202 protein-coding genes, 1 pseudogene and 1 riboswitch (1 of these 204 cut by a window edge) are annotated in these 230686 nt (G+C 45.0%); of the genes and pseudogenes, 91 read left to right on the top strand and 112 right to left on the bottom strand.

All coding sequences use genetic code 11. From position 1 onward, the window contains the following. Positions 1-128: the start of a 5'-methylthioadenosine/S-adenosylhomocysteine nucleosidase family protein gene (locus LHL20_RS01005; protein WP_226431892.1), read on the bottom strand. The gene continues 880 nt to the left of window position 1, outside the view; 128 of the gene's 1008 nt are visible here — the first part of the coding sequence; the start codon lies at positions 126-128; its stop codon lies beyond the left edge, outside the window. Between the two features lie 415 nt (positions 129-543). Between LHL20_RS01005 and LHL20_RS01000 the strand changes: the two genes are divergently transcribed. Then, a complete protein-coding gene (locus LHL20_RS01000; protein ID WP_226431891.1) occupies positions 544-1428 on the top strand; it encodes a LysR family transcriptional regulator in 885 nt (294 codons plus the stop codon). Between the two features lie 45 nt (positions 1429-1473). Here LHL20_RS01000 and LHL20_RS00995 read toward each other — a convergent pair whose 3' ends face one another. The 9 genes from LHL20_RS00995 to LHL20_RS00960 form a co-directional block, all read right to left on the bottom strand. Continuing rightward, positions 1474-2829: an OmpP1/FadL family transporter gene (locus tag LHL20_RS00995; protein WP_226431890.1), complete on the bottom strand. Its 1356-nt coding sequence runs from the start codon at positions 2827-2829 to the stop codon at positions 1474-1476. A gap of 227 nt (positions 2830-3056) precedes the next feature. Next, positions 3057-3374 carry a GGDEF domain-containing protein gene (locus LHL20_RS21010; RefSeq protein WP_264180718.1) on the bottom strand — a complete coding sequence of 106 codons (318 nt, stop codon included), beginning with the start codon at positions 3372-3374 and terminating at the stop codon, positions 3057-3059. Then, complete coding sequence (locus tag LHL20_RS21150) at positions 3358-4128, bottom strand: GGDEF domain-containing protein (RefSeq protein WP_319003203.1); 771 nt, start codon at positions 4126-4128, stop codon at positions 3358-3360. The genes LHL20_RS21010 and LHL20_RS21150 overlap by 17 nt, the downstream gene beginning before the upstream one ends. Positions 4129-4199: 71 nt before the next feature. Continuing rightward, on the bottom strand, positions 4200-5450 hold the full coding sequence (locus LHL20_RS21145) for a sensor histidine kinase (RefSeq protein ID WP_226431889.1): 1251 nt from the start codon (positions 5448-5450) through the stop codon (positions 4200-4202). A 13-nt stretch (positions 5451-5463) separates the two neighbouring features. Then, positions 5464-6846, bottom strand: a complete 1383-nt coding sequence (locus tag LHL20_RS00980; protein ID WP_226431888.1) for a sigma-54-dependent transcriptional regulator — start codon at positions 6844-6846, stop codon at positions 5464-5466. A gap of 70 nt (positions 6847-6916) precedes the next feature. Next, positions 6917-9385: an FtsX-like permease family protein gene (locus tag LHL20_RS00975; RefSeq protein WP_226431887.1), complete on the bottom strand. Its 2469-nt coding sequence runs from the start codon at positions 9383-9385 to the stop codon at positions 6917-6919. Then, complete coding sequence (locus LHL20_RS00970; protein ID WP_226432020.1) at positions 9382-10098, bottom strand: ABC transporter ATP-binding protein; 717 nt, start codon at positions 10096-10098, stop codon at positions 9382-9384. The genes LHL20_RS00975 and LHL20_RS00970 overlap by 4 nt, the downstream gene beginning before the upstream one ends. Before the next feature lie 3 nt (positions 10099-10101). After that, positions 10102-11349, bottom strand: a complete 1248-nt coding sequence (locus LHL20_RS00965; protein ID WP_226431886.1) for an efflux RND transporter periplasmic adaptor subunit — start codon at positions 11347-11349, stop codon at positions 10102-10104. 586 nt (positions 11350-11935) lie between these two features. Further along, a complete protein-coding gene (locus tag LHL20_RS00960; protein WP_226431885.1) occupies positions 11936-14842 on the bottom strand; it encodes an EAL domain-containing protein in 2907 nt (968 codons plus the stop codon). A 443-nt stretch (positions 14843-15285) separates the two neighbouring features. Here LHL20_RS00960 and LHL20_RS00955 point away from each other — a divergent pair, with 443 nt between their 5' ends. After that, entirely contained in the window at positions 15286-15990 is a 705-nt protein-coding gene (locus LHL20_RS00955) for a substrate-binding periplasmic protein (RefSeq protein WP_226431884.1), read from the top strand. Between the two features lie 202 nt (positions 15991-16192). Continuing rightward, on the top strand, positions 16193-17125 hold the full coding sequence (gene speB / locus LHL20_RS00950; protein WP_226431883.1) for an agmatinase: 933 nt from the start codon (positions 16193-16195) through the stop codon (positions 17123-17125). A gap of 379 nt (positions 17126-17504) precedes the next feature. On the opposite strand, the gene LHL20_RS00945 is transcribed toward speB, so the two are convergent. From LHL20_RS00945 to LHL20_RS00915, 7 genes are all read right to left on the bottom strand, one after another. Beyond that, positions 17505-18023, bottom strand: a complete 519-nt coding sequence (locus LHL20_RS00945) for a CBS domain-containing protein (RefSeq protein ID WP_012520011.1) — start codon at positions 18021-18023, stop codon at positions 17505-17507. 18 nt (positions 18024-18041) lie between these two features. Then, entirely contained in the window at positions 18042-18326 is a 285-nt protein-coding gene (locus LHL20_RS00940; RefSeq protein ID WP_226431882.1) for a hypothetical protein, read from the bottom strand. Positions 18327-18412: 86 nt separating this feature from the next. Then, positions 18413-19207, bottom strand: coding sequence for a peptidylprolyl isomerase (locus tag LHL20_RS00935; RefSeq protein ID WP_012520013.1), 795 nt, complete (start codon positions 19205-19207; stop codon positions 18413-18415). Between the two features lie 55 nt (positions 19208-19262). Further along, positions 19263-19946, bottom strand: coding sequence for a respiratory nitrate reductase subunit gamma (narI, locus tag LHL20_RS00930; RefSeq protein WP_012520014.1), 684 nt, complete (start codon positions 19944-19946; stop codon positions 19263-19265). 2 nt (positions 19947-19948) lie between these two features. Continuing rightward, complete coding sequence (narJ, locus tag LHL20_RS00925; RefSeq protein ID WP_020746778.1) at positions 19949-20689, bottom strand: nitrate reductase molybdenum cofactor assembly chaperone; 741 nt, start codon at positions 20687-20689, stop codon at positions 19949-19951. After that, entirely contained in the window at positions 20689-22221 is a 1533-nt protein-coding gene (gene narH / locus LHL20_RS00920; RefSeq protein WP_012520016.1) for a nitrate reductase subunit beta, read from the bottom strand. Before narH ends, narJ begins: the two co-directional genes overlap by 1 nt. A gap of 2 nt (positions 22222-22223) precedes the next feature. Next, the gene (locus LHL20_RS00915) at positions 22224-26000 is read right to left on the bottom strand and encodes a nitrate reductase subunit alpha (RefSeq protein WP_226431881.1); all 3777 of its coding nucleotides are present in this window, start codon (positions 25998-26000) and stop codon (positions 22224-22226) included. A 356-nt stretch (positions 26001-26356) separates the two neighbouring features. Here LHL20_RS00915 and LHL20_RS00910 point away from each other — a divergent pair, with 356 nt between their 5' ends. Continuing rightward, positions 26357-28123 carry an ATP-binding protein gene (locus LHL20_RS00910; RefSeq protein ID WP_226431880.1) on the top strand — a complete coding sequence of 589 codons (1767 nt, stop codon included), beginning with the start codon at positions 26357-26359 and terminating at the stop codon, positions 28121-28123. Positions 28124-28147: 24 nt separating this feature from the next. On the opposite strand, the gene modC is transcribed toward LHL20_RS00910, so the two are convergent. The 4 genes from modC to LHL20_RS00890 form a co-directional block, all read right to left on the bottom strand. Beyond that, complete coding sequence (gene modC, locus LHL20_RS00905) at positions 28148-29206, bottom strand: molybdenum ABC transporter ATP-binding protein (protein WP_226431879.1); 1059 nt, start codon at positions 29204-29206, stop codon at positions 28148-28150. 2 nt (positions 29207-29208) lie between these two features. Further along, positions 29209-29898, bottom strand: coding sequence for a molybdate ABC transporter permease subunit (modB, locus tag LHL20_RS00900; protein ID WP_226431878.1), 690 nt, complete (start codon positions 29896-29898; stop codon positions 29209-29211). After that, positions 29885-30664, bottom strand: a complete 780-nt coding sequence (gene modA, locus LHL20_RS00895; RefSeq protein WP_226431877.1) for a molybdate ABC transporter substrate-binding protein — start codon at positions 30662-30664, stop codon at positions 29885-29887. The genes modB and modA overlap by 14 nt, the downstream gene beginning before the upstream one ends. Positions 30665-30734: 70 nt before the next feature. Then, positions 30735-32348, bottom strand: coding sequence for an MFS transporter (locus LHL20_RS00890; protein ID WP_226431876.1), 1614 nt, complete (start codon positions 32346-32348; stop codon positions 30735-30737). Positions 32349-32656: 308 nt separating this feature from the next. Between LHL20_RS00890 and narL the strand changes: the two genes are divergently transcribed. From narL to LHL20_RS00870, 4 genes are read left to right on the top strand one after another with little or no spacing between them, the layout of a single operon-like run. Further along, the gene (gene narL / locus LHL20_RS00885) at positions 32657-33310 is read left to right on the top strand and encodes a two-component system response regulator NarL (protein ID WP_012520023.1); all 654 of its coding nucleotides are present in this window, start codon (positions 32657-32659) and stop codon (positions 33308-33310) included. 2 nt (positions 33311-33312) lie between these two features. Further along, positions 33313-34548 carry a molybdopterin molybdotransferase MoeA gene (moeA, locus tag LHL20_RS00880; RefSeq protein ID WP_226431875.1) on the top strand — a complete coding sequence of 412 codons (1236 nt, stop codon included), beginning with the start codon at positions 33313-33315 and terminating at the stop codon, positions 34546-34548. 7 nt (positions 34549-34555) lie between these two features. Continuing rightward, complete coding sequence (locus LHL20_RS00875; RefSeq protein WP_020746787.1) at positions 34556-34930, top strand: YbaN family protein; 375 nt, start codon at positions 34556-34558, stop codon at positions 34928-34930. 39 nt (positions 34931-34969) lie between these two features. Next, the gene (locus LHL20_RS00870) at positions 34970-35383 is read left to right on the top strand and encodes a copper resistance protein CopD (RefSeq protein WP_226431874.1); all 414 of its coding nucleotides are present in this window, start codon (positions 34970-34972) and stop codon (positions 35381-35383) included. On the opposite strand, the gene moaE is transcribed toward LHL20_RS00870, so the two are convergent. From moaE to LHL20_RS00835, 7 genes are all read right to left on the bottom strand, one after another. Continuing rightward, positions 35361-35825, bottom strand: coding sequence for a molybdopterin synthase catalytic subunit MoaE (moaE, locus tag LHL20_RS00865; RefSeq protein WP_020746788.1), 465 nt, complete (start codon positions 35823-35825; stop codon positions 35361-35363). The genes LHL20_RS00870 and moaE overlap by 23 nt on opposite strands. 2 nt (positions 35826-35827) lie before the next feature. Continuing rightward, positions 35828-36073 (bottom strand): molybdopterin converting factor subunit 1, encoded by a 246-nt coding sequence (gene moaD, locus LHL20_RS00860; protein WP_226431873.1) that lies wholly within the window; start codon positions 36071-36073, stop codon positions 35828-35830. After that, positions 36070-36543: a cyclic pyranopterin monophosphate synthase MoaC gene (gene moaC / locus LHL20_RS00855; RefSeq protein WP_226432019.1), complete on the bottom strand. Its 474-nt coding sequence runs from the start codon at positions 36541-36543 to the stop codon at positions 36070-36072. Before moaC ends, moaD begins: the two co-directional genes overlap by 4 nt. Positions 36544-36560: 17 nt before the next feature. After that, positions 36561-37106 (bottom strand): molybdenum cofactor biosynthesis protein B, encoded by a 546-nt coding sequence (gene moaB, locus LHL20_RS00850; RefSeq protein ID WP_012520030.1) that lies wholly within the window; start codon positions 37104-37106, stop codon positions 36561-36563. Continuing rightward, positions 37093-37686, bottom strand: a complete 594-nt coding sequence (locus tag LHL20_RS00845; RefSeq protein WP_020746792.1) for an NTP transferase domain-containing protein — start codon at positions 37684-37686, stop codon at positions 37093-37095. The genes moaB and LHL20_RS00845 overlap by 14 nt, the downstream gene beginning before the upstream one ends. 1 nt (position 37687) lies before the next feature. Beyond that, a complete protein-coding gene (gene moaA, locus LHL20_RS00840; protein ID WP_023559974.1) occupies positions 37688-38662 on the bottom strand; it encodes a GTP 3',8-cyclase MoaA in 975 nt (324 codons plus the stop codon). Next, a riboswitch (molybdenum cofactor riboswitch) is annotated at positions 38651-38803 on the bottom strand. Its footprint overlaps the gene before it by 12 nt. Positions 38804-38911: 108 nt before the next feature. After that, positions 38912-40108: an alginate export family protein gene (locus LHL20_RS00835; RefSeq protein WP_226431872.1), complete on the bottom strand. Its 1197-nt coding sequence runs from the start codon at positions 40106-40108 to the stop codon at positions 38912-38914. A gap of 190 nt (positions 40109-40298) precedes the next feature. Here LHL20_RS00835 and moeB point away from each other — a divergent pair, with 190 nt between their 5' ends. Continuing rightward, complete coding sequence (gene moeB, locus LHL20_RS00830; protein WP_226431871.1) at positions 40299-41060, top strand: molybdopterin-synthase adenylyltransferase MoeB; 762 nt, start codon at positions 40299-40301, stop codon at positions 41058-41060. Between the two features lie 38 nt (positions 41061-41098). Here moeB and ubiT read toward each other — a convergent pair whose 3' ends face one another. Together ubiT and LHL20_RS00820 are read right to left on the bottom strand one after the other, a co-directional pair. After that, entirely contained in the window at positions 41099-41683 is a 585-nt protein-coding gene (ubiT, locus tag LHL20_RS00825) for a ubiquinone anaerobic biosynthesis accessory factor UbiT (protein WP_226431870.1), read from the bottom strand. A gap of 50 nt (positions 41684-41733) precedes the next feature. Further along, positions 41734-43536: a thiamine pyrophosphate-dependent enzyme gene (locus LHL20_RS00820; protein ID WP_226431869.1), complete on the bottom strand. Its 1803-nt coding sequence runs from the start codon at positions 43534-43536 to the stop codon at positions 41734-41736. Positions 43537-43720: 184 nt separating this feature from the next. Here LHL20_RS00820 and ubiU point away from each other — a divergent pair, with 184 nt between their 5' ends. From ubiU to LHL20_RS00805, 3 genes are all read left to right on the top strand, one after another. After that, on the top strand, positions 43721-44719 hold the full coding sequence (gene ubiU, locus LHL20_RS00815; RefSeq protein WP_226431868.1) for a ubiquinone anaerobic biosynthesis protein UbiU: 999 nt from the start codon (positions 43721-43723) through the stop codon (positions 44717-44719). Positions 44720-44765: 46 nt separating this feature from the next. Beyond that, positions 44766-45662 (top strand): U32 family peptidase, encoded by an 897-nt coding sequence (locus LHL20_RS00810; RefSeq protein ID WP_226431867.1) that lies wholly within the window; start codon positions 44766-44768, stop codon positions 45660-45662. A gap of 204 nt (positions 45663-45866) precedes the next feature. Further along, on the top strand, positions 45867-47042 hold the full coding sequence (locus LHL20_RS00805; RefSeq protein WP_226431866.1) for an acyl-CoA dehydrogenase: 1176 nt from the start codon (positions 45867-45869) through the stop codon (positions 47040-47042). Between the two features lie 698 nt (positions 47043-47740). Here LHL20_RS00805 and ytfE read toward each other — a convergent pair. Next, a complete protein-coding gene (gene ytfE, locus LHL20_RS00800) occupies positions 47741-48430 on the bottom strand; it encodes an iron-sulfur cluster repair protein YtfE (RefSeq protein WP_020746800.1) in 690 nt (229 codons plus the stop codon). A gap of 150 nt (positions 48431-48580) precedes the next feature. Here ytfE and norR point away from each other — a divergent pair, with 150 nt between their 5' ends. Genes norR through LHL20_RS21215 form a run of 3 tightly spaced genes read left to right on the top strand, consistent with a single transcriptional unit; the run spans position 48581 to position 50489 of the window. Then, a complete protein-coding gene (gene norR, locus LHL20_RS00795) occupies positions 48581-50101 on the top strand; it encodes a nitric oxide reductase transcriptional regulator NorR (protein WP_226431865.1) in 1521 nt (506 codons plus the stop codon). 17 nt (positions 50102-50118) lie between these two features. Next, on the top strand, positions 50119-50292 hold the full coding sequence (locus tag LHL20_RS21220) for a SirB2 family protein (protein ID WP_413228870.1): 174 nt from the start codon (positions 50119-50121) through the stop codon (positions 50290-50292). Then, positions 50292-50489, top strand: coding sequence for a SirB2 family protein (locus LHL20_RS21215; RefSeq protein WP_413228869.1), 198 nt, complete (start codon positions 50292-50294; stop codon positions 50487-50489). Before LHL20_RS21220 ends, LHL20_RS21215 begins: the two co-directional genes overlap by 1 nt. 6 nt (positions 50490-50495) lie before the next feature. On the opposite strand, the gene LHL20_RS00785 is transcribed toward LHL20_RS21215, so the two are convergent. After that, on the bottom strand, positions 50496-51698 hold the full coding sequence (locus tag LHL20_RS00785; protein ID WP_168476958.1) for an NnrS family protein: 1203 nt from the start codon (positions 51696-51698) through the stop codon (positions 50496-50498). A gap of 5 nt (positions 51699-51703) precedes the next feature. After that, complete coding sequence (locus tag LHL20_RS00780; protein ID WP_319003202.1) at positions 51704-52924, bottom strand: MFS transporter; 1221 nt, start codon at positions 52922-52924, stop codon at positions 51704-51706. Between the two features lie 529 nt (positions 52925-53453). Between LHL20_RS00780 and LHL20_RS00775 the strand changes: the two genes are divergently transcribed. The 4 genes from LHL20_RS00775 (at position 53454) to LHL20_RS00760 (ending at position 58056) form a co-directional block, all read left to right on the top strand. Continuing rightward, entirely contained in the window at positions 53454-54920 is a 1467-nt protein-coding gene (locus LHL20_RS00775) for a NarK family nitrate/nitrite MFS transporter (protein WP_226431864.1), read from the top strand. 67 nt (positions 54921-54987) lie between these two features. Further along, complete coding sequence (locus tag LHL20_RS00770; RefSeq protein ID WP_226431863.1) at positions 54988-56748, top strand: bifunctional protein-serine/threonine kinase/phosphatase; 1761 nt, start codon at positions 54988-54990, stop codon at positions 56746-56748. 20 nt (positions 56749-56768) lie between these two features. After that, positions 56769-57194: a hemerythrin domain-containing protein gene (locus LHL20_RS00765; protein WP_226431862.1), complete on the top strand. Its 426-nt coding sequence runs from the start codon at positions 56769-56771 to the stop codon at positions 57192-57194. 415 nt (positions 57195-57609) lie between these two features. Then, positions 57610-58056, top strand: coding sequence for an ATP-binding cassette domain-containing protein (locus LHL20_RS00760; protein ID WP_226431861.1), 447 nt, complete (start codon positions 57610-57612; stop codon positions 58054-58056). Positions 58057-58397: 341 nt separating this feature from the next. Here the strand turns inward: LHL20_RS00760 and LHL20_RS00755 are convergent, their stop codons facing one another. From LHL20_RS00755 to glmU, 12 genes are all read right to left on the bottom strand, one after another. Beyond that, positions 58398-58790 (bottom strand): ribonucleotide reductase subunit alpha, encoded by a 393-nt coding sequence (locus tag LHL20_RS00755; RefSeq protein WP_226431860.1) that lies wholly within the window; start codon positions 58788-58790, stop codon positions 58398-58400. 120 nt (positions 58791-58910) lie between these two features. Further along, the gene (nrdD, locus tag LHL20_RS00750) at positions 58911-60701 is read right to left on the bottom strand and encodes an anaerobic ribonucleoside-triphosphate reductase (RefSeq protein ID WP_226431859.1); all 1791 of its coding nucleotides are present in this window, start codon (positions 60699-60701) and stop codon (positions 58911-58913) included. Next, entirely contained in the window at positions 60688-61164 is a 477-nt protein-coding gene (gene nrdG, locus LHL20_RS00745; RefSeq protein WP_226431858.1) for an anaerobic ribonucleoside-triphosphate reductase activating protein, read from the bottom strand. The genes nrdD and nrdG overlap by 14 nt, the downstream gene beginning before the upstream one ends. Before the next feature lie 192 nt (positions 61165-61356). Continuing rightward, entirely contained in the window at positions 61357-63012 is a 1656-nt protein-coding gene (locus LHL20_RS00740; protein WP_226431857.1) for a Tn7-like element transposition protein TnsE, read from the bottom strand. Positions 63013-63026: 14 nt separating this feature from the next. Further along, positions 63027-64547: a TnsD family Tn7-like transposition protein gene (locus tag LHL20_RS00735; protein ID WP_226431856.1), complete on the bottom strand. Its 1521-nt coding sequence runs from the start codon at positions 64545-64547 to the stop codon at positions 63027-63029. Position 64548: 1 nt separating this feature from the next. Beyond that, the gene (locus tag LHL20_RS00730; RefSeq protein ID WP_226431855.1) at positions 64549-66198 is read right to left on the bottom strand and encodes an ATP-binding protein; all 1650 of its coding nucleotides are present in this window, start codon (positions 66196-66198) and stop codon (positions 64549-64551) included. Then, positions 66191-68296 carry a Mu transposase C-terminal domain-containing protein gene (locus LHL20_RS00725; RefSeq protein WP_226431854.1) on the bottom strand — a complete coding sequence of 702 codons (2106 nt, stop codon included), beginning with the start codon at positions 68294-68296 and terminating at the stop codon, positions 66191-66193. Before LHL20_RS00725 ends, LHL20_RS00730 begins: the two co-directional genes overlap by 8 nt. Next, complete coding sequence (locus LHL20_RS00720; protein ID WP_226431853.1) at positions 68280-69149, bottom strand: TnsA endonuclease N-terminal domain-containing protein; 870 nt, start codon at positions 69147-69149, stop codon at positions 68280-68282. The genes LHL20_RS00725 and LHL20_RS00720 overlap by 17 nt, the downstream gene beginning before the upstream one ends. Positions 69150-69292: 143 nt before the next feature. Beyond that, positions 69293-71125 (bottom strand): glutamine--fructose-6-phosphate transaminase (isomerizing), encoded by a 1833-nt coding sequence (gene glmS / locus LHL20_RS00715; protein WP_226431852.1) that lies wholly within the window; start codon positions 71123-71125, stop codon positions 69293-69295. A gap of 2 nt (positions 71126-71127) precedes the next feature. Then, positions 71128-71919 carry a DeoR/GlpR family DNA-binding transcription regulator gene (locus tag LHL20_RS00710; protein ID WP_226431851.1) on the bottom strand — a complete coding sequence of 264 codons (792 nt, stop codon included), beginning with the start codon at positions 71917-71919 and terminating at the stop codon, positions 71128-71130. A 133-nt stretch (positions 71920-72052) separates the two neighbouring features. Next, entirely contained in the window at positions 72053-73078 is a 1026-nt protein-coding gene (locus tag LHL20_RS00705; protein WP_226431850.1) for a Gfo/Idh/MocA family oxidoreductase, read from the bottom strand. 129 nt (positions 73079-73207) lie between these two features. Next, positions 73208-74569 (bottom strand): bifunctional UDP-N-acetylglucosamine diphosphorylase/glucosamine-1-phosphate N-acetyltransferase GlmU, encoded by a 1362-nt coding sequence (glmU, locus tag LHL20_RS00700; RefSeq protein ID WP_226431849.1) that lies wholly within the window; start codon positions 74567-74569, stop codon positions 73208-73210. A 241-nt stretch (positions 74570-74810) separates the two neighbouring features. Between glmU and LHL20_RS00695 the strand changes: the two genes are divergently transcribed. Beyond that, positions 74811-76232, top strand: coding sequence for a sensor domain-containing diguanylate cyclase (locus LHL20_RS00695; RefSeq protein ID WP_226431848.1), 1422 nt, complete (start codon positions 74811-74813; stop codon positions 76230-76232). On the opposite strand, the gene LHL20_RS00690 is transcribed toward LHL20_RS00695, so the two are convergent. From LHL20_RS00690 to LHL20_RS00680, 3 genes are all read right to left on the bottom strand, one after another. Continuing rightward, positions 76222-77112 (bottom strand): DMT family transporter, encoded by an 891-nt coding sequence (locus tag LHL20_RS00690; RefSeq protein WP_226431847.1) that lies wholly within the window; start codon positions 77110-77112, stop codon positions 76222-76224. The two genes, LHL20_RS00695 and LHL20_RS00690, sit on opposite strands and share 11 nt — an antisense overlap. Next, a complete protein-coding gene (locus LHL20_RS00685; protein WP_226431846.1) occupies positions 77103-77573 on the bottom strand; it encodes a methylated-DNA--[protein]-cysteine S-methyltransferase in 471 nt (156 codons plus the stop codon). The genes LHL20_RS00690 and LHL20_RS00685 overlap by 10 nt, the downstream gene beginning before the upstream one ends. Positions 77574-77640: 67 nt before the next feature. Beyond that, a complete protein-coding gene (locus LHL20_RS00680) occupies positions 77641-79080 on the bottom strand; it encodes a DNA-3-methyladenine glycosylase 2 family protein (protein WP_226431845.1) in 1440 nt (479 codons plus the stop codon). Positions 79081-79296: 216 nt separating this feature from the next. Between LHL20_RS00680 and LHL20_RS00675 the strand changes: the two genes are divergently transcribed. Beyond that, on the top strand, positions 79297-80448 hold the full coding sequence (locus LHL20_RS00675) for a serine hydrolase domain-containing protein (protein ID WP_226431844.1): 1152 nt from the start codon (positions 79297-79299) through the stop codon (positions 80446-80448). Between the two features lie 17 nt (positions 80449-80465). On the opposite strand, the gene speA is transcribed toward LHL20_RS00675, so the two are convergent. From speA to LHL20_RS00650, 5 genes are all read right to left on the bottom strand, one after another. Continuing rightward, the gene (speA, locus tag LHL20_RS00670; RefSeq protein ID WP_226431843.1) at positions 80466-82376 is read right to left on the bottom strand and encodes a biosynthetic arginine decarboxylase; all 1911 of its coding nucleotides are present in this window, start codon (positions 82374-82376) and stop codon (positions 80466-80468) included. Between the two features lie 143 nt (positions 82377-82519). After that, a complete protein-coding gene (locus LHL20_RS00665) occupies positions 82520-82939 on the bottom strand; it encodes an arginine decarboxylase (protein WP_226431842.1) in 420 nt (139 codons plus the stop codon). 129 nt (positions 82940-83068) lie between these two features. Further along, positions 83069-84457: an NAD(P)(+) transhydrogenase (Re/Si-specific) subunit beta gene (locus tag LHL20_RS00660; RefSeq protein ID WP_202262858.1), complete on the bottom strand. Its 1389-nt coding sequence runs from the start codon at positions 84455-84457 to the stop codon at positions 83069-83071. 11 nt (positions 84458-84468) lie between these two features. Next, positions 84469-84750, bottom strand: a complete 282-nt coding sequence (locus LHL20_RS00655) for an NAD(P) transhydrogenase subunit alpha (RefSeq protein WP_226431841.1) — start codon at positions 84748-84750, stop codon at positions 84469-84471. Between the two features lie 2 nt (positions 84751-84752). Further along, complete coding sequence (locus LHL20_RS00650) at positions 84753-85910, bottom strand: NAD(P) transhydrogenase subunit alpha (protein ID WP_226431840.1); 1158 nt, start codon at positions 85908-85910, stop codon at positions 84753-84755. 520 nt (positions 85911-86430) lie between these two features. On the opposite strand from LHL20_RS00650, the gene LHL20_RS00645 reads away from it, so the two are divergent. The 4 genes from LHL20_RS00645 (at position 86431) to LHL20_RS00630 (ending at position 92450) form a co-directional block, all read left to right on the top strand. Next, positions 86431-89337, top strand: a complete 2907-nt coding sequence (locus tag LHL20_RS00645) for a TonB-dependent receptor (RefSeq protein ID WP_226431839.1) — start codon at positions 86431-86433, stop codon at positions 89335-89337. A gap of 84 nt (positions 89338-89421) precedes the next feature. Then, complete coding sequence (locus tag LHL20_RS00640) at positions 89422-90990, top strand: tryptophan halogenase family protein (protein ID WP_226431838.1); 1569 nt, start codon at positions 89422-89424, stop codon at positions 90988-90990. Between the two features lie 27 nt (positions 90991-91017). Further along, positions 91018-91764, top strand: a complete 747-nt coding sequence (locus LHL20_RS00635; protein WP_226431837.1) for a SapC family protein — start codon at positions 91018-91020, stop codon at positions 91762-91764. Beyond that, on the top strand, positions 91743-92450 hold the full coding sequence (locus LHL20_RS00630) for a DUF6445 family protein (RefSeq protein WP_226431836.1): 708 nt from the start codon (positions 91743-91745) through the stop codon (positions 92448-92450). Before LHL20_RS00635 ends, LHL20_RS00630 begins: the two co-directional genes overlap by 22 nt. On the opposite strand, the gene LHL20_RS00625 is transcribed toward LHL20_RS00630, so the two are convergent. Genes LHL20_RS00625 through LHL20_RS00615 form a run of 3 tightly spaced genes read right to left on the bottom strand, consistent with a single transcriptional unit; the run spans position 92418 to position 95659 of the window. After that, positions 92418-93920 (bottom strand): DUF2271 domain-containing protein, encoded by a 1503-nt coding sequence (locus tag LHL20_RS00625; RefSeq protein ID WP_226431835.1) that lies wholly within the window; start codon positions 93918-93920, stop codon positions 92418-92420. The two genes, LHL20_RS00630 and LHL20_RS00625, sit on opposite strands and share 33 nt — an antisense overlap. Continuing rightward, the gene (locus LHL20_RS00620; RefSeq protein ID WP_226431834.1) at positions 93920-94837 is read right to left on the bottom strand and encodes a calcium-binding protein; all 918 of its coding nucleotides are present in this window, start codon (positions 94835-94837) and stop codon (positions 93920-93922) included. Before LHL20_RS00620 ends, LHL20_RS00625 begins: the two co-directional genes overlap by 1 nt. A 27-nt stretch (positions 94838-94864) precedes the next feature. Then, positions 94865-95659: a DUF4198 domain-containing protein gene (locus tag LHL20_RS00615; RefSeq protein ID WP_226431833.1), complete on the bottom strand. Its 795-nt coding sequence runs from the start codon at positions 95657-95659 to the stop codon at positions 94865-94867. A 174-nt stretch (positions 95660-95833) separates the two neighbouring features. Here LHL20_RS00615 and LHL20_RS00610 point away from each other — a divergent pair, with 174 nt between their 5' ends. Then, the gene (locus LHL20_RS00610; protein WP_226431832.1) at positions 95834-98161 is read left to right on the top strand and encodes a TonB-dependent hemoglobin/transferrin/lactoferrin family receptor; all 2328 of its coding nucleotides are present in this window, start codon (positions 95834-95836) and stop codon (positions 98159-98161) included. 144 nt (positions 98162-98305) lie between these two features. Next, a complete protein-coding gene (locus LHL20_RS00605) occupies positions 98306-98479 on the top strand; it encodes a DUF6435 family protein (protein WP_226431831.1) in 174 nt (57 codons plus the stop codon). Positions 98480-98482: 3 nt separating this feature from the next. On the opposite strand, the gene LHL20_RS00600 is transcribed toward LHL20_RS00605, so the two are convergent. Further along, positions 98483-101707, bottom strand: a complete 3225-nt coding sequence (locus tag LHL20_RS00600; RefSeq protein WP_226431830.1) for a TonB-dependent receptor — start codon at positions 101705-101707, stop codon at positions 98483-98485. 254 nt (positions 101708-101961) lie between these two features. On the opposite strand from LHL20_RS00600, the gene LHL20_RS00595 reads away from it, so the two are divergent. The 4 genes from LHL20_RS00595 to LHL20_RS21140 all read left to right on the top strand — a co-directional run bounded on the left by LHL20_RS00595 (position 101962) and on the right by LHL20_RS21140 (position 105760). Further along, positions 101962-102561 (top strand): sigma-70 family RNA polymerase sigma factor, encoded by a 600-nt coding sequence (locus LHL20_RS00595; protein WP_226431829.1) that lies wholly within the window; start codon positions 101962-101964, stop codon positions 102559-102561. Then, positions 102554-103648 carry a FecR family protein gene (locus tag LHL20_RS00590; protein ID WP_226431828.1) on the top strand — a complete coding sequence of 365 codons (1095 nt, stop codon included), beginning with the start codon at positions 102554-102556 and terminating at the stop codon, positions 103646-103648. The genes LHL20_RS00595 and LHL20_RS00590 overlap by 8 nt, the downstream gene beginning before the upstream one ends. A gap of 93 nt (positions 103649-103741) precedes the next feature. Next, on the top strand, positions 103742-104467 hold the full coding sequence (locus LHL20_RS00585) for a hypothetical protein (protein WP_226431827.1): 726 nt from the start codon (positions 103742-103744) through the stop codon (positions 104465-104467). A gap of 174 nt (positions 104468-104641) precedes the next feature. Beyond that, positions 104642-105760, top strand: coding sequence for a diguanylate cyclase domain-containing protein (locus tag LHL20_RS21140; protein ID WP_226431826.1), 1119 nt, complete (start codon positions 104642-104644; stop codon positions 105758-105760). Between the two features lie 36 nt (positions 105761-105796). Here LHL20_RS21140 and ppiC read toward each other — a convergent pair whose 3' ends face one another. From ppiC to LHL20_RS00555, 5 genes are all read right to left on the bottom strand, one after another. Further along, on the bottom strand, positions 105797-106078 hold the full coding sequence (gene ppiC / locus LHL20_RS00575; RefSeq protein ID WP_159625658.1) for a peptidylprolyl isomerase PpiC: 282 nt from the start codon (positions 106076-106078) through the stop codon (positions 105797-105799). Between the two features lie 156 nt (positions 106079-106234). After that, positions 106235-107098, bottom strand: a complete 864-nt coding sequence (locus tag LHL20_RS00570) for a DUF2971 domain-containing protein (protein WP_226431825.1) — start codon at positions 107096-107098, stop codon at positions 106235-106237. A 393-nt stretch (positions 107099-107491) separates the two neighbouring features. Beyond that, a complete protein-coding gene (groL, locus tag LHL20_RS00565; RefSeq protein WP_226431824.1) occupies positions 107492-109129 on the bottom strand; it encodes a chaperonin GroEL in 1638 nt (545 codons plus the stop codon). 40 nt (positions 109130-109169) lie between these two features. Beyond that, positions 109170-109460: a co-chaperone GroES gene (locus tag LHL20_RS00560; protein WP_012520088.1), complete on the bottom strand. Its 291-nt coding sequence runs from the start codon at positions 109458-109460 to the stop codon at positions 109170-109172. 277 nt (positions 109461-109737) lie between these two features. Continuing rightward, positions 109738-110256: an FxsA family protein gene (locus LHL20_RS00555; protein WP_226431823.1), complete on the bottom strand. Its 519-nt coding sequence runs from the start codon at positions 110254-110256 to the stop codon at positions 109738-109740. A gap of 214 nt (positions 110257-110470) precedes the next feature. On the opposite strand from LHL20_RS00555, the gene cutA reads away from it, so the two are divergent. The 7 genes from cutA (at position 110471) to LHL20_RS00520 (ending at position 117330) form a co-directional block, all read left to right on the top strand. Next, a complete protein-coding gene (gene cutA, locus LHL20_RS00550; RefSeq protein ID WP_159625650.1) occupies positions 110471-110782 on the top strand; it encodes a divalent-cation tolerance protein CutA in 312 nt (103 codons plus the stop codon). Positions 110783-110901: 119 nt separating this feature from the next. Continuing rightward, a complete protein-coding gene (locus LHL20_RS00545; RefSeq protein ID WP_413228871.1) occupies positions 110902-112665 on the top strand; it encodes a protein-disulfide reductase DsbD in 1764 nt (587 codons plus the stop codon). Beyond that, positions 112646-113542 carry a M23 family metallopeptidase gene (locus LHL20_RS00540; protein WP_226431822.1) on the top strand — a complete coding sequence of 299 codons (897 nt, stop codon included), beginning with the start codon at positions 112646-112648 and terminating at the stop codon, positions 113540-113542. Before LHL20_RS00545 ends, LHL20_RS00540 begins: the two co-directional genes overlap by 20 nt. A 208-nt stretch (positions 113543-113750) precedes the next feature. Beyond that, entirely contained in the window at positions 113751-114191 is a 441-nt protein-coding gene (aroQ, locus tag LHL20_RS00535; protein ID WP_202262887.1) for a type II 3-dehydroquinate dehydratase, read from the top strand. A gap of 14 nt (positions 114192-114205) precedes the next feature. Continuing rightward, entirely contained in the window at positions 114206-114670 is a 465-nt protein-coding gene (gene accB, locus LHL20_RS00530; RefSeq protein WP_159625644.1) for an acetyl-CoA carboxylase biotin carboxyl carrier protein, read from the top strand. Between the two features lie 14 nt (positions 114671-114684). Continuing rightward, complete coding sequence (gene accC, locus LHL20_RS00525; RefSeq protein WP_159625642.1) at positions 114685-116028, top strand: acetyl-CoA carboxylase biotin carboxylase subunit; 1344 nt, start codon at positions 114685-114687, stop codon at positions 116026-116028. A 357-nt stretch (positions 116029-116385) separates the two neighbouring features. Continuing rightward, positions 116386-117330: a hypothetical protein gene (locus LHL20_RS00520; RefSeq protein ID WP_201283873.1), complete on the top strand. Its 945-nt coding sequence runs from the start codon at positions 116386-116388 to the stop codon at positions 117328-117330. A 71-nt stretch (positions 117331-117401) separates the two neighbouring features. Here the strand turns inward: LHL20_RS00520 and LHL20_RS00515 are convergent, their stop codons facing one another. Then, the gene (locus LHL20_RS00515; protein WP_226432016.1) at positions 117402-118220 is read right to left on the bottom strand and encodes a substrate-binding periplasmic protein; all 819 of its coding nucleotides are present in this window, start codon (positions 118218-118220) and stop codon (positions 117402-117404) included. Positions 118221-118648: 428 nt separating this feature from the next. Between LHL20_RS00515 and LHL20_RS00510 the strand changes: the two genes are divergently transcribed. Then, positions 118649-119095 (top strand): hypothetical protein, encoded by a 447-nt coding sequence (locus LHL20_RS00510; protein ID WP_159625626.1) that lies wholly within the window; start codon positions 118649-118651, stop codon positions 119093-119095. Positions 119096-119102: 7 nt separating this feature from the next. Here LHL20_RS00510 and LHL20_RS00505 read toward each other — a convergent pair whose 3' ends face one another. Then, entirely contained in the window at positions 119103-119366 is a 264-nt protein-coding gene (locus tag LHL20_RS00505; RefSeq protein ID WP_159625624.1) for a TIGR03643 family protein, read from the bottom strand. A gap of 72 nt (positions 119367-119438) precedes the next feature. Next, the gene (locus LHL20_RS00500; RefSeq protein WP_159625622.1) at positions 119439-121571 is read right to left on the bottom strand and encodes an exonuclease domain-containing protein; all 2133 of its coding nucleotides are present in this window, start codon (positions 121569-121571) and stop codon (positions 119439-119441) included. 184 nt (positions 121572-121755) lie between these two features. Here LHL20_RS00500 and LHL20_RS00495 point away from each other — a divergent pair, with 184 nt between their 5' ends. From LHL20_RS00495 to LHL20_RS00485, 3 genes are all read left to right on the top strand, one after another. After that, positions 121756-121947 carry a CPXCG motif-containing cysteine-rich protein gene (locus tag LHL20_RS00495; RefSeq protein ID WP_159625620.1) on the top strand — a complete coding sequence of 64 codons (192 nt, stop codon included), beginning with the start codon at positions 121756-121758 and terminating at the stop codon, positions 121945-121947. Then, positions 121940-122569 carry a flavin reductase family protein gene (locus tag LHL20_RS00490; protein WP_159625619.1) on the top strand — a complete coding sequence of 210 codons (630 nt, stop codon included), beginning with the start codon at positions 121940-121942 and terminating at the stop codon, positions 122567-122569. Before LHL20_RS00495 ends, LHL20_RS00490 begins: the two co-directional genes overlap by 8 nt. Positions 122570-122777: 208 nt before the next feature. Beyond that, the gene (locus LHL20_RS00485) at positions 122778-123071 is read left to right on the top strand and encodes a high-potential iron-sulfur protein (protein WP_159625618.1); all 294 of its coding nucleotides are present in this window, start codon (positions 122778-122780) and stop codon (positions 123069-123071) included. Positions 123072-123159: 88 nt separating this feature from the next. Here LHL20_RS00485 and LHL20_RS00480 read toward each other — a convergent pair whose 3' ends face one another. Next, positions 123160-124779 carry an amidase gene (locus LHL20_RS00480; RefSeq protein ID WP_226431821.1) on the bottom strand — a complete coding sequence of 540 codons (1620 nt, stop codon included), beginning with the start codon at positions 124777-124779 and terminating at the stop codon, positions 123160-123162. A gap of 151 nt (positions 124780-124930) precedes the next feature. Then, positions 124931-125692 carry a substrate-binding periplasmic protein gene (locus LHL20_RS00475; RefSeq protein ID WP_226431820.1) on the bottom strand — a complete coding sequence of 254 codons (762 nt, stop codon included), beginning with the start codon at positions 125690-125692 and terminating at the stop codon, positions 124931-124933. A gap of 225 nt (positions 125693-125917) precedes the next feature. On the opposite strand from LHL20_RS00475, the gene prmA reads away from it, so the two are divergent. From prmA to purD, 6 genes and pseudogenes are all read left to right on the top strand, one after another. Further along, entirely contained in the window at positions 125918-126796 is an 879-nt protein-coding gene (gene prmA, locus LHL20_RS00470; protein WP_226431819.1) for a 50S ribosomal protein L11 methyltransferase, read from the top strand. A 286-nt stretch (positions 126797-127082) separates the two neighbouring features. Then, positions 127083-128081, top strand: a complete 999-nt coding sequence (dusB, locus tag LHL20_RS00465; RefSeq protein WP_226432015.1) for a tRNA dihydrouridine synthase DusB — start codon at positions 127083-127085, stop codon at positions 128079-128081. A gap of 30 nt (positions 128082-128111) precedes the next feature. Beyond that, on the top strand, positions 128112-128405 hold the full coding sequence (gene fis, locus LHL20_RS00460; RefSeq protein WP_012520109.1) for a DNA-binding transcriptional regulator Fis: 294 nt from the start codon (positions 128112-128114) through the stop codon (positions 128403-128405). Positions 128406-128487: 82 nt separating this feature from the next. Beyond that, the gene (gene purH, locus LHL20_RS00455) at positions 128488-130086 is read left to right on the top strand and encodes a bifunctional phosphoribosylaminoimidazolecarboxamide formyltransferase/IMP cyclohydrolase (RefSeq protein WP_226431818.1); all 1599 of its coding nucleotides are present in this window, start codon (positions 128488-128490) and stop codon (positions 130084-130086) included. 259 nt (positions 130087-130345) lie between these two features. Continuing rightward, positions 130346-130705 (top strand): annotated as a pseudogene (locus LHL20_RS00450) (class I SAM-dependent methyltransferase); the annotation flags it as partial. Between the two features lie 19 nt (positions 130706-130724). Next, entirely contained in the window at positions 130725-132014 is a 1290-nt protein-coding gene (gene purD / locus LHL20_RS00445; protein WP_226431817.1) for a phosphoribosylamine--glycine ligase, read from the top strand. A 147-nt stretch (positions 132015-132161) separates the two neighbouring features. On the opposite strand, the gene LHL20_RS00440 is transcribed toward purD, so the two are convergent. Further along, positions 132162-132902, bottom strand: a complete 741-nt coding sequence (locus tag LHL20_RS00440) for a CBM9 family sugar-binding protein (RefSeq protein ID WP_226431816.1) — start codon at positions 132900-132902, stop codon at positions 132162-132164. 88 nt (positions 132903-132990) lie between these two features. Between LHL20_RS00440 and LHL20_RS00435 the strand changes: the two genes are divergently transcribed. Next, positions 132991-133965 (top strand): ion transporter, encoded by a 975-nt coding sequence (locus LHL20_RS00435; protein ID WP_226431815.1) that lies wholly within the window; start codon positions 132991-132993, stop codon positions 133963-133965. A 55-nt stretch (positions 133966-134020) separates the two neighbouring features. After that, positions 134021-134926, top strand: a complete 906-nt coding sequence (locus LHL20_RS00430; RefSeq protein ID WP_159625605.1) for a phosphoribulokinase — start codon at positions 134021-134023, stop codon at positions 134924-134926. 52 nt (positions 134927-134978) lie between these two features. Here LHL20_RS00430 and LHL20_RS21135 read toward each other — a convergent pair whose 3' ends face one another. Continuing rightward, on the bottom strand, positions 134979-136841 hold the full coding sequence (locus LHL20_RS21135) for a sensor histidine kinase (protein WP_226431814.1): 1863 nt from the start codon (positions 136839-136841) through the stop codon (positions 134979-134981). Further along, positions 136831-139068 carry an EAL domain-containing response regulator gene (locus LHL20_RS00420; protein ID WP_226431813.1) on the bottom strand — a complete coding sequence of 746 codons (2238 nt, stop codon included), beginning with the start codon at positions 139066-139068 and terminating at the stop codon, positions 136831-136833. The genes LHL20_RS21135 and LHL20_RS00420 overlap by 11 nt, the downstream gene beginning before the upstream one ends. Positions 139069-139389: 321 nt before the next feature. Here LHL20_RS00420 and LHL20_RS00415 point away from each other — a divergent pair, with 321 nt between their 5' ends. The 3 genes from LHL20_RS00415 to envZ all read left to right on the top strand — a co-directional run bounded on the left by LHL20_RS00415 (position 139390) and on the right by envZ (position 142795). Continuing rightward, complete coding sequence (locus tag LHL20_RS00415; RefSeq protein WP_226431812.1) at positions 139390-140487, top strand: DUF2855 family protein; 1098 nt, start codon at positions 139390-139392, stop codon at positions 140485-140487. A 161-nt stretch (positions 140488-140648) separates the two neighbouring features. Continuing rightward, positions 140649-141371 (top strand): osmolarity response regulator transcription factor OmpR, encoded by a 723-nt coding sequence (ompR, locus tag LHL20_RS00410; protein ID WP_226431811.1) that lies wholly within the window; start codon positions 140649-140651, stop codon positions 141369-141371. Positions 141372-141469: 98 nt separating this feature from the next. Further along, positions 141470-142795, top strand: coding sequence for a two-component system sensor histidine kinase EnvZ (envZ, locus tag LHL20_RS00405; protein ID WP_159625595.1), 1326 nt, complete (start codon positions 141470-141472; stop codon positions 142793-142795). 29 nt (positions 142796-142824) lie between these two features. Here the strand turns inward: envZ and LHL20_RS00400 are convergent, their stop codons facing one another. Both LHL20_RS00400 and LHL20_RS00395 read right to left on the bottom strand, forming a co-directional pair. Next, a complete protein-coding gene (locus LHL20_RS00400; RefSeq protein ID WP_159625594.1) occupies positions 142825-143997 on the bottom strand; it encodes an MFS transporter in 1173 nt (390 codons plus the stop codon). Between the two features lie 96 nt (positions 143998-144093). Further along, positions 144094-146526 carry a TIM-barrel domain-containing protein gene (locus tag LHL20_RS00395; protein ID WP_226431810.1) on the bottom strand — a complete coding sequence of 811 codons (2433 nt, stop codon included), beginning with the start codon at positions 146524-146526 and terminating at the stop codon, positions 144094-144096. 330 nt (positions 146527-146856) lie between these two features. Here LHL20_RS00395 and LHL20_RS00390 point away from each other — a divergent pair, with 330 nt between their 5' ends. Further along, positions 146857-147345, top strand: coding sequence for a hypothetical protein (locus tag LHL20_RS00390; RefSeq protein WP_226431809.1), 489 nt, complete (start codon positions 146857-146859; stop codon positions 147343-147345). Between the two features lie 146 nt (positions 147346-147491). On the opposite strand, the gene LHL20_RS00385 is transcribed toward LHL20_RS00390, so the two are convergent. From LHL20_RS00385 to hslR, 3 genes are all read right to left on the bottom strand, one after another. Next, positions 147492-149054 carry a phosphoenolpyruvate carboxykinase gene (locus LHL20_RS00385; RefSeq protein ID WP_226431808.1) on the bottom strand — a complete coding sequence of 521 codons (1563 nt, stop codon included), beginning with the start codon at positions 149052-149054 and terminating at the stop codon, positions 147492-147494. A gap of 491 nt (positions 149055-149545) precedes the next feature. Then, positions 149546-150445 (bottom strand): Hsp33 family molecular chaperone HslO, encoded by a 900-nt coding sequence (gene hslO, locus LHL20_RS00380; RefSeq protein ID WP_226431807.1) that lies wholly within the window; start codon positions 150443-150445, stop codon positions 149546-149548. A gap of 23 nt (positions 150446-150468) precedes the next feature. Beyond that, on the bottom strand, positions 150469-150873 hold the full coding sequence (gene hslR / locus LHL20_RS00375) for a ribosome-associated heat shock protein Hsp15 (RefSeq protein WP_159625586.1): 405 nt from the start codon (positions 150871-150873) through the stop codon (positions 150469-150471). 129 nt (positions 150874-151002) lie between these two features. Here hslR and gspC point away from each other — a divergent pair, with 129 nt between their 5' ends. The 13 genes from gspC (at position 151003) to LHL20_RS00310 (ending at position 163936) form a co-directional block, all read left to right on the top strand. After that, on the top strand, positions 151003-151935 hold the full coding sequence (gene gspC, locus LHL20_RS00370; protein WP_202262908.1) for a type II secretion system protein GspC: 933 nt from the start codon (positions 151003-151005) through the stop codon (positions 151933-151935). A 91-nt stretch (positions 151936-152026) separates the two neighbouring features. Next, positions 152027-154072, top strand: a complete 2046-nt coding sequence (gene gspD / locus LHL20_RS00365) for a type II secretion system secretin GspD (RefSeq protein WP_202262909.1) — start codon at positions 152027-152029, stop codon at positions 154070-154072. Between the two features lies 1 nt (position 154073). Beyond that, complete coding sequence (gene gspE, locus LHL20_RS00360; protein ID WP_319003197.1) at positions 154074-155639, top strand: type II secretion system ATPase GspE; 1566 nt, start codon at positions 154074-154076, stop codon at positions 155637-155639. Next, on the top strand, positions 155640-156866 hold the full coding sequence (gene gspF / locus LHL20_RS00355; protein WP_226431806.1) for a type II secretion system inner membrane protein GspF: 1227 nt from the start codon (positions 155640-155642) through the stop codon (positions 156864-156866). Next, complete coding sequence (gene gspG / locus LHL20_RS00350) at positions 156866-157300, top strand: type II secretion system major pseudopilin GspG (RefSeq protein WP_202262911.1); 435 nt, start codon at positions 156866-156868, stop codon at positions 157298-157300. The genes gspF and gspG overlap by 1 nt, the downstream gene beginning before the upstream one ends. Before the next feature lie 9 nt (positions 157301-157309). Then, positions 157310-157936: a type II secretion system minor pseudopilin GspH gene (gspH, locus tag LHL20_RS00345; RefSeq protein ID WP_226431805.1), complete on the top strand. Its 627-nt coding sequence runs from the start codon at positions 157310-157312 to the stop codon at positions 157934-157936. Then, positions 157936-158331, top strand: a complete 396-nt coding sequence (gspI, locus tag LHL20_RS00340; protein WP_202262913.1) for a type II secretion system minor pseudopilin GspI — start codon at positions 157936-157938, stop codon at positions 158329-158331. The genes gspH and gspI overlap by 1 nt, the downstream gene beginning before the upstream one ends. A gap of 3 nt (positions 158332-158334) precedes the next feature. Next, positions 158335-158967, top strand: a complete 633-nt coding sequence (gene gspJ / locus LHL20_RS00335; RefSeq protein WP_226431804.1) for a type II secretion system minor pseudopilin GspJ — start codon at positions 158335-158337, stop codon at positions 158965-158967. Beyond that, on the top strand, positions 158964-160001 hold the full coding sequence (gspK, locus tag LHL20_RS00330) for a type II secretion system minor pseudopilin GspK (RefSeq protein WP_202262915.1): 1038 nt from the start codon (positions 158964-158966) through the stop codon (positions 159999-160001). The genes gspJ and gspK overlap by 4 nt, the downstream gene beginning before the upstream one ends. Continuing rightward, entirely contained in the window at positions 160001-161200 is a 1200-nt protein-coding gene (gene gspL / locus LHL20_RS00325) for a type II secretion system protein GspL (RefSeq protein WP_226431803.1), read from the top strand. The genes gspK and gspL overlap by 1 nt, the downstream gene beginning before the upstream one ends. Next, positions 161197-161676, top strand: a complete 480-nt coding sequence (gene gspM, locus LHL20_RS00320; protein WP_226431802.1) for a type II secretion system protein GspM — start codon at positions 161197-161199, stop codon at positions 161674-161676. The genes gspL and gspM overlap by 4 nt, the downstream gene beginning before the upstream one ends. Then, positions 161673-162428, top strand: a complete 756-nt coding sequence (locus LHL20_RS00315) for a type II secretion system protein N (RefSeq protein ID WP_226431801.1) — start codon at positions 161673-161675, stop codon at positions 162426-162428. The genes gspM and LHL20_RS00315 overlap by 4 nt, the downstream gene beginning before the upstream one ends. A gap of 74 nt (positions 162429-162502) precedes the next feature. Then, positions 162503-163936, top strand: coding sequence for a YdgA family protein (locus tag LHL20_RS00310; protein WP_226431800.1), 1434 nt, complete (start codon positions 162503-162505; stop codon positions 163934-163936). A 36-nt stretch (positions 163937-163972) separates the two neighbouring features. On the opposite strand, the gene LHL20_RS00305 is transcribed toward LHL20_RS00310, so the two are convergent. From LHL20_RS00305 to yrfG, 4 genes are all read right to left on the bottom strand, one after another. Then, entirely contained in the window at positions 163973-165022 is a 1050-nt protein-coding gene (locus tag LHL20_RS00305; RefSeq protein ID WP_226431799.1) for an MBL fold metallo-hydrolase, read from the bottom strand. A 150-nt stretch (positions 165023-165172) separates the two neighbouring features. After that, on the bottom strand, positions 165173-166567 hold the full coding sequence (locus tag LHL20_RS00300) for an NAD-dependent succinate-semialdehyde dehydrogenase (protein WP_226431798.1): 1395 nt from the start codon (positions 166565-166567) through the stop codon (positions 165173-165175). A 230-nt stretch (positions 166568-166797) separates the two neighbouring features. Further along, positions 166798-167343, bottom strand: a complete 546-nt coding sequence (gene yjjX, locus LHL20_RS00295) for an inosine/xanthosine triphosphatase (RefSeq protein ID WP_159625557.1) — start codon at positions 167341-167343, stop codon at positions 166798-166800. Positions 167344-167355: 12 nt separating this feature from the next. After that, positions 167356-168060, bottom strand: coding sequence for a GMP/IMP nucleotidase (gene yrfG / locus LHL20_RS00290; protein WP_226431797.1), 705 nt, complete (start codon positions 168058-168060; stop codon positions 167356-167358). A 129-nt stretch (positions 168061-168189) separates the two neighbouring features. Here yrfG and nudE point away from each other — a divergent pair, with 129 nt between their 5' ends. The 3 genes from nudE (at position 168190) to LHL20_RS00275 (ending at position 170317) form a co-directional block, all read left to right on the top strand. Further along, positions 168190-168753 carry an ADP compounds hydrolase NudE gene (nudE, locus tag LHL20_RS00285; protein ID WP_159625553.1) on the top strand — a complete coding sequence of 188 codons (564 nt, stop codon included), beginning with the start codon at positions 168190-168192 and terminating at the stop codon, positions 168751-168753. Between the two features lie 3 nt (positions 168754-168756). Then, complete coding sequence (gene cysQ / locus LHL20_RS00280; RefSeq protein WP_226431796.1) at positions 168757-169602, top strand: 3'(2'),5'-bisphosphate nucleotidase CysQ; 846 nt, start codon at positions 168757-168759, stop codon at positions 169600-169602. A 130-nt stretch (positions 169603-169732) separates the two neighbouring features. Further along, on the top strand, positions 169733-170317 hold the full coding sequence (locus LHL20_RS00275) for a YceI family protein (protein ID WP_226431795.1): 585 nt from the start codon (positions 169733-169735) through the stop codon (positions 170315-170317). Between the two features lie 76 nt (positions 170318-170393). Here LHL20_RS00275 and mdoH read toward each other — a convergent pair whose 3' ends face one another. Together mdoH and LHL20_RS00265 are read right to left on the bottom strand one after the other, a co-directional pair. Further along, positions 170394-172409, bottom strand: a complete 2016-nt coding sequence (gene mdoH, locus LHL20_RS00270; RefSeq protein WP_226431794.1) for a glucans biosynthesis glucosyltransferase MdoH — start codon at positions 172407-172409, stop codon at positions 170394-170396. Continuing rightward, a complete protein-coding gene (locus LHL20_RS00265; protein WP_226431793.1) occupies positions 172387-174012 on the bottom strand; it encodes a glucan biosynthesis protein in 1626 nt (541 codons plus the stop codon). The genes mdoH and LHL20_RS00265 overlap by 23 nt, the downstream gene beginning before the upstream one ends. A gap of 650 nt (positions 174013-174662) precedes the next feature. On the opposite strand from LHL20_RS00265, the gene LHL20_RS00260 reads away from it, so the two are divergent. Continuing rightward, entirely contained in the window at positions 174663-175214 is a 552-nt protein-coding gene (locus tag LHL20_RS00260; RefSeq protein ID WP_202262927.1) for an outer membrane beta-barrel protein, read from the top strand. Positions 175215-175271: 57 nt separating this feature from the next. On the opposite strand, the gene LHL20_RS00255 is transcribed toward LHL20_RS00260, so the two are convergent. The 4 genes from LHL20_RS00255 to LHL20_RS00240 are packed head-to-tail and all read right to left on the bottom strand — an operon-like array spanning position 175272 to position 179043. Continuing rightward, on the bottom strand, positions 175272-175499 hold the full coding sequence (locus LHL20_RS00255) for a YheU family protein (protein WP_226431792.1): 228 nt from the start codon (positions 175497-175499) through the stop codon (positions 175272-175274). A gap of 53 nt (positions 175500-175552) precedes the next feature. Next, complete coding sequence (locus LHL20_RS00250) at positions 175553-176584, bottom strand: hydrolase (protein WP_226431791.1); 1032 nt, start codon at positions 176582-176584, stop codon at positions 175553-175555. Between the two features lie 19 nt (positions 176585-176603). Next, positions 176604-177110 carry a TIGR02444 family protein gene (locus tag LHL20_RS00245; RefSeq protein WP_226431790.1) on the bottom strand — a complete coding sequence of 169 codons (507 nt, stop codon included), beginning with the start codon at positions 177108-177110 and terminating at the stop codon, positions 176604-176606. Next, the gene (locus LHL20_RS00240) at positions 177091-179043 is read right to left on the bottom strand and encodes an ATP-binding cassette domain-containing protein (RefSeq protein ID WP_226431789.1); all 1953 of its coding nucleotides are present in this window, start codon (positions 179041-179043) and stop codon (positions 177091-177093) included. Before LHL20_RS00240 ends, LHL20_RS00245 begins: the two co-directional genes overlap by 20 nt. A 175-nt stretch (positions 179044-179218) precedes the next feature. On the opposite strand from LHL20_RS00240, the gene LHL20_RS00235 reads away from it, so the two are divergent. Next, the gene (locus tag LHL20_RS00235; protein WP_159625535.1) at positions 179219-179425 is read left to right on the top strand and encodes a YheV family putative zinc ribbon protein; all 207 of its coding nucleotides are present in this window, start codon (positions 179219-179221) and stop codon (positions 179423-179425) included. 102 nt (positions 179426-179527) lie between these two features. Here the strand turns inward: LHL20_RS00235 and LHL20_RS00230 are convergent, their stop codons facing one another. Next, a complete protein-coding gene (locus tag LHL20_RS00230) occupies positions 179528-179722 on the bottom strand; it encodes a hypothetical protein (protein ID WP_159625533.1) in 195 nt (64 codons plus the stop codon). Position 179723: 1 nt separating this feature from the next. Then, a complete protein-coding gene (locus LHL20_RS00225; RefSeq protein WP_159625531.1) occupies positions 179724-179927 on the bottom strand; it encodes a hypothetical protein in 204 nt (67 codons plus the stop codon). A gap of 243 nt (positions 179928-180170) precedes the next feature. Between LHL20_RS00225 and LHL20_RS00220 the strand changes: the two genes are divergently transcribed. Further along, positions 180171-181271 (top strand): DUF748 domain-containing protein, encoded by a 1101-nt coding sequence (locus LHL20_RS00220; RefSeq protein WP_226431788.1) that lies wholly within the window; start codon positions 180171-180173, stop codon positions 181269-181271. A 100-nt stretch (positions 181272-181371) separates the two neighbouring features. On the opposite strand, the gene LHL20_RS00215 is transcribed toward LHL20_RS00220, so the two are convergent. The 3 genes from LHL20_RS00215 to LHL20_RS00205 form a co-directional block, all read right to left on the bottom strand. Then, on the bottom strand, positions 181372-181530 hold the full coding sequence (locus LHL20_RS00215) for a hypothetical protein (protein ID WP_201283870.1): 159 nt from the start codon (positions 181528-181530) through the stop codon (positions 181372-181374). Positions 181531-181662: 132 nt separating this feature from the next. Next, on the bottom strand, positions 181663-181911 hold the full coding sequence (locus LHL20_RS00210) for a SlyX family protein (protein WP_159625528.1): 249 nt from the start codon (positions 181909-181911) through the stop codon (positions 181663-181665). Between the two features lie 8 nt (positions 181912-181919). Next, the gene (locus LHL20_RS00205; protein ID WP_202266145.1) at positions 181920-182852 is read right to left on the bottom strand and encodes a WD40 repeat domain-containing protein; all 933 of its coding nucleotides are present in this window, start codon (positions 182850-182852) and stop codon (positions 181920-181922) included. Positions 182853-183050: 198 nt separating this feature from the next. On the opposite strand from LHL20_RS00205, the gene fkpA reads away from it, so the two are divergent. Then, on the top strand, positions 183051-183833 hold the full coding sequence (gene fkpA, locus LHL20_RS00200) for an FKBP-type peptidyl-prolyl cis-trans isomerase (protein WP_159625526.1): 783 nt from the start codon (positions 183051-183053) through the stop codon (positions 183831-183833). A gap of 295 nt (positions 183834-184128) precedes the next feature. On the opposite strand, the gene LHL20_RS00195 is transcribed toward fkpA, so the two are convergent. Beyond that, positions 184129-184398 carry a hypothetical protein gene (locus LHL20_RS00195; RefSeq protein WP_226431787.1) on the bottom strand — a complete coding sequence of 90 codons (270 nt, stop codon included), beginning with the start codon at positions 184396-184398 and terminating at the stop codon, positions 184129-184131. 176 nt (positions 184399-184574) lie between these two features. Here LHL20_RS00195 and greB point away from each other — a divergent pair, with 176 nt between their 5' ends. Both greB and LHL20_RS00185 read left to right on the top strand, forming a co-directional pair. Next, complete coding sequence (gene greB, locus LHL20_RS00190; RefSeq protein WP_159625524.1) at positions 184575-185060, top strand: transcription elongation factor GreB; 486 nt, start codon at positions 184575-184577, stop codon at positions 185058-185060. Positions 185061-185258: 198 nt separating this feature from the next. Beyond that, positions 185259-187607, top strand: a complete 2349-nt coding sequence (locus tag LHL20_RS00185; protein WP_226431786.1) for a Tex family protein — start codon at positions 185259-185261, stop codon at positions 187605-187607. A gap of 81 nt (positions 187608-187688) precedes the next feature. On the opposite strand, the gene LHL20_RS00180 is transcribed toward LHL20_RS00185, so the two are convergent. The 3 genes from LHL20_RS00180 to bioH all read right to left on the bottom strand — a co-directional run bounded on the left by LHL20_RS00180 (position 187689) and on the right by bioH (position 189944). Next, positions 187689-188687 (bottom strand): putative metalloprotease CJM1_0395 family protein, encoded by a 999-nt coding sequence (locus LHL20_RS00180; RefSeq protein WP_226431785.1) that lies wholly within the window; start codon positions 188685-188687, stop codon positions 187689-187691. Positions 188688-188698: 11 nt separating this feature from the next. Beyond that, the gene (locus LHL20_RS00175) at positions 188699-188992 is read right to left on the bottom strand and encodes a hypothetical protein (RefSeq protein WP_159625519.1); all 294 of its coding nucleotides are present in this window, start codon (positions 188990-188992) and stop codon (positions 188699-188701) included. Positions 188993-189134: 142 nt separating this feature from the next. Next, positions 189135-189944, bottom strand: coding sequence for a pimeloyl-ACP methyl ester esterase BioH (bioH, locus tag LHL20_RS00170; RefSeq protein ID WP_226431784.1), 810 nt, complete (start codon positions 189942-189944; stop codon positions 189135-189137). A 99-nt stretch (positions 189945-190043) separates the two neighbouring features. On the opposite strand from bioH, the gene LHL20_RS00165 reads away from it, so the two are divergent. After that, a complete protein-coding gene (locus LHL20_RS00165) occupies positions 190044-190754 on the top strand; it encodes a ComF family protein (protein WP_159625516.1) in 711 nt (236 codons plus the stop codon). 74 nt (positions 190755-190828) lie between these two features. Here the strand turns inward: LHL20_RS00165 and LHL20_RS00160 are convergent, their stop codons facing one another. After that, positions 190829-193471, bottom strand: coding sequence for a M14 family zinc carboxypeptidase (locus tag LHL20_RS00160; RefSeq protein WP_226431783.1), 2643 nt, complete (start codon positions 193469-193471; stop codon positions 190829-190831). A gap of 160 nt (positions 193472-193631) precedes the next feature. Between LHL20_RS00160 and nfuA the strand changes: the two genes are divergently transcribed. Then, a complete protein-coding gene (nfuA, locus tag LHL20_RS00155; RefSeq protein WP_159625512.1) occupies positions 193632-194210 on the top strand; it encodes a Fe-S biogenesis protein NfuA in 579 nt (192 codons plus the stop codon). Between the two features lie 86 nt (positions 194211-194296). On the opposite strand, the gene LHL20_RS00150 is transcribed toward nfuA, so the two are convergent. Beyond that, positions 194297-194434, bottom strand: coding sequence for a hypothetical protein (locus LHL20_RS00150; protein WP_202262939.1), 138 nt, complete (start codon positions 194432-194434; stop codon positions 194297-194299). A gap of 161 nt (positions 194435-194595) precedes the next feature. Between LHL20_RS00150 and LHL20_RS00145 the strand changes: the two genes are divergently transcribed. Genes LHL20_RS00145 through LHL20_RS00135 form a run of 3 tightly spaced genes read left to right on the top strand, consistent with a single transcriptional unit; the run spans position 194596 to position 196367 of the window. Further along, on the top strand, positions 194596-195294 hold the full coding sequence (locus tag LHL20_RS00145) for an aspartate/glutamate racemase family protein (RefSeq protein ID WP_159625508.1): 699 nt from the start codon (positions 194596-194598) through the stop codon (positions 195292-195294). Positions 195295-195337: 43 nt separating this feature from the next. Next, positions 195338-195718 carry a VOC family protein gene (locus LHL20_RS00140; RefSeq protein ID WP_226431782.1) on the top strand — a complete coding sequence of 127 codons (381 nt, stop codon included), beginning with the start codon at positions 195338-195340 and terminating at the stop codon, positions 195716-195718. A 34-nt stretch (positions 195719-195752) separates the two neighbouring features. After that, positions 195753-196367, top strand: coding sequence for a class I SAM-dependent DNA methyltransferase (locus tag LHL20_RS00135; RefSeq protein ID WP_226431781.1), 615 nt, complete (start codon positions 195753-195755; stop codon positions 196365-196367). Positions 196368-196385: 18 nt separating this feature from the next. Here the strand turns inward: LHL20_RS00135 and LHL20_RS00130 are convergent, their stop codons facing one another. Next, positions 196386-197711, bottom strand: a complete 1326-nt coding sequence (locus tag LHL20_RS00130) for an MATE family efflux transporter (protein ID WP_226431780.1) — start codon at positions 197709-197711, stop codon at positions 196386-196388. Positions 197712-197769: 58 nt separating this feature from the next. On the opposite strand from LHL20_RS00130, the gene LHL20_RS00125 reads away from it, so the two are divergent. Next, positions 197770-198909 carry a polysaccharide deacetylase family protein gene (locus LHL20_RS00125; protein ID WP_226431779.1) on the top strand — a complete coding sequence of 380 codons (1140 nt, stop codon included), beginning with the start codon at positions 197770-197772 and terminating at the stop codon, positions 198907-198909. 104 nt (positions 198910-199013) lie between these two features. Here the strand turns inward: LHL20_RS00125 and LHL20_RS00120 are convergent, their stop codons facing one another. Genes LHL20_RS00120 through LHL20_RS00095 form a run of 6 tightly spaced genes read right to left on the bottom strand, consistent with a single transcriptional unit; the run spans position 199014 to position 203556 of the window. Beyond that, complete coding sequence (locus LHL20_RS00120) at positions 199014-199601, bottom strand: GNAT family N-acetyltransferase (protein WP_226431778.1); 588 nt, start codon at positions 199599-199601, stop codon at positions 199014-199016. 4 nt (positions 199602-199605) lie between these two features. Further along, positions 199606-200253 (bottom strand): SCO family protein, encoded by a 648-nt coding sequence (locus tag LHL20_RS00115; RefSeq protein WP_226431777.1) that lies wholly within the window; start codon positions 200251-200253, stop codon positions 199606-199608. Further along, complete coding sequence (gene cyoE, locus LHL20_RS00110; protein ID WP_202262946.1) at positions 200250-201167, bottom strand: heme o synthase; 918 nt, start codon at positions 201165-201167, stop codon at positions 200250-200252. Before cyoE ends, LHL20_RS00115 begins: the two co-directional genes overlap by 4 nt. Beyond that, entirely contained in the window at positions 201160-202296 is a 1137-nt protein-coding gene (locus LHL20_RS00105) for a COX15/CtaA family protein (RefSeq protein ID WP_226431776.1), read from the bottom strand. Before LHL20_RS00105 ends, cyoE begins: the two co-directional genes overlap by 8 nt. Before the next feature lie 5 nt (positions 202297-202301). Continuing rightward, positions 202302-202841 (bottom strand): hypothetical protein, encoded by a 540-nt coding sequence (locus tag LHL20_RS00100; RefSeq protein ID WP_226432013.1) that lies wholly within the window; start codon positions 202839-202841, stop codon positions 202302-202304. Between the two features lie 10 nt (positions 202842-202851). Beyond that, positions 202852-203556 (bottom strand): SURF1 family protein, encoded by a 705-nt coding sequence (locus tag LHL20_RS00095; RefSeq protein ID WP_226431775.1) that lies wholly within the window; start codon positions 203554-203556, stop codon positions 202852-202854. Between the two features lie 48 nt (positions 203557-203604). Here LHL20_RS00095 and LHL20_RS00090 point away from each other — a divergent pair, with 48 nt between their 5' ends. Further along, a complete protein-coding gene (locus LHL20_RS00090; protein WP_226431774.1) occupies positions 203605-203811 on the top strand; it encodes a DUF2909 domain-containing protein in 207 nt (68 codons plus the stop codon). 18 nt (positions 203812-203829) lie between these two features. Here the strand turns inward: LHL20_RS00090 and LHL20_RS00085 are convergent, their stop codons facing one another. From LHL20_RS00085 to LHL20_RS00060, 6 genes are all read right to left on the bottom strand, one after another. Continuing rightward, on the bottom strand, positions 203830-204708 hold the full coding sequence (locus tag LHL20_RS00085) for a cytochrome c oxidase subunit 3 (RefSeq protein ID WP_202262950.1): 879 nt from the start codon (positions 204706-204708) through the stop codon (positions 203830-203832). 22 nt (positions 204709-204730) lie between these two features. Beyond that, complete coding sequence (locus LHL20_RS00080; RefSeq protein ID WP_159625485.1) at positions 204731-205318, bottom strand: cytochrome c oxidase assembly protein; 588 nt, start codon at positions 205316-205318, stop codon at positions 204731-204733. Positions 205319-205414: 96 nt separating this feature from the next. Next, positions 205415-207028, bottom strand: coding sequence for a cytochrome c oxidase subunit I (ctaD, locus tag LHL20_RS00075; RefSeq protein WP_159625483.1), 1614 nt, complete (start codon positions 207026-207028; stop codon positions 205415-205417). A gap of 9 nt (positions 207029-207037) precedes the next feature. Further along, on the bottom strand, positions 207038-208201 hold the full coding sequence (coxB, locus tag LHL20_RS00070) for a cytochrome c oxidase subunit II (protein WP_226431773.1): 1164 nt from the start codon (positions 208199-208201) through the stop codon (positions 207038-207040). 584 nt (positions 208202-208785) lie between these two features. Continuing rightward, positions 208786-209412 carry a transcriptional repressor LexA gene (gene lexA / locus LHL20_RS00065; protein ID WP_159625479.1) on the bottom strand — a complete coding sequence of 209 codons (627 nt, stop codon included), beginning with the start codon at positions 209410-209412 and terminating at the stop codon, positions 208786-208788. A gap of 112 nt (positions 209413-209524) precedes the next feature. Next, positions 209525-213085: a hypothetical protein gene (locus LHL20_RS00060; protein WP_226431772.1), complete on the bottom strand. Its 3561-nt coding sequence runs from the start codon at positions 213083-213085 to the stop codon at positions 209525-209527. Between the two features lie 282 nt (positions 213086-213367). On the opposite strand from LHL20_RS00060, the gene plsB reads away from it, so the two are divergent. Then, positions 213368-215821, top strand: coding sequence for a glycerol-3-phosphate 1-O-acyltransferase PlsB (plsB, locus tag LHL20_RS00055; RefSeq protein ID WP_226431771.1), 2454 nt, complete (start codon positions 213368-213370; stop codon positions 215819-215821). Positions 215822-216005: 184 nt separating this feature from the next. On the opposite strand, the gene ilvA is transcribed toward plsB, so the two are convergent. Both ilvA and ilvD read right to left on the bottom strand, forming a co-directional pair. Beyond that, positions 216006-217553: a threonine ammonia-lyase, biosynthetic gene (ilvA, locus tag LHL20_RS00050; RefSeq protein ID WP_202266147.1), complete on the bottom strand. Its 1548-nt coding sequence runs from the start codon at positions 217551-217553 to the stop codon at positions 216006-216008. Beyond that, positions 217553-219403, bottom strand: a complete 1851-nt coding sequence (ilvD, locus tag LHL20_RS00045) for a dihydroxy-acid dehydratase (protein ID WP_226431770.1) — start codon at positions 219401-219403, stop codon at positions 217553-217555. Before ilvD ends, ilvA begins: the two co-directional genes overlap by 1 nt. Positions 219404-219980: 577 nt before the next feature. Here ilvD and LHL20_RS00040 point away from each other — a divergent pair. Together LHL20_RS00040 and LHL20_RS00035 are read left to right on the top strand one after the other, a co-directional pair. Then, positions 219981-220598, top strand: coding sequence for a trimeric intracellular cation channel family protein (locus LHL20_RS00040; RefSeq protein ID WP_159625474.1), 618 nt, complete (start codon positions 219981-219983; stop codon positions 220596-220598). A gap of 111 nt (positions 220599-220709) precedes the next feature. Further along, positions 220710-222224, top strand: a complete 1515-nt coding sequence (locus LHL20_RS00035) for a YifB family Mg chelatase-like AAA ATPase (protein ID WP_159625472.1) — start codon at positions 220710-220712, stop codon at positions 222222-222224. Here LHL20_RS00035 and ilvY read toward each other — a convergent pair. Continuing rightward, complete coding sequence (gene ilvY / locus LHL20_RS00030) at positions 222221-223087, bottom strand: HTH-type transcriptional activator IlvY (protein WP_159625470.1); 867 nt, start codon at positions 223085-223087, stop codon at positions 222221-222223. The genes LHL20_RS00035 and ilvY overlap by 4 nt on opposite strands. 156 nt (positions 223088-223243) lie before the next feature. Here ilvY and ilvC point away from each other — a divergent pair, with 156 nt between their 5' ends. From ilvC to LHL20_RS00005, 5 genes are all read left to right on the top strand, one after another. After that, positions 223244-224722 carry a ketol-acid reductoisomerase gene (ilvC, locus tag LHL20_RS00025; RefSeq protein WP_226431769.1) on the top strand — a complete coding sequence of 493 codons (1479 nt, stop codon included), beginning with the start codon at positions 223244-223246 and terminating at the stop codon, positions 224720-224722. A 212-nt stretch (positions 224723-224934) separates the two neighbouring features. Beyond that, positions 224935-225432: an RHS repeat domain-containing protein gene (locus LHL20_RS00020; RefSeq protein WP_226431768.1), complete on the top strand. Its 498-nt coding sequence runs from the start codon at positions 224935-224937 to the stop codon at positions 225430-225432. Positions 225433-225462: 30 nt separating this feature from the next. Beyond that, on the top strand, positions 225463-229458 hold the full coding sequence (locus tag LHL20_RS00015) for an RHS repeat domain-containing protein (protein WP_226431767.1): 3996 nt from the start codon (positions 225463-225465) through the stop codon (positions 229456-229458). Between the two features lie 19 nt (positions 229459-229477). Then, complete coding sequence (locus tag LHL20_RS00010) at positions 229478-229978, top strand: hypothetical protein (protein WP_226431766.1); 501 nt, start codon at positions 229478-229480, stop codon at positions 229976-229978. An 89-nt stretch (positions 229979-230067) separates the two neighbouring features. Then, positions 230068-230686 (top strand): DUF4297 domain-containing protein (locus LHL20_RS00005; RefSeq protein WP_226431765.1); only part of this gene is annotated, 619 nt, incomplete at its 3' end.

Here is a 230686-nt window from a genome sequence, read left to right as displayed (position 1 = left end):
GCGGTAAAACCGGGCTGTGTAAAGGTCGCTGGACCAAAATCAATCGAAGCGCTTTTTTCAACCGAAGCACACCCTCCAAGCCACACAGAGGTAAAGAGGATGAGTAAAAGAACGCGGTACTTTTTCATTTTTATTCTCGCTAGGAACGGTTAGTTATTTAGAGCGTGTTGTTCTTTTCCGTACGTTTTTGCAGCAAAGCTCAATACGCTTTAATAAGCTACCACTTTATTGGCACATTAAAAGAGTGAATAAACAGGTTTTACTTTATGAAAACAAAACACCTACAAAATGGATACAAATTCACCAGTATCGTGCATATTAATATTTAATATGCAGCCAAATAGAATAAATTTTCACCAGTAAAGATTTCGTAAAGAAAGCCTGAAAAGCGCTAATTGGCGATAAAATACGGCAGACTTCGCTATTTCATTGCAAAAATTTAATACTATTACCATGCTAGCGAAATAAGCGCACAAGCAATTAAAAATAATAATAACAAGCGAAAATTGAACATTACGGCCATAAAAGGATGACTAAGGCGCCATGAATTCAAAACTTTTACGATCACTACAGGTGTTTGTTGCAGTCACCGATAGTGGCAGCATGAGTGTAGCCGCAAGAGAGTTGCACATGACGGTTTCTGCAATAAGCCAACAGCTAAGAAAGCTAGAGCAAGATATCGGTCTAAGCTTGTTTAATCGCAATACCAGAAGCTTGAGTCTGACAGAAGCTGGGCGAATTTACTACGATACCAGCAAGCGAATGCTTGATACGGCACACGTCGCACAACAGCAGATTGAAAGTCTGCAAGACAATCCCTCTGGTAAAATCAATATTATTGCGCCAGAAGGTTTTGGCGGCGGGTTGCTAAGTGAGCCTTTACGCACTTTATGCGAAGCATTTCCCAAACTTTCTCTGTCGTTAACGCTTACCGACGAACCCAAGGATATCATCGCATCGTGCGCCGATTTGGTTCTGTGTTTTGCACCTGTTTCAGACACCAATTTTAGCAGTCTAAAGCTAGCAACATGGCAACGCATTTTATGTGTATCGTCATCACATCCGTTGGCTAGTAAAACACTCATAACGCCCGAACAACTTAACGAGTATACGTACATTTCGCACCGTCATATCGATACCTATACCATGGAGCACAAACAACACGAAAGTTACGAACTCGATGCACAGCGTATTGATGTCAACTCAATGCAAACTCTAATTCAACTAACGAAAGACGGGGTGGGTTATGCAGTGTTACCAGAACCTGAGATACGTCATCTTCTTAAATCGGGTGAAATGAAACAACTGTTTTGTGACTGGCAATTGCCGGATTACACCGTGTATGCCGTTACACCGAAAAGAGACCTTGTCCCTAAAAAGATAAGCGCAGCAATTACTTGCTTACAAGAGTTGTTTGAGCAGATATAAAAAAGGCAGCCAGTGGCTGCCTTTTTATTAGCTTGTGCATGAAAATTAGAAACGTGTATTTAGCTGTACGCTAAGAATATGAGCAGTTGCTGACTGAGTACCAGAAAAGTTAGTCGTAAAGTCAGTGCCTGGTAGAACGTTACTTAAAATCGTTCTGTCTTTGTCGATTTTCGCTTCGCGGCCATCAATAAACACGTACGCTACATCAATTGAAGTGTCGTCACTCATCGTATACGTCAAACCACCAGAGAACCACTGGCGGTCAGTATCAGGAATACTTAAAGAGCGATTCTCTACTGACACCACACCATCGTCATACGCATAGCCAGCACGAAGTGTAATCTCGTCATTCAAGACATAAGTCACACCGATAGCCGCACGCCAAGAGTCGTCGAAGTTCTCTTCTTTAATAAGGAAGTCAACGCCATCTTCTAGGTTAGCTTCAAGCTTTTCAAATGTGCTCCAATCTGTGAACACTACGCTTGCTTGAACAGACCACTGGCTATCGATTTTTTGATCAATAGCTAATTCAGTCGTTGCCGCAAGGTTTAAATCTAGGCTACCAGGCTGATTAAGGTTAATAGGGAAAATAGGTGTTTGTGACGACACCGCACCTTCCAGCTCAAGCTTAGTTTCTGCGCGGTATGAAAGCGCAATATTTGTCATATCAGTAGGCTGCCAGAAAACACCTGCATTCCAGCCGTAGCCCCAATCATCCCCTTCCATGCTAAATAGTGAAGCACCAGGGGTAAGTGTTGGTAGGGTAATGCCCAGTGCTTCTGCTGTCGGCGCTAAGCCAGCAACCGTACCTGCTAGTGTATTAGATACACCAGAGCCAATCTCAGCTTCTGCGTAGGTAATGTTTAAGCCAAAGCCAACCATAAGCTGCTTGTTTACTTTGTAAGAAACAGCAGGGTTTAACGTTACCGTTTTTACTTCTGCTGTGTCTGCGAAATGAAGCGCTCCAAAATCATCTGAGTAGTCTGAACGAAGACCGTAGGTTGTAAATACGCCTACGCCAGCAGTGAGCTGGTCATTAATAGGAGAAACATAGAAAAAGCTTGGCACAATTGCCGTATCAGCGATGTTGTCTTCTGCTGCTGGGCTTGCGCTTACTACTGTGTCACCTAGGTTGTATGTTACTGCACCATCAATGTCTACATTTGGGTCAATAAAGCTTGCAGATGCACTGAATTCAGCTTCTTTAAATACACCAATAGCAGCGGGGTTAGTTGCAAGAATAGAGGCATTCTCTGGCTTAGCCGCTTGGCCGGCCATAGCGCGACCAAGGCCATTTGCACTGTGTTCATTAACTTGAAAACCAGCAGCTAGCGCAGATGAAGAGGCTAAAGTAGCTAGCGCTAAGCATACTGAGGCACGTAAAGAAAACTGTTGCTTCATAAAATACTCATAGTAATAGGGGAAAAATTGCAGCTGGGCATTCTACGGATATGAGTACTTTTGTTCAATGCAAGTAAACGACATTTACGGACTTTTATCGCATTTTTTACAATTATAGCAACAACTTCGGCGCATTTATAAGCAAAGTTGATAACAAAGGGTTAACGCGAGATCACAAGATTGTTAACCAGACATTAAACGACAAAGATACAGGAATTTTGTTAAGACTATCTCTCATACGTCACTAATTCTGTACGTGCTTTACCCTTTTCTTTAGCAGCATAGAGAGCCTGATCGGCCTTATCGATGAGTTTGTCGATAGTAATATCACGTAAGTCAGATGCGATTACAGCGCCTATAGAGCAGCTCATCGTCGGATGTTTAGCATCATCTGCATGAACAACCTTTTTTTGCTTCCACTTGTCAAGCAGCGCATCGCAGTGCACTGCCACTTGCTGCTTAGTGATATCACTTAACACAACAATGAATTCCTCTCCGCCATAGCGACCTAAAATATCCGTGTCTCGCTTAAATACACTGCGCATAATATCGGCTTGCAGTTTTTATCGCGTCATCACCTTGCTGATGCCCAAAGCTATCGTTGTATTTCTTAAAATCATCAAGGTCGAGCATCAATACTGCCATAGACACCTTGTGACGCTTGCTCAGTGCGAGCAATTTCACGCTTAGCTCGCGTAGTGCTCGCCGATTGAGTAGGTCTGATAATGGGTCATACTTGCTTAATTTTAGTAACCTGTCGTTACTCTCTTTAAGCATACTTACACTGCGATCGAGACGATACTTAGCATAGGCACAGATAAATAGAGAGCCGCACACAAAGGCAATAGAAATGGCGACTCTGTCACCATACACTGGCGCAAACCACATTAGCGCCAAAAAACCCAATATATTGATGGTATTCGCAGCAACGGCAAGTTTGAAAGGAATGCCTAACGCGAATACACAAAAGAAAGCATACAAAATGGTGCCTTCATATGGGAAGGCGAATTGAAATTCATGCCAGCACGACCAAATAAGCCAATAATTGCTGTAGGTCAGTGCCACTAACAGTCCGGTAAAAAGAAACTGTTTACATTGTGCAAAACGGCGCCAAAAAGAGAAAACGACGACCACTGCAATGATGGGTAGTTGCAGTAGTAAACGGTCAAAAAAGTAAAGCGAGTACATACTACTAGGTAAGAGCAGAACATCTGCCACCATAAAACCTAAAACAAGGCAGGCACCTATGATAAGTGCAACGCGCAGGCGAATTAATTCGGTAGCTTTGTTTAGCTTCACGTTTTACCTATGAAAAACATCAACGCTCTAAATTGAGTATAACGCGAACCCACACTCTGTGCTTGCGAGTTTTAATGTGATGGCCACACCAACTCAACCTTTGCGCCTCCATTTGCACCGTTTAAGAGTGCTAGCTTTCCATCGTGCTTGCTGACAACTGATTCAACAAACGCTAAGCCAATACCTGCCCCGTGTTCTTTGGTGGTAAAAAGCGGCGTTTTCGCGTTCTCTATGTTTGAGAACCCCGAACCGTTATCTGTAACAATTAGGTGTTGCTGCGAATCACTTAAATAGAATTGCACGTCGATAATGGCATCTTTCTCTTCGACCGCTTCTAATGCATTTTTAACAAGGTTTATAAGTACGTGAGCTAACAACTGTGGGTCGCCATAACAGGTGTGTTGACCTGAAAAACGCAATTGGTCTTTTTCGCCTAATAGCGTCTTGGTTTGCTCAACAACCGTCGTTAAATCGAAACGCTCATATTGTGGCTCGGGTATTTTTGCCACTTCTGCGAATCGCTCTACAAAGCTAAGTAGCCCATCAGAGCGACTTTTTACTCTGCTCAGCACTTTGCGCACTTGCTCAAGATCCCAATTAGACATCGATAACAATGTATCCGCCATAGACGACATAGGTGTAAGCGTATTTCGCAGCTCATGGCTTAGCACTCTAACGATGTTATTCTGTACGGCCTGCTCACTTTGTTTAAGTTCTGAGTCAATATTGATGGCAGTGAAAAGGTAAGCTGACTGCTGCATATAATTAAGTGCACTCGACTGACAGCGCCAACTTCGCGTCAGTGCTGGATGATGGATTTGGTCTTTACTGACTGTAAAGCCCAGTTGTTGAGCATGCATGCCCTGCAATAAGCTCACCTCGCGCATGGCATACGCTTCTCGATTAGCATAAATTAATGTGAAGTTGTCGTCGAAAGCGATAATGACAATAGGGATATCTTCAAACAACTGCGACAGCAGAATAGGGAGTAGCTGGGTCGATGTGCTTCCTATTGCACTTTTTGATTGTAACAGTTCAATTTCTCTGACGAGATCATCAATGAGTACTGACGAGCCTCGCCTTGCTAAGCTCGTACTAGACTCCCCCATATTGACGCTTTGCACATAGGTACTTACGCGCATAATGGATGAACACCAAAAATCCCAAACTCGCCATGCTACCCAGCAAAGCGGGTATGATAAAAAGAATAGCATGGTGCAGATTGCCAACAACGACCATTCAAACGCAACGCCGATAATACCCGCCATGACGAGGAACATAAGCACAGTAAAGACAAGCGCAACTTTAATTTTGAACTCCACGGTGCGCCGCGTTTTAATCAACTTCGAAATCCTCTTTGCTTAACTGGTATTTTTCCAATCTGCGATACAGCGCGTTACGAGAAATACCTAATGCGGAAGCGGCTTTACTAACATGGCCTTGGTACTTTTTGAGGGCGTGGGTAATCATGTCATATTCCACATCATCTAAAGAGCGCAACACGTTTGAATTGCGCTCATCCTTAGACTGAGTGTCGTCAGGTAACATAATATGAGCAGGCAAAATCTCTGTCTCTCGACACAAAATGACGGCACGTTCAATTACGTGGCTAAGCTCGCGCACATTACCCGGCCAAGAGTAGTTATTAAGTAAAATGGCTACATCATCACTCAGCGTTAATTTTGCTTTTTGGTACTTAGCTGAAAACGATTCAATGAAATGCGTGGCGAGTAAGGTTATATCCTCCTTTCTTTCTCGTAAGGGCGGTAAGGAGAGTACAAAAGTATTTAAACGAAACATAAGATCTCGCCTAAAATTACCACCCTCCACCATGTCGTTAAGATCGGCATTTGTCGCGCTAATTATTCTGACATCAGCACTGTGCGTTGTACTTGAACCCACCGGCTCAAACTCATTGCTTTCTAATACGCGTAGCAATTTGGGCTGCACGGCATTTGGCAAGGCACCAATTTCATCCATAAATAGCGTGCCGTTTTGCGCCAACTCAAATCGTCCTTTGCGTGCGTCTTTGGCATCAGTAAACGCGCCTTTAACGTGTCCAAATAGTTCGCTTTCAAAGAGATTTTCAGGAATAGCGCCCATATTTACCGAGACAAACGGTGCACTATTTCGGTTTGAAAGTAGGTGTAAGCGCTCAGCCAATAGTGATTTACCCGTTCCATTTTCACCTAAAATAAGTACGCTTGCTTGCGTGTTGGCCACCTGTTCAATCATCTCTTCTAACTGGCGCATTGCAGGCGATTGGGCAACCCATGCATTGGCCCGATTAGCGGGTTTTGTGGTTGCTCTGCGATGTGCGTAACTGCCTGATTCTGTAGACGAATAAATATGCTTTTCCACGACATCGAGAAGTTTTTGATTATCCCACGGCTTCTCAAAGAAATCCGCAGCACCAAGCTGCATCCCTTTTACGGCAAGCTCAATATTTCCCCATGCGGTCATCAATACCGTACGAATATTTTGCTGTGTGAGCTGAGAAAGCACTTCAAGGCCTTCTCCACCACTGGTCGTATCGCGGCTGAAGTTCATATCTAGCAACACTAGTTGAGGTAGCTGCTGCGCCACAATACGCGCCAACTGTTTAGGACTACTCGCCTCTAGCACTTGATAACCATGGTTTGACAGCAGCATCGACAGCGCTAAACGAATATCTTCGTCATCATCAACGACAACTATCATTCCTTTTGAAACTTGCATGTGACTCCTTAAGTGAAAGCCCCAGTCTTTGGGGACAGGGGCTTTTTGTAGTTTATGCGCTCACTACTATCTATAGCTCTCGCAAGGTCCGCATTGGATCTTTGCGTATAATTCGCCATCCGGGAATAGCAACTGATACCAGCATGGCGAATGTAAGAAGCACATTGATACCTATTGTCGCACTCCAATCCAGAGACGGTGCATTTTCAAATAAGCCTAACATATATTGATAAGCTAACACCCCAGCAATTGCGCCAAGACTTAAACCAATGATTAACATCCATAGTGACTCTTTCATCAGCAACTGTAATAAGCGCGCTTGTTTTGCACCTGTAGCCATTCTGACTGCCAGTTCATAACTGCGTTGACCTGCAGTCATTTGGCTCAGGCCAGACACACCGATGACCGCCAGTACCAGTGTTAACAAGGCCAAACCTGCCACAACTAACATGTTAAGGCGCGTTGCTTGCGTTACTGACTCCCAACGTTCGCTCATTGAATCGACACGTAACTCGCCTAATCGTGGGTCAAGACCGTTGACAAGGTTTGCTACGCTTTCAAGATTTAACGATTCTCCATCGGGCATGATAATCACTGCCGATAACGTATTGAAGTTCATTCTTGTCGGACTACTAAAGTACACCTCTGGCGCATCGACATTGAGTGTGCCTGACGGCATTGGGTCGATATCATGTACGATGCCAACTACCTTAAAAATGTCATCGGCAGTGTCACCCATTTTTATTTCTTTACCTACCATAGACATCCAGTTGGCTTCACCTGCACGTTCAATAGCAAATGATTGAGAAATAAGAATATTAGGCAGGCCAACATCATCAAGGTTTAAATCTCGCCCTGCAATTACTGGGATTTCAAATGCATCAAATACACCTGGGGCCCACATCATAGGACGGATCATGACCGAGTCGCCAGAATCTGGATCAGGATAGGCACTCATTGACACATTACCCGTCAGCGGAAGTGCATTAATGTCAAACACCTCACCGTCTAAAGCAGATAGACGCTCAGTAAACGCTTGGCGCAGTTGCTGCCATTCACTGCCCTGGTAGTTATCAAACTCTTCAAGTGATGTACGCCATGTATCATCCGCTACAGACATACTAACTTCATACGCATTGGGCATGCTGTAACCTAAGTTTCTGTATGCATTGTTGTAGCTATCTTTAACTGACACACTTGCAGCAGTGAGTAATACACACGCCAATGACAGCTGCACGACCATCAGTGCCTTGCTTATGGTTTGATTCTGCTGAGCTGGCGTTCCTTTACCACTTGAATTGAGACTATCCGTTAAGGTCATCTTATCGACATACAACAATGCGATAGTGGCAAACGCTACGTTAATAAAAACGATAAAAATAAGGGCGAGAATTACGCTACTGACATCCACTGAAATTTGGTCCAGCAATGGTAAATTGTCGCCCGCAAGAACGGGGAGCACTTCAATTAACCAGCCTGCCGCGAGTAAGCCAAGTAATGTGGCCATCAAAAACATGGGTAGATTCTCAACAAAGATAAGTCGACGAAGCTTGCCTACTGAAGACCCCATGCACATTTGAATTGCAAATTCTTTACTGCGACTTTGATAGTGGGCAATAAACATATTGAGTAAGTTAAGGCATGCCATAATAAGCAGACTCACCATGGCGATAATTAAGACAAACACGAGTTGCTCACTGTCACCGATAAAAGCATCTCGGTAACTTGACACTTCACCCACGGTTCTCTTACTTAGCAAAAACTCTCGGGCGCGGTCGATGGTAATTTCGTTGTTGGCATAATCGACAAACCAGTTTTCTAAGTCACTGGGCTGCGGCAGGTCACCTTTAAGCCCGCGAACAACGGTGATGGGACCAATATTCAACGTAATGGTATCTGGCTGAGCCAAACTCTGCTCTAGCTTTTGAAAGCGCCAAACCTGCTCGGCTGTATCGCCAGTTAAGCTTGCGGTATTTAAACTCGTGTAATTATCAAATACGCCGAATATGGGATAGTCGTTGCCTTCAAGACGCAGCGTCATATGGGTCATATCCGTCGCGCTACTGTACGCTGATTCCCACAAGCTTTTTGAAATCCACACGCCTTCCTCGGCATTTTCAATATTACTACCCTGACCATTGAGTAGGGCTAAACCAAGTACCTCTGGCGATCCTGTTGATGCATTAAAAGTAGTTACATTGATATCGCTGTTAGCCACATCAATAGTGGTGTTCCCTGGCGAAATATAGGCCCATTCAAGATCATTACCCCAGTAATTTTTAGCCGACGCCACGCGACGCAAATCGCTAAAAAACGGAACAATTAGCCCTTCGTTGAATTCTAATTGCAACTCCACCTGATGTAAGTCAGTTTCGTTGACATCCGGCAGGGGCTTAAACAGCAATGTATTCGCTACCGCCACTACGGTAAGTACCGCTGCAAGCGTTAATCCCAGTGTCGATATTAATGGTAAGCTCAAGCGAGGTAGCGTAAATATCCTTGCTATACCTTGCTTAAATGCATTGATATACAACCTCATGCGACCCCCTGCTCACGAACGAAGTTGACTTGTTTTTCACCTACGATCTTGCCATCGAGCAGTTGTACTTGTCTGTGCACCAAACCACTGTACCGACTATCGTGAGTCACCATTACTATGGTAGAACCTTGCTGATTCAGCTCCATGAGTAGCTTCATTACGGCATCACCATTTTTGGTATCTAGGTTACCTGTAGGCTCATCAACAAGGATCAAATCTGGTTTGCCAACTAACGCTCTGGCAATCGCTACACGTTGCTGTTGACCACCTGACAATTGGTTGGGCTTGTAGTTAATTCGGTGTTGCATACCCACCTTGTCAAGCGCTTCAACCACTGCATCCTTAATGGCTTCGGGCTTTTCTCCTCTATGCTCCAAAGGAAGCGCCACATTCTCAAACACCGTCATGCTGTCGATAAGATTAAACGATTGAAATACATAGCCAATATGCTGATTTCTAACCTGCGTTCTCTGATCTACGCTTAGCCCTTTGGTGTCAATATCACTAATTTGGTAGGTGCCTTCTGTTGCGCTATCTAATAACCCCATAATAGTAAGTAATGTAGATTTCCCGCAGCCCGATGGTCCGGTAATAGCAACAAATTCTCCACTATAGATATCAAGAGAAATTCCTTGTAATGCATGTGTCTCAATTTCTGAACCAATGTACTTTTTATGAATACTATCCATACTGACGACGATATTATTTCCCATCATTTATCCCTCTTGTCTAATTGTCATTTTGTTATGTGCAGTCCAAGCGTCCTGCATTTGTGATACGAAGCGATCATTCACGTCTACACCAGACTGAATAATGAGCTTACCTTTGGTTAAATCACCTAATTGAATGCGTTTTTTAGTCGCCTGACTCTCACCCTCTTTCATCACAAATCGCTCTAGCTGCGATAGAGGGCGCAGTCCGGCCAGTTGCGGCACATACAGTGCGTTATGTTGAGTTTTCATAAATACTTGCCCAGTTACGGGGGCTAGCGGTCTAGCATCGGCGGGTAAGTCACTGGTAAGGCGGACCTCGGCGATAACAACCCCGTTATTAACGACAGACTCAATCAAATTAATTTCGCCAGTGATGACGCCTTTTCTGGTCGTCAGTTCAACGGGCGCACCTACGGTGATTTGGTCAGCTTGATGTTGAGGTATACGAAGGCGTGCCAGCAGTTTATCTACTGAGCCTACACGCCCTAATACCGACCCTTGCGGTAAGGTTTCACCAATCTCGACATCAAGGCTTTGTAATGTGCCGTGTATACCTGCTTTTACTTGCATATCGTCGAGCTGATGCTGAAGTAAAGCCACTTGCTGGTGAAGTTGTTCCAACTCTATTTGACGTTGCTTTAATTGAAAGGCCTGTACTTTGAGAAAGTGCTGATATTTTTCACGTTCGAACGCGAGTTTCTTAGCTTCTTGTTTTACAACAAGCTCTGCGCGCTGTATTTCAAGCTTTGCTGACACGCCACGTTCTGAAAGCTGCTTATTAACGTCTAGTTCAAGTCTGGCGCGCTCTAGCGCAGCTTCAATATCGGCAATACGGCTTTGATAGTCTAAGCGCTCATTTTGCTGTTCTAAATCAAAAGATTCCAACTGCACTTTTTGTGCATTGTAGTCTCCAAGTGCCGACTGATGTGCACGGTCTAACTCTGGGTTTGCCAGCGACAATATTACGGTATCGGGCTCGACTTGCGTCCCTGGCCGCAAGTAGATTTCGGCTACTTTTCCAGATGCCTGAGAAGTGAGTAAACGCTCTTGTTCGGAAAACAGCTCTCCAAAGGCCTGACTATACAAATCAACGTTGCCTTGCTTTACCTGTAGTACATCAATCTCATTTGCTGACACCACAAGTGTTTCTTCCTGAGTAAAAACAAAGGCCAGACTAAGAAAAGTAACCACTACAAGACCAAGTGCATACCACCGGCGATTAGACTTTTTTTGCGAGATTTCAATTTTCATGGTGCTCTACCATTTTCTATTTTTAATAAACGTAAGAAAAAGGCGTGCCAATCATAAAAAGCTCTAAATTACACGCGCTTACGAAATTTCAGTTTAGGTCTTTTTAATTCACCAGTTCGAAATCGAACAAAGTTGTTCGTTTTTAACGTGTAAAGTCAGCGATGGCCAGAGAGGGGACAAACGCGGTGAGGACGATGAGTATGAATCTTTGTACGCTGGGTACATTTTCTGTTCTCAATGCCAGTAACATTTGTATTGCTTAGAGAGTAGCGTTGTATTTGTGCGTTCAACAGTGTCCTCTGTTACCCGCAAGTTCGCTTCTTTCAATGCGATTGAGTACTAAGAAAGATCCACTGAATTCCGTCTTTCTTGGTGTTTTTTGTGAGCTACTAGCGCTAAAAACAGAGTGTTTGATAACGAGTTCCTACTATCAGGCATTGTGTTTGTTAGTTGTTTTGCAATCTCAATTTAGCTCTTACTGGCGCAATTCTCGTGTATTGCGTTTTTCCCGATAGTAGTGCTACAGCTGCTATCGGGCTTTTTTATAGCTTCCAATTTTAGCCGTGCAAGTGATGCATATCAGGCGCTAAACGAGGTGAAATACGTTCGCGTCTAATCGGCTGGGTTTGTGCACGTGGTAGCCTTGAAAATAGTCAATACCAATTTCAGAAAGCTTATTGAGCGTTGCTTCATCTTCTACAAACTCGGCTATGGTTTCTATGCCAATGGCCTTTGCAACTTCACTTATCGACTTCACCATCGCAAGGCTTATTTCGTCGTCGCAAATATTGTTTACAAACACACCATCAATTTTCAGATAGTCCACCTGCAAATCTTTAAGATAGGCGTAAGATGAAAAGCCTGTACCGAAGTCGTCGAGCGCAAACCGGCACCCTAACGCTCTAAATCGCTCAATGAATGCCTGAGTATTGTCGAGATGAATAATTGCCATGCCTTCTGTTATTTCAAAACATATTTTTTCAGCTGGAATGGCGTATCGTTCAAACGCGTCTATGAGATAATTGGCAAAAAACTTATCGCCAATACTGTGTGTACTTAAATTGATACTTGCACAATCTAGCTGTGCCAAATGCTCAGGGTTTTCACTTAGCCAAGAGAAATAGGCTTTAATTACCCAGCGATCGATATTGGGCATTAAATTGTAGCGCTCGGCAGCGGGAAGAAATTGTCCCGGTGAGCACAGATTCCCATTCGTGTTCATTAACCTAAGCAATATTTCGTAGTGATGTTGATGTGGACCTGGGGCTTTGCTTTGAATGTTCTGCGCTACCAAGAAAAACTGGTCTTTTTCCAGCGCTTCTTTAATGGTATTGACCCATTGCATTTCTAACTGACGAAATTGCATGTCCTGATCGCTTTCTACAAATACGTGAACGCGATTTCGTCCACGATCTTTTGCCATGTAACATGCAGTGTCAGCCATCACGAGGACTTGCTCTACCGAAAGGTGATAGGGCAATAGTTCTACCAAACCGATACTAACGCCTACGGTATAGCGCTTGCCTTCCCACAAAAATGAGAATTGCTCCACCGACTGGCGAATTTTCTCTGCGGCGCGCTGCCCTGTTCGCAGACTCGAATTACTCAGCAAAATACCAAATTCATCTCCCCCAAGCCTTGCAATAAATTGGTCATCACCAAGTTTTCGTACCTCTTCCTGTAGGCGCTTGCTTAACTTTTGCAGCAGAAGATCACCGGCAGTATGCCCACAAAGGTCGTTAACTATTTTAAACTGGTCTAAGTCAAGATAGAGCACGCACGCTTTGTCTTCGTTGTGCTTAACCCGATTTAGCAAATCTGAAGTTTTAATTTCAAATGCACGACGATTATAGAAACCGGTAAGGGGATCATGTTCAGCAAGGTGCTGTAGTTGCTGTTCAAAGGCCTTTCTCTCGCTAATATCAATGAGCGTACCTTCAATTTTATTGTCACCTTTTTCGCTCACCAAGCGCGCTGAAATTGTCACCCAAATATAGGCACCTTGTTTATTCGTCATTTTTGTCTCGTGATCGAGCACTTGACCTTTCGTTTTAATGGCTTCAATCAAGGCAATATAATCCTTAAACTCCATTACATAGCCATCTAACGTCAGCCAGTTGCCGTCATAACCTTCAACGCTGTCCAACCCAACGATATCTAAGAACGCTGGATTTGCCCCTAGCAAATCACCTCGCTCTGACAACGTAAAGATCCCCTCAAGAGCATTTTCATAAAGGGTTTCAAAACGCCTTAAATTATCAATAGACTCTTGCTGCGCTTTTTCTCGTTTTCGCTTCTCAGTATTGATGCGATCGGCCAGTGCCAAGGCGATAATGACAATGCCAACAAGCGCGCCAATATTCCCTCCGTATTCCGTAATAAATGTTGAAGGTAAGACGCCCATTTTGGTCAATGATTTAGCAATAATTCCCGCAAAATAAGCAGACCACGCCCAGCAGAAAAACTGCGCAATACGTGGGCTATACTTCAGCATTGCAATGCAAGTAATAAACACGCTAGACATTACAACAACGGTCATACCCGCGTTGAGTTGTGCTGCTAAATGGTAAGGTAAGAACAGCGTGACTATGGCTGACACGCAGGCGATTAGACCAATAGTTTTGGTAAAACCGTTGAGTAGGCTTGTCTTGGGGGGCTTTAGCAATTCCCGGGTAAAGAAAATAGTGGCTATAATCCCGACAGCGATAAAGGCCAGCGATGACACTTGATGCCACTGTGTGGCAAACGGCCAAAGCCACTTATAGGTATAGCCATCTAGCGAACCATGAACACCTGCCATACACGTTATATAGATACTGTATAGTAGATACGTTTTGTCTTTGACTATTACCGACAAACACAAGTAATAGGCGCTCATAATGAGCAATGCACCTAAGAAGTACCCATAAAGAAACGCCACGTCTTTTGAATGCTGTAAAAACGCTTCGCGCTGCCAAATGGAAATAGGCGTTTGTAATGTACCTTGCGTCGCTATCCGCAGATAGATATCTTTTGACTCGTAAGGCGCTAAGCCAAACGGCATGACAAATGTAGGATGATCAACAGGGCGCTCGGCAAACGGTTTGAGGTCACCTAATGCGTAATAATCACTGGGCGAATTTGTCTCTTTCTGCTCGGTGGAATAAGCATAGAACTCGATATCATCCAGTAATGCATAGTCAATGTGTAAGTACAAAGGCAGTGGCTTGTCGCTGCTATTTACCGCTCGTAAACTCAGCCATATTGTATTATCAGTAAAGCCAAAATTTGGGTTGCCATCAGGAATTTCAGACCATTGACCTGAACTTAGGGCCTTTACATCGTTAACAGAAAGTTTTCCCGCCTCATCTGCATAAAATAGGATGTCTCGGGTGGGATCAATAGATTCAATTGAAGGGGTTAAGACGATATGGTGATTATGGGCATGGCTTTGCTGTGAAAGCCCTAACGAACTTAGCACTAATAAAATAAACAAAACCAATCGATATAGCATCAGCTTCCTAAATGTGTACTGCAAAACGATGCGAGCAGTTACTACTGCTCTTTTTTACAAAAGCCTAAACAGGTTAGCGCGACCTTGCTTTTCACCGAGATTCTGTAACGATTTTACGCGCTTGCCACTCTACTCAGTATATTGATTGCACACGTGCATTTTGTAAACGTTTTACTGGTAATGCCACTTGTCTCACATTACCACGGTACACAATAAGCTGTATGCCTCTTTAGTCTGAAAAGCGTGGTACAGAAGGCTTTTGGTAGTAAAGAATGATGAAAAAAGCGAGATTCGTGATTTGCACTATAATTAAGGGAAATCGTTAGTTTGAATGTTAGAGCACAACAGACATTCACCTAGCACTCGAAGGAAATCGTAAAAGGAGTATTTGAAAGTAGCGTTAACTTTGACGTTTTCGACAGTTAAAGAAGTATGAGAGTGCAATGCCGAAAGTTATTTGGTTAGTAAAATTCATAATACTGGGAGCGCTCGCTATACATAGCCTTGCCAAAGCTACCTCTCAAGAAAACACACTACCGCAAACCATTACGTATTTTTATACAAACCAACCGCCCTTTGAATTTGTATCAAAAGATGGCGTTGCCAGTGGCATTGCCGTTGAAAAAGCGCAGCACTTATTTGCCAATACACCATACTCGCTAGCGTTTGCTTTTGATTCATTAAATAGGGGCATCGATAACCTGCATGCCGGACGTTACGACATTAGTACCGCGGTAAGTCCCACAAAGGCTTTACATAAAACATTTTATATCAGCAACAAGCCTCTGTATTTCATAAACTTAAGTGCTATACGCAAGCGCGATACAACGCCCGTCACGCAAATCGAACAAATTAGCACCGTGGCCTACGCCGCTTTATCTGAAAATACTTTTGCTTTTATTGAGCGCTACTTACAGGCCCAACACCCGCTTTCAAAACGCTATGACGTAAAGACATTTGCTCAAGGAATACGCCTAGTTGAATTAGATAAGCTGCCCTATTTTTTAACCTACTTAACCGACCAGCAAACAGATTACGGCGATACGTTAACCACTGATTTACTGATGCAGTTACCCGTACATATCATTGTGTCGAAGCACCACCCACACGCCAGTGAAATTATCGAGACGGTTAACACACACCTGTAGCAAGGTGAGCACACGTAATGACTTAAACTCGCTTTGTAGAAAATAATTTTCATAGACTTAATACAGCAACTAAGCTTTACTCTGCGATTTTTAAAGCACGGTAACGGTAATGACAATGTACACCTTTCGTTAAATCAAAAATGAATGTGAAACAATCTCTAGTGTTAGTTTTAAATGGTTATGTTTATTTTGAGGACTTTTAATGTCTATTTTAACCAGTAGCGTGTTCAATCAAGTTGATAACTCTATTTACTCAAATGCAATGACATTTTTGCGCGCGCCATTAACGCAAGATCCAACTAAGGGAGATGCCGATGTGGTGATTTTAGGATTGCCATTCGATATGGCAACTTCGGGTCGTTCAGGCGCTCGCATGGGGCCAGATGCCATTCGTCAAGCTTCAATCAACTTAGCATGGGAGGGCCAACGGTTCCCATGGGATTTTAAGTTGGCAGAACAGTGTCACATTTGTGATGCAGGTGATTTAGTGTTCTCTGCCGGAGATAGCGAAGAATTTTGCGCCCGCGTTGAAATGGCGGCTGACGAGATTTTAGCATCCGGCAAAACCTTGCTTTGTTTTGGCGGCGATCACTTTGTTACTTTGCCATTGCTGCGTTCACACGCGAAAAAATTTGGCAAAATGGCGCTAGTTCATTTCGATGCCCATACCGATACGTATAGCAATGGCAGTCGATTCGACCATGGCACTATGTTTTATCACGCCCCAAACGAAGGGTTAATTGACAAAGAAAAATCAATACAAATTGGTATTCGCACAAACTATACACAGGAGAATCACGGCTTCACGGTAATCAATGCCATGCAAGCCAATGATATGGCACCACACGATATTGTGGAGCAGATTAAACATACTATTGGTGACTTACCGGTTTACTTAACATTTGACATCGACTGCCTCGACCCCGCGTTTGCACCAGGTACTGGCACACCAGTGTGTGGTGGTTTATCGACAGACAAGGTACTTCGAATTCTTCAGGGGTTACGAGGCATTAACTTGGTGGGTATGGACGTGGTGGAAGTGGCACCCTCATACGATCAAAGTGATATCACTGCGTTAGCAGCGGCTACTATCGGCGTTGACTTACTGCATTTATGGGTTGCTAGAGAAAAGTAAAAAAACGGGGCATTTCACTGCCCCGTTTTTTATTTACTTTTTAACATTATTGACGTATAGATTGACAAAAAACTATCATACTAAAGAGAATATAAGTTATTGATTTTTTTAAATCCCAACTTATCCGATAAATAAAAAAGTATCATCCTATTCGAATAGATTGGTGTGGAGATCACTCAAATCTGATACAAAAAAGTTTCATACTATCAATTAAATATTGAAGCGCATTTTAGGACAAGCTAACGCAAAAGTTTGAAACCTAAATTTTTAGACGGACTATTTGACTAAGAAACTATATGATTTCATTGGTTCAGCGTAATCCTCTTTCAAAAACTGCTTATTAATAATAAGACCTTTCACAGAACAACTCTATGCTTTATTAATCTGCCGCGGGGCATTGCATAACCCAGTTAAGGATATCCATGGCAGTAACCACACCAATCAGCACTGATTCACGCGTAACAAATAACCGATGGATATCATGCGACTCGATGATGTTATACGCCTCTGAAATAGGCCTTTTCTCGTCAATTGAAAACACTTCTGGGGTCATTATAGAGTTGACCGTGCAATAATCAGATGCGCGTGACTTTATCCGATCAATTTCTGATTGCAGCACGGTACCCTGTGGCCCAATGTAGTGTTGAATGATTTTCTCAATCTCTTTTTCGTCTGGGCTGCTGCCTTCAAATTTCACAACATCAGTTTGTGTAACAACACCGACAAGGGTTTCATCAGATGCAATAACTGGAGCACCAGTTATTTTATGCTTCGCAAAAAACTCTGAGAGTTTTTTGATAGACCAGCCTTCATAAACTGTCAGTAAATCTGCACTGGCAATTGCTGCTACAGGGTATTTTTCTAGCAAATCCAGCACTGTTGTACTATCACTTACCATGTTTCCATTCCTTCTCAGTTAAAGGCAGCCACCACAACTACCGCATCGCCAGTCATTTTGATTTACCGCCTCATAAAACCACTCAACATGCTGTTCATCGAATGGGATGTCGTAACGCTCAAACAGCGGCACAAGCCAGTTTGCTTGCTCCTCAATCCATTCATGGATCTCCAGTCCTTCTATGTATTCTTCATCATCAGGGAATAGCCAACTGAAAATACCGCGTGTGTCCATATGGTTCTCGGCTTTTGCCGACGGCAATTCCAAAAGTTGTTGGTTAAAGCAGATTTCCCAATGGCCCAAACAGAGCGTGTGTCCTTGCGCCGTCCATCGCGCCGTGAAGGGATTCGCCATCTTTTACCCCACCACTTTATCGAGTTTAAACAACACTACTGCATTAACATAGAATCATCGAATTCAAACTTGAAACCTTGTATATCTGCTTCGCTAACGAGTCGATGCAAATACTGCGACAGTGCTTTACGGTGAACCTTATCATTAAGATATTGTTTTATCTTCTCTCTCACCATATCGAAGGAAAGCGGTTTGCCGTCTACTTTCCTGGCAACAAGAACTACATGGTAACCATAGCGAGTCTCTACCGGCTGAGGCATCAGCCCCTCACTGGCGGCAAAAACCTGGCGTTCAAACTCCCTTACTGTCTGACCATAGGAAAGCTGACCTAAGCTGCCGTCAACATCTTTGGAAGGGCATGAAGAAAACTGTTTCGCCAACTCTCCAAGAGTAGATTCTCCGCCTTGTAACTTATGAATTAAGTTAACCGCCAATGCATGAGACTCTGCCCTGTGTTCAAGATCCTTCGGGTCTGATGCAATCAGTATGTGACTTGCTTCAATTAGCGGAGCTGTTTTGAACGTACCCTTGTTTGCGCTGTAATAGCGCTCGCATTCCTCGGTAGTTGCCTCCGGTACGCAGACTTCAGAGGCTAACAGGCTATCAATCAATTGACTGTTTTGTTCAATTGCATCTGATTTAGGGTTGAGTGGGATCCCTTTTTCCATCGCTTTTTGCGTAACCAGCTCACCGATGATCAGTGTTTCTGCCGCTTTTACCATCGCTTGTCGGCGTGATTCGGCAGGATGATACTGAACCTCAGCGTCGATCATCGCCGCGCTAATGGTTTTCCCGTTTACCGTAATATCTGGTGTGTTTGTAAGTGACATAGTCAATCCTACTTAAAAAAGGAGGCTTCCTTGCCCCAATGAATGATTGTGGAAATTATGCTCTTGAACGAACAACCTGATAGCTTCTGCGAACATACTGCACAGGAACGCTCCAGATATGCACCAACCTGCTAAATGGGAATAGTACGAACAACGTAATACCCAAAGTAACGTGGAACTTGTAAACCGGATGAACGGTTGAAATAAACTCTACTGCTTCAACAGGTCTGAATGTCAGTAAGTACCGAGACCAGCTCATCAGGTTATACATCACAGCACCATCCATATGACCTGAAGAGATCACAATGGTAAACATACCCACGATTAACTGAAGATAGATAAGCAATAAAATGCCGGTGTCCATCTTGCTGCTGTTGGCGCGGATCCTGGGGTCAAACAGTCGGCGTTTTACCAACATGGTTAAACCAATGAAGCATAAGACACCAAAGAAGCCACCAACGCCCATGGCGATCACTTGCTTAGTTGCGAGTGAAATTCCAAGTGCGTGCCAAATCTCCCAAGGCAAGACAAGGCCGGCAAAATGCCCCAATAAGATCGCAATGATCCCGACATGGAACAAAATGTTGGCTATCCGAAAGTTTTTGCTGCTTAGCATCTGGCTTGAACCCGTTTTCCAACTGTATTGCTCTCGGTCATAGCGCAGAAGACTGCCGAGAAAGAAAATCCCGGTTGCGATATAAGGATAGATGCCAAAAAAGAACATATCTAAAAACGCCATAACTAGCTCCTTATTGCTTGCTCAGCCGCTTGGGCTGACGAAGTATCTATAAAACTGATGGGGACATCCTGGTCGCGACGTTGTGTCTCAGTAGGTCGATTGACCTGAGAGGGGCAACCGCCGTTTACTGCATCGCCACCAAAAGTAACAGCTTCTTCTTCCCAGACTTTGTCCAACGCCTTTTTGGTATCATCACGTTTTTCATCTTTGACTTGCTCACGTAATGCCTGCACATCAATAGCCGCCTCAGAAAGTGCAACTAGTGCTGAAAAGACAGCACTGTAGTTGCAGTCTCGTTTTTCTAGACGCACTTGGAGAAGAGCAAGGATCGGTGCAATGTCCTGCAACCAACCTTTGCCATTCTCGCTGCCTTGTGTGCTAACGAACTCAAGAAACAATGGGATATAATCAGGTAACTCTCTGACACCTATGTCCAGGCCTGCTGCTCGGTACTGTTCAAGCAAGTTGACCATTGCTTGGCCCCTGTCGCGCGATTCACCATGAATATGTTCATAAATGAGCAGCGAGAGTGAACGACCCCGTTCAAACAAACCATCATAGTCAGCCTGCCAATCAAGCAAGCTGTCTGAGAAGCGCTGATCGACAAATGCGAGCAGACTCGCTTTGTTGGTTTCATCAAGCGCGGCATCGTTTGCAATGATTTCTGCAACATCGATTCCGTGCTCATAAAGCGCTTCTGTCGGGTAATCAAGAAGTCTTGAAAGGACTTTTAAAATTTCCATTAATCTTGTACCTCCACAGGGATGACTTGACGAACGGTTTGTTTTTTACCACCAAATAAGTCTGTACTGCTGTCTCCGCCACTACAGCCGTTACCGAAGCTGAAGCCACAACCTGATTTCATGTCATAGGCATCAGCTGCATACGCTTTGTGGCTTGTCGGAATGACAAATCTGTCTTCGTAGTTGGCAAGTGCCATATAACGATACATTTCTTCAACTTGCGCAACACTGAGACCAGCTTGTTCCAGTGCTTCCAGATTTTCTTCACCGTCTACTTGTTGTGAACGTTTGAATTTACGCATTGCCATCATGCGTTTTAAAGCATGTTCAACTGGTGCTTCGTCACCTGCAGTTAACATATTGGCCAAGTACTTCATCGGAATACGCAGTGCTTTTAAGTCTGGGAAGACACCATCCATTGGCACACTACCGGCCTCAACTGCGCTCTGAATTGGGCTTAAAGGCGGCACATACCAAACCATTGGCAGAGTGCGGTATTCAGGGTGTAAAGGCAGAGCAACTTTCCAGTCCATTGCCATTTTGTAAACCGGAGACTCCTGAGCCGATTTTAACCAGGCGTCTGGAATACCTTCTTTGCGTGCTGCTTCCTGTACCGCCTCATCGAATGGGTCGAGGAAGATATCGCACTGCGCTTGGTAAAGATCCTTATCATTGGCAACACTGGCGGCTTCTTCGACGCGGTCAGCATCATAGAGCATAACGCCTAAGTAGCGAATACGACCAACACAGGTCTCAGAACAGACGGTGGGTTGGCCAGCCTCAATACGTGGATAGCAGAAAATACATTTCTCAGATTTGCCGGTTTTCCAGTTGTAATAGATTTTCTTGTACGGGCAACCACTGACACACATTCTCCAGCCGCGACACTTGTCCTGATCAATCAATACAATGCCGTCTTCTTCACGCTTGTAAATTGCCCCTGATGGGCAAGACGCCACACACGCAGGATTGATGCAATGCTCACACAAGCGAGGTAGATACATCATGAAAGTCTTTTCAAATTCGCCGTACATATCGGCCTGGATCTGATTGAAGTTGCTGTCAGCTCGACGCTTGGAAAACTCGGTACCGAGGATTTCTTCCCAATTAGGGCCCCAGTCAATTTTTTCCATCCGCTGACCCGTAATCAATGAACGAGGACGTGCGACAGGCTGGTGTTTACTTTCACCAGCTTTATGCAAATGCTGATAGTCGAAATCGAACGGCTCGTAGTAATCATCAATACCCGGCAGATCAGGGTTGGCGAAAATGTTGGCCAGAATGCGCAGCTTGCCACCCTGCTTAGGTGTCAATTTGCCATTGCTATGCCGAGTCCAACCACCGTTCCATTTTTCCTGATTCTCCCACTCCTTGGGATAGCCAATGCCCGGTTTGGTTTCGACATTATTGAACCATGCGTACTCGACACCTTCACGCGATGTCCATACATTCTTACAAGTTACAGAGCAGGTGTGGCAACCGATACATTTGTCAAGGTTGAGCACCATGCCTATTTGAGCTCTAACTCTCATGATTAGCCCTCCGCTCCAAAGTTGTTAAATTCATCTGCATTCTGTTCGACGCTGTCATCGTCCAACCAATCGACTTTCGCCATTTTTCTCACAATAACGAATTCGTCGCGGTTACATCCCACGGTGCCGTAGTAGTTAAATCCGTAGGCTTGCTGCGCATAACCACCGATCATGTGCGTAGGTTTCATCACCGCTCGCGTAACTGAGTTGTGGATACCACCACGAGTTTTGGTCATTTCTGAACCCGGCACATTCACGATACGTTCCTGAGCGTGATACATCATGCTCATACCTTCCGGTACGCGCTGCGAAACTACCGCTCTGGCCGCAATCGCACCGTTGACGTTGAAGACTTCGATCCAATCGTTGTCGACAATACCTGCGCGCTGCGCATCAGGTTCGGAGATCCATACAATCGGGCCGCCGCGAGACAATGTAAGCATCAACAAGTTGTCTGAATAGGTACTGTGGATCCCCCACTTCTGGTGTGGCGTTATCCAGTTCAGCGCTATCTCCGTGTTACCATTAGGTTGTTTGTTCATAATTGGCTTCACGGTTTTGAGATTGATCGGCGGCTTATACAGGCACATGGTTTCACCGAAATCTCGCATCCACTCGTGATCCTGATAGAACTGCTGACGACCTGTTACCGTGCGCCATGGAATGTACTCATGCACGTTGGTATAACCTGCGTTGTATGAGACATGTTCATCCTCTAAACCTGACCAAGTCGGTGAGCTGATGATTTTGCGCGGCTGTGCCTGCACATCTCTAAAGCGAATTTTTTCCTCTTCTTTAGGTTTGGCCAGATGAGTATGATCCAGACCGGTAAACTCGCTTAGGGCAGACCATGCTTTCACTGCAACCTGGCCGTTGGTTTCCGGCGCAAGTGAAAGAATCACTTCCGCCGCATCAATAGCTGTTTCAATTTTGGGGCGACCTTTATTCGCGCCTTCTTCAACATGGCGACGATTTAGCTGACCAAGGAATTCAACCTCTGCATCGGTGTTCCAATTAATGCCTTTGCCACCATTGCCAAGTTTTTCAAGCAACGGCCCAACTGATGTAAAACGCGCGTAGGTGTTTGGATAGTCGCGCTCAACCACAATCATATTCGGCGCAGTCTTGCCTGGGATAAGGTCACATTCACCTTTCCACCAGTGCTTCACACCAAAAGGTTGTGCGATTTCTGCGGGCGTATCGTGCAGAATCGGTAAGGTGACTAAGTCTTTCTCCACACCCAAGTGACCAACCGCCGTTTTTGAGAACTGCTTGGCGATGCCTTTGAAAATATCCCAGTCAGAACGAGACTCCCACACTGGATCTACCGCCGCACTCAATGGGTGAATGAATGGGTGCATATCAGAGGTATTGAGATCGTCTTTCTCGTACCAGGTTGCGGTTGGTAAAACGATGTCTGAGTACAAACAGGTGGTTGACATGCGGAAGTCCAAAGTGACCAACAAGTCAACTTTACCTTCTGCTGCTTCATCGACCCATTTGATGTCCTCTGGTTTTTTACCACCGTCTTCACCTAAATCTTTGCCCATCAAGCCGTGTTTTGTACCGAGTAAATGACGGAGCATGTATTCGTGGCCTTTACCTGAAGAACCAAGCAAATTAGAGCGCCAGATAAACATGTTACGCGGATAGTTTTGCGGATTCTCAGGCTCTAAGCAGGCAAAGTTCAGTTCACCGCTTTTGAGTTGTTCCACCGCATAGTCTTGTGGAGACTTACCAGCAGCTTCTGCATCTCTGCACAGCTGCAGTGGATTCATGCCGAGTTGCGGTGCGGATGGTAACCAGCCCATGCGTTCGGCTCGACTATTGAAATCGATAATCGAACCAGACCATTTGTCTTTGTTTGCCATCGGCGAAATGACCTCGGTCATCTCCAATTTCTCATAACGCCATTGGCTTGAATGGTTATAAAAGAAAGACGTTCCGTTCATATGACGAGGTGGACGTTGCCAGTCAAGTCCAAACGCCAATGGTTGCCAGCCAGTCTGTGGGCGTAGCTTCTCTTGACCCACATAGTGTGCCCAACCGCCACCACTTTGACCGATACAACCACACATCATCAGCATATTGATGAGACCACGGTAGTTCATGTCCATGTGATACCAATGGTTCATACCTGCACCAACGATAACCATAGAGCGACCTTTGGTCTTATCCGCGTTGGATGCGAATTCTCGCGCGACTTTAATCACATCTGCGCGGGGTACGCCGGTGATTTGTTCCTGCCAGGCCGGGGTGTAGGGAATGTCTTGATCGTAGCTGCTGGCAACATTCGGATCGTCATAACCATTGTCAACACCGTAGTTGGCAAGGGTTAAGTCAAACACAGTGGCAACATAGGCTTCAGACCCATCAGCAAGTTTGATTTTCTTCGCTGGCACTTTGCGCTGTAACACGTCGTCATGCTCGGTATTCTGGAAGTAGCCAAATTCATGCTCAGCACCACCAAAGTATGGGAATGCAACACTTACCAGCTCATCGTGGCTACCTTTCAGGCTTACACGCAAGTCGAGTTCATCCCCAGATTTACCATCAGTTTGGGTGATATTCCACTTACCTTTTTCACCCCAGCGATAACCAACTGATCCAGTGGGCGAAACCAATTCGCCATCCTTATCGTTAATGGAGATAGTTTTCCATTCTGGATTGTTGTCTTGACCAAGTTGACCATCTAAATCTGACGCTCTGAGGAAACGCCCCTGATGCAAACTACCGTCTTCAGCTTTGTCCAACATGACCAAGACGGGGAAGTCGGTGTAACGCTTCACGTAGTCGGCGAAGTAGGCTGATGGTTTCTCAACATGGAATTCTTTGAGAATAACGTGGCCAAATGCCATCGCTAGTGCCGCATCGGTTCCTTGTTTAGGTGCCAGCCATTGGTCGGTTAACTTCGCCACTTCGGAATAATCAGGCGTGATACCGATGACTTTCGTACCTTTGTATCGCACTTCGGTGAGGAAGTGCGCATCAGGTGTCCGTGTTTGCGGAACGTTTGAGCCCCAGCAAATAATGTAGTTTGAGTTGTACCAATCAGCCGACTCTGGTACATCGGTCTGTTCACCCCAAATCTGCGGGGAAGCAGGTGGCAAATCACAGTACCAGTCATAGAAACTTAGGCAATTGCCACCTATCAATGACAGATAGCGCGCGCCTGCGGCGTAGGAAACCATAGACATAGCTGGGATTGGTGAAAAGCCACTAATACGATCAGGGCCGTAAGTTTTTGCCGTATATACATTCGCAGCCGCGATTATCTCATTGGCCTCGTTCCACTTAGCGCGAACAAATCCCCCCAGGCCTCGTTGTTGTTTATATTCCTTGGCTTTTGCAGGATCCTCGACAATCGAGCGCCATGCCTCTACCGGATCTTTGTATTGGGCTTTAGCTGCTCGCCACAGTTTTACCAAGCGTTTACGGATTTTTGGATGCTTGAGACGATTGGCACTGTAAATATACCAAGAGTAACTTGCGCCCCTTGGGCAACCTCTGGGCTCATGGTTAGGAAGATCTGGTCGTGTACGTGGGTAATCAGTTTGCTGCGTTTCCCAGGTTACCAATCCATCTTTCACGTAGATTTTCCAGGAGCATGACCCGGTACAATTGACACCATGGGTTGAACGCACAACTTTGTCATGCTGCCAGCGACGGCGATATCCGTCTTCCCACCCTCTATTTTCATTCGTGGTAACCCCGTGACCGTTCGAAAACGGCTCCTCGTTACGTTTGAAGAACTGCAATCTGTCTAAAAAATGACTCACGCCAGACTCCTTTATTAATGGAATAGCAACGATACGATGCGCTGCAAACTCAAGCTCTATATGGATTAAAGTGTATTGTTATTCGCTCGGCAAGAGCCTGAAAATAGTGGTAAACAAGGGAGTTACCACCAAAGAGGTAGAGGCGTTTTTTAGCTTTCCCTTTGTATTAAAGGGGTCTAGACTGATGTCATTAAGAACTAATTACAAATTAAGCGTAGACTAATCTTTGTAGGTATCACTTGTGAGTCGACGTAATCTCTATATAAACCATGCAACCAATTAAAAATTTCATACATTCGACCGTTTTTAAAATCGCCGCATTAATGTTTTCGGTGAGCTTTTTGGCGATCGTTAGTATGTTTACCACCGTGTTTATGAGTGACGGTGCACAGTTCGATGCTCAAGCGGTGAATGTGGCGGGTTCGTTGAGAATGCAAACGTATCGAATTCATAGCGTCATGCAGGATAGCCCAGGTGATATTGAGACCATCAATCAATTAGTTGACGAATTTGACCTCACCCTCAATACCGGTGTGCTGGTTAATCAGCAGGCGCTTTGGGATAATGGCGATATCGCAAAGCATCATGCGATTGTTGCTAACAACTGGAATGAACAAGTTAAGCCATTAATCCAAACCAATTTGGCATCTCCCAGTAATTCCAACACGTCCAGTCTGGAGGTTTTTAACAAACTGGTCGAGGACATCGAACTGCTTGTTGTTGCTTATCAGAAATATGCTGAAATAAATATTGCTAATATACGATTAGTACAGAGTTTGGCGTTGTTTAGTACCTTGATACTGATCGCTATAGCGATGATGATTGTTCATCGACATATAGAGCAACCTCTTTCGAAATTGACCTCAGTAGCCCGTCAAATAGGACAAGGAGATTTCACCGCTAGGGCCGAAGAAACAGGTAAAGGCGAGCTGGCTTTACTGGCTAGAACAATCAATAAAATGAGCGGTAGCTTGTATCGCTCAAAATCTCAACTTGAAGAACAAATTAAGCGTAAGACAAGAAAATTGACACGCTCAAATCAATCTCTTGAATTACTGTTTCAAGTATCGCGCAGACTCAATGAAGTTGAACCGGGCTCCGCTGATTTTCAGCCATTGCTTAACAAGCTGGCTGACGTAACTGGCGTAAAAGACTTAGACCTGTGCATTATGACAGCGCAAGGCACGGGCCCTTACGAACATTTGATGAGTTCAGAGAAAACCATTCCAGACAAGTGTCAGCAGCAACTCTGTCACGATTGTACTGAGCATGATTCGCTCTTCCCCCCTGTTAATGGCCAAATGAAGTATCAGTTGAATATCGGCGATCAACACTACGGAGTTTTGGTAGTGAGTTTGGATGAAGGGAGTATTCTGGAAGACTGGCAGCATCAGCTATTTGAAGCCATCGCTGAACAGGTTGCCAATGGACTGAGCATGAAACATCAAAACGAGCAGCGCAGGCGCATTGCTTTGATGAATGAACGCACGGTGATAGCCAGAGAACTGCACGATTCACTAGCGCAGGCATTGTCCTATTTGAAAATTCAGGTAACGCGATTACAACGACTGCAGCAGAAAGAGAGTGCTCAGGAGCAAATAGACCAAGTTATTGATGAATTAAAGAACGGCCTCGGTGCGGCTTACAGTGAACTGCGAGAATTGCTAACTACTTTCAGATTAAAACTTGATGGACAGGGCATCAAAGCTGCTTTAGAGCAAACGATTTCGCAATTGCAAAACCGCTCAGACGATTTCAGTTTCACGCTTAATTATCACGTCAGTAATGTACCCTTCACGCCTCAAGAAGAAATACATCTATTACAAATCGCCAGAGAAGCTACCCAAAACGCCTTCTATCATTCTCAAGGGTCTAACATTGAAATTGGCATAACCAGCAATTCTCTTTCCGAAGTAATATTGACGGTCAAAGATAACGGCATTGGCATACCCGAAGATCCTAATAAACTTAATCATTACGGCCTTGCCATTATGAAGGAACGCAGCCGAAATTTGGACGGTGAATTGTCAGTTAAACGCAATGATGAGCGAGGCACCACTGTCATGTTTAGCTTTATTCCAGAGTATGCGCGAACGCTTGAAGTAAAGAGTAAAAGCGCTTAATTTCACGCGCTTTTGCCCACTTAATCAACTGTGAATTGCTACTGACTTTACCTGCAACAACACTTGACTACCAACGCCTAAAGCCAAGTTTGCTAATGCGCGTTTGGTTACCATAACCATAAAAGCATGCTCACCAGCAGCAGCCTTAACAATTGCTTGACTTGGATGCTCACCCTCATTAATTGCCACAATCTCAGCTTTGAGCACATTCTGAAAACTGGCGTCACCTGCAGAATTGGCCAAGCCTATATCTTTACTTAGAATCTGAACTCTTACTTCATCACCAATAGAAAGCTTGGCATCGGGGAGCCATAGCTTTTGGTCATAAATGGATAAACAGACTAAGTGCCAATGTTTGTCTATTTCAGTAACTTGCCCGGTCAGAACGGTTGATATTTCCCCGTTTAATTTTAGTGGTAAGCTTTCATTTGAAAGCGACGCCGCCAGTGAATCACTGGATACCACCCTGCCTTCATGCATAACAACAACATGGTCTGCAAGCATTGCCACTTCTGGCGCAGCGTGAGTAACGTATAACATTGGTATGCTCAGTTGCCGCTTAACTCGCTTTAGGTAGGGTAATATCTCGCGTTTTCGGTCATCGTCAAGTGATGCCAGAGGCTCATCAAACAACAAGATTTTGGGGTTCAACGCCAATGCGCGAGCTATGCCAACACGCTGTGCTTCCCCACCTGATAACGCTTGAGGTTTCTGATCCAATAAGTGTTCAATACCCAAGACTGCGATTGCTTCATCCAGGCTCTTCTTGCTCGCCTCAATGGTGCGTTTTATACCATAGTCGAGATTGTCTTTCACACTGAGATGACTGAACAGACTTGGCTCTTGAAAGACATATCCTATGGCTCTCTTATGCGGCTTAAGCTTAGATTTCGGGCTATCCCAAACTTCATTACCGATAGAAAAGTGTCCAGCTGCCTCTTTTTCTAAGCCAGCGACACAGCGCAGTAACGTTGTCTTACCACAACCTGAATGCCCATAAAGCACGCTAATCCCTGTTTCGGGGAGTTCAAGCTCAACATTCAGATTAAAACGCCCTTTAGAAAGCTTATAGCCCAGCTCCACAATTACTGACTATTCACGGGGATGAATGCAAACCGTCGACGCCGGATCCATTGCAGAAGCGTCAACGTCATAAATGAAAAGACAAGCATGATCAGCGACAGTGTGTGTGCAGCGCCATAATCCATACTTTCTACATGGTCATAAATTTGAATTGAAACAACTTGTGTTTCTCCCGGAATGTTGCCTCCAATCATCAAAATAACGCCAAATTCACCAACTGTATGGGCAAAGGTCAACACTATAGCGGTAAGGATACCGCTCTTAGATAACGGCAATACGATAGAAAAGAAGGCATCGATAGGTGAGGCTCTTAATGTAGAAGCGACTTCTAGTGTTCGACCGGGAATGGCCTCAAAAGCAGACACAAGGGGCTGTACTGTAAAGGGTAAAGAATAAATAATTGAGGCTATGACTAAGCCTGAAAATGTGAAAGGGAATAAACCAATACCCAATTGCGTAGTTATCTTTCCAACCGGTCCCTCTGGGCCTAACAGCAATAGCAAGTAAAATCCGAGTACCGTAGGCGGCAAGATAAGTGGCATTGCCACCAGGGCAGTTAACAGACTTGTGAGCTTGGAGTGAGACCTGGCCAACCACCAAGAAAACGGAATTCCGAAAAACAACAGGATAATGGTTACCGTACTCGCCAGCTTCAAGGTCAGAAGCAACGCTTGCATATCACCCGCCGACATCACTTATAACCTCCTGATTAGGTGTTTCAAACCCATATTCTGTAAGTATTTTTGCGACTTCTCCACTTTGCATTAAGGAATGAAATAGCCATGCTGAAGGGTTATCTCCGCCGCGTTGGGTGACAATAAAGCCTTGAATCAGCGGAGAATGGAGAGTCTCTGGTATCAATAAGTAGGAAGCTTTTGAGGAGTTCGATGCAGACTTGACCAGCGACAAGGCTACAATACCGGCGTCAACATGCCGATTAACAATAAATTGAGCAGTATGGGAAACGCTATCACCATAGATGATTTTTGAAGTCAGCTGAGTCCACAAACCAGCTTGTTGCAGTACCTCTTTGGCTCTCATGCCATAGGGAGCGTGTCGTGGATTAGCTATAGCGATTCGCTCAAAGTTAGCATGAAGCAAAGAAGTGAGTTGGCTATTGGACATATCGTTTTTATGACTCAGTAATACCAACCTGCCCTTTGCATAAGGGATAACAGCCGACGAAGAATACCCCAACGCATTTAACTGCTGTGGAAAACTAATGTCTGCTGAAAAATACAGGTCATAAGGTGCGCCATTGCGGATTTGCGTACGAAACTTGCCTGATGAGCCAAACGAAGTTCTAACTGCTACGCCTGGATTAGCTGATTCAAATAAACTGACGATGTCTGTCATTGCAAATTTAAGATCTGACGCTGCAGCGATTAACAGCTCATCAGCATTCACATTCGAATGAACAAACAGACTTATCAATAACAAGATTAGCTTTAAACGCATGATAGTCTAACCATGGTAAAACGATAAAAGGTGCGAGTACTCGCACCTTGATATCGCTTGTTTGCTTTGCCTAAGGATTGTAGAACTCGCCATCCTTACGTAAATAGAACCAGTAATTAATCAAGACGCAGACGCCGTAGAACACTGCAAACCCAATTAATGCAACTTCCGGAGTGGTCGCCTGGATTTGCTCACCAATAACTTTGGGAATATAAAAGGCACCGTATGCCGCTACAGCTGACGTCCAACCAAGGACTGGGCCCGCTTGTTCTTTAGGGAATACTTGCGCGATGGTTCTGAAGGTTGACCCATTGCCGATGCCTGTGGCTGCAAAGAGAATCAGAAACAACACAAAGAATGGTATAAAGAACTCTTCTGGTGTTGCAGATTGATAGGCTTCCTGCATGAAGTAAGCAGCACCAAGCGCGCTACCAATCATCACAATTGAGCATATTTGTGTGACTAACGCACCGCCGATTTTGTCAGAAATCCAGCCACCTAACGGACGAATAAGTGCACCAATGAATGGGCCCATCCAGGCGTACATCAAGGCACTTGGGCCGTTCGGGTTGATGGTATCATGAGTCATTACGCCATCGACCATAACATGGCTATAGCCAAAGATAACTTTAATTGCTAGCGGGAATGACGCGGCGAAACCGATAAATGAACCAAACGTCATGGTGTAAATTACGCTCATCACCCAGGTATGCTTGTTGTTAAAGATCTGATACTGACGAGTCAGACTCTCACCAATTGAACCAGGTAGCATTTTCAAGATGACCACTGTCGCGGTAACAACCAGTACTAGTACAACTTCTTTAGGTACACCGAATCCGGAACCGTTTGCGGCCTCAGGTAGCATTAACCACAGGCCAAAAGCAGCAACAACCAGACCAATGCCGAGCATGACGCTGATCAACGCGAAAGATGTCAAAGGGTTACCAATATCGGGGGAAACTTCTGGGGTACGAATATTATTCATACCAAACCATGAGAGGAAGAATAAGGGTACAAGTAACAACAACCAAACAAAGCCGGCGTTTGAAATATAGCTTTCTGTACCTGCAGGGATTTTGCCTATCAGCGTACCTGATGCATTGATTAGCGTCATTGGGTCGCCACTAAACGCGCCAAAGGCCGCGAATGTCATGAACAGTGGCACAACGATTTGCATCGTTGTAACACCAAAGTTACCCAAACCCGCGTTCATACCCAGTGCTAAACCTTGCTGTTTCTTCGGAAAGAAAAAGCTGATGTTAGACATCGATGACGCAAAGTTTCCGCCACCGAAACCAGACAATAATGCTAGTAGCTGAAATTGCCACAAGGGTGTGTCAGGATTTTGTAGCGCAAACCCCGTTCCCATAGCTGGTATCATCAAGAGTGCCGTTGTGAAAAAAATAGTATTTCTTCCACCGCATAATCGAATGAAGAAACTGCTAGGAATTCTCAATGTTGCACCGGTTAACCCAGCTATCGACATTAAGGTAAAGAGTTCAGCCTTCGCGAAAGGGAACCCCAGATTTAGCATTTGGACGGTAATAATGCCCCAGTAGAGCCATACAGCGAAACCCGCCAGCAAGCTAGGAATCGATATCCAAAGGTTGCGATTTGCTATTTTCTTTCCCTCTTTTTCCCAAAAATCGGGGTCTTCTGGATCCCACTTGTGCAGATCAGACATAACGCTTACTCCAACATAGAATGACATTTATATGATCACACTATGGTCGACACAGGCTACGCTAACAATCTGCTTCAGTAGGTATTCTGGCGAAGCATTGTGGTAATAAAACAGGTTCCTTCTAAAGCATTATGTGCTGAAAGTGGTAGGGCTATCTTGCTGTATTCCCTACATTTAAAGGGTTTCAAGGAATATGCCTTGCTACCTCTTAAGTGGTAGATCGATTACCTCAAGTAATTTCAGAGAAGTTTATCGATTCGTGTATAGTTAAATGAAAAGAATGACTAAGCGTTTGTAAGGAGGCACACATGTTCGAAGACAAACCCGCCACCATCATGATGGTCGACGACCATCCTTTATTGCGTAAAGGATTAAACCAACTCATCGAATTTGAAGATGATTTAGAAGTCATTGGTGAGGCGAGCTCAGGAAAAGAAGCCATTGAAATGGCGGTGCAATTGGAGCCTGACCTGATCACACTGGATTTGAACATGCAAGGGATGGATGGACTCGAGACGCTTAAACATCTTCGAGATAAAGGTGTTGACTCGCGCATAATCATGTTGACGGTATCTGACAATGATGAAGATGTTGTTGAAGCGGTGCGTTCAGGCGCCGATGGTTATCTGCTTAAAGACATGGATCCCGAAGACATTGTCGACAAACTGCGTGAAGCCGCGCTTGGCAAAATGGTGATGAGTGCAAAACTGACTGAAGTGTTGGCAACGGCATTAAGAAAACCTGAAAGAGCCGGAAGCCGTGCATTGGCCAGCCTGACCAGTCGAGAACTGGAGATCCTCAAACTCATCGCCAAAGGCATGAGTAATAAACTCATTGCTCGGGAATTGGATATTTCAGATGGCACAGTAAAAGTCCATGTGAAGCACTTTCTCAAAAAACTGAATCTACGCTCTCGCGTGGAGGCAGCGGTATGGATGGTTAACCATCAAAAAGGAGCTTAACGATGGAATGTGGTTGCGACGCAAAAGGCCTTATGCCGGTAGAACAAGCCAAACAGATCATCTGGGACACTATCACGCCGATTAACGATATAGAGCAATGCGACCTCGATTCAGCATTAGATAGAGTGCTGGCCGAAGACGTGGTTTCCCCTATCAACGTCCCAGGTTTCGATAATTCCGCAATGGATGGCTATGCAATTCGCCATCAGGATCTGTCGTCCGGGACGACTTTCAATCTGGTCGGAAAGAGCTTTGCCGGCACCCCATTTAACGGCGAGTTAGGCAAACATCAGTGCGTGCGAATTATGACCGGCGCGCAAATCCCAGATGGTGCAGACGCAGTGGTAATGCAAGAAAATACGGTTGCCAATAATAATGAAATCACGGTCACGCATAGTGTAAAGCTAGGTGAAGCAATTCGCATTGCAGGCAGTGACATCGCCAAAAAATCCATCGTACTGTCAAAAGGAAAGCGACTAAATGCAATAGATATTGGGCTTCTCGCGTCCATAGGTATTAGCAATGTACCAGTTCTCCGCAAACTCAAAGTGGCACTGTTTTCAACCGGTGATGAGTTACTACAGCCGGGAGATACGCCGCAACAAGGCAAAATCTTTGATAGCAATCGCCCCATGCTTCGCGCGATGCTACGGCGTCTTGGCGCTGAGGTTCTGGACTTAGGTGTGATTGAAGATGACCCGGACAAAATCCGTGATGCCTTTATCCAAGCTGATGCAAATGCAGATTGCGTAATCACTTCTGGCGGTGTATCAGTAGGTGAAGCTGACTATACGCGCGAAATCCTCGAGGAGATAGGTCAAGTAGACTTTTGGAAGCTGGCGATTAAACCTGGCAAACCACTCGCTTTCGGCAGATTGGATAACAGTTTGTTTTTTGGCCTCCCGGGTAATCCAGTATCAGCAGCAGTAACCTTTGACCAAATTGCCGCCCCCTCCTTATCACTTTTAGCCGGCTGTACACCAGAAGGAAAAATCGCTGTTAAAGCCATTGCGAAAAATAAGTTTAAAAAGAAACCGGGCCGAACTGACTATCAACGCGCAGTCTGTTACCGGGATGACAATGGTCAACTGATAGTCGACTCTGGAGGTTCACAAAGTTCAGGCGTACTGTCCTGTTTTACCACAAGCAATTGTTATGCAGTGCTGGAGAACAGTCGAGGAATGGTAGAGCCGGGAGAACCCGTGAAGGTGCAATGGTTTGATGCGGTATTGAGATAATAACACTATGCAAACACAGCTGTATCGATCGATATACATGCTCACAGGTTTATTGGCCTGTCTTTGCGGAATTGTCGGCATAGTATTGCCGTTAGTTCCAACTACGCCCTTTCTACTTTTATCTGCTTTTTGCTTTTCTAAAAGCTCGAACGCACTGCATCAGTGGCTACTATCGCAGCCAGCGCTTGGAAGAGTGATAAACGATTGGGAGCAGTCCGGTATGATTGCACTTAAAACTAAGGTCGTTGCTAGTGCTTGCATGATGGCAATGGTAGCTGCTGCGTTACTCATTGGCGAATATGCCTATTGGATGATGACTTTGGTACTCACCATATCTATTCTCGTTTTAACCTTTATATGGAGCAGACCCAGTCAGGTTTGACTTTATCTTATGTATGGTTATTTGATACTGGCTCACATTTTGGGAGCGACCGTATGGACAGGTGGCCATATTGTATTGTCTCTTGCTGTTTTACCCAGAGTGTTGAAAGAGAATTCTCCTGAGCGTTTGCTGGAATTTGAATCGGCGTTTGAGCGTATTGGTAAACCAGCAATGCTAGTCCAAATCATCACAGGTTTACTGTTGGCGCATCGACTATTGCCCGACGTTTATTTATGGCTGGATTGGAGTAATCCTGTCTCCAGAGTAGTAGGTATGAAGTTAATGTTACTCGCGTTAACTATTTTGCTTGCTGCTGACGCGAAACTCAGAGTCTTACCAAAATTATCTAATAAAAATTTATGGGATATGGCAGCCCATATTATTGCTGTTACCTTGCTTTCTGTTCTCTTCGTAATCGTCGGCGTATCTTTCAAGACAGGCTGGCTGTATTAGCCCAGCGATCCATTGCCTCCTGATCGGACGACCTACTGGTGACCCATTTCATGCCTTCTGAGGTACCTTCTTGTTTCCATAAAGGTGCACTGGTCTTAAGGTAATCAATAATGAACTCACACGCCTCAAATGCGTTTTTTCGATGCTTGGATGTCACGCCAACGAACACAATCTGCTCTTGTGGCCCAATTGTACCCACTCGATGGATGACTCTTATTTGCCCCAACTGCCAACGTTTTCGCGCTTCACTACAGATATGCATCAGCGATTTTTCGGTCATCCCAGGGTAATGCTCTATATGAATGCCTGACACGGCACCCTGGATATTGAAATCTCTGACCAACCCCGTAAAAGTGACTACGGCACCGTCGCCATCCGCCTCCTCCTTGAGCGCCTGGTATTGTTCACAATGATCAAAATCGCCACGCTGAACACTAATCATTGTTAACCTCCTGTCACCGGCGGGAAAAACGCTATTTCGTCGCCATCATTTACTTTTGCGTCTTTTCCACAAAGGGTTTGATTGACCGCACACAACACATCTCTTTCTTCAAGCAGTCGCCAGTTTTCTCCGCGTTCGATAAGCTCATGTGCAACATCGGCTACAGTGTTTTCACCGGCATATTCTAGATTCAAACACGATGTACCTATTCTTTCTCGAAGACTTGCGAAAAATTTAATCTGTATCATGCTGAACGCCTCCACAGTCCAGTTTTACCACCGCTTTTCTCAAGTACTTTCAAGCCATGAATAACCATTTCTGGGTCGACAGCTTTGCACATATCAAAAAGCGTCAGCGCAGCTACCGAGGCACCAGTAAGCGCCTCCATTTCAACGCCAGTGTTACCATTTAACTTGCATTGACAGGTTATCCTTATTTGCTTGGATAACTCGTCAGTTTCAAAATCTACGTCGACTTTACTAAGCAAAAGCGGATGACATAGCGGCACCAAATTGGCGCATTGTTTTGCAGCTTGTATGCCTGCCACTCTGGCGACACTAAAGACATCACCTTTGGCCAACTGATTTTGTATTATTTGCTCAAGCGCACTATCTGAAACACTGACGTAGGCTTCCGCTTTTGCTATGCGCGTCGATGCCGCTTTTTCGCTCACATCGACCATGTTTGCCTTGCCCTGATTATCAATATGGCTTAGCACGGAATCGGTTGACTGAGTCATACCGCTCTGCTCGCACATCGAAGTGCTTCATTGGTTTGCAAATGCGGCACGAAATTGCAAGGGCCATGGGCACCATTTAATTGCGCTTCAATGATACCAGTCCAAGCAGTCTTGCATGCATTGGTAGACCCAGGCAGGCAAAAGATGACCGTATTGTTTGCTAACCCAGATATAGCCCTTGATTGAATCGTTGACGTGCCTATTTCCTGGAACGACAAATATCGAAACAACTCACCAAATCCCTCAACTTCTTTGTCAAACAAGGGTTGTACTGCCTCGGGGGTAGAATCTCTCGAAGTGAATCCGGTACCGCCAGTGACGATTACGGCTTGTATCGCTGGATCCGCGATATAAGCTGAGACGCATGCTCGAATAAGATAAATGTCATCAATAACAATGTCTCGCTTAATCACCTGATGACCCGATTCAGTTGCATTCACAGCCAGATACTCGCCAGAGGTATCTGTGCTTCTATCACGCGTATCAGATACTGTTAGAACAGCAATACCAAGTGATTCAAATTGTTTGTTAGCATGTCCCATGACGAACCTCAGTTGGTGCAGAATTGTCAGACGTTTTGAAATGTTGCATTGCAAAACGCCATTGTTCTGGTGTGTTTGAATTGAAAAGGGGTGACTGCTGACGCAGTTGCAGCTTCATTAAAGGAAAATGCGTGCAAAAGCGGTCAACGGAAAAACTGTTTGTACACCGCAACGTGTAATCCAGGGTTTGGCGGGTCGTTTCGGTGTTACGTAGGTAAAGCGGCAAACTATGCTCACCAAATCTGACATTGCTTGAGAACTTTTCGCCGCTGTCCAACAAGCGCTGAATTGTGCAAACATCCATTAGCGGCAGATCAATCGGCAGTATCAATAGATTTTTGTCAGGAAAGCGCATGGCAGCGCTGTGAATGCCAGATAATGGCCCCTTACCTGGATACAGATCTGAAAAATGTCCAGCTTCGCCGTCATTACGACTGATAACAACTTTACTCACCGATGCTTCAAGTAACAGTTGGTAAGTTCTGGTTAACATGGTTGATTGCGAAATCGTTAGCAATGCCTTGTCTTGTCCCATGCGGCTAGACGCACCGCCAGCTAAAATAACGCCAATTGTGTTCATGTTAACCTCCTAGCATAGCCAGTTGCTTTGTTGCACCAGTGAACCCTTGATGCAGAAAATGCTGACTGTGTTTTTGTTGAAGATGAGAAACAATAGCCTGCTGAGCACCTGATACATCGCCGACCGACAAGAAAGAGCGGATACTGATCCCTTGCTCTGCAAACAGGCATAGATGCAGTTTGCCTTGTGCGGAAACACGCAAGCGATTGCATGACTCACAGAAATCTTCGCTATAAGGCATGATAAGGCCGATATTCCCCGCAAATTCGGGGTGCATGAATTCCTGTGCAGGCCCGGCATCTGTTTCTCTTATGATGCGCTGCCACCCTTGCTCAATGAGTCGATCCTTAATCGTTTGTCCGGCGACATGGTTTTTATCAAAAAAACCTTTGTTGTCACCGGTCTGCATAAGCTCAATGAATCGCCAGGTAACCTTGTGGGAACGTAAGTAGTCAAAAAATGCATCTAACTCTTTGTAATTGAACTGCTTGAGCATGACCGTGTTTAACTTAATACTGCTTACACCTAACTGAGCTGCCCGTTCGATACCCAGCAGTATTTCCTCCAGCTTTTGTTTGCCTGTGATCGCCGCAAACATTCGAGGATCTAAGCTGTCCGCACTGACATTTATCGCGTCAATACCAGCCTGCTTGTACCTTTCGATATCCTGATTGAGTTTGAAACCGTTGGTTGTCAGTGCGACTTTTTTAATGCCATCGACTTTCTTGCAGGTTTCGATGATTTCACACAAATCTTTGCGCAGTGCTGGTTCGCCACCAGTAATACGCACTTTGGTTGTACCCAAGCCGGCAAACACTTGCACCAAGGTTTGAATTTCTTTCACTGACAAACCACCTTTGGGTGTGTTGCAGTCGTTGCCATCAGGAAGACAGTAATTACAGCGGAAATTGCACAGCTCAGTTACTGAGAGTCTCAGGTAATTGAATCTTCTTCCGAATGAGTCTTGTAAGTTCATCTAACACCTTTCCAAATATCGAGCGTTAAAGCTCGTGGGCGGCAGGTTGATTTCTCTGGCTACCGGGCAACTTCTCAGTTGCGGCTCCAGTACCATAGTTGTTCGAACTTTAGGTATTAGAGCTCGGAGTTTTTGTTACCTTAAGTTTGGCGCAAAAGCGTGGTTATTGTTATTCCGCTGAAGGAATACTCACAAGGGGGTATAAAAAAGCCGACCCAGATTGAGTCGGCAACTAACGCGTGGATGACGCTAGAAAGTGAAAGCCATCATTGCCCACAATTTGTTGGTGTCAACCGCGAAATCATCGGCACTGTAGTTGGCATAGCGCAGTAAAAAGTTTGTATTTTTATATACAGGATAAGTGGCGTTGAAATTAAACTCATTGCCATAATCTACTGAACCTACATCTGATTCAAATTGGTGCCATACACCCAACAGTTTCAGCTTACCAATACTGCCGGACGCCTTGACGTAGAGATCGTTAATCCCCTGTCCAGGCGTGGCGAGAAACTTATCAGCGAACCCCTGAAATTTATGTAGAGTCGCCAAAGGCGTTGTGAATCCTTTGCCGTTATCGCTACCAAGTGACTCGTAACCTATACCCACGTTGACCGCTGATAATTTAGTGCTTAACTCCAATGCCAGGTAATCAGTGGAAAAGTCTGTTGGATTGTCACCGGTTTCATTTTGACGTGCATAAGCCGCGTGAATGTTGACAGCAGACACCTTGCCATCATAACTCACCCCGAGTGTGCGGGTTGCGATTGCATTGGCTGTATCAAAGTCTAGTTCATAGGCAAAGCCCGCTACTTTGTGATCAGCATTGATTTTATAAGTGACATTCAACAGATGTATGTTGCCACCTAAATCAGAATTGGGGCTATCTGTACCAAAAATCCGATTGACGTTGTGTATGTAGCTGTAGTCAACATTCAGGCCAGACTGATTATCATATCTTAGACGATAGCCATCGTAGGTCTGTTCATTTTGACGCCAACCAACGCCACCCACGAATCTTTCATCATTGTGATTGATACGCTGACGACCCGCAGTAAAATGCAATGACTCAGTTTTGAAACCGACATAGGCTTGGTTGAAATCGGATCCAATCGGGTCTGCAACCACAGGATAGTTGGTATTGCCATTGACGGTACTATTAAAGTTTTCGTTGCCCAAAGCGGTAACGTTATCGAACTCTAGCTGGGTGTAAAAGCCACCAAAATCGGCACTTTTGTAACTTAGTCGGGTAAGCAAGGTTGAAGCATTGGTCTCTTTGTCAATGTTATCCTGATCAACCCGCTCGTATCGATAACGCAGTTTAACGTTTGCGTCACCATCAGTAATAGCTTGTTGAAAGTCTGCGAAACCGGTTGCAACCGAAACATTTGGCATTAACAAACCTGCTGCACATATTGTAGCGATAGCCGTTGCTAATCGTGTTTTCATAGTATTCTCCTCACTAAATGCTGCTAGGAATACTACGCCCCAATGAAAATAAAACCATTAAAAATCATATAGATACCCACACTTACTCGACACTTGAAAATTGAGGTAGTCGGACTACCTCTTTTGGGGAATTGTTGACCTATGGCGGGGGTGGTAAAAAAGTATTCACTAAGCCAATGAGGGAATACTATTGAAAGATCTCACAACTGAGCAGGCTATGCGATACAGCCGCCACATTCTGCTGTCGGATTTCGATCTGGAGAGACAGGAAGCGTTGGTTAATTGCAGCGTATTAGTGATTGGCGTGGGCGGACTGGGTTGTGCTGCAAGCCAATATCTCACCGCAAGTGGAGTTGGGCATATAACGCTGGTCGATGACGATAAGGTAGAGCTCACCAACTTGCAGCGACAGGTGTTGCATACTGAGAAATCTGTGGGCGCTAACAAAGTTGATTCAGCACAACTGGCGCTTCAGCAAATCAATAGTGAAGTCAACATAACAACACTCTGTTTACGCCCATCGGAAAAGCAACTGGATGAGCTCATTGCCAAACAAGATGTTGTACTGGATTGTACTGACAATCTGGAAAGCCGGAACAGGATAAACCAAATATGCTACCGACAGTCTATCCCCTTAGTCTCAGGTGCTGCTATCCGCATGGAAGGCCAGATACTGTGTATTGACCCACGCCAGCAAAGCGCTTGCTATGCGTGCGTAAGCCATTTTTTTGGTGAACAAAATCTGTCGTGTGTCGAATCGGGCGTCATGTCACCACTCGTTGGAATTATAGGTGCAATGCAGGCCCTTGAAGCCATAAAGATAGTCACACAATATGGTAAACCACTTTGCAATCGACTGCATCTATATGACGCTATGCAAGCAACCTGGAGTGAGTTTAAGGTACCGCGACAGCAGGATTGCCAGGTTTGCGGTAGCAAAGCCAAACTTTAATCAACGACTTTTTAGCTCTGACCGGAAACAAACGCTAGTTAAGGTGCCGTCTGCATAACATCATTGTACTTTTTGAGGGCACAAAGCAATGCGCTGGGAAATGCACTTGTATCCAATTCATCCAGAAAGTTCTTAACCTGCAAGCCTAACTCCGTATTGCCAGTTACCAGCAGTTTGCGTTGAAAGAAAAGGGTGTCGGGATCCTGCTCTCTTACAGCAATACTGACTAAACTATCGATATCGCCACTAAAAGTAACGTCAGGTTCTTGTTCAATCTGCGTCTTTACCACGATTGACTGCTTCCTTAGTCCTGAATGTTCGACGTCTCGGACAGAAATGAAAAACTGATATGGAACGTCGCTAATAATTATTGCTAGCCAATGTCCTTCCAGAAAACGAAGTGATTCATCAGTTATTTGCTCCGATAACAAGTTTGACAATGTTGTCTGTGCCACCCATGACTGAAACGAGGATGGCAATCTAGTAAATGCCTTTGTTATGTCTTTTGGTAATGCTAGCACTTGGTGTTGCATTCGTTTTTTCGCGATGCAAATTAAAGGATTACTGCGTGCCTGTGAGTTTAACTTGTGCCACAACATATCTATAGGGGTGGTCTTATTCATTGGCAATATCCCATAAAATTGAGTAGTGATATTTGAATTTTGTTCATTAACTATCCAGCAACAGCTAGATCCCAGGCTTCTTTTGCACCTTGCTTGCCGTTTTTCATTTGTATGAATAAGTTCAGCATACTTATCTCTCGACTGAGTTTGTCTGAATTGGGGTCTACCGGTATTTCCAATAGTGTTATCCCACAATTTGATTCAACCGCGCTTTGTAAGTGAGTCCTCAATTCTCCTATTGTTCTGCACTGCAACCCTTTGCCGCCATAAGCTTTAACCAGTGTGAGCACATCAAATCCAGGGGTTGAACAATGGTACATTGTGCTTTCGCCACTTTTGCCAAGGTGGAAGATGTTGTTTCGCATATAAAGGATAACAACCGCAAGATGCTCTCGTTGAAAATGAATCAACTCATTTGATTGAAAATGAAAGCCACCATCACCGGTAATAACAACCGCAATATCGGACGAGTTAGAAGATTTCAAGGTCTTAGCCACAGCACGTGCATAGGGCAGACTGCTACCCATAGCACCATACCATGGATTAGTTAGCCAAGGCCGACAATGACTTGACCGCTTAGTCTCTAAACTGTAAGAAGCAAAATACGAATTACCAATTTCTGGCAGATAAATTAACGAAGCAGATAGCTGACTTTGCACATCATTGAGGGCATCTGCAAGATTATGGAAGTCGACGCTGTCATTATCGTCTAAAACCGGACGACGCTTTTCTTCCAGCAAAGTTTGAAAAACAGGGATATCGCTCACCAGTAATTGTTCAAAGACATGTAGCAAACCTTGTTGATTTTGAACGGTCCCTTTTACCATGGTTTTATTTTCAAATGATTGAATAACATGCGTGCCTGAACAAAAAGCATTATTCGTATCTTGACTCTGGATACTGGTATCGACTTCCAAGATGTAATCAACTTTCTGTTCAATGTAGTATCGCACGTGGTCAGGACTAAAGACGCCGTTATAGCTTCCTACGGACAGCGGATCAGACTCATCTAAAACACCTTTTGCCAGCCAGCTAGTTGCATAAGGAATATTGAATTTGTTCACAAAATTGCGCAGTTGCTCACATAATCTTGTGTTCAACTTGACATTCTCGCCAACGAACAGAAGTGGATGGCTTGACTGATTCAATTTTTCAACAATGTGTTCAGCGATATGCTGCGCACCATCTAACACATAGGTCTCATGATTTACGTCGCCAGGTGTTTGTGGCAGCTTTAATGCCTGGGTGGGTTCAAAGACTAAATCACGGGGTATCTCAATGAAAACAGGCTGTTTATTGGCATAGGCGTGAGCAACCAATTGAAAAAAACGTTCAGCCGCCATATTAGGCTGACCTTTCGATCTTGCGCCTTGCAATCTTTCGGCTCTCATACCTAATGCACGAAATGACTTCAAGGCACAATCATATTTCATCATCCATTCAGAGCTGGAGGCCACACTATGATGCAGCAGCGTGTCAGAAATTTCTTGCTCACCGGGTGCTCCGGAAATAAATACCACTGGCAGCTTCTCGGCCACTGCAAGGGCTGCTGGACTGGAACAAGGTAAACTACCCACGGTGAATGTTGTCAGCGTTGCACCTAATCCCGAAATTTGAGCTTGCGCACAAGCAGCATAGCCGGCGTGCATTTCGTTACTAGAAGGCGCAGTTTCAAGTTTTCCTTCAAAAGCGCTTATAATATTATCTGCAAAATCACCTCCTACCCCGAACACTGTCTTACATCCAAACAGCGTCAGGATGTCAGCCATGGCTTCACCAAGTAGAGGAAGACTATTAGCATATTCTGTACCCAGATTTTGCGCGCAGTGCGCACGCATATTCGCACCCAGCATAACTTGCTCCTGACCACTAGGCCTATTCAAATCAACCGGTTGATTATGTGCCTATGAGTGGCGTTTAACAAAAGCTTTTTGTTGGTACTCACAATGAACGACATCTACCTATTTGTTTCAATTGGCAAATGACACTGGTTTTTTAAAAATAGCGTTGGTTTTGTTTTTGTAAGTTGAAGGCGCTATGGAATTACTATGCCCTGCGGGTAACCTCTCTTCTTTTAAAATGGCGATCGATAATGGCGCAGATGCGGTCTACGTGGGTTTAAAGAATGATACGAATGCCAGGCACTTTGCGGGTCTTAATTTTACTGAAGAAAGACTGGAAGAAGCCGTCTCTTACGCACACGACAGATCAAAAAAGATACATATCGCTATTAATACCTATGCGCATGCTGAACAATGGGATAAGTGGAAATTCGCTGTCGATGCCGCCGCAGCGCTCAATATTGATGCCCTGATAGTTGCCGACATGTCAGTACTTAGTTATGCAGCTGAGCGTTACCCAGATTTAGAGTTGCATTTATCCGTGCAGGCATCTGCAACCAATGCAGGTGCTATCGAATACTACCAAGAGTGCTTCAATGTGAAGCGAATCGTCCTCCCGCGCGTACTGTCAATTCATCAGGTAAAGCAGTTAGCGAGAAGTACCAATATTGAACTGGAGGTCTTTGCATTTGGTAGTCTATGCATCATGGCCGAAGGACGCTGCCACCTTTCTTCGTATCTAACCGGTGAGTCACCCAATATGAATGGTGTGTGTTCACCAGCAAGTCATGTTCAGTGGCAGGAGTCGGATGGTCGTTTAACATCCAGATTGAACAATGTCTTAATTGATTCCTATCAACCACATGAGCAAGCAGGTTATCCAACTCTCTGCAAGGGGCGTTTTCAGGTAGATAGCAATACTAAAGCGTTTCATGCACTGGAAGAACCTACTAGCCTAAATACGCTGAGTCTGCTACCTGAATTGTTTAAAATTGGCGTGACCGCCTTAAAAATTGAAGGTAGGCAACGAAGTAGTGCCTACGTAAAACAGGTAACTAGAGTTTGGCGCGATGCTATTGACCGCTGCAGTAGCAACATGCATGTAAACGAACTACATGATTGGGAAAAACGTCTAAAATCCTTATCCGAGGGAAGTTGCACTACTTTGGGTGCCTACCACAAGTCGTGGCAATAGCAACCATGCCAATCCTTTTGATTATTTGATTTTGTAGGAAAACCATATGCAATACTCTCTCGGCCCAATTCTGTACTTTTGGCCTAAAGCACAGGTTGAGCAGTTTTATGACAAAGCCGCCCAGAGTGAAGCCCAAATTATCTATTTGGGAGAGACTGTTTGTTCGAAGCGGCGTCAACTCAAGATGGCTGATTACATCGCTATTGCGAAGGCGCTTGCCGATAAAGGTAAGGAGGTCATACTCTCAACTATGACCTTGTTGGAAGCACCTTCGGAATTGGCTCAGGTGCGTAAATATTGTGAAAACGGTGAATTCCTCGTTGAAGCAAATGACATGGCCGCCGTGAATTATTTACGAAAATTAAAGGTGCCGTTTGTCGCAGGCCCAGCGCTCAACATTTATAACCACAAAACGCTGGATATATTGTTAAAGCAGGGAATGAAACGCTGGTGCATGCCTGTCGAACTCTCGAAGGATAAGCTGTCCGAAATCCTTTCAGAATGTGATGCCTTAGGTATTAAAGATAGATTTGAAGTTGAAGTATTCAGCTATGGTCATTTACCACTGGCATATTCTGCTCGTTGCTTTACTGCTCGCTCGGAAAACCGTGCAAAAGACGATTGTGAGCTGTGCTGCCTGAATTACCCGCGTGGTCGCGTTGCATCGAGTCAGGAAGGGCAAACACTTTTCGTACTGAACGGTATTCAGACGATGTCAGGGTATCGTTATAATCTAATCAATGACCTCAAGACAATGGAAGGGTTAGTGGATATTGTTCGAATCAGTCCTGAGGCTGCCAGTACATTTGAAGTTTTGACAAATTTTGTGCAGCATTCCAATTCGATATCTCTTTCCGCAGATGAAACTAACGGTTACTGGCATCAGATTGCAGGATTAACGCCTTTAAGTGCAAATCAAACGTACTCTCGCGTTATGTCCTGAGTGATATGATTACTGTGCACTACCCATGGCAAGATTTTTATATCAATTTAGGTTATTTAGCGCAGTGGAACAGTATTGGCACTCAATCAATTTAACTGCCCACAGGGACTGCAACGTCTGGGGCGCAATGGTAATGTAAATTTAGCTTCATCTCCACGATGAGTGGGAATAGTGCAACATTTATAGCATGACTGAGGTAGTAAAATGGCGCGTCCACAGTTTGACTGGCAAGATCCGTTTCAATTCTCCCAACTGTTAACCGAAGAAGAGCGGCTGATCCGTGATACCGCCCACCAGTATTGTCAGGAACGCTTACAACCCCGAGTGTTAATGGCCAACCGCGAAGAACATTTTCACCGTGAAATTATGAATGAGCTGGGTAAACTGGGCTTGCTTGGCGCGACCTTACCGGAAAAATATGGCTGCTCAGCCGCTAACTACATCAGCTATGGCCTGGTCGCGCGCGAAGTGGAGCGGGTGGACAGCGGTTATCGCAGCGCAATGAGTGTGCAATCCTCGCTGGTGATGCATCCGATCCATGAATACGGTACCGAAGCACAGCGCATGAAATACCTGCCCAGGCTGGCGACCGGTGAGTGGGTAGGCTGCTTTGGTTTAACCGAACCGGATGCCGGCTCAGATCCGGCCAGTATGCGCACTAGCGCCAAACTGATTGACGGCGGTTATTTGCTCAACGGCAGCAAGACGTGGATCACCAATAGCCCGATCGCCGATGTGTTTGTGGTATGGGCTAAACTGGACGGTGAAATTCGCGGTTTTGTGCTGGAAAAAGGCATGGCCGGTTTGTCGGCACCAAAAATTGAAGGCAAGTTCTCACTGCGCGCCTCCATTACCGGTGAAATTGTGATGGATAATGTCGCCGTGCCGGAAGACGCTTTGTTACCCAATGTCAGTGGCATGAAAGGCCCCTTTGGCTGCCTGAATAAAGCCCGTTACGGCATTGCCTGGGGGGCGCTGGGTGCGGCGGAATTCTGCTGGCATGCGGCGCGGCAATATACGCTGGATCGGATACAGTTTGGTCGGCCGCTAGCGCAAACCCAATTAGTACAAAAGAAACTGGCCGATATGCAAACCGAGATTAGCATTGGCTTACTGGCCTGCTTACAGGCTGGCCGCTTAATGGATGCTGGTTTGCTGCCACCCGAAACCATTTCGCTGATTAAACGTAATTCCTGTGGTAAGGCATTGGAGATTGCCCGCATCGCCCGCGATATGCACGGCGGTAATGGTATTACCGATGAATACCATGTTATTCGCCATGTGATGAACCTCGAAGCGGTGAATACCTACGAAGGTACCCATGATGTGCATGCGTTGATCCTGGGCCGTGCCCAGACCTGCTTGCAAGCCTTTAGCTAAGCCGTAGGCCAGCATGACCGAAGCCTTGCCCCCCCTGGTTGCAAGGGTTTTTGGCGCGCATCGAACAAGGCGCCTTACCGACACCACACTGGCCGGACAGCCTTAGCGATAGCAATTTATACCGGTTGTGGCACAGTCAGCTTTGTAGCTGGCTGCTGATGGTAGTGATTTAGCCGAAACACTGCGCGTCGCCAAGGCAGCTGCGCACTATGTCCGCAGCAAACGCGCACCGGCAGTCGTGACATCTTATCGCAGGCTGCGCTGTTACAAAGTGTTCAGCAGTTGGCGGCGCAAATTGTCCGCGTTCCTGTCTTACCCAGTATCAGACCCAAACTGACCAGCATAACCTAGGCAAAGGCCAGCATTTAGCCAAGCTGTTAAACTGGGCGCTGCACGATCTCTTTGCGCAATATCTACAAACCCTGATATTGGGCGAGGATGTCGGTAAAAAAACGGCGTTTATGGCGTATCGCAGCATTTGGTCTATGCTTTTGGCGCCAACAGAGTGATTAATATACCTTGCTCGATGAGCAAAGTATTCTCGGTCTGGCGCAGCAGGTAGCATCTCCCTTTGCGCTCAGTATGGGACTGTTACAGCAGCGAAGTTCAGTGGTATAAATTAAAATGAGCTGCCAAAGGATTTGGCAGCTCAATGCTAGGAGTTCAATTTCTGAGGTCTACATAAACAAGTTCGATTATTACTGACAGCTTCCGCAACAGTTCTGTTCGCCGTGTCCCGGTTTAGTTGGTTCAACAAATAAAATTTCGTTTTCCAGTAGAATATGTTGCATTAAATCTTCTTTTAACTCTTTTAAACCTAAATACAATGCTGTCCAGGTGTTACAAGCGCCAAGTGGAAGCTGTTGCTCGAAACTTAGCTCATCCAGCTTTTTAAGGGCATCACCATGTTCTTGATGTTCTTCCAGCATTACGCTGATAGGGCCATAGGGATATATGCCTTGTCTTAACATCGGGAATAGAATTTGCTCTTCTTTTAACATATGGCTTTCCAGCTCTTGCTGCATATCATGTAAATGAGCCGCTAAACCGTGTGGGCAATCTGGGCTATCGCCATGTACAGTTTCAACCCGCTTAGCTAAGCGGATAAGCTCGGGCAGTTGCTGACGATGCTTCTGGTGAAAATTCACTAAAATATAATCAATTAGCTTAGGTGCTGGTTCAGCGTGCCAATTAATAGCGGGATCTTTTTGGTGTTGTAAATTCTCTAAAGCCTGTAACACTTCTTGTTGGTTTAAGCCGCGTTTGGCGATAGCCTCACCAAGACTTTGTTGCCCGCCACAGCAAAAGTCCAGTTTAAACTGATGAAAGACGGCGGTTGCACCAGCGATACGCGTAGCGAGTTGACCCAGGGGTTGCGTGAGTAACATAGTAATTCTCCAATAAACAAAGACTCATTCTCGTGAGTGCATGGACAATGCCAGAACTACCACCTTTGATTTATATCGGATTTTTACAACGAATGGTAAATTGTACCTTAATGATTCAGGGTAAATATTACCCTAAAGGTATAAATCACCATGCTTGATGCCAGTTTGTTTGCCGATTTAGTGACGGAATTGCCCGCTGCAGTGCGCTTGCAACGTTTAGTAACTACCCTGCGTAGTCATTTTGCCTGTGGTGCCGTGGCATTATTGCAGTTGCAGCATGCGCAGCTAAAACCCATTGCCGTTCATGGATTGTTAAGAGAAACGTTAGGACGGCGTTTCGACATTAGCCAGCATCCACGTTTGGCCGCAATTTTGGCAAGTCGGCAACCGGTGCGTTTTCCACCGGGAAGCGACTTACCTGATCCTTATGATGGCTTATTGGCAGAACAACCCGGTGAGGCTTTACCCGTGCATGATTGCTTGGGTATGGCGTTATACGTTGACGGACAATGCTGGGGAGCTATAACACTTGATGCACTTTCCCCTTTCTGTTTCGATGCTTTGGCGATTTCACAGATCCAACAATTAAGTTTACTAATTGAGGCTACCATTCGGCTCACTGAATTGGAAAGAATAAACCGGGCATTGCGGCAACGTGAACCTGAATCTGTTACTAATCAACTCGCTGATGGTTCTGGGCAGTTTGAAATTATTGGTCAAAGTGCCACTTTACTTAGAGTGCTACAAGAGCTGGATGTGGTTGCAGCGTCCGATTTACCGGTTTTACTATTAGGAGAAACAGGGGTAGGTAAGGAGTTATTTGCCCGGCGTTTACATCGTATGTCTACACGCTGTGCCAAACCAATGGTTTATGTCAATTGCGCGGCTTTACCAGAATCTCTGGCTGAAAGTGAGTTATTCGGGCATTGCAAAGGCGCTTTTTCTGGTGCTTTGAGCGAACGTGCTGGCCGATTTGATGCCGCGGATGGTGGAACCTTGTTTTTGGATGAGGTGGGTGAATTACCGCTGTCGGTGCAAGCTAAACTCTTACGGGTGTTACAGAATGGTGAAATCCAACGCTTGGGATCAGATCATCTGAGGCGGGTGAACGTGCGGTTAGTGGCAGCAACGAATCGGGATTTACAACAGCAGGTCAAACTGGGTGAGTTTAGAGCAGATCTGTATCATCGTTTATCGGTCTATCCCATTATGGTTCCGCCATTACGAGAGCGAACTGAAGACCTGTCCTTGTTAGCTGGGCACTTTTTAGAGCTAAATCGCAGTCGACTGGGGCTGCGTAGTATTCGCTTATCTTCTGCAGCAGAAATCATGTTGTTGCACTATGGTTGGCCAGGAAATGTGCGGGAGTTAGAGCATGTATTAAGCCGTGCTGCTATAAAAGCGTTAAGTTTAGGTGCTCAAAGAACGGATATTGTCACCTTGCTACCTGAATTATTAGATTTACCCAGTGAAATGCGTCAATCACTCCCTGATGCCAGCAAGCAGAATAAACCCGTATACAATTTTAAGTTGGCGACACAACAATGGCAAAAGCAGTTTATTGAGCAAGCGTTAGCGCAACACGCTAATTGTTGGGCTAAAGCCGCCAGAGCCTTAGAACTGGACGCTAGTAATTTACATAAACTTGCGCAACGTTTAGGTATTAAGTAGCCTAATGTCTGAAACCAATGGATTACATACTTTTAAAACAAATACACATCATGTTGGCCGTGACCACACTTATAAACTTTGTTATTCGCGGCTATTGGATGATAATTGATTCAAGCCTGCTACATAGTAAATGGGTGAAAACCATTCCCCATGTTATTGATACGCTTTTACTTAGTCCGCTGTTGTCCTGATGATAATGACAGGCTTCTATCCATGGATTTTGGACTGGGTAGCCGCAAAAATACTGTTACTCCAGTTGTATATTGTGCTTGGGACGATTGCATTAAAGCGCGGTAAAACAAAAGCACAGCGCATTGCCGCATTTATCGCCGCACTAATATGCATTGGTCTGATTTTTAAATCTGCTCTCAGCAAATTTATTCTTTAAGCACAGTTACCCTGGCCTGCCGTCGACCCTGGGTGCCGACAGTACAGGCAAATATTTAAAGAAAAACAAACCGAATGCTAAACACCACAGGCAACCCGCCAATACCCAAAATTGAATTGTCCACTGCGGCCATATCGCTAATGCAATAGACCGCACTATTGCACTGATCACAATGGCAAAAAAAGCGACACTCATTAGCTTTCCAACTTGTAACATCCTGCCGGTATGCCCAAGTGATACGCGAGACATCATGGCTAAAATCATTCCGCCGATAGCACCAACGGTTAAGCTGTGGATTGCGGTACTTAAAGTAATATTAGCACCAAAGAAATGCAGGCTTAGCAAGCCTAACCCAATTGGAATGAACAGCATAGTAAAATGCAAAGACCACACGAGTGGCACAGTGAGCGTGACCCAGATGCGCCACCGCCACTGGCGTATGGCGTGAAGCAAGGCGGCTGTCAGGCATGCAATGCTCGTCAACAGGTTAAAATCACCCACATCTTTGAGCAGCAGTATAACCAACACAACTACCAGGCTAGCCAGGGCTGATATTTCCAACCACTTAATAGGTAACACTTTGGTCGTTTTAGTGCCGTTTGCGGTAAACATCGGAATAACTCTACCGCCTAAGAAAGCAACCAGAAAGGTGACTAACAGTGTCATACCGTGCACACCGCGTGCCTGCCAGGCTGAATCAAAGCCTAAGCTGGGTAGATAGGTAAAAAGGTTCATAACCGACATTAGTACTAACACAGGAATAAAAATCAGGTTTCTATACTGGCGAATCCTGATAACCCGTTGGCCAACAAAAAATGCCGTTAACGGTAAAAATACCAAATCGGTAATCATCGCCAATGGCAACATTGACGCTGTGCCAAACAAAATCAACAGCCGTGCCAGTCCCCACAGGCAGACCAAAAACAGAAGTTGCCCTCCTTTGATACTTGGAATGTTCGTCCAGGTTTGAACAGCGGTGAGTAAAAAACCAGCGATTATCGCTGCCGTGAAGCCAAACAACATTTCATGACTATGCCACCAAAGCATGCCATTAAGTGGCTCAACTGAAACAACGCCCTTTAAAGTCAGCAGCCATAACACCATGGATAAGGTTGCAAACAGACTACCGAACAAGAAAAACGGCCGAAACCCTAAACGTAGCAATGGTGTAATTTTTTGCTCTTGTTGATTATCCACGATGTTTAGCATGCCAATTAATCCTGTTCGAGAAAATTATGTTGTTGCGCCTCTAACACTCGGTTTTTATATCGTTCGCGTTTTATTGCTAAGTGCATTAGCAGCATGCAAACTGCTAACACACCATAGAGGAGCATAAAACACGCACTGTAGACGCCAGCGATGTCGACTGCGACACCAAAAAGAATTGGGAGTGTGCAACCGCCCAATGCGCCAAGCATGGCGACCATGCCACCGACACTGCCCATTTGTTCCGGATAGTAGTCGTTAATGATTTTATATACGCTTGCACGTCCAAAGCCTTGTGCCAATCCAATCAACAAGAGCAAAACAGTAAAAACCCAAACATTCAGTTCAATGTAAAGTTTAACATCTCTGTCTACGCCATGGATTGTCATTGTCGTTGGTGGATAGCTTAAAAAGAAAAGACACACTAAACAGATCCAGAACACTCCCCAGTTGACATTTCGCGCACCAAATCGGTCGGCAAACCATCCGCCGGCTGCACGCGCCATGCTTGAGCTGAGCACGAACAGTAAAGTAAGAGCCATGGCTTGGTTGAATGGCAAGGCGTAAGCATTCACATAGTACTGAGGTAGCCACAACAACAACGCTAAAAAACTGCCAAAAACAAAGTAATAGTACAGACCAAATCGCCAGACCCGTCCATGAGCCAAAGGCTTAACAAAAAACGCCAACGGCCTTTGTTTATTCTGCTGTTTGAATTTCGGTGGTGATGGGGCGGCTAACCAAAACGCAAAACAGGTGATTAAGATCATGGCACTATAGGTAGGCCCTATAGTATTCCAACTCCAAACATCTCGAATATAAGGCACAATAATTAGACTAAGTGCAGCCCCAGCATTACCTGCACCGAATACTCCCATTGCTGTGCCTTGCTCTTTGCTGTCAAACCAATCTGTGAGATAGCGAATACCAATACTAAATGACACGCCCGATATTCCGATCAGTAATCCAACAATTACGTAGCCAAAAAAACTATCGATACTGGGTAGCAAGACCAATGGTGGAACGGTGATGAGCATCTGCAGAATCAATATCATCTTTGGTGAGTAACGCTCACATAATAAACCTGCGGGCAACCGCAAAAATGCGCCCGTGATGATTGGAGCGGAAAGCAGGATACCAACCTGAGTACTGGATAAATTAAGCACTTGTTTCAGTTCAACGCTCATGACTGCATAAAGCGTCCAAACTGCGAAGTTGATAGCAAACACGATCGTTGCCAATACTAAGGCTCGCGTTGCCTGCCTGGAGTGTGAAGCCGTCAAAAACCTACCCGATAAAAACAAAAATCAGTGTTCAATATAGCGTTCACAAGTCGACAACTCTAGAAACTGATGCGTTTGCACAAGTATCGTCTAAACGACTAATTACCTATAAATAGGTAGATTTAAAAAGCAATTAAACCACTGTTTTCAATATGGAAGCTGCGTTTGGGTGCGAAATTTGTACAAGCAACTTTTGAAAGTTTACCTACCTACAAAAACTTCAAACTTACCGCCTAGATGCAATAGGAATAAAAGCGCCTTCGTTTACGCTTGTGATAAGGACAAACGGGTTGTAACTGGCCAAGTGACCGGGAAAGGTGCGAAAAATTGCTACCATAAGCATCACCGAATACCACCAAACGGGTATCCATAAGCAATTGTAATTACTGGCTATTTTTTATTGATTCAAGTCAAAGACCACGAGCCCAGAGAGCGAATAATTAGTCACAGATAACAAATCCATGTGGAGATTCCCATGACAACTGAAAAATTCAATATTTTTAAATTTACTGGCAAGATGAAAATACTCCATCTGTCTTGGATGGCGTTCTTTATTAGCTTTCTAGTTTGGTTCAACTTTGCACCGCTGCTTCAGGCGGTGAAAGAAACGTTGGGACTGACAACTGACCAGGTTAAGACGTTACTCATTTTGAACGTAGCGCTAACTATCCCGGCCCGAGTGATTATCGGTATGCTGACAGACAAATACGGGCCAAGGCTAGTCTACTCAGCTTTGTTGGCTGTTTGTTCTATACCCTGTTTCATGTTTGCTTTCGCAGATAGCTTCGTGCAGGCAGCAATTGCCCGTTTCCTACTCGGTTTCATCGGTGCTGGTTTCGTCATTGGTATCAGAATGGTGTCTGAATGGTTTCCTCACAATGAGCTGGGCACTGCAGAAGGGATCTATGGTGGTTGGGGTAACTTTGGTTCCGCCGCGGCCGCATTTACCTTGCCCACCATAGCGGTTTTATTCGGCGGTGAAGATGGATGGCGTTATGCAATTGGCTTAACGGGTGTAATCAGCTTGGTTTTTGCTTTCGTTTATTACGCCAACGTGACCAATACGCCAAAAGGTTCAACTTACTTTAAACCCAAAAATTTAGGCGCGATGGAAGTAACATCCAAAGGTGACTTCTTCTTACTTCTGCTAATGAAATTGCCAATGTATGCAGCGATTGCCCTGCTAGCCTGGAAGCTTTCTCCAAGCGGTGTGGATATTCTCAGCCAAACCATTGTGAATTCGATTTATGTTGGACTGTTTGTATTGTATTTACTTGAAGTATACAAAGTCTGGCAGGTCAACAAAGAGATCTTCAGCAAAGAAGTACCAGAGCTACATCGCTACAATTTCAAACAAGTCGCTGTACTGGATATTCTTTACTTCACTAACTTCGGTTCAGAACTTGCGGTTGTTTCAATGTTGCCACTTTTCTTTGCCGAAACATTTAACCTCGACCCAGTGTTAGCCGGTCTGGTTGCTGGTGCCTATGCCTTTATGAATCTGATGTCGCGCCCCGCTGGCGGTTGGATATCTGATAAATTTGGCCGTAAGCCTACACTCATGATACTAACTGCGGGTTTAGCAGCAGGTTATGCATTAATGGGTGTGGTCGATGGCACATGGCCGTTGTGGCTAGCAGTTGTTATTGCCATGGGGTGTTCATTCTTTGTGCAATCCGGTGAGGGTGCAGTATTTGCAGTAGTTCCGCTGATTAAGCGCAGAATGACTGGCCAAATTGCCGGTATGACAGGTGCGTATGGTAATGTCGGCGCAGTGACATTCTTAACCGTTCTTTCGTTTGTCGACTACAGTACATTTTTCTACGTCATTGCAGCGACTGCTCTAGTTGGTCTGTTCACCCTCATTTTTATGGATGAACCGCGCGGCCAAATCGCTGAAGTTGCTGAAGATGGCACTGTTCACATGATCGATGTAAGTTAGTAGCAACTCGTCAGTTAAAGGCATCTCTAAAACAGCGATGCCTTTTACACTAACCTAGACTATTTCAATGCAATCAGAGCACACTGAAAAAGACAACATCATGAACGACGCAACGCTTGTTGTGGCTACAGGTTGCACTTCGATTGCAGGCGTTAAGGCTGTCAACGAGGATGCTGTAGCCGTGCATACTCCGACAGACCGACACGCCATGACTTCGAAAGGCACAGTCGTTGTAATAGCTGATGGTGTCAGCAGTGCTGAAGCGGGCAGAGAGGCAAGTGACTACGCGGTAAAGCACTTTATCGAAGAGTATTTTCGTACACCTGACACTTGGTCAGCGAAACAAGCCGGGCAAAAAACACTGACTACGATTAATCTGAACCTATTCAAGCAAAGTCACGAGTTCACCCACCAGGAAAAAGGCTATCTATGCACGTTTAGCGGTCTTGTGCTCAAATCGAGAACCGCCCACTTTTTCCACGCCGGCGATTCTCGGATTTATCGTTTTCGAGATGGTGCAATTACACAATTGACGCGAGATCATTCAATCAACATAGGCGGTGGCAAAAACATTCTCGCTCGAGCCGTGGGTATGGATAACATCTTACAAGTGGATTACGGGAAGTCGGTACTAGAAGAGGGAGATGTATTTCTTCTTACAACAGACGGTGTCCACGATTTTATCGATGAGGAGAAACTGACCAAGCTCCTGAGTGACGAACGTAAACCTCAACAGCAGTGCGAGCGCATAATTGCTGAGGCTAAAATGGCCAACAGCGACGACAATATCAGCTGTGCGATTGCCAAAGTCGAAAAATTGCCCGCTGAAAGTCGTGATGATTTTAATACCAAATTAACTCGTCTGCCGTTCCCCCCCGATCTTGAACCCGGAATGAAACTGGATGGTTACCGAATTGATCAGGCTTTGTTTGCCAGCAGTCGCAGCCAGGTTTATCTAGTCACTGACTTGGAAACTGATGAGCAAATGGTAATGAAAACACCATCTCTCAACTTTCAGGATGACGTGCACTACATTGACCGCTTTATTCAGGAAGAGTGGATAGGTAAACGAATCAATAGTGAGTACGTGGTCAAGATCATAACCCAAAATCGACCACGAACCTGTTTGTACTACCTAATGGAGTATGTACCAGGTATTTCACTCGATAAATGGATGATCGACCATCCGTTACCCTCTCCAAAGATGGCAATCACATTGGTAAAACAAATCGCTGCTGCGCTTACAGCTTTTCACAATACAGAAACGATTCATCAGGATCTCAAACCCGCCAACATCATTGTTGATGATGCAATGAAAATTAAAGTGATTGATTTTGGTTCTGTATTTGTTGCAGGAATTGCTGAGATTTTTATACCTATCGAGCATCTTGGAGCGCTGGGTACAGCTACTTATTCCGACCCTTATTACTTACAAGGCAGGAACACAGGCATTCAAGGCGACATTTATGCGCTCGCCACCATCACCTACGAATTATTTACCGGCGAACTACCCTATGGCGAAAGGATAGAGCAATACGTCAACAGCCATGACTTTGACAAGCTTCGTTATATAAGCGCTACGGACCATAATCCGATCATTCCTTTATGGTTTGATCGTGCGTTGGAAAAAGGTGTATCACTCGACATACCGAAACGCTATAGAAGTCTACAAGACTATGTCGATGATATAACTCGGCCTAATCCCGAATTCTTGAAAGATGATCCCGCAATCGATAACAGCAAAGGTTTGCTTTTCTGGCAAATGATGTCGGCCTTTTGGGTTGCTATGCTGATACTGGTTGTCATTTTGTTTTCGACCACAGGATAACTGCTATGGAGTCGTCAGTAATGCAAAATCTGGTAACCCAATTTTTTAGTGTTGATCACGAACGACTTGATTTTCTTTTCCGCATGTACCGGGAAAACAAAAAAAATCAGCGCTACAAGGCTGTCTTGCTCTTCGACAAGTTTAGTGAGGGACTTAAACGACATATTCGTTGGGAAGAAGAATTGTTGTTTCCCATGTTTGAAAAAGCCAACGGTTTAGAAAGTGCTGGCCCCACAATGGTGATGCGCCAAGAGCACGGTCAAATTGAAGCCATACTGGAGGAAATTAGTGAAGGCTTAAAAAATGACGACCATTCAGAAGCACTGGAAAATACCCTGTTAGAACTGCTTCTGCTGCACAACGAAAAGGAAGAGCAAGTGCTTTATGTTCAGTGTGATCGTGCTTTGACAAAGGAGCAATTGCTGGCGCTCTTTTTGGATATGTAATACACGATATGCAGTTAGTGTTGTTGCCAAAATCGATTGAACTTGTATGTATGTTATGTAATTTGACTACGTCGCCAATGAGTCAAATTGGTTGAGTATGTTGGCGTTGAGAAGGAAATGAATAAAATTCGTCTTATTGGAACTTTGGCTGACAGGCTTGCAAATGTGGCAGAAACATCCTGACGTAGTGGCGATCCCGAGATATTATTTTGCGCCAGCGTAAACTGCTAAAACACGGTCGAATCGAATCGTTAAAACGTCGTGCGAGGCCAGTGTTACCAGCTCAGTATTCGCTAAACTTTTCGGCCCGCATCGCCCCGGGCTACCTATAAGTAGTCTTTTCTTCGAATACCTACGCCTATTCGTTACGTCCTAGACGACTCCATACATACCCCGTCGAGGTGACCTTTATCATTTGATTGATAGGAACCATTTTCAAGCTCCCTACTTAATACCCTTTCTTGATGTCACCGACAATGTTGCACTTCTACCCATGCTGGCCGGACTCTCAAACAATGAAACCCGCCAGCGTGCTCTGGAATTGTTGACCGCTTTAGATGTTCAGCACAAAGCCCGCGCCATGCCATCACAACTATCTGGAGGAGAACAACAACGCGTTGCCATTGCACGAGGTTTAGTAAACCGTCCACCGGTGATCCTGGCAGATGAGCCCACTGCGCCGCTCGATAGTGAACGAGCGATGGCGGTCATTCGTATTCTCAATAAGATGGCCAGAACCTTTGAAACCGCCATTATTGTGGTAACCCACGATGAAAAAATTATTCCAACCTTTAAACGTATTTATTACATTAGAGATGGTGTGAAACATGAAGAAGCGGGTGAAGGTCTAAGTTTCAAATAACAGACTTATCTTTTACGTCATATGTTATTGGAACTATATGCGTATTTCGGTGAATCCATTCGCACATTTCCCAACTGCGTTACGATCAAGCAGGGGAAATGGGCAATGAAAATAGCGCGGGCAATGGGAATCAGACAATGATTACAATTGTTAATACATGCATTTACATTCAAAAACAAACAAGAACCTGAAAACCCACATTACTCTGTCATGACCATACTGTATACATGATCAGTTTTAATGAGGTGTAGCTTGTGACGAAGAATCATTGCGCCAAAACACTTACACCCAGAAATCTGGCTGTTGAGGCATTTGGGTAATCAGAAACAATACTGCTTTTGTTAATTTGCAGTAATTTCTATCGGGTTTTCGTTTCTGTCAAACACCACATAGCGAAAAATGTTATTGCCAGTCATCACATCGTTGGTCATTTTGTTTAGATAGGGTTCTGCTGCCTCTGTGGTAGGAGGGGTATTTGAATCGCCCCCTAAACTGGCTATAAAAACAAAATCCCAGTCTTTGTTTATGCCATCTGCCTCCTTCACTAAAGCAGAAAATTCAGACAGTTCATCTGGCAGTTTATCGACAACCATTTTAGGCTCAATAGAGCCTTTTTTATCTTCTCGTTTTCTGCTCTTATTGGTCTCGTCAGTTTTTGCAAACAAAAACAGCAAGCGCTGTTTTTCGGTTTGCTCTTGGGCTTTTAATAAAAGATCGGAAAACATACCTGACATAACATAAGGCTCCTAGGAAGTTGCTAACCCAAGCGTACACATCGTTTTCCCTTAATACCATTGTGCACAAGGGGTAATGAACTACCCCTTATTAGGTAAATAGCACCGCATTGCTCCAGCTTAACTTTGAACCCTTGTGTGAGTGTGGTAATGACGCAGCGCATGCTCATCACGTCGGCCTTTGGAAAAAGCAGACACGCGTTTTAAGTATCCAATTACGCGAGTTCCGTGATCGATGTCTTCAGAGCCGCATGATGGACACGCATATAAAGTGCGCTTGTCGATAGCATCACATGTATTGCAGATCGTAATTTTCACGTTCACACAAAAATAGTTACACCCTGCTTTTGCTGCGATGTTTAGAAGGTTTAACGCGTTTTTATAGGTTAACGTTTCCTCAAGATTAAGATGAAGTGCTGAACCACCATCAAGGTATTGATTTAGCTCTCTTCCATGCAGGATAAACTTGTCAATATGAGTGGTATTCGTATTCTCTACAAGGTAAAGATAACTGTTGTAGCAGTCTCTGTTAACAACGTATCCATCTTGTTTATCCCATTTGGCGTTTTTGACGCCTAAGTTTTCAGCAGGTACAAACTCTGTGTTGAACTGACATTTAAAATGCTTAGATGCAGTCCTGTTTTGTTCGTAAATGACTTGCAATTGCGCACGAACAAAATCTTTGTATTTTGGATTGTTACCGACTTCGATACCTAAAAACTCAGCCGCCTCTGCCAGTCCGTTGACTCCCAGCGTTAAAAATTGCTTATCTAGGCTAATGAAGCCTGCGTCATAAACAGGTAGTGCTCCTGCTGCTTTATACTCCTCGATGAGCCGACGATAAGCGACTTGATACTTGTGTATCTTCTGAACTTCAGTGCTCAAATCTCTGCCATCCTGAACTAATCGGTTCATATTTATGGTGATCACATTAATAGATCCTGTCGATACGCCGCCTGCACCCAAGCTATATGAAAACGTATTGTCCGTGATCTCGTTACGCAATCGGCAACAGGAGGCTAATGAATCGGCACTCTCTGATTGGTAAACAAAAAATGAGTTACCTTCACTCATCGCTTTAGCGCATGTTGCTGCAAAATTGATGTCTCTGACTGCTCCGTCTTTTGTCAGCATTGCCGCTGTAACCACAGGAAAAGTGAGTACCGCCCGCTTGCGTTCATTGTTAAACCACTCTAGAAAGAAAGCTTGTAACGATTCGATATTCTCCCATTGGGGTTTGCTCATATCGGGAAACACAAACTCGCCAAACATTGAGTCAAAGTAGAATTTGTCATAAAGCGATATGTTCCAAAACACACTCTGATAGCCGCGAGCCGCCGCTGGCTGGTTTAGGGCATAAACGACATGCTGTAGATGGTTAGCGACTTCTTTTGCATGCGTGTTGAGATAGTTTTCTCCATAATCCCGACGCGCAAAATGGTCGAAATAAATCAGAAATTCGACAGTCGCAATGGCTCCTGCAAATTGGGCACTGATGGCAAATACCAAGTTTACGAAGCTGCCGCAGAAAGACTCGATATGTTGAGGAGCCTTGGATTCACCGCCAAGTTCAGTCAACCCATTTAAGAGAAACGGATACATGGTAATTGAGGTGCAGTATGGTTTTAGGCTGGTTTCATCATGCACGTAGATTTCATGTGACTCGATCTGTCGCTGGTACTCAAGTGCAAGTTCATGACCAAATAGCTCTTCAATTTTATTACTCACTAATGCTCGGTTTACCTGAATAAAATAGTCTTTCATCAGTTCAGCCTCGAGCGTGGCAATGTTTTTATGTGTCACATTTGCGTTGGCGTCTAACTTCGCGCCATCAGCTGCTGTTTCAGCATTTAAATAACTATCGATAAACTGTAGTTTTTGTTTTATGTGTTTTTCATCAAGGGTTAGCACACTGATTCTCCCAAAATTTATGGTTTAGTAATTCACCTGTATTGACGTCTATTAGTTTTTGATTGGTCGACGGGGAGTCGAGTCCGCCAAGTGAAAATATCCACTTACCGGTTTTCAGGAATGACAATTGTTCTTGGATTTTTGAGGATACTCTGGGTAATCCGGTGTAAAGACAGGTCTTCAGTTGGGATTGTCTGGCAATACGAAGCTTTTCAATTAGCGCCTCTGCATACCATTCACCTCCAAAGAAGAGCACACAGGTTATAAAGCCCTCATATTTTTTAAGGTAAGCGGCAAATGCTTCATTCGTTAGGGATACTCCCAAGTTGCCGTCCCAAATCTCTTCGCTATGGCAGCCTTCACAACGTAGTTTACAACCGGTGATAGTAAAGCCGAGCGACACTTCATCAGGTACTTCTTGGAAAAGCACTTGAGGTTCCAGTGTGTTAAAAAGGGGCTGCATTAGATAACCCAAACAACTATATGTTGTGCTAAATAATCACACGAGACACTATATGTTGTATTGATCCAGATCAAGGCTTGCAACTGCCAATCATTTTTTCACAGCGCAATAGGATGCAACCCACTTCTTCGCAAAGCAACCGCTCGAAGCTAGAATAGCCACTCTGACGGAAGCGGTATTAATATATTTCTGCTACATTCCTATAACTTTATCAGCGGCTCTTGCTACCCATGATTCAAGAGCATCTAGTTCGTTTTTTATCTTGTTGTCAGGGTGACCTAAATATTCTCTAACCGAAGTGTTTTGTGAAATAAACTGTCGTTTCCAGCTCATTGCATTCAACCTTTCGTCCTTATATGCCGTCATCAACTCATCTAAAATCCTTTGAAAAGTAACAGCGGTATCGCCTGCTCGAAAAAACAATGTGGATAAGCTTTCAGCTTCTAATGTCCCGTCTTTCTTTAACTTACTGGTTAGTTCAATTTCTAGTATCTGAATCGTCGTCGATTTATCTCGCTTAATAACAGCATGGCAGTACCGACGCGGTCTATCCCCAACTAAATGCTGACTGCGACATCTTTTCTTCGGGACATCTCCGATTTTGCTCTCAATTTGCCACCCATGTTCTTCTTCCAGTTTTCGCAGCATGGACTGAAAGAATACAATTTTCTCGGGCGCATCTACTAAGTCCGGAGGGTCAAGATTGTCGACATCGGCCTTTAGAGCTTTTCCTTTGTCACTCCCTTGTTGCAGGCTAGCCAATTCTTTAGGAGTCTGCTCTTCTATCTCTTCAAGGTCTGGTTCAGATTGGGGTGGCAGCGCCTTCACATTCCTTGGGCTACGCCTTGTATCGAGCTCCACATCAAAATTTAATCCGCTTCGCCCTAACTTTACAGAGTGCCGCTTTTTACTGGATTTCGGATTCGTGTCTGGGTCCAGTTCTCTAATATCTACGGGTGGTTTGTTAAGTGGTTTAGGTTTTTCGTCATTTTCTTTAGGGTCTTTGCTCAGCAATAGGTGGTCATCAGGGTGTGAGAAATATACAACATCAAGGTCAGGCGCCTTCAGACCAGAAACTGACCTAATTTCACGAATAAACACCTGATTTTCTTCAGCCTCTCTGCCCGTATAGCCTGAAAGTGAAATTTCACAGTAGCTCAAGTCTGGCGTTGTAAAATCAAATGTCCAACGATCTGCACCGTTTTCAACAATTGAATTCTGATTAATTGATTTAAAAACAGAGCCGAAGCTATCTTGCGTGTCAGAATCAAAGAATAACCAAGTAAAGAACTTTCTGTACTGTAGGCTGTTCATATACCTAACAGGGATATTGGCAGACAACTCAACGTTACCAACCCAATCTTCAGACCAGGACTTACCAAGTTGCCAGGTATTCCCCTGATAAACAGCAGCGCGCACCACTTCTGAAGAATGAAAGAAAAGCATGCGTGCGACTTCTGCTATTGGTAACCAATATACTTTTTCGTCAGTTTCGATTCTGTACAGAACGCAATTGTCGAATTGTTCTGAAAAATCATCGACACGTTTTAAGGTGCGAGGTAGTTGTCGAAAATCTACTTTTTTCCAGCTGTCCTGCTGAGGCAACATAACCGTTTCTGTCCATCCCTGAGCCTTGTTTTCTGTTGATGTTCTTGGAAAGACAGTTCCGGGGACTAAGGCTGGTAATAGATCGATAGGCAAACCCTTCCTAAAATAACCTAGATCATCCCGGTAAAAATAACAAATGACTTTCCACTCTTGCCCTGGATTCTGATACCAATCTCCCAACAATATTAGCTTTGATTCTTTAGGTATTCCGCGAATTCCAATCTCATCAATATTAGACATAAATCGGGCTATCCTTAACTTTGTTCTAAACGTCGTATTTCGGCTTCAATCTTGGGGGTTACTAATTCTATTCGAATTGCAGCTGTTCTGAGTAAACGCCAACGTTTCACCTCAAGGTCGTTCGATTTCATTTGTTCGTAAGCAATCCTCAATCTGTGGAGTTGAAAGTCTTCTACCGATTCTTCATGATCAGTGAGCCATTGGCTGGTCGCTGGTAGATCAGGCAAATGTTTCTCAACTGAATTTGACCGGGGCAGTTCCTTAATGATTCGAGTTCTTGTCAAACGCGGTCTATTACGCACGTTAGCCATGACCTCATATACTGATTCAAGATGCGCAACGTTTTTTGCATCCCAATCACGGTAGTTAACGGCGTAGTGGCTTTGCGAATTTACTTTTCGCTTTGGCCGATTAGACATCAGCCAGCTCTTGTCGTTGCGATACAGCCAAGCATAAATAGCATCACCACGCTCGGTACTTCTAAGTTCTTTGACGCCTGCGCTTGGGTGCCGCTTTAGCATATCTACCCAACTGTACCTGTATTCTGCAGCGTTCTGTACGGTGACTTTTTTGCTAAAATGGCTAGGCACCAAAACTCCTTCCGGAAGTCTGCGCACTTTTTCCAATAACTTAGTTACAGACAATTCGGAGACCAGTGCAGTGGTAACAAGTAAATGGCGCAAAGGGTGAAACGACTTACGATGTTTTCGAAATAGGTTAGTCAGCCAGTAGTTGTTTTCTGAATAGTTAAATTGATCTTCAAATGTTGTTCCAGCCCATGTCCTCTTGAGTAGCCTATGTATTTCCTGATGGCAGACCCGGCTGTTTTTCACTAGACCAAGTTCAACTGCTAAATTTCTGTAAAACAATGTCCAGCGGTTATAGCCAAGGCCTTTAAATTGAGAAGCTTGAAGTAATTGCTCGTACCGGTCATGCAGGGCCCCTTCAATATCTTTTAACTCTATATGCCTGATACTTGAATCCAATTTAATTTCGTTCGCCGCGACAAAAAGGTGCTTCTCTCTCGGATGGAAAGATATCGAAGAGTATTCCAGCAAGCATGAATGATTACTGCAAAACCCTAAGGCTGGCAACTGATGGATTCGTCGCCAATAACACTCGCCGAATTCCATTTGGTGTTCTTTCAAACACTGAGGGCAATAGCGAAAATACTCCTGTTGTTTGATTACGCTGGCAGCAATGCCAGACCGAGTATGTATGTCACCTCCCGAGTCTGAGCGCATGGAACTAATCGTTTTCGAAGCTTGTTGCTGAGATAGGAAAGGTAAATAAACTGGTGCCAATGTGAATGACTTAATAAGCTCTTCAACACTAGTTGGCCAAGCAAGTTGAAGATTATTAACAAGAGAACTTAAGTGGCTTGGTAAGTCTGGAACAGCAACCGCTGTTGAAGACGAAAACACTTCTCGAACAATAGATTTTTGATTACCAACTAAGCCGGTATGCTGCGCATACCGCGCAACTAAGCTGTATAGCAATTCGTCTTGGTAAGGAACGGGGAAATAGCCCAGCATACTAACCAGCCAGTAATTTATGGACTGGGTAAATAAGACCTTTCTCCTTCATCACCTCATACATAGATCCTGATTTATCCGCATAGATCTTCCTGAGGTCTTTCTCAGGTAGCTGACCCCAGCTTTCTCGTTTTGTATAGACTGGTTTGGAGTCGGACTTTGTCTTTCTTGTCTTTTCCTCGCCCGTTTGTGTAAGCACGGTTGTCGCCATTTGTATTATCTGAATCAGTGTAAGGTCTGGTTTCCTCGCCAAGGCATCTGTAACGAGAGGCTTCGCAATATCTTCGGAAATGCCCATTGCGACGATCGTCTGTATCGCTGAATTAGCGATGTTCGTCTCATCAGCCTCTCCCAACTCAATCGTTTTAGGTTTTTTTAGAGGTTGTGATACGAGCTTATCCATTGCGTTTATCATGCTGCTTTCAAATTTTGGGAAAATGAGATCATTGCAATCTTCAAGTTTCTTCTTGTTGCCTGTCCGCAAAGCATCAAGCAAAGGTTTAACGATTGAAAACTCGTCTTCAAATACCTGTTCCAAAAGTTCGGGAGATAGAATTTCGTCTTCTGGAGTAGACGCTAATAAGACGGCGCGTGCTTGTGCAAGACAAAAGAGCTTAACAACTATGTCTGGAACGCCTTGAGTCAACTCATACAATTTATTTGTTAGTGGCTCATTTCTATCAACCATATTTCTCAGCCACTGGTATGGCCATAGTTCTTCAAGGAAATCTTCCCAGCTTTCATCCTTACGCAATCGATCCCAGACCAGACTTCCATCGCCACTTGCACGCCTAGCCTGCCGGAACTCACTAGCAAACAACCGCAGAGCTTTAGGGGTTCCAATAAGTACAACGGAGACCTCTACGACATTTACCAGCGTTACCAAAAAGTTGATCATTTTCTTCTCGCCACCACTTTTAGCGAGACTCATGTGCTGGAACTCATCGATGACAATCAAACCAATGGCGTGTATCAGGCAAAGATCAGCAACATCAGCCATCATTTTTGCGATGGTTGGTCTGCCGGATGCGTACTGCTGCCTATAATTAAGGTTCAACCGACGATCTAGCGCGATAAAAAAGCTTAAGCAGAAGTCGGAAAGTGAACCATCGTATGGGCAATCAACTTTAAGCCAGGGCACCTGGAGCATATGAAGGTCTGAATGATATATAACACGCGGATAAGTGTTCAGTACAAGGTTTGTCGTGGTTGATTTCCCCGCTCCGGATATTCCTGCAATCGTCATAGATGAAGCAGGAGAGTCCACATCATCATGCATATAGGTGGTTAGATTTTCATTCTGAATCAAGCCACGAATTGAATTTAGCTTTCGCTTAAACGTAGCGGTTTTTGGGTTCCTATTGAGGTAGCTGCATCGGATCAGTTTCGACAGCTTTTGTTCGATAATGATGTGGTTGGTTTGGGGAACAAAAAAATCTCGCGTTAAGCGGTTTATTGCATGGGTTCGAATGTGGCATGGTAAATTAATTTCTTCAGGTTGAAAGTGGGGTCTCTTTCTCAAAGACTTTGCCACTTCTATAGGGCTCATTATTACCGGAAGCGCCGCGATCACCGGGTTTTCATCGTACTCAGGCAAACCTGTTTTTTTGTATTCTGCTTCAGGAAACCTTGTAATTTTTGGATTAGTCATCTGAGTCCCCATCTTTCAATAGGTCTTTCAACCGAGTTGGAAGTTTAAAGCTCTTTTGCTCGGTATTTGCCCCATGTATCGGTGTTACAGTCGCAGAAGTCCTTTCTAAAGGTTCACTCCGATCTGCTGTTTTATTGCTTCGCTCATACTGTCTTTCTTTACGCTTATTGCCCGCTATCCCTTTCGCTCTTTGCGCTTTCTCTGTTCTCGTATATTTTGGTTGATGCTGCTTGGATTCGTCTTTGATTTGCTGAAGTTCACTAACCAAATTAACCGAGCCTGATCGTTTCTTAAGTTTTGAAGTGGCTGCTACATCCAATCGAATGTCCTGGAAAACCCATAGTTCCCATATGGTTATATTGGCGTAAGCACGACTTCGGGACGTTAAGTTTGCGGGTATAAATTCAGCATACGAGTCAGAGGGGCGAAGGTAAATTTCATTCGTACTGTATAGGTCATAGGCAACGGTAACCGTTTTAGGTCCTCTGTAATTCTCTTCGAACCAACCCCACTCCAGCGCTTGTTTACAGCTGTAATAACAGCCAAAAAGCTTTAGGCCATGCTCGGTCACAGTCGCGTTGGTATGAGGAAGTAGGTTGACCTTGACTAGTTTAGGGTCAGGTCTCCTTAGTAACCCTGTGCGATATTCGATTCCCCACGCCCACAGCGCCAAAGGGTTCGCTGGAAGTTTTTTCGGAATATCAGAGTCAATATCGTAAGTTCGAATAACATGGTCATTATTATAGTGAAGCACTATCTTAATCATCATTTTCGTGAACTCTTTTAGAGTTAATATTCCATCTTGCCGATAATCATTACCATGCCGTTTCTTGCCAATTGGATTTTTGGTTACATAACCTTCAACAAAAGGCTTCATTTTAGTCTGAACAGTTCGGAAATAGCGTTCAACAATTCCTTTCCAGTCAGCTCGGTAGGCAGGCGTATTTTGAATCTCGACGTGAAAAGCTTTACTGAGTACTTCGACATGTCGACCAAGCATTTCACCTTTGTCTCCAATTATATGTTCTGGCAAACCCTGCATTGGCCATAGGTCAGACGTGATATCAATGCCATGCTCTGCACAATAATCGACTTTATTTGCCATAGCATTTCCAAGCGCCTCCATTGCACTGACCCAGGAAGCATTTTCCAAGCCAATGTAGATACCAACAATCGCTCGACTGAACACATCGACAACAAAATACATAGTAGGTCGGCCAACTATTTCTGCTCGGTCCTGTTCTGACACAAGGTACACATCAGCAATGGTGGCATCAATTTGGTAAAGGTATCCAGGACCAGGCACTTCAGCTGTCGAGGTACCAATACTGGGACTGAAATCTTTCAGATAGTTAATTTCACCTTCACGCTTTTTGGTCACTTCGATCGATGTATATTCTTTCTGAAAAAAATATTTAAATTGACGCTCTGTTGGCACATTTATTAAGTCTTCCGGCGATGCTGGAATTTTAACCCCATAAGCGATCAATAATTGGTTGTATGCATAATCGAAGTCATATTTATTTTCGTTGAGATAACTTTTTTGGATAACTACCCTGAACAGAGATTTGACTTGATCTGTGATCGGGACACCTTCACCCAGATTACGGGTACGGATGGGTCCGTTTCGCTTCTCTTTAAATGTTTTCGGTTTTCCTCGTCCCCCACACAAGTCATAACGGCCACTCAAAGAATTCGGACACATACCGAATTGCCAATATTTTCGCAGCCAACGATACAACGTTTGCTTTGTTGCTTTGTTCTCTTCCATGATCTTACTCATTAGCAATCCACGGGCCTTTCTCTCATAAATGTCGGGCTCAGACTTGACTACATTCTTGATAGCAATCCATGCATTTTGTTGTACTTTCTCGGATTTCGAACCTGCCTTAGGTGCGCTCATACTGATATTTACGTAAGGGTCATTGATTATTTTAAGATCGGCTCTAGCCAACAAGTGTTCAAATTCTGATTTCTGTGTTGCTTGTGGTAGGGCTCTTTCGTCATCAATATTTATCCAATAGATTACTTGTGGATTGCTCCAGAGTATTCTGATCCTCTTGGTATCCCATTGATAAACATCATTTGGCATGAACATAATTTGCCTCCTGATTTAACCAGTACTCTGACAGTTCTATATCCCTTGCTTTTAGCTTGGTGTGCAGTGTTCCGTGAATGTCCCAAAGAAAAGCATGCTGTGCGGCTAAGTGTCTGAAGTATTGGAGGTGAGCGCCGGGCTCTTGAGCATATTTGTCATCCAGCTCTCGCAACGGAACTGGCAATTTTTCTTCCGAATTGCCATCAAGCGCTTTGGCAATTCGTTCGAAAATGCTCATTCTCTCGGAAACCTCAAGGTCATAACTGTGCATGTGAGGCGCTAACCAGCGGATATTTTTTACCGACGTAACTGGCACATCGTGTTCTGTAAATGCGTACCAAGCTACTTTTTCATTTTCCCAAAAGCGACGCTCAATCTCCTGTTTTTCTAATGTGCGCGCATCCTCTAGATCTTCAGCATACTTGACGGAAACAGCACGACTAACTAAAACCCCATCAATTTCCATATCAATTAAAAAATCAGTAGTCATAACCTGAAGTATCCCTTTGTATGCGGGATGTTTGATACCTAATCTTTTTGCAATATCAATAGTGGCTTCAGGGTTAAGAGGGAACTGCTCACGTATATCGACTACGGTATCATTCCAATCAAAAAGTAAAAATGCCGCAAGCTCTAGGTCTGACAGTAGATGGACAATACGGTTATTAGTAAGAGCTGGACGGCGATGTACTCTTCCCTTGCTTGGAACATCTCGTACAGTTAGAAAGGGCTGATAATCTTTTCCATAACCTTGACCACGTTTTTCTTTTTGTAAGCGTCTCAGAATTGCAGGCTGAAGAAGACTCTTAATTTCTTTTGGGTAGGGGCTTAAGAAAGCGGTTTTCATACTCATATTGATAATCCGAGCGAGGCTAGTAAGTCAAAGCATAGCTCGGATTATATTAAGTATGATAGTTTTTTGTTTAGTATGATACTTTTATGTAAGTGTGATAGTTTTTTGTCAATCTACATGACGGTCTGCAAACCAAAAAACACTTACTCAACCGTTACCGATTTTGCCAGGTTACGCGGTTGGTCCACATCGGTGCCTTTGATGAGTGCAACATAGTAAGACAGTAGCTGTAGTGGCAATGTGTAAATAATTGGCGCAATAGGCTCTTCACAATGCGGTACATCAATAACACGCATAGTTTCATCGCCCGCAAAGGCAGCGTCTTTATCTGCAAATACATACATAATGCCGCCACGAGCGCGTACTTCTTCAACGTTAGATTTCAGCTTTTCAAGTAGCTCGTTGTTAGGCGCCACTACGATAACTGGCATCTCATCATCAATAAGTGCAAGTGGACCGTGCTTTAACTCTCCAGACGCGTAGGCTTCAGCGTGAATGTAAGAGATCTCTTTAAGCTTAAGCGCGCCTTCCATTGCAATAGGATACTGGTCACCACGACCTAAGAATAAGCTATGGTTTTTGTCAGCAAACTCTTCAGCTAGGTCTTCAATACCACCTGTGATAGCCAAGGTTTCTTCTAGCTTTGCAGGTAGGCTGTGCAGCGCAGAAACAATACCTTTAGCATCAGATTCGGTCATACCGTTCTCTTTACCAAGTGCTAAGGTTAGCATCAAGAATGCCGTTAACTGTGTAGTGAAGGCTTTGGTTGAAGCTACACCAATTTCAGCGCCAGCGCGTGTCATAAAGGCAAGGTCAGATTCGCGTACTAGCGATGAGCCAGGTACGTTACAAATGGTCAGACTCGACATGTAGCCCAATTCTTTTGCAAGACGTAGTGCTGCCAATGTATCTGCCGTTTCACCTGACTGAGAAATGGTGATAAGCAAACTGTTTGGGTGAACCACAGACTTGCGGTAGCGGAACTCAGATGCAATTTCTACGTTACACGATACATTCGCGTATTGCTCAAGCCAGTAACGCGCCGTCATGCCCGCATGATAACTAGTACCACAAGCTATAATTTGAACGTGTTTTACTTTGCTAAAGATTTCTGCCGCACCTTCGCCAAATACGCCAGGCATTAGGCCATTCTCGTCTATACGATTTTGAAGTGCATTGCGTACAACGGTAGGTTGTTCGTGAATTTCTTTAAGCATGTAGTGACGGTAGCCCGCTTTATCACCCGCATCGTGTTCAATATTCGATTCGATAACTTCACGCTCTACAGGTGCGCCATCTTTATCAAAGATACTTACGTCGCGACGCGTGATTTCAGCTACATCGCCCTCTTCTAAAAAGATAAAGCGGCGAGTTACTGGCAATAATGCCATTTGGTCAGATGCGATAAAGTTCTCACCTAGGCCCAAACCAATGACTAATGGGCTGCCAGAGCGCGCCACTACCACGCGACTTGGATCTTCTTTGTCCATTATCACTGTGCCATAAGCACCGTGAAAGGTTTTAACTGCGCTTTGTACCGCGTTTAAAAGTGTTTTACCTGATTTCAATTCTTCGTGAACGGTGTGCGCAATGGTTTCTGTATCTGTGTCACTGGTAAAGGTGTACCCTTTTTCAGCAAGCTGCGCTTTTAGTGTTACGTAGTTTTCAATGATGCCGTTGTGCACTACTGCCACGCGGTCAGTTGAAAAGTGAGGGTGGGCATTCGCTTCAGTAACACCACCATGTGTTGCCCAGCGTGTATGCGCGATACCCGTTCCACCGAGCGCGTCTTCTTGTGCAACAGCGTCAGCCAGCTCTTGTACTTTGCCTGTACGACGAATGCGTTTTAGCGTGCCATCTTGTTGCAACAATGCCACACCAGCCGAGTCATACCCACGGTACTCAAGGCGTTTAAGTCCTTCTAGTAGAATTTCTACTACATTACGTTCGGCAACAGCGCCTACAATTCCACACATAATTATTCTCCATTAAGCGCAGCAATCATTACCGCAACGCCCTGTTCTTCAATGTTTCGTTTATCTTGAGCACTGATACCCTCGTCAGTGATCAAAACTGAAATAGTGTCCCAACCTAGTTCAAGATTGGGCATTTTATGAGTTAGTTTCTTCGAACTTGCCATTACAACGACCTTACTGGCGGCTTGGGCCATAGCGCGTGTTACACCTGTTAGTTCGTTAAACGTGGTTGTACCGCGGTTGACATCAATACCTGCAGCGCCAATAAAAGCAATATCAAAACTATAGGCGTTAACCAATTGTTCGGCCATGGCACCTTGAAAAGACTGCGATTGTGCATCCCACGTACCGCCTGTCATCAGTACAGTAGGCTCTTTCTCACATTGTGTAAGGTAGTTCGCTGTCGCCAGCGCATTGGTCATCACTACCAAACCACCAATCTGTGATAAAAAAGGAAGGATTGTTGAGGTTGTTGAGCCGCAATCGATAACAAGTTTGCTACCAGGCTTCACCAATGATGCTGCACATTCACCGATATAAGAAAGCGATGATATGACATTGCCTAACTTTGGGGATAACGCGTCGGATACCGCGTGCTTCGCAATTGCCGGTACCGCACCACCGAACTGTCTAATTATCAACCCTTGCGCGTCAAGGGCCGCTAAGTCTTTTCTTATAGTGACTTCAGATGTATTAAATTGTGCTGCCAAAGCCTCCACCTGCGTGTGGCCGTGCTGGTTTATCCACGTTACTATTGCCTGACGTCGCACATCAACTGACTTACTACTTCTCAATTGTTCTCGTTCCGCTAGGTTAATAGTTATATTAACAGTAGGTGGCAAACACGCAAAACTTTCAAAACGAAAGTTATGAATTATATTTCGAAAGCATACTATGTTATTACGAAACTTTGATCAAGCGTTTTGTTTATTTATACATCAATTTTGCCTGTGCAGCATTTGCTTCAATGGCCAGCTCTATTGTTCGAATTACAGCAACCACACTGTTTGCATCTGCTGGCAAAGAAGCATTGCCTGCAACGGCCTTTGCAAGTTTTTTGAAGAAAGTGAGATACTGACCATCAAGAGTGGGAACTTTCTTCTGAGTTGCCTCATTACCCAGCTCACCGTTCTCTTCATGTGGTGTCACGGCCCATTTTTCATCTGTGAACGGCAACGCGCCCCTTAACTGGTCTTCTTGTGGATCTAAATAGAATTTACGATAGCTAGCTTTTGTTCCCTGCACATCAAAGCGCAATGTAGCGCCGCCTTGAAAGGCAGAACTGCCGAGTTTTATCACTTTATCTTCGTAGTGAAGCGTAACATCAAAACAGTCATCTGATTGACCACCCTCGCGAAGTGTAACGATATCAGCTGATACTGCTTTAGGCTCACCAAATAGCTGTAGAGCCTGGTCGATAAGATGAGGGCCAAGGTCCCAGAAAATACCACTGCCCGGTCCGGCATTCTCTCGCCAACGATTACGCGGTGTAGGACGAAAGCGGTCGAATCGACTTTCAAATCGCTTAACATCTCCCAAGGTGCCTTCTGCCATAAGCTTCTTAAGCGTAAGAAAGTCGCCATCAAAACGTCTATTGTGGTAAACACAAAGCTTGCGATTTTTAGACTTTGCCAGACTCACAAGCGCTTCTGCGTCGGCTGTGCTTAACGTAAATGGCTTCTCGACTAATACATGACAATTATATTCAAGAGCAAGTTTAGCTTGAGGTGCATGAAGGTGATTTGGCGTTGTGATCACCACCAAGTCAAAAGTGTGCTTTTCCAGCGCTTCATCTAAGGATGTAAACACAGTAGCGTCGGGCAGCGCTGCATTTACCAAGTCAGGTTTTGAAGATACCACTCCATCAACAACGAAGTCTGGTAGATAGTTGAGAAATGGCAGATGAAAGGTCTGGGCTGAAAAACCAAACCCAACAAGTAAGGTAGAAAGCATTTGTGCTCCTTGGTGGGAAATTGAAACTTGCGTGTTGTACCTACTACTATAACAAGCATAAAAAAACGGAGCGTCTGTATTAAAGAACTCGCTCCGCTTTTTTATTAGCTAAGGCTTACTTGCGCCTTGTTACGACTTTTTGGTCGGTCTCGGCCAGTTCGCAATATTGCGCTGTTTACCGCGCGCGACAGCCAATGCTTTATCTTCCACTGCACTGGTGATAACTGAGCCAGCGCCAACGGTTGCGCCATCACCAATAGACACAGGCGCAACCAATGAAGAATTAGAACCAATAAATGCATTCTCTCCAATAATGGTTTTTGATTTATTCACGCCATCGTAATTACATGTGATGGTACCCGCGCCAATGTTGGCATTCGGGCCGACCTGTGCGTCACCTAAATAAGTAAGGTGATTGGCTTTTGCACCCTCACCCAAAACCGCTTTTTTCATTTCAACAAAGTTACCCACTTTGGCATTTTTGTGCATAACTGCGCCAGGACGAAGTCGGGCATAAGGGCCGACTACGCACGCTTCACCCACTTGAGCATCTTCGATAATTGAATTGGCTTCAATCACGGCATTATCTGCAATCGTGCAGTTTCGCAAAATACAGTTAGCACCAATTGTAACGTTGCTGCCAATTTTGACTTCACCTTCAACAATAACGTTTACGTCAATAACAATGTCATTGCCAATATCCATTGAACCACGTAAATCGAAGCGTGATGGGTCAAGTAGCGTTACACCATTAGTCATCAGTTCATTAGCTTGACGATGTTGTAAAGCGCGCTCTAGGTTAGCGAGTTGCAAACGGTTATTTACACCTTCAACTTCTACCGCTGATTGCGGTTGCGCAGATTGAATTCGCTTACCTTCAGCAGCCGCCATCGCAATCACATCAGTAAGGTAGTACTCGCCTTGCGCGTTATCGTTGCTTAAATCACCCAACCAGCGTTTTAGGTCTGCGCCTGACATCATCATCATGCCAGTATTAATTTCTTTTATTTCACGCTGAGCGTCTGTCGCGTCTTTATGCTCTACAATCGCAGTTATATTGTCGTTTTCACGAACGATGCGCCCCATACCTGTAGGGTCATCTAGCTCTACCGTTAATAACGCAAGGTCACACTGTGCTTTTACCGCTTTAAGCGCGCTTAACGTTTCTTCTCGTATTAGCGGCGCATCACCGACTAAAATGAGCACATCTTCATCGTCTTTTACATGAGGAACTGCCTGCTGAACGGCATGACCTGTACCCAATTGCTCAGCTTGCAAACACCAGTTTAGGTTGTCTTCGATAATCGTTGCTTTAAGTTGGTCACCACCGTGGCCGTAAACAAGATGTATATTGTCAGCGCCCAGTGATTTAACGGTATTAATAATGCGTTGAACCATTGGTACACCGCCAACTTTGTGCAGTACTTTTGGCAAAGATGACTTCATGCGGGTACCTTTACCCGCGGCTAAAACAACAACTGAGAAAGCCATAGTATTCCTTTAATTTGCTAATACGTATAAACAGTAAATATCAATGATTGAGGCTAGTGTAACTAAGGTAGATGAAGATGTCAGTGCTTCATTACATCAAAAAGCGTCATTTCCACTAGTCAAACAGGCTTTTGTCATTTAGTCTAAATTTACAGCAAACTACCTAGTAGTTCATAAGTGCAGCGGTTATAATTGCACTAACAATATAACGTTCAGTCAGGCAAGGGAGCATGCGTAGTCTGTGAACACATTTAGAACACTGCATCGAAGCATACTGGTGTTATTCGCCGTGGTAGTCATCGCCATTGTGACACTGGTTCATTTTAGTATTTCCAAAATTGTTGCCGAGCAAAGTCGCGCGCAACAACAATCCTTATCACCCGCCATTTCGCTAATTGTCGAGCAATTGCTTAAACCACTTCATATTTCTGAAGCGTTGGGGCACTCCACTGAGCTTGTCGATTTAATGCGCGGTGAAAACATTGATGAGACTGCCGTTTTCAAGACATTGGATCGTCTTGAAGATGAATTTGGCTTATCGTTTTTTATCGCCTCAGAAAGTGACAGAAAGCAATACAATTCTGACGGTTCGATAATTGATCTTGTAGAGGGTGAGGTAAGTTGGTACTTCAAGTATCGAGACCACCCAGCTGATGCCGTTGCAGACATCGGCAAATGGGAAGATACCCATTTTTACATTGATATTAAAATTCATGACGAATCTGGAAAATTCTTAGGCTTTTTTGGGGTAGGTAAAAGCCTTAGAAGCTTTATCGAAGTTTTTGATACCTACAAGCAGGAGTATGGCTACGACTTTCTCTTTGTCGATGGACAAGGCGACATTATGCTGTCATCTGATCCAGAACTTATAGCGTCATATTCTGAATTTACGAACCTCTCAGAATTGCCGTGGTATGCCAGTCTGCCCATCGCCATACAAGACGAGCAAGCGCTTAACAATAAGCTTGTCACCATTGATCAGAAAGATTTTCTTATTGCTGAAGTTAAACTTAATCAGTTTGGCTGGACCGTATTTTTATTAAGTCCTCTTGAAGACCGACAAGCGGAGATTTCTCAGGCGTTTATTTTCAGTGTTGTAACGCTGCTTGTTGTTGTGTTTTCTCTGTTTCTGCTTATATACAACCTGCTGTACTACTTTAGAAAAGATATGCAGCCAGACTTAGTTGTACGACATTCTACTCGCTTGCCCGAAAAAGATAACTTACAGCTCATCTATAAAACACTGTTGGCTGAACACAATTCACTGAGTTTGATGCTGATTAATGTAGATGGTTTTAGCGACATAGTGGATGCTCACGGAAGAAATACAGGTGACGACATTCTAGATAAAGTGGTGGGGTATTTAGCGGATCACTTACGAGATAGCGACGTACTAGGACGATGGAGTAGTGAAGAGTTTATTGTCCTGCTGCCAAATACTGGCCCACATGTGGCGTTTGATCTTGCTCAGAATATTCGTCATGGTATTGCCACATTACCGCCGTTAGCAGAATTACCTGACCTACAAATAACGGCGTCGATTGGTATTTCTTATACCGCATCAAGCCGCGCTATGCATGAAGTCACTGCACATGCAGAAGACGCGCTTTATCAAGCAAAGCGCGATGGAAGCAATTTAGTGAGGATGCAGCTTATTGAGTAGCGGTCTGTGCTTTAGGCCGCCTCCTTGTGAGCACACCTGTTGTCAGTGCAACACCGAACAGAATCATTAGACCACCGATGATGGTTTGTGCTGACAAGTGCTCTTGCAAAAACAACACTCCCCAAACGATGCCAAATAGCGGAACAAGGTATGCCACCGTTATCGCCTTTGCTGGGCCTATATTGGCAATTAACTTAAAATAAAGAATGTATGCAATACCGGTACCTGCAATGGCCAGTGCCACAGCGTTTGCCCAAGCATGGGTGCTTGGCATAGCAGCGGGTAAGGTCGCCAGTGCAAACGGTGCTAACATTACACTTGCCATCGCTTGGCTACCCGTAGCGACGACCAATGGCTTTACTCCCTGCAACCACTTTTTCATCATACTTGCGGCAATACCATACCCCAATGTAGCCAGTAACGCTGTAAGGATAGGTAAAAAACTTATTTCTCCTTCGCCTAGCTTTTGCTGGCTAATTACCGCCACACCGATAAAACCAATAAACAACCCCGCTATCGCAGATTTAGTTAATTTGTCACCCAGCCAAGCCCACGCAACTATTGCGCCGAACATAGGCGCTGTGGCGTTTAAAATTGCGTTTACGCCCGCTTCCAAATGCAAACTGCTGTAGTTAAACAGTACGAAAGGCACTGCGGTGTTGGCAAGCCCGACTAACGCAATGGCTAACCAATGTTGCCGTATATCTTTAATCGAACCTCGCAACATAAGCAAAGGAAGTAAAACCGCTGTGGCAAGTAACGTACGAATTGCAACGAGCACATAGATACCAAACTCAGGGGCAGCAACTCGCATGAATATAAATGAGCCTCCCCAAATACCTGCTAGCACTAACAGTGATAGAAGATCTTTTATTGCCATAATACGCCTTGCGCTCCTTCTAAATTCAACAAAAACTGCTTTCGATGCAAACCGCCGGCATAGCCGGTGAGGGTTTTGTTACTGCCAATAATACGATGACAAGGCACGACTATCGCAATAGGATTACGACCATTAGCCATACCAACGGCGCGCACACCTTTAGGGTTACCTATAGCGTTTGCTATATCCAGGTAGCTGGCCGTTTCACCATAAGGGATTTGCACAAGCGCTTCCCATACCCGGCGCTGAAATTGCGTACCGCCAGCAGCTAAAGGTAAGTCAAATTGGGGAAGTTTTCTGGCAAAATAGGCATTAAGTTGTGCACACGCTTCTTGTGTTAACGCATTACTTATTGCGGTTTTCTCGGGCACATCCACAAACCCAATCGCAGTAATACCCTGTGTGTTGGCATGCACTTGCACGTAGCCTTCAGGCGTTTCAATATGCTGTGTGTATTCCATAAAAGCCCTTTTCTTATTGCACTCTCAATATGTGCTTGTAACACGTACTTTCAACTAATTAATGTGTTTATGTATTGTGCTCACTCAACTGCCACATCTGAAGCGTAAGATAACTACGCCAAGGCGCTGCGTCTTCTGAACGCACGACAAATTGCTCTGCGGTTTTACGTACTATTAAGTCGCCAGAGAGGTACACATCTGGGTTTCGTTCACCGCGCATTCTTAAGTAATCCAGTGTCCATTGCCCAATGCCTTTTATCGATAAGATATCATCGTGCGATGGCATTTTACTTTGCGCGAATAAACTGGCGAACTGACGAATAGCATTTTTTCTAGCCTGCGGCATACGCAAAAACGCAAGGTCACTCGACGCTACATTGTCAGGTGTTGGGAAATAAACGTACGACTGTGCTGGTGCTTTTTCAGCATGAGCATTCAGATTATCTTGTAAGTGTATCGCCTGCCGTCCTAAATGGTGTACCAGTAACGATACTTGCCCAATAGCGGCTTTAACACTCACCTGCTGCCCTACAATAGCGCGACATCCGCTTTCAAACGCGCTCCATGCGCTAGGAAGTCGTAAACCGCAAGTAAGCTGTTGCGGCGCAAGCCCCGCTTTGGTTAAACTCTCTTCAATCAATATGGGGTCAGCATTAAGGTCGAGCATAGCTTTAATGTTTTCAATAACGCGATGCAAATGCATTAAATTTGAAAGCGTAAGTGCTACTGAAAATCCACTGCGTTTAGGGTCGTGTTTAACACTGAAATAACCATCAGCCCCTTCCCATTCAAACCAACGCTCGTAAGTATCTTCTGTCACCCGCTCCATCATTGGGATAGCGCGAAGTGCCAAAAACTGGCGTACATAAGGCCAGTTGTAAGGTGGTCTATAAGACAAAAATAACGTGATTTGTTGTTCAGTTTGACTCTGGTGTTTGCGAAGCTGTGACGGTGTAGTATCGCAATACTGGGCCATGGCGCGCTGTAACTGTCGTAATGACTGATACCCCGCCGTAAATGCGACATCAGTTATCGACAGTGAAGACTGTTGAATAAGCTGCTTGGCGAATAAAGCACGATGCATATTTTGAAATGACTTAGGAGACAAACCTAATGCATTTACCATCAACTTATTGAGATAACGCTCACTTATCCCTAACCGTGCTGCGACACCAGACACTGATTCTGAAGGAATAACCGATAACAACGCAATTGCACGATTTACCGTTGCACCCACGCCACTCCACGCTGGCGAGTGAGGTGCGCTATCTGGGCGACATCGAAAGCAAGGTCTAAAACCATGTGCCATGGCAGTGGTCGCGTGCTGATAGTAAGTTACATTTTCTTCATTCGGTAACTTGGCGGGGCAAATCGGGCGGCAAAAGATCCCCGTTGTTTTAACCGCCACAAAGAAAGTGCCGTCAAAACGTGGGTCGCGACTTAGCCGAGCTTTAGTTAAGGTCTCGGAATCAACACTAGTACCGTTTTTAAGTTGAAGCTCTGACATAAAGAATTTACAGCGCCTTATTGAATGAACAGTGCTAGTCTATAGCGCATTGATACAATGTGCGCGACAAAATCGGAACTCACAATTGTTTTTATGTGAGCATACAAAAAAGACGTGAATTTGATCATTAGCCGCGCTATCCGCATAATATCGAAACAATAAAAACGACCGCCACTCATTTTTTAGTTGAGCAACGCGGCCTACAGAGCGACTTATATGCTGAATTCATTGCGCAAATTGATGTCGCGCAAATCTCTAACATGGTTGTTACTCTTACTGATTACGCATACTTTTCCAGTACATGCAGACTGGTTGGATGATTATGCAAAGTATGTTCAAAGTGAAGCTGATAAGTTTAATGTACCCGGCTACGCGTTTGTTTTTTACGAGCAAGGCAAAGCACCTCGCGTATACGTTTATGGTAAAACGGCTAAGCGCAATGGCAAGAAGATAACCGAAAATACTGTTTTTCGATTAGCGTCAGTATCTAAAACGTTCACCGCATTATTATCTGCAAAACTGGTAGAACAAAACCAGCTATCGTGGAATACGCCTATTAGCACATTGCTGCCTGATATTCCGTTTAAAGGCAATGGTATGCAATCACTTCAGTTGCAACATATTGTGGGGCAATCTAGCGGCTTTATGCCCAATGCCTACGACAACCTAATAGAAGCAGACTACTCATTAGAACGCGTATTAAAGTCGCTTGGCGAATTAGAGCCCTTATGTAAACCTGGCGAATGTTATACCTACCAAAACGCCCTATTTGGTGCCTTAGAGTATTACTTTAGTAATCACAACACGTCATATTCGGCGCAAATGCATACGCAACTTTTTGCGCCATTAGGAATGAAAACCGCAAGTGTCGGTAAAGGTGGCCTACTTTCATCTTCATCTTGGGCTCACCCTCATATTGCCATTGCCCGTAATAAATGGCGTGAAGGGAATGTCGAGAGTAACTATTACCGCTTTTCTCCCGCGGCAGGTGTGAATGCGAGCATCAGTGATATGACTATTTACTTGCAAGCACTCTTAGGTGAGTTTCCCACGGTTATGTCGCCAGAAATGGTAGAGTATGTCACTACCGAACGGGTCAAAACTAAGCGAGAAACCTACAGACGCGGTTGGCGAGGCATGATTGACGATGCCCATTATGGGTTGGGCTGGCGTATTTATGATATTGACGGCGTTAAGCTGAATTATCATGGCGGCTGGGTTAAAGGCTATCGTGCCGACGTGGCGTTTTCACCAGAGCACAAGGTGGGATATGTCATGCTGATGAATGCAGAGTCGAATATGATCAATTCGACCACTGCGCAGTTGTGGAAGCGTTTTTTCGAAAAAGCCGACGCTAACAAATCGTAGTGCCGGCCATTTACATATTATTGCTTAAGGTAAGTATAGCCGCTTAAGCAACTTTCATAGAAGTCAGTCCAACGCACACCTTCACGTGGATTAAGCTTGCCATCCCACACTTGTTTGTCGATAAGACGTTTAACGTCTGATGCCATGGCGCGGGGGTTGTATTGCATAACGTTAAGCACGTCTTCAACTGATGACCCTTTCACAACTTCTTCAATATAGAAGTCTTCAGGGTCGTCATCATAACTGTAGATGTGTACTTCGTTTAAACGACCAAACAAGTTATGCATATCGCCCATAACGTCTTGATACGCGCCCGTTAAGAATAGACCAACGTAGTACGGCTCACCTTTTTTCAGCGGGTGCATTGGTAGTACATCGGTAATTTCACGGCCAATAGTAAACTGATCAATTTTACCGTCACTGTCACACGTAATATCAACCAGTGAACAATTAACTGTTGGCTTTTCGTTCATGCGAGTAAGCGGCACCACTGGCAACAATTGATCAATCGCCCACGTATCTGCAGCAGACTGGAAGATAGAGAAATTACACAGATACTGTGATGACAAGCTGTAATCTAGTTCTTGAAGCTCCTCAGGCACATATTCCTCGTTGCGGTAGTGCTTCTGTAAGCGCTCCATTATCTGCCAATACAATGTTTCAATCTTGCCAAGTTCTTCTAGTGGTAATACGCGAAGCTTAAACGCATCAAGGGCCTGCTCTTTGTATTGCGAAGCGTCATTGTAGATTTCATGCATGTTGGTCTGCTCATCAAAGGTGTCAGCAAGCTCGCGCATATTTTTAAGGAAAACATGTTCGTCTTCTTTAGCTGATGTGTCCATTTGAGACGCGTTTGATTTAATTTCACCCACAATTTCGGTAATAACACAGCTGTGATGCGCCGTAATCGCGCGACCACTTTCACTAACCAAGTTCGGATGAGGAACGCCTTCCAAGTCACACATTTCCTTCATGCCATACACAACATCTGCAACGTATTCTTGCATGCTATAGTTGCGCGAAGACTCATTGGTCGAGTTACTGCCGTCGTAGTCGATGCCAAGACCACCACCTACGTCAACGTAGTCCAGTTCAAAGCCCATTTTGTGCAAGTCTGCATATATACGCGCACCTTCGGTGATGGCTTCTTTCACCGCTCGAATATCCGTTAATTGGCTTCCAATATGGAAGTGCAGAAGTTTCAAGCAGTGCGCCATACCTTGCTCTTCTAGGTAACGTGCAGCATTGATAATCTCTGTGATAGTTAGACCGAATTTGGCGCGTTCACCACCGGAGCTTTCCCACTTACCACGACCTTTTACCGTCATTTTAGAGCGCACACCAATGATGGGCTCGATATTGAGTTCTTTTGCAATCTTAACCAGCAACAGCAGCTCGGTGTATTTTTCAACCACCACCACAACGCGACGGCCTAGCTTTCTACCTAATAAAGCAAGACGCATCACTTCATCGTCTTTATAGCCATTTAGGATAGTGAGTGAGTCTTCATTGGTGTTCATCGCCAACACGGTCAGTAACTCAGCTTTCGAACCTGCTTCTAAGCCATAGTTAAACGGTTTTCCTGCGTCAACAATCTCTTCAACGACTTCGCGCATCTGGTTAACTTTAACCGGATAAACACCTTGGTATTCACCTTTATACTCGGCTTCTTCGATTGTGCTTCGAAATGCTTTATTTAGACCGGCAACTTGCGATCGCAGAATGTCATGAAAGCGCACAACAACAGGAAACTGCACACCCTCTTTGCGAATGTCTTCAATGACCGAATTAAAGTCGATTTGGATACTTGGATCCTCTGGCACTGGGGTAATATGTACGTTGCCATTTTCACCCACTTTGAAATAGCCACCACCCCACTGAGACACGCCATAGACGCGCTCTGCTTCTTCGATACTCCAATCTGTCAATGTATTCACCTATATCTAATGAGCTAAGCGCATGCCTAGCATGGTAAGTGCAAAATTAAGCAGCGTATTATAGACAACACAACTATTGTTGCGATGTAAAATATCTATGGTCGCGACTAATTTTGTTTATCGAACTTGTCGAATCAACTGTTTTGGGCAACCCAAGACTTTATGTACTCTACAACCAAAGGCTCTGCCTTAGTTTCACAAAGCGAGAAAAACTCTGTGAGACTCTGTGTTCTGTCGAGGGGAAACGAAACGTCAGCAAAAAAATTCTTTACAATATGGCCTGTATCGCTGTTTTCGTCTTCCAACCAAAGTTCACTCAACTGATTACGCCGGTCTAATCTGATAGTCGATTTGATTCTCATATTTGAATCAGACTTTGGGTCTTGCCATGACCGCATATCGACAATCAAATGAAACGGCTTTCCGCTTCGCTGCTTAAGACAGTCAGACAATTCTCCCAAATACCGGATATTTATCGCCATATCCCAATCACCGCGAAGCGTGACTAGGATGCAGTTTTTAAACTGTTCAATGTGATACGGCGCGACTAGCATTTGTGTTTACTTCTCTTGAGCAAAATAATTGCATTGCAATTTCATATACTAAACGTAGTGTATAGAACAAAAAAGGAAGCACTATGGCTTCCTTTTTTAGCATCTTACTACAGATTCTAAGCCATTTGCTTAGTCATCGCCAAATTCGCGAATAATGCTATTGATGGTATCTTTTGCATCCCCCAACACCATACGCGTATTATCTTTAAAGAACAGTGGGTTATCAACACCCGCAAAACCTGCATTCGCTGATCGCTTCAATACAAAGACAGTCTTTGCACGGTATGCTTCAATGACCGGCATACCGTAAATCGGGCTACCTTTCATCTCTTTGGCAGCAGGATTCACTACGTCATTAGCACCGATAACAATAACCACGTCGTAGTTTTCCATACGCGGGTTAACATCATCCATTTCATACAGCTGGTCATAAGGCACATCAGCCTCTGCAAGCAACACGTTCATGTGTCCAGGCATGCGCCCTGCAACTGCATGAATAGCGTAATCTACCGTACATCCGTTTTCTTCAAGCAGCGACTGTAATTCGCGAACCGCATGCTGTGCTTGTGCTACCGCCATACCGTAACCGGGCACCACCAAAACGGCTTGCGCAGCTTCAAGTACATAAAAGGCATCTTGCGCAGAAAGCACTTTAATTTCACCTTCTATCTTTTCACCTGCTTCAATAGGTTTCGCAAAGCCAGACAACAGCACGTTCATTAGCGAGCGATTCATGGCTTTACACATAATATTGGTAAGAATAAGACCTGACGCACCCACTAAAAGACCGGTCACAATCAAAATGGTATTTCCGGTGGCAAGACCAGCCGCAGAAGCTGCTACGCCTGAATAGCTGTTAAGCAGTGCAATAACCACTGGCATATCAGCACCGCCGATGGAGATAGTGGCCCACAACCCAAAGCTTAATGACAGCGCTATTGCACAGTAAATCCAAAGGGTATTACTTGGTTCTGTGGTAAATAGATAGCCCACCACACCCATGCCAATAAGGTGCAAGACCGAGAGTTCGCGAAGGCCAGTAAAAATAACCGCCTTAGAGCTCATTTTACCTGACAGTTTCCCCCACGCGACCACAGAGCCCGAAAAGGTAATCCCCCCCACTAAAATTGTGAAAAACAAGGTAACGAAGGTAAATGTGCTTTGTGTATTGAGCGTTACCACACTCATGCCTGCAAGCGTCGCCCACCCTAGTAACAACGATGCCGCACCACCAAAACCGTTAAACAGAGAAACCATTTCTGGCATGGCGGTCATTTCAACCGTTTTCGCTTTCCACGCACCAAATGCACCGCCTAGCACAAAGCCAAGCAGAATATAGTGATAGCTGATAATTTGCTGATCAAGCAGGGTAACAACAACCGCTACTAGCATACCTACTGCTGAAACAAAGTTTCCTTTTTTGGCGGTATCTGGGTGGCTGAGTAATTTAAGACCTATTATAAATAGTGCAGCAGCAACTACGTACGCAAGGTTGATTATGGTTACGATATCATTCACTTGCGTACTCCTTATTTATCTTTCTTTTTGAACATGCCAAGCATGCGGTCGGTAACCAGATAGCCACCAACAACGTTAATACTTGCCAAGGCCACTGCCGCTGTACCTAAAATAGTGGTCAGCAGACTGTTATCACTACCCGAAGCAACCAGCGCACCTACTAAGGTGATCCCCGAAATAGCGTTCGAACCTGACATTAAAGGCGTGTGCAAGGTTGCAGGTACTTTTCGAATAAGCTCAAAGCCTAAGAACGCAGCCAACAGTACAATGAAAAGTAAGTAGATGATTTCCATGATTAGGCTCCTTTATAGGCGTTAATAAGCATGTCATTGATTACCTTGCCATCGTGCGCAATCACACAACCGGCCAGAATGTCGTCCTCAAGATTCAAATCAAACGACTTACTATCGTCATCAAAGAACTCATCAATTAGGTTATAAATGTTGTTGGCGTACATGTCGGTTGCCGCTTTGGCCACATACTGACTCCAGTTACCATTGCCAATCACTTTTACACCGTTTATTTCAACTGTCTCACCGGCTACCGAGCCTTCAACATTCCCCCCCGATGTAGCCGCCATATCAACGACCACGCTACCGGGTTTCATAAGTGCTAATGTATCTTTCGAAATAAGAACGGGAGGTTTACGCCCAAATAACTGCGCTGTTGTGATCACAATGTCGGAATCTGCAATAGCATCACGCTGTGCATCTTGCTGCTTTGCTTTTTGCTCTTCGGTGAGCTCTTTCGCATAACCGTCTTTGGTTTGCCCTGTCTCACCGATATCTATTTTAAGGAATTTACCGCCTAGCGATTCCACCTGTTCGGCCACAACAGGGCGCGTATCGTATGCAAGCACATTCGCCCCTAAGCGCTTCGCTGTTGCTATCGCTTGCAAACCTGCCACACCCGCACCAATGATGAATACTTTTGCGGGCTTAATGGTGCCTGACGGCGTCATCATCATGGGTAAAATGGAAGGAAGCTGATTTGCCGCCTGCATTACCATGACATAACCCGCAAGACTTGCCTGCGAGCTCAATGCATCCATTTTCTGCGCGCGTGATGAACGCGGAATCATTTCCACAGAAAGAGCCGTTAACCCTTTTTGGGCAATGCTCTCTACCAGCGACTGCTGAAAGAAAGGGTCGAGATGGCCCACCACAATGGCCCCTTTTTTCATCCGCCCCAATTGAATATCGGTAGGCTTGTTAACTGCTACGACCATATCTGCAGATGATAAAGCCTCATTCACATCATCTATAACAGTAACACCAACATCTTCATATTCTTTATCTGAATAACCAGAGGACAGACCAGCACCTTTTTCAAGCAGCAGTGTCGCCCCTTTCTTTACCAGTCGTTGTGCACTACTTGGCGTAGCTGCACAGCGCTTTTCCACATTATTCAGCGGATCTGGCGATGTAGATTCATTAATTATTATGATTTTCACACGCTTTTCCTCTTATTTGGACTCTTTCGAGAATGACACCCTTTAATCAAATTAAAGCCATTTAATTCGCTTATGCTTATCATTCTTTGTCGAAATTAAAACCAAACCAACCAATCGTTTTGTTTATACTGTAAGGCCGAAAAGCGCTTGTAGCGATTACTTTTCGCGCAATAGCGCATCAAAACTACGCGAAAACACCATCAACAACTAGTATCTTTTACTTCATAGTCATAACTAACATTTATAAACATTTGGCATATTGTTGGTTAGTACACCCAATACAAATCCATATATGTTGTGAATACACCATTTGCTGTACAAAAAACAAACACACGTAAAGGTGTAATCGACGCGTGAAAATGATGCGTAAACGGCACTTTTTAAAATTTTGTTAAATTAATTTGGGGGATTTTACAATCTATGTCGTCTTGAAGAGTTAACAGCGAAATGCTGTGAGAAAAGCCACATGGGGTGCACACCATCTGGCACATTAAAACTAACTTTTAGGACACACACCATCATGTATAGGAAAACCAAGCTTGCATGCTCAGTGGCAGCAGTTTTAGCGTCAGCTATTTCTGCAAATAGTGCATTTGCCCAAGACGCGCAACCCAACAATGACGTAGAAGTGATTGAGGTAAGTGGTATTCGTTCATCGGTTGCAAAATCGATGGATGTTAAACGCAGTTCTGCTGGCGTAGTTGACGCCATTAGTGCAGAAGATATTGGCGACTTTCCCGATACCAACTTAGCTGAATCACTACAGCGTATTACAGGCGTATCCATCGACCGCTCAGGCGGTGAGGGTCAACTTATTACCGTTCGTGGTTTTGGCCCTCAGTTTAATACGGTGCTTGTTAACGGCCGTCAGATGGCTTCTGAAAACGATTCGCGCGCGTTTAGCTTCGACACTATTGCCTCTGAGCTTGTTAGCAGCCTTGACGTTCATAAAACGTCTACGGCTACTATGCAATCAGGTGGTGTGGGTTCAACTATCAACATCAATACGGCACGTCCTTTCGCGCTGAACGGCTTCAAAATGGCTGGCTCTGTGAAAGGCGTTTACGACGAAAACAGCGAAGAAACTACGCCACAGTTTTCAGGACTCATTAGCAATACATTTAACGACGACACGTTTGGTGTGTTACTGGCGGTTTCACACCAAGAGCGTAAAACACGCCTTAATCAGGCGCAAATGGATGGATGGCTTGAAAACGTTGGTGTGCCAAACCCTGTCACTGAATCGGGTCAAGCGTGGACAGGTAACGTGTTCTCGCCACGCAACTACGACCATAAAGTGACCTTTGAAGAACGTACGCGTACCAATGCTAATTTGGTATTTCAATATGCCCCTAATGACAAGCTCGTAGTTACAGCAGATGCACTTTATTCAGACTTCGATGTCGAGTCAGAAGCCACCTCATACGGGCACTGGTTTACTGCGCCTAATATCCAAGGCGTAGGGGATGATGGCAGCTTATTTGATGCAAACGGTAACCGCCGCAGCCCAACCGTTGATGCTAACGGCACTATCATAGACTTGTATCAAGAAGTGGGTTTGGCAACTGATATGCACGCCAAAACGTTTGACCGTTTGACCGATACTTATGCCGTAGGCCTGAACTTCGATTATCAGTATTCTGATAACTTGAACTTGTCATTCGACTTAAGCCACTCAGAAGCAGAGCGCGAAGCAAATAACGGTGGTGGCGATCAGTTATCACTTATCGGGTATGCGAACCGTGTACGCTTTCAAGTTGATGACAACATCTTACCTGTGGCTAGCATGTTTGCCTCGCCCAACGCGAATATCTATAGCGGGCAGCAAGAGTTGAATGGCGCTATTGTTACTGGTCCAGACGGTTTCCCTATTTACAACCCTGCACTAACGCCTGACGGAGTAAGTAATCACCTTGATGAAGCGAATAGTCGTGCCCACGTAATGCTACGTCGCGGATGGGCAGTAGAAGACGAAGTAAGCCAGCTTCGCTTTGACGGTGAATATGTCACTGACGGCAGTGGCCTGACTGAAATTCGCTTTGGCGCACAGTACAGCACCGAAACCAAATCACTAACACGCTGGGACAACGAAGGCGTTGGTATTCACTGTACGTACTGTGGCTACCCTGATTTACCTGAAATTCCAGCAGGTAGCCAATACGTTTTTGATGCCGGTAGCGACTTCCTTTCAGATGTTAGTGGTAGCGGCCGTATGCCAACCTCTTGGTTAGCCCACGATGGCGAAGCCAACTTTGCGTTTCTAGAGTCTTATTACCAAAGCGTTAATGGCGAAGCCATTAGTTTTGATGCGGTGCGTCGTAACAATAGCTTTGAAGTAGAAGAAGATATTATCTCTACTTACTTAGAGTTCGATTTTGAAGGCGAAGTGGCTGACATGTTCTTAAGTGCAACCGCAGGCGTACGCTACGAAATGACAGACGTGACCGTTAACGGCACACAAGCCCCTATTACCGGCCTCACCATTTTGGATCAAACCGAAATGCTAGCCGGGTTTGGTGACGCACAAAGCATAGCCACTGAATCAGACTATGATGTGCTATTACCTAACTTCAGTGTACGTCTAGAAATTACTGACGACTTAATTGCGCGCTTTGCCGCGAGCTCAACCATTACTAGACCAACGCTTAATAGCATGTCGCCAGTAACGGTTATCACAACAACGCGTCAAGGCGGTGATTTAACCTCAACCAGCGGTAACCCAGCACTTGAGCCGTTTAAGTCAGATAACCTCGACTTATCACTTGAATACTATTACGACGAAGCAAGCTACGCCTCAATTGGTTACTTCAGAAAGCTGGTTTCTAACTTCATCGTGAACAGTCAAGAAGATAAAACCTTTGAACTGGCTGATGGTAGCTTGCTGACTGACCCGTCAACGGGCAGCAATGCAGGCGCGCCAGATGCCAGTGACGCCGTAGCGGTATTTACAAACACCTTACCGAACAATGGTGAAGACGCCACGGTGGACGGCTTCGAGCTTGCTCTTCAACACACATTCGATAACGGCTTTGGTGTACTTGCCAACGGTACGATTGTTGACAGTGATGCCGAGCTTGATCCATTCGATATTAACCAAGTATTTGCGCTAACTGGGTTGAGTGATTCTTACAACTTAGTGGCTTTTTATGAAACTGACGACTACCAGATTCGTCTTGCCTACAACTGGCGTGACGAATTTGTTCAGTCGTTAACACAAGGGCAGGGTGACGGCCCAACTATTGTTGAGTCTTATCAACAACTTGACATTAGCGGTAGCTACAGCGTGACAGACAATGTAGAAATTTTCTTTGAAGGTATTAACCTAACAGAAGAGTTTGTACACAAGCGCGGACGCTTCGCTAATCACTTGTTGTTGGTTGAAGACAGCGGCAGACGTTGGGCTTTCGGTGTGCGCGGAAACTTTTAATTTCGCGTATTAAGGGCCAGCGATTGTTGGCCCTACATTCGTGGCTACCACTTGGTAGCCACAGTTTTTATTCAGGAACTCGATATGACAACAGCAACTCCCATAACGCACATTGTAGTAGTCGGTGGCGGCAGCGCAGGGTGGCTTACGGCTGGTCGTATTGCGGCACAACATCAGTGTGCTACCCGCAACAATATCAAAGTGACGCTAGTTGAAAGCCCTAACGTACCGATAATTGGTGTGGGTGAAGGCACCTGGCCAACCATGCGCTCAACACTTATTGCGCTGGGAATAAGTGAAACCACCTTTATCAAAGAATGCGATGCTACCTTTAAACAGGGAGCCAAGTTTGCAAAGTGGACGACCGGTGAAGAAGACGACTTCTACTATCACCCATTGATGCTGCCGCAAGGGTTTTCACAAGGAAACTTAGGCCCATACTGGCAAACGGTAGCGCCAGATTTAAACGAATCATTCTCACAAGCCGTATGCGTTCAAGAAGCCATATGCGAAGCAGGCCTAGCACCTAAAAGCATTCGTCACGCAGAGTACTCAGGCACGGCAAACTATGCCTACCATTTGGACGCAGGTAAGTTCACTACATTTTTAACCAAACATTGCACTGAAAACCTAGGCGTTAACCATGTTTTAGCCGATGTGAGTGAAGTGCAAAGTGCAGATAATGGCGACATTAAGGCGCTTCACACGCAGCAAGGCGTCGTTATTGAGGGTGATTTATTTGTAGACTGCACGGGCTTTAAATCGCTCTTGTTGGGCGAACACTTCAAGGTACCCTTTATCCCCTGCGACGATGTGTTATTTATCGACCGTGCCCTTGCGTTACATGTACCTTACGAGAACGCGCAAAGCCCAATTGCGTCACACACCATTTCCACTGCACAAGATGCCGGTTGGGTATGGGATATTGGGTTACAGTCCCGTCGTGGAGTAGGCCACGTATATTCAAGCCGTCACCAGAGTAAAGACGACGCCTATGCACGACTAGACACCTACGTACGCCAAACCAGTGCACTAGATGGTATTGGCAGTTTGAATGTAAAGGACATTACTATTCAAAGTGGTCACAGACAGCGCTTTTGGCAAAACAACTGTGTTGCCGTTGGCCTGGCAGCGGGCTTTTTAGAGCCCCTTGAAGCCTCAGCGCTGGTATTAGTGGAACTGTCCGCGTCAATGATTGCCGAGCAACTGCCAGCAAACCGCGCGGTTATGGACATTGTGGCTAAACGCTTCAACGATACCTTTTCGTATCGCTGGGCACGCATTATCGACTTTCTAAAGTTGCACTATATGTTAAGCAAGCGCGATGATAGCGCGTTTTGGCGAGACAACCGTGAGAGCCAGACTATCCCTGACTCACTCAAAGAGCTATTGGCATTGTGGCAATACCACCCGCCAAGCGACAAAGACTTCACCAGTAATAATGAAGTATTCCCAGCAGCAAGCTATCAATATGTGCTCTACGGCATGGGCTTTACCTCTGAGCTTGGTGCACATCAGCAATGGGTGAATGCCGACTTTGCCAGCCAACAGCTAATGCAAAATAAAAAAGCACGCGCCATCGCCGTAGAAAAGCTGCCACAACATCGCGAGCTAATTAATAAAATTCACCAGTTCGGCTTACAAGCCGTTTAATCGACTAACCAGAAAAAGGACCCGCGTATGACAAACATGGTTGCTATTAATAATAAAGAGCATGCAGGCCTTAAAGTCACTAGCGACGCTTTGAACCTTAGCGCTAATCAGCACCTAGTACCTGTTGTAATGTCTGAGCTAAACAAACTTGTTGTGCACTATCCTGTTGTGATCACTAAATTGGATGACTCGGGTCAATTTGGCTTATCGGCGTTACTTGGGTTTGAAGAAAACGAGAATTTGTTTTGGCAACAAGGCCAGTGGGATGGGGTTTATATTCCTGCACAGTTTGAGCGCCTGCCTTTTTATGTAGGCACAGAGCAGTCAAATACAAACGCACAGGCTAACCGTGTGCTGTGCATTGATATGGATAATTCATCGGTCAATGAACAAGACGGTAGCCCACTGTTCGATAACATGGGTGAACCAACGTCTTACCTTGTGGAAAAACAGCAAATATTGGCGCAGCTACTTGATGGCGAAACGCAAAATCAACGTTTTATCGCCGCGCTAGTGCAACACAATCTTATTACGCCATTTACTCTCGACATTACGTTTGAAAACGAAAGCAAAACGTCAATTACCGGGCTGTACACCATAGACGAAAACAAGCTTGCGGCACTAAGCCCACAAGCCATTGCCGATTTACATGCGCAAAATTTGTTGCAAAGTATCTATACGCTGGTAGCGTCAAACGCACAGATTTACGCGCTTATTGATAAAAAGAATAAAGCGAACAAAAACGCAGACGCATGGTTTCAAACTACCAACTAATTAACGTGGGCGAACACGCCACGCCGGTCATTGTGATTGATAACTTTTTGCCTGATGCGCAAAGCATGGTCGACGTTATCGCGCAAAGTCATCGCTTTGAGAAAAAAACAGATGACTTTTACCCCGGTGTAAGAAGTCATGCGCCCGATGCGTATGTCGCGCACCTGCATCGCACGTTGCCTGCGCTGTTCGCTGAATTAAACGGGGCTTTGGTAGATATATCTCAGCCTCAGCTGGCAATGGCGCAGTTGTCTATCGCTAACCAACATCCAAGCCAGCTATCTCCCATTCAGTGTATTCCTCATATTGATACTCAACGCGATAATGAATGGGCGTTAGTTCACTATTTGTTTTGTGCTCCTTTAGGGGGCACAGCCTTCTATCGACACAAAGAAACGGGGCTAGAACGGGTTAATGCCAACCAATATCATCACTATTTTTCTACGTTAAAACGCCAAGCCACCTCGGTGGGCTTGCCTGCTAAAGCGTACATCAATGGTGATACTGCTATGTTTAAACAGATCGCCTGTGTAGAGGCGCTGTTTAACCGTGCGCTACTCTATCCCGCTAACTTGCTACATAGCGGCTGTTTACCTGACGATATCGACAAAACTGCTTTACACGGACGTCATCTCGATGTCAAAAATGCGAGGCTAACTGCCAATGCCAGCATTCTTTTTAACTGACAGCTTAATAGAAGCAATCTCGTCACTCCCTTTCACTTCTATTGGCTGGGTTAGCTCATCAACAGCGAAGGGAATTTTTTCATAGCTTCTACCACCATGCTCTCTGGCCACTTCCACATGCAAAACGAGCTGTTTGTCGATGACTGCATTGCCGTAATCATCCAGCCCATCCCATACTATATGAAGCGGCGTGTTTTTCTTCGTTGCACCGGAAAAGCCATCAATTAAGCTCTCGCTATTGCGGCCAGCTTCTTTTCGACCACTCTCTTTTCTACCCACTCTGCGCCACCATGTACGCAATTCGCTTAGCCAGCGTTCACTGGTACCTCGAAGCGCTAAACTTTTAACAAGTCTATTTTTGTCGTCGCTTATCCACACACTGACGTATGGCCCACGATAATCCGCAATATCAAACATGGGTAGCGCGACATCTATGATCAATCCATTACTCGCCGTACCTGTTTTATCACTTACGGCCGTGCGAGCAGCAAAGGTATCGCTTGTAAACACCCGTCCATTTGCATCGACTAGCTTTAGGGCAAGCGAGGGCTGCGAATTCACTAAATCTAGCGACTGCTGCGCCGTTTTCGTTGCGCCAAAATACAGTAGCAATGCAGCATCAAACGCGTTGCTAGCAAGTGCCGTCACTTCAAAGCGCGCGCTTGGCCAGCCATCGCTATGGCTTATCACGCCTTTTTCTTGCGATACTACCTGTGTATCTGAATAGGCAGGCCGTTGCCACGGCTTCAAATGTGCCAACGTCGCATTAGAAAAAACCAACGCATGCCCATCAAGCTGACTTTGCCATTTCGCATTGTTTGCAGAGAAATGCGTTTGCAGCGCATCCACACTTATATGAAATTCAGAAACCCCAGCAGAGCTCAGAAAATCAGCAACGCGCTCTACCACAAGTGCTGATGCAAAGGTGGTTAAATCCCACTGAATAGGCGCTGAAAACGCGATGGTATTGTTTTTTTGAAACGCAACATCGGCAATTCTGGCCACGCGTGCAAGGCGTCTTACTTCGCGACGCGAGAGCGACTTAACGGCCTTATCGTTGTCTGTACTTAAACTTGTGCTTGAAAGGCCGCTTTTACCCTGGCTGTAGTCACGCCAATAGTCATAAAGTGCGCCATTACGACAGCTTATGTTTCCTTCGGTTTTTTGGAACCATTTTTCGCACCGTTCAATGGCGTTATAAAGCCATGTTGGCAAAGGCGCAGAATCGCCTTGGTTTAACGCGTAAAGCGCGCCATGGATGTTATTTCTGTCGAGCGAAAGGTAAGTTTCTTTCACTAGTGCTTCGATATTGGTTCGCTGAATTTCATTTAGCGTGCTATTGCTATCAAGCGTGATAACAAGAGTAGACTGGCCGTTGGGCGCGGGAAATGTATATGAATCAGCAAAAACCGAAACACTAGCAGCTAACGCCGCTAGTGCTGTTATTACCAATAAACTACGCAAGGCCATTATTCGCTAGCTTGTGCAGTGGTAGTCGTGTTTTGCTCACGCTCTCGCGGCTTAGGTGCAGGGTCGGCAAGCGTTAGAAAGCCATCGCCATTAGTGTCATAACGATTAAATGCTGCAAAGCCCGATACCATATACTCGGCAAAGGTCATCTTTTTATCTTCGTCAGTGTCTAACACACCAAAACGTACGTAGGTTTGCTTAATTTGCCCGTCATACGTTTTCTTAATTTGAGCATCAAGCCTATCTTCAAACTCAAGCACATACTCTTGCTCGGTAAGCGACCCGTCGCTATTTTCGTCTGTACGCTGAAACTGTGCTTCGCGAACAGCATTAAACTCGTCTTTAGTCACAACATCATCGCCATTTTGATCATAAAGCGTCACAAAGCCTTCAATATTGTGGCTTGTTGGCATACGTAACATAGGGCGCTGCTTAAGTGTAGGCGCGCTATCGGCATCGCTTTGCGAGGTGCGACGAGGGGCTGGTTCAGGATCACCTTTCGCAACAACGCCATCTTTGTTGGCATCCATACGGGCAAAGCTGCGTTCGCCCACGGCTTCAACTTCGTCTAAGGTAATGCGCTCATCGTCATTTTTGTCTACCGCATGAAAACGGATATGCGTTTGCTTCACCGAGGCTTTTCTGTCTTCAGCCAAGCGCGTTTCCATTTTGCCTTCCCACTCGTACACATACTCGCTCTCATCAAGCACGCCATCACCATTCTTGTCAGAGGCAGCAAATCGCGCACGGCGTGCATCAACAAATTCCTCTAAAGGCAAAGACTGATCTTTGTTTAGGTCGTAAGTAAGAATAATGCCGCTCGCGCTATGCGGGGCAGCCGTAACGGTGCCTCCTAAAGCCACTGCGCCTGCCGCGATAAGGAGTGCGGTTTTCACTGCTGCGGTTACTTGTTTCATTGTTGTTGTCTCCGGTCTGCGTTGTGATTAAAAGGCTTCGAAAGAAAGCGTGGTGGTATAGCTATACGTAGGTACATCTGCGCCTTTTGGCGCATCGGTACGCAAGCGTACCTGCATCAAATAAACGCCTTGTTTTTCAGGGGTGAATGACGCTTCTCCGGCGTTGTTCGTGGTGACTTTTTCAACATCTGATTCTTCGGCAAACTGATCTTTACCTTCATAAAATGCCACTTCGTGGTTCGCAACTGGTTCACCGTTGTAAAGCACGTTAAAGTCAAAACTCTCGCCGCTAAAAAGGCTGTTAGGGTGCATAAGAGGCACTATCTCAAGCCCTTCATTGCGCGGTTTAAGGGCCGTCTCAGTTGGGCCTTTTTTGGTGACATAGGTACTAGCGAAAGTAACGGACTGAAAGTGTTCAGTAAGCTCTGCACCTTCTGGCAGCGGCTTGTCGTTACCACGTATTGAGCCTCGCTCGCCATCTTTCATGTAAACACGAAACACTGCGCCCATTCGCTTACCGGTAGAAAACTGATACGTACCTTCTTCTTTTAGCGTGTGCTCAAGCACATTGCGGGTAGACAAGTTAACCACCTCATCAACGCGCTCTGTTTTTCCACTTGGCGTAACCACTTCAAACGACGCATTAGAAACGGCCGCTTCTGGCACAAAAAACTGCTCAGCGAACGAAGCATCTAGCGTTACTTTGCCGCCGCGAACAGGTTCAAATTGAAGTGGCTTTAAGTAAGCAACGTGGGCAAATGCACTGCTACTGAGACAGCTTGCAAGTAACAAATTAAGGCTTATAAGCGAGTGTTTTTTCATGGTGTTTTTTTGTTCTGGTAGTGAAAAAGTGAAAATATACTATTGCAAATGATAATTGTTATCAATAGTATTTAGATCAAATTTTGACACCGGGATGTGTCGAATCTCGTTTTGACAGGCACGAGAAAATAACGCGAAACACTTCACTCACACTCTAGATTATTTGGGAAAGACATGACTTTTAGACTCTCTTTAGTTTCTATTGCATTAGGCTGTGCGCTATCACTACCTGCTGTGGCACAACAAACTGAATTGGCGGTGACCAAAGCAGAAAGCGAAGAAACGCTTACCACCACAGTTGAGGCTGTGCTTGATACAGACGCCCTGTCAAAGCGTTCAATTACAAACATTGAAGACACCGCGCGCTATATTCCTGGTGTTCAGGTAAACGATACTGGTAACCGCTTTGGTAACGATGGCTTTAACATTCGTGGTCTTGAAGGCGATGCTGTAGCAGTAACCATTGACGGTATTGGTCAGGGTGAAACCCTTAACCCTGGTTCATTTGCAGCTTACGGTATGTTTGGCTCGAGTCGCGGTGAGGTAGAAGTTGAGCACGTAAAGGCTATCACTATTACCAAGGGACCTAGCGCGGTGGCACAAGGCTCAGGCTCATTGGCAGGCTCAGTTACATATGTGACCAACGATGCCGCCGATTTTTTAACAAGCACTGGCGACGACACAGCCTTTAAACTTAAAACCGGGTTTGATGCGCGGTCTAACGAATGGCTTGTTCACGGTACTGTAGCCAATAGAACAAATAACCTAGAATCGTTAGTGCAATACACAATGCGCGATAGCAGCGAGACACAAGCGCATAGCAATGGCGATGCCATTGAGGGGGCAGGCCGCGGACAAGCAGATCCAATGGATTCACAATTGGACGCCGTGTTAATTAAACTGGCTTACAATTATTCAGACCACCAGCAATTCGGTTTGGTTTATGAAAACACCCAGCGCGATACCGACGGCATCCCTCTGTCTCGAGAAAGCAGCACCTATTTTGATTTTACGTCGCAAGACGAAAATAACCGCGAACGACTTGGTGCATTTTATAGTGCTGATAACGTGCAATCAGCATTAGCAGACAGTATCGATGTACGACTAAATTACCAAGAATTGTATACCGCTGGTGTAACCAACTTTTTGTTTGCCACTGGCCCCACCGACCCTATTTTGCGCTCTGAAGACCGTAATTTTACCCAAGAACAAGTAAGCCTGAATGTCGATATCGCCAAGTCAATTAATAGTGATATTAATCATGAGATTATTTATGGCCTGAGCTATCAGCAAGTTGATGCCAGTGCACAAATGTACGACCGTCGCTATGCAGGCGCTACGGTAAGTGCAGGTATACTCGACGGCTACCCCATTCGCGACCAAAGCTTTGTACCTGAATCTGAAAAAACGGTATTTACCGCTTACCTTGCTGACACGGTTACGCTTAGCGATGTACTCACCGTAAATGCAGGCCTTAGATACGATACAACAGAATACACGCCAACTATTGACGATACATTCTCTGACCCTACAGGGCTAAGTATTGAAGATGCTGACTTTAGTGCTGTTGTAGGTGAACTAGGGGCAACCTACACCTTTGCGCCGGGTCATTCACTCAATGCGCGAATTGCGCAAGGCTATCAAGCCCCTACACTTCAAGACCTTTACTTCGGCACTAACTCAGGCGACGAAGCAGTAGATATTGTGACAGGTAACACGTTTATTGACCTTGATCGTATTGCAAATGGTGAGCTAGAAGCACAAGATTCGATGAATTATGAGCTTACCTACGTGGGTAATTTTGAAAATGGTAACGTGAGTGTGTCTGTATTTAGAACTGACTACACCAACATGATTCAAGATGAAACTTTTTCAAACCCTTATGATGCCGTACTTACCCAACAGGTGTGCAGTCGTTTTGGTTGTACCGTTGAAGTAAGCAGTGAAGATACCTTCACACAGCCACAAAATTCGGGAGAAATTACCGTTGACGGTATTGAAGTATCAGCCTCTTATGACTTCACAGCCAACTGGCGTGGGCAATTTGCGTACACTGCGTTAAACGGCGAATACGATACAGCGTCGAGCTTTAATGATGCCGGTGATGATTTAGAGACCATTGCACCAGATACCGCCACCATGGCTTTATCGTATGTGTCTGACAACCGTGACTGGGGCGCTGAGTTGGTTGCCATTACCAGTAAGGGCGTTGATGAAACGTCGCAAACCAGCTTCACCTCACTAAACAATGGCGACGGCCCGGCATACTACCCAAGTGGTTACACCGTGTTTGATTTGATGGCGTTTTACGATATTACTGATAACTTGCGCTTTACCACCGCGATTTATAATTTAACTGACAAAGAGTATTACCGCTGGGAAGTAATGAACAACGTGCGTACAGGTACAGGCGGCTTTTTCTCTGGCGTTAGCGACAACGGCTATCAGCGTTTCTCTGAACCAGGTAGAAGCATAAGCGCCTACGTTACGTATCAGTTTTAATTGATACACGGCGCATTTAAAAGCGAAGTTCGCCTTATTCAGGTGGCTTCGCTTTTATCGTTTTCGCTAAAAGTAAATGGGGATGTGATCGAAAGTCTCTTTTAATGCGTTAATTGGGTAACATTTTATTAGTGAGTACCTGTGATGTTTGGCCTTTTTAAATCCAACCCTACCAAAAAACTGCGCAAGCAATACGATGCTTTACTTGAAAAAGCGATGCATGCTCAGCGCAACGGCGATATAAAAACCTATTCAATGCTTACTGCCCAATCAGAAGAACTGTGGAAGGAAATTGAGCGTTTAGAAAGCCCTAAATAGGCATTAGTAAATAAGATTAACACCCAACGCATAACGAGCGCCGGCATCTTGCACTAACAGCAGGTGATTACTAAAACGACCGCGCTTATGCACAGTTTCATTAGTGATATTAATGCCTTCAAAAAATACCGATAAATGCGGGCTTAACTGGTAAGACGCACTCACATCCCACTGTTCATAAGGACTAACAAAGGTAGGTTCAGTGCTTTGAGTTTGGTTTAATGATTGCAAGAAACCGTCGCGGTGGTTCCACGCCAATCGCCACTGCAAAGCGTCTCTCTCGTAAAACAGCACCATATTTTTCGCCCCTGACAAACCGGTAAGAGCAAAGGTAGACTGCACGTTGGCTGTATCTAGCTCGGCGTTACTATCGACAAAACTGGCGTTAGCTTGAATACCCCAACCTGACTCACCAAACAAATGTTGCACGGCTATTTCAACGCCTTCAACGGTGGCCGAGCGTCCATTATTAGGCGATATTACTGAAAACTGCGCTAATTCATCTTGATCATCTGGCGCGTTGATATCGCTTCCGGTACTTGGGTCGGTGACACCATTAAACGAAAGCGTATTGCTTTGGCTAACAATAAAATTATCTACGGTTTTTCGAAAATAACTCGCCGACAAATAGCTGTTGTCTTGATAATAGTGCTCAATAGCCAAGTCGATGTTTTGGGCTTCGAAAGGTTTCAATTGCGCGTTACCAATGCGAGCACGTAAATCGCCGCCTTGGCGGGTAGTGGTATAAGTAACGCCTGGCGACATCTGTTCTAGTGTTGGTCGAGTAATACTGTGGCTATAGGCAACGCGAAATACCCACTGATCAAGCCAATTCGCTTTAACACTGAAACTAGGAAGGAAATTACTGTAGTTAGATGCTTCTTCAATGCCGACAGAGGCACCAAATTCTTGCCCCAGCTCGGTTTGATCAAGTATCACTAATGCCGAAAGTTGCTCATCGACACCAGTCACATTTACATCAGTATATTCAGCGCGAATGCCAGCATGTATATCAACAAACCACGGCGCAAAATCTTTCTCTATAGCGGCTTGTGCATAGGCAGCATACACGGTTTCTTTCACTGCAAATGAGCTGCCCCGCGTTTCTGGCGCTAAACTCACATTGCCTGCTTGTTCCAAAAAACGAAACAACGTATCGCCGTCGTGGCGCAACCACTGATTAGGTATATGCTCGTGTCCACTAATAGTACTTAAGAAATCATCACCGGCGTCGAATACCGATTGAAAATGATCGGGAATATCAGGGGAGTCGAAATACCCACAAAAAGTGCAGTGTCTGGCATCCGCTTCATTATCTCGTCGCTCGTTAGCTTTTTCTCGCTGCGTTACCGCCGCGCCCATATCAAGCTTACTAAACCACTGCTGCTCACCTAGCACACTGATATTGACCTTTGCTTGGCCAATGTCATCATCGATGCTCCACCCTCGTCTCAACATAACATGTGCGCGACCATTAGCGGCATCAAGATAAGGTCCCACGCCTACGGGCTCTCCGAGTGCGTTAACTTGCGCTGGATTGGCGGCTTCAAAACCAAAAATTGCGGGTAACACGGTGTTTCGAGTGTGATCGAACGAAGAGCGATTTAAATATCCAATGAGTGAAAGTGCATTACCCTCGCCATTGTTGTCATTCACTGATGCAGATGAGTATGAAACATCCGCATCCATAATAATATTGGGCGCGACAATCCAGTTGGCATCTACACCATAACTATGAAGTGATGAAGAGCGGTTAAAGGTCCTAGCATGAAAATCGGTGGCATGACCGCTATTTTGAGAAAATGCTACGGCCGTACCATTAGGGTCTAATGTCACATCCTCTAAATTGCTTGAAGTAAACCAATGGCCCATAGAGGTTGCCGATGTTTCTACATCGAACGTTGACCCTAAGTAATCCGCTGACAATTCAAACGAACTGTTTGGGCGATATTGAACAACCAGCGTGCCACCGGTTCGTGTACGCTCGTCAAACCTCACTCGTTGATCATAATTTCTTGGAACGTAAAGCGTGTTTGCGCTTGCTGATAGTTCATCAGCTGGAATGTTAGTATTTACCAACCACCCGTCAATTTGCGCCTCATCAAGACGTGCTTCTCGTTGGTATTGATTGAACGACGCCAATACGCCAAGCGTATTGTTTAAGTAGGTATTACTGAACAACGCTGTTGTTGAAGGGGTATAGGCCTTGGAATTAGTGTCGTACTGCATTTTTACACTACCGGCAGCGCGCATCCCCTTAAAAGATAACGGCTTGGCAGTTTGTATATCAATGGTAGAGCCTATACCACCCGACTGCATTGCTGCCTGATTTTGTTTGTACACGGTAACGCTACTTACAATTTCAGAGGCTAGCGTGTCAAAACTAAACTCGCGGCCCAACTTATCACTGGCCATAGGTCTGCCATTAAGCAATACACGATTAAACTCTGGCCCAAAACCACGTACCGTGACCAACTGACCTTCACCCTCAGCGCGGTCGATAGAAACGCCCGATACACGCTGTAGCGCTTCAGCAAGGTTTTGGTCGGGGAACTTGCCCATATCAACGGCACCAATCGTGTCCATAATGACACTGGCATTTCGCTTAATACCAACCGATTGCGCTACCTTCGCACGAAGCCCTCTTACTTCGATAAACTCAATGCGGTAATTGCCCTGCTCATCAGGTACGGTGACTAAGCTTTCATCTTGCGCTGTGAGTGAACTAAATAGTCGCGAAATAACATGCTCATCGCGCGGCTTGTTACGTGTAGATTCAATTTTTATACGACTCTTATCAACAATATTCGCTTGTAAGTGCGTATTTTCCAAAAGCATTGCTATTGCTTCTTGCGGTGTATAGTTACCACTCACTTCATTTGCAAAAGTATGGCGAACTTCGTTGTAGGGAAAGACAACTGTTAGCCCGGCTTGACTAGCAAACGCAATAAGTGCCTCGTCGGCACTTTGAGCAGGAATGGAAAAGGCGATTACCTTGTGAACTGCGGGGTGTTCTTTGGCATTTGTGCTTTTATCGGTGTTTTTATCGGTGCTTTGGTCAGTACTTTGGCGTAAATACTGGGTATCAGACTGCTCGTGGGGTAAGACAGATTGTGCACATACGGGTAAGCACAACCCACCAGCTACCAAACTTACCGCTAGCGACACAGTGCGCGGCGTAAATGGCAGCAAAGCTAGCGTTGAGCGGTGGCGTATTCCCAAAGGCATTATCTTATTATTTTCATTAGTTTATTTATTGCAGTTCTCGAGTAGTAGCTACAGCCTGTTTATCTTTGTTCATTTTTTTGAATGCGAAACTACCAAATTCACCCGCTTTTTTGTTTTAAACTAGCGGCGCATTATATACAACCTATTAACAAATTTAATTTCTCATTGATGTTTTTCATTGCTAATTGAAAAAACATTGGGGGAAAATGACCGCGCACTCGTCTGTATAAGTAACAACGATAAAAAATAACAATATGCCCATAGAAACAGCCATACATAATGCCTATATGTCGGCCCGTGGTTCGATGGCTAAAATGCTATCGCGACTTGTGCCGCCTAAAGAAGTGGATGATATTCTCCAGGATACCTACGTGCGTTTATGTCAGGCGAAATCGACAGAGCATATTAAAGAGCCCAAATCATTTTTGTTTAAAACAGCAAAAAATTTGGCATACGACCATTTAAAACGCGCCGATACGCGTATGGTCGACGACAGTGTTGAAGTGGCACAAGCGCTTGAAAGCGCGATTAGTGGTGTTGACGATGAAACGTTCAACAACAATGCTACACAACAAGAATTTAAGCTATTTTGTGATGCGGTGCGCGCGCTCCCAAAACAATGTAGGCGCGCATTTGTATTAAAGAAAGTGTATGGCTACTCTCTTAAAGAGATTGCCCAAGAGTTAGAGATTAGCGAAAAGACCGTGGAAAAACATATTGCCGAAGGTATAAAACGATGCACCTTGTTTATGCGCCGGCAAGGTAGCGAAAGCAGTCCGCAATCACGGCCAAGCGCTTATATACGTAGTGGGCATTCAAACAGTGAGCGGGTAAAGAGAGACGCACATGACTAATTCACCAAACCAGTCGCCAGACAACGTAGTACCTTTAAAAAGCGACGAGCGCGTGCTGGATGAAGCAAGCATGTGGTTGGTTAAGCTAGAAAGTGGGCTCGACGCTGAACAAACGAACGCACTTAAAGCGTGGTTGGCTATTCCTTTGCATCGCGACACCTTTTTAGAAATGGTGGCACTATGGGACAAAATGTCGGTACTTAATGAGTTGGCGGATATCGTACCCCACGCGCCTGAGTCTAGCGATAAGACCGTGACGCACTTGGCTAATTTGCGCTGGAAGCGTCCAATAGCAATTGCTGCGTCCTTACTGCTAGTAGGGGTGTTGAGTTTCCAAGGTTTTCAGTTTTTCTCATCGCAACCGCAACATAACGATATTGCGCAAGTGGCGCGCTATTCATTACAAGCATCGACTAAACCCGGTGAACACAAAAGCATTAGTTTAGAAGATGGCAGTACACTGTGGCTCAACACCAATTCGCAGGTCAATATTGCGTTTACTGATACGTCTCGCACAATAGAACTTCTGCGCGGTGAACTTCATATAGAAGTAGCCAAAGACAAACAGCGACCGCTTAATGTGCTGGCGGCAGGAAAAGCGATTCAAGCCGTTGGTACCGCATTTAATGTGCAATATCATCGCGGCGACCTAGAGCTTGTTGTCACTGAGGGTGTCGTAGAGGTAGCCAGCTATACGTTAACGCAAACCGACGGCAATAGGCTTTTGGCCCCTGTGATCAAATCCACAAACAATGCGATGACCTTGGTTCAAGGTCAAAAGTCAGTGCTCTCTTTACCAAATAGCACTGTGGAGCCTATTTCAGAACAAGATATTGCCAATGACTTAAGTTGGCGTGAAGGCAAAATTGTATTTCGCGGTGAAACGCTCATAAATGTTATTGAAGAGGTTAGCCGCTACACTGACAAGACCGTAGTGCTTGGCGATACCTCGTTAGCCAATCTACAAGTTGCAGGCCTATTTAACACCAACGATGTTGATGCACTAATTGCGACGTTGGCAGACAATTTACAAATTTCGACAGACTATACTGACGATACCATTGTGCTTCGCTCGCGCGTGCAGTAACAAGCAAAAGCGAAGCAGCTCTCGCCCTTATAGTACTAAGCCCTTACAATAACGTTTCACCGAAATAGAAATGATAGTAAAGGTCATATCGCTATGCCTCTTAATACAAACCAACAAAATACCCAACGCGTAAGAACTGTATTAATGCTGTTAATAACAGTACTTGGCAGCATAGCGACAGCGCCAGTCTATGCCATTGAGGCAGGGCAGTATTATTATTTCATATCAGACAAATGCGTTGCCAAAGGCCCACAAACACCTGAAGAACGTGGTGCAGCAACCCCTGACATCATGTTATTTGAAGTTGTCCCTGCTGGTATCAGTGACTATTACGTAAATATGAATACACAAGCATTAGTGCACTACACCGAAGAAGGACAAGCTCAACTGAGTAGCTTTGAGTCTGAGCAAGCCTATACCGCGGGCAAAGACGGCAACAGTGTTCACCACGACTTTATGCTTCAGCGCGAAGCCATCACCCTTAAAAACCTCATTGAGACACTCAACGGCTTTTCGCAGCTACAGTCTGACAAAGGGTATTACTTTAAGAAAATAGTAGGACTTACCAATCCCAATACCACATTTAAGGCAGTCACTCGGGTTCGTTTAACCGATAACGGTATTGATAATAGAATGCTGCTTGCGAATTATTCCAGCAGCTATTACTCGCTAGATAGCGAAGGTACAGCCGCTACAACGCCCTTTATTACCGTTGATCACAACGAAGCATTACGCCGCGATATTCATGAAAAAGGCAGCCCTTACGCCATTTACACCAAGCACAGTGTGTGTGGTGAAAAATGGATACCCGGTAACTAGCCCCACAACAATTTAATGTTTTTTACGAGCAACAGTTTCGACACATTAGCGGGAGACTTCTACACTTACCTTACGGTTACAAATAGGTAAGATGCTCTGAAAAAAAGTCACTTTGTACCCAAGCGCATCTACTCATTGCGCTTAACACTATTTGTATTGCTTAGTATTGCGCTTGTGGCACTTATTTTTACGGCCTCCAATACCGTGTACTTTTTCAATAAACAGTACTTTTTAAGCTCGCAGTTTCATTCGCTCAAATTGCTGGCTCAGGAAATTACCTATCACGATGAAGTGCTTTCTATGTCAGCACTGGCTGCCGCGCTAGATGACGATGAAAAGTGGCGTGCCCGATACCTCAAGTACGAAGCCTCGCTAGATGAATCTCTTCAAAAGGCATCAGAGTTAGACCCTAGCATTGCACGTTTCTTTGAAGATACCGCACAGGCTAATAATCAATTAATTGCCCTTGAAAAACGCGCTTTTGAGTTAGCAGCCCAGAATCAACGGGCCCAAGCCGTACAACTATTGAAAAGTGAGCAATATCAAGCTTATAAAATGGCGTTTAGTGAAGGGCTGACCAATGCCATAGATGAAGTACTTAAACGCACACAGTTCGACATAAATAAAAGCCAAGAGCAGCGCGGTTTCTATTTGATCCTTTCGATGGTTATCTCTTTTTTGTTTGTCCTTGTTCTGTGGTATTTCCTTATTCGCTACGTGCGGCTTACTGAAAAGGCAATTGAAGGGGTAGCTAAAGCAGATGAACTATCGGGGCTGTTAAATCGTCGCGAATTTAATCGGGTAATGAAATACGAGATTAATCGCGCTCATCGCGAGAAAAGCATGTTAATGCTCATCATTTTAGATTTAGATGAGTTCAAACGATATAACGATAAATATGGACATCCTGAAGGAGATGCCGTAATAAAACGAGTAGGAAAGCTATTAACTCGTCTCAGTAGAAGGGCAAATGAATATGCGTTTCGCACTGGCGGAGAAGAATTTGCGTTCGTGGCTACATGCGATAACCGCGAAAACGGACTCAAATTCTGCCAATCACTGTGTGAGCAAGTTGCCCAACTGAACATTGAACATATCAACAACCCGCCTCATAAAATAGTAACGGCTTCATGTGGAATTGCATTTGCTAAGCCAGAAGAAGCACTATTAACCATAACTGAATTGTACTCTCATGCCGACAAAGCACTCTATCAGGCTAAACATGCAGGCAAGAATCAATATGCAGAGTATAACCACAGTACTGTCTCGCCATCAGAGCAACAATATTCTTAGCGCGTAACAACACGCATAAATAACGCAATGGCGCGCTTACTTGCTGCGATAAAGAGTTTTTATAAGGTGATAACCAAAACGCGTTTTCACAGGACCATGTACCTTAAGTACCTCTTTCTTAAACACCACATCGTCAAAAGCTTTCACCATCTGACCACGACGAAACTCACCTAAGTCGCCGCCGCGCTTGCCAGAAGGACAGGTAGAGTGGCGTTTTGCAAGCGTCGCAAAATCTTTTCCTTTCTTTAACTGCTCAAGAATAGACAAGGCTTCTTTTTCGGTTTTAACCAAGATATGAACGGCAGATGCTGTGGCCATGTGTGTGCTCAGTAAGTGAATATAGCCGTTATTATAACGCAACCCGCTTATGCCGTTAAGATTTCAAGAGATATTGACACCCAAGAGATGCACTGTCAACAACTCTAAAAATCAGGTTTGTGACAGTGTCAGTTTAAAAGTGTGAAATTTTGACAGTTAAGGCTTATAAGCCTCGAACTCCAGTTCATATTTGCTGTGGTGTGTTTTTGTTTGCCAAATTTGGGGGGTGAAGGGACCGTCATCGATGAGCTGAATAACGTCTTTCTTATCTTCATCTGACATTTTGACACCAAAATAGACGTCAGTGATTTTATCGTTGGTAAGCAATAATGACTCTCCGTTATTCTCAAGCTGCTTGAACCAATGGGGACTAAAAATGCTTCTGTATTCATCCTCATATTCCCATTCTTTAGACTTACGGAAATACGGAATCAACGCCTTCACTAATTTCGTCATAATTGGGAATGTTATCGTGGGGTAGTCCTCTGAATAAACGATCTGCCTAGCGTTATGAATTACGCTTTTGGGATTGTCAGTCACTGCAAACCTTACGCAATATCCCTTATGTGAATTGGCGTAATGAGACCAAAAAAGAGGGTTATCATTTTTAGAGGTAAAACAGCAGACCCTTGTTTTCTCATATTCTCCACTAATGGCCTTATAAAAAGACTCCCTAATACTCGCATCTGAAAGAATACTGTCCATAGACCGGCGCGGTAATGCAATTCCTAACTCTTCGTATAACTTGTGCATAAACTCAATATCACTTATGAAACCTTTGAGGTTGTCGTCATCGATTAAGGGGTCAGGAAAAGGTATGTGGAACTTACAGTCAAAGGGGTCGTTAAATGAGTTAGGGTTACTGTGGTACAACAGCCCATCAGTAAAGAGAGCGGCATGCCTGTAAGCATATTTCTTAGAATAGAGCGAATATCTAAACAGCCCATCTTTACCAGTCTGGTACGCAGTCTTGTGGTCTTCCGCAACTTGTAAGATTAATGGATCTATTTCTCTTTGCATTGCTACTCTCCTTAGTTAACTCAGCCTATTAAAAAATGACCAAAAGTAACACACGTTTTTTTCAAAAAGCATGGAACGCCGCAATCGCATAGGAAGGGTATTACCTCGCCCCCTCCCCCCTGTACCCATAGGAGATCGTCAGGTGTTCTGTGAGGCGACTTTTAGACACAGTAAGGCATTGGCTTATGTCTACGTTACGTGATCGTAGAGAGCCATACAGAGCTTATTTGATTGAGGTAAAGATAAGGGGTAGCTATTGGGAAGCTGATGGAATATTGTAGAAAAAGATTAAGGGAAAAGTGTGAAACCAACCGTGACACAAAACGTACCACAGTTGGTTTCGATAGGCTTCTAAGTCATTGATTTATAATGACCCTGAAAGCGGGGCGATTCTTACATCATGCCGCCCATTCCGCCCATGCCGCCCATATCAGGCATTGCAGGCGCGTCTTCTTTAGGTAGCTCAGCTACCATTGCTTCAGTCGTGATCATTAGTGAAGCAATTGATGATGCGAACTGTAGTGCAGAGCGCGTTACTTTAGTTGGGTCAAGAATACCCATCTCTAACATGTCACCGTAAGTGTCGTTACCTGCGTTGTAACCGTAGTTACCTTCGCCGTTCTTCACTGCGTTAACTACTACAGATGCTTCTGCACCTGAGTTGATAGAGATTTGACGTAGAGGCGCTTCCATTGCACGTAGTGCAAGCTTAATGCCTACGGTTTGGTCTTCGTTGTCGCCAGTAAGGTCAGCAAGTTTAGCTGCCGCACGAACTAGTGCTACACCACCACCAGGTACCACACCTTCTTCAACCGCTGCGCGAGTTGCATGTAGTGCATCTTCTACGCGGTCTTTCTTCTCTTTCATTTCAACTTCAGTTGCTGCACCAACTTTAATTACTGCAACACCGCCTGAAAGCTTAGCTAGACGCTCTTGAAGCTTCTCTTTGTCGTAGTCAGACGTAGACTCTTCAATTTGACCTTTGATTTGAGCACAACGGCCTTCAATCGCTTCTTGGTCGCCGTTACCGTCAACAACAGTTGTGTTGTCTTTGTTGATAACTACGCGCTTGGCAGTACCAAGGTCTTCAAGCTGAACTTTTTCAAGCTCTAGACCAATTTCTTCAGAGATTACTGTACCGCCAGTTAGGATAGCGATGTCTTGAAGCATTGCTTTACGACGGTCACCAAAGCCTGGTGCTTTAACCGCTGCAACTTTAACAATACCGCGCATGTTGTTCACTACTAGTGTAGCAAGCGCTTCGCCTTCAACATCTTCAGCGATGATCATTAGCGGCTTACCCGCTTTCGCTACGCCTTCAAGGGTAGGAAGTAGTTCGCGGATGTTAGAAATCTTCTTGTCAACCAATAGGATGAACGGGTTGTCTAGTTCAACAGTACCGTTTTCTTGATTGTTGATGAAGTATGGAGATAGGTAACCGCGGTCGAACTGCATACCTTCAACAACGTCTAATTCGTTTTGAAGTGCCTGACCTTCTTCTACAGTGATAACACCTTCTTTACCTACTTTTTCCATTGCTTGAGCAATGATGTCGCCAACTTCTGAATCAGAGTTTGCAGAGATAGTACCTACTTGAGCGATAGACTTGCTGTCTGCACAGTCAGTAGAAAGGGCTTTAAGCTCTTCAACTGCTGCCGCAACTGCTTTGTCGATACCGCGCTTAAGATCCATTGGGTTCATGCCCGCTGCAACGCTCTTAAGGCCTTCAGTTACGATAGCTTGCGCTAGAACAGTTGCAGTAGTAGTACCGTCACCTGCTTCGTCGTTCGCTTTAGACGCAACTTCTTTAACCATCTGTGCGCCCATGTTCTCGAACTTGTCTTCAAGCTCGATTTCTTTCGCTACAGACACACCATCTTTAGTGATAGTCGGTGCACCGAAAGACTTATCTAGAACAACGTTGCGGCCTTTTGGACCTAGTGTTACTTTAACTGCGTTAGCTAGTGTGTTTACGCCTTTTAGCATTTTGCTGCGAGCGTCATCACCAAAACGTACTTCTTTAGCTGCCATGATCAAATTCCTCTAAAATTCGTTTTAACGTTAGTTGCAATTACTCAACAATCGCTAGAATGTCGCTTTCGCTTAGGATAAGTACTTCTTCACCATCCAGCTTTTCTGTTTTAACGCCGTAACCGTCGTTGAAAATAACGGTGTCGCCTACTTTAACGTCTAGCGCTTTAACTTCGCCGTTCTCAAGAATGCGACCGTTACCTACTGCGATTACTTCGCCGCGTGTAGATTTTTCTGCTGCAGAACCAGTCAGAACGATACCGCCTGCAGATTTGCTTTCTTGCTCTGCGCGCTTAAGGATTACGCGGTCGTGTAAAGGACGAATTGCCATTTTCAAGTCTCCTGAAAATTCCACTATTCAAGTTTATGTGATTACCAACACTCAGACTGCCTGAATGTTGTGTGCCTGGGTTGCTCATTACTGAGCAGTTAAAATCGTTTCTGCACGGATAGATGGGGTAGTACCCAGACAACTTCAAGGGTTTTTAAGCAAAAAAATGTAAAAAATTTGGTTTTTTGGCTAAATACTTAATTTTGCTAGGCAAGTAAACGCCGTTTGTCGCGCTAAACGGCGTGAAGGTCGATGGTGCGCTTTAACAATCTGACGGCTACTTAAGGCGCTTATCTGGATCGTTGGTTGTGTTATCTGAATACTCTCCTTCAAACACATCACCATTGCCATGCTGGGAATTCGGTTGATTAAACGGATTGTGTTGATTGTGGTTAAATCCTTGTCCAAACGCACCCGCTACGCCCGCGCTGCCTGCGACAACATGCATTTTCAAATGTTTGGTTACTTGCGCGGCAAGCAAGTGTCTTGAGCCTGGTAGTGCAAACATAAACCCGAAAATATCAGTGATAAACCCAGGCGTGACCAATAACACGCCCGCCACGACAAGCATTAGGCCTTCCACGAGTTCTCGCCCTGGTACTTCGTTGCGCTGCATTTTCGCTTGTGCGGTCTGAAGGGTGCTAATACCTTCACGCTTAACAAAATAAGCGCCAATAAAGGCAGTTAAAATAACTAAACCAATGGTATTCCAACCACCAATCATGCTGCCAACATTAACAAGTAGGGCGATTTCGATAATGGGTAATACGGCAAAAAGTATAAATAAAACCCGCAAAATGGTTCCTCTTTCATATTCTCATACTCTGTTATAGGGTCTTTGAACGTAATAACAAGAAAAGGTGCCATTGAATCGGTCAATCGGTCAGTGCTAGCGACCGATAACACGCTTACACCTTTAAAGGTGTGAAAGAATGTGTGCGCATTAACGGTCTGCGTATACTGTGGTGACTGAGTCGATGCACAATTTATTCGACAGAAGGGCATGCACCATGACAATCAAATTAATACTTTGCACGGTACCAAATGAAGACGTTGCGAACGATATTGCGTACGCTCTGTTGCAAAACAAACTGGCTGCCTGTGTAAATATAATAAAAGGCATACGGTCAGTTTATGAGTGGCAAGGTAAGATTGAAACGGATACCGAGTGTCAGCTAATTATCAAAACGAATACCCAGAAGGTATTGCAAGCATATGAAAAGGTGAGCAAGCTACACCCATACGACGTACCAGAATGGCTTGAGCTTAATGCCGAGGCCAGTCATGCTTATGGGCACTGGCTGCAAGCCACCTTGCAATAATAACGAGTTAAAGAAGTAAGATTGATTTATACGCTATGACAACGACATTATCGAAATTTTCGGGCGAGCGCAGCAGCGCACCTCGCTCACTTGCAGCACGTGCATTCACGCTTGTGTGTATGCTGTTCATGCTTGCGTGTTTTGCACTACAGGCCAATGCTCAGATTGCCGGCGGGTTTGACGACCCTTTTGCAAACGAACCTCAATTTCTTGATGTCGATCAGGCGTTTGTTTTCGACTTCAACCAACAAGGTAGTACTTTAACGCTTACCTTTTCTATTGCCGATGGTTATTACCTATATAAAAAGCAATTTAAATACGTTACAAAGCAAGCCGAGGTGGGTGAGGCGATCTATCCACAAGGCACTATGATCCAAGATGAATTTTTTGGTGAATCTGAAGTGTTTTACAACACCGTAACGATTACCCTGCCCATTGAAAGTGCCGACGATAATGGTGTGGTGAAAGTACGCTATCAGGGTTGCGCTGATGCCGGTTTATGTTACCCCCCAACGGTGAAGGTGGTTTACTTAAGTGCATTAGACAGTGCCAATGCTGCTAATGCGGCAGCTACACCCACCAATAACACCGACACGCCGGTTAGTGAGCAGTTCACTCTTGCAGAAAAGCTAATTAATAAAGACAATTTACCGCTTACTTTAGCCCTTTTCTTTGCACTAGGTATTGGCCTTGCCTTTACGCCTTGTGTTTTTCCAATGTACCCCATCGTGTCGGGTATTGTTATCGGACAGGGAAAACCTAAAACGACGTCGCATGCATTTTGGCTTACGTTTGTTTATGTGCAAGGCATGGCCATCACCTACTCGCTGCTAGGTTTAGTGGTTGCGGTGGCAGGGGCACAATTTCAAGCAGCGCTTCAGCACCCTGTGGTATTAGCGGTATTCATTGTACTTTTTGTGCTATTGGCAGTGGCACTTTTTGGCGGCTTTGAAATTCAACTGCCCGCTAAGTATCAAGAAAAGCTCACGCATATGAGTAACAACCAAACACCAGGCAGCTTTGTTGGCGTGTTTGTTATGGGTGTACTGTCTGGCCTTATTGCTTCGCCTTGTACTACAGCACCGCTTACCGGCATTTTGCTTTTTATTGCACAAACAGGCGATATGACATTGGGCTTTATTTCGCTATACCTGTTGTCGGTAGGCATGGGCGTACCACTTATTCTATTCGGTATGACTGGCGGCAAACTGCTACCCAAAGCGGGTAATTGGATGAATGTGGTTAAGGTTACGTTCGGCTTTATGATGCTGGCTGTTGCTATCGTCTTTATTGAGCGTTTGTGGAACAGTCCTTATTCCGACTTCTTGTGGGCTGCATTAGCGACTGGGTTATTTGGTTATTATTGGACGATAAATCGCGCCACGCCGAATAGTAAAATGAAATTACTGCGCGCAGTTGTTGTAGCCATTGGCGTGATGGGCAGCGTTGGGATGATTTATCAAGCAGGTGAGAACACAGGTTACTGGGGAGATAAGAAAGGGCACCCTGAGTTTGTTGTCGCCAAAAACTTAAGCGATTTACAACGCAAAATAGCTGACGCTAATGCGCAAGGCAAAACCGTGATGGTCGACTTATATGCTGACTGGTGTGTGGCATGTAAAGAGTTCGAGAAGTACACCTTCCCAGAGGCAAACGTCTTGAATGCCCTGAGTAATACAGTATGGATGCAAATGGACTTGACTGAAAATACACCAGAGCGTCAAGAAGTGTTTGATGAGTTTGAAATACTCGGGCTGCCCACAATATTGTTTTTCGATACCAGCGGCAGCGAAATTAATAAAGCGCGTGTTACCGGCTTTATGAACGCAGACGAGTTCACCTCGCATATCAATGCCACCGTTAATGGAAATGCAAACAAATAGTGAACATAAAGAAAGCCGGGGCAATATTCAGCCTCGGCTTATTGTCTCGTGTGTTGTGTTTGTCGTGTTGTTGGTATTTTCGCTCGCATCGCTTATACCAGCCAATGCAAACAATAAAAATGAAGGGTGTTTTGACAATCGTCGATTTTGTTTTGAACTCACCCCACTTTCTTATGATAAAACCCGATATCAAGTAACCGTAAAACGGTATGTACCGCTACCTGTTGCACTTACCCTATATTCAGATGCACTTTATTCCCATAAAGAGCGTCACGGGGTATCAGAAGCATCAACACGCAAGCCAATTGCGCACGCAAACGCATTCTTAGATTCAGATGACCCCATTGTACTTGGCGAGGTAGCCAGCACGCGCCAATTTTGGCGCACAATGCGCGTAAAATGGACCGTAGGCGACATAAACGCGACTCACGATGACAACATCAAGTATTTGCCTCCATTACAACCTGCCAAGCAGTACCGCATTGTTCAGGGCTTCAACGGCAATTTTAGCCACACAGGTCCGTCGCGCTATACTCTGGATTTTGCAGCGCCAGTGGGTACGCCCATCTTAGCAGCGCGCAGCGGTGTGGTGATCGATACCAAAGACGATGGGAAAAAAGGCGGGGCATCAAGTCGTTTTGCCAAACATGCTAATTACGTGGTTATATTGCATAGCGATGGCACCACGGGCGAATACTACCACCTGAAGTACAAGGGAGTAGCGGTCAAACAAGGCCAAGAAGTTCAGCAGGGGCAGCTAATCGGTTACACCGGTAATACGGGTTTTTCGTCATTGCCGCACTTACATTTCGGCATCTATGTAGCAAAGTTTCACGGCGGCTACCAAAGTGTGCCTTTCGAACTGTCTTCCCAATAAGCCATTAAGCACGCGAAATCCCACCTAACTTTGCACCGAAAACACCTGATTAGACCAGTATTTTGCTGCGAAATCTTTCTCTATCTCTATAATCATCTATTAACACAATAAACGAGCAAAGAAATTGGCTTTTTTTCGTGCAACTGTCACAAAAGTTTGTTGAAATAGCAATAACAGTGACATTTTCCCGAAGATAGCAGCAAACTAGATGAATATTTTGTTATTAAATGGCCCTAACTTAAATATGTTAGGCCAACGTGAACCCGATAAGTATGGCACACAAACGCTTCAAGACATCGTAGATGACTTGACGGCACAGGCTGCGTCAAGTGACGTAACGCTCTCGCATTTTCAATCAAATGCGGAGCATGCGCTGATTGAACGTGTACATGCTGCTATGGGTAACGTTGACGCGATTATCATTAACCCTGCTGCTTTTACGCACACCAGTGTCGCACTGCGCGATGCATTACTGAGTGTCAATATCCCGTTTATTGAAGTGCATTTGTCGAACGTTCACGCCCGTGAGCCGTTTCGTCATCACTCCTATTTTTCTGATGTTGCAGCTGGCGTCATTGTTGGTCTTGGTGCCATGGGCTATTCGCTCGCGCTAACTGCGGCAATCAATTTACCGAAATCGCAAAAATAACGCAGAGACAGAACATGGATATTAGAAAGATTAAAAAACTCATCGAGCTAGTGGAAGAATCAGGCATTGCCGAGCTTGAGATCACTGAAGGCGAAGAGTCAGTACGCATTCACCGTGGCCCTACTGGTGTTCAAGCGCCAGTAAACTACAGCTTTGCGGCACCTGCTGCACCTCAAGTAGCTCCTGCACCAGCAGCTGCGGCAACAACAGCATCAGAAGCTCCTGCCGAGCCAGCACAGCCAGACGGACATGTCGTTAAGTCTCCAATGGTAGGTACTTTCTACCGCGCATCTTCACCTACAGCGAAGCCTTTCGCTGAAGTAGGTCAGCAAGTTAAAGTGGGCGATACGCTTTGTATCGTAGAAGCAATGAAGATGATGAACCAAATTGAAGCTGATAAAGCAGGTGTTGTGAAGGCTATCTTGGTAGACAACCAAGACCCAGTAGAATTCGATCAGCCAATGTTTATCATTGAATAAGCGAGTACTTCACTATGCTAGATAAAGTACTAATTGCTAACCGTGGTGAAATTGCCCTACGAATCTTGAGAGCCTGTAAGGAATTAGGCATCAAGACCGTTGCGGTGCATTCCACTGCGGATAAAAACTTAAAGCACGTGTTGCTTGCCGATGAGTCGATTTGTATCGGCAAAGCGTCAGCAACCGAAAGCTATCTTAATATTCCGCGCATTATTGCTGCTGCTGAAGTAACAAACTCAATTGCTATTCACCCAGGCTACGGCTTTTTAGCAGAAAACGCCGATTTTGCCGAGGCCGTTGAAAAGAGCGGTTTTATCTTTATTGGTCCTAAAGCAGAAACCATTAACCTGATGGGTGATAAAGTTTCGGCAATTAATGCAATGAAAAAAGCAGGCGTTCCGTGTGTACCTGGGTCTGATGGCCCTCTTACTGACGACGTAGAACGCAATAAAGCTATTGCTAAGCGTATTGGTTATCCAATTATTGTTAAGGCCGCAGGTGGCGGTGGTGGTCGTGGTATGCGTGTTGTACGCAGCGAAGACGAACTCATTAAAGCCATTGAAACCACGCAAGCAGAAGCTGGTGCCGCGTTTGGTAATTCGACGGTATACATGGAAAAATTCCTTGAGAACCCTCGTCACGTGGAAATTCAGGTACTTGCTGATGGTCAAGGTAATGCTATCCACCTAGGTGAGCGTGACTGCTCTATGCAACGTCGCCACCAAAAAGTCGTTGAAGAAGCACCTGCACCTGGTATTTCTGAACAAATGCGTACAAAAATTGGTGACCGCTGTCGCAGAGCCTGTATTGAAATTGGCTATCGCGGTGCAGGTACATTCGAATTCTTGTATGAAAACGGTGAGTTTTACTTCATTGAAATGAATACGCGTATTCAGGTTGAGCACCCGGTGTCTGAAATGATCACTGGCGTCGACTTGATTAAAGAGCAATTGCGCATAGCGGCAGGACAACCGCTGTCAATTGATCAGTCGCAAATTCAAATTCGTGGTCACGCGATTGAATGTCGTATAAACGCAGAAGATCCTAAGACCTTCATCCCAAGCCCTGGACCTATCGATATGTTCCATGCACCGGGTGGTCTTGGTATTCGTTGGGAGTCGCACATTTACGCAGGCTACCACGTACCGCCTTATTACGACTCAATGATTGGTAAACTTATTACCTACGGTGAAAGCCGTGATGAAGCTATCGCTCGTATGCGCCATGCGCTTGAAGAGATTGTTGTTGAAGGTATTAAAACCAACATTCCACTTCAACGCGCGATTATGGCCGACGAAAACTTCTTTGCAGGTGGTACCAACATCCACTATCTAGAGAAGAAACTAGGTTTAGCCTAATCCCCCCTTTGGGCTACACGCTGTTTTTTGTGTAGCCCAATTTTCTCGCTATTCGCTATTCGCTATTCGCTATTCGCTATTCGCTATTCGCTATTCAGCAAATTCTATAAATACGATTACAACAATCAATTTTTAGCGATTTTTTTATTTAAATACCCGCCCTATACTTATTTCAAGTTTTAAGACATCTCCCTGTTTTGAAATGTGTGTTTCCGAACTGTTTAATGAACGAGTTCAACCCTCATTGGAGTCCACCTCCACTTATGGCCGGCACCCTTGCCGGCTTTTTTTTTACTTTAACCCCATGTACAGGCAAGATACGTATAAGCAGCATAATCGAGTAATTAAGGACTACGCGTGCGCGGTATTGCCGTTTTGTTAGCACTTCTCTTCTGTACGTCATTCACACAAAAGCATGGCGTTGCATCTGAACTAACATTCTCACAAAAACTTGATGTACAAGTGCGCTTTGATAATCGCTCAAACCGACCTAGCCGCGAGCAATATCGCTTGCGCTATTATCCCGCGTTAACGCTTTCTGATAACTGGTCACTTAACAGTTTCGTGGTGACAGGTGATGATTTTTCTTCAAGTCACAACACGTTTGGCAGCAGTACGACTGACCATTTATACGCACGCCGTTTGTATCTTCGTCATAAAGCCGATTACGGCAAAACAGAAGTAGGCATTATTCCCACCTATAAAGGGCGTGTTTCGTCTACCGGTTTGTCTAAGGATGGGTGGATTACTGGTTTACGGCACGTACGCAATTTGAAAAATAACAGCGCGCTTGAGGTAGTCATTGGACAGCTTGGCGATGCCCAAGCTAGCGAGGCGTTTAACGTTGGCAATGAAGAAGAGTATATAGAGTTGGAGTACTCTGCACGAATGGGTGAACGCCATAGTTACGAAGTCAGTGTAGAGCGCATTATTGAAGGTAGCTTTGTTCGTGGTGAGTACAGATACCGTTTAAACGATGCCGACACCCTATTTTTCGAATTAGTGCAACGCACAGACGAAGCCGCTGCCAAAATTGTTTTGGGTGCAAGCGGCGAGTTTACTGCCGCCATCGGCAATGCCTCCTACCCTATTGAATACTTTGCATACTATAGCTATATCGATACGGTATTTGGACCTAGGGCCGAGCTTATTGAAGATTTTCTTGGCACAGGGCACGGCGGCTCACTGGAGTTTAGTGGTGTCGCGTCAAAGCAGCACAAACTTGAATGGTTTGTCAGAGTTGATGTGGTAGATAGTGTCAGCCGACTATTAGCAGGGGTAAAAATGTCATTCAAGCAATGAAATAGGTGGGCCTGGTACACAGTTATTTTGACGAATTTTAAGCGCGCAGCGAGTTTTTAAGACATTAAAACCTAAAACGAACTCAATATTTCGTCGTAGCGGCCTGAGGCTTTAAGTGTTCGCATTGCCTCATCAACTTTTTCAACCCACTGTCTTTGTACTGACGCTTTCGAAAACATAATGTGAGAACTCGCTTCCTGATCGTTCATTAAATAAAACACAGGAACAATTTGCCCTTCTGCATCGTGCTTAATTATTTCGCGATGTAAATCTCGTTCAGAACCCAAAAAAGCATCAACACGGTCAATCAACAATAGGTCGACCAGACGAGGAGGCGTATCTACGACCACGAGTTTACGGCGAAACGCTTCAGACTTTAGCATTTCGTCATATTCATGAGAGTAAGCCACACCGCGTTGCACGCCTAATCGAACCGCCTTTCCTTCAAGTTGAGAAAGACCTTTATTAGGGTCAAACAATGCTACGTTCTTCTTACGCGTAAAGAGGAGATTATGACCTAAGCGAAATGCTTCAGAAGAGAAATGCGCAAACTCACGCCGTTGGTCAGAATCTGATGCAGACAACGCCACATCAACCTCTCCATTTTCGAGCAAATGGACTATGCGCTTCCAAGGGTATACTTGAAAACTTATTTGCATGCCCGCTTCGGCAAAAATTGCCTTGGCCAGCGCAATATCAAGACCATCAAGATTACCTTGCTCGTCCACTGTCACAAAAACCGGACGTGGTGTGACGCCTATCACGAGGGGTTTAATCTCGTTATCGGGGGCTACTGCGTCTGATGACATACTAGATGTAGAGTTAACGGACGGGGAAATGACGGGTTCAGGTGACGACATTACGGGGGCAGCGGTAGTAGCAATGACCATGAAAGCCACGCACAACAAACTCGTCATACGAACAAGCAAGCGTGTGCCCTTGCAGATATATGCCCAAGTTCTAGAGGGAAACTGATGTCTGTGTGTTTCGCTCATCACCGTAAAAAACCACGTTAACGTAACTGTAATATACGCGAACGTGCTGCCTAGTCGCAACTAGACAAATGGCGAAGCTTTGAGAGTTGACGCATATGTTCATAAAAAAGGCCCATCAAACGATGGGCCAAACAGCAAGAACGCGTACACACTTTAACAGTGCAATTGTTATTACGGGACGTGAACAGCTTGAGTTCATTGCAAATTTGTTACTTATTTTTAATCTCTATAGGTTTAAAATTTCCGATCCATTTTTTATACTTTAGTCTAATAACTAAGCCAATGGCTTAGTTAGCCGTATTAAAAGATTAAAAGGTGTGATTGTGTCCAGTCGCTATTCTCAACTGAAAGAAAAGCTTCCCATCTCCCGGTTATCAGATGAAGTATTACTTGCATTTCGACTACGCTTTGATGATCCCCTTGATATCGTTGACCTTGCACAAGATATATCGGAACTCTCGTTATTTCCGGAGCGGATGGAAGAAAGCTACAGGAAAGAGTGGGAGGCTTACGTATTAAAGGCGCTAGCAGATGAGATAAAACAAAACAGTCATTTATCTTCGGCTGAATTTATTGAAAAAGTCATGTGCGATATTGAGCACATTCAGGCAAACAACGACACTTACGCTAACTTGTTACGTCAAGTTCATCACGCCAAAAATATTAATAAGGCAGGAAATACCTTTGTATTTCCAAGCCCACTGCGTCAGCAGATAACAACGTTTCTACTCCCAATAACAACAGTCTGTGCGTCGTCAAACGACGAGTGAACTCAGACTACTTATTCGCTCCTTTTGGTTTATATTGCGATGGACAGTAGCCTCTATCCACACCAACAGGTCGCAAGCTCGCGTGTTTCGTTTTTCGTCCACTCACTCGCGCGCGCCAGTTTTTAAACGTTTTTTCTTTTAAGTGGCTACGCATTAACTTAATCACGTCTTTCTCAGGCAAGCCATAAAGCCGCTCAATAGCCTCGAACGGTGTTCTGTCTTCCCACGCCATTTCGATAATTCTGGATTGCTGTTCTTCAGTTAAGCTCATAGTCAAATCTCGTTATAAACTTATGTGAGCACTAATACGCAAGTCGTCGATTTTTGTTCACTGTGTCAAATACTAGGCAACGCTTTCATCATCTTTTGCAAAGACTAGCGTCAGCAATTGCGCCGCAGCCTTAGCGTCGCTTAATGCGCGGTGATGCTGCTCCATTTCAATATCAAAATGTCGTGTTAAGTTAGCAAGAGAATATGACGGTAAACCGGGATAGGTTCGACGCATCTCTCTTACTGTACACATTTTGGGACGACGAAAATCGCGCTCCAAACGTGCGAATTCTTGTTTTATGAAGCCATAGTCAAAGTTAACGTTGTGCGCAACGAATACCGCATCTTCAGTAAACTGGGCAACGGCATCAGCTATCTCGGCAAAAATAGGTGCGTCTTGAACCATATCATCTGAAATGCCTGTCAGCCGCGTAATATTGGCAGGAATTCGACGCTGTGGATTAATCAGCGTTTGAAAGCGGTCAATTTCAACACCTGCAATTAGTTTCACCATGCCAATTTCAGTAATGCGATTGTAGCTGTTGTTGCCTCCGGTGGTTTCAATGTCTACTACAACGTATGGCTGTTGTGGATCTCTCACCCACTTCACAGTGGTTACAGCAACGGGAAAACCAGCTTGCTGTAACCGTTGAATAGTAACGAGTTGATTGCGACGTAGTTGATCGCCCGGTGCTTTAATCTCTTCAAATCTCAGCGTGCCATCAAACACCATAACATCGGGAAACCCATCGCGAAGGTTTTCGAAGTCTTTGCTCATCATACGCAGCAACGCATAAATTGCGTCAAGCGCTCCATGACAAATCAGTGCATCAATGGGCTCGAGTAAATGACTCGACCACATAAACAGACTATTCACTTTGCCATAGTGCTGTGTAGCCATTTTGTGTATGTGTAAGCGCAACTTCTCTTTTGAATTTAAGCGCGATAACAACGCTTCAATACTTGACTCGAACTTAGCATAAAAGTTGTTTTGCTTAAGTGACAATGGTCGCCTATCAAACTCTGTAACCAGCGTATCTTCTTCGTATAGTTGCTGCCAAAATAGCAGTCCAAACAAGCTACGCCACAGCCGATTTTCTGTCCGCCAACCGGTAATACCATGTCGCGCATAATGGGCTAGCACACCGCGCTCCACCTGCTGATTTTGACTCACATCTATTTCTAAAGAGCGGCTTGCATTGCGCAGCATGTCAGTTACCGCACTCGTGCGTTTCTTGTGGTACTTTCTTGCGTAAAAGTCTTCAGCAAAGGCTAATAAGGTATCTGATTGCGGGTTATCAATAATCTCTTCAAGGGCGGCTTTTACTTCATCTGTCGCGCCATCTTTATAACTTTCTCTAAGCCACTTTTCTTTTGCTTTGTCGCTTTGCGCACGTGCTAAGACTTCTAACGCACGACTGCGCGCTATGCCAAGCAGTTTAAGTCCGAGGGCGTATAACAATTGATCTTTATAAAAGCATGCGGACACACCATGGGTTTGCGGAAAGTCACTTCGAGATAGGGTTTCTAATTCGCTATCACTTAAGTCATTAAGCTGTCGATAGCAGTTTGCATAAAACCACGCCGCCTGCGTGTCTTCTTTTGTTTCAAAACGCGCAACGTCACTAACAGAATCTGCGCGTGTTCGCATTACCCCCAAGTCGCGCATTGAAAACTGATTTAAACGGCTTTTGGTGTTACCAAAATACAAAAATAATAGGAAACGCAGCGCTTCATCGAACAGGCACACCAAATAATCATCACTAGAGAAACTCGCTGGCCAGCCCTTTTGTTCAACTTCATTGCGAAGCAGTGTGACTAGTTTGGGTTTCGTCAGCGATGCAAGACCACTCACACTGGTGTACTCGCCAAGTAACCCCAGCAGTGCCTCTTTGGTTAAAACACCAGCAATATCGCTTATTGACGCGCTTGAAAGATCACCAAACCAGCCATTGTCTATCAACCAGTCTATCTGCTGTTGAGGGGCGGTAATTTCTGCATAATTAAACTGCCTGCGATCAATAACGGCATACTTTCTATTTGCCGCGCGAACCACAACGCACTGTTTATCTTCATCAAGCGCTTTGAAATTGGAAATAAAACGCGCCGCTTCATCAGTTAACAGCGTCGCGCTTGCCCCCTCAAAGAAGTGCAAGAATTCATAAAAATGCGTTAAATAATAACGTGGAGGCAAGTCTTTTCGCATAGTAATTACTGTAATGCTGAACACGCAAATAGTGTATATTTATACAGATAAATTAACAACTCTCGTGCGCTTCAGTTTGCGTTTACGTATGCCAATTGCCTACAGCGAAAACCTGTTGAAAGATGATCACCCGCCGCCTTCACCACGTACCATATAGTACTAGAGTAAAACGGTGAACAATTTTATGAGCTTAACCCGCGCGATGGGCTTTTCTTGCCCTTATTGTATGGCCCCGAACGACGTTGAAATTGATGAAATAAATGATGTTGGACAAGTGCAAGTACTTGACTGTCAGGTATGTTGCCAGCCGATTGAACTTAACGTTTACCAGCATGGCGATGAACTTCAACTAGAGGCTACGCGAGAAAATGACTAGCCCCTTGTTTAAAACCGACATCGACAGCATGGAACAGCGCTATCGCGCTAACCTTATAAACAGCTTATCCGGCTTTAAGCCTGCAGTGCTGTTAGGCACCTCCGATGGTACTACGCACAATGTCGCAATTATCAGTTCGGTGGTGCACATCGGTGCTAATCCGCCGCTACTTGGCATGATCATGCGTCCGCACACGGTCCAACGAGACTCATTGGGTAATATTAAAAAAAGTGGCTTTTATACGCTAAACCACGTCAGTACCGACTGGATTGATAAAGCGCACCAAACCTCTGCACGCTATGCGCCGGATGAAAGTGAATTTGACGCCGTGGGCCTAACACCATTTTTTAGTGAGACCTTTTCGGCACCTTTTGTAAAAGAAAGTGAAGTGAAAATCGGGCTTAAAGTGGCACAACATTTCACGCTCATCAACGATACAGAGATGATCATAGGCGAAATTCAAGAGCTACATATCAGCGAAGACTATATTGCAAGTGATGGGTTTGTTGATATTGAAGGGCTGAAGAGCGCCTGTATATCAGGTTTAGATAGTTATCACGCAACGAGCCGTTTGGCACAGTTCGCCTACGCCAAGCCCGGTATAGCGCTAAAAACGAAGTGAACTTTGTCTTCGATGCTGTATCAAACACATAGGCGTGTGACGTTTATTTAATGTAGATCAATAGAAAGTGTACGTTTTTATTCGATCTTTTTTGAAAAAGAGATAGTATCTAGTTATGTAAAAAAACCTGCCGCTTTGGCAGGTTTTTGCGTTTAAGGCGCTAAATAAAAAAGAATCATTATCGTTTCTATCTCTTAAGGAGAGTGTTATGAAATCTGTAAATCGCCGCGACTTTCTTAAGCTGTCAGGCTCTACAGTAATTGGTCTTACATTAGGTGGCGTTGCGCTTCGCGCGCAAGCACAAGAGCAATTAAGTGCAGATGATGCAACTGCAAAAGCATTAAACTACACCCCATCATCAACCGTTGATGGTGCTAAATGTGCTAACTGCATGTATGTACAAGGTAGTGATGGTGAGCAATACCGTCCTTGTAACATCTTCCCGAACAAGCTGGTAAATGCAGACGGTTGGTGTAGTGCATGGGTGAAAAAGCCAGGCTAACAAGCAGTTATACTACCGCTTTTTGCTATTCACATTTGAAAGCCCCGACAACACATCGGGGCTTTTTTATGTGTCAGTTAACCTCACGCTATGGCTGATAAGGCTTTGTTACTGCTTTAAGTGCAGGGTTATCAAATCGAGTAGGCAGCAAGCTTGGTGTGATGTAAAAACCGTGTTTTGCTTCAAATACACTGCCAATACTAAGCACTTTTTCATCTTGCCACTTCGCCCCAATAAAGCTTATTCCCACGGGTAAATCTTTTACGGCACCAGCAGGAATGGTTAGGTGCGGATACCCAGCAACTGCGGCTAAGTAGCCAATACCGATAAACCCTGCAGGTGAGTGATCGCCATAAACGCCATCAATGAGAAACGAGGGACTATTTGAAGGTGCGACAAGCACATCAACCTTGTGCTTTGCCATCAACGCATCAATACCACTCTTACCAGCTGTATCTTGAATGAGCGACACGGCATTCTTATAGTTTTCACTTTCCAGTGAATCAGATGCCAACGACTTCTCGAAAATACTCTGATCGAACAATGCTAGTTCGCGCTCACTTTGGCTATTAAATGCTATCAGGCCTTCGAGGTCTCGAGCGGGCAATTGTGCCGGCGAAGAGGCCAGGTATTCATTAATAGATGCATGGAATTCGCTTAACAATACGTTGTACGAGTCTCGCCAGAAGGTATCTGGCTGATTGAAATCGCTAATTTCAACTAACGTAGCGCCAGATGCTTTAAGTTGTTCAAGTGCTTGCTCGTAAATGGCAAGTACGTGAGGATTATCACCTTGACGATAACGCACAACGCCTACAGAGATACCTTTTAAGTCTGTTGCTATTAAAGAGGACGTAGGTAATGTTGGAATATGCGTATCTGCATCAGCAGTTGCTTTATCTTGAGCATCGCTACCTGCCATCACTGACGTCATCAACCAAGCATCTTGCACCGTAGCGGTCATTGGGCCCGCGGTATCTTGGCTAAATGAGATGGGTACAATGTGGGTACGTGACAATAAGCCCACCGTTGGTTTAAAGCCCACAATTCCGTTAATGGAAGACGGGCAGATTACCGAGCCATTTGTCTCAGTGCCTACTGCGAGAGAGGCTAAGCGCAGCGCCATTGCCGCTCCCGAGCCAGAAGAAGAACCACACGCGCTGCGTGATAATATGTGTGGATTGCGGGTAAGGCCGCCTACGCCACTCCATCCGCTGATTGATGATTCAGAACGAAAATTCGCCCACTCTGACAAATTGGTTTTTCCTAAAACAATGGCATCTGCAGCTTTTAGCTTCGATACAATCGGCGCGTCACGTCCGGTGTCATTATTCAACAACGCCAGTGAACCTGCGGTAGTCGGCAATTCAGTCGACTCAATATTGTCTTTAAGCAATATCGGAAGACCTGCTAACACGCCCACCTGCTCACCATTTGCAATGCGCTTATCTAACGCTTTCGCTTGTGCAAGCGCATTTGGGTTTAGAGAAAGTACGCTGTTTACCTTAGTATCGCGTGCTTCTATACGAGCCAAATAGCCTGCAACTAAATCGGCAGAGGTAATGTCTCCCGCTTTTATTGCTTGTACCTGGACATGAGCTGGTTTATCTAACCATGTGTCTATCTGTCTCTTAGTAGTGGCTTTTGTTGCACAAGCACTGCACAGCAGAAGTACTGTAGTCAGTAGTACATACCCTTTTTTAATCATCGTTATTTCCTTGTTTCAGCAAACATGCCCAGAGTTGAGCCAGTGGTACTTTTTATACGCTGTCGCAGAAATAGTTCACTGTCTACAGAAATAAGACTATTTTTTGAACGCCAATGTCAATCCACAAATACAGTCGTTTAGCGTATTTGGCTTATGGGTGAACGTCAGGGAGAGATAGCTTGTTAAATAAGTTTTCAAGGCCGTATTTGTCGAGTAAGGCTTGATAACGTCCGTCTTCGATGAATAGGCGTAAGGTATTATTAAATGCTTCACGCAACGTTGGGTCTGGAATAGCTGCGCGATATGGCGTAATTGGGAATAGCTCGTGAAAGACAGTTTCATCGTTGGCATACATGTCGTTACGCGCTTTTAAAAAATTGAAGATATTACGGTCCAACACAATGGCATCAACGCTTCCAAGCATCAACATGTTCACTTGCCTATCTTGTCGTGCCATCTCTATATATGTTGGTAAAGAAGATAACGCACCACCAAACTCCTCGCCTAACACCGCACTTGCCGTTTGAAAGGCAATAACACTTTTATCAGTAAGATCTTGAATTGAGGTGATAGCTAAATTGCGGTCAGCGCGTGTCACTGCAACATTTTGATAAACGATATAAAAGTCGGTTAGTAGCGTAGGGTCGACCTTGTGTGAATCATTGATGGTAAGCGCCACATCTACCGCATCGTCTTTTAACAAGCGCGCAGTTCTGCCAAAAGGAACATAAATTGGCGAAATGTCATGACCCATTTCAGCAAAAATGGCCCGTACCAAGTCAATTTCGAAACCGGAATGATCGGCTGACACTACGTATGGTGGCTTGTCCCATCCAACCACGACATCGAGTTCTTTTGCACAGCTTGATTGAATGCAAATAAGAAGGCTGGCAAAAAAAGAAAATAGACGCATAAAAAAGGTAGATACTCTGAAGTAACGTCAACGGCTAATTGTATAAGTTTACTTCAACATTTTACTAGTCGACAAAAGAATACATTTTTCATGCACTGTATGTTTTGTCGTTAAGAACCTGTCATCAAAAACCTATCATTAAAATCAGTAAATACCTTCGCTGTCGTTTTGTTTGTTCGCCGTGGGATGTACAATATGCATCAAACACTTTAGCAAATAAACACTATGGCTTGGCTACAATTACGAATTAATACTACGTCTGAGACTGCAGAAGCAATTGGCGATATGTTAACGGCTAACGGATCGCAGGCGGTGACCTACGTTGACGCAAAAGATACTCCAATGTATGAGCCAAAGCCTGGTGAAGTCATGTTATGGCCTGACACGCAAGTAGTTGGCCTATTTGAAGCTGACGCTGACATGAAAGGCATTTTGGCACGCTTGGGTAAGGCCAAGGTACTCGGTAAAGATTTTAAGTACAAATTAGAGCCACTGGAAGATAAAGACTGGGAACGTGAATGGATGGACAACTTTCATCCCATGCAGTTTGGCGAGCGTCTTTGGATTTGTCCGAGCTGGCGCGATGTACCAGACCCTACTGCGGTAAACGTCATGTTAGACCCGGGGCTTGCCTTTGGTACTGGCACACACCCAACCACCGCATTGTGCCTTCGCTGGTTAGATGGCATCGATATGACAGGCAAAACCGTTGTGGATTTTGGCTGCGGTTCGGGCATTTTAGCACTTGCAGCACTCAAGTTGGGTGCTAAACGCGTTATTGGGATTGATATAGACCCACAAGCTCTGCAAGCCACCGAAGAAAACGCAAGACGAAACGGTGTAGAAGACCGTTTAGATGTGTACCTACCTGAAAACCAACCTATGCTTGAAGCCGATGTTGTCATGGCAAACATACTGTCTGGACCGCTTTTAGAGCTCCAAGATATCATTACCGGCTACTGCAAATCAGACGGCCTTTTAGTGTTGTCTGGTATTTTAGCTGAGCAAGTCGACAACATTGAGAAAGCATACTCACGAGATATTCGCCTTGAGCCAAGCGCAATTGATGGTGAATGGGCACGAGTATCGGGTTCAAAAATTTAAAATAAAAGCCAATAGCGCTTCGAAATTTGTTAATTTTTTTCACATTACAGCCCTTTTAAACAAAGGGCTGTAAGACTTTAGAAGAAAATTTAGCCAACAAATGTGCGTTAGCTCTTTAATGTGACAGTTTTTTTTCACTGTCAAGAGCACTAAGTAAAATTTTGTGCGATTTTTAGCCTTTTCAAGCCTTGTGAAAACGCGTACACTTAGCGCCCCGTTTTAGCCGGGTGTATATTTTCTGTGCAGTTTTAGTTGGCGAGCTATACGACAATCTATGCGACAAGCAATACGTATTGGACCTTACGAGTTAGATAACAATTTAATGTTGGCACCTATGGCAGGTGTGACCGATCGTCCATTTCGTCAATTGTGTAAACGCTTAGGTGCAGGACTTGTGGTATCGGAAATGCTTTCGAGCAATCCAAAGGTGTGGAACACCGCTAAATCACAAGCGCGTATGAATCACGAAGGCGAAGAAGGTATTCGCTCTGTACAGATAGCTGGGGCCGATCCTGAGCTTATGGCGCAAGCAGCGCAATTTAATGTTGAGAATGGTGCACAAATCATCGATATCAACATGGGTTGTCCTGCTAAAAAGGTGAATAAGAAGCTAGCAGGTTCTGCACTGCTTCAATACCCAGATACAGTGGAAGCAATCATTAAAGCGGTAGTAAACGCGGTTGATGTACCTGTAACACTGAAAATTCGTACCGGCTGGAACCCAGAAAACCGCAATGGGGTTGATATTGCCCGCATTGCAGAGCAAAACGGCATACAGTCGCTAGCTGTTCATGGTAGAACGCGAGCTTGTATGTACAAAGGGGAAGCGGAATACGACACCATTCGCCAAATTAAGGCAGCAATTTCAATTCCGGTTATTGCTAATGGTGACATTACTTCTCCAGAAAAAGCACAAGAGGTGCTTAATTACACCGGGGCAGATGGTGTGATGATAGGCCGCGGCGCGCAAGGTAAACCTTGGATTTTTAATCAAATTCAACATTATCTTGAAACGGGCGAGAACCTAGCGCCACCACCGGTGTCACAACAGTATGAAATTTTGCACGAGCATGTAACGAATGTGCAGGACTTCTACGGTGACATCTCTGGTGTGAGAATAGCCCGTAAGCACGTGGGCTGGTATCTCTCGGAGCATGATACGGATCGTCAGTTTCGTAAAACGTTTAACGCTATCGATGATGCAAGTGAGCAACTCGAAGCACTTAATGCATATTTTCAAGCGCTGCAGACACGAGAAACCCGACAGATTTCTCCCGCAGCATAGTGATGACTAACTTAAGAGCAACACAGTATTATGTTCGATCAAAACGTGACTTCACCTTTTACTACTACAGTAACTACGCCTTCACAAACGCAAGCTCAAAAGCCACTGCGTGACTCTGTAAAGCAAGCGGTTAACAAGTACCTTAAGCAATTGGACAACGCCAACATCGACAACCTGTACGAAATGGTACTGGCTGAAGTTGAAGCACCGCTGCTAGAAGAAGTCATGACTTACACACGCGGCAACCAAACCCGCGCTGCCATCATGATGGGCATCAACCGTGGCACACTTCGCAAGAAGCTTAAGCAATACGGCATGAACTAAGATTCCAAGGGCTTTGCCCACCAAAGAGCACCAATCGGTGCTCTTTTTGTTTCAACACTACAACTTTAGAAACTTATAATTTATGCAAACTCCAAAACCTATTAAACGTGCTCTCCTTAGTGTCTCTGACAAAACTGGTATCCTCGAATTCGCTCAAGCGCTGCATAACGCTGGAGTTGAACTTCTGTCGACGGGTGGTACTGCAAAACTGCTAGCTGATGCAGGCCTTCCGGTAAAAGAGGTGTCTGATCACACAGGTCACCCTGAAATTATGGCGGGTCGTGTTAAAACCCTTCACCCAAAAATTCACGGCGGTATTCTTGCTCGTCGCGGCGTGGATGAAGCTGTAATGGAAGAAAATGGTATTGCGCCAATTGATTTGGTTGTGGTTAACCTTTATCCATTTGCTGCAACCGTTGCCAACGAAGACTGCACACTTGAAGACGCCATTGAAAATATCGATATCGGCGGTCCAACGATGGTACGCGCAGCCGCGAAGAACCATAAAGACGTTACTATTGTGGTTAACGCCTCTGACTATTCTCGCGTGCTTGCAGAAATGAACGGCAACAACGGCTCGTTAACGTACAACACCCGTTTTGACCTTGCCATTAAAGCGTTTGAACATACGGCTGAATACGATGGCATGATTGCGAACTACTTTGGTGCGCGTTTAGACAGCACAGGTTGTGAAGCAGATTGCGACCACCAGCACAGTGAGTTCCCACGCACGTACAACATGCAGCTAACTAAGAAGCAAGACCTTCGCTATGGCGAGAACAGCCACCAAGAAGCCGCGTTCTATGTTGAAAACAACATCCAAGAAGCGTCTGTGGCTACCGCTACCCAGCTACAAGGTAAAGAGTTGTCATTCAACAATATCGCCGATACCGATGCCGCCCTTGAATGTGTAAAAGAGTTCGACCAGCCTGCATGCGTTATTGTGAAGCACGCGAACCCTTGTGGTGTGGCTATTGGCGAAGACATTCTAAGTGCCTACGACCGTGCGTTTAAAACTGACCCAACCTCTGCATTTGGCGGCATTATCGCGTTTAACCGCGAGCTTGATGCGAAAACAGCACAAGCGATTGTTGACCGTCAATTCGTTGAAGTCATTATTGCACCAACGGTAAGCGATGAAGCGAAAGACGTAGTAAGTGCAAAGAAAAACGTACGTCTTCTAGCGTGTGGCGATTGGGCTGGTCAGCTAACTGAAGGCTATGACTTCAAGCGCGTAAACGGTGGGTTGCTAATACAAGAGCGCGACTTCGGTATGGTTGAAATGGAAGACCTAGAAGTGGTGACTAAGCGTAAGCCAAGCGAAGATGAACTGCGCGACCTTATGTTCTGCTGGAAGGTAGCAAAATACGTTAAGTCTAACGCGATTGTTTACTGCAAAGACGGCATGACTGTGGGTGTTGGTGCTGGCCAAATGAGCCGTGTATATTCTGCCAAAATTGCAGGCATCAAAGCGGCTGATGAAAATCTAGAAGTCGCAGGCTCTGTCATGGCGTCTGATGCTTTCTTCCCATTCCGTGACGGCATTGACGCTGCGGCACAAGCCGGTATTAAAGCGGTAATTCAGCCAGGCGGCTCTATGCGTGACCAAGAAGTAATTGATGCGGCTGACGAACACGGCATTGCTATGGTGTTCACAGGTATGCGTCACTTCCGTCACTAAAACCTTTCATCACTTGATGATGATTACACTCGAGGTAGAGGGATAAACACGCCCTCTACCTCGGGCTACCTTAAGCGACAAAGCTACGAATTATTCTGTTGGGATGTCGAATGACTGTCATGGTTAACTGGTAGGCTTGATCTGTCTTACAGTACATTGTAGTAATACTGTTATCACAATTGACAATACCCTCGACAGAAAAGGAAATAATAATGAAGAAGTTAGCCCAATTAGTGTTAGCCGCAACGCTTGGTGTGTCAGCTGGTACATGCGTCATGGCGATGAAGGCATCGACAATGCATTTGGTGCATTCTTTAAGGCGCTAAAGCCAGGCGGTGTATTAGGTGTAGTTGAGCATGAACTACCGGAAAGTGCCGATGACGAAGCGATGAAAAAGAGCGGCTATATGAAGCGCTCTTACGTGATTGCAGCAGCAGAAAAAGCGGGCTTTAAGCTGGCTGAAAGCAGTGACGTAAATGCAAACCCGATGGATAATGCAAACCACCCTAAAGGTGTGTGGACATTGCCACCGCGTTTAGCACTAGACGACCAAGATCGTGAAAAGTATCTTGCCATTGGCGAGAGCAACCGAATGACACTTAAATTTGTAAAACCATAAACATATAACGGAACAGTTAATGAACGTACTTGTAATTGGCGGTGGTGGCCGCGAGCATGCGCTAGCGTATAAAGCAGCGCAGTCTTCTGATGTTTCAACTGTCTTTGTTGCACCGGGTAATGCTGGTACTGCAACAGAGCCAAAGCTAGAGAACGTGGCGATTGATGTAAATGACATTGCTGGCCTGGTTTCTTTTGCGAAAGGCAATGACGTTGAGCTGACTATCGTAGGTCCAGAAGCGCCGCTGGTTGCAGGTGTTGTTGACGCGTTCACGAATGAAGGACTAATGATTTTTGGGCCTACACAAGCGGCAGCACAGCTTGAAGGCTCAAAAGCGTTCACTAAAGACTTCTTGGCTCGCCACAACATTCCAACGGCAGAGTATCAAAACTTTACTGAAATTGACCCAGCCATTGCCTACGTGCGAGAAAAAGGCGCGCCTATCGTAGTCAAGGCAGACGGTCTGGCGGCGGGTAAAGGTGTTATTGTTGCAATGACACTTCAAGAAGCCGAAGACGCTATTCGCGACATGCTAGCAGGTAATGCGTTTGGCGAAGCAGGTAGTCGCGTTGTTATTGAAGAATTCTTAGACGGTGAAGAAGCCTCTTTCATCGTAATGGTAGACGGTAAAAACGTACTGCCTTTTGCCACCAGCCAAGATCACAAACGTGCAGCAGACGGCGATAAGGGCCCCAATACGGGCGGTATGGGCGCATACTCTCCGGCTCCGGTAGTCACGCCAGAGATTCACAACCGTATTATGGATGAAGTGATCATGCCAACGGTTAACGGCATGGCGTCTGAAGGTAACGATTACGTAGGTTTCTTATACGCAGGCTTGATGATTATGGCAGATGGCACGCCAAAAGTTATTGAGTATAACTGTCGTTTTGGCGACCCTGAAACACAACCTATCATGTTGCGTCTTCAGTCTGATTTGGTCTCACTATGCCAAGCGGCGTGTAAAGGTGAACTAGCGGGCAAAACTATTGCATTTGACGACCGTGCAGCCGTTGGCGTTGTGCTTGCCGCTGGAGGCTATCCGGGCAGCTATGATAAAGGCGACGAAATTACTGGTTTTGACGCCGCTGCAAAGCTAGACGGTAAAGTATTCCATGCTGGTACTGCACTTCAAGACGGCAAAGTAGTCACCGCTGGCGGCCGTGTATTGTGTGCGACCGCATTGGGCAATAACGTCACCGAGGCCCAGCAAAAAGCCTACGAGCTAGTCAAAACTATTCAGTTTAAAGACGTATATTTCCGCAACGACATTGCTTATCGCGCGATTGCTCGTGAAGCTGAGGCCTGATGCAGAGCAACGTAACGAAACGTAACGCTTTATAACGTTGGCGTTGCTAACACAAAAAACGCGGCTTTATGCCGCGTTTTTTATTGTTCGGTCAATTGAGACCTTGGTACACCTTGTATATAAGCAAGTTAACGCGCATCGCTTCTGTTACTTACTCACCAGCGTCAGCTCACCAAACACTGAAGCATCTTTGTAACCAAGGTTCTTATCGCCGTTGACAGGGGTAATCTCATGCGAACCCACAAAATGCTCTCGGTCGCCACCATCTGCGTCACAATAAGCCAGCATAAAGCCCATCTTCATACCCGCTTTCAATGCTACTGGCGTGTTGGCGTCACCGTACTGAAAGTCATCGCCGAATACACGAATGGCTGTTTCCCAAATAATACTATGTGGCTTTTCAGTACTGCGTTTCCATACACTTTCTACGTGATCATTAAATAAACGTGGCTTAGATTCTTCACCTTTTGCCGGCCCAATATCAACAACCTGATTATCAAGCGCTACGTGATAAGCAAAGGCATTGTAGGTATTGAGATGATCGCCACCAGAACGGTCAGCATCTATAAATATCTCTAAACAGTCATCATCCCAGTAGCGCTCTAGTGGGTCTGCATAAGTATCAGATAAATGGTCATCTTGAATTTCTGCCAACAGATACAGAGCGTTCTTATTCCACAATAGTTTATAACGCCCCGAAAAGTCATTTGAGGAAGGTGTTTCACCTATCATAACTGAGGTCATGTCGTACCATGGTGCCGTCTTCCATGCGCTCTCAAGTGCTACCCCGTCAATAGTAGGTGCTTGTTGTGTATAGCCCACCTCGTTGGCCTGCGCGCCGATGGCACACCCTAGAGCCACAACCGCGAGCATTTTTTTCAAAGTCATTGCGTTATCCTTTTGCCAAGTATCTGTTTTGGCTTGCTACCTAATTATTGGTAGAGTAATAAACACGTATCCATACGCCAAATTTTTTATGTCACTTCAGACCACTTGCTACAACATTCTTACCGCCTCTAGCGATGCCCGTGAACACAAGGCGATCAGCAAAGTCTTCGACTGGGTACTCATACTACTTGTACTTATTAATGTAGCAGCCATGATGCTGGAAACAGTTCCTCAAGTGGCGAACGTATGGTCCTATGAGCTACACCTGATTGAAATTGTGTCAGTAATATTGTTTACCATTGAATACGCTTTACGGGTTTACAGTAGCGCTGCCGCGCCCGTGCATGGCAATACAGAGCTTGTACATAAAAGTGTGTGGAAAAGGCGCTGGCAGTATATGAAAAGCCCGATGGCCATCATCGATCTCATGGCCATACTGCCGTTTTATCTCAGTGTATTTATTGCTTTTGACTTGCGCATACTGCGTGTCTTTAGGGTGTTGCGGATACTCAAAATTGGACGCTATTCGCGCTCTATGCAAACGCTGGTCACTGTTATTCGAAATGAATCCCATAGTTTGTTAGCCGCAATCAGCGTGCTGCTGCTATTCACCGTGATTGCCGCAACCTGTATTTATTATATTGAACATCATGCCCAGCCAGAGGTCTTTAGTAGCATACCCGCCTCGCTGTGGTGGGCGTTAGTAACGCTAACGACTGTAGGTTATGGTGACGCTGTGCCTGTTACTGCATTAGGTAAAATTTTTGGCGGCTTTATCACCATCATGGGCATTTGTTTTTACGCGCTTCCCGCTGGCATATTGTCTTCAAGCTACACATCGCAAATGCAGTTAAAACGCGATCGCTTTAAAGATACTGTTCGCACCGCTTTGGATGATGGCATGTTAAGTGCGCATGATATGCACCATATTGAGCGAGTTAGAGAGTTACTTGATCTCGACGAAGAAGAAGCGCACCTCATCATGCGATTGTTGCAGCATCATCATAACGTCGCAGAAAATACTGGGTCAGATGAACCACATAGTAACCACCATGCCCCTTGATTCTTCACGCACATCAGCTTATAACTAGTAACTGTCATTTCTCAAAAGAACTCCTATGTCTGTCAAACACCCTATTATTGCTATAACAGGTTCTTCTGGTGCGGGTACCACTACCACGACCAATGCCATTAGACACATTTTTAGAAATTTAAGTGTGAATGCCGCTATTGTGGGTGGTGACAGTTTTCATCGCTTTACGCGTCCAGAAATGGAAGTAGAAATTCGCAAAGCACAAGAACAAGGTAGGCATATTAGTTACTTTGGTCCTAAAGCCAATGATTTTGAGCTATTAGAAACGCTATTTCGTGAATATGGCAGCTCTGGCTCTGGTCAATTTAGACAGTACTTACACACATTTGATGAGGCTGTACCGTTTAACCAAATGCCGGGCACATTTACCCCATGGCAAGACTTACCGCAAAACACCGACTTACTGTTTTATGAAGGTCTACACGGCGGCGTAAAAACCGAAGAAAATGATGTCGCTAAGCATGTTGATCTTCTGGTAGGCATGGTGCCTATTGTAAATCTAGAGTGGATCCAAAAAATTGTGCGTGACACCACTGACCGCGGACACTCACGTGAAGCTGTTATGAGTAGTATTGTACGTGGTTTGGATGACTATTTTCACTACATAACCCCGCAGTTCTCGCGTACCCACGTTAATTTTCAGCGTGTACCCACCGTTGATACATCAAACCCCTTCAGTGCACGCGAAATACCTACACAGGATGAAAGTTTTGTCGTCGTGCGTTTTAGACGCGAAATGAAAAACGTCGACTACCCTTATTTGCTTAAAATGATTGATGGCGCCTTTATGTCTCGCATAAATACGCTGGTCGTGCCGGGCGGAAAAATGGGCTTGGCAATGGAGCTGATATTAACGCCACTGCTTGAAGATATTCTTAATAAAAAGCGTCGCGCTGGTCATCAAATGGATTGGTTGAGTACTGACGAATAGTTCTCTTAAATCAAAAGACTGCCCACATATATCCCCAACAGGTACGAGAAGCTCACGACTGCGACTCGAGATGACTCGTTTGAATTGAACGAAAGACGAGCTCAAAACGAGAGCCTTTGCCAACTATTGATTCGACGAAGATTTCTCCGTTAAAGACCTGCTCAATCCAAATTTTAGCCATATGCAGCCCCAGCCCAGTGTGCTGGTGCTGACGCTTTGACGTAATGAAGGGATCGAAAATAGTAGGAAGTATTTCTGGTTCAATGCCTTTGCCATTGTCCTTTACGATAATGACTACATCGGCATCGCGAGATTTACAAGTAATCTCAATACAAGCGCCAGCCATGCCTTCAAAAGCATGGTCAATTGCATTGCTAATAAAAATTTGAACAATTTGACTAAATGCACCGGCATGCCCTGTTAGTGACATGCCCTCTGCAATATTTTTCTTAAGAGAAATATTGTGCTTCTGTAGAAGCCCTTTCATCGACTTACAAAGGTCGTTTAAATGCTGTGCGACACTAAAACAAACCTGTTCGTCACTTGCTCGCTCAAACGTTAATCGTTTAAAACTTTTTATTAACTCAATAGCTCTTAGATTATTATTCTCAGCTTGAATTAATGATTTTTGAGATTGCTCAATGTAGTCTTCGAAGTCTGATTTAGTAAGCCCATGAGCTTTTCGTTTAACTAGTTCAGCTAACAAGTCTGATTGATTAGACAACGCGAGATACGTTGCTCCTACAGGTGTATTGAGTTCATGTGCCAATCCGGCAACCATGACACTTAGTGAAGACAGCTTCTTAGACTCGGCAAGCTCGTCGATGAGCAACGACTGACGTTCAAGCACCTGTTTTATATTATCTCTCTCTTTACTTAGCGCTGTATTAAGTTTACGAACAGTGTGGATATGTCTGAAGTACAGAACAAATATAATAAACCCGCCCAAGCCAGTAGCAACAGCAACTAGAGAGGCATGTAATATTGCTTTGTTCTTTATCATACTATGCACTGACGGTGCAGTTCTGGTGACAACATAAATATCTTGAAGACTGCCTTCACTGGAATAAGGCGATTGAATGCGCTGTGCAATATAACGTTGACCGTTAATATCAATATCTTGAGCAGGGACTTCCTTGTTTAGGCTTTGATATAATTCAGGTAAGTCATCAAGGATATTAGCAGGTGCTTTTCCTAGATCAGGTCGCCACTCTCTGCTTTTGTCGGGGTGTATCATCCAGCGCTTTTCGCCTGCGCCTATTAACAGTTGGATATCTGCTTGATTAAGTGACTCTACATGGCCTATCAGTGATCGTAAATCGAAGTTAATGACCAGTAATCCATCTCCCATACTTGGCAGATTTGCTCTTGTTACAGCCCTCAAAGTCGGCTGTACTGGAATTTGGACAACACCTTGTTCAACATTAAGGTCAATCCGGGAAACAAACACTGCGCTTTCATTTAATGCTAGTCCAGCTTGTGTGTAATAACGCTGAAATTTATTTTGCAACTTCGCCGTAGATACGGCTTGAACATGGCTATCATCAGCTTTATTCAGCCGCACTTTTTCAACGCCCTCTAAATCAATCCAGCGTACTTGAAGTGTATCGGGATACAGTGCAAACATAGCACTCATCACCGATTCTAATTGGTCTTCAGAAGGGTTGAGCAACATCAATTCGTGCTTAAACAACCGAATTTGTGTTTCGACTAAGCTGAGTCTCGCATTGATCAATAAGGCAGCCTTGTCCACTATTGCGTTTTGACGGAGCTCATAGGGTCGTTTTATATCGTTGAACCTTTCTATGTAGGAAAAGCGGAAGACAACAGCGCACACAATCAAAATAAAAATAAACCACAAGTATTGCCAATTCTCTAAAATAGGAGAATTACTATCGATAGTGTTATTTTTCACTCGTGCGTAACCACTCAAACACTTCAGCTACGGGCATGGGCTTTGCGAAGTAATAGCCTTGTGCGTATTTATATCCATTGTCTAAAAGCAATTGTCTTTGCTCTTCTGTTTCAACACCTTCGGCAATTAAATCAAATCCAAATCGCTCAGAAAGACGAGCAATCATTTGAATTATGTGTATTGGTTTATCCTTACTTTGTGCAGACAAATCGCTGACAAACTTCCTATCAAGTTTTATTGTGGTGGCCGCCAACTCAGCAAATTGCGTTAGCGAAGAATAGCCTGTCCCAAAGTCATCGATGCTTACTTTAACCCCTTTTTCTATCAACGAGCGTAAAATGGGGTTTATAACAGCGTAATCCTCTGTAGCTTGTGTTTCGGTAACTTCGATTTCCAGCAATGCAGGGTCAATGTCGCCCTTATTAATACTGCTGTTTATTTTTTTGAAAATACTCGGGCTCACAATATCGCTATTTGCTAAGTTGAATGAGACGGGAAGCTGAAATCCCGCCTGCTTTAACTGCTTAATTATCTCAATAGTCTTTGCTAATACCAGTTCAGAGACTTCTAAACTTAAACCTGATGCTTCTGCGATGGGTATAAATTCAGACGGAGGGCACAGCGTCCCATCTTCTAATTTCCATCGAAGTAACGCTTCAAAACCAATGGGCTTTGCATTTTCTAGCTTTACTTTTGGTTGTAAGACAAGGAAGAAAGCGTCCTGAGTCGTTAGTGCTGACTGTAGAGCATTCAAGATATGCATTCTGTCTGAAAGCCGGCGTATTACCTCGAAATCAAAGCTATAAATTTTAAGCCCCATTTTACGCGCTTTACTCAACGCGGTGTCGGCCAATACCAATACTTCTGATAGGCCAATAGTTTGTGTATCTCTAAAATTCAATATGCCTATTTGATACTGTAATTGAATGTCGAGCTCATCCATCTCCATAGTAGTTGCTTGCATGCTTTCCAGTACATCTTTCGCGGGCTTTTTATCCAGCGTAAATACGAGCGCAATCGTTTTTTTATCCCATACCGCCATTAGATAGTGATCTGGCAACTTTGCCTTGATGAAGTTACTGAACGTTTTAAACATTTTGATGGCATATTCATGCCCTGCAATCATTTCCGCAGTGTCATAGTCTAGTAGTCGAAATAAGACAAGAGAGCTATTGTTGAGGTGAAAAACTGATTGTTGTGTCAATTCTCTTATCAACCAGTTCTTGTTTTGAAGCGCTGTCGAAGTATCAAGATAGGCGAGTTGGCTGAGTTTGCTCATTAACGCTTGGTTGATAAATCCTGAGCTAATATTTTCCGCAAAAGCTTGTAATAAATAGAGCTGATTATTATCAAGAGGGTTAGGTGAATCGACTAGCATCAAATATTGTTTTTCATTATGTTCACTAGTATCAAAATGAAGAAGAGAAAAATCGTCTTCAAACACATGCTCATGCTTTTCCCATGCCCTTCGTGCCGCTTGCTCAATACGACCTCGACGCTCATCGCTGTGAATATTAAGCGCTTCTTTCAAATCATAATTCAACAAATGCTTAAAGTGACTACTCGCGGCAACAATAGGGGCATGCTGAAAAACATCTGAGCCAGAATTGACAATACACACAATGCCACCAGTATCGGGTACGTTGATAATACGCGAAATCTCTTCTAATACGGTTTGAGAGAATGCTTTTGTATCTTGTTTTGCAGTTAATGCTCGGGATGCATCTACTATCAGCTGTAATCCTCTTCGAGCAATGCTAAGCTCCTGTGAGATTTGCCAAGTTCGAAGGTTGCTTACTACCACGCTTTTCAATTTTTCTGCGCTAAGTTCTGTTTTGTTCCAGTACTCTGAGATGTTGTATTCACTGATAGCCTTGTTATGAGACATAACGCCAGGCTGCCCAGTAAGCACAATAATCCTTACTAGGTCATCACCAATAATATTGCGAATAGTATTAATGAGGTAAAATCCCGCGTCATCAGTTTCCATCACGATATCAAGTAAAATAACGCTGATATCGTGGCGCGAAGACAAGATAGTTGATGCAGACGCCGCTGAGGGAGCGCGAAGCAACGTTATGCTTCGACCATCATAGGTTACGCCCTGAAGCGCGATTTCTAATACATCTTGATAAGATGTATCGTCTTCCACACTTAGTACTACCCAACTACCACCTGATGTGATGTGGGTCTCTTTTTCTGGGCTAAATTCAAACAACTCGCTCATCAATACTCCCTCAAACTTTTTACAGACATTCAATACGTTGCAATACGTTGCAATGCTTCGCAAACGTAAAACTACTGTTTCCTCGTGTAAGTGTTGTCCAATATTTCAATAATTCAATAATTAAAGCATACATTTGAGGTCTTGTTGATTGCGATCAACGATGAGCTAGCATTTCTCTTTTTACTAGAAAGTAGGGTTGTGACATTGATATTTTGGGCCCTCTATACATTTGCTGTATAACAATATATTTACAACTGAAAGTCGCAATTGTCTGAAAGCTGAGTCAGTCTAAGGAAAACGAACCTGACAAATGGCAGCTTTATGACCACTATCACCAGTCAACAAATTTGGGTAAATCAACAGTCGCTTGACGATACCAAAGTAGTTAGTGTACCTCTTGATATGAATGCGCTTCAGCCTGACGAAGTGATACTAGAAACCGATAGTTTTGGCTTTTCTGCCAATAACATCACCTATGCCGCGCTTGGTTTCAAAATGGGCTATTGGGGCTTTTTTCCCACGCAAGAAACTGGCTTCGGTATTGTTCCTGTGTGGGGGTTTGCAACAGTTAAAGCCTCGAACCATCCTGATATTCACGAAGGTGAGAAAGTTTTTGGTTACCTTCCTATGGCAAGCCACTGGGTAATTAAGGCTGGCAAAGTAGCGTCTCATGGCTTTTCAGACATTCACGAACAACGCAAAAGTATTAGCCCTGTGTATGATCAGTATCTTCGCTGTGCCAATGACCCCGGCTACAATCCGCAAAGAGAAGCATGGCAGCTGAATTTTCGCCCCCTGTACATGACCTCGTTTGTGTTAGATGACTTTGTTGATGATGTATCGCAAGGTGAATCGTTATTACTGTCCAGTGCCTCTAGTAAAACGGCTCTTGGAACGGCGCAGTTGTTGAAAGATCAGAAAGCGAACCGTGGCGCAACCTACCGTGTTGTAGGGCTTACTTCTGTGGGCAATGTTGACATGGTAAAGGCCACGGGTTGTTATGATGACGTAGTGAGCTATGACGACTTAGCAACGTTAGATAGCAATGACCGCTACTGGTTATTGGATTTTGCAGCCAATGGCACCTTGATTAATAATCTTACTGAGTTGTTAGGTGACAACTTAAGCAAGGTCACGCTCATTGGTGCAACTGACTGGCAAGCCTCAGAAAAACCTAACCCGAAGGCGTTAGATGCAGAGATATTTTTTGCGCCAGCGCGAGTAAAATTGCGTCAGGGCGAGTGGGGACACGAGATGTTTCTCGCCAAATATGCAAAAGCGTGGCAAGGCTTTGCTCACAAAATTGATACCACCTTTTACGAGCATTCGTGTGCAGGCACTGACGCCATGGTGAAGCTCTATTTAGATACGTTAGCAGGAAAGGCCGATACAAAGGCGCTTAACGTGGTGACCTTTTAAGCCTTCGGTAGCTTTTACAAGCAGTTATTCCTTTATAACTGCTTGTTTTCCCACTATAGACACTATTTGTAACAATCACACCCGAGGTTTTACGTTTTGGTGCTTTTGTATTTCGCGCCTTGTGGTTATAGTGAAAGAAAAATAGCAATAAAGGTATGAGTATGGGTCAGGAAACCTCAAAAATTCTTGTCGTCGATGATGATATGCGTCTGCGTAGCTTATTAGAGCGCTATTTGCTTGAACAAGGTTACCAGGTTCGCAGTGCAGCCAATGCGGAGCAAATGGACAGACTGCTGGAGCGCGAGAATTTTCATTTGATGGTGCTTGATCTTATGCTGCCTGGTGAAGATGGCTTGTCTATTTGCCGTCGTTTGCGCCAACAAGAAAATGACATGCCAATTATCATGCTCACTGCCAAAGGTGACGAAGTTGATCGTATCATTGGTCTTGAGATGGGCGCTGACGACTACCTACCGAAACCGTTTAACCCTCGCGAGTTATTAGCGCGCGCTAAAGCAGTATTGCGTCGCCGAAGCAGTGAAGCGCCGGGGGCACCGTCAAAAGACGTACAAATTATTGAGTTTGGTGATTATAAGCTTAATCTTGCAACGCGAGAAATGACCGCAGGCGACAAACCATTAACGCTCACCAGCGGTGAATTTGCGGTACTAAAATCGCTAGTCACACACCCTAGAGAACCGTTATCTCGAGATAAACTGATGAACTTAGCACGTGGGCGTGATTACAGTGCGCTAGAGCGAAGCATTGATGTGCAAGTGTCTCGTCTTCGTAGAATGTTAGAAGCCGATCCCGCTAACCCGCGTTATATTCAAACGGTATGGGGATTGGGCTACGTTTTTGTGCCTGATGGCGAGCAAGTGTAGGTACACGCAGCCTAACCATGAATAAATAACATGACCTTGTTGTGCAGCGCCATGCGGTGTAATACCTCGCACCGCAAAATAATAATAAAAGGTTTGCTATGCGCTTAATACCGAAAAGTGCGTTTGGACAAACCGTCATGCTAATAGGCGTGCTGCTGCTTATTAACCAAATTGTGTCTTATATCTCTGTTACCTACTATTTTATTCAGCCAAGTTACCAGCAAATTAACAGCTTACTGGCTACGCAAGTAAAGTCTGTTTTAGCGAATGACTTGCTGGTCACAAACCAAGAAACCCGTGACGAGTATTTTGAGAAAACCCGGGTATTAGTACTTGATGAAAGTGCCGCACGCCAAAATGGCTTAGAAAGTGCCGTTTACTATGGTTTTATGTCATCGCAGGTCAGCAAACAGTTAAACCAACTTGCTGATGTTCGCATTAGCACCACTACCCAAGCCAGTGATGATAGCGCGCCTTATATTGTATGGATCTCGCTAACGCGCTATCCAGAAACCTGGATTTCTATTCCTATTTCAGGATTAAACGAAGCAAATATATCGCCACTTACCATGTACTTAATGGTTATCGGTATTCTAAGTGTTGCAGGCGGCTGGTTGTTTGTAAGGCGTATGACGCGTCCTTTGCAAGCACTCCAGAAAGCGGCTATTTCGGTAGGCAAAGGTGAACACCCTAAGCCCCTTCGCGAGCAAGGTAGTACTGAAATGATTCAGGTGACACGTGCATTTAACCGCATGAACCAAGGGATAAAACAGCTAGAAAACGACCGCAATATTATGACTGCGGGTATATCGCATGATTTACGCACGCCACTAACGCGAATTCGATTAGCCTCAGAAATGTTGCCGGAAGACCAAGACTGGATAAAAGACGGCATTGTGAATGACATTGAAGATATGAACGCCATTATCGACCAATTCATTGATTATGCGCGCTATGACACTGAAGAAGTCACGCAAGAAACCGATCTTAATGCCATTATTGCCGAGCTTGTTCAAGCACGACATTTGGATGAAAAGCACCACATAGAGCTTAAACTCAATGCTATTCCACCGCTGCCTTTACGTCGTATAGCAATGAAGAGAGTGGTGGATAACCTGATTGAAAATGCCTTTAAATATGGCTCTGACGATATTGCCATTAGCAGCTTTTATAACCGCCATGAAAAGCGTGTGTATTGTAAAGTAAGAGACTTTGGCCCAGGCATTCCGCAAGAAGAGCTCGACAGTGTATTTATGCCATTTGCTCAGGGTGACAAAGCCAGAAACTCATCGGGCTCTGGACTAGGACTTGCCATCATAAGACGTATCATTGAGGCCCATGATGGCGAAGTTTCGCTGCGCAATCATCCACACCAAGGCTTGGTAGCAGAGTTCTATTTGCCTTACTCGCCTTTCAAGGACTAGCCGATACCTGCCCGCTACCTTATCGCGCCCTACGCCCGGTGATACTTAATTTTTCGGCTATACCCGTAAGTCGCAAGCCATAAAATACAGCCCCCCAGAGGGATCACCCAAAACGCAGTGGTGAGCGACGCAAAATTTGCCCACAACCCTGTTGAAAAAGACGCCACCTGAACCCCTGTCGAGTTTCCAATAATACAAATACCCGACAGCACAGGACCGTTGTCACTGTCGATATTCATTGCAGCAGAAAGTGCCAGAGGGAATAGCCCTCCTAGCCCCAACCCAAGCAGTAAATTACCTGCACCAATGCCGTACATACTCGGCATAAGTTTAAGTGCAAATACCCCTGCTAGAGACGCTGTTGCCATCAATAACATCATGCGATGTACCGACACAAAACGCAGTAAAAACGGGAATACAAGGCGACTAATAACCATACCTGCGGTAAAGCAAGCCAATAAGTTACGTGACTGTTCGCCAGTAAAGCCCAAACCATTTTGCGCATAGCTTACAAACCAGTTAGCGTTACCAAATTCGACAGCACCATAGCCAAAGGTGAGAAGCGTTAAGAAAATAAATACTGGTTGTTTGATGATTACACCAAATGTCAGTGTCTTTTTCGCTGTTGTTGGCTGACCTTTTAACAGCTTTGCTTGGGAACGCGCGGCAATATAGGTGTAACACGATAACACCATCATCACCCCAGCTAATACCTGAATAGGCAAGCGCCAGCTTTCCTCCATCAAATACAACAACGTCACAAAGAACGACGCCGCAAACGTACCTAAGCTGAACATGAAGTCCATCAGTCCCATCATGGTAAAGCGCTTTTCAGCATACATACGGGCTATTAGCGTATGACCTATGGTAAAAATAGTAGAGCTGACTACACCAATAAGCACAGCCAACACAAGAAACCATTGCCAAGACGTTAACAGCGACACCAAAACCAGCAACAACGTATTCATACCAAATAAGCTGGCAAGCAAGGGCATATATTCAAAACGACTGGCATATTTACCGCCCAGTACAGCCCCAAACAGCATACCTACCGAAAAAAGTGAGAATAACGCACCACTGACCACTTCTGACATAGCAAGGTCTGTCGCGATATCGGGTAGCAAAATACCCCATAAGATAAATAATTTACCTATTAGGAAAAACCCAGCAAATATCACGATAGTGGCGGGAAGTCTGCTCATTAACGCTCCGAAAATGATGTTTATTAGTACGATCAGGTAAAAACAAAAAAGGGCGCTTCACGTGCGCCCTCTGCTGTCTAATGACACAAGATTAGCTTACAAGATTTTAATCTCTACAGGTTGCTGGTAGTCGCACGAAAATACAAGTGAAAGCGTTTTCCCTTTTTCATTCCATTCGCTTGATATTGCCTTCCCGTTCACCAGCACGTGTTGCGGTTTAGCCGTCACGCCGTGAATTACCCACGATAGCTCGCGGGTTTTAGGCATGCCAATATAGCTACCATCGCTGGCTATGTTGAGGGTAAGCTCACCGTCACGTGTTGTAGAAGCCGACAAAGCGATAGTGGTGAATAATCCTTTTTCCACCGTTTGTGGGTTTTTCCCATCATCTTCGTAAAGCTGATATTGCGCACGTTCAACCGACATATCATGGTAATAATGCAGCGTAAGCTTGCTGGCGTCGTAGTCTTCTGTACGCGACATGTTTTCACTCATCGGCACAAAGCTACCCGCTTTCACCCATACGGGGAACGTGGCGTCTGTTAGTGGATAGTTAACCACCTTACCTGCCTTATCACCGTGGTATTTAGTGTCTGAGAAAAAGTCAAACCAAACCCCTTCTGGCAAAGTCACTTTCCATTCACTTTGGTTAGGCTCTGTTACCACAGAAACCAAAAACGCGTCGCCCCACATGTAACTGCTAGCCTCTTCAAACCATCTGTCTTGGTCGAACGACAACGCAAGTGGGCGCATCAACGGTGTGCCATGCAATGCGTTTTCAAATGCGAGCGAATAGTTGTAGGGCAACATCGCGTAACGCAGCTTGATAAAGTCACGCGCAATAGATTTTACGGGGTCATCATGAAAAATAGGCTCAGGTGCAATGGCATCTTGGGCATGAGGCCTAAACACTGGCGAGAAAGTACCGAATTGCAGCCAGCGCGTGTAGAGTTCAGGGTCGAAGGTGTCGCCTCCTGCAAAACCGCCTAAGTCAGAATGCGTATAGGCAAGACCAAACACACTCATTTGTAATGCGAGTTCAACCTGTGGTTTAAGGCCGCCCCAACTGCGGCTTACATCGCCTGTCCACGGCACCATACCAAAGCGTTGACTACCTAGAAACCCTGAACGCATGAGTACAAAAGGACGTGTATTAGGTTGCAACGCCGTTAGGTTGTTGTATACGGTTTTTGCCCACTGGTGGCCATAGGCATTGTGCACTTCTGCTCCGCTGACTTTTGTGGATTGCCACATGTGCTGAATATCGTCAGGGTGAACTTCTGGCTCGCCAAGATCGCCCCACCAGCCTGCAACGCCCTGTGCAGCTAGCTTTTCATAGAACGACCAAAACCAGTTTTGTCCCTTTTCGCTGAAAACGTCAACCAACCCTGTATTGCCGAAGTAAAAATCGAACGTGTAAGGCGAGCCATCTTCTTTCGCAGCAAGTGCATCGGCCGCAACAGCACTTTCCCATTGTTTAGAGGTAGTGAGTATAAACGGCTCAGTAATCAGCACCGTTTTAACGTCTTGCTCACGAAGACTCGCTATCATGGTTTCAGGTGCCGGAAACGCCTCAGTGTCCCAGCTTAAATTGCCCATATGCCCTTTTACATCTTTACCAAACCAATAAAGGTCAAGTACGACGGCGTCTACAGGAATATCTTGCTGATTGAACTGGTCGACAACATCCATGACCTGCTGCTGAGACTTATAACCGAAGCGAGACGCAAAGTTACCTAACAGCCAACGCGGTGGAAGCGGCTGCTTTCCCGTTACTGCTACGGTAGACGTTACCGTATCTTCTAGACTTTCACCTAATACCATGATGTAGCTAGCGCGGCCGCCTTGCGCCTTAAACAGCAACTCATCGCTGTTAGTTTTGCCAATATCTAGCTCGCCAGACGCGGTGTTATCAAACAGTACGCTATAATGTTTTGACGACATAACGGCAGACAAACCATAGTACATTTGGTTTGACGATGTGGTGTAGCCATAGTGTGCTTTGTTATATAGCGGCATGCTATGACCACGACGATCCATACCTAAAACCCGCTGGCCGCCACCATAGAGCTTTTCGTTTTCATCTAGCGCAAACGACAGGCTGACGCCGTTACTGGAAATACTTAGTCCGCCTTGCTCTTTCGCGACGATTTGGCCGTTAACAGAATAGCTGATAGCGTGCGTCGCCTTATCAACATGCGCTGCAATATTGTTGAGCTTTAAGGTTAGGGTTGTCGCGGTTTCAACTAGCTCTACATCATTAGCTGTTCTGTTAGTAACATCAGTCAACGCGGGCTCGGGAAGTGCCATAGACGGAAGATTTACGTAAGGCGTACCATTATCATCAGTAAGATACGTTACTTGAAAGCCACTGTGGTGCAACGCGCTTATCGTGAAGTCATTGGTATCCGTATCAATATTTAGCGTTGCTTTTTCGAGTGTTGCTGTTTGAACTTCAGCTACCGAATTTACAGAGAAAAATGCCAAACCAGCACATGCAAGTGCTATACGCTGTTTCTTGTCTATCATGCTTAAAACCTTTTTTATGCTTCATAGCGAAGCGCACCTAATTGGCGAACCGCATTTAATTAACGAAGCGCGCTTAATTAAAGCCTACTTGTGTACGGTGAATGATAGCCAGTGCATTGCTCAACTTAAATAAACATACGTATTCATAATGTTAAATTTGTTAACAATAATTGCTTTATTAATGATTAGCTCTTTGGCTCACTTACTGATATAAAAAGATGTATAAACAGGGAATCTATTAATCATGGAAGAATACTTCGTTATGCCATCAACTGATTATGCGCCGATGCCAATCTTTCCGATTAAGGTTAATCTAGAGCGAAATGAATAATGCGATGGATGTTATTTTGTGTCATTACATCTTTATTTGGGTTTTATTGCTTTGTCAGATTATTTCAGCCTAGCGCATTTATTCATATTGGAGATAATAGCGTCGCTTTAGCGACAGTGTTTATTGACTCAAGTTGGGACATCCAACAATCGGGATTTGATCGCGAAGAGTTATTTGAGGTTGTCAGTAAACATAACCTCCCACAAGGCGTTGTGTATTTACATATCCCAGTTATTTATGATGCTCAAAACAAATTAACTCCACCACCAAACAACAAACAAAGAGAGATTCGTATTTTTGATACTTCGCTACTTATCGAAACTGCTCCTCTAGATCCATTTGGCGTGCCTTACACCCTAAGGCTTATCTCTATTGATAAACAGAAATACTGGATAAGAGATAGTCATATGGACAGTAAGCTTTTTCAGTACAAGGCCGACGTCAACTTTACTCCAGTATCAACGAACTGGTTTAACTCAATACTTTAATATTACATGTGCGATTAACTTAGCTAGTTCTCGAAAGCCATGTGAACTAAGCAGTAGCCGCACAAAAAAAGCCCGCAACACGGTGCGGGCTAAAACATCGATCACGTTGAGCGTGATGAACGTTGGGAAGGGGCAGAACCGATTAACTAGTTACCCGGTCCAGCTTTAACGATAGCGTCGCTAACGTCGTATTTTTCAAAATTTTGCTTAAAGTCGTTAACTAAGTTAGCGGCATACTCTTCGTATTTCGCTTTATCAGCCCACGTGTTTTGAGGTATGAGTAAGTTGCTATCAACCCCTTGAACAGCCACAGGTACATCAAGGTTCAATGCGTCAATATGCTGTGTTTCTACGTCAGCTAATTTGCCCGAAACAATAGCGTCGATAATGGCGCGTGTGGTAGGGATATCGAAACGGCTACCGGTACCGTACGGACCGCCAGTCCAGCCAGTGTTAACCAAATACACTTTTGCACCAAAGGCTTTAACGCGCTTTATCAGTAGCTCAGCATAAACACCTGCAGGGCGAGGGAAGAACGGTGCACCAAAACATGTTGAGAAGGTAGACTCGATATCGCTGGTTGATCCGATTTCCGTAGAACCTACTTTAGCGGTATAACCGCTTAGGAAATGATAAGCAGCCGCTTCTTCGCTAAGTACAGACACAGGAGGAAGTACACCACTTACATCACAGGTAAGAAATACGACAGAGCGAGGTTCGCCACCGCGGTTTTCAGCTACGCGCTTTTCAATGTGCTCAAGTGGGTATGCTGCACGTGAATTTTGCGTAAGGCTGGTATCTGTGTAGTCAGGCGTGCGCGTGTCATCAAGTACTACGTTTTCCAAGATAGTACCGAATTTAATTGCATTCCAAATTACGGGCTCATTTTTCTGCGACAGGTCGATACACTTAGCGTAACAACCACCTTCAATGTTAAACACACTACCAGGTGCCCAACCGTGTTCATCATCGCCAATTAAGAAACGCTTTGGATCAGCTGACAAGGTCGTTTTACCTGTACCAGACAAACCAAAAAATAGGGTTACATCACCTTCTTCACCCACGTTAGCAGAGCAGTGCATTGGCAATACGTCTTTTGCTGGTAGTAGGAAGTTTTGTACCGAGAACATGGCCTTTTTCATTTCACCCGCGTAGCGCATACCCGCAATAAGAACACGCTTTTTGGCAAAGTTAATAATGACCGTACCGTCACTGTTTGTACCGTCGCGCTCTGGCTCACACGTAAAACCTGGAACATTAAGAATTTGCCAAGGTTGGTCGCCTTTTACATTCCACGTTTCAGGAATAATAAATAGGTTGCGCGCAAACACGTGCTGCCATGCAGTTTGTGTTCTTACTTCTAGTGAAAGCGCATGCTCTGGGTCTGAGCCTACTTGAAGGTGTGATAGAAAGTGTTCTTGTGTTGAAAGATACGCCTCAACGCGATCCCACAGGGCGTCAAATTTATCTGCATCGAAGGGTTTGTTTACCTTACCCCAATCAATATCGTTTTCTGTTGTGGCTTCTTTAACAATAAATCGGTCGTTTGGTGAACGGCCGGTACGCTTACCTGTTTCAACAACAAGTGCACCGTTTTTGTCTAGTACGCCTTCACCACGCTTTACTGCGCGTTCGATAAGCTCTGCATTAGACAGGTCAGTGAGTGGAGTTACTTTCAGATCCGTTTGAAGTGAGGCTGCTGCAGTCATGACTGTTACCCTATATGTAATTTTTCAAAAGCACTTTCAAAAAAGTATCACCTCCACGAGTGTAAAGTAAACAAGGGGTAAGGCGTATTTTAAAATCACATAGTCAATATTTAGCAGACTTAACTTTCATAAATATTGTAATTTAATTACAAGGAAAGGGTTTTCCTTGCATATAAATTCAAATTTTTTCACTAATGACGTGATATTGATCGATAGATTTCACAACAAAAAAAGTTGTAAGCATTATTGATTTTTTTCAAAGGTACATTCAGTTAGCGATCAGTTCAGGGTGACAAGAGGAGCGAAAGGCTTACTAGTGTTCAAAAGTTGACCACATGTGAAGTGTAAAAAACGTATGAAGTGAGAAGCGCTAAAAAGAGGAGGAGAAAGGAAACACTGCAAGCATAGGCTTGCAATGTCTCACAATGTTGATGTCAGTTTTTACTGATTTGCGTTGCCAGTAACTAACGCACTAGCAATACACCAGCGTATTATTGGTTAGCAGGCGATGCGCCAAAATTACCACTGTGAATAGCTTCAATGTCGATGCTGTCAAAACGATACTCTGCATGACAATACTGACAATGCATTTTCACTGCGCCTTCTTCTTCGACAATAGCGAGTAGTTCTGCTTTTTCTACATGGCGTAATGCTTCTGAACTGCGCTCTTTTGAACATGTACATTTAAAAGAGACATCTTTAGCAGGAAACATCTCTACATCTTCTTGGTGGTATAAGCGATAAAGAATATCTTCTACCGTCAAAGAGAACATTTCATCTTTTGTCAGTGTTTCAGTGAGCTTAGCAATATGCGCAAACTCATTGGCTTGCGATACATCAGTCGCGCTAGAGTCGGTGGGCAGTACTTGCAGCAATACCCCAGATGCTTTCGGATCTTCAGGATTGCCCATATCAGTCATTAGATGCACACGAGTAGCAAGCTGTTCTGACTGTTCAAAGTAACCCACAATACACTCAGCTAAACTCGGCTTATCAAGTGCCACAACACCTTGGTAGCGTTCGCCTTCGTCTGGCGTAATAGTGATAACAAGCACAGCTTGTGTCAGTAATTCCGAAAAGGTTTCCGGTAATGATGCCAGTGATTCATCCCAACGGGCTACACCGCGAAACGTCTGATCGTGCGTAGCATTAATTACCGCATAGCTTACCGGCCCCTTGCTTTGAATTTGCAGTGAGATTTCACCTTTAAATTTTAGCGTAGCGGTAAGCAATGATGTCGCCGCCGCCATTTCACTTAGCAACGTTTGAATTTGCACAGGGTATTCATAGCTGTGCACAATTTGCTTCAAGCTTTCGTTTAAGCGCACTAATTCGCCACGAACGTTGGCTTGGGTAAACATAAAGCGGTGTAATTTGTCGAAGTCGCTCATAAGTAATCCTGTTGCGCAGCCGCTTATTGCTGCTTAAATTTAATAATTTGTCGTCGCTGCTTTTTGTCAGGTCGGTGCTCGGGCTTTGGACTGTGAAACGCATTTATTTTACGCGCCACTTGGTTTTCTTCACGTTTTGTTACACTTTCTTGTGTTTCTTCATAAAGTGCCTGCGCCAACGGAGCGCTAAGTCGCTTATCACTTAAGCCTAGTACTTTAATTTCGCGATTATCCCAGCCAGAGGGAACTTTTATCATTGCTCCCAGCTCTACATGCTTGCCTGGCTTGGCGCGCTGTCCGTTGTAATGCACTTTACCCGACTGCACCATGTCTCTGGCGATAGCACGAGTTTTGAAGAACCTTGCGGCCCACAGCCACTTGTCCAGTCTGACATTTTGTGTTGTATTGTTGCTATCCGTTTGGCTCATGTAATAATTTCGTAATGGTGTGGCTTTAGTGTTGTGACCCCCACCTTTACTAGGCTATTATGGGTTTCGCTAAAGCGCGGTTAACCAAAAATTCACTTAATTATAAAAAGCAGTACCATCAGTGGCAGCATGACATTCAACAAACCCAACCCACATTCTCTGGTTGTTTATGTGAACCAGCACCAAAAACAGCTTAATACCCTAGTGGTGGTTCTGCTAAGCCTGTATTTAATTGCTTTTGCTGCCAAAACGCTTTGGCGAATTATACCTGAACCTCAGCTATCTGCGACACCTGTTGTTGCCCGTACGCCAGTAGTTTCTTCGCCGTCAGGGCAAAATGGGGTCAACCTACGCAAAATACAACAGCTTAATTTATTCGGTGACGCTGCGGCTGCCCCGAAAGTAGAGGCCGTTGTTGAGGTCACCGATGCACCTGAAACGCGCTTAAACCTTACGCTGACAGGGGTTGTTGCAAGTTCTGAGCAAGACTCAGGTACTGCAATTATAGAAAATCGTGGAAGCCAAGCGGTATACGGGTTGGGTGAAAAAATTGAAGGCACTAATGCCACATTACAAAAAGTCTATAACGACCGTGTAATTATTCGAAACGGGGCGCGCAACGAAACACTGATGCTTGACGGTATCGACTACGAAGAAGCTAATCGACGCCGCGAACAACTTGCTCGCCAGCGTCCACGCGCTGAAGATGACTACGAGAATAACGACGAAGATAGCAGAGAGCTCAGTGAAGAAGCCCTTGAAGCCACTGCCGCCTTGCGCGAAAGCCCTGCTAGCTTTACCGATTTTATTTCTATTTCACCGAAGACTGAAGAAGGCCAGCTTATTGGGTATCAAGTAAGCCCAGGCAAAGAGCCTGAATTGTTCAAATCGGCTGGGCTTCAAGCCGGTGATGTGATTTCACAAATTAACGGGCTCGACCTCACAGATATGCAGCAATCGCAAGAAGCGTTGTCAGAGTTACGTAACGCACAAACGATAGAATTAACGATTATTCGAGATGGTAGTTTAACTACGCTCTATTTAGATTTACCTGAGTCGTAAAAAACTAAGAAATAGATTAGCGACAATCACAACATCAAGGTAGCTAAGACGTAGCGCACCATCGACCGATTGGGAAATGAAGGAAGTTAGAATGAAAAGGCGTACTGGCCAACAATTATTATCTCGCTTAGGCACGGCAATGTGTACCGCGCTTATGTGCTTCTCAGTGACCGCCGCTGAGTACATGCCTAATTTCAAAGACACGGATATCAACGAATTTATCAACATTGTTGGTAAGAATCTTGAGCGTACCATTATTGTCGACCCAAATGTGCGCGGCAAAATTAGCGTACGCAGTTACGATATGCTTGATGAAGATCAGTATTACCAGTTCTTCTTAAACGTGTTGCAAGTTTACGACTTTGCTGTGGTTGAAATGCCAAGTGGCATTCTAAAAGTCGTGCGTTCAAAAGACGCAAAAACCTCAAACATTCCCGTAGTAGAAGGCGCTAATCGCGACGGCGACGAGATGATCACCCGCGTTGTACCCGTTTACAACGTTCCGGTACGTGAGTTATCTCCCATATTACGTCAGTTAAACGACCAAGCCGGTGGTGGTAATGTCGTTAGCCACGACCCATCCAATGTAATGATGCTTACAGGCCGCGCGGCAGTAGTTAACCGTTTGGTTGAAATTATCGAGCGCGTTGACCGTGCGGGTGATGAAGAAGTTGAAATAGTCAAACTGCGCTACGCGTCTGCGTCAGAAATGGTGCGTATTATTGACAGCATCAATAAATCACAAGGCAAAGCCAATACTGGCGCAAAGTCTGAGCCTCGCGTTGTTGCCGACGACAGAACAAACTCGGTTATCGTCAGTGGCGATATAAAAGCCCGTCAGCGTTTGATAAACCTTATTCAGCGCATGGACCAAGAGCTTGAATCCAATGGCAACACGCGCGTGCTATTTCTTAATTACGCCAAAGCCGAGGATCTGGTACAGGTTCTACAGGGCGTTTCAGCAAGTATTCAAGCAGAAGAGCAAGGTACAACAGGTAACACGCGTCGTGGCCGTTCAAGCCGTGAAGTAAGCATTGATGCCCACGAAGACTCTAATGCTATCGTTATCACCGCAGAGCCAGATATGATGCGCTCGCTAGAAGAAGTGGTAAGACAATTAGATATTCGCCGTGCTCAGGTGCAAGTTGAAGCGGTGATTGTTGAAGTCTTTGAAGGCGATGGCACTACTTTAGGTGTTCAATGGGTATCAGAAGAAGGTGGTGGTACGCAGTTTAACAACGGTGTTATCCCTGTAGGTTCATTGGCAGTTGCATTGCGTCAAGCAGAAGATAGAGAAGTAACCACAACGAATATAACCGCCAACGGTGAAGTGGTTGAATCTACCAATACCATTGAAGGTGATTTCACTAATTTAGCCAGCCTACTTGGCGGCGCAAACGGTATGATTGCCGGTATTATTGAAGATGGTTGGGGCGCAGTGATTCAAGCGGTAAGCAACGATACCAATTCAAACATTCTTGCTACGCCACACCTTACCACTATGGATAACGAAGAAGCCTTCTTTATTGTGGGTCAGGAAGTACCTATTATCACGGGTACCACCACAGGTGCTAATAACTCAAATCCATTCCAAACCGTTGACCGTCAGGAAGTAGGTATCAAGCTTAAAGTGACGCCGCAAATTAATGAAGGCGATGCGGTACAACTGCTTATCGAGCAAGAGGTATCAAGTGTAAGTGGTGCAACGTCGGTTGATATTTCTATCAATAAACGTGAAATAAAAACCACCGTTATCGTTGATGATGGCGGCACAATTGTGCTTGGTGGCCTTATTGATGAAGACGTACAAGAAAGTATGTCAAAAGTACCTTTACTGGGCGATATTCCTATTTTGGGTCACTTGTTTAAAACCACATCGACCAGCAAGCGTAAGCGCAACTTGATGGTGTTCTTAAAGCCTACTATCGTGCGTGACGCTGCGACAATGAACGCTATTAGTCATCGCAAGTACAACTACATGCGAGCCTTGCAGCTTAAGCGCCAACAAGAAGGTATTTCGTTGATGCCTTACGAAGAAACGCCAAGCATGCCGCAATGGGATGATGCACTTTCACTGCCACCTTCTTTTGAAGAGTATTTAACAGAGAAAGAAAAGCAGAAAGAAGGTAAGGACTAATATGGCTGGGCAAGGCGAACAAATTACTCAGGCTTTAGAAGCGCAGGAAGAAGCGCTAGAGGCTATGGGTGAAGAGGCAGGTATTCCTGAAGAGGAAGCGGGCCCAAAGCAGCTTTCGTTTAGTTTTGCCAAACGCAATCAAGTGCTATTGGAAACTAATGAGACGCCAGCCGTACTGTACTTTACAAAGAACACCCCTTTTGATGTGTTTGCTGAAGTACGTCGCTTTTATGGCGAGCCATTTGTACCTAAAACCATTCCTGCAGATGAATTTGAAAGCTTATTAACTAATGCATTTCAGCGTGATAGCTCAGCGGCTAAGCAGTTGATGGAAGACTTAGGCAATGAAAGTGATTTGTTTGCCCTCGCTGAAGACCTACCCGACACCGAAGACCTATTAGATAGCGAAGACGACGCCCCTATTATTAAGCTCATTAACGCGATGTTAGGCGAAGCTATCAAGGAAGGCGCATCGGATATCCACATTGAAACCTTTGAAAACCAACTTGTGGTTAGATTCCGAGTAGACGGCGTATTACGCGAGATATTGCGTCCTAATCGCAAGCTCTCTTCTATGTTGGTATCGCGTATCAAAGTAATGGCGAAACTGGATATTGCTGAAAAACGCGTTCCTCAAGATGGTCGCATTACCTTGCGAATTGCTGGGCGAGCAGTGGATGTACGTGTTTCTACAATGCCATCAAGTCACGGTGAACGTGTTGTGTTGCGTTTACTTGATAAGAATAATGCACGGCTAAATCTTGAAGATTTGGGGATGACGCAGCAAAACCGTGGTCATTTCTCAACGCTTATCAGAAAGCCTCACGGCATTATTTTGGTAACTGGCCCAACAGGTTCTGGTAAAAGTACCACCTTATACGCAGGCCTTACCGAAATAAACTCACGGGATCGCAACATTTTGACAGTTGAAGACCCCATTGAATTTGATTTACCTGGCATTGGGCAAACCCAAGTTAACCCGCGCGTAGACATGACGTTTGCACGAGGCTTACGTGCCATATTACGTCAAGACCCTGATGTGGTGATGGTCGGTGAGATTCGTGATATCGAAACCGCGCAAATAGCAGTACAAGCCAGTTTAACGGGTCACTTAGTGTTATCGACCCTTCACACCAATACCGCAGCAGGTGCAATTACCCGTTTAGAAGATATGGGTATTGAGCCATTTTTACTCTCATCGAGTCTACTTGCAGTACTATCACAACGACTAGTAAGAACCTTGTGCCCTGATTGCAAAAAGCCACACACGCCAGATGCCTCTGAGCTTGAGATCCTAGGGCAAGCGGCAACAAGTGAAACCGTTATTTACTCGCCTCACGGTTGTGCGGCGTGTAATCAAACCGGCTATCGCGGGCGTACAGGTATTCACGAGCTATTGCTCGTCGATGAAAAAGTGCGAGAAATGATGCACGAAGGGGTAGGTGAACAAGCTATTGAGCGCTACATCAGACAAAGTACCCCAAGTATTCGCGAAGACGGCTGTCGCAAAGTACTTTCAGGTGTTACCTCTCTTGAAGAAGTGCTTCGCGTTACAAGGGAAGACTAAATGGCAGCGTTTGCTTATAAGGCGCTTAATGCCAAGGGAAAAAACGCCAATGGCGTATTAGAAGGTGATAATGCTCGCCAAGTACGCCAGCAGCTGCGCGAAAAGGGGTTGATTCCCTTAGAGGTTGAACAGATTGCCGAACGCGCGCAAAACGATGGCAAAGGTTTATCATTCAGTTTCTTTAAGCCGCGTATCTCCGCATCTGATCTGGCGCTACTTACGCGTCAATTGGCAACATTAGTTGAATCAGCACTTCCCGTTGAGGAAGCATTGCTGGCCGTTGCTGAGCAGAGCGAAAAGCCACGTCAGAAGAACATGATGATGGCAGTGAGAAGCAAAGTGGTTGAAGGTCATGGCCTTGCTGATGCCATGAGTGAATTTCCTAGCGTGTTTGATGAATTGTATCGTGCCATGGTGGCAGCTGGGGAAAAATCAGGACACCTCGACACCGTATTAAATCGCTTGGCCGACTATACAGAGCGCCGCCAACAAACCCGTAGTCAAATTTCTCAAGCCCTTATCTACCCGTCACTGATGCTGTTTTTCGCGGTAGGTATTATTGTGATGTTACTGACCATAGTGGTGCCTAAAATTGTAGGGCAGTTTACTAACTCCGGGCAGGAGCTCCCCACCATCACTAAGCTACTTATCGCCATTAGTGAGTGGATGCAAAACTACGGGCTGTTTTTGTTTATGGCCATCGTGTTGCTTATTGTAGTGATGCAACGGGTATTACAACAAAAACACATGAAACTACGCTATCACAAACTGTTACTTAAACTGCCATTAATTGGCAAAGTATCGCGAGGAATGAATACCGCGCGCTTTGCTCGCACGTTAAGTATATTAAGTGCCAGTGCAGTGCCGCTACTCGAGGCTATGCGCATTTCTGGTGATGTGTTAGAAAATCAGCACATAAAAAATCAGGTGTCTGACGCCGCGGTTAACGTAAAAGAAGGCAGTAGCCTGCGTGCCGCGTTAGATAATACAAAAATGTTTCCACCAATGATGATGCACATGATTGCATCAGGTGAAAAGTCGGGCGAGCTTCAGCAAATGCTCACTCGCGCGGCAGATAATCAAGATAGGGAATTCGAAGCGCTTATTGGTGTCTCACTCAAGGTATTTGAACCCTTACTTATTGTATCGATGGCAGGCATTGTTCTGTTTATCGTAATGGCAATATTGCAGCCAATTCTAGCATTGAACAACATGGTGAATATTTAATGAAAACTCTACGTCGCAGTTCCGGATTTAGTTTGATTGAAGTAATGGTTGTACTTCTAATCATTGGCATAATGGCCGCTATGATCGCGCCTAATGTTATTGGCAGCGGTGAAGAAGCCAAGCGCCAAAAAGCAGCGGTTGACATTCAAACGCTCAAAGGTGCGCTGCAAATGTACAAGTTGCGCAATAACCGTTATCCAACGACCGAGCAAGGGCTTGAGTCATTGGTAAGTGCGCCTACTATCGAGCCAATTCCGCGTAACTACCCTGAAGGTGGCTACATCGATCGTCTTCCAGAAGATCCATGGGGCAACCCTTACGCATTGATTAGTCCAGGAGAGCTGGGCGAAATTGACATTTTCTCTAATGGTCCTGATGGCGAACCAGGTACTGATGACGATATCGGTAACTGGAATATTGACGAGTACCTTTAAGGCATAGCAATGCACAGGCCAAGCAGTATAAATAGCAAACATTCGGGCTTTACCCTTATTGAGGTTATGGTTGTACTGCTGCTTATTGGTTTGGCTGCGGGGTATGTAATGTACAACGCCTTTGGTTCAAGCCAAGCGGATTTATTGAAAAGTCAGGCTCAACGCTTACAAGTACTTACCGACATGGCCAGTGACTACGCCGTGCTAAACCAAAGGCAACTGGGTATTCGCTTCGAACACGATAAACACGAGTACTATTTTGTCTATTTGGACGATGAAGATAAGTGGCAACGTTTAGACGATGAAGAAATGTATGCCACTCACACCTTGCCAGAGCCCTTTACATTCACGCTAAACTTGGATGATTTACCCTGGGATGTGGAAGACCGCCTGTTTGACAGAGATTTGTTTGACGAAAATCTCAGTGTGTCTGAAGAGGGAGTAGATATTGGCAATGAAGAAGATAAGTTGTTACCGCCACCGCAAGTCTTAATTATGTCGAGCGGCGAAATTACGCCTTTCACACTGTCGTTTAATTACGAGGGAGACTTTGACGAAGGGGCGGTATATTACAGCTTACAGAATCAAGAACTACCACCACTTTCCTTAGAAGGTCCTTTGGAGCGTCCACTGTGATGCGGTGTTCCCCAACTCGTCAGCGCGCAACGGGCTTTACGTTAATTGAAGTCATGGTAGCGCTGTCTATTTTCGCACTGGCAGGCACAGCTATCTTAAAGGCAGCCAGCGAACACCTTTCTAGCATAGGACAAATTGAGTCGGTTACCTTTGCCAATTGGGTTGCCAGCAATCGGTTAAATCAGCTTCAGCTGGAAACAACGTGGCCACCCAAAAATAACGTTAAGGGCAATATGGAAATGGCCGATCGCACTTGGTATTGGAAGCAAACCGTTACTAAAACAAATGACGACGACCTGCGTTCCGTAACCATTTTCGTGGGTGAAGACAAAACCTATAACGACTCTGTTACGTCAGTAACGACGTTTGTTGCTAAGCCAACAGGCGGTAGTTAAGTTATGGGCAAGCAACGCGGGTTTACCCTTATCGAGGTGCTAATTGCCATGGCTATTTTTGCCATGATCGGACTTGCCTCTACCGCCATTTTAACCACAGTAATAGATAGTAACGAACTGTCAGAAGAACGCTTTTTAAAACTGCAGTTGCTTCAACGTGCCATGACGACTATTGAACGGGATATTCAACAAGCGGTTCCTCGTCCCGTTCGCGTAAACGGTGAAAAGCAAAGTATCGTGATGGCGGGCGGAGAAATAGGCGATAGCGACGATGATGGTATTGGTTTTGTGCGTACAGGCTGGCACAACCCACAACTTATGTTACCTCGCAGTACCCTTCAATATGTTGCGTACCGATTACGCGAAGATAGGCTAGAGCGCCTCTATGGTAACTACGTCGACAATGTCATTGGTTACGAACCTAAGATACGTGTACTGCTTGAGGGCATAGAAAGCTTTAAAGTGGAGTTTGTGGCGGCCACAAATAGCACATCGTCGGTAAAGGAAAGCGATGATTTAACCTGGAGTGAAAGCTATAAAGGCGAGAAACTCCCACGCGCCGTAGCCATTGAATTTGTCAGTGTAGATTTTGGCAAAATTCGCCGTGAATTTGTGTTAACCACAGGTGGTCAATGAAAAACGGCTTCGTAAAACAGCGCCCAGTTCAGCCATCATCACTACCTAAGCAACAGGGGGTAGCGCTAATTATCGTGTTAATGGTTGTCGCCCTTGTAGCAGTGCTCGCCACCGAAATGGGTACGCGCTTACAACTTCAAATACAGCGCACCATGAACCTAAAAGACAATAACCAAGCCTACTGGTATGCGCTTGGCGCTGAGGCCTTTGCGCGCAAATCTATTCAAACCCTTATCACCGAAACACCTGATGTTATTTCACTGGATCAGCCGTGGGCGCAAGAATTTAGTTATCCGTTAGAAAATGGTGGGCTTACGGCAAACTTAGAAGATTTGCAGTCATGTTTTAATCTTAACGCTATTTTAGCAGGTGCTAGTAGCAGCAATTCAAACGCCAATGGCAATGCTAATCAAACAGAGGCCATGGAAGCCTTTCATACCATGTTGCTGGCGCTCAATATTGATGAGCTTGACGCCTATACCGCCAATACCATTCGAGATAGCCTGGCCGACTGGGTAGACGATGATGATTTTCCGCGCAGTTATGGCGCTGAAGACAGTGAATATGAGTCTCGCGAGTTTCCCTATTTAGCCGCCAATGGATTACTGGCATCAAAAAGCGAATTGCGTATTATAAACGGTGTGTCTGCCAATTGGTTACGCGCGCTGATGCCGCTAGTGTGCGTAGTTCCTGAGAGCACAGACCTTAAAATTAACGTCAATACACTTGATGAAAAAGATATTCCGCTATTAATGGGGTTAACTGGGTTAGATAATCAACAAGCATCTAGCCTGATTAGCAGCCGTCCAGAAGGCGGCTGGGATGAAGTAAACGACTTTTTAAATGATCCAGTGATCACAGCATTGAATTTGTCTAACACCCGTTTAGACTGGTTCGACGTGAAAACTGCGTATTTTATGTTGCACACAAAAACACAGTACAACAAAGCAACTTTTAAGCTTTCCACCGTGTTTCACGTGAGCACCGACAATGGTGTTAGCATAGTGAGCCGCGAGTTCGGGGGAACCTATTGATGGAACAATTATTGGTGCGATTGGGCGCCAACCATGCCGATCCAATTAGTTGGTTGGTGTATTCACAAACTGAGAATGAAATTATCGCGTCGGGTGAATTACCTGATGCCGATGCACTATCAACGCTAAAAGAGCGTGCGGGTCACCGTGCGGTTATTGCATTGGCGCCTAGCAGTGACATCTTGCTTAAGTGGGTCACTTTACCACCTCGTGCGGGTCGTAAGATTTTATCAGCCATTCCATTTATGCTTGAAGACGAACTCGCCACCGATATTAGTCAGCAGTTTTTTGCCATTGGCCCTAAAAAAGGCGATGAACAAGCAGTAGCCATTGTCAGCCACGAAAAAATGCAGCAATGGCAGCAATGGTTAAGTGAGGCAGGTCTGTTTTGCGACACAATTATTCCTGATGTGTTGGCGGTGCCTGTTACCGAACAAGGTTGGTCTGTGCTGACATTGGGTGAACAATTACTGGTGCGCCAAGACACCTTCAAAGGCGTACAAGGCGAGCAAACCTGGCTATTACCTACACTTGCTCATTTCACTGCGCAGCAGGAGTCAGTGGTTACTATCACTAACTATGCCGGTATCGACTTAGCGATATTGCCTAATATTCAAGAGGCACAAGCGCCGTTAGAATTGCCCATGCAGGTTCTCGCGAAAGAAGCCATGCAATCACAATTTAACTTGTGCCAAGGCGAGTACAAAATTAAGCGTAAGCGCAGTGGTGCATTATCACAGTGGCGCGTAGCTGCGGTACTCGCTGTGCTTGTACTGTGTACTAGCTTAATTGATAAATCAGTGACGCTTTATCAGCTTTCAGCGCAAAACGACGCGTTGAGCGCCGATATTGATAAAACCGTACAAGCAGGGTTCCCCAATATTGGCACGTATCGAAACGTTAAATTAAAGCTGCAAAGCGAATTGGCAAAGCTGGAACAAGGTGGCGGGAATGCTTCTATGTTGGTCATGTTAGATCAGTTAACACCAGCCTTTTCATCAACGGGTGTTAAGCCGCAGACGTTGCGTTTTGACGCCAGCCGCACTGAAATTCGCATTCAAGCACAAGGCAAAAACTTTGAAGCGCTTGAGCAGTTTAAACGCACAGCAGAAAACGCAGGCTTTGTGGTAGAACAAGGCGCTATTAACAACCGCGACAATGGCGTGGTAGGTACAGTGTCTATTAGGAGTACCTCATGAACGCATTATTAGAAAAATATAAAGCGCTAACCGAGCGCGAGCAAAAATTAGTATTAGTGTCAGCGGTTGTGATGGTAATCGCACTATTTTATTTTGCCGTTTGGGCGCCACTTAACAGTGCCATCGACCAGCAAAAGAAGCTGCTTGATAACCAACAGTCGTTACTTGTCTGGGTTAAAGATAGCGCTGCCCGTGCGCAGCAACTAAGACGCAGTACAAGTGGTCAGCGTGCGTTTTCAGGCTCGCTACCACAGGCCGTAAATCGCACCACCAGCCAACACAATATTGAAGTATCTCGCATGCAGCCACAGGGAGATGAACTACAAGTGTGGGTTGACCAAGCCGCGTTCAACAATGTGCTTGAATGGTTAAAAGCCATGGAGAGTATGGGTGTCGTAATTCTACAAGCTGATATTGCAGAAGCTGATGCTGCAGGCCATATCAAAATCCGTCGTTTACAGTTAGGAAAAGCATGAAGTCAAAAGTCTTTTGGATTTTAGGTGCCATCGTTGCCTTTTTCATTTTTGCCATTGCTTATATGCCAGCGTCTCAAGTACTTGGCCGCGTAGACTTACCCAAAGGCATATCAGTAGATAAGGTCAGCGGCACACTGTTTGAAGGTAAGGCACAAACTGTTGTGGTTAACGGGCTACCCGTAAACAACGTAAAATGGCAACTCAGCCCGCTTGCGCTATTTGTGGGTCAAATTAGATTAGATGTAAAAGCCGGTAATATTCGCGACAAAAACGACATTGCATTTGAAGGCCCAATTAAAACCGGGTTGTTCAGCCAATCGTCGATAAGCACACAAGACTTCACTTTGTATTTACCGGTTGACCGTGTTATTGCTCAGGTACGCTTGCCTTTGCCCGTTAATGCAGGCGGTCGTTTTAAAGTGAAACTGGACGAGCTGACCTTCGGTCCCACGTGCCAAGCCTTAAATGGAACAGGAGACTGGCTTAACGCCACCGTTGCCGGTACCCAAGGTCCAATTGATTTTGGTACGTATTCCGCCAAGCTGCGCTGTGAGGGCGATGATATTGGCATTACTGTTAGCGAGCCAAACCTGCTTGGTCTTTCGATGGATGCCGTGGTTGCACCTTCATTTAAGAAAGTGAATGTCAGTGGTAAATTTAAACCAGATGAAAGTTTACCTGACGAGGTACACCAAGCATCTCGATTATTTGGTACGCCTGATGCCAGTGGCTATATCGCTATCAAACTTTAAAATAACTAAAATACTCTTATGCCCTTGCATATTTGCAAGGGCATGCGGAATTTGATTCAACAAAGGATTGTACAATGAACAAACCTCTCTTAATTGGCGGCGGCTTAACACTCGCTGCTCTTGCCATTTCACCTTATTTCATCGGCAACGGTTTACAAGACCGTGTAAACACAGCGATTGATGCCGTTAATGAACAAGTGGTTTACCAAGCCAGCATTGCTTCGTACGACAAAGGCTGGTTTAGCTCTCGTGCAGAAATAGACGTTGCCATCGATTTGGCGGCATTAATGTCGGCACAACAAGTCGACCTTGAAGACACACTACCCTACGGCAACCCCACCGTAAAAGTAACGCTAACTGCAAACCATGGTCCTGTGTACTTTGGTGACGGGGTAGGCATTGGTAAGGTGCACTATACCGTTTCAGTTGATGGCAGTGAACTGCGCGAGTATGCGTCGTGGGATGAAACACAAGCTATTTACTTGAACGAAGGCGTAGCGGGGCTGTTTGGCGGTCTAACTTATCGAGACGAAATCCCGGCCTTTAGCGCAACCAGTGACGAAGATGGCACAACATTAAGCTTTTCGGGTTATAAAGGCGAGGCCACACAGCAAGGCGATAATATAGTTTATATCGCGTCGAGTGATGTGTTTACTGTTAAGGGCCCAGCACTCAACATGGAAATGGCTAATATTTCTGTGAACGCCCAATACGCAGGCGATATTATCGCCGCTATGAAAGGCGAGCTGTTCGATTCTGAATTGGCGCTGAAAATTGCCACTATGTCGTTTACAGACTTTGAAACGAATAGTGATGTTGCAATCAAAGACATCACATTCAGCGCCGATACCGATGTGAACAAACAAACGAACTTGGCTAATGTGTACGTAGAGTATGGTGTGGGCGAGCTAAATGGCCCGGATATGGATGCATCAGACATGGTTCTTGGTGTCGCGGTAAATAACTTGCAGCTTGATTTTATCCGCGCATACCAGGATTTCAGTAATGAAACCTTACTGATGCCTGCTGAAGAAGTGCCAGCAAAAATGATGGCGTTTGTTCAAGACAACCTGCTTACGCAACTTAAAACTGAGCCAGAGATAAATATTACCAAGCTAACCGCAACGGTTCCTGAAGGGTCGTTCAGCGCTCATGCTAATACAAAATTAGTAGGCATTACTGCTTTACCTGGCACATTAGAAGATGTGGGCTATTGGGTGAGTCACTTACTCGCCGATGCAACGATTACCGCAGATAAAGCGTTCGCTGAGAGTATGATGTCAGGCTATATGATGGGACAAATATTGGCGAACCCTCAAGCCCAAGGCATGACCCCTGAAGAAATACAGGCGGCTGCCGATCAGCAAGCGCCAATGATGATTAATTCTTTTGCACAACAAGGGTTAATTAAAGTCACTGAAGACGGTTACGAAACACAATTAACCCTTAAAGATGGCAAAGCCAACGTTAATGGCACTCCCATACCATTGCCATTTGCACCTCAATAAACGTTGAGCGCTAGTACGCCTTAATCATGGTGAACATTACTCTTGGTCAAGGGTAATGTTCATCAGCTCTATCGCGCTGTATACCCTTCCTGGTGCCACTACAGTAATAGCTTCATTTAGCGCTACCAACCCTGGCTCACTGCGTTTCATAATATGAGATAGCAATATTCGCTTAGCTTTTGATTGGGTTGCAATCGCAATCAGCTGTTTAGGTGTCATGTGCAAATTTTTAGCAACCTCGCCTGCGTTATCGTCAATTGCATTATGTAACACTAAAAGGTCAGCACCTTTAGCAAACTCAGCGAGTGTATTGGCCTTGTCATTAGTATCACCAGAAAATACAACCTCACAGCCATTTACCTTTACTTTCCATGCAAGGGCCGGAATGGGACCGTGATGAACTGAAAGCGCCTCTAGGCTTATAGCATCATTAAGTGAAACGGTGAACGGTGATTGTAATGACGCTGATAGTGATACCGAAGTAGGTCGAATGGTGTAATCGTCTTGCCCTTCCTTGGTATAAGAAGACAAGTAGCGATAAGCGCCATGACTGCCCAAAAGCGTTTTAAGGTAAGTCGATGTATCTGGCATAACGTCGTTGCCTTGTGGCCCGAAAATGGGTAAGTCGCTATTTCGAGCGGTGAAAAAGCTTCCCTTTATGAAGCTGGGCACATCGGCAGCGTGATCAGTATGTAAGTGCGACAACACCATTGCTTGGATATCGTCAAATATCGCCCCGGACGCACCAAACTGCACACTGCTGCCACTACCTGCATCGACCAAAATACGCGCACTATCGTCAACCCACACTATGTAAGCGCTTGAAGTGCGCCCATCATCCAATTCAGGACCGCCTGAACCAAGTACTTGTACCGAAACGTCGTGACACGCTTGAGCCTTTGTCACTTCATTTAGTATTGATTCCGGCGTTCGCACATCACTAGTGTCACTATACGCAACGCTAGAGAAACTCAACACGGCGCTGCACAGTGTAGTGACGAGCAAATTATTTAATACCCTGTTTCGCTGCGGGCGGAACAGGCGCTTTTGTGAGTGACTTTGTGTTGTGGTTCGATGTGCATGCATTATGTGGGTTCCTATTGCCATTATGTAGGCTGCGCTTTTGCCTTTTGCCGTGAGTTTACGTTTACAAGACCAGTAGACGCATGTTTTGTATTCAATAATAGGCAAAAAAGGGAGCAAGCCCCCTTTTTTACGCACGTTTATGAGCAAGCATTAGTGTGATTCTGACTGGCTTTCTGCCACCATAATAGTTTTGATATTTACAAATTCGCGAATGCCATAACCACCGTGTTCACGTCCGTACCCACTGTCTTTCACACCACCAAAAGGCAAGTTTGGCTGGGCAAGTGAATACCCATTGATGTTCACCATCCCCGTATCAAACTCATCTTTAGCGAGAGAAATTGCCTTTTCGGTATCAGTACTAAAGATACCGCCACCCAAACCATAGCGAGAGTCGTTGGCGACTTCCATGGCTTGTTTATCATCTCGGGCACGAATTAGTGATGCGACGGGCCCAAATAACTCGTCGTCGTAAGCAGGCATACCGGGAGTGACGTTTTCTAGTACAGTCACCGGATAGAAGTAACCGTCGGTATCAGGGACTTCGCCACCCAATGATAGCGTTGCCCCCGCTTCCAGCGATTTTTTCACTTGTTCGTGCAATTCGTCGCGTAGGTCTTCGCGCGCCATGGGCCCAAGGTCGGTATTTTCGTTGGTGGGATCTCCCACTTTTAATTTGCTGCACTGTGCAACAAACTTTTCTTTAAACTCATCGTAAACGCTATCTACAACGACAAACCGCTTTGCCGCTACACAGGTTTCACCATTGTTGATAACGCGACCTTGAATACACATTTCCACTGCATGGTCGATATCGGCATCAGCGAGTACCAAAAACGCATCATTACTGCCTAGTTCCATGACCGTTTTCTTTGACATACTCGCTGCTTCTTTAGCGACCTCCTTGCCCACTTCGTCGCTTCCCGTGAAGGTAACGCCACGTACATATTTATGCTTAATAAGGTCACTTGCCGTACTGCCATCTATCAACAGCGATTGATAAACATTTTTTGGGAAACCAGCATCTTCATACATTTGCTGAATGGCCATTGCCATACCAAATACGTTCTTGGCATGCTTAAGCACTGTCGTATTACCCGCCATTATGTTTGATGCACTGTAGCGAATAACCTGATACAAGGGGAAGTTCCATGGTTGTATACCTAAAATAACACCAATGGGTTGATAGGTAATAATTGCGCGACCGCCTTCAAAAATACGATGTTCATCTTCTAAGAACTCGGCACCGTGTTCGGCGGTATAACGACAAATTTCAGCGCACAACTGCACTTCTTGTTTTCCCTGAGCAGTCACTTTACCCATTTCTCGGGTCATTAAGCTCGCTAGGTCATCAATACGCTCTTCCATGATGTTGGCGAGGTTTTTAAATAAATCGGCACGGGTTGCAAACGATGTGCGGCGCCAATTTAGGTAAGCTTCTTGAGAGCGGGTAACGGCTTGCTCAGCATCGTCTACAGACATTAGATGATAATGATCGATCTTTTCGCCAGTAGCGGGGTTGTATGTATTCACTGTCTCACTCATTGTCACACTCCTTATTCCATGTGGTCTAAGGCAAGTGCAACTACAACGCCAAGCCGGCAAACAATTAAATTACATTAAAAACATAAGCTTATTAAATATCTAAGCGGATTTCTTAGTACAAAAGATGCGTCGATCAGGAAAAGATTACTGGTTAGGGAAAAGATTTCAGAGACACGGCTATCGATAACGCCGTGGCTCTAAATAGATTTATAGCAAAGATATACGGGCTCTTAGTCTGTATACAAATCTGGGAAATGAAATTTGGCCATAGCAAGTGTAAGGGCAACCTCGTACACACTTTGACGCGTAGCATGATTCAAGGTTAAAAGGCCAATGGCGCCGCCCTTTTGCTTGACATTGACTGTGTCGAACAACTTATCCATTACGGTTCCCAATTCTTCACCGCGCTGCAGTGCTTGATACACACTCACGGGTAAGGGCAAGCTTGCGCTACGACTCACTGACCAATGCCCCTCATGGTAAATAGCCACATAAGCAAAGGTTGCAGGGCCATCTTCAAATACATCAACGCCTCCTTCAATCGCAACATACCACGCATCACTCAAGCCACCTTGATGATGTGCAAGCATCGCTTTTACGCGATTGATAGCGCCTAATCGGGTCTCTTCTTCCGTCATTGGCTGGTCAGCGACGCCACTTGGAACACTTATGCCTTGCGCATCAAAATCGTGCTCAAGCGTGTCAGATAGGGTATTAAGCGCTGCATTAATTTTTACCGGATTTTTTGAACCCACAAATATGGTATCAGAAAGCATGGAACGTCCTTATTACTGGCTCTTTTTAATGACTGGGTGGGCATTGATATCATCTAACATCAAGCGATAGTCACGCACGGCAGGAAACTCGGTAATATTGCGATTGGGCAACTGACTGTCAGGGTTATCTACTGCTAACAAATGCTTAATACCGAATGTTTTCGCTGCATTAAGAATAGGTAATGAATCATCAACAAATAAAGTACGTGACGCATCAAATTTCACACGCGCCTGTAAGCGTTGCCACAACAGTTGAGACTCTTTTGTTACACCAAATTCATGCGTCGATATGAGGTTATCAATGTGAGCATCTAGCTGGGTATACTCTAGCTTAAGCGCCAAACTATGAGGGTGAGCATTAGTCACTAAAATCACCTCTCTCCCTGATTCATGCAGCGCTTTTAGAAAAGGTATTGTATCGTCGCGAAGCATTAGTAAATGCGACAATTCGCGTTTTAATGGCATAAATTCATTGTCTAAATCCATTTGCAGCGCCTGCGCCCAATAATCGAGGCAGTACCACTGAATTTGTCCAAATACCGCATCGTAACGCGCAGTCATGGCAGCACGGCTTTCCTCTTCAGAAATACCGCGTAATTCGGCCAATCGTTTAGGTAAATGATGTAACCAGAACTGGTTGTCATAGTGCAAATCTAACAGGGTGCCATCCATATCGAGCAGCACTGTGTCAATTTCATTCCAAGGCAGAAAGGGCAAGCGATTTTCCTCATAATGAAGTAAGCTAAAGACTACTGATCTTTGCTCGTTAAAATTGTAACGGTAAAGAACAACAGGCCCTAGATACAGATTGTATGAAAGTATGATAACAAAGTTGTAGCGAGAGACATGCCTAAAATTGATCCAAACAAACCGTTACCACAAATTCATTCTCGTGAAATCGTTGCGCAAAGCAAACTCTTCAGGGTAGAACGCCTTGACCTTGAGTTCTCTAACGGTGCCACCCGAGAATTCGAACGTATGGCTGGCGGCAACCGCGGCGCGGTTATGATTGTGCCAATGTTAGATAAAGATACCATGGTGCTTATTCGCGAATATGCAGCGGGTACACACTCCTATCAACTTGGATTCCCCAAGGGCTTAATTGATCCCGGTGAGACGGCCATTGAAGCCGCTAACCGCGAACTGCAAGAAGAAGCCGGCTTTGCAGCCAATGAGTTAGTTGAGCTGCACAAAGTGAGTATGGCGCCTACTTTCTTCAACGCGAACATGACCATTGTGTTGGCAAGAGACCTATACCCTAAACGTTTAGAAGGCGATGAACCTGAACCACTTGAAGTCATTCACTGGCCTTTAGCCGAAGCAGATGCTTTACTTGCACGAGAGGACTTTATTGAAGCACGCTGTATAGCTGCCCTGTTTTTAGCTCAAAAGTGGTTTAAGGAACAATAAACAATGCCCGATGACGCCCATGCCGACCTTTTAGAACTTGCCAAAACAATTGCTGTAGAAGCGGGTGAAGCTGTATTAGAAGTGTATGACAAAGGTGATTTCGACGCCTATCAGAAAGACGACGAGTCGCCTGTCACTAGTGCAGACTATCTTGCTAACGACATTATTAATAAACGCCTAAAGGCAGCAACACCTGACATTCCAATATTGTCAGAAGAAAACAAGCATGCAAGTTTAGAAGAACGAAAGCATTGGTCGCGATATTGGCTTATTGACCCTATAGATGGCACCCAAGAGTTTATTGCCAGAAGCGGCGATTTTGCCGTGAACATTGCACTGATTGAAAACAATGAGCCTGTAATTGGCGTTATTTTCTGGCCTCCTGGACAGTCACTCTATTACGCTGCAAAAGGCAAGGGGGCGTTTAAATCATCCCCTGATGGCGAACATCGTATTCACGTGCGCAAGTTAGACGACCCTAAAAACAGTGTCGTAATGATTGCGATTAGCCGCCGCCAATCTAGAGAAAAAGTATTAAGCAGGATGTGCGCTAAGCGGGTTTATCAAACACTGCCTTTAGGGAGCTGCTCGTTGAAAGCCTGTTTTATTGCCGAAGGTAAAGCCGACGTATTTATGCGTATTGGCGTTACCGGAGAATGGGACACCGGTGCGTCTCAGTGCATAGTTTGTGAAGCGGGAGGCAGTATATCTGCGGCAAACTTTGAGCCGCTCACTTACAATCAGCGTCATTCTCTGGAAAATCCGGATTTCGTCGTCATGGGCGATAAACGCGTGCCATGGCAAGATATCGTACAATACGATGATTTTGTAAACCCACATCAGCACTAACCCGTAGAAAACAGGTATATAGCTGGGGGTAAACCCGCGTATAATAATGCAGTAATGTTGCTGGGCTACATTGCGCTTTAATGATCACCATCAATCGCGATGGAATCAACATGTTAAAAGGAGTAAACCTATGATGGCGACACGTATTCGTACGTTATCGACAGCCTTGCTCGCTTGTGGGCTAGCATTTCCAGCAGCCGCAGACTGGACAATTGACAGTGACAAGAGTGCACTGCATTTTATGTCGACAAAAAATGCGCAAGTTACTGAAGTGCATCAATTCGATAGTTTTAAAGGCAGCTTATCAGATGACGGTAAGCTAATAGTAACGGTAGACCTTTCATCGGTTAATACTGCCATTGATATTCGCAACACGCGTATGCAAGAAATGCTATTCAATGTAGCTAAATACGCTGAAGCGTCGTTTGAAGCATCGCTGCCAGAGACCATGACAACCCTTGAAACAGGCGATGTAGTATCAGGTAAAGTAGACGGTATTCTCATGCTTCATGGTAAGGCCGTCCCTACAAGTTTTTCAATTACCGCCAGTAAAGTCAGCGACGATACCATTAGCGTTTCTACCTCTGAGCCTACGTTAGTGAAGGCAGAAGCATTCGGCCTTGCTGATGGCGTTGCTGCCTTGCAAAAAGTCGCAGGTCTTAACAGTATTACGACAACCGTTCCGGTGACTTTTTCGGTTATGTTCAACCAGTAATGTCAGTGAAGAGTTTACTTTCAATTAAACAAAAAACCGCACGTTACGTGCGGTTTTTTATTCACTTAATATCGCTTTAGACATTATTTACCAAAGCAGGTCGCATGGGCAGTGGCTTTTGACTCAATACTTGTTCAGGCATAGTAAGCGACAAACTTACCGGCAAACTCGGCACCTGTGGTTTGTGCTGACTAATCGCAAAGTATGACATTGCAACGCGCAAACGCTTCAGTGCTTTGCACTCATGAATTTCTTGGTCGATGACAAATACGCCCCAATTACGCATGGTAACGCCTAATCTATCGCTACTTGAAAGGCGGATAACCGGTGCCGCTAACACCATACCCACCAGCACGGGCAGCAACCACATGAACAATGACGGTGTAAAATAGAAGGTTGTTACGCCCCAAGCAACAGCCAAACAGCTCATAATTTGAGTATGTTTAATGGCGACCTTCCAAGGCACCTTCCGCCCTTCGCGCTCTTGTGCTTCCCATTTAACCGAGTGCCCTACAAACACGCTGATCACGAAGTAGCTATGATAAAACATCATAAGGGGGGCAATTAGCACTGCCATAAGTAGCTCCGCTGCCGCCCCTTTTAGCAATGACCAAGCACCGCCAAACTCGTCGCTTCGCTTAATAAGTGCAAGCACAATGCCCAACACTTTAGGCAAGAATAATAATGCAGCTGTACCCCACATAGTCACCATCATCATATCTTGACGCGCAACCTGCCAGCTTGGGAACAACTGATACTCTGATACAAAAAATTCAGGCACTGACGTGGCACGTATAAGGGCGTCAGCTGTGCCAAGCGCCAGCATGCAAAACAGAATAAGCGACGAGATATAGGCGAACGCACCAAACAAGAAATGTAAGCGATTGGCCGTTTTAAGGCCTTTTACGTTAAGCAGGCCTAAATGCTGAATATTGCCTTGCACCCAACGACGGTCTCGAATGGCATAATCAACAATATTACTCGGAACTTCTTCGTAACTCCCTGTGGTATCGGTAAGCAAGTATGCTTGCCACCCTGCTCGACGTAAAAGCGCCGCTTCCACAAAGTCGTGACTTAGAATTTCTCCACCAAAAGGCGCTCGCCCTTCCAACGTAGGCAAACCGCAATGCTGCATAAAAGGCGCGATGCGAATGATAGCGTTGTGCCCCCAATAGTTCGCACTGTCGGTTTGCCAAAACGATAAACCTGTTGCCAACATCGGGCTGTAAAGGTGCGCCGCAAATTGCACAAAGCGACCAAAAAAGGTGTTTTGGCGAACGGGCATAGGAATTGTCTGCACTAGGGCAGTGTCAGGGTTTTGTTCGATACGACGAGCCAAGTCTTGCATGCGCTCGCCGCTCATAACGCTATCTGCATCGAGTACGATCATAGATTCATAGTGACCACCCCAGCGCTCACAGAAGTCCTTCAAATTTCCCACTTTTCGATGAAGATTTTGCTCTCGTCTACGATAGAAAACCTGCTGAGAAAATCGTCCTAGTCGCTTCTGTAAGCGTGCGAATGCGCGTAGTTCTGCGTCAGCCTTTTGCATATCACGCGTATCACTTAGCATATAGAAATCAAACTGCTTGGCATTCGCGCTGTCCATTAATTCGCGAATACAAGCCTCAAATCCCACCATAATTCGACGCGTATCTTCGTTATAGACTGGCATGACAATAGCGTGACGCTGATGCAATGGTGTTTGCGCATCAGGTGTTTGCAATGTCTTTTTCAAGCTGAGGGGGTCGATATTAAATATCTGCAATACAAAGCCAATAATACCCGTCCAAAATGCCATACATAACCAAGCAAACAAGGTAAGCCCTAAGCCCAGCTGAGCAATTTCCAGATTGGTTAAACCATTAGGTAAAAATATCTCATACAAACTCCAACCGGCCAGCGCCGTGCTTGGGATCACTAGCATTGCCATTATAAACAAACGCATGGTTTCTCCTTTGATAAACATTTGCGATGCCCTAGGTGGCACATCGCTTTGACTGTGAGGCACCGCGTTATCCTCGTTTGATGAATCTTGCGTAGGCGTCGTCAACACGCGCGCAACGTGCTCATTGTTGTGGTTGATAGACATAGTTCCACACCTCACTAATACGCTTACCGTCTTTTTCAATATAGGCGCGCATATCTACGGTTTGCTTTTCTTTGGGTTTTACCAAAAACGTGGCGCGCCATTCTTGCCCATCGGCTACGGCATACAGTCTTTGTTCGGAAATGGCTCCATTAGCGCCTTGTACAACAAGCTTCATCGCTTGGTCGTCAAAAGAGGTATCTTGAGGCGCTGTAAAATCAACGCTGAATTGGCGGGTAGTCGACAGTTTGTCGTTCTTAAATTCATCCCCTGGCAGTACCGCTTTGCCTTGGCGAGTGCGTACAACTGACGCAAGTTCACTTACAAATGGATTTTGTTCTACTGTGCTCAATTGATAAGAAAAATACAGAGATTCCCCTGCATTAAAAGGCGTTTCTGGAGTCCAGAATGCAACAATATTGTCGTGAATTTCTGATTTGGTTGGGATCTCAACCACTTCGAGGCGGCCTTTGTCAAAGCCAGCTTCAGGCGTTACCCACAAGCCAGGGCGAAGATGATAGTTGGCTTCTGCATCAAGATAATTACCCCACTCTGCGTCGCGTTGCAGCATGCCGAAGCCTTTGGGCGCAGTGTCACTCAATGAAGTAACTTGTAAACGCGCTGGGTTAGTTAGCGGGCGCCAGATTTCTTCTCCTGCGTGCGTTACCATTAATACGCCATCACTATCGTGAACCTCTGGTCGATAGTCGTCGATACGTCCTTGCGTGTTTTCACCATACAAAAACATACTGGTAAACGGTGCAACCCCCAACTTTGCCACATCTTCACGCGCAAACAGCCAGCTTTCTACCTTTACGCGAGTATCTATACCAGGCTCAATAACAAACTTATATGCACCTGCTACCGACGGGCTCTCTAACCGAGCGTAAATCGTAATAGGCTGACCATCGCTTGGCTCAATCACCCAGAACTCAGTGAAATGCGGAAACTCTTCGCCCTTGGCAAGTGCAGTATCTATAGCCAATCCACGCGCAGAAATGCCGTAAACTTGGTTTTTACCCACTAAACGAAAATATGATGCACCTAAAAAAACAGCGAATTCGTCCTTGTACTCGTTATTTTTAATGGGGTAGTGAACACGAAAACCTGCAAACCCAGACTTTTCATCGGTAAGACCAGCCAACGCTTGCGCACTACCATCGTACTTAAACATAGCACTATCAAAAGGAAGGCGAGTCGGTGTATTGTCAGCACCTATAGTGTGAATAGTGACTGGGTATTCGTACAGAAAGCCAGGGTGAAAAAACTGCAGCTCGTAATCGTTTTCCCCACGCCATAAACTAGCCTCACTATCGAAACGAATAGAACGATAGGTGGTGTAATCAATTTCCTTAAGCTTACTGTCAAGGCCGTGGTCATCTTGCTCGTAGTCTTCTTTTGCTGAAGCACGCGCAGCATCAATGACTGATTGTAGTACTGGCGAAGACTTTTGCGGTTGATTTGCATCACTGACCTCAAGGGCCCATGCGCTTTGCTGTAAAGCACCAATAAACATTAAAGACAGTACACTCGCCATCGACACAAGCGTATGTGTTAGCGCTTGTGAGGTAAAACCTTTTGTTGAAAATAAAACTGGCTTAGCCATTTGTCCTCTCCTTATGAAAACAACGGTTACCGATGTGGGCAAAACACCTCATTCGCCAACGTTAAGAAAAGCGCTCTCTTCCTTTCTTATTCGTCGTGCCTTGCTCGCCTTGTCACTGATGAAGTAGATAAAGTGCTGTGAATCCCAATCCAGTCAAATGGGAAGTGGGGATAGGCGAACATTCGATAACATGCGTAGTTATTGAACAAAAGGCTGAGCAAAAGGTGTTCCAATGCGCTAGGGGAGTGTATTAATTTAAAAAAAAAGATTATTTAACAAATGGTTACGTGATAAACATTCGATAATAGATGCAAGCCAAATGCTTAGTGAAGATAGTGAACACAGAAATCACGCCCAAAAGTGTTGTTTTTTAGCGACAGTTCTTATTTGTACTTCGAGGTAATAGGGTCGAAATGCGCTTTAACAGCGTCCTCAACATTCATTTCCTACCGAAAATTAACATTTAATATCAGATACTTAAAAATACACCGTTCCTTTTCATATGTAAGTTGGCAAAGCCTTTGCACTCACCAGATAACGATAAGTTAGCGCTTGTTTCTTCCATACGGGTTGGCGCAAGCACAAACGGTATGCATTGTTTTGAATGTATAAACAAAACAATGCCACTGTGAATATTAAGGAGTTATCACATGCGTAAAGCAATCACACTATTGGCCGCACTTACTGCTGCAACACTGCCTCTTTCTGCGATGGCAGATAAGCCTGACTGGCGTTACGTTGAAGGTGGTTACACTAAAATGGACTTCGACGGTAATGAATCATTTGAACCAGACGGCCTTACCATCAACGGTAAATACCTGCTTAACAGTAATTGGTATCTTAATGGCGAATACAGCTTCTTTGAAGAAGGTAACTTTGACTTTGACACGCTGACGCTAGGTGCAGGCTATCGCCTTCCCGTTAATGCAACAACTGATGCATACTTCGGCGCAAACCTAGAGCGCGTGGACGGCGACTTCGATGACGAAACAGGCTATAGCATTAACGCTGGTCTTCGCTCAATGATTACCGAACAGGTCGAGCTTGCAGGCGAAGTAGGTTACTACGATGTAGATGACGGTGAAGCGACGTTTAAAGTGGGCGCAAATTATTACATTACGCCGCAGTGGGCCGTAGGCGCTAACTATGAAGTTATTGACGACTGGGACATTATGCAAGTCACCGCTCGTTACGCGTTTTAAGCCTTCCTCTCCTCAGGTAGGTTAGCCGGGTTGCTCGACCCGGCGTTTTTGTTTTATCTACTCTTCGCTAGCTTGAATATCTTCTTTGCGCTTAATATCAACACTTTCATGAAGTTCTGAGTAAACCAACACCGCCTCGCCCGACTTTAGTCGTTTAAGCACTTGCTGCACTTTAACGTCAAGAGACACTTCTTGTTCGCCATAGTCCGTTCCCTCGCGAAGTACAAACGATTCAGCCAAGCTATACAGCGTATCGGCTTCTAGCGCATCAATTGGGATAATCATACATTCTCCGGTAGGTCTACGTTAACACTATCAATGGTGTTCATGACAAGTCGCTACTTTGAGTAACTGCAGGTACTGTCAACAGGTAACACTTCACTCACAAAACGTTTAACGCGCTCATGCAGCCACACTTTAGGATTGAGCATAGAGCCTTGCATGAAGCCCACATGACCACCTCTCTCACTCAACTCAACGGTCACATTGCGCGCTAGTTCTTCTTCTTTAGGCACAATTAAATGGTTCATAAACGGATCGTCGATGCTGTGAAGCACTAAAGTAGGACAGTGAATAGCGCTTAAGAAATGGTACGCACTACACTTTTCGTAATAGTCTTGGGCATCAGCAAAGCCGTGTAGTGGCGCCGTAATCTTCTCATCAAACTGCGTAAAACTGGTCATGCTATCCACATCGCTTTTGGTCAATTGGATCAATTTGCGATAGTCGATGTATTCCATTTTTTTGCGTAGCGTGTTTTTCATGCTCGTGAGTAAATACTTCTGATATACCCGTGAAAAACCTTGGTTAATCGACTTAGCACACTCAGAGAGCTTTAACGGCGACGAAATAGCAACAGCGGCTTTAAGCCAACGCTGTGCGGGGTTTTCTCCCAATAATTTGAGCAACATGTTTCCCCCTAATGAAAAGCCAATTGCGACTTTAGGGATACGGGGAAATTTGTCATGAAGCCATTGTAAAAAGAAGCTGGGATCTTCTGTCTCACCACTGTGGTAGGCGCGAGCTTTTAAATTAGGCACACCGCTACAACCGCGATAATGCATCATCACTACCTGCCAGCCATTAACCGATAACTGTGCCATCATATCGTTGGCGTAATGAGATTTGATGCTACCCTCTAAACCGTGAAATAGCACTACGATCCCAGACGTCTCTTGTGGCTTTGGCCCCCATGCAACATCAACAAAATCATCATCAGGTAATGTGAGTCGCTCCATTTCGTAAGAAAGGGGAAGACGTTTTTGAATAAAGCGCGGCCATATTGTTTGCACATGACGATTTTTGGCCCACCCTGGCACTTTAAAGCTGCTTTTAATTATTTTTCCATGCGATAGCGCTGATTTACTCATTCTATTTCTTATGTTTTTGTTACGGTAATTGGTTAACAACTAGACTGATTAGGCGCCGCGCTTCGCTACTCTCTCTTAAGCCATAAGCATTAATGAATGCAGCGATAGAGGCGTTAAATACATTACCAGCTTGAACTTGTGGCGGTAAACAACTCACTTCTTCGGCATTAAACGCAGTGATCATGTCGTTCTGCTGCGCCCTTTCTAGGGCCAGTTCTTCCGCTTTTAATGCCTCGTAATGTGCACTGTCGCCACCTTTTTCAGGGTGGGCGGCTTTGCGAAGAGCGCGATGTGCTACCAATTTCGCTTCGCTCGTTGACATCGACGCTATAACGTTTTTTAGCTGGCTTAAGTTTATGATGGCATTATTTTCCAAACACCAGCACACAAGCAAGAGAACGTTTACATTTACGCCATGGTTATCTTGAAGTACTAACGCTAAAGGTGCGATATCCGCAGAGGTATAACGACTTACACTGTATTGCCAAAACGTGTTTGCATCGAGTTTAAGCGTTGGCGCTGTCATAAGCATCTCGCTCCAATTCAATTTGCTCTTGCGCATCTAGCCACGCCATTTCTTCTTCTTCTAACTGCTGCTTTAATTTGGTTTGCTTATCAAGTAACTGCATCAACGTTGATTTGTTTTCTTCGTTATAAAGCGCAGTATCAGACAGCGACGCTTCAACATCATTAAGTGCAGCAGTGTGTTTTTCCATGGCCTTTTCGTGCTTTTCTACTGCTTTTTTATAAGGTGCTATCTTCTGCCTAAATTCTGCTTCGCGGCGCTTTTCTTCTTTACGGTCAATTTTACGCTCTGGCTTACTTTGATCACCCGCTGTTTTAAGCGCTTCCTCTTTCGCGTCGCTATTTGCCTTTGCTTTTTCTGCAGCCTGTTGCTTCAAGATCCAATCGCGGTAGTCGTCTAAGTCTCCACTGAATGGCTCAACCGCACCACTGTCCACTAAGTAAAAGTCTTCACACACTGAAGACAATAAGAAACGATCGTGCGAAACCAGTACCATGGCACCTTCAAACCCCTGAAGCGCGATATTTAGTGCATGGCGCATTTCAAGATCTAAATGGTTGGTCGGTTCATCGAGAAGCAATAGATTAGGCTTTTGATAAACAATAAGGGCAAGTACCAAGCGCGCTTTTTCGCCACCCGACATAGGGGCAACTGGCGCTAGTGCCTCATCGCCGTTAAAGCCAAAACCACCAAGATAGTCACGAAGTTGTTGTTCTGTTGCTTTTTCATCTATTCGCTGTAAGTGCAACAACGGCGTAGCGTTGGCATCAAGTGTTTCCAGCTGATGCTGCGCAAAATAGCCTATCTTAAGCCCCTTGGCCGTATTGAATATGCCCTGTTTGGGCGCATGTACGCCAGCAAGGAGTTTAATTAATGTTGATTTACCTTGACCATTTCGCCCCAATAGACCGATACGACTACCCGGTACTAAATTGAGCTTCACATGCTCTAACACAATGTGATTTTCATAGCCAAGCTGGATATTTTCCATCTGCACCAAAGGATTCGGTAATGCCGTAGGGGCAGCAAAGGCAAAACTAAATGGGCTCGCCATGTGCGCTGGCAATAACACTTCCATTTTTTCTAACTGCTTGATACGACTTTGAGCCTGCTTAGCCTTACTCGCCTTAGCCTTAAATCGGGTAATAAATGAATTGAGGTGGGCGACCTTTGCCTGTTGCTTTTCATACTCTAAATTTTGCAAGCGAATGCGTTCAGCGCGTTGAGTTTCGTAAGCAGAATAGTTGCCGGTGTACGTGATCAGTTTTTGATGTTCAACGCTAACGATTTGAGCAACGGTGTTATCAATGAATGCTTTATCGTGAGAAATTAATAGCAATGTACCGTTATAGCGCTGTAACCATTTCTCAAGCCAAATTACCGCATCTAAATCTAAGTGGTTTGTTGGCTCATCCAGCAATAATAGGTCTGACGGACACAAAAGTGCTTGCGCCAAATTTAAGCGCATACGCCATCCACCTGAAAAGTCGGTAACAGGCGCGCTAAGCTGTTGATTGGTAAATCCAAGTCCAGACAAAATAGTGGCAGCGCGAGACTCAACATCGTAGGCGCCAGCTTGCTCTAGTTGACCATGTAGCTGGCCTATTTGCACGCCGTCTTCACGGGTCTCTGCTTCAGCCAATTGAGCTTGAAGTGCACGTAAGTGTTTATCGCCATCAATCACGTAGTCAATTGCACTACGATCCGATGCAGGTGTCTCCTGCGCGACACTCACTATGCGCCAATCGCTTGGAACACTGCAATCGCCAGCATCAACGCTTAACTCATTTCTCAGAAGTGCAAAGAGCGTAGATTTACCGCATCCGTTACTCCCAATAAGCGCTACTTTATGGCCAGGGAATACCTGCATAGACGCGTCTTCTAGCAGCATTTTGCGGCCGCGAAGCAATGAAACGTTAGAAAGCTTGATCATGAATTACCTGCGATGAACAACTGAGGGCGCGTATAATACCAGTTAGTACAAGCATTACACAGCTTTCGTCTGATGACGTTTATTCACTCGCATAATAACAAAAACTTGGGGGAATAGCTGATCAGTAACGCCTGTTTAACGTATAATACGTGCGAATTTCCACAAAGGTGTATGTATGTCAAACCGCGTAAGACGTCGCTTTGTTGCAGGAGCAACCTGCCCTAAATGCCAAGAGCAAGATACTATTTCGCTCTATTTTGAGAATAACGTGGAAAAGTTAGAGTGTGTTGCGTGTGGTTATCACGAAGCCCAAACTGACGAAAAAGTCAGTGCAGTAACACGTGCAAACGAAGACGTTATCGGTATTTTTAAACCACACTAGTACGTAATCTTTTCAAAATGCTGCGTAGAAGTCACATACTGCTGACATGTGAAAAGTGCGATAAAGAAGTGTGAACATATTATGGTTCACACTTCTTAAACATTAGGTCTCGCTTTTTGAGCGCTTTAATAGCAGCCACCTCGTGGCCACAAACACCAATCCCGTAACACCTCCTGATACGAAATAGGTAGCCAGTTTGACATTGTCAGACATACGCTCAATAACATCACCAAGTATGTAAAGCTGTAATAAGCCTGCGACAACACTTACCAAAAATGCCCAAAAAACGATAGCCATGTTAGTCAGTCCACATAACGTCAAACATGTATGCTACAGCAGCACCCACGCCGCCGCCCAGCATGCCCATTGGGCCAGAGAAACTGCCCGCGACAGCACCGCCTAATGTGTTGGCGAAAAGCGCCCCCATTTCGAAGTCGCCCCAGCAGTATTCAGCACAACCGCCGCTTACCATCGTAATTTCGTTCATTTGTAGTTGTTGCATTGTTCTTTCCTTAGATACAAGTCGTAGCCTGATTGCTACCTGTAAAGCATGGCATAACACAGGCAAAAATGAACCTGATCTTACGCCTAGAATTTTGCGCAATTCGCTCATTGCTTAGCGCGTGTGGTGAGCAAACCTGCTTTAGGTACAGTTCTTGAAGGCTTTAAGACAACACACTGGGATTTAAAACGATGAACCAATTTAAAACCCAGTTACTTATACGTAACGAGAAGGCGAACAGTGATGAGTAGGACACGCGTTGTTACCATGTTGCTTGCCGTGCTAATCACGCTTGGGACTGTGCGCATCAGTTTACCTTATGCGGTAGCGTGGTATATCAACGATACATTGAGCCAGCCAGGCAATTACGATGGCCGAGTGGGTGATGTTGACCTTATGTTATGGCGAGGCGCGTACAGCCTTGAACACGTATTGCTATACAAGGCGAATGGCGAAGTAGACCGCCCGTTATTTAAAGCCGACTATGTCGAATTTACGCTTTCTTGGACACAACTATTAGATGGTGCAGCAGTAGGTCGCGTGGTGGTTAACTCGCCTGAGATAAACTTTGTTGACAGTAATGCCAGCGAAAAGCGTCAGTCTGGTAAGAACGAAAATTGGCTCTCAATTGCCGATCAGCTATTTCCATTGCGCATTGATAAACTAGCGATAAATAATGGCAAAATTGCTTTTTATAACCCTGATACCACCCCCGCTATTGATATTTCACTGCATGATATTCAACTTGAGCTTAATAACCTTGTAAACAGCGATAGATTGTCAGATACACGAGTGGCCACCGGTAAAGCAACTGGACAGACTGCAGAGCAAGGCACATTAACAGTAGACGCCAAACTTAATCCGGCTACCCATGCCCCCACTTTCGATATTGATATACACGCTGATAATGTGGGCTTGGTCAATTTTAAGAATCTATTAGACACTTACGCACCCTTTGACTTGGAAGCAGGCACAATGACACTTGCCGCTGAAATCGCGTCAAACGAAGGCAAAGTAAAAGGTTATGTGAAGCCCATCTTGCACAACGTAGAAGTGTTTAGCTGGAAAGGTGATATCCAGCAAGATGGCGATGGTTTTTTTGAAGGTAGTATAGAAGCCATTTCAGCATTAGTGACTGAGCTTTTTGAAAACCAAAGTAAAGACCAGATTGCAACGCGCATCCCCATTGAAGGTGATATTTCTGACCCTGAAGCGCAAACGTGGGATGCCTTCACTGCTATTTTAAAAAACGCTTTTGTACAGGCCTTTAATGGTGATGTAGAAAAAACCATTGAGTTGGAAAGACTTGATGTTGATAAGTCACAACAACAAAGCACAGACTAGGTTGTACACAATACACCCGTGATTATACTGTGCTTTATCGCTCTAGCTCCTGCGAAAGATAAATACTTTTGTTGCTAGCAAGGCAACAACTGGCAGCATACTAAATCGTACAGCTATCACCGCAGTCATTTGCACCATCTCGCATGCCTTCAATTTGCTGACTTTCTTGCTTGTCTTTCTCTGCCTGCTTCTGTGTCACAGTTTCTTCAATGGCGTCGAAATCAAGGTTGTCAAACGCATCCATATCAAAGTCACTCATTACAACGTGCCCTTATCGTGTTTTCGTAAAAAATAAATAGAATTCAATTATAAATGGGGCAGTCACTTTTAGTGAACTAAATCGCTAGTTCAAAGCGCGATAACCCATAACGAATTAAATGATGAACACGCTCTAGTAATGGGGAGGGGGCGTTTCTTCAGATTGTTTAGCGATATTTGATGGCTCTATCGATTTCACCCTGTCGATAACATGGCGCACCTTAAACGCAATATCATCCAATTGTTGCTGCTGTGAAGACAATGCATCATTAAGGGCATCAATAGTATGTTCCTGGAAGGCTACTTTGGTTTGCAGTTCTTCAATATAACTATGGGCGGTATCCAGCTGTTCTTGTAAAGCTGCTATACGTGTGTCAGTCATGCTTGTCTCTATTTCTCTCGTTGCCATACTTCGGCTAGGCCGCTGCTACTTGCTGATACTATATTACCATCTGGCATGAAGGCGACGCCATACACAACTGCGGTAGGCGGAGAGATAGTTTCTCGAGATGCCACCTGAATGGCTTGCAGCTGATCACCTGTTTTAATGTCCCACAAATAAACCTTTCGCGAAGGCGAACCAGTAAGTAAATACTTACCATCCTTCGAGAATTCAACATCAGTAAATATTTTCTGACGAGACGCAAAGTTAAGTGCACTCACCGCTTGGCCAGTTTGTACATTCCATATCTGTGACTTACTTTTACTATCAGCAGTAAAGGCGTACCGACCTTCATCGTCTAGTGCTACCTTTGTTACGCGTGTTGGATGAGTGAACGTGTGAATAATTTGACCCGTTTCTGTGCTCCACAGATAAGCAATATAATCATTGCCACCAGTAAGGGCATATTTACCATTAGGTGAAATATCAATGGAATTTACCTTTTCCTGATGGCCAAGAAATTCTAAACGCCTCGATGTGCGAGGCTCAAAATACATGACCTTTCCACTAGAGCGCGCGACAAGTATACCATCGCCATTATTCGCTACTGCTACGTCGCGAATTGATGACTCATCGATGCGCCAAAACCCTTCAGGTTCCCCAGTTTCCATACTCCACAGAGCAAACGCTTCGCGGTCAGCAGTAACGATATAGCGCTTGTCAGCACTAATATGCACCGACATGACTAAGTTGTTACCCTCACCTTGGTGTCCCCAGTGATACAAAGGCTCATCTTCACCAATGCGCCATACATTAATGCCATTATCAACGCCAGATAACACCGAAATGGTGCCATCTGTAGAGATATCTGCGGCATATGCGCCTTCTTCTACATGACGCCACTGTTGTATTGGCGTAGTATCAGGAACAGAACACCCTATGGATACGCCAATAAGTACGACGAGTAACACTATTCTGAGGAACATTTGGGCCTTAAACATAATCAAATGGGTTTCGCTTTGTAAACGCTAGGTTTAACATAGCATGGATCACGCATCTTTAAACTATCGTGCACACTGCCTTGGATGCAGCAGTATAGACATAGACGCATGATGATAAAAATTAATGGAGACGTTTTTATGCAGAAGTCGCTCGTTGCCTTATCTACTATCGCTGCGCTAGGCCTTTTCGCTTGCCAGCCAAACACCACAGATGAGGCCGCTTCTAACGCTGATAGTGCAAAAACAACTTCTGTCTCTGCAGAAGAAATGACAGATTCACAAAAGCAGGCTTATGCCATGGGCGCAAGCATGGGTTTATTTGTTAGCAATCGCGCTGAACAACAAGCTACGCTTGGCCTTGAACTAGACCAAGAAGCCTTAAAGCAAGGGTTCAATGATGGCCTTGCAGATACACTTAAATTCACTCCAGAGCAGATTCAACAAATTGCTCAACAAGGTGAAGAAGTACTGCGTGCTAAACAACAAGAAATGGCTGCCCAAGCTGCTGAGAAAAACATTGAGGCAGGCTTAGCCTACCTAGAAGAAAACGGTAAACGCGAAGGTGTTGTAACCACTGACTCTGGACTTCAGTACGAAGTACTGACCGAAGGTGAGGGCGCCAGCCCAGCAGCAACAGATGTGGTAAAAGTCCACTACCGCGGCACCTTGCTAGACGGTACTGAGTTTGACTCTTCTTACAAGCGTGGTGAGCCTGCTGAGTTCCCACTTAACCGCGTTATTGCAGGCTGGACTGAAGGCGTGCAGCTGATGAAAGAAGGCGCGAAATATCGCTTCCACATTCCATCAGAATTGGCCTATGGTCAACGCTCAACAGGTGCAATCACACCAAACTCTACACTTGTTTTTGATGTAGAGTTGCTTGAAGTGGTTAAGCCAGAAGCAGACGAAGCTGCTGAGTAATCACTGAGCGAACGTCCTCTATTTGCGGGGATATAAAAGAGAAAGCCGACACACAGTGCGTCGGCTTTTTTGTTTAGTGAGTCAGCGTAATCCTTGCCTACCTTTTCCCTACGAGCTAGTGGGTTTTCACCACGCGCGTACCCAAATAGTAAAGTGGGTTATTCAATATGCTTGGTGCCTCGAATCACTCTTTAAGCATAGTTGAAAACGGCAATTTTGCACTTCGCGAGCGCCACTTTCTTGTAACGATTTAGCCTTAAAGCCGTACGCTTAGAACCTTAAGTTTTAACGCCCGTTATCGCTGGGGTGCACGCCTTCTTTCAGTTGGGACTTTTAAGGTAGCAAAGTAATTAAGCAACGAGTGCCCTATTTTATACATTGTGCAACCGGCGATAAGATACAGCACGGTTTCGATGCTTTTAAGACGAACAACAATATCGAGTAAGGCGTACAACAAGAACAGCGCACCGCTTAAAAAAAGCATAAAACCTATGATAGTACCGCTGGTTTGCAAGGGATCTTGATCCGATCGCCTTCGGTTAATCAAAGGTAAGTTGTTACGCATTAGTTTCCCCTAGTGGATTGTCTATTATTTATACTACGACACTACACTTTTAGATTATGTTCAATAAATATTCAAACTCTCTGTATTAAGTCATTTTTAAACGCACTAAAGATTGCGTTTTTGCGCAATACCCTCATAAAGTAAGAGGTATAGAAAAATATTGCTTTTAGGACATTGTGAAAACACCTCTTATTACCCGCAAAGGTTACTTAAAACTTAAGCAAGAACTCGACTTTCTATGGCGAGAGGAACGGCCAGAGATAACACGCAAAGTAACGTGGGCAGCTAGCCTAGGAGATCGCAGTGAAAATGCCGACTACCAATACAACAAGAAGAAGCTACGCGAAATAGACCGCCGTGTGCGCTATTTGCGTAAATGTCTAGAAAACCTGAAGGTTGTAGATTACGACTCGCAGCAAGAAGGCAAAGTCTTTTTCGGCGCATGGGTAGAGATTGAAAACGAGAGCGGCAAAGTGATGGAACTGCGTCTTGTCGGTTACGATGAAATATTCGGCCGCAAAGACTATATCTCTATCGATTCGCCCATGGCGCGCGCGTTGGTTGGAAAAGAAGAAGATGATGAATTTACAGTTAAAACTGAAACCGGAACCAAGGAATGGTGGATCAACCGAATTTGGTATGACCCTACAGACAAGCTATAAGCCACCTTGTGTAACGTAGATATGACAATCTCTTTGGCTACGCGCCTTTCAAAGCAATAATGATCAGACGACTTATATTAAACCGCGGTGCTATACTCACCGCTCAATTTTTCACTCGTAACGCTGTGTGCCACGGGCAGTTAACACATCGTTGATTCGCACTTTCCTATCGCGAATTTTTGCACTTTAGAGCGACTTATGATTATCAATAAAATTGCCGAAGAACTTGCCGTTCAACCTTCGCAAGTTACTGCTGCCGTTAAACTTCTTGATGAAGGAGCAACCGTTCCTTTTATTGCACGCTATCGTAAAGAAGTCACACAGGGGCTCGACGATATCCAACTGCGTAACCTAGAACAGCGCCTCACTTATTTGCGAGAGCTGGAGGAGCGTCGCGATGTTATTCTTAAGTCGATTGAAGAGCAGGGCAAACTCAGCGATACGCTAAAAGCGAGTATTGTCGGCGCAGAGAGCAAGACCACGTTAGAAGACTTGTACTTACCCTATAAACCACGTCGACGCACAAAAGGGCAAATCGCCATTGAAGCTGGCCTTGAAGGTCTTGCCGATACCTTGTTCAACGACCCTAATACCGATATCGACGCTACCGCAAAGTCGTATGTCGATGCCGAAAAGGGGGTTGCTGATACCAAAGCGGCACTTGAAGGTGCGCGCTATATCCTCATGGAACGTTTTGCTGAAGATGCTGCCCTGCTTGGTAAAATTCGTCACTACTTGGTGGAAAATGCCCACCTCAAAAGCACAGTTGCACCGGGCAAAGAAAAAGAAGCGGTAAAATACAAAGACTACTTTGAGCACAGCGAAAAGTACAAAACAGTGCCATCACATCGCGCCCTAGCGATGTTTAGAGGGCGCAATGAAGGCATGCTTCACATTCAGTTAGATGCCGATCCGCAAAATGAAGAAAACGGTCCATCACATTGTGAGCACATTATCGCGAGCCACTACGACATTATGCATCGCGGTCGAAGTGCAGATGACTTTCTTGCTCAAGTTGTGCAGTGGACGTGGAAAATCAAAATTGGTCTTCACATGGAGACTGAACTCTTTAGTACCTTGCGTGAACGCGCTGAAGAAGAGGCTATTGAGGTCTTTGCTAAGAACTTGAATGACCTACTCATGGCCGCGCCAGCTGGCGCGAAGACTACCATGGGCCTCGATCCGGGCTTGCGCACGGGTGTAAAAGTCGCAGTGGTAGACCAAACAGGCAAAGTTGTAGCGACCAACACAATTTTCCCTCATGCACCACAAAACCAGTGGGACAAGTCGATTCGTACGCTTACGACATTGTGCAAACAGTACAAGGTTGACCTTATCAGTATAGGGAATGGTACAGGCTCTCGCGAAACGGATAAGCTCGTTGCTGAAATGTTGAAGAACAACAGTGATTTGAGTGCTCAGAAAATTATGGTGAGTGAAGCAGGGGCATCGGTATATTCGGCTTCAGAATTGGCTTCCAAAGAATTGCCAGAACTTGATGTGTCGTTACGTGGCGCTGTATCTATTGCTCGCCGTTTACAGGATCCACTTGCAGAACTTGTAAAAATTGAGCCAAAAGCTATTGGTGTTGGCCAATATCAGCACGACGTAAGCCAAAGTCAGTTAGGTAGGTCGCTAGACCGCGTGATTGAAGACTGCGTAAACGCTGTAGGGGTAGACCTAAATACGGCATCGCCTGCGCTACTAAGCTATGTGTCTGGCTTGAACAAAACTCTCGCACACAACATTGTAAACTTCAGAGATACTAATGGGGCTTTCCCTGACAGAAAAGCCTTACTAAACGTTGAACGTTTAGGTCCAAAAGCGTTTGAACAAGCTGCCGGCTTCTTGCGGATTGTTAACGGGACAAACCCGCTAGACGCTTCTGCGGTGCACCCAGAAGCTTATCCAGTTGTAGACAAGATAGTGGACACCACTGCTGTGGCCGTCAATGACATCATTGGCAATACTGAGTTACTGAAAAGTTTGTCGCCCGATACCTTCACCAGTGAGGCGTTTGGTCTACCTACCGTAAAAGACATCCTGAAAGAACTTGATAAGCCAGGACGCGATCCTCGCCCAGAATTTAAAACCGCGGCATTTAAAGAGGGTGTTGAAACCATCAATGACCTCAAGCCAGGCATGATTTTGGAAGGCGTTGTAAGTAACGTGGCCAATTTTGGTGCCTTTGTCGATGTAGGCGTGCATCAAGATGGGCTGGTGCATATATCGGCGCTAACTAACAAGTTTATCTCTGACCCCCGTGAAGTGGTAAAAGCGGGTGACATTGTCAAAGTTAAAGTGCTAGAGGTAGATGTACCACGCAAACGCATTTCATTTACCATGCGCCTTGACGATACGCCAAACCAAGCCAGTGACTCAGCAGACAAAGGGCCGCGTGCGGGTAAGGGCTCAAATAAAGGACCAAACAAGGGGCAAGGCAAGCAATCAGGGCAACAAAGGGGCGGGCAGAGTCGAAGCAACCAAGTGCAAAACAGTGCCATGGGCAATGCGTTTGCCGATGCCTTTGCTAAAGCGAAAAAGTAATATTTAACTCGGAGTTTGCGCTACCCTCATCAAGAGGTAGCGCATAACTAATGCTGCTAGGCGTGAGTAGCAAAAAGTCGATTACGCTTGAAGCGATAGCCCTTCGCGCGCAGGAGTGTAGGCTTGTGTATAAGTGTTCTGTATGCGGCCTATGCGCGCCTGTATCGCATTGTCACCGTTCAGTTCACTCGCATTACCAAAGTTAAGCGAGCGAGTACCTACTTCGCTTGAGGCACCTTGTGATGTATCCTCACTACTGTTGCCTTGCTCTGTTTTTAAGACAGCATCGTCTAGACTACGTGTGGGACGCTCGACGCCTGCGGTATCCGTGATATCATCGATAGAAGGTATCGTTGGCTCACTCGCGCTTACACCCTCGCTGCTTTCGCTCTCTCGCGCTTCGCGATTTTCTTCAGCGATGTCGCTTCTTGCCTCAAATGCTTTTTGTGCGGCCTCAGCTGCTACTTTTAAATCTTGAGATGAAGGCTGAGCTGGGGCTAATGCCGCTGCGCGCACCTGTTGCATTTTGCGCAATGTTTGTTCTGGGTTTTGTGCTTCAGAAATATCAATTGAAACTTCGCCGTCGGTGACATAGCGCTTGTTATCAGGGCCTGTAGTGTACTCATATTGAGGAGAGCCTGCATATTGGCCTCCCGTCGCGGCATGGGCTTGCTCATGGGTACGTACTTCTTGGTCACGCGCTTTGAGCTGCTCGATCTCTTGGGTGTCTTGCTGCTCTTGCTGTTGTTCCCGCTGACGAGCCTGCTGCTCGCTTTGTGCATCTTGCTTGCCTGCACTTTCATCTTGCGCATTGTCTTTATCTTGGCCAAAGACATTTTGGAACGCCGCTTGTAGCTCAGTTTGAACTTGCGGACGTTCGTATGTAACCGGGGCAGGCGGCTGACCAGGACTTTTTGCCTTATCAGCTTCCGAACCTAAACCTTTTTGCGACGCCCCCTGTTCGGCATCACTGGTTTGTGGAATAGTTTCGCGCTGCACGTTATCACGACGGGCAGACTCAGTATTGATATTCGCGGTAGGGTAGGCAATAGCGTTGAGAATTGGGGTTACGATATTCACCGTTATATCCCCTAAGCCAAGATGTCGATAATGGTACCCACTGTCTCATTTGCTACGTCGAGCACGCGTGCAGACGCTTGCGCGTTGGTGCTATTGACGTTAAGCGCAATAAGATCATTTGTTAGGTTGCCATTTGAAACACTCGACGATGCATTTGCTTGTGCATCGGTAGAAGAGGCATTACTTTCCACAGTACGTTGGGCAATATTCGACGCAGCCTGCGTAATACCATCACTGGCATTTTGCAAACCGTATTGCCCTGCTAAAAAAGCAGAATTTAGATTGGCGCCACTAACGCTCGTCATACACTACCTCTATCCTCTCATGCCTAATTATTAACCAATTTTGAGAAAATAGGAAGCCTTGAAGCTAGCGACAATATTAAACACATGTCATACAAGGCTTTTTTACTCTCTATGCAGGTACAGTAACGGTTTAGCGCATGAACTAAGACGCCTTCTGCTGATAAATATTGGCTGCAAAACGAAACAGAATGTCAGCGGTTTGCTGCGGATGGGAGATAAAGGGCGCATGAGATGCGTGAGGCAGTACGACAACGTCAGACTGTGGGTGCAATTCACAGATTTGGTCAATGCCACTGGTAGGAACTAAGCTATCAAGCCTACCGTAGAGCCGTAACGTTGGCACAGCAATACGTCCGACATCCTGTCGCATATCTTCTGTAGACAATATCCTGAGCCCTTTTTTCAGAGCTTCTTCTGCAGGGTCTGGATATTGCGTCACTTGCTGTCGAATTGTCTTTATATCGTGCTTTGCTGTATCGCTGCCCATTGCTTGTATAGCTAAGAAACGCTCGAGGGTCTTTTGAAAGTTCTTCTCCAATTGCGTTTCGAACATTTTCAACAAGTCAGCCGCAATACCTGGCCAACCAGGACCTGCTATAAAGCGTGGAGTAGACGCAATAGTCACCAACCCAGTGAGCTTCTCGGGTACCATTAATGCTACTTTTTGGGCCACTAACCCCCCGAGTGACCACCCGACTAATACACACTGTTCAGGTAATACCTCGACAATCGCGCGCGCTAACGAGTCAACATTATAAGGTGAGGGTACCACACCGGCATTCTCCCCAAAGCCGGGAAGGTCGATTGTGGTAACGCGAAAATTGTCGCTTAGATAAGGAATAAAAGAGGTGAACGCACCGCTGTTCATCCCCCAACCGTGAAGAAATACTACATCGATACCTGTACCCTCTGTACGGGTGACAAGCGCGCCGTTTGTATGCAAACTTTCCATTTACACCTCCTTTGGCAAACACGCGTTTTACGCAAAAACGCGTCATGATGAAATTAGACCGACGGTCGACAAGTTAAGGAAGTTGATGGAATCAACACAATGAACCTTTCATGCTTGCTATGTTATCAGGCAAGTCCCACGCCAGTATGTCACTGGTGTGACGATGACATGTTTTTTTTCGATACACAGATACACGGAGATGACTTACTTAGGTACGGCCCTGTTGGTCGCCACGTTAAGCACAGTCATTATAAGGTATTGAGTGTATTAGGATTACACACGTGGCCCATGTCATCACTGGTTCACCAGTTTAAGTTTACCCATTCTCTGACTGCAGGCAAAGTACTAAGCAACTGGTTTGTCCATAAGAAGCGACACTGCACTTTGGCTGTGCCCAATTTGCTACTGCCTGTCCCCATTAGTGCATGGCGTTTAGCGCATAGGCACTACAATCAAGCAGCGGTGATATGTCACTATTTAAGCAATGCGCTGAGCATTCCCTTTGACAATAACTGGGCTAAGCGCCATGGAAGCAGTGTGCAGCATCACTTGTCCAAGGCAAAGCGCGCTGACAACGCGCGGCAAACATATCGGCTTACGCAGCGTGCTATTGATAAGTGGTACCCCATACAACAATGCAATGACAAAGTGCCGTTCACTGTCGCCATTGTAGATGATGTGATCACCACTGGTGTAACTGTTAATACATTGGCTAAGCTACTAAAAGACCGTTACCCCGCAATACATGTGCAAGTATGGGCCTTAACCTTTACACCGCCGCCCAAAAGTGTGTTATTGAAACTAGAGTAAGATGCGCGTTTACGCCTTAAAGCTTGCCGTTACCCTTGGTAAACGGCAAGTATAAGGTGCGAAATTACAAGTGGTTAGCGGATAAAGTGTGATTGATAGATGGCATTTGCCAACATCTTATTCGTACCGTACCAATAGCCCCTGAACTGGGTATTGTCGGTAAAGCCAATGACCACGCCACGACCCATTTTATTGGTTGTTACCGCTGTAGTCTGTGCGATTAACGCCACCATCGCGTTGTCGCTAAACCCAGCCATCAACGGCTCATCAGTATAACGCGCAGGGGTTGTAAACGGAGACTTATCACCTTTCACAATCATATTGCTGGTTTTAAAAAGCGGCAGGGTGTCATCGTCATACCCATAGAATAAGGGGTGAGATACGTCGATATTGGCTTCAAAGACCGCACCGGCTACCAGCTTTCTTGCATAGAGAGAAGCGCCATCGCCATAGGTTAAGTTACTTTCATCAAAGGCGCTATCAATGGTATCGCGACTGATGAGTTCTACATCTAACCAATTGTTTTCAGCGAATAAACGAATCGCTGACTTTTGCCCAATAACAACACCGCCCGCTTTTATCCACTGCTCTAGCTGCGTTTTCTCGCTATCTGAGAACGTATATCGACCACTGGGAAAAATAATGTGTGTGTAGCTAATCGAATCGTCAGCGAGTGCACGCCCCACATGTTGCTGTTCAACAATGCTACCTGCTAGCCCTACCTTGGTGTCAAAGTAGTGCCATATTTCACCCACTTCATATTCGCTGGTGCCTTCACCGCCTACAATAAGCACTTGAGGAGGGGTAACGGGTGCCATACTTCTACTACCCAAGTCATTCCCCATTGGCGTAAGGCCACTCTTAAAGCTGTGAACAGGTACACGTAGCTGGGACTGCGCCGTTTCGATAATTTGTTCTAAATCGACAGGTTGATTAAGCCCTTTAGGGATCACAATACTGCCAGCAGGCAATGTTGTGGTGCTATTGTCATACTGTATTGCTGAAAAAGACTTCTCTGTACTTCTTACCTTTACGCCCGCTTCTAATAAAGTTTGTAGCATGGCGGGGGCATAGTAGTGCTGCCAAGAAAAACCGTACGCGTAGGCATTTTTTTGAATAGGGTTGAGAGCGTTAGTACTCAGTAATGCCCCATCTGCACGTTTAACGTCTCTGGCATCGCCTTTATCTAACGGTGAATAGTCAAGATTAAAGGCCAGCGCTAAATTCCACGTCGAAACATCATAAAATGTATTGTTTTCAAACGAGGTTTGCGTTGAAAAAATCGATTTCACAAGACGATATTGTGGTTGATTTGTTGGGATATACACGGCGTGGCCTGCACCATAGGTAGTGTCTCCTACTTTGCTTGCCTTATTCACTACGTCGTAGCGAATATTGTGCTGCTCAAGTAGTGCAACGAAAGCGTTGAGCCGCCCTAAGTCAGTGTTGGTGCCGACTACGTAACCAACCGTTTCGTCTTTAGCCGCTTGTGCTTTGGTACTTTCAACAAAGTTCGACTGATGATCTAAAATTGCTGCTTTATTCGCTAATGCACCTTTAAACGTACTTAGTGACGTGGTGATTTGGTTTGCAATTGTATCTTTAAAAGAAAGCTCGCCGTTTATCGACGACTGTAAATGTCCGCGTGAGCTGGCTTGTTCAAACAAAATACCAATACTACCGTGTAGGTCTGGATAGGTTGAGCCTTTACCGGCATAAAAATCATCGAAGGCTTCTTCGGTAAAGTACAACTTACCCTGTGCATCAAAAGCAGCAGCATGATACTGCGCAAGGGCTTCAGTGAGCGTTACATTCTCATCAGGTGTCATCGGGTTTTTACGCGAACGCACACCAGGCTGGAAAAAGTAAGTGCTGTCTGTGCCCATTTCGTGAAAGTCGGTAAGCACATGTGGACGCCATTTATGAAACTGCTTTATACGTGCTTGTGATTCAGGGTGTGCTAGTAGCAACCAATCCCGGTTTAAATCAAACCAATAATGATTAGTACGGCCCGATGGCCACCCCTCATCGTGTTCTCTGTGACGAGAATCCGCAACTAGCTGTTTGCCCTTATGCATATTTGCCCATTGTGCAAATCGAGAAAGTCCGTCGGGGTTGAAAGAAGGATCAAAGAGCACAATATTGTTGTTCAACAAGGCGTCTATTTCGTCGCCCTGTGCAGCAGCAAGATAGTAGGCAAGTGCAAGAGATGCATTAGAACCTGACGGCTCATTACCGTGAATGCTGTAACCCATGTAAAAGACAAGCGGCGCATTATCGCTGACTGATTTGCCACTTTCCATCGCCTCGATATGCGCTTGGCGCATTGCGTCAAGGTTATTGCGGTTTTTGGGCGCTGTGATGGTAAGTAGCACTAAAGGACGATTTTCGTGGGTTCGGCCAGTCTCTTCGATGGTAATGCGGTCTGACGTTTCAGCTAAACGCTTCATGTAATCTACAAGTTGATCGTGACGCACATGCCATTCACCAATGTTGGCGCCTAGTACCGACTCAGGGGTAGGAATGGCTGGATTGTACGTAACAGAGTCGGGTAAGTAGGCCTGTACGGGTTTCCCTCCCACATCGGGGGTAACAGTAATTGGCGTAGCATACGCATTGTTACTATTGAAGGCACCTAAGGTCAGGGCGCTAAAAGCGAGCGTTGTTGCCAATGCAAGGCGGCTCTTTTGGGCGCATTTGTACAGATTTACTAGCATCGCGTTTCCCGTCTTGTTGTTATAGCTGAAATGCCGTTACAGAAGTAATGCTTTCAACAAATTCGATTTACTGAAATAATTTATTTAATTAATACCTGACTGTTTTACTCAGGTAAATTTGATACACTAATCCAAATTTTCAAATATGTAGGACTTGCTGATGATTACTATATCAGAAGAAGCCCAGGCTCACTTCGTAAAACTGCTGAGTAAACAAGAGTCTGGCACGAATATTCGTGTATTCGTCGTAAACCCAGGCACATCGTCGGCAGAGTGTGGCGTGTCCTATTGTCCACCTGACGCAGTTGAACCTACTGATACGCGGTTACCGTTCAATGGGTTTGATGCAGTGGTCGACGAAGAAAGTGCACCTTACCTCGACGAAGCAGAAATCGATTATGTCACTGACCAAATGGGCTCTCAGCTTACGCTAAAAGCACCTAATGCCAAAGCACGCAAGGTGGCCGACGATGCCCCACTTGCTGAGCGCATCAACTACATGATCGAGTCTGAAATTAATCCTCAGTTGGCGAGTCACGGCGGCAACGTAGTACTTACTGAGCTGACTGACGATGGCTACGCCATTCTTCAATTCGGCGGCGGCTGTAATGGTTGCTCGATGGTAGACGTAACGCTTAAAGAAGGCATTGAAAAGCAAATGCTTGAACAGTTCGCAGGCGAATTAAACGGTGTACGTGACGCAACAGAACACCAAGCTGGCGAGCACTCTTACTACTAGGCGAGTTCGCTCGCCCAGTAGCGGTAGCGTTTATGCTATTTCTCTTTAATGATATACACCAATGCTGGCAACGCTTTAAAATTGGATTATCCATTTTCGTTGTCGGCGCGGTGTCGCTTTTCGCTATTGGCCACCTTTCCGCGTTTTTCCATTACGCGTCGCTTACTATCCTTTTTGTAGGCTTCGGATATGCCATGCTTGGCTATATCGGTATTTTCATTCAACGCTTTTCTTTTATAAAAAATAAAAAGCCGCCACCTAAATTTTAATGTTCAAAGCGCTCGCTTTAGATACTGCATACTTGTAAACCACAACATACTTGTAAACCCACTTATTCCGCTGCACAGTAGAACCTTGGATACTATTTTAAAGGGAGATGCTGGTTATGAAAAAGCTTGGTCTAATAGGCGGTATGAGCTGGGAATCTACGGTAAGTTACTACCAAGCAATAAATCGTGGCGTCAATGCCAGCCTCGGCGGTTTGCATAGTGCCAAGCTCCTCCTTAGCAGCGTAGATTTCGCGCTCATTGAACGGCTTCAACATGAAGGCCAATGGGATGAAATGGCCAATATGCTCAGTGAAGAAGCTGTTTGTCTCGCTAATGCTGGTGCCGATGCTATCCTCATTTGTACTAACACTATGCACAAAGTAGCTGATGCTGTTGAAGGTGCGGTCTCTGTTCCACTTTTGCATATAGCCGACGCCACAGGGACGGCCTTGCAGCAACAAGGCATTTCGAAAGTAGGGTTACTCGGCACGCAATTTACCATGGAGCAAACCTTTTACTCTGGTCGATTGAAAGAGAAGTTTGATATTGATGTCGTCATTCCCGACCAGGCGCAACGACGTATTATACACAGCGTTATTTATGAACAATTATGCAAGGGCGTGATTTGTGTTGAGTCGCGTAAGGCGTATATTGAGATCATTAATGCGCTGTGTGAACAAGGTGCCCAAGGCGTTATTTTGGGGTGCACAGAAATTGCGTTATTAGTACAACAAGAGCACACCTCAGTTCGTCTTTTTGACACCACTGCTATTCATGCACAAGCCGCAGTGGCATTTGCGCTCGCGCAAGACTAAAGACAAACCAAGGTCCTCCTTAACAACAAAAAAGGACACTATCATGTTTAGCCATGTAATGATTGGAGCCAACGACCTAGACGCATCGAAGCGATTTTATGACGCCATATTAGGTGTTTTGGGTTACGACGAAGGCGTTTTTGACGAGTACGGACGGGTTTTTTACTACACACCCAAAGGAATTTTAGCGTTAACCAAGCCGATCAATGGCGAAGCGGCAACGCACGGCAATGGTACAACACTTGGGCTGGCGGCACGCACACCAGATATCGTTGATGAATGGCATAAAGTCGGTTGCGAAAACGGTGGTATAGCATGTGAAGATCCACCAGGCATACGTGGCAATGACAAGCGACAGCTGTATCTTGCGTACCTGCGCGATCCTGCGGGCAACAAACTGTGTGCTACGCACGTTATTCGTTAGTAGCCTGAGAATAATAGCAATAAGGAGCTAGCGTGTGACACCAGATCAAACAGGGCAGGCCTACGACAGCATCACACATTTGTGGACCAGAGACGGCTTTAACCGTGAAAATGGGCTTGCTGCCTATGAAAAAGCCCTGTCCTTTTTGCCTGCGCACCTAGTAGAAGAAAATGGTACTGCGTTAGACGTGGGTTGTGGCTGTACTAACCGCTTTATCCCAATTATTGAAACTGCCGGGCTTAGTTATGAAGGTATTGATATATCAGAGAAAATGTTAAAAATCTCGCGTACATCAATGCCTGCCCATACCTTTCACCAAGGTGATATCTGTACGTTTGAACTGCCCAAACACTATGCATTTATCAGCGCATGGGACAGTTTTTGGCACCTTCCTTTAGCGCAGCATGCTCCCGTACTCGAAAAGCTGGTTGAAAACTTACCCTCAAAAGGTGTACTTCTTTTCAGCTGTGGTGGTGTGGACGAATCGGGTAGCCATACGAATACAACCATGGGGCCAGAAGTCTACTACGCGTCTTTAGGCATAAATGGGTATATCTCGCGGCTTCTAGAGTTAGGTTGCCACATTAGACACCTTGAATACGACCAATATCCTGAACAACACACCGTGGTTGTAGCGCAAAAACAATAGGGCATGTCTATAAGTAGGCTACGCCAACTTGTCCATTCTATAGAACGTCCACCCCAATGTAACACCCCGCGCAAATAAGAACGCAAGCAAGGCATACCACAAACTGACATTGCCTTGATGTTGCGTGATATACCAAATCGGGAAAAAGACAAACAGAGCACTTATAACCATGGTATTACGCATAGACTCTGCGCGCGTAAGACCCACAAATACACCGTCGTATAAAAAGCACCAATGTCCCAGCAAAGGCAATAAAACCATTAAGGGCAAGTAGGGAAGTGCAGCGTCGATAATAGCCACATGCTGCGTCAGTAACGCAACGATACGCTCACCCGCAAACAAAAATACAACACTATAGAGCACTGCAAACAGTGACGACCACAGTAGCCCTTGGTATGTCCGCCGATTGATTTCGTGGGCATTCCTTGCACCTTTCGCTTCTCCGACCAAGGCTTCTACCCCGTATGCTATACCGTCAAGCCCAAGCGCGATAAGCACAAAAAATTGCATAAGTATGGCATTTACCGCTGCAGGTACTTCGCCATAGCGCGCGCCTTGAATAGTTAAAAATGCTAAACAGGCCTGAAGCGCTAGATTGCGAATGAGCATGTCACCATTAAGCTTCAGCAGCACTTTACGCGCAGCGCGGTTAAACCACGCAGCTGAAATAGACACATCACCCACGCATTTAAGGGCAACTGTCAGTGACATTACCGCCATACTGTATTCAGCGATAACGCTGGCATAAGCCACACCGGCAACCGATAAACCAAGACCAAATACAAATAAGACGTCTAGGCCGGCATTCAATAGGTTACCGACAATTTGTATTGTCATTACGCTGCGCGTTTTTTGCTGACCCACCAGCCACCCTACTAGCGCTAAATTCAGCATAGCAGCAGGCGCACCCCATACTCGTGCGTAAAAATAGTCACTGAGGTGGGTAGCGACATTTACATTCGGGTTAGTAAGATTCAAACCAACTTGGACAATCGGTTTTTGGAAGGCCAGTATGCTAATACCAAGAACAAGTGCAACCGCAATGGTCTGCCACAACACTTTCGCCGATTCATAGTGTGCTTCGTTACTGCCTTTGGCCTGAGCACTTAAGCCTGTTGATGACATTCTCAAAAAGCCGCATACCCAATATATTTGCGTCAATATTAGTGCACCTATCGATGCACCTGCTAACATAGCGGGCATTGACATATGCCCCAGTACAGCGGTGTCGACTAGGCCAAGTAACGGGGTTGTAATATTTGCCAGAATCATTGGCAATGCCAAGGCAAGTAGCCGCGTATGATCGCTGAAAAAAGCAGGCTGAGCATTGGAATAGCGAGGCATTCTGTGATCTCTGTTTTGCATTAACGGTTATAAAGTGGCATTAAGGAAGGAGTGTATCATGCTAATCAATTTAATTCGGTCTTGGATAAGGTCCTCAGCATCCTTGAATTCGGTCCCATCCCCCGCGTCTATGATGACTATAGTGTGCGCTACTTTATTCGGTGTTACCTCACTAAGCGCAACCGCGTCATCGTCCGACCAAGCGCCACCTATACCCAATGCGACTATTTTGCTGTATCACCATGTATCAAATGAAACGCCACCAAGTACCAGTATTTCTCCAAGTGATTTCAAAGCACATATGGAATACTTAAAGGCCAATCACACCGTGGTGCCCCTACAGGATGTTGTGGCCGCACTTAAGGCCAATACGCCCTTACCAGATAAAGCAGTGGCCATCACGTTTGATGACGGCTTTGCCAATATTTTGGAAAATGCACATCCTGTACTGACTAAAATGGACTTTCCTTACACCATATTTATCAACCCAGATGAAATCGACGTAGGCCCTAAACAGCTAACGTGGGAACAAGTTAAGCGTATGCTGAATGACGGGGTAACCTTTGCCAACCATACGCTAGATCACCTGCATATGCTCAATGATGAGCAGTCGTTGGGCGAATCGGTATGGCTGGATAAAGTATGGCAAAACGTGGCGAGCGCTGAACGCAAAATAAATGACCAAATTGGTGTCAGCTTAAAGTACTTGGCCTACCCTTTTGGCGAGTACAACCTCACTTTAGCAGCAAAGTTAAAAGAAGAGGGATATGTTGGTTTTGGACAACATTCAGGCGCAGTAGGGCCGCATAGCGACTTACAAGCACTACCTCGGTTTCCAGCAGCTGGCCCCTACGCCAATCTTAATAGTTTAAAGACAAAGTTAAACAGTCTGGCCATGCCTGTTACGCACTCATCACTTCAGGAACCTCGCTTAACAGGTCGTAAGCTTAGCGACCCTATCACTCTTACAATAGAAAGTGATGATATGCGTACCTCACAGGTCACGTGCTTTTTTAAAGGTGATGCCATTGAGACCCGAAGTGAAGGCAATACCGTGTCTTTTCGCATTAACGACACACTGCCAATAGGTCGCTCTCGCATAAACTGTACCGCCCCATCAATAAAAGCGCAGGGACGATACTACTGGTATTCACAGCCATTCTTTATTGCTGATAAATCGGGGCGATACCCTGACTAAACAGTAACGCAAAACACGGCTTGCCTTTCGCATTAATTCACATCAAGAGGTAAGCCACGTTGATGCTGTTACATTAGCGCTCACGTATATAAGAAAACGTTTACCTAAACATCACGGGCAAAACGAATAAAACCTTTGTTAATAGACTCTTCGCTAAAACCGACATGTTGGTAAAAGCGAATAGCGTCCACATTGGCCAACTCGACATCCAGTACAAGCTTTCGCTTTTTCAGCTTTTCTGCTCTTTTGTGCATTGCGTCGACTAAAGCAGTGCCAATACCTTTGCGCTGACCTGCCGGGGCGATTGCAAGGTGCCCAAGCATAAGTTCAGTATTGTCAGGCGGCGTTAAATTGACTGCGACCGTCTGATTGCGCATCAGTACGTTCATCGCTTCATCAAGTGTGAAATACGAGGTGATGCTATCAAGTGTAGCGCGGTCAAATGCTGCCCCTAACTTGCTATGCCACGAAGTGATAACGCCAAGTACTTCACCGTCTTTTTCAGCGACCCAGTGATTGTTGTAGCCATATTGGCCACCACCTAGTTGCCATGCATGAAAAAGGTAACCTTCAGCCGTTTTATTTTGATTGTGTCCGAAAATAGAAGTTAATAATGACTCCGCAGCGCTGAGAATAAGTGGAGTCGTTTGAGCGGCATCAGACGCCACTCCTAGCCTGATTTTGATATCCATATTACTACTTCGAGATTATAACTGGCATATCTTCCAGTATTTGCTGAGAATCACTTATCGACAGCTTTCCTGGCTCTCTTCTGGGTTTAAATCTTCCTATCACCCTAGCTTGTGGGTCGATAAGTACGACAGACGCACTATGGTCAACTAAGTAGTTCGGGTTGTCAGTACTTTCAGCAATTGCGTACATCATGCCCAGGTTGCGAACGAAAGGAAAAAGGGCTTTGTGCTCACCAGTAACTGCAACGAACTCTTTATTAAAATAGCTCACATATTCAGAAAGTCTATTTATTGAGTCACGTTTTGGGTCAACAGACACAAATATAACACGGATAGGCTCGTCACTTTCTACCGCTTGAAGCTGTGGGTATACGCTGTTGAGTTCTGCCATGGTAGTTGGGCAAATATCTGGGCAAAAAGTATAGCCGACAAAAACCAGACTCCATTGGCCTTGTAGTGAACTATTCGTAAAGCTATTACCTTGATGATCGGTTAGCGAAAATGGTGATAGCGCTCTAGGCTCAGGGTAAGCCTGAAAATGTTTAGGCTGGTGTGTATCATCAGCATTTGGTGGGGCGATATAAAGCGCCCCAACAATGCCCACACACAGTGCAACAAATGCGACTATTCCAACTAAAATCCGTTGATTCATAAACTTATAGGTACGTAGTGATCTAACAGCAATACCACAAACAATACCATGAGATGAATAATTGAGAACCTAAAAGTTTTCATTGCCGTTTGGCTGTCAGCGGCAAATTTAAGCTTCAGCGCATAAGCAAGAAAGCCAAGGTTTAACGCACTTGATCCGATGAGATAAATGAGATCGCTCATGCCAATAAGATAGGGCATTAAACATACAAGGCCCAATAATACCGTATAAAGTAATACCGAGGTCTTTGTAAACGACACGCCATGAGTCACTGGCAGCATGGGTACTTGTGCTTTAGCGTAATCTTTTTCTCTGTGGATAGCGAGGGCCCAGAAATGAGGTGGCGTCCATGTAAAGATAATCAGTACCAAAAGCAGCGCATGGGCATGCACTTCGCCAGTGACCGCTGTCCATCCCAACAAAGGAGGAGCAGCACCAGCCAAGCCACCTATCACAATATTTTGTGGAGTAGCGCGTTTAAGGTACATAGTATAGATAAACGCATAGCCAACCAGACTCGCCAATGTCAGCCATGCCGTAAGCATGTTGACAAAAAGTGCTAATACCGCAAAACCCACCACACCTAGACCAAAAGCAAACCACAAGGCGTTAGACACTGTGACTTTTCCTTTCGCCACAGGGCGGTTAAATGTGCGCGCCATCATACTGTCAATTTTGTGGTCAACCACATGGTTAATCACTGCTGCTGACGCCGAAAGCATTCCAATGCCTGCTAAACCGCAGATCAGTGTCACCGCGTTTACCCACGTTGGCGTTGCTAAGCACATACCCACTAATGCCGTTAATAAAAGCAACATCACCACATTAGGCTTGGTCATTTCATAATAATCGCGCCACGATACCGTGTGATGATGGCGTGTAGTGCGAGAAGCAATAGATACTGATTTAGCCATGGAAGCCTCCGGGTGCTTTAGTAAGCGAGTGTGATGAAAAAGATGCCGCAGGCATTGCCGCGCCTGATAAGGTATAGCGAGATGGACTTGTTGCGTCGTGAGCGCGTTTAACTTTACTCGGTGCACTTACAACAAACGAGAACACCAGATTAAGGAGTGAAAGTAATAACACTGCGGCGACAGCGTTATGCATTACGGCAACGGCAAGGGGCAGCATAAAGACAATGTTACTAATGCCCAAGGCCACCTGTACGACTAAACTTCCTAGCATAAATAGGCTAATGCGTTTTTGCGCCACGCTAGTTGCCCGTGAAACCAATACACCAATACCAAGTGCTAGAACGTAGAAAAACGTTACCAGCGCACCTGCGCGATGCATAATGTGCATAGTGACCCGCTCATCATAGTCATGAGCGCCAAACTCATAGTTGTCGGCGTCAGGTACACTGTAAGCGCCAGCAAAATCGAGGCGTTGCTGCCAGCCGCTTTCACATACTGGCATCTCAGTGCATGCTAAGGCGGCGTAATTGGCGGATGTCCAACCACCAAGCGCTATTTGTGTTACGACTACTGCAATACCTACAAAAGCCAAAAAGCGCAGTTTCTGCCATGCTGAATGCGCACTAGCACTGTGTTCCTCAGCTACTTCATTATTCGAAGTGTCGCGACGCCGAAGCCTTAAATACAGAATAAAGAGGCAAGACAGCACACTAAACCCACCAAGAAGGTGTCCCATTACAACCACTGGCAGTAGATTAAGCGTTACTGTCCACATACCCAGTGCAGCCTGGAAGATGATAAGCGCAAGTAATATCAATGGTAGTTTTAATGGCGTACCCGTTTTACGCTGACGCACTGCCATAATGGCAATAGCAAGCACACATAACCCCAGTGTGCCAGCAAAATAGCGATGTATCATTTCATTCCATGCTTTAAATGCTTCCACAGGTCGTTCAGGATATGCGGCGTTGGCAGCAGCAACTTTGTCTTCACTAAGTGGTACTGTTAAATTGCCATAACACCCTGGCCAATCAGGACAACCTAGCCCTGCATCCGTTAAGCGAGTATACGCACCAAGAATAATCACCACAGCAGCAAGAAAGAGACTAAATAAGGTCAATTTTTTCATTGCGATCATCCTATACGAGACAGTTTTAGTAATTTTCTAATATCTGCCAACATATCGCGGCTTTCCATGACCGCTTCTTTCCTATCGTTCTTTATCTGATAGAAAAGCATGGCGTTATTCTGTGTATCAACGATATACACACTGTTTGTTTCTAACGATAAGCTATTTGACGATGCCAATGTGCTTACATTGGGATAATCAGAAAGGGCAGCCACAGCAGTGTTATCACTGTCTTCTTTCAACAAGACAAGCGCTTCTGCACGGTCTGATTCCTTACCAAGAGCAAGCCACACTTGGTTGATACTAAATAATGCATTTTCACATACTGCATCGCACTGCGACGGCATAACATAAACCAGTCGCCACTTTGGCGCTTCATTCTGTAAAACGGCACTCATATCAATGGTAGGCGTCAACAGTTGCCCTTTATTCGTTGCAGCCTTGGTAAACCAATCGTTTTCTAACGCTAACTTCGCCAAAATGACCGGTACAACAAACACTGCAATCATTAATAACAAGGTTTTCTTGGAAGCCGTACTTTTCACTGATGCCGTATTACTCATAACTACGTCCTTTCTTACTTATTGCAAAACCACCAATGGCAGCCGCAGCAATGGCCAAACCGAACCACTGCACTGCATAACCAAGGTGCTTTTCAGGAGACATCACCACGGGTTGATACTCGCGCACGAACGCAGGATTTTCCGTAGTAAGTTGAATAACGATGGGCAATAGCATCACGCCCAACCCGTCACTGAGTGCGCCGAAGTCATACTGTTGAATTAGCGCAGGAAATTGAGAGAGATTGTTATTGGTTTCTTTCACAAGTGGATTATCAGAAGGTAGCGAAACAACACCTTCAAATTGTGTAAGTGAGTTATCTAGCTCTATTGTAGGCAGAGTACGCAGTAGATCTGGAGCTGGGACCCAGCCGTAGTTAACCAAAACCCAACCCGCATTGGTGTTAACTGGCACAACAACATCGAAGCCCACCCGTTGGTTTTGTATCTGATTATCAAGATAAATAAGATGACTCGCATCTGGCACGCCATCGAACGTTACCTTGATATCTCGGGGGTCGTTTTGCGAAAGTGCAGTCATCAAACTCATACTTCCATTGCCTTGCTTTTGCGCTATGCTAGCGAGACGTTGTTGCTTTTGTACCATGCGCTCTAACTGCCAATAGCCTAACGCACACATTATTGCCACACTTAGGGCAGTAAGGAGCCAAGGCATTAACGTACGAGAACGCTGAGACATAGCTAACAAGCCCTGCGCACAGAAAAAACAAAAACAGAGGTGTTAAAAATGATAAAAATTGTCCTTGTTGCCCTAGTGATATACATGATTGTTAACTTATTTCTGGCAATGCGCGTAATGATGAAAAACGACCCCAAAAATGGCCCAATGAGCAAATATATTGGACGTCGTGTTCTTACCTCTGTGGTTATTGTTGTGCTTATTCTTATAGCTATAGGTACAGGGTTAATCACGCCGAACCCACGGCCTTACTAGGGTTCGGCTTGCGTCCAGTTAAAGTACGTAAACAAATATATAAAGCATTACCCACACCACATCGACAAAGTGCCAATACCAACTTCCCGCTTGGAATGCGAAGTGATTTTCAGGCGTAAAGTGGCCTTTCAATACTCTAAAAAACAGCACGATCAAGATAATAGTACCCAAGGTCACGTGCATACCGTGGAACCCTGTGAGCATGAAGAACGTGTTGCCATAGATACCTGATTGCAATGTGAGACCTAGCTCTTGGTATGCATGAATGTATTCTTCCACCTGTAAAAACAGAAAACCGCAGCCCAACAAAATCGTAATACCAAGCATTAACGTAAGTTGTTTGCGCTTGTTCTGCTCTAACCCCACATGGGCAAAATGCAAAGTGATTGAAGAAATAAGCAGAATGACCGTATTGATAGTAGGTAACCCAGCCGCACTCATTTCTTGTGTGGTAATGCCACCTGGCGTAGTGACCAAAGGCCACATTGCCTCAAAGGTCGGCCATAAGACCTCGTTTGTCATCGCATTATTCGACGCACCACCTAACCACGGCACCGCGATAAAGCGTGCGTAGTAAAGCGCACCAAAAAAGGCGGCGAAAAACATAACTTCAGAGAAGATAAACCAACTCATGCCTTGTCGATACGAGCGACCAAGTTGGTCGCTATAAAGACCCGACATCGACTCATCTATTTGGTTTTTAAACCATCCCACTAACATCACAAGTAAAACAATGATGCCTGCTGAAAGAATGTGGCCACCGAAACCTGACTCTCCTCGAGTTGTTTCTACCACAAAATTGCCTGCGCCAACGGCGATTAGAAACAGCGCTACCGCACCAACTATCGGCCATGGGCTTTGGGCGGGTACATAGTATTTTTGATATTCTTGCTGCATTTTTTTCTCCTTGTCCCTGTGGTTATTCACCGCTTTGCGATGTATCTACCATGAAGGGATTCGGTTTTGTCGTTAGGTCACTTGCTCTCGCGGTGACGTCATAGAGTGTGTACTGCAATGTAAAATAAGTAATTTCTTTAGGAAGCTGTGGGTCGACATAAAATTGCATGGGCATATACGCTTCACTTCCTGCGTCTAACGGTTGCTGATTAAAGCAAAAGCATTCCGTTTTATTGAGGTAAAGTGCTGCGGTGCCAGGAGAAACTGACGGTATTGCTTGCGCCACAATGTTGCTTGACGCGGGGTTTCTGACATAAAACGAAACGGTATTTAACTCTCCAGGATGTACTTTTACGCGCTTAGTTTCTGCGCGAAATTCCCAAGGCATTCCCGTATTGGTGCGAGTAATAAACTCCACCGTCACTTCACGAGATGTATCAATTTCAACCGCTTGATACACTGCTGCCGAGTTTTCCGTTTTGCCGTTAATACCGGTGACATCACAAAACACATCGTAAAGTGGTACTAACGCAAATCCAAAGCCAAACATACCTATGACGATGACAATAAGCTTTAACACCATTTTATTATTTGCGTTTTGTTGTGACATCACATCCCTCCCAATTTGCCTATGCGCTAGTGAGATAGTGGCCCCCTCTAATGAGGGGGAGTGGGTCCACTATTACACTGACTGTTATGACAGCGACTACTTCACTACAGGTGGCGTTTCGAAAGTGTGGTATGGCGCCGGTGAGGGAATTTCCCATTCCAGACCTTCCGCACCGTCCCATACTTGCGATGACACTGGCTCGCCTTGCTTCTTACACGCCTTAATAAGTAGCGCCAAGAAGATGAGCTGAGATAGGCCAAACGCGAAGCCACCAAGGCTGATCCATTTATTGAAATCAGCAAATTGCAATGCATAGTCTGGAATACGACGTGGCATACCTGCCAATCCGACAAAATGCATAGGGAAGAATAAGACGTTGACCGAAACCAGCGAGCACCAGAAGTGCCACTTGGCTAAAGTTGTGTCGTACATTTTCCCAGTCCATTTCGGCAACCAATAGTAAACGGCAGCCATAATAGAGAAGACAGCCCCAGTCACGAGGACATAGTGGAAGTGCGCTACCACAAAATAAGTGTCGTGGTATTGGAAGTCCACGGGTGTAATGGCCAGCATCAGTCCAGAGAGCCCGCCAATGGTAAATAGCACAATGAACGCGATGGCAAACATCATGGGCATTTCAAATGTCAAAGAGCCGCGCCACATAGTTGCTACCCAGTTGAACACCTTCACCCCAGTTGGTACTGAAATCAACATGGTGGCAAACATGAAAAACATCTCCATGTACACCGGCATGCCCGTGGTAAACATATGGTGTGCCCATACCACGAACGACAACAGTGCAATAGATGCTGTGGCGTACACCATAGATGCATAGCCAAAGAGCTTTTTGCGCGAAAAGGTCGGCACAATTTGCGAGATAATACCAAACGCAGGCAATATCATTATGTACACCTCAGGGTGCCCAAAGAACCAGAAAATGTGCTGGAACATAACAGGGTCACCCCCACCTGCGGCATCAAAGAAGCTAGTACCAAAGAACTTATCAGTAAGTACCATGGTGACTGCACCCGCTAATACGGGCATTACCGCAATCAGTAGGAACGCTGTAATTAGCCATGTCCAAACAAATAACGGCATTTTCATCCATGTCATGCCAGGGGCACGCATATTGAAGATAGTCACAATAACGTTAATTGCCCCCATAATGGATGAGATACCCATAATGTGAACTGAGAACACAAACAGTGCCGTTGAATCACCGCTATATGTAGTTGAAAGTGGCGCGTAGAACGTCCAGCCGAATGCTGGGCCGCCGCCTTCCATAAACAGTGAGCTCAAAAGAATAAGAAATGCCCCTGGTAAAATCCAAAAGCTCCAGTTGTTCATACGCGGGAGGGCCATATCTGGCGCTCCTATCATCATAGGTACTAACCAGTTGGCAAGCCCAGTAAAGGCTGGCATTACCGCACCAAATACCATAATTAGACCGTGTACAGTGGTCATCTGGTTAAAGAAGTTAGGGTCGACAATTTGCAAACCCGGCTGAAAAAGTTCAGCACGAATGACCATTGCCATGGCCCCACCAACCAAAAACATGATAAAGGCGAACCACAAATACAATGTACCGATATCTTTATGGTTGGTGGTAAACAACCATCGAGTAATACCTTTCGGTATATGATCGTGGTGATCGTGATCGTCGTGATGCACAGTTGAATCTGGCGAAATGACTTCAGTTGCTTTGCTCATAACTCGCTCCTAGTTACCCGTTGCCACGGCGTTAACGTCTTTCGCCTGTACCATGTCACCCGTGTTGTTACCCCACGCGTTACGTTCATAAGTCACCACTGCAGCAATTTCTTTGAGGCTTAACATTTTGCCGAACGCTTGCATGGCGGTACCTGATTTACCATGAAGCACAATATCGATATGTCCTTCCTGATCTTCTAGCGCCATTTTGCTGCCTTTAAGAGCAGGGAATACGCCCGGCAGACCTTCACCATTTGGCATATGGCAAGCTGCACATGTTGCGTTATAGACTCGCTCACCTTCTTTCATCAGTTCGTCCATCGACATATTCATCGACAGAAGGCGTTGCTCTTCTTCTTTCGCTTTACGAATAATGTCTTCCTGCTCACTCATCCAAGCAGCATATTCAGCAGGCTCTTTCGCAATAACCACAACAGGCATATAACCATGATCTTTGCCGCAAAGTTCAGCGCACTGACCGCGATATACCCCGGGTTCGTTAACCTTGGCCCATGCTTCGTTTATAAAGCCGGGATTTGCATCCTTCTTAACTGCGAAATCGGGAACCCACCAAGAATGAATAACGTCGTCAGATGTGATCAGAAAACGAACTTTTTGACCTGTGGGAATGACAAGCGGACGGTCAACTTCAAGAAGATAGTTTTCCGTTTTTTCAAACTTGTTTTCAATTTGCTCGCGCTGCGTAGCCAGCAACGAGTAAAACTCTACGTCACTATCCATGTATTTGTAGTGCCACTTCCATTGAGAACCCGTCACCAATACCGTCATATCCGGTTCAGAGACGTCTTCCATTGCAATTAGCGTGTTGGCAGCGGGAACCGCCATAAAAATGAGGATAAGGAACGGAATTACAGTCCACGCGATTTCTACTTTTACGTTTTCGTGGAAATTCGCGGGCTTAGCGCCTCGTGACTTTCTGTGCAGATACATAGAGGCGAACATTACGCCAAACACGACTACTGCAATACCGACGCAAATGAAAAACATTAACATGTGCAGGTCATACACCTGCCCGCTAATGTCAGTTGCGCCGCGCCTGAGGTTAAGAGAAGAAACTTCTTCTGCAGCCTCCTGCGCAAAAAGGAAATGAGAAAAAAGCAAAAGGGGTATACTAGCAAACCCTTTTGCCATGACGGTCATTAGTTGTTTCACTCAGCACCTCCGTAATGGTAGAACCATTAACGCTAAATGTTAGTGCGCGCTGTCCCTACCAAGTGGTTTGCGAACGATTGACCCACAACTGCAATTTGTAAAACAAATTTAGAGTCATTGTTATTATTTTGTTAATCTCTGTATAAGAATTGCGCAATAATGACGTGCCGTCTAGTCTTTTCTGCTAAAAATTTAACGAGATGGTTAAAATTTAATCATTTCATGCTGGCTAGCTGCACCTTGTTAGTGCAGTGATGCGGTGTGGAGTGTGAGTACGTCGTGAAACTTTTAAACGCTCATTTGGAACAGATGAGGCGATAAGGAAATCAATATAAGTCGTTAAAAATCAATACATAAAAATGCGAATATGGATATTTTCAAACGTAGTCTTGTCAAAAGTAACAGGATTAAAAAGCGCTTGCGGCACGAAAAAATTGACGTTCTGGTGTGATTACAAAAAAATTAAACTTTTTTGACAGACTGTTCAAAAAACAACCTTCATGCATAGAACAGCCAACAAAAGTGAAAGTTAAGGTACAAAAAAAGCGGCTACACGGCCGCTTTTACATTAACCTGCCGAAACCTTACATCCAGTCAGCGTTTCGGATAACACCCACCGCTATACCTTCAATAGCAAAAGGTTGTGAAGCCAAATCAACTTTTATAGGTGCAAATTCATCGTTCTCGGCGTGCAGTAATACTTCTCGCCCGCGCTTTTCTAAACGCTTAACCGTGACGTCTTCATCCACCCGGGCAACAACAACTTGACCATTGTGTACGTCAGTAGTGCGATGCACAGCCAATAAGTCGCCATCAAGAATACCGATATCTTTCATACTCATACCGTTTACACGTAGCAGAAAGTCTGCCTGAGGTTGAAATAGCGCAGGATCGACCTTGTAATGCGACTCAACATGCTCTTGCGCTAGAATAGGTTCGCCCGCTGCTACGCGCCCAATAAGCGGTAGCCCTTCTTCCTCTGGTGTTTCATCTTCCAGTGGAATATTCAATTTAATGCCACGAGAAGTACCAGGCAGAATTTCAATAACACCTTTACGCGCTAAGGCCTTCAAATGTTCTTCTGCCGCATTAGCAGAACGGAAACCAAGCTGTCGTGCTATCTCTGCACGCGTAGGTGGCATTCCCGTTTCTTGCATGGTCGTTTTAATAAGTTCTAAAACTTCGGTTTGTCGAGCTGTGAGTGGGCGCATAAAAGACCTGTCTGTTCATACAGTTCCTGTAAGTATATACACCTAAATTTAAATAACAAGCACTTGCCGCGTCTTTTGCCAAAAGCATTATTCTGCGACAAGTGTATTGCCTTTATTTCACCAGAAGAGCCATGTTTGGGTTACCTATTTGCAGCTCTACTTTGTTGGCATTATTTTTTCGAATACGCAAACCATCTACATTATCAATGCTTATTGAGGGACTACGCCAAATAACGTTCCCTTTGCTATCAAGCTCAGCAACTCGATAATTAATATTGTCATAGTACCCGTATGAAGAATCATATTCGTTAGTCGGATAAATGCCGAGTATCGATTGATTAGATGAAGTCGTAGGGATTACCGCAATATTTTGCGGGTAAAAAGTCAGCGAAATGGTGTCTTTAAGCACCAATGCGTCGTTTGTCACATCGTAGATATTTATCACATTATGAGTTGTGTCTAGACATGCAAACTCAAAGGCATCATCGCTATCAGAATTGATACGAAGCAATTGACTACAAACAGTTTGAAGCTCATTCAAACCAATGAACTCACCCTCTTGCATCTTATATAGCTTCAGTGACTCATAGCCACTCACAGCGAAGAACTGCTCGCCGTTATTCGTTAATTCCGCAACAGCAACAATGGAGAAGTCACTGATGATCGAATCAACGAGTATCTGGTTCTCGATGTCGTAGGCTTTTAGCCGGTCATTTTCAATTACAACAGCATCAATAAAGCCATCTTCATTGACATCAACGGCTTCAATCAGCGAGATTTGACTGTTATGATTTTGGCTTAGTGTCCACTGAGTTGAATTATCTGACAGCTGAACTACGTTGAATGATGAGTTGTAATCTAAAGCCCCGGTTAATAATTCACCCACACCATCATTGTTATAATCAGTCACTACTGGTCGGCTATAATCGTAAGCGTCGTCGCCGAGCTCTTCACTTACTGTGATGTTATCTTCTTTATCTACTGACAGAATTTGGATGGACGTGTCGTAATTATTTGTATTACTTACAAAAACAGCTCTTTCATCGTTATCACCAAACGGTGCCCAACCAGCAGCAAAATAATGGGATGAATGTGCCTCAGTTTTAATATCTGACAACACATAATCGCCACTAGCCTCTTGCTGTGCAACTAAGATTTGATAGTCTCCGACCCAGATAATTTCATCACTGTTATCGTTGCTCAGATCGCCAATTAGAAGTGATATGCCGCTATATGTATTGTGATTAATGCTCCATTTTTCTGATATTTGACTCCCTTCCAGTGTGAGTGCTTTGATCTCTCCCCATTGGCACTCAGAAATAACGACCATTCCCTCATTAGTCGCGTCATCTTTGGTATAAGACATATCGCAGATATCGTTATACGTCGCTGTTGCCAAACTACTTTTCGAAACGGCAGAATAGACCGAGATATTTTCGTAATAGTCGGCACCGATGATTTCATCGATGCCATCATTATTCATGTCACCAACAACTACGTATGCGTCGCTGAATCCACTGCCAAGTAGCCATTGATTAGCGCCGCTTTCAATGTCAAAGACGTATCCGTTGTTAGTCACCATCTCGATAGACGCATCGTCGTCTACATTGCCAAAAGATAGGGTGGATACACCGTCTATATCATACTGCTGTAACTTCTCTCCTGTTGTTACATCATGAATAGAGATAGAGGTCATATCGTATGAGCGATTACCGTGTAGGTATGCGATTTCATCAACACCGTCGCTATCAATATCGAAGAGCCATCCAGAGCCAATGTTACCCTCTATTACAAACACAGCTTCCGCATTATTGTTTCGATCTTTTATAACCGACAGGCCTTGTTCAGTGAGAATATATATTTCGTCATTGCCGTCGCCGTCTACGTCTTGTGTATAAACGCCTTTAATTTCTCCCCTCGTTGGAAGCTTGTAAGGGTATACATAGGTATTTTCTAGCGTATTACCTTTTAATGAGAAAGCTCCCACGTTGCGGTGACTAACCGTTATGAGCTCATTCACACCATCGACTGAGGCAAGTGCGAAACCTTGATTGAAAACCGGCGTTATTGAGGTAGTGCGTGCAAACGCTGGGGCCTTATCTGCATATGAAGTTATCTCTACGGTTTGAAGGCTCTCCACACCGTCTAAACTAGCAAAACTAAAAACATAAGTTTGTTCATTAAACAATTGCTCTTCTGGCACCTGCCAAGTAAGTAAACCTTCGTCACTAAGGGTTACTCCAGTGGGCGCAGAGACAAGCTGACCTGCAGCATCACCACTAATTCGGTCTGGGTCAGTCATACTCACAGTGAACTCAACGTAACCACCTGCCACTACAGAGTCTGGCATATTAGAGACGGTAAGTGTCATTGGAGAATCGCTGATGGTAATGAATACCGGCTGTGATTCGACAATATTACTACCGTCAGACACCACCATGGTTACTTTCAATTCATCGCCGAACACAGCATTGTATGCGGGTAGGGTAGTACCGTTGACGCCATCTACTACATTATTATTGATATACCAGCGATAGGATATCGATAGATCAGAGTCTGGCGTATCGGGATCGTAATAATATCCTTGCTCGACGATTATATCGTCAGAAGTATAAACGGGTTCATAGGCATAATAATAGGGTTCACTTACAACAGGCGGCGCAGAAATAGTTTCGATGTCTGATAGAACAATATTAGCGGTATTGCTGCTTGCGAAGGTTTCGATATTGCTGAAGAACACGCCAACATCATATGTGTCATCTCCATCAGTATCTTCACCGTAGCGAACCGCGCCTTGCATAATATCAATGCCAGCCGTTTTATCGCCTTTAACAACAAGGGAACCTTGATATGCATAAGGCAGCCCGCCTTCCTCTGAGAAATAAGAAAAATCAAGCTTACCTTTTGAGCCGATATGCATTGTACCGTCATATTCAGTGGTATAACGGCCATCCTTTACGCCGTCGTATGCTGTTCCAATTATTTTATAAGTTTCGCCGCTAAATGTAGCGGTCAAATACTGCGTGTATGTCTCACTATAGTTACCGTTAAATTCATGATAATTTAACGCGAATTTAATTAGCCCCTTTAGTGTTGCGCGCTGGCTACCTTGCCCTATCGAAAGACTTGTGAAGTAAGATGTTGCCTCAAAATTATTGTCGTCTAGTTGAGTAATAGCTACAGAAATCTGACCATCATGGTACTTATTTAGATAATAATGAATACATTGATCATAATCGATGACTATTGTCCCGGTCCCGTCGTCCAGATCGAGTTTTCCAGAATAAGTAATAGAGCCGCTATCTGAACATTGAGTGACGCCATCAATATTTCCATTATCATCGGCAAAGTCGTAAACCTCAAATACGTCAAGATAAGGTGAGCTAGCGAGATCTTCACCAAAAAGCGCGATATACACATTTTGAACAGCGTCAATATCTGCCGTGGCAACGTTTGATTTTCCCGTGTAACTACTATTAGCGTAGTTCTTTGCAGCAGTGTCTAGTTGCGCAATAGAATAGTCTAATGGATTTGATAAAATCTCTAATGAAGTTGGCTCTGGAGGTGGCGCAGGTGTTGGGTTAGGCGATGAGCTAGAGCCACCTCCACCACCACATGCAGTTAAAGCTACAATTGAAAAAAGGCTAGCAAAACCCAAGCGCGAAGTGTTCATACATCGTCCCTGATTTGGTAGACATGGAGGCTATTCATTAGCCAACAGCTCACAACACGCCTACTTTGTGTTAACTACAATAAAATATTACGTTCTTATAACTTATCTTTGTTTATCTGGCAATGCTTCAGTCAGCCGGCGAGCAAGCCGTCAACACTTTTGAACTTACTTCGCGCTAAGGAGTCAGTAAAGCAAGAAAAACGATAGTATTGGCATATCGCGAGATAAATCGCCAACTGTGTTACACTTCTCCCGTTTTTATTTCATAGGATTACATACTTCATGTCGTGGATGCGAAAAGCCCTTTTGTCGGTGTTTCATTATCCTGTTAAGTTACTGGTTAAAGCGCATAGTATTCCAGTAAACGTTGAAACCGAATTAGGAATAGATAAGAACAAGCCAATTGTCTATCTACTTCCCACTAACTCAGTGACCGACCAGTTGGCACTTAGAATGTCGACTGAAGCACTAGGTTTACCAAGCCCAACAGAGACGTTGGCGCTTGCAGGGCGAGAGTATTCGTCCACATTATTTTTACGTAAAACTCAGCCTATCTTTCGCTCTTCAGCAAAAGATACTGACATTGAAGAAGTCTTTACTGAATTATTCCACCTGCACCGCGATCACGAAAATCTAGACTTGCAGGTGGTGCCAGTATTTGTAACTTGGGGAAGAGCGCCAGGCAAAGGCAACCCAGGACTTAGCGACTTAATTGCCGATAAAGCAGCACCTAGTTGGTTACGTAAATTGTTTATTGTGCTGTTTTTGGGTCGCGACAATTTTATTAATTATTCGAAAGCCGTATCGGCTCGCGCCATGTCAAACCAGCATGGTAGCGATCAAAGTATTGCCCATAAGCTGGTTCGCGTAGCAAGTACTCACTTCCAGCGAAAGCGTCAAAGTATGACAGGCCCAACATTACTTGAACGCCAAGAACTCAATAATAGTGTATTGGGCTCTGATGCGGTGCGACGCGCCATTGCCGAAGAGTCTCGCAGCAAGAAAGTTACCCACGAGAAAGCCAAAGAGACTGCGCAATCTTACATAACCGAAATTGCCGCAGACTATCGGGAAGGTTTAATAAGGTTTGGCGATCGCCTACTTACACGTATTTGGAATAAGATCTACAACGGAATAAGCGTAGGTCATGCCGATAGGATTCGTGAACTCGCCGCCAATGGCCACGAAATTATTTATGTTCCGTGCCACCGCAGTCATATGGACTACTTATTGCTGACCTACGTGATTTATCACGAAGGCATGGTTACGCCTCATATTGCCGCTGGCATAAACCTCAACTTTTGGCCTGTTGGCAAAATGTTTAGGCGTGGTGGCGCGTTTTTCTTGCGTCGCAGTTTTGCTGGTAACAAGCTCTATACAGCCGTATTTAGAGAATACCTTGAGTTGTTATTTAACAAAGGTTACTCAGTGAAATATTACCCAGAGGGTGGTAGAAGCCGCACCGGAAGACTTATTCCTCCGAAAACGGGTATGTTGGCCATGACAATTCAGGCAATGCTAAAAGGCGTTAATCGCCCTGTAAGTATCGTGCCTGTGTACATTGGTTATGAAAACGTAATGGAGGTAAAAAGCTACCTCAACGAGTTAAAGGGCTCTAAGAAGAAAAAAGAGTCTAACTTGCAGGTATTCTCTGCCATTAAGAAGCTGAAAAACTATGGTCATGGCTATGTGAATTTTGGCGAGCCTATTCAGCTTAACCAGTTTTTAGAAAATCATGTGCCTAACTGGCGTGATTGTCGTGACGCTGAGCCAGAGAAGAAACCGGCATGGTTAACACCCGCCGTAAATGAGCTGGCGAACAATGTTATGACACGTATCAACCGCGCCGCCGCGTTAAACGGAATGGCGTTAACATCGCTTTGTTTGTTGTCATCAAAGACACAAACCATGAGCGAAACTGAGCTAAAACAAGCGCTAGGCGACTTTATTGAATTATTTAAAGCGGTGCCATTTAGCGACGACGCCACTATTCCTGACTCTACAGCAGACGAGTTGCTGCGCGATACATTGAAATTAGGCAAATTCGAAGTAAAAGAAGACGACTATGGTCGCCTGATAAGCCCGCAGCCTAAGTCTGCGGTTTACTTAACTTACTATCGCAATAACATTTTACATCTCTTTGCGTTACCCGGACTGATTATGGCATCGGTGTTCGCGAAAAAAGGAACCAGCCGCAATGCTATTTTACAGCTGATCGCGGCGCTATATCCGTTGTTACAAAAAGAGTTGTTCTTACATTTATCGCAAGACGAAGCGTTAGCGCATACCGATGCACTGATTACTGCGCTGTTAGACAACGGATTACTTCGTCAAAAAGGTGAAGACTTGTTGCCACCTGATGCGCATTGTAAGCAATTCCATTCAGCATGGCTGTTGAGCCGTTGTATGCAAGAAACGTTGCAGCGCTATGCGGTAGTACTCACCATCCTAGACAAAGAGAAAGTGATCAGCCGCAGCGCCCTTGAGCGTGAAAGTAAGAAAGTGGCAGAGCGCCTATCGACACTGTACGGACTGAGCTCGCCTGAGTTCTACGACAAAAACGTACTATCAAGTTTTATCAGTGCGCTTAAAGACAACCACTGGTTAGACTCTGAAAAGGACGGCAGCTTGAAGTATTCAGAGGAATGTGAAGCGTTGCGAGAAGATGTCATGGCACTCATCTGGCCAGAGATGATGCAGCACCTCGAAAATGTAGCCTTAAGCACAGACAACTAAGCACGCAATAAACCTTGCTCTAACAATAAAGCCCAAACCGCCTTGGAAAAACCTTGCGCGTTTGGGCTTTTTTATTGCTGCTTCACATCGCTCCACAGTAAGCCAGTGCTTAACATGAAGCGATGCAAAGCAAAACGCTGCACCTCGAAAAGCCTTGCCAACATAACAAGGCCAGTCAGACTAACTAGTGTGGCTGGGACAAGAAGAAGCGGTAAGCCGGATTGTCGGTCACTTCTTCTACTTTGTAGCCAAGCTCTGCGACATGTTGATTAAAGTCATCACGGCTATCTGGCGCAATATCAAAGCCAGCCAAGACTAAACCTTCCGCGGCGCCGTGGTTACGGTAATGAAATAGCGTGATATTCCACTGTTCACCTAAAGTATTTAAGAAATTAAGCAGTGCACCTGGACGCTCAGGAAATTCAAAACTAAATACCTGTTCGTTCAAGATAGAAGGCGGTCGGCCGCCGACCATATGACGCACATGCAACTTAGCCAGTTCATTATCTGTAAGGTTGACAACGTCATACCCTTTACTTTCAAGATCGCTTTGTAGTGCAAGGTATTCTTGCTGACCACCTTTTAGCTTCACACCTACAAAGATATGCGCTTCGCTTTCACTGGCGTAGCGATAATTGAACTCGGTAATTGCCTTTGCACCCACGCATTCACAAAACTGCTTAAACGCGCCTTTCGTTTCAGGGATTTTTACTGCAAACACTGCTTCTTTTTGCTCGCCTAGCTCACAGCGTTCAGAGACATAGCGAAGGGTGTGAAAATTAATGTTCGCACCACACAAAATACCACCGAGTTTCTTACCGTGCAGATCATGTTGTTTTGCATATTTACGAATAGCTGCGACCGACAATGCGCCAGCAGGCTCGGCAATAACGCGGGTATCATCAAAGATATCTTTGATCGCACCACAAATTTCATCGTTCGTCACCGTAATGGTGTCGTCGATAAAGCGGTTACACAATCTAAAGGTCTCTTGTCCCATAATTTTTACCGCTACACCGTCGGCAAAAATACCCACGCTTTCAAGCGCGGTGGGCTCACCGTTTTCACGCGCTTTGATAAAGCATGCAGACTCTTCAGACTCAACTGCAATAATTTTAATGCTGGGCTTAAGCTGCTTTAGATATACGGCAATACCTGCGGCAAGACCACCACCACCAACCGCGATAAACAGAATATCAAGGTTAGGGTTTTGCTCGAGTAGCTCGCGGGCGACTGTTCCTTGTCCGGCAATAACGTCTGGATCGTCAAATGGCGGTACAAAGGTATAGCCATGAGTGTCGCACAGCGTTTTAGCATGACTGCTTGCTTGGTCAAAGCTGGTACCGTGAAGGACAACATTGACGTTATCTCCACCGAAGCGACGTACTGCATCCACTTTGATATCAGGTGTGGTTTCAGGCATGACGATAGTGGCCTGAATACCCTTCATTTTCGCGCTATAAGCGAGCCCTTGTGCATGGTTTCCCGCCGACGCACCAATTACGCCCGCCTTAAGCTGTTCATCGCTTAAGGCGCAAATGCGATTATAGGCACCGCGTAGTTTAAAGCTCTTTACTGGCTGCTGATCTTCTCGCTTTAAGAATATCTCGTTATCAAGCTCTGCCGATAGCAGCGACATGTATGATAACTCACTGGCTACCGCCACATCGTACACGGGGGCCAGTAAGATTTTTTTTAGATAATCGTGATCGCTTACGTGCTCACTTGCCATCATAAGTTTTCCAGTTTGCTTACATCGCGCACAGCACCTTTATCAGCACTTGTTGCGAGTGCCGCAAACGTTTTAAGTGATGTAGACACTTCACGCACACGATTTTTAGGTCGCCAAGGTTTATCGCTGGCCTCCATTTTAGCGCGGCGTTCGGCTAACGCTTCATCGCTAATGACAATATTGATACTGCGATTAGGAATATCGATTTCAATTTTGTCGCCATCTTCTACTAAACCAATACCACCACCACTGGCGGCTTCTGGTGAGCAGTGGCCGATAGATAGGCCCGATGTACCACCACTGAAGCGGCCATCTGTAACAAGTGCACACGATTTACCTAAGCCTTTTGATTTAAGGTAAGACGTAGGATATAGCATTTCCTGCATACCCGGCCCGCCACGCGGTCCTTCATAGCGAATAAACACCACATCACCTGCTTTTACTTCGTTACCCAAGATTCCCGCCACTGCATCATCTTGGCTTTCATAAATACGCGCCGTACCGGTGAATTTTAGAATTGACTCATCAACACCCGCCGTTTTAACAATACAACCGTCTTCAGCAAGGTTACCGTACAACACGGCAAGACCACCTTCTTGGCTATACGCATGCTCTACGGTGCGGATACAACCGTTTTCGCGATCGTCGTCTGCGTCATCCCAACGGCAATCTTGGCTGAACGCCTTTGTAGTACGAATGCCGGCAGGACCTGCTCGATAGAAGGTAATCGCATCTTTATTCTCTGGGTTGGTAATATCCCATTCACTGATAACATCAGTGAGTGATTTACCTAGCACGTGATTGACGTCGGTGTTCAATAGATTAGCTTTGTTTAACTCGTTCAAGATACCTAAAACACCACCAGCACGGTGTACGTCTTCCATGTGGTATTTCGGCGTAGATGGCGCCACTTTACACAGGTGTGGCACTTTGCGTGAAAGTCGATCGATATCATCCATCGTGAAAGGTACTTCGCCTTCCATTGCCGCGGCCAGTAAGTGCAAAATGGTGTTGGTCGAGCCGCCCATGGCAATATCAAGGCTCATTGCATTTTCAAACGCTTTAAAGTTCGCAATATTACGCGGTAATACACTTTCATCATCGTCGCCATAGTAGCGTTTACACAACTCAACAATTTGCTCACCCGCTTTCTTAAATAGCCCTTCACGGTCAGCATGTGTTGCCAGCATCGAACCATTACCTGGTAGCGACAAACCAAGCGCTTCGGTTAAACAGTTCATTGAATTGGCGGTAAACATACCCGAGCAACTACCACAGGTAGGACAGGCAGAGCGCTCAATTTCATCGCTGTCTGCATCGCTTACATTATCATCTGCCGCAGCGACCATGGCATCCACAAGGTCGAGCTTGATAAGTTGATCGGAAAGCTTAGTTTTTCCAGCTTCCATAGGACCACCGGAGACAAAAATAACAGGTACATTCAAACGCATAGACGCCATCAACATACCTGGGGTAATTTTGTCGCAATTAGAGATACATACAATAGCGTCTGCGCAATGGGCATTGACCATGTACTCTACCGCATCAGCGATAATTTCCCGAGAAGGCAGGCTATACAACATGCCGCTATGACCCATTGCAATGCCATCGTCCACCGCAATGGTATTGAATTCTTTCGCTACACCACCAGCAGCTTCAACGCTTCGCGCAACAAGCTGACCAAGATCTTTAAGGTGTACGTGCCCAGGTACAAACTGCGTAAATGAGTTCGCAATAGCAATAATAGGCTTTCCGAAATCAGAGTCTTTCATTCCAGTGGCTCGCCACAACGCGCGAGCCCCCGCCATATTTCTACCTTGCGTGGTAGTTGCAGAACGTAACTTGGGCATAAATCCTTCCCGTTAAATTAGGGCCTATTGGCCGCTTTGTGAAACTTAAAAATCGCTTATAAACCGGGCATAACCCGTTTTGGTTGCATACACCAAAGCATAGTATGTTTATGCTTGTTTTATTATACGGCCACGACGACCTGCATCCACTTCGATATTGTTTACATTACGTACCTGTGTTGCTACAGCAATAACATAAAGAAAAACGAAAAAATCGTGTTAACCATTTCCGAAGGCGGTAATCATGTAACAAACCCTCTTCAATCGTCTAGAATGTAGGACAACAAGCATCAGCCACCAATAGGTAGCACCTTGTTTTTAGTGATATATTTGACTAACAATGCGCAAATCCATTGGCATTGTAAAAATGAAATGTTGTTCGTATGAGGCTATGGCTTAACCTCTAACTTCATCACATAGTGGCTGCTACGTAATGACATTGGGCAAAGAAATAGCATGAAACACTGCGCGTGATCAAGTATTTTGCCCACAACAGCCACGGTTAAGTTAACAATAATATGGTCAGTAACGCGCCTATTTCGGCACTTTTTCTACACAGCAAACAAAGGTTGTAAACATGTTTGATTGGTTTCACTGGTTAAACCTAGCCGGTGTTGCGGTATGTGCAATATCGGGCACCCTAATGGCATACCAAAAGCGGATGGATGGTTTTGGTGTTGTGGTACTTGCTAGCGCAACTGCCATTGGTGGCGGCACATTGCGCGATGTTATGTTAGATGTACCCGTATTTTGGATAGCCGATACCGACTATTTGTACACCACCTTAATTGCCGCATTTATTCCTATTGTATGGCTACGTGTGAGTCCGCGTTTTCCCTATCACTACTTACTTATTGCCGATGCGTTTGGGCTTGCCTTATTTAATGTAGTGGGCATCGAAAAAGCCTTGGCCAACGATACAGGTATGGCTGTGGCGGTCGCGATGGGTACTATCACAGGCGTATTCGGTGGTTTACTGCGCGATGTAATTTGTCGTGAAGTGCCATTAGTGCTCAACGGAGAGCTTTACGCCATGACGTGTATAGCGGGCGGTGTAGTGTATGGCGTAGGTATGCAGCTAGACTTTGCCACTCAGTGGTGTGGTATTGCAGCACTGATCACCACCGTGTTGTTTCGTTTAGGTGCTATGCGCTGGCATTGGCAACTGCCTGTCTTTTACAACGACCACCATTAAGACTGAAGAACTCGCCTGTTGTACAGTAAAATTAGTGAGTCGTTTTCTCTATAGTGCTTGTTTTGCATTGTATCAAGCGAGCAGCGCTACCTAGAGAGGACGAACTTAGTTATGGGCATGGCGGTGGTAAAAACTTTTGCAGGGCAGGGAGTATCTGCGCCAGAAGTACGTGTAGAAATTCACCTTGCCAATGGCTTGCCGGCCTTTCAATTGGTAGGTATGGCTGAAACCAGCGTGAAAGAAGCGAGAGAGCGGGTACGCAGCGCTCTCATTAATAGCGGCTTCGACTTCCCTGCTAAGCGTATTACTGTAAACCTTGCGCCTGCAGATATCCCCAAATTCGGTGGACGCTTCGACCTACCCATTGCTATGGGCATTTTAGCCGCATCAGGTTATATCTCTGACACTGCATTGCTCAACCTAGCGTTTGTTGGCGAGCTTGGGCTTAACGGCGAGATAAAGCCTGTAAATGGGCTAATTCCTGTTGTAATGGCCGCGGCGAACGAAGATATACCCCTTATTTACCCGGGCGATAACGACATTGAAGCGGCATTAGTATCGCACGCCACGCGTTATCCGGCCTTTGACCTACTGTCAGTTTACGAGCACTTGGCGGGAAATAAAACGTTAGCAAAAGGGCAACCCTTTAGCCTGAACCATAAGCCCCAACCGTCAACGGGGTGGGACGACATTATTGGGCAAGCCCAAGCCAAACGAGCTCTTATGATCGCCGCCACAGGGTCGCATAATTTACTAATGGTGGGTCCGCCCGGTACAGGAAAAAGCCTTTTAGCCAGCAGAATGCTATCCCTTCTGCCCGACATGACAGAAGAAGAGGCCCTTGAAGTTGCGGCTATTCATTCGGTGAAAGGCGAACGGCTCAACGCCGAGCAATTCTTACAACGGCATTTGCGATCTCCCCATCACACAAGCTCGGCGGTGGCCCTTACCGGAGGAGGTTCACATCCTGTACCGGGTGAGATATCACTGGCACACAATGGTATTTTGTTTTTGGATGAGCTTCCTGAATTTGGTCGTAAGGCGTTAGATGTGCTGCGCGAACCACTAGAAACAGGCGACGTTCACTTATCGCGCGCTTCGGGCAGTGCCACTTACCCTGCAAATTTTCAGCTAGTGGCAGCCATGAATCCAAGCCCAACAGGCGATATTGACGACAACAGACTTACTCCGCAGCAGCAATTAAATTACTTAAACCGATTATCAGGGCCATTGCTTGATAGAATCGATATTCAAGTAGAAGTGCCTCGGTTGCCTGATTACGACTTACCTGCACCCAGCAATAAACCTGATGACACTTTGTTTCAAACAAAACAATTCGTTGCCGCCGCTCGTCAAAAACAGCTTATGCGCCAAGGCAAGCCCAATGGGGCGCTAAACGCAGGTGAACTTGCTGACATTTGCAAGCTAACGTCTGCCGACTTACAGTTTTTGCAGGCCGCGGCTAAACAGTTAAATTTATCGATGCGCGTGTTTCATCGCACATTGAAGGTGGCCCGCACCATCGCCGATTTACAAGACGAAAGTGCAGTAAGTCGTGCACACATTGCTGAAGCCCTAGGCTATAGAGCGCTAGACAACTTAATAAAGCAACTAAGTTCCAATTAGCGCTGTGCGTTGAGCTCCATAAATGCGTTGATAAGAGGCTCGTTTTGTTTATCCTGCAAGCAGCATAAACCCAATGCATACGGCTCGATGTCATCAACCTGAATTTGCGTGACGGCATTGGCCATACTCGAATGATCAAGCACTACTTTAGGTACAAATCCCACGCCACATTCAAGCGCCACCATGCTCACAATGGCTTCGTTACCGCCCACGTAGGCATACACATTCGGTCGAATACCGTGTTCAGCAAACCAATGATAGGCGGTTCGCCGCGTAGGGCCCGTTTCTGGCATGATCACCTGATGCTTGGTCCAGTCCAGTTGACTTAGTTGTGTTAGCCGCCATTCCCGCGGCGCAATCAGTACCAAAGGCACATTATCAAGAGCAGTGAAATGCAAGTCGGTGGGCATATCAGGCGTGTAAATGGCAATTGAAAGATCGCACTGTTTGCCTTTCACCTTTTCAATCGCAAGGGCAGGGTCACCCGTGATAAGACGAATATCAACGCCCGGATGTTGCTGTCTGAACTGTCGAAGCATAGCCGGCAAATGGCTTTGACTGGCGGTAACCGAGCAAAATACGCTGAGCTCGCCTTGCAGCGCGTCATTGTCTTCTTTCAAATCTACTTTGAGTTGTTGCCAGTCTTTTAACGCCTGTTTTGAAAATGCCAACAGCTTGTGTCCACTATGGGTTAGCGCCACCTTGCGGTTATCCCGTTTAAACAACGTACAACCTAGCTCGTCTTCTAAGCGCTGAATAACGCGGCTTAGGGTTGAGGGCGACACATACATGGCCTCTGCAGTAATACCAAAATGTAAGCTAGTAGCAAGGTGATTAAAGAGCTGAAGGCTTCTGAAATCCATAATATTTCACTTTTTGCAATGTTATCTTGCAAATATATCATTTTCCAAAATAAAAGAAATCTTTTAGTCTCAATACCAAGTCGTCATAGACGAGGTCTATCAACGCCAAGGTTGGCGTGTGATATCGACAAAAATGAATGTTGTTCGGAAATTTTTATGGCTAATTATTTCAACACCCTGTCACTTCGCCAGCAGTTAGATCAGCTAGGCCGCTGCCGTTTCATGGCACGCGAAGAATTTGCTGACGGTTGTCAGTTTCTAAAAGGCAAGAAAATTGTCATTGTAGGCTGCGGCGCGCAGGGCCTTAACCAAGGCTTGAATATGCGTGACTCAGGGTTGGATGTTTCTTATGCGCTGCGCCAAGCAGCCATTGATGAGCAACGCGACTCTTACAAACGCGCTACCAGCAATGGTTTCACTGTTGGTACTTATCAGGAGCTTATTCCTGATGCAGATTTAGTATACAACCTAACCCCAGATAAGCAGCACGCAAGTGTGGTTGAGGCAGTAATGCCACTTATGAAAGAAGGGGCAACGCTGAGTTACTCACATGGCTTCAACATTGTTGAAGAGGGCCAGCAAATTCGTAGCGACATTACTGTTGTTATGTGTGCACCCAAAAGCCCAGGCTCAGAAGTACGTGAAGAATATAAGCGTGGCTTTGGTGTTCCTACACTAATTGCTGTGCACCCAGAAAACGACCCTGAAGGTAAAGGCTGGGACACTGCCAAGGCACTAGCAAGTGCAACAGGTGGCGACCGCGCAGGTGTGCTTGAGTCATCGTTTGTGGCTGAAGTGAAATCTGACCTAATGGGCGAGCAAACCATTTTATGTGGTATGCAACAAGTAGCAGCAGTGCTTGCATTTGAAAAAATGGTTGATGACGGCATCGACCCAGGCTATGCAGGTGCACTTATTCAGTATGGTTTAGAAGCTATTACTGAAGCACTTAAGATTGGCGGCGTGACCAACATGATGGACCGTCTGTCTAACCCTGCAAAAGTGAAAGCATTTGAGCTTTCTGAACAATTGACTGATTTACTTCGTCCGCTATTTGAAAAGCACCAAGACGACATCATCAGCGGTGAGTTCTCTCGCACAATGATGGAAGACTGGGCAAACGGCGATGCGAACCTACTTAAATGGCGTGCAGAAACCGGTGAAACCGCGTTTGAAAATGCACCCGCTTTTGAAGGTGAAATCAGCGAACAAGAATTCTTTGACCACGGCATCTTGTTAGTTGCCATGATCAAATGTGGTGTTGAAGTTGCGTTCGACGTAATGGTAGAAGCCGGTATTCTTCCAGAGTCTGCGTACTATGAATCACTACATGAAACACCACTAATTTCAAACACCATTGCGCGTAAGCGTTTGTATGAAATGAACGTGGTAATTTCTGACACTGCGGAATATGGAAACTACTTATTTGCCAATGCGGCAATTCCAATTTTGCGTGATAAGTTTATGCCTGCGATTGACACAAGTGTGATTGGTAAGGGTTTGAATGTTACTTCTAATCAAGTAGAGAACAAACGCCTTGTTGAAATTAACGAAGCCATTCGTTCACACGGTGTGGAATCGGTAGGTAAAACCTTACGTGGCTACATGACTGACATGAAAGCCATTATAGGTTAAGACAGTTTCTGTCGTTAGGTGCTTAACTAAGCCCTCTTGCCCGACCATTTTGGTCGGGCTTTTTTATGCGCTACGGAAAGTATATTAGTTGTCCATTGACGTTCTACTTTGGCCTTTTCGACGCGGCGTGAACTTGTGGGCCGAGGCGCTTGACAACTGCGCCGATGCTCACGTAATCTTTGCCGCTTTATTGACCTAACAAGGATTGTTTAATGTGTGATGTTTCGCATTTTCGCCCAATCTCCCCTCTTATTATCGCTCTATTAACTGTTGCTACATTTAGCTTTACGCCTCTTTTTGCAGCTGCCCAAGATTATGAGACCAATTATAAATACGATAGTCGAGGTAGGTTGATAGACGCCACCGACCAATCACAAAAATCAAACAAATACGCCTATGATGATGCAGGCAACAGAGTTGCAACTGCTGATGAAACTGAATCATTAGTACCTCGCCCAAACATCACATCTTTTACCGGACCTTCAAGTGTAAATGCAGGCACTAGAGTAACCTTAAGCTGGATATCTACTAGCACAACTCATTGCAAAATAGACGGTGATGTTAGCTATACCAACCTACCATCTATTGGTAACGTGTCGTTTGTGGTGAATAGCAATATTGGCTTGCTTCTAACTTGTAGTTACGGGAGCGAAAAAGATACTGCCAGCAAACTAATCCGTGTTATTAGCTCAAGCGGCCCATTATTCTAATTACGTGCAACTCACAGACTGTTATTCATTATGCTAAATTTTAAATCCATTTCGAATGGCTTCGTCACCCTGACTGTTGCCGCATTGATTTTATTACTCACTTCATTTAATGCACTGGCTAGCCTATCTGGCAACGTAGTACATACTGAATTTACACAACTAAAGCCGGAACACCTTGCGCCAGATGTAAATGGCGTTGACCTGATAACAGGGAAGTACTACGCAGACTACCCAACATTAAGTATTCCAGCAGCTCCCAATCTGTCTTTTAAATCAGTACAGCAGTTTACAGGGATGCTAAACGTTACTTTATATAGAAATACTTCTAATACTACGCAGTTTATAGAGCGTACCGAAAAAATTTCATTAACTTATGGAAGAAGTGTTTCAGAATCGTTCACTTGTGTTACTCATGAGTGTTCGCCTTCAACGCCTACTGGCTCAAGATTGTTGAGCAACCTCAATGGTAAAGTATTCGTTTACAAGCAAGGAAGTACAGGCATCCACGTTGTTTACAATCTGGAGTCGTCATTGTTCACTAACAACGACTTAACCAAGCCTGAGCACACTGTTGGCAACTACTACATCAGTACAATTACATTCCCGAATGGCGAACGTTTAGATTTTGATTATGACACCTATACATATTCATACCCGTCAGCCGTTGGTCAAAAAATTAAATACTATCGTCCAACAACTGTAACATCATCGACGGGTTACAAACTTGATATTACGTATAGAACAAACAACATTACCAACGGCTGGGGCGATGTATCTACTGCTACCATAACAAAAGTTGGAAGTAGTGTAGCACTCGCTAAACATACCTATAGCAGTGGCAGCGTAACCGACTTGAATGGCAGAACTTGGCAAACATCAGGTTTTGGTAATGGTCTTGGCTATTCAGATTACGCGGCGAATTACACACTAAAACAGCCCTCTTCCTCTATTAACCAGCTACACATTACATCTGCCAATCAAAACCACGGGCCAACCACCCATCAATTTTTTGTAACCAGTGTAAAAAGAGCTGGGCAAACCTTCAATTACGATTACTTAGCTGCTGGAAGTGGCCTATCGGCTAGCACTCAGGTAAAGCAAGTTACAATTACGGGTCCAGAAGGGTATTTTCGCGACGTAGAGATAGGCGATTATGGCTCCTATGGCAGACGAATCACATCTGACACCGATGCACTAGGAAACACTACACAATATACGTGGGACAAAGGGTTAGTTAAAACCATCACCTTTCCGGAAGGTAATCGCATTGCTTATCAGTATGACGGGCTAGGTAATATCACTAAAGTTACAACCTCCGTTAAACCAGGCCAATCAGGGTCAAATATAATAGAGCAGGCACACTACCCAGTAAATTGTGCTGACCTTGTTTGTTTTAGACCTGATTGGACAAAAGATGCTGAGGGTAAAACAACAACTTATACCTTCGCCAGTCACGGCGGAATGCTAACAAAAACAGAACCTGTAGGCCAAAGCGGGCAGTCACGCATTACCACACAAGAGTGGGACACCAACAACGCTGGTATAACTCTTCTTCGCTCTGTATCTGTATGCGGTAGTCAAGAGTGCGGCACTGAGAAAGAGCAAATTACCCAGTACGAGTATTGGAACGATACTGCATTACCGAAAACAATCACGCGAACCAATGGCAAATTTTCAGCATCTGAAGTAACAACTTACACCTACTATGAGGATGGCCGAGTTAAAACGGCTGATGGCCCGTTAAGTGGAAGCAGCGATAAAACGCACTATCGCTATGACGCATCAGGCCGTTTAACGTGGGAAATTGGCCCTAAAAACAGTAACAACCGCTACGTAACGAAGCGTACTACATATCGCAGTCAAGATAATCAGGCAAATGTTGTTGAAACTGGTACGTTAACCAGTACCACTTCGACTTCGCTGAGTGTGAAATCTAAAGTGGTAAATGGCTTTAACAGCTATGGTTTACTAACGTCGAGAAAGAACTATTTAGGGAGCAGTATTGAAGGCTACCTGCAATTTAGTTACGACGGTTTAAACAGGCAAGAGTGCGCTGTTACACGCATGAATAAGAGCCGCTTTAACTACAGTATGCCGTCTGCATGCCAACTTGGCCAAGAGGGTGACGAAGGACCAGACCGTATTGTAGTCACCACCTACAATGCAAATTCTAATGTAAGCACTATAACAGAAGGCGTTGGCACTTCGTCCGAAGGGCTGGAAGTGGCGTTTACTTATACCGATAATGGCCAACTGGCTTCTCGCAAAGACGGTAACGACAACACCACTGTGTACCAATACGACGGATTCGACCGTCTATATCGAACAACCTTTCCAGACAACACCTACGAACAGCATACCTACTACGCAGATGGTATGAAGCACAAGTGGCGCAAACGCGATGGCAACACATTTACCTATTACTACGATGCGTTAAATAATCCATCGTCTACATCGGTACCTAACGAAACGAATATCACATATCACTATGATGGTTTAGGCAGACAAAAGAAAGTAGAACGCGGTAGTGCCTACATTGAAACTACCTACAACAGCCTTGGAAGGGTAAAAACAAGGAAGAAAAATGGTCGTACGTTAAGCTATGATTATTATCCCGGCGGGCAGCGTAAACGCCTTACCTACCCAGACGGATTTTATATTACCTACCATTACAATAGCTCTGGTGCGCTTAACTCCATTAAAGAACGTGGTACAACTACACTGTTCTCCTTTGGATACGATGACCTAGATAACCCCGACGCCATTACGCGTTCCAATGGCAAAAATACAGCTATTGAAATTGATGCTATTGGTAGGTTGAAGCATTACGATCATACTGGTATCAACAATAGTAGTTTTAGCTATAACCCTGCAGGGCAGCTGATTACTCGAATGGTAACGTCTTCTGCGTTTCATACCACACTTCCACGTTTGGGTAGGCAAGACTATGTAACTAACAACCTCAACCAATACGATTACGTTGATGGTAAAGCACTGAATTACGATAACAACGGTAACCTTAAAAGTTTTGACGGTTGGAGTTATACTTTCGATGCGTTCAACCGCCTCGAGCGCGCTTCTAAAAGCAGCCAAGTGGTCGAGTTAGACTACGATGCAGAAGGTATGCTGGACAGTGTTACTAGCGGTGGCAGTAAAACAACGTTTTTATACGATGGCGATGCGCTTGTAGCGGAATATAATACTAGTGGTACCTTACTGCGTAGATACATTCACGGTTTAGGTGTAGACCAACCCTTATTGTGGTACGAAGGCAGTGGTACTTCAGACAAACGCTACCTACATGCTGATGAACGTGGTTCTATTATGGCCACCACGCGCCAGTCAGGTTCAATAATTAGAACTTATAAGTACGGCCCTTTTGGTGAGTTACAAGACAACTATTCCGATAGATTTAGGTATACAGGTCAAATTCGCCTGCCAAATACTGAGTTGTATTACTACAAAGCACGGATTTATCATCCAAAGCTAGGGCGATTCCTGCAAACTGACCCGGTGGGCTATGAAGATCAGATGAATCTTTATGCTTATGTGGGGAATGATCCAATAAATATGGTTGATCCGACAGGTGAATTCGCTGTTGTATTGCTCTTTGTTCCCGAAATTGTGGCTTTAGCGAAGGCGACAGTTTTTGTTGCTACTGCGGCAGCGGCTGGATACGCAGGATCAGAAGCAATAAATGCAATGAATGAGTCTGCGCCTGACCTACCAAATGATCTGGTTGGCGATCAAAGCGATGATAGGGCTGGCCCAAACAGAAGTGGAAATCGGCATACTTCGGGACCATTAACACCAGAAAATGGTGGTACAGGTGACTATGAGACAGATTTGGGTACGCTTGCTGGAGAAACAAGGCCCGCCGGAGAGGGAGATTCTGCGCCCCCGGGAAGTCAGATAGGTGAAAATGGGGTATTTGGCAGACCCAAAAATAGTAGTGGAGGTGCAAGTATTGACATCCCAGCGAATGGTGATAAACCTCATGAAACACTGCACTATGATAAAAAATAAATAGGTAATGGAATTCACTATGAAACATCTTTCGATAAATACCGGTGACCAAGGAATAAAAAAAATTACCGAATTAGTCCTCGGTTCGAAGCTGGTTGGGTTCGAGATTCCTAAAAGCCAGAGCTTGACCTGTACATGGTCTCTACGGTTATTCTTTGAACTCAAAGATAACAGTATTGTTTTATGTTGCTCTTCCGATGTCGAAAGTTCTGATAGTAAAAGCTGGCAGGAATATGGGTATTTAAAGCTAGAAATTATAGAAGAAAAATTGTTGAGCAACCGCGACAAGTTTAACTTCTGTAAATTGAAACCGATATCGTTTTCCAAGGTATTTATGTTGGTTAATGAAGAAGATGATGTCGTAGCTGAGTGCGGTCTTCTATTGACTAACGACCAAGACGAACAAGTTTTAATATCTACATCCCCAGCACCGGGAGCGATATCTGTTAAAGCTGAATTTTATGATGGTGAATACGAACCAGAAGTTTTTATCGACGACTTGAGAGTTTTACCATTGTAAAATTTTCCAGAGGATTTGAATCCAAAGCCTCGCTCGTGCGGGGCTTTAAATTTTGAATGAAAGTTGGCTAAAAAATATGGGAGGCACTTTTGGCTGAGTTTATAGACAGCTTTGCAGAACGAAAGCCAAGGGAATCTGCCGGAGCTAGATCTTCTAATAGATTTGACTACCAGAAAAATTGGGCTTTTTGTGAGCTGATTGACCTTCAACTTAAGGGCGATGACTATTTAATGGTCTTCGAACACCATGAAGATATCGTTGTTCTTAATTCAGCATCCTCGCCGACATCTGCTAACTTTTACCAAGTAAAGTCAAAAAAAACAGGTAACTGGACCATTAACTCGTTGGTTAAAAATGAGACTGATGATGACTTAAGTTCAATTATTGGCAAGCTGTACGGAAATCAAAATTTATTCCCTGACAACACTAAAAAGTTAGTATTTGCATCAAATCAGGGGTTGTCTAACAAACTCGAGTGTGGAAATAAAGGGCTAGACTTCGACATTGTTTCATTTAAACAGCTAGCTATTGCTGACAAAGAAAGAGTGTGGGAAGCCATTAAAGGGGATAATCACGGCTATTGTGATTTGATTGGGTTAAGCAAGTTTTTTTTAGTCAAATCACCTTTACGTTTAGAAGATCATGAACAGTTAACCAAAGGAAAATTGGTCGATTTTTTCAATACCCTGTTTCCTGAAAGACCTGCTC

This window comes from Alteromonas sp. McT4-15, assembly GCF_020515205.1.
Taxonomy (GTDB): Bacteria; Pseudomonadota; Gammaproteobacteria; order Enterobacterales; family Alteromonadaceae; genus Alteromonas.
Note: the sequence above shows the minus strand (reverse complement) of the source record. Positions and strands in the feature narration are given on the sequence as shown.

What these genes read in the sequence shown, in the direction of transcription:
- yjjX (WP_159625557.1), bottom strand. Translation starts at nt 167,343, where the DNA reads ATGCTTTCTGATACCATATTTGTGGGTTCAAAAAATCCGGTAAAAATT.
- LHL20_RS00965 (WP_226431886.1), bottom strand. Translation starts at nt 11,349, where the DNA reads ATGAAAATTGAAATCTCGCAAAAAAAGTCTAATCGCCGGTGGTATGCA.
- LHL20_RS00395 (WP_226431810.1), bottom strand. Translation starts at nt 146,526, where the DNA reads ATGATAGACAAGAAACAGCGTATAGCACTTGCATGTGCTGGTTTGGCA.
- LHL20_RS00500 (WP_159625622.1), bottom strand. Translation starts at nt 121,571, where the DNA reads ATGCGAAAAGACTTGCCTCCACGTTATTATTTAACGCATTTTTATGAA.
- purH (WP_226431818.1), top strand. Translation starts at nt 128,488, where the DNA reads ATGCAAACTCCAAAACCTATTAAACGTGCTCTCCTTAGTGTCTCTGAC.
- gspD (WP_202262909.1), top strand. Translation starts at nt 152,027, where the DNA reads ATGAAAAGGCGTACTGGCCAACAATTATTATCTCGCTTAGGCACGGCA.
- LHL20_RS00595 (WP_226431829.1), top strand. Translation starts at nt 101,962, where the DNA reads ATGCCCATAGAAACAGCCATACATAATGCCTATATGTCGGCCCGTGGT.
- LHL20_RS00735 (WP_226431856.1), bottom strand. Translation starts at nt 64,547, where the DNA reads ATGCTGGGCTATTTCCCCGTTCCTTACCAAGACGAATTGCTATACAGC.
- LHL20_RS00705 (WP_226431850.1), bottom strand. Translation starts at nt 73,078, where the DNA reads ATGCTTTCTACCTTACTTGTTGGGTTTGGTTTTTCAGCCCAGACCTTT.
- LHL20_RS00645 (WP_226431839.1), top strand. Translation starts at nt 86,431, where the DNA reads ATGTATAGGAAAACCAAGCTTGCATGCTCAGTGGCAGCAGTTTTAGCG.
- gspG (WP_202262911.1), top strand. Translation starts at nt 156,866, where the DNA reads ATGAAAACTCTACGTCGCAGTTCCGGATTTAGTTTGATTGAAGTAATG.
- LHL20_RS00260 (WP_202262927.1), top strand. Translation starts at nt 174,663, where the DNA reads ATGCGTAAAGCAATCACACTATTGGCCGCACTTACTGCTGCAACACTG.
- LHL20_RS00975 (WP_226431887.1), bottom strand. Translation starts at nt 9,385, where the DNA reads ATGAGGTTGTATATCAATGCATTTAAGCAAGGTATAGCAAGGATATTT.
- LHL20_RS00765 (WP_226431862.1), top strand. Translation starts at nt 56,769, where the DNA reads ATGCAAAATCTGGTAACCCAATTTTTTAGTGTTGATCACGAACGACTT.
- LHL20_RS00385 (WP_226431808.1), bottom strand. Translation starts at nt 149,054, where the DNA reads ATGACTGCAGCAGCCTCACTTCAAACGGATCTGAAAGTAACTCCACTC.
- LHL20_RS00960 (WP_226431885.1), bottom strand. Translation starts at nt 14,842, where the DNA reads ATGCTATATCGATTGGTTTTGTTTATTTTATTAGTGCTAAGTTCGTTA.
- LHL20_RS00835 (WP_226431872.1), bottom strand. Translation starts at nt 40,108, where the DNA reads ATGAAAACACGATTAGCAACGGCTATCGCTACAATATGTGCAGCAGGT.
- LHL20_RS00040 (WP_159625474.1), top strand. Translation starts at nt 219,981, where the DNA reads ATGTTTGATTGGTTTCACTGGTTAAACCTAGCCGGTGTTGCGGTATGT.
- ilvC (WP_226431769.1), top strand. Translation starts at nt 223,244, where the DNA reads ATGGCTAATTATTTCAACACCCTGTCACTTCGCCAGCAGTTAGATCAG.
- LHL20_RS00680 (WP_226431845.1), bottom strand. Translation starts at nt 79,080, where the DNA reads ATGTCAGAGCTTCAACTTAAAAACGGTACTAGTGTTGATTCCGAGACC.
- ilvY (WP_159625470.1), bottom strand. Translation starts at nt 223,087, where the DNA reads ATGGATTTCAGAAGCCTTCAGCTCTTTAATCACCTTGCTACTAGCTTA.
- LHL20_RS00010 (WP_226431766.1), top strand. Translation starts at nt 229,478, where the DNA reads ATGAAACATCTTTCGATAAATACCGGTGACCAAGGAATAAAAAAAATT.
- LHL20_RS00315 (WP_226431801.1), top strand. Translation starts at nt 161,673, where the DNA reads ATGAAGTCAAAAGTCTTTTGGATTTTAGGTGCCATCGTTGCCTTTTTC.
- LHL20_RS00785 (WP_168476958.1), bottom strand. Translation starts at nt 51,698, where the DNA reads ATGCTAAACATCGTGGATAATCAACAAGAGCAAAAAATTACACCATTG.
- bioH (WP_226431784.1), bottom strand. Translation starts at nt 189,944, where the DNA reads ATGGAAAGTTTGCATACAAACGGCGCGCTTGTCACCCGTACAGAGGGT.
- LHL20_RS00130 (WP_226431780.1), bottom strand. Translation starts at nt 197,711, where the DNA reads ATGCCTCGCTATTCCAATGCTCAGCCTGCTTTTTTCAGCGATCATACG.
- LHL20_RS00605 (WP_226431831.1), top strand. Translation starts at nt 98,306, where the DNA reads ATGTTTGGCCTTTTTAAATCCAACCCTACCAAAAAACTGCGCAAGCAA.
- speB (WP_226431883.1), top strand. Translation starts at nt 16,193, where the DNA reads ATGTCTATTTTAACCAGTAGCGTGTTCAATCAAGTTGATAACTCTATT.
- ilvA (WP_202266147.1), bottom strand. Translation starts at nt 217,553, where the DNA reads ATGGCAAGTGAGCACGTAAGCGATCACGATTATCTAAAAAAAATCTTA.
- modA (WP_226431877.1), bottom strand. Translation starts at nt 30,664, where the DNA reads ATGCGTTTAAAGCTAATCTTGTTATTGATAAGTCTGTTTGTTCATTCG.
- LHL20_RS00305 (WP_226431799.1), bottom strand. Translation starts at nt 165,022, where the DNA reads ATGCATGCACATCGAACCACAACACAAAGTCACTCACAAAAGCGCCTG.
- LHL20_RS00945 (WP_012520011.1), bottom strand. Translation starts at nt 18,023, where the DNA reads ATGGTAAGTGATAGTACAACAGTGCTGGATTTGCTAGAAAAATACCCT.
- LHL20_RS00625 (WP_226431835.1), bottom strand. Translation starts at nt 93,920, where the DNA reads ATGGCCTTGCGTAGTTTATTGGTAATAACAGCACTAGCGGCGTTAGCT.
- LHL20_RS00910 (WP_226431880.1), top strand. Translation starts at nt 26,357, where the DNA reads ATGTTTACCACCGTGTTTATGAGTGACGGTGCACAGTTCGATGCTCAA.
- LHL20_RS00140 (WP_226431782.1), top strand. Translation starts at nt 195,338, where the DNA reads ATGTTTAGCCATGTAATGATTGGAGCCAACGACCTAGACGCATCGAAG.
- LHL20_RS00635 (WP_226431837.1), top strand. Translation starts at nt 91,018, where the DNA reads ATGACAAACATGGTTGCTATTAATAATAAAGAGCATGCAGGCCTTAAA.
- gspF (WP_226431806.1), top strand. Translation starts at nt 155,640, where the DNA reads ATGGCAGCGTTTGCTTATAAGGCGCTTAATGCCAAGGGAAAAAACGCC.
- glmU (WP_226431849.1), bottom strand. Translation starts at nt 74,569, where the DNA reads ATGGCTTTCTCAGTTGTTGTTTTAGCCGCGGGTAAAGGTACCCGCATG.
- gspI (WP_202262913.1), top strand. Translation starts at nt 157,936, where the DNA reads ATGCGGTGTTCCCCAACTCGTCAGCGCGCAACGGGCTTTACGTTAATT.
- fis (WP_012520109.1), top strand. Translation starts at nt 128,112, where the DNA reads ATGTTCGATCAAAACGTGACTTCACCTTTTACTACTACAGTAACTACG.
- narH (WP_012520016.1), bottom strand. Translation starts at nt 22,221, where the DNA reads ATGAGAGTTAGAGCTCAAATAGGCATGGTGCTCAACCTTGACAAATGT.
- LHL20_RS00020 (WP_226431768.1), top strand. Translation starts at nt 224,935, where the DNA reads ATGTGTGATGTTTCGCATTTTCGCCCAATCTCCCCTCTTATTATCGCT.
- LHL20_RS00195 (WP_226431787.1), bottom strand. Translation starts at nt 184,398, where the DNA reads ATGCGTAACAACTTACCTTTGATTAACCGAAGGCGATCGGATCAAGAT.
- LHL20_RS00775 (WP_226431864.1), top strand. Translation starts at nt 53,454, where the DNA reads ATGACAACTGAAAAATTCAATATTTTTAAATTTACTGGCAAGATGAAA.
- LHL20_RS00175 (WP_159625519.1), bottom strand. Translation starts at nt 188,992, where the DNA reads ATGACGAGCGTTAGTGGCGCCAATCTAAATTCTGCTTTTTTAGCAGGG.
- modB (WP_226431878.1), bottom strand. Translation starts at nt 29,898, where the DNA reads ATGTCGGCGGGTGATATGCAAGCGTTGCTTCTGACCTTGAAGCTGGCG.
- LHL20_RS00690 (WP_226431847.1), bottom strand. Translation starts at nt 77,112, where the DNA reads ATGGCAATAAAAGATCTTCTATCACTGTTAGTGCTAGCAGGTATTTGG.
- LHL20_RS00755 (WP_226431860.1), bottom strand. Translation starts at nt 58,790, where the DNA reads ATGTCAGGTATGTTTTCCGATCTTTTATTAAAAGCCCAAGAGCAAACC.
- purD (WP_226431817.1), top strand. Translation starts at nt 130,725, where the DNA reads ATGAACGTACTTGTAATTGGCGGTGGTGGCCGCGAGCATGCGCTAGCG.
- LHL20_RS00770 (WP_226431863.1), top strand. Translation starts at nt 54,988, where the DNA reads ATGCAATCAGAGCACACTGAAAAAGACAACATCATGAACGACGCAACG.
- LHL20_RS00545 (WP_413228871.1), top strand. Translation starts at nt 110,902, where the DNA reads ATGCTGTTCATGCTTGCGTGTTTTGCACTACAGGCCAATGCTCAGATT.
- LHL20_RS00730 (WP_226431855.1), bottom strand. Translation starts at nt 66,198, where the DNA reads ATGACTAATCCAAAAATTACAAGGTTTCCTGAAGCAGAATACAAAAAA.
- lexA (WP_159625479.1), bottom strand. Translation starts at nt 209,412, where the DNA reads ATGCGCCCACTCACAGCTCGACAAACCGAAGTTTTAGAACTTATTAAA.
- LHL20_RS01000 (WP_226431891.1), top strand. Translation starts at nt 544, where the DNA reads ATGAATTCAAAACTTTTACGATCACTACAGGTGTTTGTTGCAGTCACC.
- ubiT (WP_226431870.1), bottom strand. Translation starts at nt 41,683, where the DNA reads ATGAATAAGACCACCCCTATAGATATGTTGTGGCACAAGTTAAACTCA.
- LHL20_RS00120 (WP_226431778.1), bottom strand. Translation starts at nt 199,601, where the DNA reads ATGGATATCAAAATCAGGCTAGGAGTGGCGTCTGATGCCGCTCAAACG.
- LHL20_RS21215 (WP_413228869.1), top strand. Translation starts at nt 50,292, where the DNA reads ATGATAATGACAGGCTTCTATCCATGGATTTTGGACTGGGTAGCCGCA.
- cutA (WP_159625650.1), top strand. Translation starts at nt 110,471, where the DNA reads ATGACAATCAAATTAATACTTTGCACGGTACCAAATGAAGACGTTGCG.
- LHL20_RS00630 (WP_226431836.1), top strand. Translation starts at nt 91,743, where the DNA reads ATGGTTTCAAACTACCAACTAATTAACGTGGGCGAACACGCCACGCCG.
- LHL20_RS00210 (WP_159625528.1), bottom strand. Translation starts at nt 181,911, where the DNA reads ATGACTGACACACGTATAGCAGCTTTACAAGAACAGCTGGATACCGCC.
- glmS (WP_226431852.1), bottom strand. Translation starts at nt 71,125, where the DNA reads ATGTGTGGAATTGTAGGCGCTGTTGCCGAACGTAATGTAGTAGAAATT.
- LHL20_RS00590 (WP_226431828.1), top strand. Translation starts at nt 102,554, where the DNA reads ATGACTAATTCACCAAACCAGTCGCCAGACAACGTAGTACCTTTAAAA.
- LHL20_RS00495 (WP_159625620.1), top strand. Translation starts at nt 121,756, where the DNA reads ATGAGCTTAACCCGCGCGATGGGCTTTTCTTGCCCTTATTGTATGGCC.
- LHL20_RS00485 (WP_159625618.1), top strand. Translation starts at nt 122,778, where the DNA reads ATGAAATCTGTAAATCGCCGCGACTTTCTTAAGCTGTCAGGCTCTACA.
- narL (WP_012520023.1), top strand. Translation starts at nt 32,657, where the DNA reads ATGTTCGAAGACAAACCCGCCACCATCATGATGGTCGACGACCATCCT.
- LHL20_RS00440 (WP_226431816.1), bottom strand. Translation starts at nt 132,902, where the DNA reads ATGACTTTGAAAAAAATGCTCGCGGTTGTGGCTCTAGGGTGTGCCATC.
- ppiC (WP_159625658.1), bottom strand. Translation starts at nt 106,078, where the DNA reads ATGGCCACAGCATCTGCCGTTCATATCTTGGTTAAAACCGAAAAAGAA.
- nrdG (WP_226431858.1), bottom strand. Translation starts at nt 61,164, where the DNA reads ATGCAGCCCCTTTTTAACACACTGGAACCTCAAGTGCTTTTCCAAGAA.
- LHL20_RS00095 (WP_226431775.1), bottom strand. Translation starts at nt 203,556, where the DNA reads ATGTCTCAGCGTTCTCGTACGTTAATGCCTTGGCTCCTTACTGCCCTA.
- LHL20_RS00115 (WP_226431777.1), bottom strand. Translation starts at nt 200,253, where the DNA reads ATGAATCAACGGATTTTAGTTGGAATAGTCGCATTTGTTGCACTGTGT.
- mdoH (WP_226431794.1), bottom strand. Translation starts at nt 172,409, where the DNA reads ATGTCTATCAACCACAACAATGAGCACGTTGCGCGCGTGTTGACGACG.
- gspH (WP_226431805.1), top strand. Translation starts at nt 157,310, where the DNA reads ATGCACAGGCCAAGCAGTATAAATAGCAAACATTCGGGCTTTACCCTT.
- LHL20_RS00995 (WP_226431890.1), bottom strand. Translation starts at nt 2,829, where the DNA reads ATGAAGCAACAGTTTTCTTTACGTGCCTCAGTATGCTTAGCGCTAGCT.
- prmA (WP_226431819.1), top strand. Translation starts at nt 125,918, where the DNA reads ATGGCTTGGCTACAATTACGAATTAATACTACGTCTGAGACTGCAGAA.
- LHL20_RS00845 (WP_020746792.1), bottom strand. Translation starts at nt 37,686, where the DNA reads ATGAACACAATTGGCGTTATTTTAGCTGGCGGTGCGTCTAGCCGCATG.
- LHL20_RS00890 (WP_226431876.1), bottom strand. Translation starts at nt 32,348, where the DNA reads ATGTCTGATCTGCACAAGTGGGATCCAGAAGACCCCGATTTTTGGGAA.
- LHL20_RS00085 (WP_202262950.1), bottom strand. Translation starts at nt 204,708, where the DNA reads ATGCAGCAAGAATATCAAAAATACTATGTACCCGCCCAAAGCCCATGG.
- moaD (WP_226431873.1), bottom strand. Translation starts at nt 36,073, where the DNA reads ATGATACAGATTAAATTTTTCGCAAGTCTTCGAGAAAGAATAGGTACA.
- LHL20_RS00970 (WP_226432020.1), bottom strand. Translation starts at nt 10,098, where the DNA reads ATGGGAAATAATATCGTCGTCAGTATGGATAGTATTCATAAAAAGTAC.
- LHL20_RS00955 (WP_226431884.1), top strand. Translation starts at nt 15,286, where the DNA reads ATGCCGAAAGTTATTTGGTTAGTAAAATTCATAATACTGGGAGCGCTC.
- LHL20_RS00125 (WP_226431779.1), top strand. Translation starts at nt 197,770, where the DNA reads ATGCTAATCAATTTAATTCGGTCTTGGATAAGGTCCTCAGCATCCTTG.
- LHL20_RS00185 (WP_226431786.1), top strand. Translation starts at nt 185,259, where the DNA reads ATGATTATCAATAAAATTGCCGAAGAACTTGCCGTTCAACCTTCGCAA.
- LHL20_RS00560 (WP_012520088.1), bottom strand. Translation starts at nt 109,460, where the DNA reads ATGGCAATTCGTCCTTTACACGACCGCGTAATCCTTAAGCGCGCAGAG.
- LHL20_RS00420 (WP_226431813.1), bottom strand. Translation starts at nt 139,068, where the DNA reads ATGAGCGAGTTGTTTGAATTTAGCCCAGAAAAAGAGACCCACATCACA.
- LHL20_RS00615 (WP_226431833.1), bottom strand. Translation starts at nt 95,659, where the DNA reads ATGAAAAAACACTCGCTTATAAGCCTTAATTTGTTACTTGCAAGCTGT.
- ubiU (WP_226431868.1), top strand. Translation starts at nt 43,721, where the DNA reads ATGGAATTACTATGCCCTGCGGGTAACCTCTCTTCTTTTAAAATGGCG.
- LHL20_RS00060 (WP_226431772.1), bottom strand. Translation starts at nt 213,085, where the DNA reads ATGAACACTTCGCGCTTGGGTTTTGCTAGCCTTTTTTCAATTGTAGCT.
- nfuA (WP_159625512.1), top strand. Translation starts at nt 193,632, where the DNA reads ATGATTACTATATCAGAAGAAGCCCAGGCTCACTTCGTAAAACTGCTG.
- nudE (WP_159625553.1), top strand. Translation starts at nt 168,190, where the DNA reads ATGCCTAAAATTGATCCAAACAAACCGTTACCACAAATTCATTCTCGT.
- LHL20_RS00160 (WP_226431783.1), bottom strand. Translation starts at nt 193,471, where the DNA reads ATGCTAGTAAATCTGTACAAATGCGCCCAAAAGAGCCGCCTTGCATTG.
- LHL20_RS00300 (WP_226431798.1), bottom strand. Translation starts at nt 166,567, where the DNA reads ATGAGTGAGACAGTGAATACATACAACCCCGCTACTGGCGAAAAGATC.
- LHL20_RS00275 (WP_226431795.1), top strand. Translation starts at nt 169,733, where the DNA reads ATGATGGCGACACGTATTCGTACGTTATCGACAGCCTTGCTCGCTTGT.
- LHL20_RS00310 (WP_226431800.1), top strand. Translation starts at nt 162,503, where the DNA reads ATGAACAAACCTCTCTTAATTGGCGGCGGCTTAACACTCGCTGCTCTT.
- envZ (WP_159625595.1), top strand. Translation starts at nt 141,470, where the DNA reads ATGCGCTTAATACCGAAAAGTGCGTTTGGACAAACCGTCATGCTAATA.
- LHL20_RS00820 (WP_226431869.1), bottom strand. Translation starts at nt 43,536, where the DNA reads ATGCTGGGTGCGAATATGCGTGCGCACTGCGCGCAAAATCTGGGTACA.
- LHL20_RS00245 (WP_226431790.1), bottom strand. Translation starts at nt 177,110, where the DNA reads ATGACAGCGCCAACGCTTAAACTCGATGCAAACACGTTTTGGCAATAC.
- LHL20_RS00240 (WP_226431789.1), bottom strand. Translation starts at nt 179,043, where the DNA reads ATGATCAAGCTTTCTAACGTTTCATTGCTTCGCGGCCGCAAAATGCTG.
- hslR (WP_159625586.1), bottom strand. Translation starts at nt 150,873, where the DNA reads ATGAGCCAAACGGATAGCAACAATACAACACAAAATGTCAGACTGGAC.
- LHL20_RS00505 (WP_159625624.1), bottom strand. Translation starts at nt 119,366, where the DNA reads ATGAGCTTAACTGAAGAACAGCAATCCAGAATTATCGAAATGGCGTGG.
- LHL20_RS00430 (WP_159625605.1), top strand. Translation starts at nt 134,021, where the DNA reads ATGTCTGTCAAACACCCTATTATTGCTATAACAGGTTCTTCTGGTGCG.
- accC (WP_159625642.1), top strand. Translation starts at nt 114,685, where the DNA reads ATGCTAGATAAAGTACTAATTGCTAACCGTGGTGAAATTGCCCTACGA.
- cyoE (WP_202262946.1), bottom strand. Translation starts at nt 201,167, where the DNA reads ATGGCTAAATCAGTATCTATTGCTTCTCGCACTACACGCCATCATCAC.
- LHL20_RS00215 (WP_201283870.1), bottom strand. Translation starts at nt 181,530, where the DNA reads ATGAGTGACTTTGATATGGATGCGTTTGACAACCTTGATTTCGACGCC.
- LHL20_RS00640 (WP_226431838.1), top strand. Translation starts at nt 89,422, where the DNA reads ATGACAACAGCAACTCCCATAACGCACATTGTAGTAGTCGGTGGCGGC.
- LHL20_RS00720 (WP_226431853.1), bottom strand. Translation starts at nt 69,149, where the DNA reads ATGAGTATGAAAACCGCTTTCTTAAGCCCCTACCCAAAAGAAATTAAG.
- hslO (WP_226431807.1), bottom strand. Translation starts at nt 150,445, where the DNA reads ATGAGCGACTTCGACAAATTACACCGCTTTATGTTTACCCAAGCCAAC.
- LHL20_RS00875 (WP_020746787.1), top strand. Translation starts at nt 34,556, where the DNA reads ATGCAAACACAGCTGTATCGATCGATATACATGCTCACAGGTTTATTG.
- narI (WP_012520014.1), bottom strand. Translation starts at nt 19,946, where the DNA reads ATGGCGTTTTTAGATATGTTCTTTTTTGGCATCTATCCTTATATCGCA.
- LHL20_RS00570 (WP_226431825.1), bottom strand. Translation starts at nt 107,098, where the DNA reads ATGCAAAGAGAAATAGATCCATTAATCTTACAAGTTGCGGAAGACCAC.
- LHL20_RS00540 (WP_226431822.1), top strand. Translation starts at nt 112,646, where the DNA reads ATGGAAATGCAAACAAATAGTGAACATAAAGAAAGCCGGGGCAATATT.
- LHL20_RS00220 (WP_226431788.1), top strand. Translation starts at nt 180,171, where the DNA reads ATGAGTAGGACACGCGTTGTTACCATGTTGCTTGCCGTGCTAATCACG.
- LHL20_RS00740 (WP_226431857.1), bottom strand. Translation starts at nt 63,012, where the DNA reads ATGTCTAATATTGATGAGATTGGAATTCGCGGAATACCTAAAGAATCA.
- LHL20_RS00145 (WP_159625508.1), top strand. Translation starts at nt 194,596, where the DNA reads ATGAAAAAGCTTGGTCTAATAGGCGGTATGAGCTGGGAATCTACGGTA.
- LHL20_RS00620 (WP_226431834.1), bottom strand. Translation starts at nt 94,837, where the DNA reads ATGAAACAAGTAACCGCAGCAGTGAAAACCGCACTCCTTATCGCGGCA.
- gspL (WP_226431803.1), top strand. Translation starts at nt 160,001, where the DNA reads ATGGAACAATTATTGGTGCGATTGGGCGCCAACCATGCCGATCCAATT.
- LHL20_RS00090 (WP_226431774.1), top strand. Translation starts at nt 203,605, where the DNA reads ATGATAAAAATTGTCCTTGTTGCCCTAGTGATATACATGATTGTTAAC.
- gspK (WP_202262915.1), top strand. Translation starts at nt 158,964, where the DNA reads ATGAAAAACGGCTTCGTAAAACAGCGCCCAGTTCAGCCATCATCACTA.
- LHL20_RS00250 (WP_226431791.1), bottom strand. Translation starts at nt 176,584, where the DNA reads ATGAGTAAATCAGCGCTATCGCATGGAAAAATAATTAAAAGCAGCTTT.
- LHL20_RS00585 (WP_226431827.1), top strand. Translation starts at nt 103,742, where the DNA reads ATGCCTCTTAATACAAACCAACAAAATACCCAACGCGTAAGAACTGTA.
- LHL20_RS00475 (WP_226431820.1), bottom strand. Translation starts at nt 125,692, where the DNA reads ATGCGTCTATTTTCTTTTTTTGCCAGCCTTCTTATTTGCATTCAATCA.
- LHL20_RS00980 (WP_226431888.1), bottom strand. Translation starts at nt 6,846, where the DNA reads ATGCAAGTTTCAAAAGGAATGATAGTTGTCGTTGATGATGACGAAGAT.
- LHL20_RS00480 (WP_226431821.1), bottom strand. Translation starts at nt 124,779, where the DNA reads ATGATTAAAAAAGGGTATGTACTACTGACTACAGTACTTCTGCTGTGC.
- LHL20_RS00805 (WP_226431866.1), top strand. Translation starts at nt 45,867, where the DNA reads ATGGCGCGTCCACAGTTTGACTGGCAAGATCCGTTTCAATTCTCCCAA.
- accB (WP_159625644.1), top strand. Translation starts at nt 114,206, where the DNA reads ATGGATATTAGAAAGATTAAAAAACTCATCGAGCTAGTGGAAGAATCA.
- gspJ (WP_226431804.1), top strand. Translation starts at nt 158,335, where the DNA reads ATGGGCAAGCAACGCGGGTTTACCCTTATCGAGGTGCTAATTGCCATG.
- LHL20_RS00255 (WP_226431792.1), bottom strand. Translation starts at nt 175,499, where the DNA reads ATGATTATCCCAATTGATGCGCTAGAAGCCGATACGCTGTATAGCTTG.
- moaA (WP_023559974.1), bottom strand. Translation starts at nt 38,662, where the DNA reads ATGAACTTACAAGACTCATTCGGAAGAAGATTCAATTACCTGAGACTC.
- LHL20_RS00165 (WP_159625516.1), top strand. Translation starts at nt 190,044, where the DNA reads ATGAACCTTTCATGCTTGCTATGTTATCAGGCAAGTCCCACGCCAGTA.
- LHL20_RS00015 (WP_226431767.1), top strand. Translation starts at nt 225,463, where the DNA reads ATGCTAAATTTTAAATCCATTTCGAATGGCTTCGTCACCCTGACTGTT.
- ompR (WP_226431811.1), top strand. Translation starts at nt 140,649, where the DNA reads ATGGGTCAGGAAACCTCAAAAATTCTTGTCGTCGATGATGATATGCGT.
- LHL20_RS00415 (WP_226431812.1), top strand. Translation starts at nt 139,390, where the DNA reads ATGACCACTATCACCAGTCAACAAATTTGGGTAAATCAACAGTCGCTT.
- fkpA (WP_159625526.1), top strand. Translation starts at nt 183,051, where the DNA reads ATGCAGAAGTCGCTCGTTGCCTTATCTACTATCGCTGCGCTAGGCCTT.
- gspM (WP_226431802.1), top strand. Translation starts at nt 161,197, where the DNA reads ATGAACGCATTATTAGAAAAATATAAAGCGCTAACCGAGCGCGAGCAA.
- LHL20_RS00080 (WP_159625485.1), bottom strand. Translation starts at nt 205,318, where the DNA reads ATGTCACAACAAAACGCAAATAATAAAATGGTGTTAAAGCTTATTGTC.
- LHL20_RS00655 (WP_226431841.1), bottom strand. Translation starts at nt 84,750, where the DNA reads ATGGAAATCATCTACTTACTTTTCATTGTACTGTTGGCTGCGTTCTTA.
- plsB (WP_226431771.1), top strand. Translation starts at nt 213,368, where the DNA reads ATGTCGTGGATGCGAAAAGCCCTTTTGTCGGTGTTTCATTATCCTGTT.
- LHL20_RS00105 (WP_226431776.1), bottom strand. Translation starts at nt 202,296, where the DNA reads ATGAAAAAATTGACCTTATTTAGTCTCTTTCTTGCTGCTGTGGTGATT.
- aroQ (WP_202262887.1), top strand. Translation starts at nt 113,751, where the DNA reads ATGAATATTTTGTTATTAAATGGCCCTAACTTAAATATGTTAGGCCAA.
- gspC (WP_202262908.1), top strand. Translation starts at nt 151,003, where the DNA reads ATGACATTCAACAAACCCAACCCACATTCTCTGGTTGTTTATGTGAAC.
- cysQ (WP_226431796.1), top strand. Translation starts at nt 168,757, where the DNA reads ATGCCCGATGACGCCCATGCCGACCTTTTAGAACTTGCCAAAACAATT.
- LHL20_RS00390 (WP_226431809.1), top strand. Translation starts at nt 146,857, where the DNA reads ATGCGATGGATGTTATTTTGTGTCATTACATCTTTATTTGGGTTTTAT.
- LHL20_RS00225 (WP_159625531.1), bottom strand. Translation starts at nt 179,927, where the DNA reads ATGCAACAACTACAAATGAACGAAATTACGATGGTAAGCGGCGGTTGT.
- LHL20_RS00230 (WP_159625533.1), bottom strand. Translation starts at nt 179,722, where the DNA reads ATGGCTATCGTTTTTTGGGCATTTTTGGTAAGTGTTGTCGCAGGCTTA.
- moaB (WP_012520030.1), bottom strand. Translation starts at nt 37,106, where the DNA reads ATGGGACATGCTAACAAACAATTTGAATCACTTGGTATTGCTGTTCTA.
- LHL20_RS00675 (WP_226431844.1), top strand. Translation starts at nt 79,297, where the DNA reads ATGCTGAATTCATTGCGCAAATTGATGTCGCGCAAATCTCTAACATGG.
- norR (WP_226431865.1), top strand. Translation starts at nt 48,581, where the DNA reads ATGCTTGATGCCAGTTTGTTTGCCGATTTAGTGACGGAATTGCCCGCT.
- ilvD (WP_226431770.1), bottom strand. Translation starts at nt 219,403, where the DNA reads ATGCCCAAGTTACGTTCTGCAACTACCACGCAAGGTAGAAATATGGCG.
- LHL20_RS00725 (WP_226431854.1), bottom strand. Translation starts at nt 68,296, where the DNA reads ATGTTCATGCCAAATGATGTTTATCAATGGGATACCAAGAGGATCAGA.
- LHL20_RS00810 (WP_226431867.1), top strand. Translation starts at nt 44,766, where the DNA reads ATGCAATACTCTCTCGGCCCAATTCTGTACTTTTGGCCTAAAGCACAG.
- LHL20_RS00935 (WP_012520013.1), bottom strand. Translation starts at nt 19,207, where the DNA reads ATGTCACTTACAAACACACCAGATATTACGGTAAACGGGAAAACCATT.
- LHL20_RS00600 (WP_226431830.1), bottom strand. Translation starts at nt 101,707, where the DNA reads ATGCCTTTGGGAATACGCCACCGCTCAACGCTAGCTTTGCTGCCATTT.
- LHL20_RS00035 (WP_159625472.1), top strand. Translation starts at nt 220,710, where the DNA reads ATGGGCATGGCGGTGGTAAAAACTTTTGCAGGGCAGGGAGTATCTGCG.
- LHL20_RS00685 (WP_226431846.1), bottom strand. Translation starts at nt 77,573, where the DNA reads ATGGAATACACACAGCATATTGAAACGCCTGAAGGCTACGTGCAAGTG.
- LHL20_RS00665 (WP_226431842.1), bottom strand. Translation starts at nt 82,939, where the DNA reads ATGCTAGTCGCGCCGTATCACATTGAACAGTTTAAAAACTGCATCCTA.
- moaE (WP_020746788.1), bottom strand. Translation starts at nt 35,825, where the DNA reads ATGATTAGTGTTCAGCGTGGCGATTTTGATCATTGTGAACAATACCAG.
- gspE (WP_319003197.1), top strand. Translation starts at nt 154,074, where the DNA reads ATGGCTGGGCAAGGCGAACAAATTACTCAGGCTTTAGAAGCGCAGGAA.
- groL (WP_226431824.1), bottom strand. Translation starts at nt 109,129, where the DNA reads ATGGCAGCTAAAGAAGTACGTTTTGGTGATGACGCTCGCAGCAAAATG.
- LHL20_RS00515 (WP_226432016.1), bottom strand. Translation starts at nt 118,220, where the DNA reads ATGGTCATTGCTACTACCGCTGCCCCCGTAATGTCGTCACCTGAACCC.
- narJ (WP_020746778.1), bottom strand. Translation starts at nt 20,689, where the DNA reads ATGGAAATTTTAAAAGTCCTTTCAAGACTTCTTGATTACCCGACAGAA.
- LHL20_RS00435 (WP_226431815.1), top strand. Translation starts at nt 132,991, where the DNA reads ATGTCACTTCAGACCACTTGCTACAACATTCTTACCGCCTCTAGCGAT.
- ytfE (WP_020746800.1), bottom strand. Translation starts at nt 48,430, where the DNA reads ATGTTACTCACGCAACCCCTGGGTCAACTCGCTACGCGTATCGCTGGT.
- LHL20_RS00610 (WP_226431832.1), top strand. Translation starts at nt 95,834, where the DNA reads ATGACTTTTAGACTCTCTTTAGTTTCTATTGCATTAGGCTGTGCGCTA.
- LHL20_RS00235 (WP_159625535.1), top strand. Translation starts at nt 179,219, where the DNA reads ATGTCAAACCGCGTAAGACGTCGCTTTGTTGCAGGAGCAACCTGCCCT.
- LHL20_RS21010 (WP_264180718.1), bottom strand. Translation starts at nt 3,374, where the DNA reads ATGCGCAGTGTATTTAAGCGAGACACGGATATTTTAGGTCGCTATGGC.
- ctaD (WP_159625483.1), bottom strand. Translation starts at nt 207,028, where the DNA reads ATGAGCAAAGCAACTGAAGTCATTTCGCCAGATTCAACTGTGCATCAC.
- LHL20_RS00400 (WP_159625594.1), bottom strand. Translation starts at nt 143,997, where the DNA reads ATGAGCAGACTTCCCGCCACTATCGTGATATTTGCTGGGTTTTTCCTA.
- LHL20_RS21220 (WP_413228870.1), top strand. Translation starts at nt 50,119, where the DNA reads ATGGATTACATACTTTTAAAACAAATACACATCATGTTGGCCGTGACC.
- moeA (WP_226431875.1), top strand. Translation starts at nt 33,313, where the DNA reads ATGGAATGTGGTTGCGACGCAAAAGGCCTTATGCCGGTAGAACAAGCC.
- LHL20_RS00490 (WP_159625619.1), top strand. Translation starts at nt 121,940, where the DNA reads ATGACTAGCCCCTTGTTTAAAACCGACATCGACAGCATGGAACAGCGC.
- LHL20_RS00265 (WP_226431793.1), bottom strand. Translation starts at nt 174,012, where the DNA reads ATGGCTAAGCCAGTTTTATTTTCAACAAAAGGTTTTACCTCACAAGCG.